This is a genomic window from Taibaiella soli (assembly GCF_003236175.1).
In the GTDB taxonomy this organism is placed as follows: domain Bacteria; phylum Bacteroidota; class Bacteroidia; order Chitinophagales; family Chitinophagaceae; genus QKTW01.
Genome location: NZ_QKTW01000015.1, coordinates 57,672 through 249,479, shown reverse-complemented (window position 1 = coordinate 249,479; position 191,808 = coordinate 57,672). Strand labels below are relative to the sequence as shown.

General features: G+C 44.1%; 140 protein-coding genes and 2 pseudogenes (1 of these 142 cut by a window edge). 83 read left to right on the top strand and 59 right to left on the bottom strand.

The genetic code is table 11. From position 1 onward, the window contains the following. From DN068_RS10160 to DN068_RS10145, 4 genes and pseudogenes are all read right to left on the bottom strand, one after another. Positions 1-205: pseudogene (locus tag DN068_RS10160) on the bottom strand (hypothetical protein); the annotation flags it as partial. A gap of 119 nt (positions 206-324) precedes the next feature. Next, positions 325-1,395, bottom strand: a complete 1,071-nt coding sequence (locus DN068_RS10155) for a PorP/SprF family type IX secretion system membrane protein (RefSeq protein ID WP_110998800.1) — start codon at positions 1,393-1,395, stop codon at positions 325-327. A 28-nt stretch (positions 1,396-1,423) separates the two neighbouring features. Continuing rightward, the gene (locus DN068_RS22360) at positions 1,424-9,373 is read right to left on the bottom strand and encodes a PKD domain-containing protein (RefSeq protein ID WP_243630203.1); all 7,950 of its coding nucleotides are present in this window, start codon (positions 9,371-9,373) and stop codon (positions 1,424-1,426) included. 256 nt (positions 9,374-9,629) lie between these two features. Next, on the bottom strand, positions 9,630-10,349 hold the full coding sequence (locus tag DN068_RS10145) for a pyridoxine 5'-phosphate synthase (RefSeq protein WP_110998798.1): 720 nt from the start codon (positions 10,347-10,349) through the stop codon (positions 9,630-9,632). 317 nt (positions 10,350-10,666) lie between these two features. On the opposite strand from DN068_RS10145, the gene DN068_RS10140 reads away from it, so the two are divergent. Further along, on the top strand, positions 10,667-12,310 hold the full coding sequence (locus DN068_RS10140) for an ABC transporter substrate-binding protein (RefSeq protein WP_243630202.1): 1,644 nt from the start codon (positions 10,667-10,669) through the stop codon (positions 12,308-12,310). A 47-nt stretch (positions 12,311-12,357) separates the two neighbouring features. Here DN068_RS10140 and DN068_RS10135 read toward each other — a convergent pair whose 3' ends face one another. The 10 genes from DN068_RS10135 to DN068_RS10085 all read right to left on the bottom strand — a co-directional run bounded on the left by DN068_RS10135 (position 12,358) and on the right by DN068_RS10085 (position 26,511). Continuing rightward, positions 12,358-13,773, bottom strand: a complete 1,416-nt coding sequence (locus DN068_RS10135; protein WP_110998796.1) for a tetratricopeptide repeat protein — start codon at positions 13,771-13,773, stop codon at positions 12,358-12,360. Between the two features lie 157 nt (positions 13,774-13,930). Further along, positions 13,931-14,344: a hypothetical protein gene (locus tag DN068_RS10130; protein ID WP_110998795.1), complete on the bottom strand. Its 414-nt coding sequence runs from the start codon at positions 14,342-14,344 to the stop codon at positions 13,931-13,933. A 25-nt stretch (positions 14,345-14,369) separates the two neighbouring features. After that, the gene (locus DN068_RS10125) at positions 14,370-14,789 is read right to left on the bottom strand and encodes a hypothetical protein (protein WP_110998794.1); all 420 of its coding nucleotides are present in this window, start codon (positions 14,787-14,789) and stop codon (positions 14,370-14,372) included. Between the two features lie 163 nt (positions 14,790-14,952). Then, on the bottom strand, positions 14,953-16,461 hold the full coding sequence (locus DN068_RS10120) for a glycoside hydrolase family 10 protein (protein ID WP_110998793.1): 1,509 nt from the start codon (positions 16,459-16,461) through the stop codon (positions 14,953-14,955). Positions 16,462-16,599: 138 nt separating this feature from the next. Next, positions 16,600-17,238: a DUF5606 family protein gene (locus tag DN068_RS10115; RefSeq protein ID WP_110998792.1), complete on the bottom strand. Its 639-nt coding sequence runs from the start codon at positions 17,236-17,238 to the stop codon at positions 16,600-16,602. 85 nt (positions 17,239-17,323) lie between these two features. Further along, positions 17,324-21,859, bottom strand: a complete 4,536-nt coding sequence (locus tag DN068_RS10110) for a T9SS type B sorting domain-containing protein (RefSeq protein ID WP_243630201.1) — start codon at positions 21,857-21,859, stop codon at positions 17,324-17,326. Between the two features lie 222 nt (positions 21,860-22,081). Beyond that, on the bottom strand, positions 22,082-23,584 hold the full coding sequence (locus tag DN068_RS10100) for a polysaccharide biosynthesis C-terminal domain-containing protein (protein ID WP_110998789.1): 1,503 nt from the start codon (positions 23,582-23,584) through the stop codon (positions 22,082-22,084). 29 nt (positions 23,585-23,613) lie between these two features. Next, positions 23,614-24,807: a glycosyltransferase family 4 protein gene (locus DN068_RS10095; protein WP_110998788.1), complete on the bottom strand. Its 1,194-nt coding sequence runs from the start codon at positions 24,805-24,807 to the stop codon at positions 23,614-23,616. After that, entirely contained in the window at positions 24,804-25,496 is a 693-nt protein-coding gene (locus tag DN068_RS10090; RefSeq protein ID WP_110998787.1) for an NAD-dependent epimerase/dehydratase family protein, read from the bottom strand. Before DN068_RS10090 ends, DN068_RS10095 begins: the two co-directional genes overlap by 4 nt. A gap of 49 nt (positions 25,497-25,545) precedes the next feature. Next, positions 25,546-26,511 carry a glycosyltransferase family 2 protein gene (locus DN068_RS10085; RefSeq protein ID WP_110998786.1) on the bottom strand — a complete coding sequence of 322 codons (966 nt, stop codon included), beginning with the start codon at positions 26,509-26,511 and terminating at the stop codon, positions 25,546-25,548. Between the two features lie 148 nt (positions 26,512-26,659). Between DN068_RS10085 and DN068_RS10080 the strand changes: the two genes are divergently transcribed. The 16 genes from DN068_RS10080 to DN068_RS10005 all read left to right on the top strand — a co-directional run bounded on the left by DN068_RS10080 (position 26,660) and on the right by DN068_RS10005 (position 41,911). After that, positions 26,660-27,481, top strand: coding sequence for an FkbM family methyltransferase (locus tag DN068_RS10080; protein ID WP_165836348.1), 822 nt, complete (start codon positions 26,660-26,662; stop codon positions 27,479-27,481). 212 nt (positions 27,482-27,693) lie between these two features. Then, on the top strand, positions 27,694-28,086 hold the full coding sequence (locus DN068_RS10075) for an NADH-quinone oxidoreductase subunit A (RefSeq protein WP_110998784.1): 393 nt from the start codon (positions 27,694-27,696) through the stop codon (positions 28,084-28,086). Between the two features lie 267 nt (positions 28,087-28,353). Continuing rightward, positions 28,354-28,923 (top strand): NADH-quinone oxidoreductase subunit B, encoded by a 570-nt coding sequence (locus tag DN068_RS10070; RefSeq protein WP_110998783.1) that lies wholly within the window; start codon positions 28,354-28,356, stop codon positions 28,921-28,923. Positions 28,924-28,998: 75 nt separating this feature from the next. Further along, positions 28,999-29,535: an NADH-quinone oxidoreductase subunit C gene (locus tag DN068_RS10065; RefSeq protein WP_110998782.1), complete on the top strand. Its 537-nt coding sequence runs from the start codon at positions 28,999-29,001 to the stop codon at positions 29,533-29,535. Between the two features lie 44 nt (positions 29,536-29,579). Beyond that, a complete protein-coding gene (locus tag DN068_RS10060) occupies positions 29,580-30,797 on the top strand; it encodes an NADH-quinone oxidoreductase subunit D (RefSeq protein ID WP_110998781.1) in 1,218 nt (405 codons plus the stop codon). Positions 30,798-30,855: 58 nt separating this feature from the next. Further along, complete coding sequence (locus tag DN068_RS10055; RefSeq protein WP_110998780.1) at positions 30,856-31,347, top strand: NADH-quinone oxidoreductase subunit NuoE family protein; 492 nt, start codon at positions 30,856-30,858, stop codon at positions 31,345-31,347. Positions 31,348-31,450: 103 nt separating this feature from the next. Beyond that, a complete protein-coding gene (gene nuoF / locus DN068_RS10050) occupies positions 31,451-32,800 on the top strand; it encodes an NADH-quinone oxidoreductase subunit NuoF (protein ID WP_110998779.1) in 1,350 nt (449 codons plus the stop codon). Positions 32,801-32,857: 57 nt separating this feature from the next. Further along, complete coding sequence (locus DN068_RS10045; protein WP_110998778.1) at positions 32,858-33,250, top strand: GxxExxY protein; 393 nt, start codon at positions 32,858-32,860, stop codon at positions 33,248-33,250. Between the two features lie 33 nt (positions 33,251-33,283). Continuing rightward, positions 33,284-34,426, top strand: a complete 1,143-nt coding sequence (locus tag DN068_RS10040; protein WP_110998777.1) for a 2Fe-2S iron-sulfur cluster-binding protein — start codon at positions 33,284-33,286, stop codon at positions 34,424-34,426. Between the two features lie 67 nt (positions 34,427-34,493). Continuing rightward, entirely contained in the window at positions 34,494-35,567 is a 1,074-nt protein-coding gene (gene nuoH / locus DN068_RS10035) for an NADH-quinone oxidoreductase subunit NuoH (RefSeq protein WP_207798896.1), read from the top strand. A gap of 63 nt (positions 35,568-35,630) precedes the next feature. Next, entirely contained in the window at positions 35,631-36,143 is a 513-nt protein-coding gene (nuoI, locus tag DN068_RS10030; protein ID WP_110998776.1) for an NADH-quinone oxidoreductase subunit NuoI, read from the top strand. Position 36,144: 1 nt separating this feature from the next. Then, positions 36,145-36,666, top strand: a complete 522-nt coding sequence (locus DN068_RS10025; RefSeq protein WP_110998775.1) for an NADH-quinone oxidoreductase subunit J family protein — start codon at positions 36,145-36,147, stop codon at positions 36,664-36,666. 44 nt (positions 36,667-36,710) lie between these two features. Beyond that, a complete protein-coding gene (gene nuoK, locus DN068_RS10020; protein ID WP_110998774.1) occupies positions 36,711-37,010 on the top strand; it encodes an NADH-quinone oxidoreductase subunit NuoK in 300 nt (99 codons plus the stop codon). A gap of 73 nt (positions 37,011-37,083) precedes the next feature. Then, positions 37,084-38,967: an NADH-quinone oxidoreductase subunit L gene (nuoL, locus tag DN068_RS10015; protein WP_110998773.1), complete on the top strand. Its 1,884-nt coding sequence runs from the start codon at positions 37,084-37,086 to the stop codon at positions 38,965-38,967. Positions 38,968-39,016: 49 nt separating this feature from the next. After that, positions 39,017-40,462: a complex I subunit 4 family protein gene (locus tag DN068_RS10010; RefSeq protein ID WP_243630198.1), complete on the top strand. Its 1,446-nt coding sequence runs from the start codon at positions 39,017-39,019 to the stop codon at positions 40,460-40,462. A 66-nt stretch (positions 40,463-40,528) separates the two neighbouring features. Then, the gene (locus tag DN068_RS10005) at positions 40,529-41,911 is read left to right on the top strand and encodes an NADH-quinone oxidoreductase subunit N (RefSeq protein WP_110998772.1); all 1,383 of its coding nucleotides are present in this window, start codon (positions 40,529-40,531) and stop codon (positions 41,909-41,911) included. Positions 41,912-42,010: 99 nt separating this feature from the next. On the opposite strand, the gene DN068_RS10000 is transcribed toward DN068_RS10005, so the two are convergent. Further along, on the bottom strand, positions 42,011-42,643 hold the full coding sequence (locus DN068_RS10000; RefSeq protein WP_110998771.1) for a DUF4389 domain-containing protein: 633 nt from the start codon (positions 42,641-42,643) through the stop codon (positions 42,011-42,013). 216 nt (positions 42,644-42,859) lie between these two features. Here DN068_RS10000 and scpB point away from each other — a divergent pair, with 216 nt between their 5' ends. Together scpB and DN068_RS09990 are read left to right on the top strand one after the other, a co-directional pair. After that, positions 42,860-43,606, top strand: coding sequence for an SMC-Scp complex subunit ScpB (gene scpB / locus DN068_RS09995; protein ID WP_110998770.1), 747 nt, complete (start codon positions 42,860-42,862; stop codon positions 43,604-43,606). 89 nt (positions 43,607-43,695) lie between these two features. Beyond that, the gene (locus DN068_RS09990) at positions 43,696-45,330 is read left to right on the top strand and encodes a M20/M25/M40 family metallo-hydrolase (protein ID WP_110998769.1); all 1,635 of its coding nucleotides are present in this window, start codon (positions 43,696-43,698) and stop codon (positions 45,328-45,330) included. 204 nt (positions 45,331-45,534) lie between these two features. Here DN068_RS09990 and DN068_RS09985 read toward each other — a convergent pair whose 3' ends face one another. Further along, a complete protein-coding gene (locus DN068_RS09985; protein WP_110998768.1) occupies positions 45,535-46,128 on the bottom strand; it encodes a hypothetical protein in 594 nt (197 codons plus the stop codon). Positions 46,129-46,355: 227 nt separating this feature from the next. Here DN068_RS09985 and DN068_RS09980 point away from each other — a divergent pair, with 227 nt between their 5' ends. Then, on the top strand, positions 46,356-46,937 hold the full coding sequence (locus tag DN068_RS09980; protein ID WP_110998767.1) for an adenylate kinase: 582 nt from the start codon (positions 46,356-46,358) through the stop codon (positions 46,935-46,937). 149 nt (positions 46,938-47,086) lie between these two features. Then, complete coding sequence (obgE, locus tag DN068_RS09975) at positions 47,087-48,082, top strand: GTPase ObgE (RefSeq protein ID WP_110998766.1); 996 nt, start codon at positions 47,087-47,089, stop codon at positions 48,080-48,082. A 204-nt stretch (positions 48,083-48,286) separates the two neighbouring features. Here obgE and DN068_RS09970 read toward each other — a convergent pair whose 3' ends face one another. After that, positions 48,287-48,940: a YceI family protein gene (locus DN068_RS09970; RefSeq protein WP_110998765.1), complete on the bottom strand. Its 654-nt coding sequence runs from the start codon at positions 48,938-48,940 to the stop codon at positions 48,287-48,289. An 84-nt stretch (positions 48,941-49,024) separates the two neighbouring features. Here DN068_RS09970 and DN068_RS09965 point away from each other — a divergent pair, with 84 nt between their 5' ends. From DN068_RS09965 to DN068_RS09955, 3 genes and pseudogenes are all read left to right on the top strand, one after another. Continuing rightward, on the top strand, positions 49,025-49,315 hold the full coding sequence (locus DN068_RS09965; RefSeq protein WP_110998764.1) for a rhodanese-like domain-containing protein: 291 nt from the start codon (positions 49,025-49,027) through the stop codon (positions 49,313-49,315). Between the two features lie 98 nt (positions 49,316-49,413). Further along, positions 49,414-49,791: pseudogene (arfB, locus tag DN068_RS09960) on the top strand (alternative ribosome rescue aminoacyl-tRNA hydrolase ArfB); the annotation flags it as partial. 114 nt (positions 49,792-49,905) lie between these two features. Next, on the top strand, positions 49,906-50,331 hold the full coding sequence (locus DN068_RS09955; protein ID WP_110998762.1) for an SRPBCC domain-containing protein: 426 nt from the start codon (positions 49,906-49,908) through the stop codon (positions 50,329-50,331). A gap of 180 nt (positions 50,332-50,511) precedes the next feature. Here DN068_RS09955 and paaE read toward each other — a convergent pair whose 3' ends face one another. Next, positions 50,512-51,600, bottom strand: coding sequence for a 1,2-phenylacetyl-CoA epoxidase subunit PaaE (gene paaE / locus DN068_RS09950; protein WP_110998761.1), 1,089 nt, complete (start codon positions 51,598-51,600; stop codon positions 50,512-50,514). 166 nt (positions 51,601-51,766) lie between these two features. Between paaE and dtd the strand changes: the two genes are divergently transcribed. The 5 genes from dtd to DN068_RS09925 are packed head-to-tail and all read left to right on the top strand — an operon-like array spanning position 51,767 to position 54,618. After that, on the top strand, positions 51,767-52,219 hold the full coding sequence (gene dtd / locus DN068_RS09945; RefSeq protein ID WP_110998760.1) for a D-aminoacyl-tRNA deacylase: 453 nt from the start codon (positions 51,767-51,769) through the stop codon (positions 52,217-52,219). A 17-nt stretch (positions 52,220-52,236) separates the two neighbouring features. Then, the gene (locus DN068_RS09940) at positions 52,237-52,680 is read left to right on the top strand and encodes a nucleoside deaminase (RefSeq protein WP_110998759.1); all 444 of its coding nucleotides are present in this window, start codon (positions 52,237-52,239) and stop codon (positions 52,678-52,680) included. A 36-nt stretch (positions 52,681-52,716) separates the two neighbouring features. Further along, positions 52,717-53,046: a Rieske (2Fe-2S) protein gene (locus DN068_RS09935; RefSeq protein ID WP_110998758.1), complete on the top strand. Its 330-nt coding sequence runs from the start codon at positions 52,717-52,719 to the stop codon at positions 53,044-53,046. A 10-nt stretch (positions 53,047-53,056) separates the two neighbouring features. Next, positions 53,057-53,971, top strand: coding sequence for a S66 peptidase family protein (locus DN068_RS09930; protein ID WP_110998757.1), 915 nt, complete (start codon positions 53,057-53,059; stop codon positions 53,969-53,971). 8 nt (positions 53,972-53,979) lie between these two features. Further along, on the top strand, positions 53,980-54,618 hold the full coding sequence (locus DN068_RS09925; protein WP_110998756.1) for a DUF4230 domain-containing protein: 639 nt from the start codon (positions 53,980-53,982) through the stop codon (positions 54,616-54,618). 69 nt (positions 54,619-54,687) lie between these two features. On the opposite strand, the gene DN068_RS09920 is transcribed toward DN068_RS09925, so the two are convergent. Further along, positions 54,688-55,068: a hypothetical protein gene (locus DN068_RS09920; RefSeq protein ID WP_110998755.1), complete on the bottom strand. Its 381-nt coding sequence runs from the start codon at positions 55,066-55,068 to the stop codon at positions 54,688-54,690. Between the two features lie 596 nt (positions 55,069-55,664). Here DN068_RS09920 and DN068_RS09915 point away from each other — a divergent pair. The 6 genes from DN068_RS09915 (at position 55,665) to DN068_RS09890 (ending at position 63,437) form a co-directional block, all read left to right on the top strand. Continuing rightward, positions 55,665-56,912 (top strand): hypothetical protein, encoded by a 1,248-nt coding sequence (locus tag DN068_RS09915; RefSeq protein ID WP_110998754.1) that lies wholly within the window; start codon positions 55,665-55,667, stop codon positions 56,910-56,912. Positions 56,913-56,973: 61 nt separating this feature from the next. Then, entirely contained in the window at positions 56,974-58,569 is a 1,596-nt protein-coding gene (locus DN068_RS09910; RefSeq protein ID WP_165836347.1) for a T9SS type A sorting domain-containing protein, read from the top strand. Between the two features lie 10 nt (positions 58,570-58,579). Then, positions 58,580-60,049, top strand: coding sequence for a hypothetical protein (locus tag DN068_RS09905; RefSeq protein ID WP_123985300.1), 1,470 nt, complete (start codon positions 58,580-58,582; stop codon positions 60,047-60,049). Further along, positions 60,034-60,177 (top strand): T9SS type A sorting domain-containing protein, encoded by a 144-nt coding sequence (locus tag DN068_RS22515; RefSeq protein WP_110998751.1) that lies wholly within the window; start codon positions 60,034-60,036, stop codon positions 60,175-60,177. Before DN068_RS09905 ends, DN068_RS22515 begins: the two co-directional genes overlap by 16 nt. Positions 60,178-60,187: 10 nt before the next feature. Next, entirely contained in the window at positions 60,188-61,822 is a 1,635-nt protein-coding gene (locus tag DN068_RS09895; RefSeq protein ID WP_110998750.1) for a T9SS type A sorting domain-containing protein, read from the top strand. Between the two features lie 10 nt (positions 61,823-61,832). Further along, complete coding sequence (locus DN068_RS09890; protein WP_110998749.1) at positions 61,833-63,437, top strand: T9SS type A sorting domain-containing protein; 1,605 nt, start codon at positions 61,833-61,835, stop codon at positions 63,435-63,437. Positions 63,438-63,594: 157 nt separating this feature from the next. Here the strand turns inward: DN068_RS09890 and DN068_RS09885 are convergent, their stop codons facing one another. The 9 genes from DN068_RS09885 to DN068_RS09850 form a co-directional block, all read right to left on the bottom strand. Then, positions 63,595-65,127 (bottom strand): P-loop NTPase family protein, encoded by a 1,533-nt coding sequence (locus DN068_RS09885; RefSeq protein WP_110998805.1) that lies wholly within the window; start codon positions 65,125-65,127, stop codon positions 63,595-63,597. Positions 65,128-65,389: 262 nt separating this feature from the next. Further along, positions 65,390-66,436: a hypothetical protein gene (locus DN068_RS09880; RefSeq protein WP_110998748.1), complete on the bottom strand. Its 1,047-nt coding sequence runs from the start codon at positions 66,434-66,436 to the stop codon at positions 65,390-65,392. Between the two features lie 120 nt (positions 66,437-66,556). Then, positions 66,557-70,072 (bottom strand): PKD domain-containing protein, encoded by a 3,516-nt coding sequence (locus DN068_RS09875; protein ID WP_165836346.1) that lies wholly within the window; start codon positions 70,070-70,072, stop codon positions 66,557-66,559. Between the two features lie 28 nt (positions 70,073-70,100). Continuing rightward, entirely contained in the window at positions 70,101-70,508 is a 408-nt protein-coding gene (locus DN068_RS22065) for a hypothetical protein (RefSeq protein WP_165836345.1), read from the bottom strand. 126 nt (positions 70,509-70,634) lie between these two features. After that, a complete protein-coding gene (gene arsC / locus DN068_RS09870; RefSeq protein WP_110998746.1) occupies positions 70,635-70,982 on the bottom strand; it encodes an arsenate reductase (glutaredoxin) in 348 nt (115 codons plus the stop codon). 12 nt (positions 70,983-70,994) lie between these two features. Continuing rightward, positions 70,995-71,651, bottom strand: a complete 657-nt coding sequence (locus DN068_RS09865) for a CoA transferase subunit B (RefSeq protein WP_110998745.1) — start codon at positions 71,649-71,651, stop codon at positions 70,995-70,997. Positions 71,652-71,712: 61 nt separating this feature from the next. Continuing rightward, positions 71,713-72,096, bottom strand: coding sequence for a four helix bundle protein (locus DN068_RS22510; protein WP_165836344.1), 384 nt, complete (start codon positions 72,094-72,096; stop codon positions 71,713-71,715). A gap of 42 nt (positions 72,097-72,138) precedes the next feature. Next, positions 72,139-72,840: a CoA transferase subunit A gene (locus DN068_RS09855; RefSeq protein WP_110998743.1), complete on the bottom strand. Its 702-nt coding sequence runs from the start codon at positions 72,838-72,840 to the stop codon at positions 72,139-72,141. A gap of 96 nt (positions 72,841-72,936) precedes the next feature. Next, on the bottom strand, positions 72,937-74,088 hold the full coding sequence (locus DN068_RS09850; protein WP_110998742.1) for a cystathionine gamma-synthase: 1,152 nt from the start codon (positions 74,086-74,088) through the stop codon (positions 72,937-72,939). Positions 74,089-74,267: 179 nt separating this feature from the next. Here DN068_RS09850 and ruvB point away from each other — a divergent pair, with 179 nt between their 5' ends. Further along, a complete protein-coding gene (gene ruvB, locus DN068_RS09845) occupies positions 74,268-75,296 on the top strand; it encodes a Holliday junction branch migration DNA helicase RuvB (protein WP_110998741.1) in 1,029 nt (342 codons plus the stop codon). Between the two features lie 475 nt (positions 75,297-75,771). On the opposite strand, the gene DN068_RS09840 is transcribed toward ruvB, so the two are convergent. The 5 genes from DN068_RS09840 to gcvH form a co-directional block, all read right to left on the bottom strand. Continuing rightward, a complete protein-coding gene (locus DN068_RS09840; RefSeq protein ID WP_110998740.1) occupies positions 75,772-76,896 on the bottom strand; it encodes a glycosyltransferase in 1,125 nt (374 codons plus the stop codon). Between the two features lie 3 nt (positions 76,897-76,899). Beyond that, positions 76,900-77,601, bottom strand: a complete 702-nt coding sequence (locus DN068_RS09835; protein ID WP_110998739.1) for a nucleotidyltransferase family protein — start codon at positions 77,599-77,601, stop codon at positions 76,900-76,902. A 142-nt stretch (positions 77,602-77,743) separates the two neighbouring features. Next, positions 77,744-78,769 (bottom strand): GHMP family kinase ATP-binding protein, encoded by a 1,026-nt coding sequence (locus DN068_RS09830; RefSeq protein WP_110998738.1) that lies wholly within the window; start codon positions 78,767-78,769, stop codon positions 77,744-77,746. Next, entirely contained in the window at positions 78,769-79,107 is a 339-nt protein-coding gene (locus DN068_RS09825) for a VanZ family protein (protein WP_165836343.1), read from the bottom strand. Before DN068_RS09825 ends, DN068_RS09830 begins: the two co-directional genes overlap by 1 nt. A gap of 97 nt (positions 79,108-79,204) precedes the next feature. Then, positions 79,205-79,585, bottom strand: a complete 381-nt coding sequence (gene gcvH, locus DN068_RS09820; protein ID WP_110998736.1) for a glycine cleavage system protein GcvH — start codon at positions 79,583-79,585, stop codon at positions 79,205-79,207. Between the two features lie 457 nt (positions 79,586-80,042). Here gcvH and DN068_RS09815 point away from each other — a divergent pair, with 457 nt between their 5' ends. The 8 genes from DN068_RS09815 (at position 80,043) to DN068_RS09775 (ending at position 108,201) form a co-directional block, all read left to right on the top strand. Next, positions 80,043-84,068 carry a GEVED domain-containing protein gene (locus DN068_RS09815; protein WP_165836342.1) on the top strand — a complete coding sequence of 1,342 codons (4,026 nt, stop codon included), beginning with the start codon at positions 80,043-80,045 and terminating at the stop codon, positions 84,066-84,068. Between the two features lie 723 nt (positions 84,069-84,791). Then, positions 84,792-88,865 (top strand): GEVED domain-containing protein, encoded by a 4,074-nt coding sequence (locus DN068_RS09810; RefSeq protein ID WP_110998734.1) that lies wholly within the window; start codon positions 84,792-84,794, stop codon positions 88,863-88,865. Between the two features lie 266 nt (positions 88,866-89,131). Then, positions 89,132-93,331, top strand: a complete 4,200-nt coding sequence (locus tag DN068_RS09805; RefSeq protein ID WP_110998733.1) for a T9SS type A sorting domain-containing protein — start codon at positions 89,132-89,134, stop codon at positions 93,329-93,331. Positions 93,332-93,586: 255 nt separating this feature from the next. Then, complete coding sequence (locus tag DN068_RS09800; RefSeq protein WP_110998732.1) at positions 93,587-97,789, top strand: GEVED domain-containing protein; 4,203 nt, start codon at positions 93,587-93,589, stop codon at positions 97,787-97,789. 615 nt (positions 97,790-98,404) lie between these two features. After that, complete coding sequence (locus tag DN068_RS09795; protein ID WP_110998731.1) at positions 98,405-102,643, top strand: GEVED domain-containing protein; 4,239 nt, start codon at positions 98,405-98,407, stop codon at positions 102,641-102,643. 119 nt (positions 102,644-102,762) lie between these two features. Continuing rightward, a complete protein-coding gene (locus tag DN068_RS09785; RefSeq protein ID WP_123985299.1) occupies positions 102,763-103,347 on the top strand; it encodes a hypothetical protein in 585 nt (194 codons plus the stop codon). A 273-nt stretch (positions 103,348-103,620) separates the two neighbouring features. After that, positions 103,621-106,962, top strand: coding sequence for a vitamin B12-dependent ribonucleotide reductase (locus DN068_RS09780; RefSeq protein WP_110998728.1), 3,342 nt, complete (start codon positions 103,621-103,623; stop codon positions 106,960-106,962). A gap of 72 nt (positions 106,963-107,034) precedes the next feature. Next, entirely contained in the window at positions 107,035-108,201 is a 1,167-nt protein-coding gene (locus tag DN068_RS09775; RefSeq protein ID WP_110998727.1) for a DUF3298 and DUF4163 domain-containing protein, read from the top strand. Positions 108,202-108,288: 87 nt separating this feature from the next. Here the strand turns inward: DN068_RS09775 and DN068_RS09770 are convergent, their stop codons facing one another. From DN068_RS09770 to DN068_RS09760, 3 genes are read right to left on the bottom strand one after another with little or no spacing between them, the layout of a single operon-like run. Continuing rightward, positions 108,289-109,806 carry a DUF4153 domain-containing protein gene (locus DN068_RS09770; protein WP_123985298.1) on the bottom strand — a complete coding sequence of 506 codons (1,518 nt, stop codon included), beginning with the start codon at positions 109,804-109,806 and terminating at the stop codon, positions 108,289-108,291. 54 nt (positions 109,807-109,860) lie between these two features. After that, positions 109,861-110,166 (bottom strand): winged helix-turn-helix domain-containing protein, encoded by a 306-nt coding sequence (locus DN068_RS09765; protein WP_110998725.1) that lies wholly within the window; start codon positions 110,164-110,166, stop codon positions 109,861-109,863. A 43-nt stretch (positions 110,167-110,209) separates the two neighbouring features. Continuing rightward, on the bottom strand, positions 110,210-110,857 hold the full coding sequence (locus tag DN068_RS09760; protein WP_110998804.1) for a hypothetical protein: 648 nt from the start codon (positions 110,855-110,857) through the stop codon (positions 110,210-110,212). A gap of 171 nt (positions 110,858-111,028) precedes the next feature. On the opposite strand from DN068_RS09760, the gene DN068_RS09755 reads away from it, so the two are divergent. The 7 genes from DN068_RS09755 (at position 111,029) to DN068_RS09725 (ending at position 118,347) form a co-directional block, all read left to right on the top strand. Continuing rightward, positions 111,029-111,568 carry a YfiT family bacillithiol transferase gene (locus DN068_RS09755; RefSeq protein ID WP_110998724.1) on the top strand — a complete coding sequence of 180 codons (540 nt, stop codon included), beginning with the start codon at positions 111,029-111,031 and terminating at the stop codon, positions 111,566-111,568. A 190-nt stretch (positions 111,569-111,758) separates the two neighbouring features. Then, on the top strand, positions 111,759-113,669 hold the full coding sequence (locus DN068_RS09750) for an LTA synthase family protein (protein ID WP_110998723.1): 1,911 nt from the start codon (positions 111,759-111,761) through the stop codon (positions 113,667-113,669). Positions 113,670-113,824: 155 nt separating this feature from the next. Further along, positions 113,825-114,298, top strand: coding sequence for a hypothetical protein (locus tag DN068_RS09745; protein ID WP_110998722.1), 474 nt, complete (start codon positions 113,825-113,827; stop codon positions 114,296-114,298). Then, a complete protein-coding gene (locus tag DN068_RS09740; protein ID WP_110998721.1) occupies positions 114,295-115,029 on the top strand; it encodes a lysophospholipid acyltransferase family protein in 735 nt (244 codons plus the stop codon). Before DN068_RS09745 ends, DN068_RS09740 begins: the two co-directional genes overlap by 4 nt. 174 nt (positions 115,030-115,203) lie before the next feature. Then, the gene (ychF, locus tag DN068_RS09735) at positions 115,204-116,301 is read left to right on the top strand and encodes a redox-regulated ATPase YchF (RefSeq protein ID WP_110998720.1); all 1,098 of its coding nucleotides are present in this window, start codon (positions 115,204-115,206) and stop codon (positions 116,299-116,301) included. A 110-nt stretch (positions 116,302-116,411) separates the two neighbouring features. After that, positions 116,412-117,704, top strand: coding sequence for an aminopeptidase P family protein (locus DN068_RS09730; protein WP_110998719.1), 1,293 nt, complete (start codon positions 116,412-116,414; stop codon positions 117,702-117,704). A 208-nt stretch (positions 117,705-117,912) separates the two neighbouring features. Then, complete coding sequence (locus tag DN068_RS09725) at positions 117,913-118,347, top strand: hypothetical protein (protein WP_207798894.1); 435 nt, start codon at positions 117,913-117,915, stop codon at positions 118,345-118,347. 79 nt (positions 118,348-118,426) lie between these two features. On the opposite strand, the gene DN068_RS09720 is transcribed toward DN068_RS09725, so the two are convergent. The 3 genes from DN068_RS09720 to DN068_RS09710 form a co-directional block, all read right to left on the bottom strand. Next, a complete protein-coding gene (locus DN068_RS09720; RefSeq protein WP_165836341.1) occupies positions 118,427-118,864 on the bottom strand; it encodes a DUF4293 domain-containing protein in 438 nt (145 codons plus the stop codon). A gap of 53 nt (positions 118,865-118,917) precedes the next feature. Continuing rightward, positions 118,918-120,189, bottom strand: a complete 1,272-nt coding sequence (serS, locus tag DN068_RS09715; protein ID WP_110998716.1) for a serine--tRNA ligase — start codon at positions 120,187-120,189, stop codon at positions 118,918-118,920. 389 nt (positions 120,190-120,578) lie between these two features. Beyond that, positions 120,579-121,586 carry an AAA family ATPase gene (locus tag DN068_RS09710; protein WP_110998715.1) on the bottom strand — a complete coding sequence of 336 codons (1,008 nt, stop codon included), beginning with the start codon at positions 121,584-121,586 and terminating at the stop codon, positions 120,579-120,581. Positions 121,587-121,787: 201 nt separating this feature from the next. Between DN068_RS09710 and DN068_RS09705 the strand changes: the two genes are divergently transcribed. Continuing rightward, a complete protein-coding gene (locus DN068_RS09705) occupies positions 121,788-122,120 on the top strand; it encodes a hypothetical protein (RefSeq protein ID WP_110998714.1) in 333 nt (110 codons plus the stop codon). A gap of 83 nt (positions 122,121-122,203) precedes the next feature. On the opposite strand, the gene DN068_RS09700 is transcribed toward DN068_RS09705, so the two are convergent. Beyond that, a complete protein-coding gene (locus DN068_RS09700; protein ID WP_110998713.1) occupies positions 122,204-124,207 on the bottom strand; it encodes a T9SS type A sorting domain-containing protein in 2,004 nt (667 codons plus the stop codon). 422 nt (positions 124,208-124,629) lie between these two features. Here DN068_RS09700 and DN068_RS09695 point away from each other — a divergent pair, with 422 nt between their 5' ends. From DN068_RS09695 to DN068_RS09680, 4 genes are all read left to right on the top strand, one after another. After that, positions 124,630-126,822 carry a TonB-dependent receptor gene (locus DN068_RS09695; RefSeq protein WP_110998712.1) on the top strand — a complete coding sequence of 731 codons (2,193 nt, stop codon included), beginning with the start codon at positions 124,630-124,632 and terminating at the stop codon, positions 126,820-126,822. A gap of 79 nt (positions 126,823-126,901) precedes the next feature. Then, positions 126,902-127,144 (top strand): helix-turn-helix domain-containing protein, encoded by a 243-nt coding sequence (locus tag DN068_RS22505; RefSeq protein ID WP_110998711.1) that lies wholly within the window; start codon positions 126,902-126,904, stop codon positions 127,142-127,144. Positions 127,145-127,300: 156 nt separating this feature from the next. Beyond that, entirely contained in the window at positions 127,301-127,990 is a 690-nt protein-coding gene (locus DN068_RS09685) for a zinc metallopeptidase (protein ID WP_207798892.1), read from the top strand. 90 nt (positions 127,991-128,080) lie between these two features. After that, the gene (locus tag DN068_RS09680) at positions 128,081-129,484 is read left to right on the top strand and encodes an MBL fold metallo-hydrolase (protein ID WP_110998710.1); all 1,404 of its coding nucleotides are present in this window, start codon (positions 128,081-128,083) and stop codon (positions 129,482-129,484) included. Positions 129,485-129,682: 198 nt separating this feature from the next. Here the strand turns inward: DN068_RS09680 and murA are convergent, their stop codons facing one another. Together murA and DN068_RS09670 are read right to left on the bottom strand one after the other, a co-directional pair. Next, positions 129,683-130,996 (bottom strand): UDP-N-acetylglucosamine 1-carboxyvinyltransferase, encoded by a 1,314-nt coding sequence (murA, locus tag DN068_RS09675; RefSeq protein WP_110998709.1) that lies wholly within the window; start codon positions 130,994-130,996, stop codon positions 129,683-129,685. 14 nt (positions 130,997-131,010) lie between these two features. After that, positions 131,011-131,793, bottom strand: a complete 783-nt coding sequence (locus DN068_RS09670) for a DUF4290 domain-containing protein (RefSeq protein WP_110998708.1) — start codon at positions 131,791-131,793, stop codon at positions 131,011-131,013. A 278-nt stretch (positions 131,794-132,071) separates the two neighbouring features. Between DN068_RS09670 and DN068_RS09665 the strand changes: the two genes are divergently transcribed. After that, the gene (locus DN068_RS09665) at positions 132,072-132,671 is read left to right on the top strand and encodes an acyltransferase (protein WP_110998707.1); all 600 of its coding nucleotides are present in this window, start codon (positions 132,072-132,074) and stop codon (positions 132,669-132,671) included. A gap of 139 nt (positions 132,672-132,810) precedes the next feature. Here DN068_RS09665 and DN068_RS09660 read toward each other — a convergent pair whose 3' ends face one another. Continuing rightward, a complete protein-coding gene (locus DN068_RS09660; protein WP_110998706.1) occupies positions 132,811-133,173 on the bottom strand; it encodes an ArsR/SmtB family transcription factor in 363 nt (120 codons plus the stop codon). A 190-nt stretch (positions 133,174-133,363) separates the two neighbouring features. Beyond that, positions 133,364-134,059, bottom strand: a complete 696-nt coding sequence (tsaB, locus tag DN068_RS09655; RefSeq protein WP_165836340.1) for a tRNA (adenosine(37)-N6)-threonylcarbamoyltransferase complex dimerization subunit type 1 TsaB — start codon at positions 134,057-134,059, stop codon at positions 133,364-133,366. Between tsaB and DN068_RS09650 the strand changes: the two genes are divergently transcribed. Together DN068_RS09650 and DN068_RS09645 are read left to right on the top strand one after the other, a co-directional pair. After that, the gene (locus tag DN068_RS09650; RefSeq protein WP_243630191.1) at positions 134,058-134,477 is read left to right on the top strand and encodes a RidA family protein; all 420 of its coding nucleotides are present in this window, start codon (positions 134,058-134,060) and stop codon (positions 134,475-134,477) included. The genes tsaB and DN068_RS09650 overlap by 2 nt on opposite strands. A 157-nt stretch (positions 134,478-134,634) precedes the next feature. Then, positions 134,635-136,251: a T9SS type A sorting domain-containing protein gene (locus DN068_RS09645; RefSeq protein WP_110998703.1), complete on the top strand. Its 1,617-nt coding sequence runs from the start codon at positions 134,635-134,637 to the stop codon at positions 136,249-136,251. 160 nt (positions 136,252-136,411) lie between these two features. Here DN068_RS09645 and DN068_RS09640 read toward each other — a convergent pair whose 3' ends face one another. Further along, positions 136,412-138,079 (bottom strand): glutamine--tRNA ligase/YqeY domain fusion protein, encoded by a 1,668-nt coding sequence (locus tag DN068_RS09640; RefSeq protein WP_110998702.1) that lies wholly within the window; start codon positions 138,077-138,079, stop codon positions 136,412-136,414. A gap of 120 nt (positions 138,080-138,199) precedes the next feature. On the opposite strand from DN068_RS09640, the gene DN068_RS09635 reads away from it, so the two are divergent. From DN068_RS09635 to paaD, 12 genes are all read left to right on the top strand, one after another. Then, positions 138,200-138,649 carry a hypothetical protein gene (locus DN068_RS09635; protein ID WP_110998701.1) on the top strand — a complete coding sequence of 150 codons (450 nt, stop codon included), beginning with the start codon at positions 138,200-138,202 and terminating at the stop codon, positions 138,647-138,649. A gap of 156 nt (positions 138,650-138,805) precedes the next feature. Beyond that, positions 138,806-139,231 (top strand): cobalamin B12-binding domain-containing protein, encoded by a 426-nt coding sequence (locus tag DN068_RS09630; RefSeq protein WP_110998700.1) that lies wholly within the window; start codon positions 138,806-138,808, stop codon positions 139,229-139,231. 29 nt (positions 139,232-139,260) lie between these two features. Then, entirely contained in the window at positions 139,261-140,040 is a 780-nt protein-coding gene (locus tag DN068_RS09625; protein WP_110998699.1) for an enoyl-CoA hydratase/isomerase family protein, read from the top strand. Positions 140,041-140,137: 97 nt separating this feature from the next. Beyond that, on the top strand, positions 140,138-141,103 hold the full coding sequence (locus DN068_RS09620; protein ID WP_110998698.1) for an outer membrane beta-barrel protein: 966 nt from the start codon (positions 140,138-140,140) through the stop codon (positions 141,101-141,103). 106 nt (positions 141,104-141,209) lie between these two features. Beyond that, a complete protein-coding gene (gene ruvA, locus DN068_RS09615) occupies positions 141,210-141,788 on the top strand; it encodes a Holliday junction branch migration protein RuvA (RefSeq protein WP_110998697.1) in 579 nt (192 codons plus the stop codon). Positions 141,789-141,809: 21 nt separating this feature from the next. Next, positions 141,810-149,285 (top strand): T9SS outer membrane translocon Sov/SprA, encoded by a 7,476-nt coding sequence (gene sov, locus DN068_RS09610; RefSeq protein WP_110998696.1) that lies wholly within the window; start codon positions 141,810-141,812, stop codon positions 149,283-149,285. A 144-nt stretch (positions 149,286-149,429) separates the two neighbouring features. Then, positions 149,430-150,386, top strand: a complete 957-nt coding sequence (paaA, locus tag DN068_RS09605) for a 1,2-phenylacetyl-CoA epoxidase subunit PaaA (protein ID WP_110998695.1) — start codon at positions 149,430-149,432, stop codon at positions 150,384-150,386. Between the two features lie 84 nt (positions 150,387-150,470). Continuing rightward, complete coding sequence (gene paaB, locus DN068_RS09600; RefSeq protein WP_110998694.1) at positions 150,471-150,776, top strand: 1,2-phenylacetyl-CoA epoxidase subunit PaaB; 306 nt, start codon at positions 150,471-150,473, stop codon at positions 150,774-150,776. Positions 150,777-150,813: 37 nt separating this feature from the next. Beyond that, positions 150,814-151,188: a four helix bundle protein gene (locus DN068_RS09595; RefSeq protein WP_110998693.1), complete on the top strand. Its 375-nt coding sequence runs from the start codon at positions 150,814-150,816 to the stop codon at positions 151,186-151,188. Between the two features lie 4 nt (positions 151,189-151,192). Continuing rightward, positions 151,193-152,038, top strand: a complete 846-nt coding sequence (paaC, locus tag DN068_RS09590) for a 1,2-phenylacetyl-CoA epoxidase subunit PaaC (RefSeq protein WP_110998692.1) — start codon at positions 151,193-151,195, stop codon at positions 152,036-152,038. A gap of 14 nt (positions 152,039-152,052) precedes the next feature. Then, positions 152,053-152,481 (top strand): energy transducer TonB, encoded by a 429-nt coding sequence (locus DN068_RS09585; protein WP_165836339.1) that lies wholly within the window; start codon positions 152,053-152,055, stop codon positions 152,479-152,481. 248 nt (positions 152,482-152,729) lie between these two features. Beyond that, complete coding sequence (paaD, locus tag DN068_RS09580; RefSeq protein WP_110998690.1) at positions 152,730-153,212, top strand: 1,2-phenylacetyl-CoA epoxidase subunit PaaD; 483 nt, start codon at positions 152,730-152,732, stop codon at positions 153,210-153,212. On the opposite strand, the gene DN068_RS09575 is transcribed toward paaD, so the two are convergent. Beyond that, complete coding sequence (locus DN068_RS09575) at positions 153,209-153,913, bottom strand: porin family protein (RefSeq protein ID WP_110998689.1); 705 nt, start codon at positions 153,911-153,913, stop codon at positions 153,209-153,211. The two genes, paaD and DN068_RS09575, sit on opposite strands and share 4 nt — an antisense overlap. Positions 153,914-154,117: 204 nt before the next feature. Further along, entirely contained in the window at positions 154,118-154,816 is a 699-nt protein-coding gene (locus DN068_RS09570; protein ID WP_110998688.1) for a porin family protein, read from the bottom strand. A 141-nt stretch (positions 154,817-154,957) separates the two neighbouring features. Here DN068_RS09570 and DN068_RS09565 point away from each other — a divergent pair, with 141 nt between their 5' ends. Continuing rightward, positions 154,958-155,332, top strand: a complete 375-nt coding sequence (locus tag DN068_RS09565; protein ID WP_110998687.1) for a diacylglycerol kinase family protein — start codon at positions 154,958-154,960, stop codon at positions 155,330-155,332. 26 nt (positions 155,333-155,358) lie between these two features. Beyond that, complete coding sequence (locus tag DN068_RS09560; RefSeq protein ID WP_110998686.1) at positions 155,359-155,706, top strand: hypothetical protein; 348 nt, start codon at positions 155,359-155,361, stop codon at positions 155,704-155,706. 10 nt (positions 155,707-155,716) lie between these two features. Here the strand turns inward: DN068_RS09560 and rnc are convergent, their stop codons facing one another. From rnc to DN068_RS09540, 4 genes are all read right to left on the bottom strand, one after another. Further along, positions 155,717-156,433 (bottom strand): ribonuclease III, encoded by a 717-nt coding sequence (gene rnc, locus DN068_RS09555; RefSeq protein WP_394342329.1) that lies wholly within the window; start codon positions 156,431-156,433, stop codon positions 155,717-155,719. A 3-nt stretch (positions 156,434-156,436) separates the two neighbouring features. Beyond that, entirely contained in the window at positions 156,437-157,696 is a 1,260-nt protein-coding gene (gene fabF / locus DN068_RS09550; RefSeq protein ID WP_110998685.1) for a beta-ketoacyl-ACP synthase II, read from the bottom strand. Between the two features lie 34 nt (positions 157,697-157,730). Beyond that, positions 157,731-157,967: an acyl carrier protein gene (locus DN068_RS09545; RefSeq protein WP_110998684.1), complete on the bottom strand. Its 237-nt coding sequence runs from the start codon at positions 157,965-157,967 to the stop codon at positions 157,731-157,733. Between the two features lie 87 nt (positions 157,968-158,054). Further along, entirely contained in the window at positions 158,055-158,741 is a 687-nt protein-coding gene (locus DN068_RS09540; RefSeq protein ID WP_110998683.1) for an ABC transporter ATP-binding protein, read from the bottom strand. A gap of 185 nt (positions 158,742-158,926) precedes the next feature. Here DN068_RS09540 and DN068_RS09535 point away from each other — a divergent pair, with 185 nt between their 5' ends. After that, entirely contained in the window at positions 158,927-159,148 is a 222-nt protein-coding gene (locus DN068_RS09535) for a DUF2795 domain-containing protein (protein ID WP_086100095.1), read from the top strand. Between the two features lie 213 nt (positions 159,149-159,361). Here the strand turns inward: DN068_RS09535 and truB are convergent, their stop codons facing one another. Further along, a complete protein-coding gene (gene truB / locus DN068_RS09530; protein WP_243630187.1) occupies positions 159,362-160,090 on the bottom strand; it encodes a tRNA pseudouridine(55) synthase TruB in 729 nt (242 codons plus the stop codon). Between the two features lie 129 nt (positions 160,091-160,219). Here truB and DN068_RS09525 point away from each other — a divergent pair, with 129 nt between their 5' ends. Both DN068_RS09525 and DN068_RS09520 read left to right on the top strand, forming a co-directional pair. Further along, entirely contained in the window at positions 160,220-161,275 is a 1,056-nt protein-coding gene (locus tag DN068_RS09525; protein ID WP_110998682.1) for a bifunctional 3-deoxy-7-phosphoheptulonate synthase/chorismate mutase type II, read from the top strand. A 55-nt stretch (positions 161,276-161,330) separates the two neighbouring features. After that, positions 161,331-162,125 (top strand): class I SAM-dependent methyltransferase, encoded by a 795-nt coding sequence (locus DN068_RS09520; protein WP_110998681.1) that lies wholly within the window; start codon positions 161,331-161,333, stop codon positions 162,123-162,125. Between the two features lie 100 nt (positions 162,126-162,225). Here DN068_RS09520 and DN068_RS09515 read toward each other — a convergent pair whose 3' ends face one another. From DN068_RS09515 to DN068_RS09505, 3 genes are all read right to left on the bottom strand, one after another. Continuing rightward, entirely contained in the window at positions 162,226-162,795 is a 570-nt protein-coding gene (locus DN068_RS09515) for a hypothetical protein (protein WP_110998680.1), read from the bottom strand. A gap of 264 nt (positions 162,796-163,059) precedes the next feature. Then, positions 163,060-163,800: a shikimate dehydrogenase family protein gene (locus DN068_RS09510; RefSeq protein WP_110998679.1), complete on the bottom strand. Its 741-nt coding sequence runs from the start codon at positions 163,798-163,800 to the stop codon at positions 163,060-163,062. 67 nt (positions 163,801-163,867) lie between these two features. Beyond that, a complete protein-coding gene (locus DN068_RS09505; RefSeq protein WP_110998678.1) occupies positions 163,868-164,665 on the bottom strand; it encodes a phosphosulfolactate synthase in 798 nt (265 codons plus the stop codon). Positions 164,666-164,930: 265 nt separating this feature from the next. Here DN068_RS09505 and DN068_RS09500 point away from each other — a divergent pair, with 265 nt between their 5' ends. The 5 genes from DN068_RS09500 to DN068_RS09480 all read left to right on the top strand — a co-directional run bounded on the left by DN068_RS09500 (position 164,931) and on the right by DN068_RS09480 (position 184,084). Further along, positions 164,931-165,224, top strand: coding sequence for a hypothetical protein (locus tag DN068_RS09500; RefSeq protein WP_110998677.1), 294 nt, complete (start codon positions 164,931-164,933; stop codon positions 165,222-165,224). A gap of 114 nt (positions 165,225-165,338) precedes the next feature. Next, complete coding sequence (gene lpxB / locus DN068_RS09495; RefSeq protein ID WP_110998676.1) at positions 165,339-166,442, top strand: lipid-A-disaccharide synthase; 1,104 nt, start codon at positions 165,339-165,341, stop codon at positions 166,440-166,442. A 725-nt stretch (positions 166,443-167,167) separates the two neighbouring features. After that, a complete protein-coding gene (locus DN068_RS09490) occupies positions 167,168-173,044 on the top strand; it encodes a T9SS type A sorting domain-containing protein (RefSeq protein ID WP_123985297.1) in 5,877 nt (1,958 codons plus the stop codon). 419 nt (positions 173,045-173,463) lie between these two features. Next, a complete protein-coding gene (locus DN068_RS09485; protein WP_110998674.1) occupies positions 173,464-183,420 on the top strand; it encodes a GEVED domain-containing protein in 9,957 nt (3,318 codons plus the stop codon). A 382-nt stretch (positions 183,421-183,802) separates the two neighbouring features. Then, entirely contained in the window at positions 183,803-184,084 is a 282-nt protein-coding gene (locus DN068_RS09480) for a hypothetical protein (protein ID WP_110998673.1), read from the top strand. 282 nt (positions 184,085-184,366) lie between these two features. Here DN068_RS09480 and DN068_RS09475 read toward each other — a convergent pair whose 3' ends face one another. The 4 genes from DN068_RS09475 to DN068_RS09460 are packed head-to-tail and all read right to left on the bottom strand — an operon-like array spanning position 184,367 to position 190,913. After that, a complete protein-coding gene (locus DN068_RS09475; RefSeq protein WP_110998672.1) occupies positions 184,367-187,765 on the bottom strand; it encodes an efflux RND transporter permease subunit in 3,399 nt (1,132 codons plus the stop codon). Between the two features lie 41 nt (positions 187,766-187,806). Beyond that, entirely contained in the window at positions 187,807-188,910 is a 1,104-nt protein-coding gene (locus DN068_RS09470; RefSeq protein WP_110998671.1) for an efflux RND transporter periplasmic adaptor subunit, read from the bottom strand. A gap of 33 nt (positions 188,911-188,943) precedes the next feature. Beyond that, positions 188,944-190,290, bottom strand: coding sequence for a TolC family protein (locus DN068_RS09465; protein WP_110998670.1), 1,347 nt, complete (start codon positions 190,288-190,290; stop codon positions 188,944-188,946). Then, a complete protein-coding gene (locus DN068_RS09460; protein ID WP_110998669.1) occupies positions 190,287-190,913 on the bottom strand; it encodes a TetR/AcrR family transcriptional regulator in 627 nt (208 codons plus the stop codon). Before DN068_RS09460 ends, DN068_RS09465 begins: the two co-directional genes overlap by 4 nt. A 242-nt stretch (positions 190,914-191,155) precedes the next feature. On the opposite strand from DN068_RS09460, the gene mscL reads away from it, so the two are divergent. Beyond that, the gene (gene mscL / locus DN068_RS09455) at positions 191,156-191,587 is read left to right on the top strand and encodes a large conductance mechanosensitive channel protein MscL (protein WP_110998668.1); all 432 of its coding nucleotides are present in this window, start codon (positions 191,156-191,158) and stop codon (positions 191,585-191,587) included. 64 nt (positions 191,588-191,651) lie between these two features. Next, positions 191,652-191,808, top strand: the start of a protein-coding gene (locus tag DN068_RS09450) for a geranylgeranylglyceryl/heptaprenylglyceryl phosphate synthase (protein ID WP_110998667.1). It continues 602 nt past the right edge of the window; 157 of the gene's 759 nt are visible here — the first part of the coding sequence; the start codon lies at positions 191,652-191,654; the stop codon falls past the right edge of the window.

The following is a 191,808-nucleotide window of genomic DNA, read 5'->3' as shown; positions in this document are numbered from 1 at the left end:
CCATCGTCTGCTTGCTGTTCCAGTCTAAGATACCATGCTTTCTCAACCATATCAAAATTGTGCTATTGCCCTGGATGCCATACTTCAGTTGGGCTTCGCTTTGACTAAGAGCCCCTTTTTCTATCTCATCAACTAACTGCAGTTTGAAGGCTAAACTGTAATCTTTCTGAGTCCGCTTAGGTACTCTGAATTGTCCTTTGTTCATTATGGCTACACTGTTTTTGTGTCAACCTTTTTTAGGACGAGGCAGTTCTGAAAAAAATAAAAGCCTGCTCATTGAGCAGGCTTCGTATAATAATACAGGCAAAATCAGGAATCAGCGATTTATTGCATAAACGCAGGCATCATATTTTCAAACCTTGGACAACGTGTTTGGTCGCCGGCATTCTGCGAATGTTTGTAATGGCCACGTACGAACAGAGAGAATTCAAAACCGCCTGCCCCGTTGCTTGCAGGTTTCAGGCTGGAATTGTTGACGTCGTAGGACATCGTAAGTGAGTAATCGGTGTAGTCGATCTTCATTGTTGGAATCAGCGCGTCGCCTACACGATAGAAACAGCCGGCATAAAGTGTAAATACTTTACCTGCCTGTCCGTCGTATGTGCTCCAGCTGACCATACCGCCGCCAATTGTTTCCTGGTAAGGATTTTGGTTCGTATAGTTAAAGTGGAATGTAAGCCCGAAGTTGTTCGGCAAATAAGCCTGGATACCAAGATTTCCTGTCCACTTGGTCGAAAGGCGAACGAGCGATTCATTGTCCGCAAATGCATCTTTTGGACGAGCTACGTGATAGGCTGCGGCGCCGATGTAATAATTGATTCGATTGTTTGGACCAACCGAGCTATTGAAGCTGACACCAGCAGAAAGATCGAAATAACTAACCTTATTGTACGTGTTTGTTTCACCGGATGGATTGGTGGAACTGTAAGATCCGCCGAGCCATTGATTGTCGAAAGTCATTTTGGACATATCTACCGAACGCTGTACATAACCACCCGCAAAGCCGACAGACAGGTAAGACTGGTGTTTGTCTTCGATTGCTTTGTTATAATTGATGGCCGGATATACCTGCATCGTAGTAAAATCAATGCTGCCGGCACGGTCATAAGTTGCTGTAAGGCCAAAACTCAGGTAGTCAGGAACATCTTTGCTGAGTGCTACCCGCGTTTCATAAGAGCCCAGAACCGTCACGAACGGTGTAGCGACATTGCTCCACTGATTGCGAAAATTGACGCCGGCTTTGTAATCGCCGCTGAAAATTCCGGTCAATGCCGGATTGCGCAGCATTGAATTTTCGTAGAACTGCGAAAAGTGAATGTCCTGCGCTGCACTCCTTTCCGGATTTATGAACCATCCTGCGGCGATGGCTGATAATGCGATTATATATCTTTTCATAAAACTGTTTTTTGAGATGAAAATGTGCTTATCGTATCAGGGAAACATCGCCTTTAATTTGTAATGGTTGCCCTGTCACACAAGTCGCATCCACTATATAGATATAAGTATCCGGAGTCAGGCGCTGTCCTTTGTAACTGCCGTCCCAACCATACGAAGGGTCGTTAACCGGCATGTTTTGCGCATCGAAGACAAGTTCACCCCAGCGATCGTAAATACGCATTCGTTTAATGGTACTTACGCCTTTGCCATGTGGGTAGAAGATATCATTCTGACCATCACCATTTGGTGTAAACGTATTTGGAATGAAGAGCTGGTTATTGTCGCATTCTACACTCAATGTAATAGCATCGGAATCGCTACAGCCAAATTCATTAGACACTACGAGTGTATAAGTCGTTGTTTTTATCGGTGACGCTACCGGATTTGGACAATCGCTACAGCTTAAATATGCAGTTGGCGTCCATTGGTAGATCGTAGCATCGGTAATCTTAGGATTCAGCGTCACGCCTGCACCTGCGCCTACAGCCTGGTCTGGTCCCAGATCAACGGTTGGTTGCGGATTGACAATTACCGTTACATAATCTGTATCCGTGAAACACTGATTTTCCTGGATCAAAACCATGTAGGTTGTAGTGACATCCGGCGTTGCCGTAGGTGTAGCGCTTGTAGTACTATTAAGTCCTGCAGATGGGCTCCACAGATAGCTGGTACCACCACTTGCAGAAAGATTTGCCGATTCTCCTTTACATAAAGTATCGCCAGGGCCAACGGAAGTCGGCACGTGTTGTATCACTGATATATTAAGTTTTGCGCTGTCCTTACATCCATTTGCATCAGTACCGACTACCTGATAGGTAGTGTTTGTTGTAGGAGTTGCCAATGGATTTGGACAATTATCACAAGAAAGTGTATTAGATGGAGTCCAGAGATAGCTTACGCCACCAGTTGCCTGCAGTTGAGCAGATGATCCCACACAAAGCGTTTGGTCTGCACCGGCGCTGATTGTTGGCGGCGTGAAGAAATTCACTGCAACAGTAGCAGTAGCCGAACAGCCATTGGCATCGGTACCGGTAACAGTGTAAACAGTAGGTGTTGTCGGCGTAGCAATTGGATCTGGGCAGGTAGTGCAAGACAAGCCAGTTGCAGGAGACCAGGAATAAGTCACAGCCCCGATAGCATTAAGCTGCGCTGAATTGCCTTTACAGATTGTTTGCGGAGCGCCGGCGGTTACACCCGGAGCAGGATTTACAGTTACGGTTACCGTGCTGGTTGCGTGACAACCTGCGGTGCTTGTTCCCGTTACTGTGTAGGTTGTTGTTGTAGTTGGGCTGGCAACTGGATTTGCACAGTTGGTACAAGATAATCCCGTAGCAGGAGACCAGCTGTATGTGCTGGCGCCCGAGGCTTGTAATTGTGTAGTTGTACCTGCGCAGATGGTTTGGTTAGCACCTGCATCAACCACTGGCAGCGGATTTACAGTCACAGTTACGTGTCCGGAATCAACGCAGCCATGTGTATCGGTACCCACCACAGTGTAGGTTGTCGTGTTTGTCGGAGTTGCAACCGGACTTGGACATGCGGTGCAGGACAAACCTGTTGCAGGAGACCAGACATAGGTAGAACCACCAGTTGCATTTAATGTTACCGATGAACCGGTACAAAGATTCTGGTTAGAACCGCCGCTGATAATTGGTTGCGTATAGATTGTTACTGTTACTTGTGATGTAGCAGTGCAGCCATTTGCCCCAGTACCTGTTACAGTGTAGGTCGTTGTTGTTGTTGGGCTGGCGATTGGCGAAGCACAGTTGGTGCAAGACAAACCGGTAGCAGGGGACCATGAATAAGAAACCCCGCCCGTTGCCGTCAGTGTTGTGCTGTTTCCTTTACAGATTGATTGACCGGTGCCAGCTGAGATCGTTGGTGCCGTATTTACCGTTACTGTTACAGTGCTCGTATTACTACAGCCGTTCGAGGTTCCTGTCACAGTGTAGGTAGTAGTTGCCGTTGGGCTTGCTACAGGTGAAGCACATGTAGTACAAGACAAACCGGTTGTCGGCGTCCATGAGTAAGTAGTGCCACCTGTTGCGGTTAGTGTTACAGATCCACCTGCGCAAATTGTTTGATTGCTGCCAGCGCTGATAGTTGGCAGTGGATTTACCGTTACTGTTACCTGCGCGGTATTACTACATCCACCAGTGGCGGTACCCGTTACGGTGTAAGTAGTTGTTGACGTAGGGTTCGCTACCGGCGATGCACAGCTGGTACAAGATAATCCTGTAGCAGGCGACCATGAATAAGTAGTGGCTCCTGTTGCATTAAGAGTTGTCGCCGCACCATTACAGATCGCAGCGTTTGGACCGCCACTTACTGTTGGCAGGTTAGTTACCGTTACCGTTACTGTAGAAGTAGCGGTACAGCCATTTGCGCCCGTTCCGGTTACCGTATAGGTAGTCGTAGTAGTTGGATTGGCCGTTGGCGAAGCGCAGTTGGTACAAGACAAGCCTGTTGCAGGAGACCAAGAGTAGGAAACACCACCCGTTGCAGTAAGCGTAGTGGAAGCCCCTGTACAGATCGTCTGGTTTGTACCCGCGCTGATAGTTGGCGGTGTATTTACATTCACAGTTACCTGAGCGGTGTTGCTACAAGTATTAGCATCGGTTCCGGTAACGGTGTATGTAGTTGTAGTAGTTGGATTGGCTGTCGGTGAAGCACAGTTTGTACAAGATAAGCCAGTCGCAGGTGTCCATGTATAAGAAGTACCGCCTGTCGCCGTCAATGTGGTAGAGTTGCCAGAACAGATCGTCTGGTTGCTGCCCGCGCTGATAGTTGGCAGTGGATTCACCGTTATGGTTACCGTGCTGGTATTGCTACATCCACCGGTTGCGACACCAGTTACAGTATAAGTCGTCGTCGTAGTTGGATTTGCTGTTGGTGAAGCACAGTTTGTACAAGACAAGCCAGTAGCAGGGGTCCATGAATAAGTAGTAGCACCTGTTGCATTTAATGTTGTGCTGCTGCCATTACAAATTGCTGCATTAGGGCCCGCACTTACCGGTGGTAAATTGGTAACGGTCACTGTTACTTGCGCAGTTCCGGTACATCCGCCTGCGGCGGTTCCTGTTACGGTATAAGTCGTAGTTGTAGCCGGATTTGCTGTTGGTGAGGCACAGTTGGTACAAGACAATCCGGTAGCTGGTGTCCAGGAATAAGTAACGCCGCCCGAAGCATTCAATGTAGTGGAAGAACCTGTACAAATAGTTTGATTCGGCCCACCGCTGATAGTTGGCGGTGCAGTTACATTTACTGTCACCTGAGCCGTGTTGCTACAAGTATTGGCATCTGTTCCGGTAACTGTATAAGTGGTTGTAGCGGTTGGATTGGCTGTCGGCGAAGCACAGTTTGTACAAGATAAGCCGGTAGCAGGTGTCCATGTATAAGAAGTACCGCCTGTCGCGGTCAATGTGGTAGAGTTGCCAGAACAGATCGTCTGGTTACTGCCGGCGCTGATGGTTGGCAGTGGATTCACTGTTATGGTTACCGTGCTGGTATTGCTACATCCACCGGTTGCGACACCAGTTACAGTATAAGTCGTCGTCGTAGTTGGATTTGCTGTTGGTGAAGCACAGTTTGTACAAGATAAGCCAGTAGCAGGGGTCCATGAATAAGTAGTAGCACCTGTTGCATTTAAAGTTGTGCTGCTGCCATTACAAATTGCCGTATTAGGGCCCGCACTTACCGGTGGTAAATTGGTAACAGTCACCGTTACTTGCGCAGTTCCGGTACATCCGCCTGCGGCAGTTCCTGTTACGGTATAAGTCGTAGTTGTAGCTGGATTTGCTGTTGGCGATGCACAGTTGGTACAAGATAAACCGGTAGCCGGCGTCCAGGAATAAGTAACGCCACCCGAAGCATTCAATGTAGTGGAAGATCCTGTACAAATAGTTTGATTCGGACCACCGCTGATAATCGGAGTTGCGGTTACGTTCACAGTTACTGTAGCGGTGTTGGAACAACCGGCGGTGTTAGTTCCCGTAACCGTATAGGTAGTTGTTGTTGCCGGGTTGGCCGATGGCGAAGCACAGTTTGTACAAGACAAGCCTGTGGCCGGGGTCCACGAATAAGTTGTACCGCCAGTTGCCGTTAAGGTTGCCGATGCGCCGTTACAAATGGAAACGTCACTGCCGGCGCTGATCGTCGGTAGCGGGTTGACCGTTACGATGACCTGATTGGTATCGGTACAGCCGTTTGTAGCAGTTCCTACAACGGTATATGTTGTGGTACCTGTCGGATTTGCAACAGGCGAAGCGCATGTTGTGCAAGACAAGCCCGTTGCCGGAGACCAGACATACGTTGAAGCGCCCGTTGCGGTTAATGTCGTAGACCCTCCCGCGCAGAATGAAACGTTGCCGCCTCCGCTAACGGTAGGTTTTGGAAGAATATGCACGGTATCCGTAACCGTATCCTTACAGCCCACAGCACTTGTCAGTACTAATTTTACGATATAAGTACCTGCTGTCGCATAAGTATGAGACGGGTTATGAGCAGTGCTTGTCCCGCCGTCGTCGAAGGTCCAGCTCCGCGTTGTTATCGTGGCTGTAGTGGAGAACACGGTATCAGTAAACGCTATGGTGCCGGATCCGCAAAGGGACGGTGGTTGATGACTGATCGCGGCAGTCATACCGCCTACCTTGACTGTATCCACACCGTAGATTGGTAGGTCACAGTTGGCACCATTGCTTGCTATCAATTTCGGAACATAATTGCCCGGTAATGTGTAAGTATAAGTAGAAACGCTGTTGCTGGTAGTAAGTGTAGTGCCATTGTCGAAATCCCAGATAATATATTGGGTATTCGATGTTGTGGCCGTAAGTGTAATGGTCAGCGGGGCGCAACCGGAAAGCGGAGCTATTGAGAAGCTACCTGTAGGACCATGAACAGTCACGGTCTTTATCATTGAATCCACACATCCCGAGGCATTGGTTACCTTCAGTTTTACCTGATAAACGCCAGGAGTCGTGAACACACTAGTAGGGTTGGGACTGGTAGAAACGTTGCCATTTCCGAAGTTCCAGAAATAGTTTGTTGCCCCTGTCGATACGTTAGTGAAGTTAACAGTTAATGGAGGACAATTTGCGGCAGTGTCACTCATGTTGAAACCTGCGACAACGCTGGATACGTTGATGTACGCGGTTTGCGTCATGGTGTCCGAACATGTGCCACCTTCCGTAGCAATTAATCTTATGGTATAAGTGCCATTTGCCGCGTACGTATGCGAAGGGCTGGTAGCGGTAGAGCCGGTACCGTCGCCGAAATCCCAGTTGTACGTAAGTGTGCCAGTGCCAACTGATGTGTTTGTAAATGTTATCGGAACATTTAAGCAAGCATTGGTAGGACTCGCTGTAAAGCTTGCTGTTGGCTTATTGACGATTACAGCGCCGATATGCGTCGCAGTGTCGGTACAGCCACTGGCATCCGAAGCTATGAGTGTTACCGTGTAAGTTCCGGCAGTCGGATAGGTGTGCGTTGGCGAAGTCAGGGTACTTGTGGTACCGTCGCCGAAATTCCAAGCGTAGCTGCTGGTAGATGTTCCCTGAGGAAAGGTTGTGGTGTTCGTAAATGTAATTAATGCAGGTGCGCATGCAACAGCCGGCGTATTAGTAAAACTAACAACCGGTCCTTTTATTTTGACGTAATTCGTCAGAGTAGTTGTAGTGGAGCAGTTATAAATATCTTTGACAGTAAGGATTACCGTGTAAGAGCCAATCGTTGAATATACATGGCTGGTAGTACTGGTAGTTGTGGTAGTAGCAGGACTGCCGTCTCCAAAATCCCACGTATAGCTGACGTAATTAGAGTCTGATGTTGCAGTAAAATTTGCAGTTCCACTTTTACAAATGGAGGTATCGTTGCTGCTGAATTGAGCAACCAAAGGGAAAAGTCTTACTTTTTTGACGATAGTATCCGTACATCCAAAGGTTGTATTGGTTACTGTTAGTTTAACAATGTAGGGTACTCCATTATTATTAGAAGCGTAAGTATGCACCGGATTGGTGACACCCGTTGCCGTATTACCATCGCCAAAATCCCAGGAATATACCTGCGCACCTATCGATGCATCTGTAAAGGTCACTTGTAGCCGGTTGGAACAATTTACGGTGTAATTAAAGTCTGCCTTCGGAGGATGGACCAAAATTAAATTGGATTGAACCATTGTATCGGTACAGCCACCATTATTTGCGATGAGTGTTACTGTATAAGTACCGGGATCGTCGTAGGAGATCACCGGATTAGTTTGTGATGACGTAGTTCCGTTTCCAAAGAGCCATGTATAGGTTGTAACAGTGCCAGTGGACGTATTTGTGAATGTAACTGGCGTGTTCGGGCAAACTGTTGTCGGTGCCGCAGTGAAATTTGCGGTAGGTTTAGTGTTTACGTTAATCGTAATTGGGCTACTCGTGGCAGTACAACCGGATGTTGTGGTGATAGTAGCAGTTACTGTATACGAACCGAGCGCACTATATGTGTGAGTCGGGTTTGCACCGGTGCCTGTGTTGCCGTCACCGAAGTTCCAGGTTATTGTACTTACCGGAATTAGTGATGTTATGTTTGCAGAAAATGTGGTGGTCAGTGGAAGGCAACCTGCATTTGGAGAAGCGCTGATAGATATCGTTGGTGCTACAATTTGCACCAGATTAGGTGAAATAAATGTGTCTGAGCATCCGCCATTGCCGGTTGCGATAAGTCGGACAGAATAAGTACCAAATGATGTGTAAGTATGTGAAGGAGATGTTTGTGTTGAAGTAGTACCGTCACCAAAATCCCATGTATAGCTCCCTCCGGATGAGGTGTTAGTAAAAGCGGTAGTTAAAGGGGTTGAACAGCTTATTGTGTTTGTGGCTGTAAAGCCGGCCGTCGGTGAGGCATTTACAGTTATCACTGTGCTGGTAGAATCAACGCAAGTCCCGTTGCCACCATAAAGCTTGACAGTGTAGTTACCTGGTGCACTGTAAACATGAGTTGGTGCTGCAAGATTTATTGCTGTAGTACCGTCACCAAAATCCCAGAAGACATAGGGAAAGGCATTCGTTATTGTAAACGTGACAGGATGACCTACGCATGCAGGTGAGCTGTAAGTAAATGCGGGATTAAGGCCGCTGCTTACATTTACAAAGCCTGTCTTCGTTATAGTATCCGTACAGCTGCCATTTGATGCAATCAAGGTCACCGTATAGGTGCCTGATGCAGTATACGTATGTGTCGGAGACGCAGCTGTTGACGTTCCGCCATCGCCAAAATTCCATTGATAGGAAGCGCTCCCTGTTGATGCGTTCGTAAAAGAAACGCTGGCGGGCGCATTACACGCGGTATTATTTGCAGAAGTAAAATCCGCATGTGGCTTAGCCAATACGGTTATGTAACTGCTTTTTGTAAATGATTGGGTACACCCTCCACTGTTTACAGCGACAAGGGTAACATTATAAGTTCCGGGTACGGTGTAGGTGTATGTCGGATTGGCGGCAGTAGATGTACCCCCGTCCCCGAAATCCCAGCTATATGTGCCGGCACCTGGGGTGCCTAATGTTGTTGTATTGTTGAACGTGACTGTCTTTGGTGCACAGGAGACACTACTGTCGCTAGCTGTGAAATTCACCGTGGGCTTGGGATTCACAATAACGATGTGCTGTACCGAGCTAGAGGTGGAGCCATCCCAAACGACGAGTGTCACGGTATAAGTGCCGACACCAAAATAAGTGTGGGACGCATTGGCGATCGTAGTGTCGGTATTGACGGTGCCATCCCCGAAATCCCATTTCCAGCTTATTGGTGTGCCTGTACTCTGGTCAATAAAATTTACCAGTACTGGCGAGCAACTAAAGGTAGGCACGGCCTGAAAGGCTGCCTGAAGTGCAAAAGAACGCACTGGCAGACCTATAGCCATACCTATACACAATAACGTGTAAAGTAAACGACGCATAAATCGCATTTTGCAATAAATAAAAAAATAGAAAGGTCAAATGCTTATTCCTGTAGTCAGAACTCTTTTCCCCCCGGAAACTTGATACAATATTCCTACAATAAGCGCCACGAATTTAACAACTCGTTTTCACATTCAGAGAAAAAATGTGAATAAGTTTTAAATAAATTTTTCAAATAACACTTTTGAAAGAATGCTATTTATAAAATTTTATTTGCGTAAACAGTGTATAACTGTCACATAGGCAAGTGCTTATTTAGAATAAAACCCTTTTGTACATCTGTATCGTGTTTTCAAGACCGTAGTAGAGCGCGTCAGAAATCAGTGCGTGTCCGATTGATACTTCCAGCAGATTTTTAACAGATTTTGTGAAATATCCCAGATTTTGTAAATCCAGGTCGTGTCCGGCATTTAAGCCAAGGTTTTTAGCAAAAGCGATATCGGCTGCAGCCGCATAATCTGCAATTGCGGCCATTGGGTCTTTATGGAAATGAGCAGCATACGCCTCTGTATACAACTCCACACGGTCTGTGCCGGTATCGGCAGCGGCCGCCACAATGCTTTCTTGCGGATCTGTAAAGATGGAAACGCGGATGCCTTCGTTTTTAAAAAGGGCGATGATATCAGTTAGAAATTTCTGCTCTTTAATAGTATCCCAGCCATGATTGGAAGTAAGCTGGTCTCGGGAATCAGGAACAAGTGTTACCTGAGTAGGCTTCACCTCTAGCACTAATTGTACAAAACTGTCTTCTTTAGGGTTTCCTTCAATATTGAATTCAGTAGTAATAATCGGTTTTATTTCGCGAACATCACTATAGCGGATATGACGTTCGTCGGGGCGCGGGTGAACGGTGATTCCATCGGCACCAAAATTCTGGCAATCTATGGCAGCTTTCAGCACATTCGGGTTATTACCACCTCTGCTGTTTCTGATAGTGGCAATTTTATTGATGTTCACTGAAAGTTTTGTTGTCATATGTTTGACAGTGATTTTGATGCAAAGATAACAAAACTTGGAGAAGTTCTCTATTATTCATACGTTAAACACCGTGCCAGTAAACCGTAAAATGCCGGCAAAAAAGTGTCAATTTTTACATAGGCATTTAAATCAATATTCATTTTGTTTGCATTGATATTTCCGCCCAATCCGAGACAAATTAAATTGTGTAAGATTTTCTGCGGATTTGTTAAATTTTCCTCAGTCTATAGCTAGGCGATATCTGTTTTAATATGAGCTCCGATTTCTTACTTTTAGGCGCATTAAATTTCAGATCTAATCGGATTTTTATAAGTGTGAACGCAACCTGGAAAATATATTCAATCCGTCTTTGTACGAGCTTATTGCTTTCGGTAGTTCTTTTCTCCTGCGGAAAAAAGGAAAAAACAAATACGAATAATGTTTTTTACCTAAACCTTTCCAGCGGTAACCTGGAATCGCTGGATCCCGCATTTTCAAAGGAACTTTACCCAATGTGGACCACCAAAATGCTCTACAATACGTTGGTGGAAACGGATGAGCATTTGCATTTGCAGGCGTCAATTGCCACTCGTTGGGAAATGGATGCGACTGGGTTTATCTACACTTTTCATTTACGCAACGATGTTTTTTTTCAGAATAATGAAGTTTTTACAGACGGGAAAGGAAGGCGTATGACTGCGATGGATGTAGTTTACAGCTTTGATCGTTTAATGGATCCGAAAGTGGCTTCACCCGGTGGTTGGATATTCAATGGCAGAGTACGGGAAAAAAATCCTTTTGTTGCGGTAAACGATTCGACCCTTGAAATTCATTTGTCCCAGCCGTTTCGCCCTTTGCCCGAAATGCTGAGCATGCCTTACTGTAGCATCGTGCCAAAAGAAGTTGCTGAAAAATGGGGAAAGGATTTCCGCTCGCACCCTTGTGGCACAGGTCCTTTTCAGATAAAATACTGGGATGAAGGGAATGTTTTGGTACTCCATAAAAATGCAAATTATTGGGAGCGTGATACCGCCGGGCGCCAGTTGCCTTATCTTGATGCCGTACAGGTTTCTTTCGTCGATAATAAGGCCACGGAGTTTTTAATGTTTCTACAAGGTAAGTTGGACTTTGTAAATGGTATCGATGGGTCATTCAAGGATCTGATTTTGTCAAAAAAAGGTGAACTGAAAGCAAATTACAGGGCAAAATTTCAGCTTCAAAAAGGAACATACCTCAATACGGAATATCTCGGTTTTTTGACGGACACATCTAATCCAGTGATGCATGGACAGGCGACTAATAACCGGCTCGTTCGCCAGGCGATTAATTATGCAATTGATCGTAAGAAAATTGTTACCTATTTCAGAAACGGATTAGGGATTCCCGCGGAATCCGGTTTTATTCCTGCCGGAATGCCAGGATTTGATAGTTCTGGTTCGTATGGTTACCATTATAATCCGAAAAAATCACTAGAATTATTGGCCAAGGCAGGTTTTCCTGGCGGAAAGGGTTTACCTCCGGTAAAAGTACTGACGCCGGATAATTATGTGGACATTGTCAACTTTGTTGCTTCGCAGGTGCAGGATGTCGGTATTCAATTGCAGGTAGAAACAATGCAGCCAAACATTCTTCGCCAACAGATGAGCCGCTCGCAGTCCGTTTTTTTCCGCGCTATGTGGATCGCTGATTATCCCGACGCGGAAACATATCTCGCTTTTTTCAACAGCCGCTTTCCGGCGCCCCCTAATTATACACGTTTTCACAATATAGCTTTCGACAAGATGTACGATGAAAGTATGCTTGCACCAGATTCGTCTCGCTGGAAAATTTACCGTTCTATGGATAGTTTGGCAATGAGTTATGCGCCTGTTGTACCGCTTTTTTATGATGAGATCTTACATTTTGTTCAAAACAGAGTAAAGGGTTTTGGCAGTAATGCTATGAATCTGATCGATATCAAAAGAGTGCAGGTAAAATAAAACAGGCTGATGGAAACTCCATCAGCCCGTAGATCGGTATTGCTTTTTTATTTTTTCTTGTACTTCGCAATAAGTTCTGTAACTGCCGACCGGCGGAGATACTCAGGATTCAGCTCCGTAAATATTTTCAGTTTTCTAGGCGCTTCTTTTAGCGCTTTTTCCAATTGCAGTGCAGCTTCCTTCGCTTTTCCCAGTTCAAATAAACAGGCCGCTTGGTAGTAGCGGAAATCTGGTTTGTCGCCGCAATGTTCGCGGGCAACTTCAATTTGCGTCAGCGCCTCATCATAGAAGCCGGATAAATACAGGCCGCGCATCAACGCCACCCAGGTCGTTTTATTACCGGGCTTTAGGCGAACGGCGTTAAGGAAACATACCAGTGCTTCATTGTTCACGTTCATTTCCATCAGACAATTGCCAATGGCCAGACAATAAGAAGCGTTTTCCTTATCAAGATGTAATGCTACGGAATAGGCTTTCACCGCTTTTTCCCACTGCTTTTCCCGAAAATATGTTTCTCCGATTTTGAAGAAAATAGTATCATCCTGCGGACTCAGCTGAGATGCCTGACGGTAATAGTAACGTGCACGAGGGAAGTTTTTCTGTTTTTCCCAGCAATAGCCCATAGCCTCAAAAATCACATCTTCTGGTTTTGCTATTTCCAGGTGCTTTTCCAGTACTTCAAGCGCTTTTTCAAACCATTTCAGGCGCATATAAGCATCCGCCATATTCCGGTAAGCAAATTCGAATTTTTCATCGATTGCTACACAGAATTCGTAGGCGTCAATCGCCTTTTCATACAGTTTCAATCCCTGATATGCAGCGCCCAGGTTAAACCAGGCCAGCGTATTATAAGGATCATCGTCGGTAAGTTGGGTATGCAGTGTTACGCTTTCTTCCAACCGGTTTGTAAATTCCGACCAGAAGCATATTTTCTGCAATGCCTCTTCATTTCTTTTGTCAATTTTTATGATACGCTTTAGGGTATCAAACACAGCATCAAACTCTTCGCTCTCATCATATACGTCTGAAAGTTCCAGTAAAACCTCAATTTTCTCCTTTCCTTCAAAATTGACAACCTGTTGTTCCAGCCACAGTGCTGCCTGATCATATTTGAATTGGCCGAGCAGGATATCGGAACGGAGCAGTACAGCATCAAGATTTGCCTGATCATACTGTTCCATTTCATCTAAAACCTTGAGTGCCTGGCCATATTTCTGAGCCTGAGTAAGAATTTCTGCTTTTAGTAATAATACAGTTCCGGAAAATGGATAATAAGTGCGGGCGATATCGCAGGCCAGTAATGCCTGCTCTTCATTATTGTTTTGAAAGTAATATTCAATCACACGCTCAAACTCTTCTTCCTCCATCATGCTCGCTGCTTCTCCACGTTTTACTTGTTCGTATCGTTGCAGCAGTTCATCCATAGAGTTCCATTCCTCGTCTAGATAATCATCATCAAACATAGCAATCGATTTATACCAAAGTTAACAAAAAGGAGGTATCCGCGCCAGTGCCTCATGTTAGCATATTGTCAAAATGCACAGGTTATCAACAGTCAATAAAAAACCTGCATATCTATTAGTTATGCAGGTTGATATAATGGTGCTTTTTTATTATATTTTACCTCTTTTCATCCACCGCAACTGCAAGTGTGTCTACCTGGGTTGAATTATCTGATATGGTATAAGGAGTGCCACCTACCACAGATGCGGCAAAAGAAGTATCGTATCCACGGGCAAAAAAGTAATAATCCCCTTTTTTCAATGACGGGAATGCAGCTATCGGTACCTCGTTGATAATTTGACAAGCTATGGAATCATCATATGTGTCATTTGCCGGAGCATCCAGTGAATTGTATTTTATATAAACGGTTCCATTTATTATGTTCTTACTTATGTTGTGATGCGCCATTTTTGCAATCACAGCAGTGTTTCCTCCTTTTCCTGCGGAGGTATTATTGTCATCTGATTTGCGGCACGCGGCAATTGTAAGCAAACAGAGGACTGCACTTACTTTTGTAGGATTTAGGTTCACTTTATAACAGTTTAAAGATTTAGATTTAATCACCCTCGGTTACCGGAACCTGTATTGTATAGGTTGTGGTTGAGTTATCAGGAATACTATAACTGATGCCGCCGTTTACTGCTCGCGCAATAGAAGTATCATAGCCGGTTCCGTACAAATAATAGTTGCCCGCTTTCAGCGAATCAAAACTGGCTGTGGGAACAGTATTGACAATGTTGCAGATTGCAGAATCATCGTAAATGCCGTTTCCCGGCGCATCCTGCGTATTGTATTTGATATAGACTTTACCGTTGATAATATTTTTGGTAATCTGATGATGCGCCAGTGTTGTTATCACGGTAGCGTTGCCGCCTTTTCCTGCTGGATTACTGTTGTCATCGTTTTTCCGGCAGGCAATGGCGCCAGTTGCCAGAACTATCAATAAAAAGCCTTGTTTTAAAAAAGATACTTTCATCGCTTATAGATTGAGTCTTTGAAGTTAATGAAAAATTACCTGAAACCCTGAGGATTACGCCGTCCTGGGGTGTTAAATAACATATTAGATAAATAAAAAACCTGCAGGTTTAATATTGATTTAAGCCCTGCAGGTAATCGATTATTGGATAGCTAATTGGAATTTATTGCGGCGACAAGCTCAGTGCATTGCTTGCTTTACTTTCATTCCAGGTACGGTCAAGTGCGGTAACAACATAGGTGCATTTGCCAAAGTCATTTGCTTTAGCGTCAAGGAAAGATTTGTCTGAAATCAGTGCAATGATTTTGTCTGAACGTTCCAGATTTATCGGCTCGTTGTTCGCAAAGCGGTAGACTGCATATCGTAATGGCTCTTCTTTTGGATTATTGATATGCCATTCGATCAAGGTGCCTTCTGCGGATGGTGTAGCTTTGATCACGGGCGCCGCCGGCGGAATACTGTCCAGCCATTTCATCGCTGGCGGAAACGCAATATTTCCGGTGTAGCGGGCGTGCAGACTATCTAAAATGGTATGAGGAATTTTATCGAAACTGGAAGCGCTATAAAATGAGAAGCCAGGTGCATCGCTGGTTTTGCGGATATCATTAATCTGCCAGAGTAGTTCTTTCGGTCCTGCCCATGCACCTGCAGACGCGCCGATCATGCGGTAAACGCCCAGTCCGTAATAAATATGACGGCCATAATGATGCTGTTGCCACCATGGTAACAGTACTTCAAAAGGAGCGGCTTTATGGGCGTGTTCCCAGTATAACTGCGGCAGCAGATAGTCAATCCAGCCTTTTTGCAGCCATTGTACCACATCGGCATAGAGATCGTCATAGGTGGTTTGCCCGGCGCGGGTTTTAGAACCTTCAGGATCTGAAGTGGCATTGCGCCATACTCCAAATGGACTAATACCAAGTTTTACATTGTATTTAATTCGTTTGATATTGGTATTAAGTACCGAGACGAAGAGGTTAATATTGTTGCGGCGCCAGTCATTTTTATTGCTGAACGTCTGGCCATATTTCATGAATGTAGCCTGATCTGCAAATTCCTGTCCGGCGATACGGTATGGATAGAAATAGTCATCGAGGTGGACGGCGTCGATATCGTAGCGCTTTACTACATCGGTGATAATATTGGTTACATATTCTCTTACTTCAGGAATGCCTGGGTTCAGATAAGATTTGCCCCCGTAGCTCACAACCCAGTCGGGGTGCATAAATGTAACGTGATTAGGCGGATTGGGATTTTTCTTGCTGTCTACTAAAGCACGAAACGGATTGAACCAGGCGTGAAATTCCATCTGGCGCTTATGCGTTTCTTCAATCATAAATTTCAGCGGATCATAAAATGGAAATGGTGGCTGGCCCTGACGTCCGGTCAAATAGCGACTCCAGGGCTCTACCGGAGAAGGGTATATTGCATCGCACGATGGACGCACCTGCACAATGACCACATTACAGCCAATTTCTTTCAGCGCGTCGAGACGGCGGATAAATTCCTGTTGTTGTTGCATGGCTGGAAGTCCGGGTTTCGAAGGCCAGTCAATATTGGCAACCGTAGCAATCCATGCTGCGCGAAATTCTCTTTTGGGAGATTGCGCATATAGTTTTGTGGCTGCAAAAAAAGCAAACGAGAGCAGGAGTATTCGTGTACCGAGTCGCATAATTCTTGATATCCTGAAAAAATATGAAACAAATGGGAGTAGCGCAACAAAGGTAATCGCTGATGGCTGATTTTTCTGTGGGGCAAAAAAACAAAAGCTGACCATTGGTCAGCTTTTGCAATATCAGAAAGTAGAAAACTATTCTTCAGTTTTTTTCTTTTTAGCAGCAGTTTTCTTTGGCTTTTCTTCGCCGCCGTCAGCCGTTACTTCTTCCGCTTTCTTTTTGCGGGCAGCTTTTTTAGCAGGTTTTTCTTCACCGTCTACTTCGCTTGCAGGTTCTTCTGCTTTTTTTGCTTTAGCTTTTTTAGCAGGTTTTTCTTCTTCAACTGCAACTTCCGCTTCGTTTTCTACGATCAGCTCAGCTGGCGGAGCATCCTGATGATTCAGATAGTCGAAGTTCAAAAGACTGTTTTCTTTCAGCAATTCGTACCATTTCAGCATTTTTTTCATATCGCTGATGTATACGCGTTCTTCGTCAAAATCCGGGAAAACGGTTTTGAAATAGTTTTTTACGCTATTGTTATCTGACTTTGGATTTAAAATTGCTACGCTGTTTTCATTGTCTTGCATCTTCTGAAACACCTCATGGAGTCGTACATTTTCACCGGTAGTATATACTTCGATGCTCTCCAACGGAGTTACATTATGCAGGCGTGCAGAGATAAATTTCGTGGATTTATCTGCAAGGTTGCGTACGATAGCCCCGTCACTTTTTGTGGCGAGCAATTGGAAAAGACCGCCTAATCCGGTCACGGCAACGATTTCTCTGTATTCCATACTAAACTTTGAAGGGTGGCAAAAATAACTTTTTTACTGTTATTTGCCTCTTTTCCGGGATATTATTATTTGTTATGAATGATGGTTAACGGATTAGGGTCACATCTCCTTTGAGTTCTATATGGTGATCGCCCTTGTTTCCGCAGATTGCTCTTACTAAATAATAATATACGTCCAGGTCTTGTTTTACCCCGTTGTAGGTGCCGTCCCAGCCTTCTTTCATATTGGTTGTATAAAACAAACGTTGGCCATATCGGTTATAAACTGAAAACTCTTCCAGGGTCATGTCTCCTTTGAATACAACCCGGAAAACATCATTATGATCGTCGCCGTTTGGCGTAAATGCATCCGGAATAAATGGTTTACAACAGTCATCATAAGCCACAACTGCCACTGCCGTATCCTGACAATTATTGACATCGTGGACTTTTATAACGTAGCTGCCATTTGGCATGCCGGAGATGCTTGCTGTAGTGGAAACAGGGTTGGTGCTCCACAAATAGCTGTATGGGGGCGTACCACCTGTTACGTTGGCAAATACACCACCGCCGTCATCGAGGCCCTGACAATCATTCGGCGTGATTTGAGGTGTCAATACCAGTAGGTCTGGTGTTGGAACAAGAATGGAGGTGTCTTTTTTACAACCTTTACTGTCGGTGATTTCAATATTGTAAGTGCCGGTTTTCAGGTTTTCGAAAACGTTGCCATTCGCAGGAATTGTAATGCCGATTACTTCGAATGTAAACGGAGGATTTCCGCCGCCCATATTGAAAGTGATCGAACCATCTTTATCTCCGAAACAGCTCACGCCTTTTACAATCACATCGTCGTATATGATATGTGGATAGCCTACCAGCGTTACAGATGTGTCGTGCGTACAGCTATGTGCATCTTTGATATGCATTACGTAAGTTCCTTCTACCAGACCCGGGAAATAACCTGAGTTGCCAAAGCTTCCGGTGCCGATTGCGTATTGGTAGGGTGCAGTTCCACCAACGCCGGCTACACTGATTGCGCCATCAGGATATCCTTCACAGGTTGGCATTTTCAGTATAGCTGAAATAAATACAGGATCAGGTTGGGTAATAGTTACAGTAGAATCTTTAGTGCAACCATTATTGTCCTTGATGTGGATGATATGTGTGCCCGCAAGCATATTGGTTAATACGCCTGAGGATTGGAAGGCATTGCCATCGGCAGCATAGGAATAAGGTGGCGTGGCACCGGTTGCGGTAACCGTTACCTGGCCGGTTGCATCGCCATTACAAAGATTGTTGGAAATGGCTAGGGCTGTAAATGCCAGTGGCGTTGGCTGACCAACGATCACTGATGTATCATGAATGCAGTTTGCCGCGTCTTTTACATGTAAAGTATAAGTACCTGCTGTAAGGCCGGTGAAGTTATTTGTTGCGCCGTAAGAACCAGTGCCCAGTGCATAGGTATAAGTTGGGGTGCCTCCGGTTGCAGCTATATTGATAGACCCGTTTGCGCCACCATTACAAAGTGGTTGTGTAACTACTACTGACGGAACAATTGGTGTAGGTTGATTGAGTTGAACTGTAGAGTCGTGAATACAGCCATTTGCATCTTTTACATGAACCGTATAGCTGCCTGCCAGTAAATTACTGAAAGTGCCGCTGGCGCCATAAGTGCCGGTATTTATTGCGTAAGTATAAGGACTAAGACCTCCACCAGGGACTACAGAGATGCTGCCGTTCGCTGTGTTGTTACAGGTTGCGTCGGTAACGGTAACTGTTCCTGTCACGAATATGGTGTCAATAATAGCAAAAGTTGTGTCTTTGATACAGCCTTTGGTGTCTTTGATATGGAATGTATAAGTACCGGCGGCCAATGGAGTGAAAATATTAGATGTGCCATACGCGCCAGTGCCGTTGGCATAGGTATAAGGAGATACGCCGCCGCTTGCTGTGAGTGTTACTTTACCGTTTGCAAGTGTAGAACAGGTTGAATTTTTCACACCGGCCGAAACGCCAATTGGTGTCGGCTGCACAAGTGTGATAGTGGTGTCGTGCGTACAACCGTTGGCATCTTTGATATGCAGATCAAAAGTGCCGGCTGCGAGACCAGGGAAATTATTAGACGGTGTGAATGGGCTAGTTCCTATTGCATAAGAATAAGGTGTAGTACCGCCAGAACCTGTGATTGTAAATGCACCGTTGGCTGAACCGTTACAGCTTGGAGTGTCTGTAGCAACAGTCATTCCTAAAATAGCAGGTTCTGTAATATTGAATGTCGTGTCTTTAGTACACCCGTTTGTATCTTTTACATGGAACGTATAAGCGCCAACTAAAAGTCCGGTGAAAGTGCCGCTGCTGCCAAAAGCACCGGTACCGTTTGCATATGTATAGCCTGGCGTACCGCCGCCGCCGGTTACTGTTACCGTTCCGGTTGCGGTTCCATTGCAAAGCACGTCAGTTTTAGCAATCATAACTGCTACAGGGGTTGGGTTGGCGAGCGTGATTGTTGTATCGAAATAACACAGCGCAGTATCAAGCACATGGAATGTATAGGTGCCGGAAGTGAGTGTGCCGAACGTATTGGTTGTACCAAATGTGCCCGTGCCCATTGCGTAAGTGTATGGTGGATATGCGCCAGTTGCATTGATTGTTACCGCGCCATTGTTGTCGTTGTTACACAAAATGGTTGTTACTACTGCCGTACCTTGAATTTTCACGGAATCTGGCAATATAATAACTGTGTCTTTGAGACAACCTTTGGTGTCCTGAATATGAACCGTGTAAGTGCCGGAATACAGTCCCGTAAATGTTCCGGACGGACCGAATGCACCTGATCCTAATGCATAAGAATAGGGTGCAGTACCATTAAATGCGCTTACCGAAATCACACCGTTCTGAAAATGGTTACAAGGGGGCTTCGATAATGTTACGGTTGAATAGATCGGATTCGGGTCAATCAAAGTTATAATCGTGTCCTTAACGCAGTTATTAGCATCCTGGATATGGAAGGTATAAGGACCTGCCGTTAAGCTGGTGAAAGTATTGTTACTGCTGTATGCGCCTGTGCCAAGTGCGTAGAGGAATGGCGGTACGCCACCGCCGCCGGTAAGTACTACACTGCCGTTATTAATACCGTTACATAATGGATTGGTTAAAACCGCGGAAGCCGTAATGAGAGGTGGCGGATCTATCGTGATCGTCGTATCCTTAAAACAGCTGTTCGCATTTTTAATAGTAAATACATAAGTGCCCGGTGCTAGACTGTCGGTGATTGTGCCGGTAACGTTTGTCCGGGTGATCAGCGTAGTTGTGCCTTGTTTTACAGTTACTACCCAGGGACTCGGAATGACACTCGGCGTTACGGTAAACACGGCTTTTTTGGTACAGGTAGCTGGTGTTACGATTGCAAAGGTCATTGTCGGATTTGGCAATACGGTAATGGTATAAGCCAATGTTTGTTTGCTCGAGAGCGGACAACCATCGTCGATATAAGTGATAAAAAAGTTGTAGACACCCGGTGCTACGCCGTTTACATTCCAGGAGAAAGTCCCTGTTGGGTTGGTCGTACCATTGTTGATCACCGTAAAAGTGGAACCGGCAGGCAGCCCCGCCCAGCTCATGGTAATGTTGTTATTGTCGGGATCGGTTGCGCTCAGGCTAAATGTAAATAGTCCCTGCGACTGACAAACCGTAACGGCGGTCGTGTCTACCACATTACCGCCAACAGATGAAGTAACTGAGCCACTCGGCGGGTTATTGTTACAGTTGTTGAGTACAATAAAGTTCATTTCACGCATACTGGTACCAACCACAACTCCATTTCTGGTTTCAGTAATTTTGTACACCACTGTTGAAGTCTGCACCATATTAGGCGTAAACGCAAGCTGACCGTTTGTACTGCTGAAAGAAAATGTTCCGGCTGCTGTTGCCAGTGGATTTGTGCCTGAGTAACCCGCTACATAAGTAACCGTGCCGCCACCTGCAAGCAGGCCTGGTACCAATGCAAAAGACAAGCTGTCTGCATTGGGATCTACGGCGCCCGGGTTATAGTTTGCCGGTTTGTTCAGACAGAAAAAGGGTGTTGGAACGGTTGTATAAGTCGGAGAAGAGTTAACACCTACTGTATTATTCAATGTTGCTTCTAGCGCTACCGTTGAGTTGCCTGGGTTTACGATATTGGTAATTGTATTGCTTCGTCCAGCCTGGTTTACCGGGCCAGTTGCTCCATCAAAATTAAAACGCCAGTTTGCCGAAGGACCACTTAATAGTGTAGTTGCCGTATAAATATATCTTTTTACGCCGGGTACCGCGAAAATCGGATTGGTACAGGTAGTGCTGCCTGCCTGGCTGGGACATACCGGAGTCACCTCAACGCCTGGTCCGCTTTGGTTAAGCGTCAAAGTCTGGTAAAGCGAAGCGCCATTGTACACAAAAACTGTTGGCGTGGCACCTTGCAGGCTTGGGAATGCAGAACCGGCACAGTCACCATAGAGAACAAGGGTCACCTGATATTGGTTGCCCGAAATATTGCCATAGTAAAGCTCTCCTCCAAAAATGTGTGTGGCATTCGTTTTTGTGGCGGAAAAAAGCACCAGTAAAAACAGGGTAACATAAAGGCGCGCCCTACGGTATAGATTATTCATAAAAAGGAATGGTCCTGAAATTTAACAAAAATATTAGATTATTTACTATAGTGTGATTTTAGTAGACAAACCGACAAAATATATAGACGATTAGAAGTGCGTGTGTGTTGGCCGGACATAAGAAGTATCATTCCTTCCTTTCAGAAATGACACCTAAAGAAAATAATAAGTTTGGGTAATAAATAACGGTCTCTATTAATTCTAAATTTTTTTACAAATGGATTAGAATAGGCGTTTGTTTTTTCGGATGGAACCAAGGTAATTAGAAAGATCCGGAGATGGTTTGAAATAGATAAGCAGCGCCGTATAGATAATGATCACGACGGTGGTCCGCACAAAAATATCAGCCCATATATTCCGGAAATGAGGTATTCCAAATGCAGCGATCGCCGTAACAGCGCCAGCCAGAAGTACCAGCCAGCTTCTGTTGGTAAACGGATGCAGTTTCATTTTTACCCAAAGGAAAATCACTTTTGCAATATTGAAAATCGCCAGTGCAATCGTGGATGCCCAGGCTGCTCCATAAAAGCTGTATTTCGGAATCCAAAGCCAGTTGAGCGAAAGCATAAGTACCACCAATAGCACCGAAATCCGGAAGTTAAACTTGTAAAGCTTCGAGATGCTGATCAGTTCATTATTCAACCCGGTGCCCATATCTATAAGCCTGCCGATCATTAGTATTAAAACCAACGGAGTTATTGCTTCGTAACCTTTTCCTGCAGGTAAAATGGCTACGGCATTTGGCAGATTTCCGCCAATGATTAAGAACATCGCAACGGCCACAATTAAAATATTGATACCAGAACGGTGAAAAAGATCATTCACTTTAGCGCTGTCATTTTCTATATATGCCTGGTTGAGCGTAGGAAATGCAGCGACCGACATAGCGCGGTACGGGATGGTCATAATCGTCGTAATAAAAACCGCGTTTGTATAAATAGGTACCGATGCCATCCCGCTTTTATCAAGCATAGCCAGCATCAGGGAATCGGAAAAACCCATCACAAAAAATGGCACGCCCATCAAAAGATGATACCAGGCAAAATGTGCCAGTTCTTTATAGTCGGCCTTCGTGAACGAGTTAAATTGAAACGAATAACCAAAACCTTTTGTCCGTACAGAAACAACTAATAGTATCAGTGACGGAATAAAATAAATACCGATGCTCAGCAACACAAATGTGTCGAAAGAGAACAGCTTGAGATAAAACAAAAAGAGTACGATCAGGTTTAACAGCCGCAATATGACTTCGCGCATCAGACTTGCCGCAGCTACTTTGTGCATTGCAACGAGATAAGACTCGTAAAGCGTCATAAATGCCCAGGCCAGTACCAGGGGCACCATCAGGTAGTAGTAGCGTGTAATATAAGGTTGGTCTTCTTGCTGGTAAAAATGCGTGATCTCTGTTTTCAGGAAATGATAAGGGATATAAAAAAGAAAAAGCGCAAGTAATGGAACCATTGAGCAAACAGTAATCAACGTTTTTCTGCGGAGATCACCTTTCTCCGGATACCGTTGTGTGTAGGTCTGAATCAATGGGCCAACGCCCCCAAGAATAACAAACTGGACAATCGCCGCGATATTGATGAATGTGCGGGTGAACCCCAGCTTCTGAAGATCATCCTTGAAGATATAGGTACTGAAGAAAATGGTCAGTGCACCAAGCAGCGCACCAACAAATGTGACGATTGTAGTTTTTATTGATTGACGGAAAACAATTCCCATAAACCTGATTATTTCATTTTATTCCGGTCCTATATTGGTTTTCCCGGGTTCGTTAAAAAGTCGCGGTAGGCATTGGAAAACGTTTCGCTGCTAAAATGGTCCTTCGCAAATTCATAAGCTCGCAATCCCATTGCTTTTCTTTTTTCTGGATTGGCGACTAAAAAATCCAGCAATTCTACCGCTTCAGCTACAATTTTTTCTTCTTCTTTTGCATAAATCAGTAACCCATTGCCCAAATGGTGCACGTAATCAGGAATGCCATCCACGGCCGTAGATAATACGACTTTTCCTCTGGCCATAGATTCCATTACTACAATCGGAAGCCCCTCAAACGCAGAAGTAAGAATTAATACATCAGATTGCGCATAGATCTCTTCCATTTTTTTGGGATCTCTTACATTGCCATATAAAACAGCGTATTCCTGCACTTCGGCAGGAATCAGATTTTCTACATCGCCCACAAATGAAAAATGAACTGGTTTTTGTTGTGCGTGTAGTTGTTGGGCAGTCGCAGCAATTAGGTGCACTCTTTTTTGCGGATGGCCGCGGCCAATAAAAACGACTTCCAGCACTGGATGATCATTGATTGTTGGCGCAGACGGGACATCAATCTTGTTGTCTACAAATTTCAGGCGGTCAAAGTAATGTTGTGCAATATGGTCTCGTTGATAAATAGCCTCCAGATCGCGTTTTACCTGTGGTGTGCTGGCGATTCGAACATCCATGTATTTAATAAAGGCCCGACTGTATTCATACCAGCGATTGACGTGGCAGAGCTCTACCGTTCTTACTTTTTTCCGCAGATGTGGTAATATTTTGTAGAAATAGATGCACTCTCCGCCAAAGACAACCGGGTTTTCTGCTGCGTTAATCCATGCAGCAAAAACACCACGGAAAAAGAAATTTAAAAAGTACAGATATTTGTTGTCCAGGTATTTATGCAGATCCAGCACCCGAACACCTTCAATAGTAAACCGGTCCCTGAATTTATCGTCCTTACCTTTTTTAGTGAAAATGACCAGTGGTTTGCGGTCTTTCATACATTCCGCAATATCTGCATTGACCTTCGTTGCGCCGCCGATTTCTGCGCAGCGATAAAAAAGAAAAAGATCGTGCTGCGTATTAAGTTTGAACAGCTTGCCCGCCAATTTTCCCAGCAAAACAAGCGGGAACATCAGCAGCAGTTCTATATTTCGTTTTACAACAGCAGTTTGGTGGGTCATGCGTTCCGGTAATATTTTTTTATAAGGCTACTCAAATAAGCTGCGCCAAAATTAATCTGAAGTGCTTCCGCGATTGGCATCATTGCCGAGAGATCAATTATAGGGCTGCTTCCTTTTTCTACCAATGTATAATTCGCTTTGTGGTCCAGAAAATCTTCCATTTCATGCACAATTGATTTTACCGAAATACTCAACGGATTGGCAACGTTCAGAATCTGATTCTGAAAAAGCCCTTCTTGCAGCACATAGTCAGTAATTGCGAATAGATCGTCGGCATCAATAAAATTACGACCGGCATTTGCCCAAAGATCGAAATGAATATCGTTATTTATATTGTGTATGAAATAGTTAAATATGGTATTCGGATTTCCACCATTACCTACCACATTGGAGGTTCTTAAAATCAGATAAGGAATTTGCGAAGCCATAATCAATGCTTCCATTTCCTTTTTATGTTTTACATACAGTGAATGTTCCTCCGCCGGATCGTAAACACTGCAGGTGCTGAAGTATAAAAGTCTTTTCTGTGGATTTTGCTGAATGGTAGCAGCCAATAGTTCCCGCTCGCGCAGATACTGGTTTTGATCTGTATTTTTAGAATTGGAAACGCCTGATGCAAAAATTATGAAATGATCCTGATGCTCGTAATTCCGGAACTTCCGGGCGATCATCCCATTGCCAACTACCATTAGAAGAGTTTTCACGGGCAAAATACGCAAAATCTGAGAATCAGAAGTTTCATCGATGCTCTTGCCGCGGTAGTTCGGTGATTGCAGATGAATGAGTAAGGTAATGCAGAAACATCAGCGATTTGGAAAAAGGGCCAAAGCGAAGTAATGACAGCGGAAATTTTTTCTGCCAGGCAATCATGCTTTCCAGTGCAGGCGGCACCGGACCGTTGTACCCATTTTCTGCAATTTGTGCCATATCCCGGATTTTCAGATTCCGGTACATTCGCCAGAAATAATCATACACATAGATGTTTTTCAGGCTTTTAAAGCCAAAATTGGTTAGCATCGTATGGTTTTCAGGCACTTCCACTTTGCTTACGCGAAAAGTAGATTTGGTCACCTGCGAGGCGTTCATGCCCACATTGACTAACGATTTATCAATATAAGTAAACTTATTTCCCGTGGCTGTCAGGTATCGGATGTAAAATTCAAAGTCTACAACCCAGGCAAATGTTTTATCGTAACGCAGTTCATTTTTCCGGTAAAGTGTACAGCTGGGGTTGCCAATATAATTCATTCGGAAAAGATATAATAGATTGTCCTTCAGGCTTTTTTCGTCTGCTGGTTTTAACCGTATCTGTTCGAGTCGGTTGTTTTGGTCTTCGAAAATATTGGTGTAGGCGGAAAAGAAAAAGGAGCTCCCGGGATGCTGCTGAATGGCGTCAGCGAATTCTTGCAAACTATCAGGACCGCTAAACCAGTCATCATCGTGCATGATTTTGATCCATTCGCTTTCTGCCCGGGAAATTGCTGCATTCCAGTTCTCAGGTGTTCCCAGCGCTGGTGTGTTCCGGAAATATTTTATCGGAAGATTATTGTATGGTTTTATGGTTTCGATTACAATATCTGTATCGCTGTCATCTGTAAGGATAATCTCAAAATTTTTAAACGTTTGGATCGTAATACTGTCCAGCAGGCGTTTCAGATAATGAGGTCTTTTGTAGGCAGGAACACAAATAGATATAAGTGGCATTGATCAATATTCTGCGAACAAATCTAAGTATTCTTGTTAATTAGTGCTTGCCTGCCATTTGGATATAATTATATCACAATACCTAAATAAGAAAGGCTTCATTAGATTTGCGCAAACTGTAAACGCACACATGGGTTTTCAAAAGTTAATGAAGCAGGTTTTACACGCCAGGGCATTAAGAACGGAGCGCAAAAAAGAACTGCAAGGCAGGATGAAAGCGGCTGGCCTTAACTGGTTTGTGATAAAAAAGCTGAAACATCTTCCGAAGGGGCAAAAGAATTACCATCAGATGGAAGGCGGAAAAGTGGCTTTCATCAATGGCCCGGAGCTGCTGCATGCGCTTACAGAAATTTATGTAGAAGAGGTATACCTTCAGAAGCTTCCCGCGAAACCTGTTATTGTGGATTGCGGTGCGAATATCGGCATCAGTGTTTTATACCTGAAACGCTTATTTCCGGATGCGCAGATTACCGCTTTTGAGCCTGATGCGACCAACTGTGCATTACTTCGTGAGAATGTGGCCAACTTTAATCTTAAAGATGTAACGATTCGCCAGGAAGCAATCTGGAATAAAAATGAAATGCTTTATTTCGAAAATAAAGGAAGTCAAGCTAGTAAAATCTCGGAATCCGCAGCGTCTAACACAAGTGAAATCAGAGCAGTGCGGCTTAAAGAAGTATTGCAGCAGCCAGTTGATTTTCTGAAGGTTGACATTGAGGGCGTTGAGTACAAAGTTATTATGGATGTGGCCGAAACCATCCGGAACGTAAGCAACCTGTTTATTGAATATCATGGTAATTTTAACCAGGCGCATGAATTGGCAGAGATGTTGGGTTTGCTTTCTGACAATGGATTTGGCTTTTATATAAAAGAAGCGGCTAATGTATACGAGCATCCTCTTCAGATCGAAAAGCGCAGTGATTTCTACGACGTGCAACTGAATATCTTCTGTATCAGAAATGAACAATAGAGGATATTTTTAAATAAAATTCTAATATTTATGTTTTTCGAAGAAATATTAGAATTTAAAAACAGTTTTTAAAAAATATATTAATTGTGAGGCGAAAAAGGGTTACGAAACAATTAATATACCTTAATGATAATTATCTAAGTAAGCCTTGCAAATTCGTGAAGTACCCGTAATTTTGTATGTCCTAAACTCTTCGGGGTACAATAATATTTATGAACTTTCTTTTACTCGCGGCAGAACAAAACACGCCATTTAACTATTTGCCAATTGCATTGCAATTGCTCATTGCGGTCGGCTTTGTGGGAATTATGATGGGAGCAACACACCTGCTCGGGCCAAAAAGGAGAACAAAAGATAAACTCATCAACTTCGAAAGTGGTATTCCTTCTGTAGGTAACGCCCGTCAGCCGATGAGTGTAAAATACTTCCTGGTAGCGATTCTGTTTGTGCTGTTTGATGTGGAAGTAATCTTCTTCTATCCATATGCGGTAAATTTCAGAGAGCTGGGACAGGAAGGTTTTCTCGCCGTATTGATGTTTGTGGGTTTCTTCCTTTGTGGATTTATCTACATCCTCAAGAAAGGTGCCTTGAAATGGGAAGACTAACTATTGGAGATTTTTTATTGGTGATTGGCGATTGTGCTCATCGATATTAAATACTCAATTCAAAAATAAAAGGAAGATCAGGGAGTTGGGGTTGAACGCGAAGGGCTTTAGTGATGTATGGGTCAATCATCAATCTTCAATCATAATAATAGATGGTCGCTGCAACGTGAACATGAAAAGTGAATAGAAAAACAGCAATCTAAATAACACAAGCTTGAGGAATGAGTGTCAATCACAAATCCTCAATCACAAATCAAAAATTAAATTATGCCTCGTCCGGTTCAATATAATACGAATAGTAAAGTAAAGCTGGTAGACTTGCCTGAATCCGTAATGGGTGAAGGTTTTATGGCTACCAAGTTTGAAAAGGCAATCACATTGGCTCGTGCGAATTCGCTCTGGCCTTTGCCGTTTGCTACCTCTTGCTGCGGTATCGAGTTTATGGCGACTATGGGTGCCAACTACGATCTGGCACGTTTCGGTTCTGAACGTATGGGTTTCACCCCGCGTCAGTGCGATATGTTGCTTGTTGCAGGAACCATTGCCAAGAAAATGGCGCCGATCTTACGTCAGGTATATCTTCAGATGGCAGAGCCCCGTTGGGTAATTGCGATCGGAGCATGTGCTTGTACCGGTGGTATTTTCGACTCTTATTCTGTACTGCAGGGCATTGATCAGGTAATTCCGGTTGATGTTTATGTGCCAGGCTGTCCTCCGCGTCCGGAAGGCATTCTGGAAGGTGTGCTCCGTTTGCAGGAACTCGTGGAAAACGAAAGCCTGCGTCGCAGAAATGGTGATGAATACAAGCAGTTAATGACTAGCTACGGAATTCAATAATTAATGCGGTAATGAGAGGAATGCGGTTAATTGATTAGTATAGGCATTCTCAAATTGCTCAATTTTCAAATTAAGATGGCATTGACCAACGAACATATCAAAGACCGGCTGATCGCTAAGTTTGGCGAACAGCTTACTGAGTGGGATGAGCAATTTGGCTTACTCACTGTAAAAGCGCCGGCAGAAATGAACCTGAAAGTAATGCAGTTCCTGTACGATGACGAGGAACTGCGTTTCCGTTTTCTGACAGACCTTACCGGAGTACATTATCCGGATCGTAAGGACGAAGAACTTTGTGTGGTTTATCATTTGCATAATCTGGTGGACAATGCGCGCTTCCGCCTGAAAGTATATGTTCCGGAAGTAAAGCCAGACGTATTTACAGCGACGCAATTGTTTAAAGGAGCCAACTGGATGGAACGCGAAACTTATGATTTCTTCGGGTTCAATTTCCTTGGCCATCCAAACCTCACCCGCATTCTGAATGTGGATGAGATGGATTACTTCCCGATGCGTAAACAATACACGCTGGAAGATCCGAAGCGTACGGATAAAGACGATGAAATGTTTGGCCGCGGCGGTACTATTGCTGCTCCGGTAAATCAAGACTAATTCAAATTGTTAACTGCTTAAAGCTCCGGAAAGGGGTTTAAGAAATGAGTGAACAACATCATATAAAGCTCGCAGAAGAATCGCTGCAGAAACAGACTACCACACTTAACGTAGGGCCTACACACCCTGCAACCCACGGTGTATTCCAGAATATCATGGAAATCGACGGTGAAAGAGTGCTGGAAACAACTCCGACTATCGGTTATATCCACCGTGCATTTGAAAAAATCGCGGAACGTCGCCCGTATTATCAGGTAACACCACTCACAGACCGTCTGAACTACTGTTCTGCGCCAATCAACAACCTTGGCTGGCACATGACTGTAGAGAAACTGCTGGGACTGACGATGCCGAAACGCGTAGACTATCTGCGTGTGATCATCATGGAGCTGGCGCGTATTGCAGATCACCTTGTGTGTAACTCTGTAATCGGTGTAGATACTGGTGCGTTGACTGCGTTTACTTATGTGTTCCAATATCGCGAACGCATTTATGAAATATATGAAGAGGTTTGTGGTTCCCGTCTGACGACTAACATTGGTCGTTTTGGTGGTTTTGAACGCAACTTCACAGATACTGCATGGGCGAAACTTGCAGAGTTTATGAAGCTTTTCCCGAAAGCTCTGGAAGAGTTTGAAAACCTGCTGAATCGCAACCGTATCTTCATGGACCGCACCATTGGCGCAGGTCCGCTCAGTCGTGAGATGGCGCTTAACTATAGCGTTACTGGTCCAAACCTGCGCGCGGCGGGTATAGACTATGATGTTCGCGTAGCAACACCATACAGTTCTTACGAAGATTTCAAATTCAATATTCCTGTAGGTACTACTGGTGATGTGTACGATCGTTTCCTCGTACGTAACGCAGAAATGTGGGAGAGTTATAACATCATTGCGCAGGCAATCGAAAAGATTCAAGAATTGGATCCTACGGTTTACCACGCAGACGTACCTGATTTTTACCTGCCGGAAAAGAAAGATGTTTACACCAAAATGGAAGCCCTGATCTATCACTTTAAGATCATTATGGGTGAAGTAAATATTCTTCCGGGTGAAATTTACAATGCAGTAGAAGGTGCCAACGGCGAATTGGGTTACTACCTGATCAGCGATGGTGGCCGTTCTCCATACCGTTTGCATTTCCGTCGTCCTTGCTTTATTTACTATCAGGTATATCCTGAAATCGTAAAAGACGGTCTGCTCAGTGACGCAATCATTGCGCTGAGTAGTCTGAATCTGATTGCAGGCGAGCTGGACGGTTAATTAATTCGATAATGTGGCATTCGCTATTGTCGAATTGCCAAATTGATAAATTGAGACAATGAAATTTTCGCAAGAAAAACTGAATAAAGTAAACGAGATCATTGCCCGCTATCCGGAAGGAAAGCAGAAAAGTGCATTGATTCCTCTTTTACACATCGCGCAGGAAGAATTTGGCGGATGGCTGGATGTTCCGGTGATGGACTATGTGGCAGAACTGTTGCACATTAACCCGATTGAGGTTTATGAAGTAGCAACATTCTACACAATGTTTAACATGAAACCAGTAGGTAAATACGTACTGGAAGTATGTCAGACCGGTCCGTGTATGTTGCGCGGCAGCGATCAGATCATTGATCATATCAAGAACAAACTGGGCATTCAGGCTGGTGAAACTACCCCTGATGGCCTGTTTACGCTGAAGCCGGCGGAATGTCTCGGCGCTTGCGGATATGCACCAATGATGCAGTTGGGTAAGTTCTTCAAAGAAAATCTGACCATCGAAAAAGTAGATGCGCTGATTGAAGATCTGAAAGCGGCAGCAAAAAATTAAAATTAGCGTGGTGTGCAAACGCCTGCTGATAAAGCATTTTGAAGAAAATATAATCAATCGAAAGTCTGTCTGATCATTCGCGGACTTTTAATTTTGAGATACAATGGCTGTAAAACTTTTATTAGATAAAGCACATATAGAGGGCATCCGCTATTATGACACCTGGAGAAAAAACGGTGGTTATACGGCGGTAGAGAAGGCGTTGAAGATGACTCCGGACGAGATCGTGGAAGAAGTGAAGAAGAGCGGCCTGCGTGGTCGTGGTGGTGCGGGTTTTCCGACTGGTATGAAATGGAGCTTCCTCGCAAAGCCGGAAGGCGTGCCTCGTCACCTTGTATGTAATGCCGATGAATCTGAGCCGGGTACATTTAAAGACCGTTACCTGATGGAATTTATTCCGCATCTGCTCATTGAAGGTTTGATTATTTCTTCCTTTGCACTCGGTTCTAGCGCTACTTATATTTATATCCGCGGTGAATACGCCTGGATTCCGGATATTCTGGAAGAGGCAATTGCTGAAGCAAAGGCAAACGGCTGGCTCGGTAAAAACATCCTTGGTACGGGTTTCGATTGCGAAATCTATGTACAACGCGGTGGCGGTGCTTATATCTGCGGTGAAGAAACAGCGTTGATTGAAAGTCTGGAAGGTAAACGTGGTAATCCGCGCCTGAAGCCGCCATTCCCGGCAGTGCAAGGTTTGTGGATGCGCCCGACGGTGGTAAATAACGTAGAAACGTTAGCTGCTGTAGTGCCTATTATCAATATGGGCGGCGAAGAGTATGGTAAAATCGGGGTTGGAAGATCTACGGGTACCAAACTGATCTCTGCTTGTGGTAATATCAATAAACCGGGCGTTTACGAAATCAATTTCGATCTTTCTGTAGAAGAATTTATTTATAGTGATGAATACTGTGGCGGCATTCCAAACGGAAAACGCCTGAAAGCATGTATTCCGGGTGGTTCATCTGTTCCGATCGTTCCAGCTAATCTGTTGTTCAAAACAGCAAAAGGTGAAACGCGTTACATGAACTATGAAAGTCTTTCTGACGGTGGTTTTGCAACAGGTACTATGCTTGGTTCCGGCGGATTTATTGTGCTGGATGAAGACCAGTGCGTGGTTCGTCATACCATGAGCCTGGCGCACTTTTACAATCACGAAAGTTGCGGACAATGTAGTCCATGCCGTGAAGGAACGGGCTGGATGTACAAAATCCTGAAGAACATTGAATACGGAAAAGGTAAGATGAGCGACATTGATCTGCTCTGGGATATCCAGCGCCGCATCGAGGGCAACACAATCTGTCCGCTCGGCGACGCCGCAGCATGGCCAGTAGCAGCAGCCATCCGCCACTTCCGCGACGAATTCGAATGGCATGTGCTCAATCCGGAGGAATCTCAAACGAGAAACTACGGGATTGCACATTACGCTGATCCTCGCGAAGTGGTCGCGTAGCGATCAAAAATTCTCTCACGGCGTTCGCAACGGCACGAAGATTGCGAGGCATGAGATATGGATTTTGAAAATGATATTGCTGCTATTGTTCTGGACATATGTTTTGAGATACATAGACGTTATGGTCCAGGGTTGTTTGAAAGTGCTTATGAGCAAGTGTTGTGTTACGAATTGAATAAAAGGAATATTTCGTTTGTAAGACAATGTCCGATACTGCTGATTCATGATGGTGTGAACCTGGATGCAGGGTTTAGAGCGGATGTTATTGTAGAGGGTAGCGTGTTGATCGAGCTTAAGAGTATTTCGAAGTTAGAAGATGTACATTTTAAGCAGGTGTTGACTTACTTAAGGCTCGCGGATTTAAAATTGGGATTACTGGTCAATTTTAATGAAGCACTTTTAAAGAACGGTATAAAGAGAGTTATTAATACGCAACAATTAAGGTTGTAAAATAATAGGCGTTGCGAGAAAAAATTAGTCACAATGAGTGATCAGAAGTTTAAAGTAACAATAGATAATATTACCGTAGAAGTAGCTCCGGGAACGACGATTGTGCAGGCAGCACGATTGATAGGGGGAGATGTGGTGCCGCCAACCATGTGCTATTACAGCAAGCTGGAAGGCAGTGGTGGTAAATGCCGCACTTGTCTGGTGGAAGTAAGCAAAGGCTCGGAAAAAGATCCGCGTCCAATGCCGAAACTCGTAGCCAGCTGTCGTACTACGGTGATGGACGGGATGGAAGTAAAAAGCATTACTTCAGACAAAGTACTGGATGCCCGTAAAGGCGTTACAGAATTTTTGCTGTTGAACCATCCGTTAGATTGTCCGGTATGTGACCAGGCAGGGGAGTGCGATCTGCAAAACCTCAGCTATGAGCATGGCGCAGCCAGCACACGTTACGATTTCAAACGTCGTACGTTCGAAAAAGAAGACATCGGTCCATACATTCAGCTGCATATGACACGCTGTATCCTGTGTTACCGTTGCGTTTATACAGCAAACCAACTCACAGACAAACGTGAACACGGCGTTCTGGACCGCGGTGATCATTCAGCGATCAGTACCTGCATTGGCAAAGCACTCGACAATGAATTTATCGGTAACGTCATTGATGTTTGTCCGGTAGGTGCATTGACAGATAAAACATTCCGTTTTAAAAACCGTGTTTGGTTTACCAAGCCAGTAGATGCACACCGCGATTGTCCGACCTGTTCCGGTCGCGTTCGTTTGTGGATGCGTGGTGACGAAGTATTCCGCGTTACCGCCCGTAAAGATGAATATGGAGAAGTAGAAAGTCTGGAAAACGGAAAAACAGCCTGGATCTGTAATACTTGTCGTTTCGAGAAGAAAGAAACAAAAGACTGGGTGATTGAAGGTCCGACCAAAGTAAACCGTCACAGCGTTATTTCACAAGGTCACTACGTAAATGCAGTGAATGGTCAGCCGAAGCTGATTAACGATGTAATCGGTAAAGATCCGAAGTTATTGCTTGATATTCATAAAATTAGCGATGTTAACCGTCCCGAAATTGATCTTTCTCAGATCGAAGGTCCGGCACATTCCGATGACTTTTTACCAAATCAGTCGACCGGAACGATGAAACAGATCGGTAAACTCGGCGAATAGATTGATTGTCGTATAGGAACAAAAAGAACTACTAAATTTTTAACGAACTAATTACTTTTGCGCCATTATGCTGTTATTGCAAATAGATTGGTCATTTTTATTGGAGAAAAGTGTGCTGATACTTGTCATAGTATTAGTATCATTTGGCGTGGCAGCTTATGCCACGTGGGGCGAACGTAAAGTAGCCGCGATCATGCAGGACCGTCTTGGTCCGAACCGCGCCGGCTTTATGGGTTTACTCCAGCCTTTGGCCGACGGCGGTAAACTCTTTTTCAAAGAAGAGATCATCCCGGAAGGTTCTACCAGAACCATTTTCATTCTCGGTCCATTTCTTTTCATGGTAACAGCGCTGATGACCAGTGCGGTAATTCCGTGGGGGCCAGATATCCATACAGCTGCAGGTAATGTAATCAGCCTGCAGGTTGCAGACATCAATATTGGTATCCTGTTTGTTTTTGGTGTTGTGAGTGTGGGTGTATACGGTATCATGCTGGGTGGCTGGGCTTCCAACAATAAATTCTCCCTTTTAAGTAGTATCCGTTCTGCATCACAGTCCATTTCTTACGAACTGGCGATGGGCCTTAGCCTGATTGCATTGCTGATGATGAGCGGCTCGCTGAGCATGCGTGAAATTGCACAGCAGCAACATGGCTTCTGGGACGGTCATTGGCTGACCTGGAATGTGTTTAAACAACCGCTGGGCTTTTTCATATTTATGGTTTGTGCTTTCGCAGAGCTGAACCGTGCTCCGTTTGACTTGCCAGAATGTGAGAGTGAGCTGAACATGGGTTACCACCAGGAATATTCTTCCATGAAACTCGGTCTTTATCTCTTTGCTGAATACATCAACATGTTTATCAGTTCTGCGGTAATGGTTACATTGTTCTGGGGCAGCTACAACTTCCCAGGTATGGATTGGGTAGCGGCGCATACCAATGCAATCGTATTTGCGCTGATCTGCGTAATCGTGCTGATGGCGAAAATCACTGCTTTCATCTTGTTCTTCATGTTTATTCGCTGGACGCTTCCACGCTTCCGTTACGATCAACTGATGAACCTTGGCTGGAAAGGATTGATTCCATTGGCGCTGTTTAATATGGTAATTACCGGTGCCGCGATCCTTTGGTTATTTAACAAGTAAAAATTTAGAAAGTATAATTCAAAACAGATTGTTTTTGATTTTTCACTTTTGACAAGATATAGAATGCAACAACTTACTAATAGATCAGTACAAGTAAATCGTGCTCCGATGACCTTCGGAGAAAAGATTTATATACCTGCTATCATGAAAGGGCTGAGCATTACGCTGGGTCACATTTTCAAGAAGAAGGCCACAGTAAGCTATCCGGAACAAAAACGTCCGTTTAGCCCTGTATTTCGTGGTTTGCATGTGCTGAACCGTGATGAGGAAGGTCGTGAGCGTTGTACCGCTTGTGGTTTATGCGCCCTCGCTTGCCCTGCGGAAGCTATCACAATGGAAGCTGCAGAACGCAAACCAGGCGAAGAAAATCTGTATCGTGAAGAAAAATACGCTGCAAAATATGAGATCAATATGCTGCGTTGCATTTTCTGCGGTTTCTGCGAAGAAGCTTGTCCGAAAGATGCGATCTACCTGAGCGAAACAGTAATGCCGGCCAACTATACACGCAAATATTTCATTTACAAAAAAGAAGATTTGCTGATTCCTCATCCTAAAAAGCAAGAAAGCGCACAATAACATGGATATTCAGCAAATATTATTTATTGTACTGTCTGCAATTGCTATCGGTTGTGCGTTAGGTGTAGTGTTTAGCAGAAACCCGATCAATAGTGTATTATTTCTCATCCTTACATTTTTTGCCATTTCCGGCCATTATATATTGCTCAACGCGCAGTTTCTTGCCGTTGTAAATATCATTGTATATGCCGGTGCCATCATGGTATTGTTCCTGTTCGTGATCATGCTCATGAATCTGAACTCAGATACCGAGCCGCAGAAAAACTGGTTAGTGCAGCTTGCCGGAGCCATATCCGGTGGCATTTTGTTCCTCGTGCTGCTTTCTGCCCTGGTTTCCGCTACCAAAACCTTACCGGTTATGGAGCAGGGGTCCAACGATCTCGGTTTGATTAAAAACTTAGGTAAAACATTATTCCGTGATTATGTACTGCCATTTGAGATCAGCTCTGTGCTGTTCCTTAGTGCAATGATCGGTGCGATTGTAATCGGTAAAAAAGAAGACAAATTCGAAGACGTTCACTAAGAGCGGCGCGAAAATGTTTTGTTGACAGTTTCAAGTTTTAAGATATGCCAATACAATATTATTTATTCTTAAGCATGGCTTTGTTCTGCATCGGTATCGCTGGTACCCTGATGCGCCGTAATGCCATTATCATTTTCATGTGCATTGAGCTTATGCTGAACGCCGTGAATTTATTGCTGGTAGCTTTTTCAAAAATGTGGCATGATGCTTCCGCGCAGATCGTGGTATTCTTTATCATGGTGGTAGCAGCGGCAGAGGTAGCAGTGGGGTTGGCCATTATTGTACTGATGTATCGTAAGGTGCATTCGGTAGATATCAATATTCTGAACCGGTTAAAACACTAAAACAATTCAAAATTAAAAAGTCGGAACACCGTGTTTTTGACTTTTGACTTTTGATTTTTGACTTTTGATAGTTATGATCAACTTAGTTTACTTAGTACCATTATTTCCTTTGATTGGATTTCTGATCAATGGCCTTGGTTGGAGAAAATTGCCTAAAGCGGCCGGTGGAATTATCGGCAGCATTGCCGTACTGGCTTCATTTGCCGTATCGCTGGGCATTTTCTTTGAAGTGAAAGACGGAGCATCACAGACGGTGACATTGTTCGAGTTTATCCATTCGGGTAAATTGATCATACCGTTTGCGTTTCAGGTAGATAACCTTTCTGCTTTATTTCTGTTGATCATTACAGGTATCGGTTTCCTGATACATGTTTATTCAACTTCTTACATGCACGACGATGAAGGCGTGGTCAAGTATTTCGCTTACCTCAATCTCTTCGTTTTCTCTATGCTGCTGCTGGTGCTTGGCGCCAACTATCTGATCATGTTTATTGGCTGGGAAGGTGTAGGTCTTTGTTCTTACCTCCTGATTGGTTTCTGGTTTAAAAAACGTGAGTACACCAACGCTGCAAAGAAAGCATTCGTGATGAACCGCATCGGTGACCTCGGTTTTCTGGTAGGGATGCTGATGGTGCTGTACAATTTCGGTACGCTTACTTATAATGATTTCTTCGGGATGCTGAAAGGCGGAAACGTTGCCATTTCTTCAAGTACTTATAACTGGATTGCAATCTGTTTCTTCATCGGTGCTACAGGTAAAAGTGCGCAGATTCCATTATACACCTGGTTGCCAGATGCGATGGCGGGTCCAACCCCGGTATCTGCACTCATCCACGCTGCAACGATGGTAACTGCTGGTATTTATATGATTGCCCGCAGCGGTGTATTGTACAATCTGGCTCCATTTACTTTGAATATCATTTCAATTATCGGTACAGCAACAGCCTTGATTGCTGCATCGATTGCGCTGAAACAATACGATATTAAAAAGGTACTGGCCTATTCAACAGTGAGCCAACTCGGCTTTATGTTTATTGCTATTGGCGCCGGTGCGTATACAACTGCGGTATTCCACGTAATGACGCACGCCTTCTTCAAAGCGTTATTGTTCCTTGGTTCCGGTAGCGTTATTCACGCAATGGGCGGCGAACAGGATATCCGTAAGATGGGCGGTTTGAAAAAACATATGCGTATTACGCAACTGACATTCTTAATCGGCTGTCTGGCGATTTCAGGTTTCCCATTCCTTTCTGGGTTCTTTTCTAAAGATGAAATTTTAGCTTCTGCTTACGCTAATAATCCGATTATATGGGCTTGCGGTGTACTCGGAGCAATGATGACTGCATTTTATATGTTCCGCGTTTACACGCTTACTTTTGAAGGTAGTTTCCGCGGTACACACGAACAAGAACATCATTTACATGAAAGTCCGGCTGCAATTACCATTCCATTGGTGATTCTTGCAATTCTTTCTATCATCGGTGGTTATGTTGGCTTACCTGAAATAATGAGCGAACATCACATGCTCGGTTCTTTCTTGAGTAAAGTGGTGACTAACGCAGAAAGTCATCATCTGGAACACGGTACTGAATGGATGCTCATGGGGATCTCTACAGTTCTGGCGCTGATTATGATGATTGTCGGTTATGTGACCAACAAGAAACCAAACTTTGCCGAAAATAAAGGTCTCGCTAAAGTGCTGGAAAATAAGTGGTACATGGATGAATTGTATGACGCAATTGTCGTTCGTCCGATTGAAGCCTTCTCCCGTTTTGCTGACCGTGTGATTGAAAGAATGGGTATCGACGGTATTGTGAATGGTGTCGGTAAACTGGTGAAACTGGGCAGTGACCGTATCCGTATGATACAAAGCGGCCAGGTTGGGTTCTACATCTTTGTGATGGTACTCGGCATGATCCTGTTGTTCGCGATCGGTATTTTCGGATTTATAAACTAAATTAATAAAACGCATAACAGCGACTGCAAACATTGCAATAAGCTCAATTATGATTCTCTTAATATTATTGATACTCGTACCGCTGATTGCAGGGATTCTTACATTCCTGGTGAAAGGCAATGGCGCGAAAGGGCTGGCGCTCGCCGGTTCTCTGATTACTCTGGGCCTTACCGTTTATCTCAGTTCTGTGGCAACTCCTGATCCAATTTCCTGGAGCAGGCCATGGATCCCATTGCTGGGTACGCAGATCAGTCTGCATGCAGATGGTATGAGCGCAATGCTCTGTCTGCTGACCGGCATCATTCTTCCGGTGGTTATTATCAGCAACTGGAACAAAGACGTAGAAAGTCCGCACGCATTTTATGGGTTGCTGCTTTTGTCGCAAACTGGTTTGCTTGGTGTATTCCTCGCTTATGATGCGCTTCTGTTTTATGTGTTCTGGGAACTTGCTCTGATTCCGGTTTATTTTCTTTGTTCTCGCTGGGGTGGCGAAAAACGCGTTCCTGTTACGTTTAAATTCTTCGTTTATACATTTGTCGGCAGCTTGATGATGCTGGCTGGTATTATCTATCTTTCTTTGAACTCAGGCGTTTCCAATCCTTATTCATGGGAAAATATCGTTGCTTCCGGTAGAGCATTGCCGCCATTGCAACAGCATATGATGTTCTGGCTCATCTTTATCGCTTTCGCGATCAAAATGCCGATCTTCCCGTTCCATACCTGGCAGCCTGATACTTACGAACAATCGCCAACTCCGGTTACGATCATTCTGAGTGCCCTGATGGTGAAAATGGGTTTGTATGCAGTACTTCGCTGGTTGATGCCGGTATTGCCGGAAGGCGTTGCTTATTGGTCAAACACAATAATTGTGCTTTCCATTATCGGTATCGTTTATGCTTCCTGCATTGCAATTGTTCAGACAGATATCAAACGTCTGGTGGCTTATTCATCCATCGCCCACATGGGGTTGATGTGTGCTGCGGCCTTTGCGCAAACGGAAACGGGTACACACGGGTTGATGGTGCAGATGTTTAACCACGGTATCAATATCACCGGTATGTGGCTGATCGTAAGCATGATTGAAAACCGCTGGGGTACACGCGATATGACTAAGCTTGGTGGTATGGCAACCGCGGCTCCGAAAATGGCAATCGCGCTGGTGATTATCTCTCTTGCTAATATTGCTTTACCACTGACTAATGGTTTTATCGGTGAGTTTATGCTCTTTAACGGATTGTTCCAGAGTGCAAGCGAATATCACGTCACATTTATGGTGATCGCAGGTTTGGGTATCATTTTCGGTGCAGTTTATACACTGTCAATGATACAGAAAGTTGCTTATGGCGAAGTGGTGGAACCTTCGGTGAAAGGTGATCTGAAGATGAATGAAACAATTGGTCTGGCGGTAATTATCGTAATCATCCTGGTGCTCGGTGTATATCCGAAACCATTGCTGGATTTGACTTCCGGCATGATGAGCCTGGTGGCTAGATAAGTTTTGCAAGGCGGAAACGCAAAGATCAAGATTAATAAAAACAGAATTTAATTTTTTCGATAAGATATGAAGGCAATTATTGCTGCAACAATACTCGGTGTCATTATGATGTTCTCCAGCATCCTGATGAAAGACAAAAAAGCGATCATTACGATTGCTGCGCTATTGTTGGCGGTTTTACTCGGTGTAAATATCTGGGATGTGATGGCTACCAAAAAAGGCAGCAACTTCACTTTCCTGTTCAACAATATGATCCTCATCAGCCGCGAAGGTTTGTGGTTTAATATGCTGATGACGGGTTGTACCTTCTTGTATGTGCTGCTTTCCGGTAAAGATATTGCCAGAGTCGGTACGCATACGGCAGAGTATTTTGCGCTCATATTCTTCATTCTCACCGGCGTTTACCTGCTTTCGTCCTACAACAACCTTCTGATCTTATTTATTGGTATTGAAATTCTTTCTATTCCGCAATATATCCTGGCGGGCAGTGATAAGAAAAATCTGAAAAGTAGTGAAGCTGCATTGAAGTACTTCCTGATGGGTGCATTTACTACGGGTATCCTGATGATGGGCGTTACCTTGTTGTATGGCTCTACGGGTACTTTCGAGCTGACGCGTATGGATTTCATTCACCAGAGCTCTGTAAACGGAATGAGCCTTGCCGGTATCATCTTCCTGATCATCGCTTTTGGTTTTAAAGTTTCCGCTGCACCAATGCACACCTGGACCCCGGACGTTTACGATGGTGCACCAACGCCTTTCACGGCATTCATGGCCACAATCGTGAAATCTGCTGCATTCTATGCATTCATCCGTTTGTTCCAGAATACATTTGGTGGAATCAGTAACCACTGGACAATTGTGTTGTCTATTATCACTGCGTTGACATTGTTTATTGGTAACCTCACTGCGGTATTCCAGCAAAGTGTAAAGCGTATGCTGGCCTATTCTTCCATTGCGCAGGCCGGTTTTATGTTGTTTGCGATCCTTTCTAATAATGCAGTGGCTTCTCAGGGTATCATCATCTATGCAGTTGCGTATAGCGTGGCTACTATCGGTATGTTTGCCGTGTTGATGAAACTGAAAGATTATACCTACGACGGTTTCAACGGTCTTGCGAAAAAAGAACCGGTGCTGGCTTTCGTAACCACGATTTTCTTACTTTCGCTCGCTGGTATCCCGCTTACAGGTGGTTTCATGGCGAAGTACTTTGTGCTTCAAGCCGCGATCATGCAAGGTCAGCTTTTCTGGCTTGTCATCTTTGCGCTCCTGATGGCAGCGATCAGTGCTTACTATTATTTCCGTGTGATCATTGCAATGTATTTCAAACAAGGCAATCCGGAATTGCACGAGCCGCTTTCGTCTGGTGACAAGTTTATGCTGGCATTGACTTGTGTACTGGTTGTACTGATCGGTATTGCACCTCAGTTGTTTTTGGCGAGCATTTAGTTTTAAACGAAATATAAAAATCGAAGGGTTCCAACATCATGTTGGAACCCTTCGATTTTTATTTAAAGGCACGAGAGTTAGTGTAACTCTCGCCAGTGGCTATGAAGCTGGTGCAAAGTCCATTTTATCCATGATGCTGCCTGCATCTGTATCAGGATCGCCATTGAACGGCGGATAGTACGGATACATGAAATAGAGATAAAGATTCACACGCATACTCCAGCGCAGAAAACGAACCATATATTGGTGCATGCCTTCGGGATAATTGCCTGTAAATAAAACGGCAATCCAGCCGAACAGAATCATAAACCAGGCGCCGATGGAAAGAAGCACCAGGCAAAGGATGTGGGGAATCAGTATAAAAACGCCCAGAAAGAAAATGAGCAAAGCCTTTGTCCATGGAACATGTTCTTGATAGGGAACTTCCAGCGACGTTTTATCATCGGTAGCATCCAGGCCAAATGCGGGATAGCCATCCGAAAGGTTGAGCATTCTTGCGTTGACTCTGAGTTGCCAGCGGAAGAACTTCAGGAAGTAATCGAAATTGGCTTTGGGATATCGTTGCGTAAACAAGATGGAGAAAAAAGTAATGATATGCAGAATCGCAGCCCATATGCCCAAAAAGTAAAGACAGAATGCGTGCGGAATGACAATGTAGAAGAATCCAAAGAATGTTCGCAGCAGCAATTCTCCCCGCGAATACTGAGATTGGTGAACGATGGTAAGTTTCATAGATTTTAAAATTTGATAATAAATATAATAATTATCGCTGATGCGATAACTAAAGCCAAAACTCAAAAATGGTGGGTTGTGAACGATGGCGCCAGTGAAGATGTTATCCAGAATTCTCCTAAACCTCTAAATCTTAAATGATGACAGCTTAGTACTTGATACTTCCTACTTGATAATTTTAGTTATTATCTTCGGTATCAGAAAACAGAGGATCATATGGATATCGAACAACTGATGCCACATGTGGAAGCGTTGATCTTTGCCAGTGAACGCCCCATCACATCTGCAGAGCTGACCGAAATGCTGGGACAGGCTTTTGAAACGCCGGTTGAAAGCGAGCTGGTCGCCAGCTGTATCGAGGTCGTCCGTGAAAAATATGAAGCAGATTATTTTCCATTTCAGTTGAAAGAAATCGGTGGCGGCTATCAGTTTTTAACCAAAAAAGCATTTCACAAAACTGTTCTGCAACTTAACGGAGACAAGCACATAAAAAAGCTGTCTTCTGCGGCAATGGAGACATTGGCAATTATCGCCTACAAACAACCAATTACCAAATCAGAGATTGAGTTTATCCGCGGTGTGAGTGCCGATTACTCCATTCAGAAATTATTAGAGAAAGAACTGATCGTGATTGCCGGCAGAAGTGAAGAGATGGTAGGCAAGCCGTTAATTTATACCACTTCGAAAAACTTTATGGACTACCTCGGGATCAATTCACCGGCGGAGTTACCGCAACTAAAAGATGTGACGAAAATAGAAATCGTTATTCCAACAGATGCTGTGGAGGCGCAACCCGAAGAAGTCATGCCAACGCTTACACCACACCACGAACCAGAGTCGGAACCCGAACAGGAAATAGAAGGCAGCGCGCCACTTTTTGTTTCGGAAGATGGAGAACTGCGTCCAATGTCAGACGAAGAAGATAACGACGAAGGACCTGAAGAAAATCAGGAAGAAGTTTAAAAACATCCATTATAAAATCGGGAAAAATTGCCATAGGAGGGAAGCTCGCGTGAATCTTTATATACCTTTGTGGCAGTCAATAACCATTCATGAATTTTTCTACCCGGAATTATCTGGCCTTTGCATTGCTGTTCCTTTCACAACCAATATTTGCGCAGAGCAAGGCAGATAAAAAAGCGATTACGCAACTCAAAACCGATATCGGCTATCTCGCATCAGATGCGCTGGAAGGCCGCCGTACCGGAACAGAAGGTGAGCGCAGAGCCGGAGATTATATCATTCAGTCTTATGAAAGGGCTGGCATTAAATCTTTTCGCGGAAAATACCGGTACGATTTTCATTTCATTTATGGTAAAAACATTGCGGCTGCTACACAAATTCGGCTGCAGGGAAAAGACATTACAACCAAAGACGGCTTTCCGTTGCCGTTTAGTGCTAATAAGCAAGCAAACGGTGATGTGCTCCCTGAAGTAATGGAGCAGGGCGGCGTCTGGCTTATTCCAATTTATCAGTCGCAGGACGAAGCAAACGATGCGCATTTCGATTGGGAGAAAATTGCTTACGAGAAATGTAAAGAAGCACAAAAGCAATCAGCCGCTGGTGTAGTTTTTTACGATAGCTACGGATCGAAATTCGCACCAGAATTCAATCCGCATTCCGAATACGAAGCGCTGGATATTCCGGTCGCATTTTTAGGACATGACATTTACAACGAACTGATCGCCGCTAATACCAGCGGGCTGGATATCAGTATGAATGTAGCGTTGGCAAAAACGGACCGTACAGGTAGCAATATAGCAGCGTATATCGATAATAAAGCCCGCTATACAGTAGTGCTTGGTGCGCATTACGATCATTTGGGCTATGGTGAAGATGGCAGTAGTTTATACGCAGGTAAAGAAAAAAAAATCCACAACGGAGCGGATGATAATGCTTCGGGAACCGCTGCTCTACTACAATTGGCGCAATGGGTAAAGAAAGGTAAACTGAAAGGATATAATTATTTGTTCGTGAGTTTCTCTGCAGAAGAGCTCGGTTTGCTCGGCTCAAAGGCATTTATCAAAGAGGAAGGAATTGATAGCACACACACTGCTTACATGATCAATATGGACATGGTAGGTCGTTTGAATGACAGTACACATGCGCTTACAATTGGTGGTGTGGGTACTTCTCCGGTTTGGGCAAATGAAATTGCGCCAGCGCAAAGGGCATTTAAAGTAAACATTGATAGTTCCGGTGTTGGTCCATCCGATCATACTTCATTTTACTATGCTAATATTCCAGTGTTGTTCTATTTCACCGGCACGCACAGCGATTATCACAAACCAACAGATAAAGCTGACAAGATAAATTACGAAGGTGAGCTGGAAGTCATGCACAGCATTTATGATCTGGTAAAAAATATGGATGCGGCGCCGAAGCCAGTATTCACGCCAACGAAGCAGAGCTCTGTAGGAAGAGTGCATTTTAAAGTGACACTCGGTATTATGCCAGATTACTCTTATCAGGAAGAAGGCGTACGTGTAGATGGTGTTTCCGAGGGAAAAGCGGCGGATAAAGCCGGTTTGAAAGCGGGTGATGTTATCATTAAGCTGGGCGATACTCAGGTAAAAAGCATGCAGAGCTACATGGAAGCGCTCAGCAAGTTTAAGGCGGGTGATAAAACACAGGTGGTTATTCGCCGCGATGGAAAAGAGAAAAAGTTTCCGGTGCAGTTTAAATAATCGCTGATGTCTGATTTGGTTTCCCGCGAGTTGCTTTGTTCATCGCAAAGCGCCGTGAGTTGAATTTATCTCACGGCGGCGCAAAGCCGCTGTGAGATAAATTGCAATACTTTGTGGTTATAGCTCCCGTTGGGCGGCACATTATGCGGGTCATCCAGATGACGAGGTAGGAGGAAGTGGGGATCTGATTTCGCGCTATGTTGTTTAATTCGCAGTAAACTTTGACGGATAATTTATTCGCTTATAGTCAAGGTAGTCATCTAAGAATTCGTCAATACAGGTCCAATAGAGGTCTTCCTTCCATACATTGTCTTTTACATGACAGTACTCCCAGTGAGTGCCGACAAATGCAATCGAATAAAAAATGCTGTGGCTATTATTAAATATTTGAATTGGAAACATCCTGGATATCGTATCATGCGAAAAGACTATTTCTGCATGACGATCAAAGACATCGTTTTCTCCAATTCTCCAGATTCCTTCCCTTAGATTTTGAACATAGTTCCCCCTTGCCCTTACTTCATTGACACAGTGGCGATAAATGGTATCGTATTTTTCAGTTCTTACGCATTGCGAACTTCCGTTATTCATTTTATAACAGTCGTAGCTGATGGTTGTTTGGACTTGTATTGTTGAATCCCGATAAAAATAAACCCATGGTCCCGTTTTCAACCCATTTTCATTTACCCGGTTAATCGTGTCTTTTTCATATACAAGAAAAGAAGCTTTTGACTGGCTGTAGGCAGATTTACCGGGCAAAAGGAAAAGCAACAAAAAGACATATAGGGTACGGACCATAGTTCTAAATTAATTCGGAATACACTGCAGAAGGTCGTTATAGTGTAATTTTCGTACATCACAGGTTGAAATGGTTAAATAATTTAATGGGTAAATAAGGTAGCAACTGATTTAACCTTTTAACCAAATTGCTCATTGACCAGGTTAACCTATTGCCCAATCGTCATATTTTTCCTTGCTAATCCACTACGTTACTTATTTTTGTGCCGTCAACTACTAAAAACTATATGTTTAATCTCATCTTGTTTGGCCCTCCGGGAAGCGGAAAAGGTACACAGTCATCTAACATTGTATCTACTTTCCAGTTGCAGCACATCTCTACAGGAGATTTGCTCCGTGATGAAGTGAGCCGCCAAACACCTCTTGGTGTAGAAGCAAGAAAATACATGGACCAGGGTTTGCTGGTGCCGGACGAAGTGGTAATAGGAATGATCAGCTCTAAAATCGACGAAACACCGAATGCACGTGGTTTTATCTTCGATGGTTTCCCTCGTACCAAAGCTCAGGCTGAAGCACTAGATAAACTGCTGGAATTCAAGAATACACAAATTCATCTGTTACTTTCATTGCAGGTTCCGGAAGAAGAACTGACACGCCGTATGCTCGGTCGTGCTGCTACTTCTGGCCGTTCTGACGATAACGAAGAGGTAATTACAAAACGCATTAAAGAATACCACGCTAAAACTGCTCCGGTAGAAAATTATTACGACCAGTTTGGCAAGGTAGAACGCATCAAAGGCGACGGTACCATCGACGATACCTTCAAACTGTTGGGTAAAGAAATCGAAAAATACCTGCTTCCGGCATAATCCGGCGGTAAGTTTTTTCAGGCTGTTTCTGAAGTACAGGTTGCCTTCATAATGAGTTTGTGTGTTCCGAAAGAACATTCATTAATCAAATATGAATGACATTGACTTCCAGAAACAGCCTTATTTATTGTTATTTCAAATAAGTATTTGTGGAGAAAGGAAACTTTGTAGATTATATACGCATCTTCGCCCGCTCGGGTAAAGGCGGAGCAGGCAGCTCGCATTTCGCACGTACCAAATTCAATCCACAGGCCGGTCCTGATGGTGGAGATGGCGGTCGCGGCGGTCACATCATTTTGCGTGGCAACGCGCAGATGTGGACTTTGCTGCACCTACGTTACTATAAAAACGTACTGGCAGAAAACGGCGGCAGAGGCGATAAAAACAATTGCACCGGTGCTGATGGGGAAGATATCGTCATTGAAGTGCCACTGGGAACCATTGCCCGTGACGAAGAAACCGGAGAAGTAGAAGCGGAAGTATTGGAGGACGGACAAGAAGTGCTCTGGCTGCGCGGCGGTCGCGGCGGTCTCGGCAACCAAAATTTCGCGACAGCTACCAATCAGGCGCCAGAATATGCACAGCCCGGTGAGGATGGCGTAGAAGGCTGGAAATACCTGGAATTGAAAATCCTGGCCGATGTAGGTCTGGTAGGTTTTCCAAATGCGGGTAAGTCAACTTTGCTTTCAGTGCTCAGTGCTGCGAAGCCAAAGATTGCCAATTACGCATTTACCACACTTACACCGCAACTTGGTATTGTAGCTTACCGCGATAATAAATCGTTCTGTATGGCTGATCTGCCGGGTATCATTGAAGGTGCTGCAGAAGGTAAAGGACTTGGTCACCGATTCCTGCGTCATATTGAACGAAACTCGGTATTGCTGTTTATGATCCCTGCTGATAGTGATGATCATGAGCGTGAATTAGAAGTGCTCATAAACGAACTGGAAGAATATAATCCGGAATTGCTCAATAAGAAAATGCTGATTGCGATCACTAAAAGTGATATGCTGGATGATGAGCTGAAAGAGGAAATAGCAGCGACATTGCCAGACGATATTCCGCATGTGTTCATCGCATCATACGCCAATCAAGGCCTCGTTGAGCTGAAAGACATGTTGTGGCGAGCAATCACTGAGGATTAGGACAAAAGGTTAATAAGTTAATACGTTGACAGGTTAATACGTCGCGCGTTAGGTCATAAAAACGTAGCCCTCGCAAACATTGCGAGGGCTACGTTTTTTTTCAGTCATTCTGGTTAATAATGCGGTGTATTCACGGTTCTACTCACGATTGATTGACCACTCACATTAAGTTATAGCAGCTTTATACTTTATACTGCCGCAGGCTTAACCTTTTGCCGCTACAATGTGAAACTGGATGTTTACTTCAGGAGCAATGAAATGATCGCCCAGGCTCTTGTCATTACCATAGCTCAGGTTCCATTGTGTACGGTCGATATTAAAGTTAGCTTCAGCAGTAGTCTGATTATTATTTACTGCAATTTTTGCAGGGAAGCTGATGCTTTTTGTAACACCTTTCAGCGTCAGGTTACCAGTTACAGTGTGTGTAGCATCTTTCATTACACTGGCGGTGTCAATGCCCGCTTTTACAGCAGTGATTTCAAAGTTGGCTGTTGGGAATTTCTGTACGTCGAAGAAATCAGGGCTCAGCAGGTGACCACCTAATTTTGCGTTGCCAGTACTATCCTGGTCATCAGCGCGCAGTGTATTTACATCGATAGTAAATTTACCGCCAGTCACGCTGCCATTATCAACTACGAGATCGCCGTCTTTCAGCAGGAAATTACCGTGGTGTTTGCCAACTGGTTTTGTACCAATAAATTCGATACGGCTCTGTGCGAGATCTGCTTTATAATCTGCACCTGCAGAAGTTTGCACTTGTTGTGCTTCAGAAGCTTCAACTTTGTCGGCTTTAGGAGCGTTTTGACATGATGCTAATAAAAATGTTCCAATCGCTGCTGCTAATAAAATACGTTTCATTCTAGTGTTTAATTTTACCCAAAATTACAGACCTCAGAATAAGGTCTCATTAAAGTAGATTAAGAGTATCAATAAGTTTTGTATATGCAGCAATTGACACCTCAGGAATTACAACAATGGATTAACGAAGGAAAGAAGTTTATACTGATCGACGTACGCGAAGGTTTTGAACATGAAGCGTACAATATCGGGGGCTTGCATATTCCGCTCGGCGAATTGATGAGTCGCAGAAAGGAACTGCCGAAAGACGAAACGCTGGTGTTTTACTGTGAGAAAGGAATCCGGAGTGCGATTGCACTGCAGCGGTTAGAGGATGAGGGGCTGAAAGAAGCATATAACCTGGCTGGTGGAATGACGGCCTGGCGGGCGATGTAGTTTTAGAGATTTTCGTGAGCAATCGCAATTCTATCAGCGATGAAGAAATCAGCCATCAGCGATATCATTACCTTTGCGCCATGCAACCCTCTATCCAATCAGAAATATTTTTTCGCACTGCACGCAGCGGCGGCAAGGGCGGACAAAACGTAAATAAAGTAGAAACAGCAGCTGAAGCCTGGTGGCAGGTTTCGGCTTCGGTTTGTTATACGCCGGAACAAAAAGAACTGATCCTGGCCAAACTTCAAAACCGCATTAATAAGGACGGATACCTGATTGTGAAGAGCACAGAAACACGTTCGCAATTGGAAAACAAGCAGATCGCACTGCAGAAACTAATTGACCTGGTGACTCTGGCCATCTTTATTCCGAAGAAAAGAAAACCGACCAAAGTTTCGAGAGCAGCTAAAGAAAAACGACTGGATTCCAAGCGTCGTGACGCAGAAAAAAAGCAGTTAAGACGCAAAGATTTTTAAACCAGCAACTTGAATCTGTCTGTGATTTATTCCTCCGAAAACGTCGATTTTTTTAATATTTTTTTCGATAATTAATTCCGAAATTAGGTGTTCATCTAAAATGGAATCTGCACTATGCAAGTCGCATTTTCAATTTCAGTTTATCTTTCTGCGGCACCTGAAGAAGTATACAATGCCTGGCTTCGCTCTAATCGCCATACAGAAATGACAGGGAGTAAAGCAAAGATCGGTGCTGAGACTGGCACAGATTTTTCAGCACAGGACGGCTACATTTCGGGAAGGAATTTACTACTGCTTCCGCCTAATCATATTGTACAATCATGGCGCACTAAAAGCTTTGCTGCGGGCGACTCTGATTCGCAGGTGGAAATTTCGCTGCTTCCAGAAAATGATGGCACCAAACTGATCCTGTTGCACAGCAACATTCCTAAAGGACAGCCTGATTACAAGCAGTGGTGGAGTGAACATTATTTCGTGCCGATGGAAGCGTATTTTGCTAAAATGATGATTCCTGTACCTGCAATGCCGGAACCCTTCTAAGTCTTCCGCAGTATCTAGCCGTAAGGATCAAGCATCAAGCTGCTCTAACTTATTAAGAAAACCAGATTTCAATGATCATTTTTCCAAAACCAAAAGAGGTTGTCCAGAAATCCGGACAACCTCTTTCCTATTTATCGAATTAGGTAACAACAGCTTGATACTTACTACCTGATATCAAGACTAACGTGCATCAAAATCAATAACCACGCGATCTGTCTTTGGATGCGATTGGCAAGTCAGCACAAAACCTTTTGCAATTTCATCCGGCTCCAGTGCATAGTTTACTTCCATTTCTACTTCACCTGCTACAACCTTTGCACGGCAGGTACAACATACACCACCTTTACATGCATACGGCAGATCAGCGCCGCGTTGCAGGGCTGCATCCAGAATGCTTTCACCATTATAAGCGAGGTCCATTTCAAAAGTAGCGCCATCAAGTGTGATGCTCACTTTACTCATCGGGCCTTCGTCTTGCTTATGTTCATCATTCCATTTTTCGTGTTTCGGTTTCGGCTGATCCGGAGAACTAAAGAGCTCCATATGCACCTGGCCAGAAGGCAATCCGAGGTCAATCAATTTCTGGCGTACATCCAAAATCATTTCTTCCGGTCCACAGATGAATGCTTCGTTGATCGAAGTTATATCTATCAGGTGTTCGCAGAATTCACCACATTTTTCTCCGGAAATCCTTCCGTTAAACAAAGGCACGTCCATAAACTCGCGGCTCAGGATATGGTACAGGCGCAGACGCTCCATGTACTTATTTTTCAGTCCTTCTATCGCTTCGCGAAAAATGATGGTATTACGGTTCTTATTGCCATATACCAGTGTAAAGCTGCTTTCCGGCTCTGTTTCCAGCACGTGCTTCATGATACCCATGATTGGCGTGATACCACTGCCGGCTGCAAATGCGAGATAGTTTTTTGCTTTTACTTCAGATGAACGTGGCGAGAATTTTCCCATCGGTGGCATTACCTCGATGGTATCACCAGCTTTCAGTAGTTCATTGGCAAACGTAGAAAAACGTCCGGCATCTACTTTCTTAATTGCTACACGCAGCTCGTCGTCGCTCGGCGCGGCGCAGATAGAATAAGAACGGCGCACTTCGGCGTTTTCCAGATTGGTACGGAAAGTAAGATACTGACCGGGAGCAAAACGGAACGTTTCAATAAGTTCTTCAGGCACCTCCAAAGAGATCGAAACACAATCAGCAGTTTCAGGACGAACATCCTTTACTGTAAGCGGATAAAATTTCAGAGCGGACATTGTAATAGATTGCTTTAAAGAATAAAGGCAGCGCGAAGTTAGTCAAAATGGCTTATTCCACTCACTGATAAAAATCAGGTATTTGCATTATGCTAATAGAAAGGTGGAAATACATGATCATTAAACTTAAAACAAAACAATGACTGCCTTTATTTAATTTTCCGTCATGAGAGTTGTGATACAACGCGTTTCGGAAGCGTCAGTTACTATTGATGGCGTCGTAAAATCGGCAATTGGAAAGGGATTTATGATTTTGCTGGGTATTGAAGCGATTGACACTAAAGAAGATGCCGATTGGCTTTGTCAGAAGATCTCGGCACTGCGGGTATTTTCAGACGAGGCCGGGTTAATGAACCTTGATATTAAACAGGTGGAAGGTGAAATGTTGGTGGTGAGCCAATTTACCTTACATGCTTCCTATAAAAAAGGAAACCGCCCTTCGTTTATTCGCGCAGCGCGGCCAGAACAAGCTATTCCGTTGTATGAATATTTTGTAGCACAATTGAATATTGCTATCGGAAAACCCGTTGCTACAGGTAGTTTTGGCGCAGATATGAAAGTAAGTTTAGTTAACGACGGACCCGTAACGATCACAATGGACACGCAAAACAAGGAGTAAATCATTTTCTTTGCACTATGGTATTTGATGATGCATATTTTATGAAAGAGGCACTGCGTCAGGCACAACTTGCGTTTGATGCGGGGGAAGTTCCGGTAGGCGCGGTTGTGGTTTGGGACAATAAAATCATTGGGCGCGGACACAATCAGGTAGAGCAATTAAATGATGCTACCGCCCATGCCGAAATCATTGCCATTACTGCTGCCTGCAATCATATTGGTGCGAAATACCTGATGGAGGGAACACTTTACGTAACGGTAGAGCCCTGCCTGATGTGCAGTGGTGCGATTTATTGGAGTAAAGTTGGCCGCATTGTTTTCGGTACTTCAGACCCTAAAAATGGTTATCAGAAAACAACAGGTGAAAATTGGCCGTTCCATCCCAAAGCACAACTTTCCAATGGTGTAATGGCTGAGGAATGTGCACAACTGATGAAAGAGTTTTTTGCAGCAAGACGATAGTTGATGTTTGTGAATGGTAAATAAATAACGGAAGAAATGTACGAATGGTATCTTATCAAAGACGCATATGCCAATCTTGAAAATGGCAAAATCACAGAGATAACTGTAGCTGATAAAAACATTGCGTTGCTAAAGAAAGGTGATCAGTTTTATGCATTTGCTGCAACTTGTCCGCACGCCAGTGCGCGGTTCTGCGATGGTTGGCTTGATGCACAAGGAAGAGTTGTTTGTCCAGAACATAAATATCGTTTTGATCCCGCCAATGGCCGTAACACAAGCGGCGAAGGTTACAAGCTGAAAACATATCCCATCGAGATTCGCGACAATGAAATTTTTGTCGGATTATTGCAACAGCCAACTTTGTAAAAAAACATCCATGCAACAGCCACCATATCTGCTTCCTGGCTCTACTATAGGCATTACTTGTCCAGCCGGTTTTGTATCTAACGAACGCGTCGCTTATGCGATAACTGTTTTGGAACGCTGGGGGTATAAGGTAATCAAGGGGGCGACTGTTGGCACAGAATATCATTATTTCTCTGGTGATGACAATGCACGTTTGCGCGATTTGCAGTCAATGCTGGATAATCCGGAGATCGATGCGATAATTATGGGACGTGGCGGTTACGGTATGAGCCGCATCATTGACCAGATCGATTTTACGAAATTCAAACAGCATCCTAAATGGATATGCGGCTTCAGCGATATCACCGTATTGCATAATCATATTCATGCCAATCTCGACATTGCTACACTGCACAGCCCAATGTGCGGGGCATTCAAGCCAGAAACGGAAAACTCGGATTATATACTCAGCTTCAAAAAAGCATTGATTGGCGACGCACTGGATTATGCAATTCCTCATTCAGCACTGAACCGGATTGGTAAGGCAGAAGGAATTCTTACCGGCGGCAACGTAGCTATCCTCGCGCATCTTACAGGTTCAGTTTCGGAGGTAAATACGGATGGTAAAATCCTTTTCATTGAAGACATCGGTGAATACCTCTACAATTTAGATCGCATGCTGCTGAATCTGAAACGCGCCGGAAAATTTGACAAACTGAAAGGCTTGGTAATCGGCAGCTTTACAGACATGCAGGATACTGAACGACCATTCGGTGAAACTGTAGAACAGATTCTTTGGGACAAAGTGAAAGAGTACGACTATCCGGTATTATTCAATTTCCCTTGTGGGCATCAGGATGTAAATTATACATTGTCGCTAGGCTTACCACACACGTTGGAGGTAACGAAAAATGGCGGCAGGTTGACTCTTCAAAGGAATGCTTAATTTTAAGTATGAAGAGCTTCGTTCGTTTTCTTTCCGCGATCATCGTTATTGCGGCTACTATCATTGTCGGCTATACGATCGGCAAGCGCGCCGGTACGAAAGAAGGTCAGACGATGATCATAGATAACTATGCATTCGTGCGGGAGATTGCGGAGCTCAGTACTTTGGAAGTAGACGGCGTAACAACATTTAAAAGCTCCAATATTTCACCTGAAGATCAAGATAGCTGGTCGGGGGCATTTAAGAAGGTTTTTATGGAAAAAACCGTGCAGATTCAGGCGCCTTTCATTGCGAAATACGGGGTAAATCTAAACGATAGCAGTCTGCAAATAAAGAAGACGAAAGATGGCATCGAAATTCATTTGCCGAAACCCAAATTACTCAGTTACGAACTGCGCCTCGACCGCATGGAGACGAGTAATCAAAAAGGCTGGCTGATGTTTCAGGATGATGAAATGTATTCTTCATTTCAGAAGAAAATGTATCAGCAAAACCGCGCAGAGCTGGAGGTGAATACACTTTATTTGAATCAGGCTGAAGATCGCGTTTGTGGTATTCTTCGTAAATATTTTAATCCACTGCAAATAAAAACAGATTGCATTTTTGACCGGGCAGAGGCATCAGACGTGAAGCGTCCGCTGAATTGATGGTGGACAATCTTCCTTGTATTGCTAACAAAGTCCAGAATAGATCATCATAGAGCCAGCGATCAGTAATTAAACATCAGATGTTTTGCGTTTATATTTTGGCGTGTCATCTACATTAAAACCCCATTCGCCAAGCTTTTTAGGATTCCTGGCGAAGCGGCCTTTCAGGTAGAGTTTGGACGCCTGAATAGCTTCGCTGATCTTCGGATATGCCAGATCTCTTTGCCGGTAGGCTTCTTCCATTTGTCTTTTTAGTTCTTCTGCTTTTTTATGCAGTTGCATACATTGATCTATGAGCGGACCGATTTCATTCCAGGTGATGTCTTCCAGATTATTTAGCAGAGAATCGCTGCTGTCTATGATGTGTTTATCATAGATTTTTTTCGCAAGTTCTAAATTGTCCGGAATGTTTTTTGTGATGATGATCCTGCCTTTGGTGATTTTCGACATAGCATGATTTCTCTAAAATAGCGCAAACATCATGCCAGTTTTTAGCATTTTGGCAAATATTTGCCCTTTGGATAACCTGCTTTCTGACGCATGCCCGTGTGCGTTGCAGTAATCGGTATTTCCTGCGTTAGAGTTGCCGATTCTTATTAAAGAATCAATGAAAATAGTGTGTATTCCATGTATCCGAAATAGGATATTGAGATTCTGTCTATGGCATCGCCGTTTCTCGCAAAGGAATTAGCAATTCTTATGCGAGAAATGCCGATTCCTGAATGAAATTCCGCACTCCTTAATTTATCATTAAGCAGCGTTTTCTATTATTCGTTAATCTGATTGCGGATTCCCAAAGGTGCTGTTTCCTTCCATTAACCTTGCAGCACTTTTTCGAGAAAGATCGTTTATCAACGTGGAGCGATTTATAAAAAATCAATTTCAACGATCAAGACAAAAGAAAAGCAAGCACTTTTTTCGATGATGTTTTTATGTCCTTTTGTCTTGAACCGCAGAAATAATTTCGCGCAAACACCTCCACCATGGTAAACAAGGTGTGATACTTTTTTCGCGAAAAAGTGATTCATAAAATAATTTTTAGAAAAATGATTCCACAAAGAAAAAAAGCGCTGCTCGCATTAGGATTGATTGCTGTAGCCTCATTCACTGCCTGTAAAAAAGATGATTCGGGCAGCAAAGTAAAACCGCCTGTAAGTACTGCGCGCAGTGTAGAGGACAGCAGACAATTGCTGGCCGATATCCAGACATTCTACTCGAACATGCAAGTCATCCGCGATGGTAAAGATCCCGGCAGTAATGTCATTTCTTTTGACGATGCCGAGTTTTTGACAGAGGCAACGTACAATTATTATCTGGCCCGCAATGATTATGATTACGCAACCACAGCTGTCAATTTCTCTATACCGGCGCCGGTAACTGATGGTGGCGTGCAGATGAAAGATGTGACCAATGCGTTCTGGCAGATCAAGGATAATCTGATGAAAACATACGATCAGATCAACTATGCCGACAAGGGCCTGGCATTATTTGATCTGAAGCTGAATGTCGTGGATGACAGAAATATCAGCTTTGATGTGTATGCTACGATTAAGACCGGCCCCGCGCCTACCATTCCTGCATCAGAAATTGGTGGCGTAAAAACAGCCGTTGGTACACCGAACCATGCGTGGAATGCAAAAAATTCAGCTCCGCTTAATGGACAGGGCAACAATGGGCAATGTGATCTTGATCTGGCAACAGGAACCATCGTTCCTGGTAGCCAGAGCTCATCAGTACCGAGTGCGGCTACTGTGCTGCGGCAATTGGGTATTGCTAATTATTGGGGTTGGAATCCTCCGGCTATCAAAAATGGGCAGTTGATTGCGTACCAGCAGACCGTTACTAAGGTCGATGATCTCGTGTATAATCTGAGCGGGTGTGTCATCTCAAGTCCCGTATCTGATTACAATCAGCGGCAAATCGCAGGTTATATGAATACTCGAATTTGGTCTTGTGAAGAATTTTACACCGGCGCAAACATCGATGATGCAAATAAAGATTACAAAAGCTGGTTGACTACCCCTAATCTTAATTTTTATCTTGGTTTTATACCAACGATTATTAACGAAGCTAAGGGCAGTCTGCTAATGCCACCCAACAGCGGGTTGTCTCCAAGCTCCTACGTTTTAGATGATTTCGGGATAGAATGGAAGGGGGGCGCAGGAGGAATACAAGCCGCCGCACCACCATTTAATCGTCCGTTTGTTAATCAACGACATGAGTACAAGATCACTTATGGTGTCATCACCGGTGTGCCATTACCTCCAGCTGGCGACCTTTCTGGACTTCATTAAAAAAACTAAAACAGGCACTGCCAATGGCAGCGCCTGTTTTCATAATCAAAATACAAATGCTATGAAAAAGCTACTGTTTTTGCTTTCCCTGTTGCCTTTTTTAAGTAAAGCTCAGGTCAATATTTTGCCACAGACTGGTGCGCAGAATATTTTGGTCAATACTTTTCGTGAATTCGGTAATGCTTATTACTTCCTCAGTTATGATACTTCTCTCGCCGCACAGGATGTTTTTAACAACCATCCACATCAATATATGCTTAATAAAGTAGACAAGAACAGTAATGTTGTTATAAGCGCAGTTGTGGCTATGGGTGATACATTACAAGTTGATAGTGTCGTGTCTTTTAACTATATCCAATTGGAAAAATCTCCCGACAACCGAATTTATATATTCTATCAAAAATTTATCAAGCAGGACTTTACCGCATCATTTTCCCGACAATGGAAAAGTGGAATTTATTGTACCGTATTTGATACTGCAATGCAGCAGCTTGTTCCAGATAAGAGGTTGGTAATAAAAGATGGCGCCGAACAGATGTATGCGCCCACTTTGCAGACGGTTTGTTTTGCCGGTAATAATCCGCTGATTGGCTATAATTTATTTGATACGTCAAGTTCCATTCTTACAATCGCCAAATTTTTTATCATGGATGCTCAGGCAAACATTATGCTCCATGATACGTTAGGGAATAAAGCTGCAGCCGCGCAGTCAGGAGAACATTATATTTTAAAGCTTTGCGCAAACAAAAATCGAATAGCTTTTTGGGGCAGTGGTTTATTGCCGGCAGGTAATTGGTTTCAAGATTATTCGATCACAGTGCTTGACACCACGCTTTCCTTAGTTGATACTTTCCGTTCCTCCGAATACAATATTTATCCTAATGTGTTTGCATATCCCGAGCTTTGCACAAATTCTCTGTTGCTCCCTTCAGGCACATTAATACAAGGGCATTGCGCCTACAATTATCCGATCAACTATTACACCGCTCAATCTGTTGTTACTCGACGCAATCTTAGCCATCCTTTTCAGATGGACAAATATCTGGTCATATCTGGTAAGGATAGCCTGGATCACTACCATGGTACACCCGGACCCGTTAAGGAAACAATAGGGTATAATGTTTTTGATGGTAATATCTATTATGCTAATAATACCCATGCAGATTATATGGAAGATGTCTGTCTCACACCGGATAATTATCTGCAGGTTATTTGTACCGATACCAATCTAAATCATAAATGGACTAAATACATTTATTCGGGCAGCAATTCCTGCTCGTTTGTGGATCATATAGTGCCGGCAGATCAGCGAAGCGGCATTGTGCTTTGCGGATCAAATACTGCTGGACAAGTACCGTTAGCATATTATATAGATAGCACAGGTTCGCTTGGAGTGTCAAATACAACACAGCCCGTTATCCGTGATCGTTTCAATGTATATCCTAATCCCGCAACCAGCAAGGTTTTTGTAGATGATGTTTTTGATAAACTAAAAAGAGCAACAGTGTATGCAATGGATGGAAGAGTAGTGATCAATCAATCGTTGACGTCTGGAAAAAATGAATTGAATGTTGCTTTACTTCCGCCAGGTTTGTATTTAATTCGTCTGATGTCTAAGGACGATGAGGTATATCAAACGAAGTTCATAAAAGAGTAACGTATTCCTTATGAAAAAGTTACTGTTCTTTCTTTTCCTGTTGCCTTTACTTAGCAGAGCGCAGATAAATATTTTGCCGCAAACAGGAGTGCCGCATATTCTGGTGAATACATTTCAAGAGATTGGCGGCGCTTATTATTTTTTAAGTTACGATTCTTCCGTTGCAGCTAAAGACATTTTCAATAATCATCCGCATCAATATTTACTCAACAAAATTGATAAAAACACCAATTCTGTTATGAGTGCAGTTGTTGCAATGGGAGATACATTGCAGGTGGATAGTCTTATTTCGTCTTATGGTATTCAGATGAAAAAATCACCGGATAATCAAATCTGTATTTTTTATCGCAAGCAGATTAAACAGGACTTTAGTTTGCCGTATTATCGGCAGTGGAAAGTTGGTATTTACTACGTGGCCTTTGATACTTTACTGCAGCCATTTGTACATGATAAAAGAATATTGGCGATGGATGGATATGCGCAGATGTACAACCCGATTCCGAGCGTGCTGAGTTTTGTTGGGGACAATTCTTTACTGTCTTATGATCTTTCGGATACCGGTGGCTCCTATTATCTCTCTAAATACCTGAAAATGGATGCACAGGCTAATATCCTCGCAAACGACACAATGGGGGTAAAAGCAGCAATGGAATTACCAGGAGCGCATCAGGTCGGGATAATTGAAACAGCAAAAAATAAAGTCTTTGTATTGGGTTTTCAATTATTGCCACCTGATAACTATAACCAGATGATGTCCATTCTTGTGCTGGATACTTCATTGTCAATAGTGGATACGTTCCGTCATGATTATTATAACGGATCTCAAGGGTTTTCTTATTTCGAAATGAATGACTGTGTTGTTTTGCTAAAGTCGGGAACAGTGATTGAAGGACATGCATCGATGAATTATGCCGCAAATGGAATACATTCTGTAATTACCCGACATCAGTTAAATCATCCTTTTCAGATCGACAGTTACTTGCCGATTTATGGAAAAGATACGGTCGACTACTCTCATAGTTCAGGTGGTAAATGTGATGTTATTGTTCACAATGAAATGGACAATCTTATTTATTATGCAAACAGTACACATAGTCTGGACTACGAGACAAGTTGTGTAGGGAAAAATACTAACTATATACAGATTATTTGTGCCGACACAAATCTGAACCACAAATGGACTAAATATATTTATTCAGGAAATAATCTTTGTGCTATACCATATCATGTAGTGCCTGGATATAATAGAACAGGCATTGTTGTATGCGGTTCCGAAAGAACAGTTCCTAATAACGCTGATGCGGGGGCATTCGCATACTACATCAACAGCACCGGTTCACTAAGCGTTCCCAATACTGAGCAAGCTTTTATCCGTGATCGTTTCAATGTATATCCTAATCCCGCAACCAGCAATGTTTTTGTAGATGATGTTTTTGATAAACTAAAAGAGCAACAGTCTACGCAATGGATGGGAGCGTAGTGATCACTCAACAATTGGCAGCAGGAAAAAATGAATTGAACGTTGCTTTACTTCCGCCAGGTTTGTATTTAATTCGTCTGATGTCTAAGGACGATGAGGTATATCAAACGAAGTTTGTAAAAGAGTAACATATTCCTTATGAAAAAGCTATTGTTCTTTCTTCTCCTGCTGCCTTTACTAAGCAAAGCACAGGTCAATATTTTGCCACAGACTGGTGTGCAGAATATTCTGGTGAATACATTTCAAGAGATTGGCGGAGCTTATTATTTTCTTAGTTGCGATACTTCCGTTGCAGCTAAAGACATTTTTAAGAATCATCCGCGCCAGTTTCTACTCAACAAAGTAGATAAATACAATAATACTGTCACCAGTGCGACAATCGCTATGGGAGATTCGTTGCAAGTGGATAGCCTTATTTCATTGTCGTCTTACAATATTTATTGTTTGATGAAGAAATCACCGGACAATCATATTTACCTGTTTTATCAAAAATATATTAAACAGGATTTTAGTTTGCCCGCTTACCGGCAATGGAAGATTGGTATTTATTGCACGGTGTTTGATACTTTGATGCATCGGATTGTTTCAGACAAAAGATTAGTGCTGGCTGATGGATACGAGCAAATGTACCAGCCCACTCCAACAGCGCTTTGTTTTGCTGGCAAGAATCCAGTACTTGGTTATAATCTTTTTGATACCCTCCAGTATACCAACGTGACATTGGCTAAATACATTAAACTGGACGAGCAGGCAAATATCCTGGCTCACGACACATTGGGAATTAAAACGGTAGCGGCGTTGCCGGGCCAACATTATGTCACAAACATTTGCGCAGTTGGTGATAGGATATCCGTGTGGGGGGAAAGCTTTTTGTCAGCAGATCCGTGGGAATATTCTATTATGGTATTTGACACTACACTTTTTATGATTGATACCTTCCGTTCTGGCGAATGGAACGGCTTAACTAATAAGTTTAGTTATTGGGAGGGTTTTACTAATTCAATCTTATTGCCAACTGGTACACTCATACAGGGGCATTGTGCGTATCCCAGTCCGCAGGTTAATTATGGAGGAACACTACAGTCCGCTATTACGCGAGGGCATTTAAATCATCCTTTTCAGATAGAAAAGTATTTGCTGGTTGCAGGCAAAGACAGCCTTGATTGGAATCATGGTGCTCCTGGTCCTCCTTATGAAACGGTCGTGTATAATACCGTAGATGGCAATCTCTACTACGCGAATAGTACGCATTCAGAACTCATGGGCAACTATTGCCCTTATGGTCCTAGTGTTAAAAATTATGTCCAGGTTATTTGCGCAGACACTAATTTAAATCTTAAATGGACAAGGTATATTCATGCCGATAGCAGCGCTTGTGCGTTGGTAGATCATGTAGTCGCGGGCGATGGAAGGCCGGGGGTGGTAGTATGTGGTTCAAACCACTACATGCCGTATAACGGCCAAACAGACCAATTCGCTTATTACATCGACAGCTCCGGATCTCTCAGCGTTCCCAACACCCCCAACACTTTCATCCGAGATCGTTTTCGCATATATCCCAATCCCGCTATTAGCAAGATTTTTGTGGACGATGTGTTTGATAATTTAAAATGCGCAACTGTATATGCAATGGATGGCCGGGTAGTCATTAATCAATCATTGGCAGCTGGGAAAAACGAAATGAATATCATGACGCTGCCGCCGGGTTTGTATTTAATTCGTCTGATGTCTAAGGACGATGAGGTATATCAAACGAAGTTTATAAAAGAGTAACATATTCCTTATGAAAAAGCTATTGTTCTTTCTTTTCCTGCTGCCTTTACTAAGCAAAGCACAGATCAATATTTTGCCGCAAACAGGGGTGCAGCATATTTTACCTAACGTTTTTCAGGAATATGGCGGCGCCTACTATTTTCTCAGTTATGATACCTCTCTTGCGGCTCAGGATATTTATTATGATCATCCGCATCAGTACCTACTTCATAAAGTGAATAAATATACCAATGCAGAGATTGGGGTAACTATTGCAGCGGGCGATACGCTGCAGGTGGATAGTTTGGTGAATCTACAATCACTAATGAAAATATCGTCGGATGGACATATCTATCTCTTCTATCATAAATTTATAGCACAGAATTTTAACTTACCACAATACCAACAGTTTAAATGTTGCATTTACTGTACGGTATTTGATACCTCGCTGCAGCAAATTGTTTCTGATAAAAGATTAGTGATGACCGACGGAACCGAGCAATTCTTTAACCCTGCTCTGCAGGAGCTGGCTTTTGTAGGGAATAAGCCGGTTGTTACTTATACACTTTATGACACTTTGCAGTATGATGGAATTACGATGTCTAAATTTATGGAGCTGGATGGGCAGGTAAATATACTCCGGCATGATACTTTAGGGGATAAAACGGCAGTGGTGGTAACATCTCCAGGTGAACATTATGTGGCGAACCTTTGCACCAGCAAAAACAGAATAGCGGTCTGGGGGGAAGGTTTCTTACCTGTCGGTCCCTTTGCTCAAGATTATTCTATTACGGTATTGGATACTACATTTTCCGTTATTGATACATTTCGTTCAGGGGATTTCAACGGACTGCCTAATGTATTTAGTTATTGGGAAGCTAATACAACTTCCATGCTGCTTCCTTCCGGTACTTTGATACAGGGGCATTGCGCGTATAATACTCCAGTTAATCATTACACGGTACAATCTGTAATCTCACGCCGCAGTTTAGATTATCCTTTCCAGATAGATAAATATCTGATAGTGTCTGGTAAGGATAGTCTTGATAAGTACCACGGTGGGCAATTCCCGGGCTGGCAAACAATAACCTACAATGCATTTGATGGCAATATTTATTATGCTAATAACACGCATTCAGATTATTTAGAGAACACCTGCCTTACACCAGATAATTACCTGCAGATTATTTGTGCCGATACCAACCTGAATCATAAATGGACTAAGTACATTTATTCGGGCAGCAATTCTTGTTCGTTTGTAAATTATGTAGTGTCTGCATACCAGCGAAGCGGCATTGTGCTTTGTGGTGTAAACTCGGTACGATGGGATCCATTGGCATACTACATTGACAGCACCGGTTCGCTTGGAGTGTCAAATACAACACAGCCCGTTATCCGTGATCGTTTCAATGTATATCCTAATCCCGCAACCAGCAAGGTTTTTGTAGATGATGTTTTTGATAAACTAAAAAGTGCAACAGTCTACGCAATGGATGGGAGCGTAGTGATCAATCAATCGTTGACGTCTGGAAAAAATGAATTGAACGTTGCTTTGCTTCCGCCGGGTTTGTATTTAATTCGTCTGATGTCTAAGGATGATGAGGTATATCAAACGAAGTTCGTTAAAGATCGCTGATGGCTGATCTCTGACGGCTGATTTAATATGTTGCGTGACAAGTGAAATGAAAAAGGTAAAATGTAAATGCGCTTGTTACACAAAAAAGAGGTCAACAGCGTTGACCTCTTTACATTTAAAGCTATTATTCATGACGAGCAAAATCAGACATCAGCGATCAGACGTCCTCTTCCTCGTCTTCACCACCAAGATTAAAATTGAGCATGCTGCCCAGAATATCGCCAAAGCTGTATCCACCGCTTTCTACGCCTTTTTTGCTGATGAGCGAAAATTCAGAAAGGCCATGCAGCATTAGTTCCATTAAAAGCACAGTTTGCTGTTCGCTTTCATTCGCATAAAACTGTTTTACGGCGCTATACAATCCGTCTACCTGATACAGTCTCTCCGTATGTGCTGCATCAGATTCGTCCTGCAACATAATGAGTTCATTACCTTTTCCAAACCAGTCGATTACGGGTTGATATGGATTTGGCTTGCCTTTCGCTTTTGCCTGCTCGCGGGAATTACCACCAGATTTTTTGAAAGAAGAAGGATCTGGGAAATAACGCAGGAACACAGCGCGTATTGCTTGTCCCATTAATCGATAGGCCACATTCGCAGGCCCTTCAATTTCACCTTCATACACCAATTCAATTTTTCCGGTAATAGAAGGAATCACACCAATAAAATCAGCGATGCGTGTGGTTGTTTTATGTCCGTGGCCTTCGCGTAAAGCACGTCGTTCTGCAGTGCTCACCAGGTTTTCATAAGCAGAGATTGTAAGACGCGCACTTACGCCACTTTTCTGATCTACATATTCGCTTTTGCGTGCCTCCATGGCAATCTCTTCAATCAAAATTTTGCAGAGGTCGGGAACTGTTACCAGATTCGTCTGGTCCTCGAGTACGTTAGCTTCCTGAGACGTGATCAATTGCGAGATCTCTACCGTTTTCGGATAGTGCGTAATGATCTGGCTTTCGATACGGTCTTTGAGCGGTGTTACAATGCTGCCGCGGTTCGTATAGTCTTCGGGATTTGCAGTGAAGACAAACAATATATCCAATGGCAAACGCAATTTGAAACCACGTATCTGAATATCGCCTTCCTGCAGAATATTAAACAGTGAAACCTGAATGCGTGCCTGAAGATCTGGTAATTCGTTGATCACAAAAATGCCGCGGTGCGAGCGTGGAATGATACCATAGTGAATGACATTTTCATCCGCGAAACTCAAGCGCATGTTCGCAGCTTTGATTGGATCCACATCACCGATAAGGTCGGCAACCGACACATCTGGTGTTGCCAGCTTTTCGCCGTAGCGTTCGCTTCTGTGCAGCCATTCAATTGGCGTAGCGTCGCCCATTTCTTCAACGGTTTTACGCGCGTGGTAGGAGATTGGCGCAAACGGATCGTCGTTGATATCACTGCCCGCGACATATGGGATCCATTCATCGAGCAGCTGCACCATTTCACGGGCCATACGCGTTTTTGCCTGTCCGCGGAGCCCGAGAAACAATATGTTGTGGCGTGATAATAATGCACGTTCTACATCCGGAATGACGCTGTCTTCATAGCCGATAATGCCATTGAATGGATGTTGTTTCTGCTGAATGCTTTTTATGAGATTCTGGCGAATTTCTTCTTTCACCGATTTCGGTTGGTAGTTCGATTGCTTCAGTTCGCCGAGTGTTCTTATTGTTGGTTGTTGCATAAAATGAATAACATGCCGGTTTTGCCGGCTGCCTGCGTTCATTAAAGTTACGGAACAATCTCAGTCTACGGCTCGTCGATTCTGCTGTCGGATCAATCGGTCAATTGGTTAATTCGATAGTTCGCTGAAATGTGTGAATTTGTTTGGATGTGACAGATGTGTCTGTGTGTTTAATCTCCGAGGCACTAGAATATATTTCCTATCTGCCGGTTCAAGAGAATTGACAAGCATATTCCCTCAGATTAAAAACACATGCTCCACATTACTTAGAAAAAAGTTCTTTCTCAAACACCTCATCCATTCTTTCAATCTTTTTAGGAGTGGCGGGGATTTCTGTGAGTTTTACATCGTAGCCTGTCTGGTTGTCGGAAGAAAGCCAGGTGCCTGTATATTTATCTTTGTCTAAGGTTAACTCCATACTGCCTTGAGCGGGATTTTCGGTAAAAACCCATTTGCCGTCGGGGTTCTTAGAAACATCCAGTTTTATATAATCATCCTGATCGCCGAATTTGTAGAAAGCCTCCCATATGCAGGTTACTTCGGGGCAATTCCCCTTGAGATAACGGATGTAAAGCTGAACGGGAATCTGATTATCAAACATGCCGGAATAAAGCTTGCGCTCTACGATGATTTTTTGTGGGCCGGTTGTAGGTGCATCTGCAGACTCTGTTGCTGCTGCCGTTTTTAGCGAGTCAGTATTTTTCTTTTTCTTCTTTTTCAGCGCAGCCAGATATTCATCCGTTGTGGATGCAAGAAATAATCCTTTGATCTGACCACCATACCAGTCGCCGCGTATTTGCATGATATCATTGACCGAAACGCCATATGTTTTTCGCGTCAGCATATCACGAAAGAAGATGAATCCCAGAAACCGTGTGGGCGCTACTTTTTCGTAAACTCTATCGCGGGTTTCTTTCATTTTTATCAGTTCGTAGCGAACCTGCACAATGGCACTCCAATGAATGCCCATGTTTTCACCTTTGGTAATCACAGAGTCGAAACTGCCCTTGGCAAGTGCGTCAATCATAGAGTCTGTATGCATCCCGATTTCCGGGTTCTGCAATTGATTCACCATTTCTGCGTAGAGTTTGCTTTGCTGATCGGCGCTCTGTACAATCCACGAAGCCATACTGTCGCTGGGCGGGAAAAGTTTGATGTAGGCATAACCGTCTTTTGCTCTAAGGCAGGAAACAATCTCGCTGACCATATCTTGTTCAGTAGGACTTTTCTTACCATGTTCACGCGCCATCACCGGCAGCGAGAAAAGCAGCAGCCAGAACAGCAAATTTATTTTTCTGCTAAAGAGCATTTGTTTGGGGTTACACAAACTCCTAAGATAAAAAATATATAGTAAAAAAGGCTCCATTTAAAGAGCCTTTGAGTAAAAATGATATGATTTTCGCTTTGTATCAGCGATTTAAAAGAAATGCTATTTCAGTACAATATTCTGACGGATTTGCTGTCCTTCATTTGATGAGATGCGCAGACTATAAATGCCGCGTGGCAATGTTTCCAGATTCAGCTGGCATTGCAATTTGCTATTTATGATTGCCGTGGTCATTTCTTTTACCATTACGCCCGCAGCATTGTAACATCTGATGATAGCGCTTGCTCCGTGAAGCTCGGCAACACTTATATTCAATATGCCAGAAGTAGGATTCGGATATATTTTTGTTGCGCCGCTTTTTACGTTGTTAACGCTGAGATAAGTATATGCCACGGAGGTGGCACTGCAGCCCGCTGCATCTGCAACGTTTACTGTATAGTTGCCGGCTTGTGTGGGCTGATAGCTGTTATTAGTTGCACCGCTGATGAGGTTGCCATTGAGATACCATTGGTAGGTTCCGCTGGTGCCGGTGGTTGTCAGGATGTTGTTTGTATTTACGATTGATACCGTTGGTAACGGATGAACGTTGATATAACTGGTTTTTACTTCGGTATCGACACCATAACCATTAATGGCTTTAAGCGTAACACTATAAAAGCCAGCGCTGGCGTATGTTACAGAAGGCTGTTGTTGCGTAGAACTAGATGGCGTGCCGCCAGGAAAAGACCACAGTAAAGAAGTAGCATTTGTTGATGAATCAATGAAGTGCACAACGTTGTTGATACAAGTGGCTGTGTCGTTCGTGTAAAAATCAGCAGACGGTGACCTCTCAATATTGATATTGTCCAGGTAAATTGCTTGTCCGTAGTATCCGATATTTTCAAAGGATAATTTTATGCTGCCACCGGTATATGAATTGAGCGAAATAGTGTCTTTGCGCCACTGGGCTGCTGTCGGAACAAAAGTTGAACTTGTGTAGGCTGGTGCGGTGGCAAGTGTATTTCCGCTCTTTATGTAAATCGGGATATAATGTTTTCCGCAGTCAGTAGATATCTGTACCATCAGGCTGTCGGGATAAGCAGAGCTATAAGGAGCATAGGCCACGTCAAAGGTTAACCTGGCCTTTGTTGTGCCCGTGAGATCTACCGTTGGTGTAAAAATAATATCGTGCATGCCACCGGCGTCATTATCATAATTGTCAAATGTGATGGCATGTGCGCTGGCGCCAAAGCCGCCAACAGTACTGGTTTGCTGCCATGCGTTACCGCTGTTTGATAGTAATTGCCAGTTTGCAGGCGGGTAAGTTGCACCTTCAAAGCCTTCCGCCAGCGGCGTAGTCTGTCCGTTGGTGATGCGGATATAAGCGGTTTTTGTATTGGCTGTAGTGCCTCCCGGGCTTGCAGCGGTAAGTGTTACATCAACCGTGTCTACAGTATTGTATACGACCACAGGAGAATCTAGCGTAGACGTGGCTGGCGTGCCACCGGGAAACGTCCAGCTGAAAGAGGTTGCATTTCCATAAACAGTCTTGTAAAAGCGAACGGTATCTCCCGGACATACTTGTTGTTTGTCTGCAATAAAATCAACAAACGGTGGCAGGTTATCATTGATATCGCATTCCCAAACGCCGCGCCCATAGGTAGAAAGACGCAAGATGGAAGATGCATTGCCTGGGTTGTAAATCATCATATCGGTGACGTTACAAACAGATGGCAATCCTTGATTGGTGCTGTGATTGGTCCAGCTTGCCGTTGTGTTGTCTTTGTAATGCACAAAGTTTGCAGCGTTTACAAACAGGCGTTCATTGGTTGAGTTATCGTCGTGGATAATCTTGCGGATGTTGGCGCCCGAAAGCCCGGTGCCAGTGATATTTGTCCAGGTAACACCTTTGTCGGCAGAGCGGTAAATACCCGCATTGCAGGATAGAAATACCACATTTGCATTGTTCTTGTTGGTTGTAATACTAGCAGTAGCGGAGGTGCTGCCCGGCGTGTTGAGCTGCGTAAATACCGGAGCTGTTGCCAGTGCATTGTCGCTGCGGAAAATATGTCCTGCGGATGTCACATAATAGAGGATATTGCTGTCTGCCCGGCACGAAGCAATATCTCTGATTGTTTCAGTAGCACTGCGGATGAGCGACCAAATCGGATTGCTTGTATTAATATTCGTGCTGCACCAGATGCTGTCTTTGGCAATGAACGCAACGTTCGTCATTGAAGGCAAGAACTCCAGCGTTGCATTATTGGTTGGATCAAACGGGCAATTATAAGTTTGCTCACCGCCTAATGGCAAAAGATTTCGGCGTTTGCCGTTACCCAGATAGTATACTGTGGCGGGTGTCGCATAATCGAATCTGCATTTTGCGCTCCAGTCGCCACCGCGATTACATTTCCAGTTGTTGCTAAAATAAAGTTCACCGTTGTCTTGCGTACCGATGCTTACCATCTGGCGCACCTGAGGGCTTTGAGCGGCATGGTATATTTCGGTAGCTGCGAGTCCGTCGCTTCTCGGTGACCATGCAGTCGCTAAAGTATCTGTAGAAAGCCATACGCCACCGTCATTCGCATTAAACAGCTGCGCGTTGTTGTAGGGATTAAATTCAATGTGATGCATATCCGTATGCACTTCGTTGTACCAGCTGGTGCGTTTGCTCCAGTTCACGCCACCATCAGTGGAACGCCATACATTGTGCGCAATCAGTATCACTTCATTGGCGTTTTGCGGATTACAGGTTAAATCGAGATTATAGTCTCCCTGTGAGCCCGAAGAGGGATTGGCATCATAGCAAACAAGGCATTGCGATGAGCTGCTGTAAGTGGTAGTAAAACTTGTACCTCCGTTTGCCGAACGCATAATAACGCCGTTGCTGCCCGTGGTCGCCAAATATACACGTGAAGGATCTGCCGCACTCACAGCAATGCGCATACCTCCGTTACCGGATGGAACAACAATGCCGCTGGTGATTTGTGTCCAGGTATCACCAAAATCATTACTGACGAAGAACTGTGTTGCTGTTGCTGCATAGAGTTTTGTGCTGCTCGCCGGAGCCGCTTTCATATCGCGGAATTGTCCGGATGCTTTTAATGTCCAGGAAGCGCCGGCATTTGTGGTTTTCCATATACCGCCTTTAGTTGCTGCAACGATGTTATTGTGATTGGCAGGGTCCATCAGAATCTCTACCGCCATGTTGGCGCCAATGCCGCTATTGGATGCGTTCCAGGTAATGCCGCCGTCAGTACTTTTATAAATGCCGTAGTTATTGCTGTAGTAATTGGCATCACCAAGACACAGGTAAATAATCTGATCGTTGGTATAGTCAACGCAAACTGCGGAACAAGACGTTGCCGGCAAAGTCTCGGTGCCAATCGTAGGCGCCCAGGTTTGTCCGTTGTTCGACGAAATATATAATCCGCCAGATGCGCTTACTGCATATATTTTCTGGTTGTTTGTCGGGTGGAATTTAATCTGGCTGACGCGACCAATGCCATCTACCTGACCGCTAACATTTATAGGAAAATTAATTGGTCCGGTATTGCTCCAGGGGCCCATTGCCTGTTGTGCAGTGCTTATGTAAACTGAACCGACGAGTAGGGAAAAAGCGAGTAAAAATGATTTCATAACTGCTGCTTGCAAATGAGAGATGTGGTTATTTACTGGTATTTTGCTGCGCTTTCCATATAGCAAGCCGTTCGTTCGGTGTAAGAATGCGGCCGTCGTCGCGGACCCATGGCAGCGTACTTTCGTGCCAGCGTTCATATTTTTTAACCGCCATGCGAAGGTCATTCTCTGACCAGATTTTTTTCTGCTTGCGTTTTGAAGGGATTTTTTCGCGCTCTTTGTGCTCGCCGATCACATCGTCTTCGCCTTCCGGCTTTTCGTGGTGTGCCCAATAAGTGTTGTAGGCTTTTTCCACCTCAAAGAAGTTTGCAGTTGTATCGTCCATCATCCCGATCCACAAAGGTTTATGCGCATATTCTTTTTCGGAATTTTTCTGTTGGGCTGAAAGCTGAAATGTAATAGCACATGAAATAGCAAGAAGGAAGAGTCTTTTCATTTAATAATAATTTTAAATAGAGCTCCGGAATTTTCTACCAAGTTATATAAATGATTTTACGTATTAAAAAAATCCCAACCGAGTGCTCGGTTGGGATCGTTAAACTATTTGAGGAACTTAAAAAGCTTAGAGGATTTCCAATACTTTTTCTGGTGGCCTCGCCACTACAGCTTTGTCTCCATTTTCGACAATTGGTCGCTCAATGAGAATCGGATGTTCGGCCAATACCGCAATCCATTCTTCATTGGTAAGTTTTTTGTCTTTATATTCTTCTTTATAAAGCGTCTCTGATTTTCGTACGATCTCTTCCGCTTTCATGCCCAGTTTCTTAAGCAGTCTTTTCAGTTCGGCTTTGGAAAGTGGTTCCATCAGGTAGTAGCGCACTTCATGCGGTACTCCTTTTTCCTGGAGAATTTCTAAAGCACCGCGGCTTTTGCTGCAGCGTCCGTTGTGGTAAATAATGATCTCTGACATGATGAATGTTTTTTAAACAGCCATTTCTTTTACATCATCGGCAATTACGAGACGTCCAGCTGTTTTTGCTTTGATCTCTTCAATAGTGACGCCCGGCGCATATTCCAGACAGCGGAAGCCTTCTTCTGTTACTTCGAAAACGCCGAGATCTGTAACGATTTTTTTCACGCAGTGCACGCCTGTGAGTGGCAAAGTACATTTAGGCAACAGTTTACTTTCTCCTTTCGGATTGGTATGCTGCATCGCCACAATGATATTTTTTGCAGCTGCAACGAGGTCCATCGCGCCGCCCATACCTTTTACCATTTTACCCGGAATTTTCCAGTTGGCGATATCGCCATTGTCTGCTACTTCCATAGCACCGAGAACGGTAAGGTCTACTTTGCCACCACGGATCATCCCGAAGCTCATAGCGCTGTCGAAGATTGACGAGCCTGGTAAAGTTGTGATAGTTTGTTTACCAGCGTTGATCAGATCCGGATCTTCATCTCCCTCAAAAGGAAAAGGACCCATACCCAGCAACCCATTCTCACTTTGCAGTACCACTTCCACGCCTTCCGGAATGTAGTTGGCCACCAATGTCGGTATTCCGATACCCAGATTTACGTAATAGCCGTCTTTTAGTTCTTTAGCTATTCGTTGAGCAATTTGTTCTTTATTAAGTGCCATTTTTAGTTAGTTAAATGGTTAAAAAAGGTAAATGGTTAAACAAGTCAGCGTCTGCCGCCCATTATTTGTTCGCCATTGTCTTTAGCCAGGAAATATAACCGTTGAGAATTCTACTTAGATTATTTGATTTTTCCAGAAAGATTTTTTTAGCGTCGTCCGAAATATATTGGCAATCGTGTGCATCAATGATATGGTTTTGACATTCAAAAAGAGAACCGCGAGCCAGTATGCAGAAATGCATTTGATCTTTGTATGAAAAGCGACCGTATCCCTCTGCTATATTACTCGCAATTGACCTCGATGCTCTTTTGATTTGATCTGTCAAACTGTATTTTTCCCCGGTCGGAAAACTTTGTATCAATTCATACAGATCAATTTTGAAATTTCTCGCCTGTTGCCAAACTTCCAATTCTGTAAAGCTTTTGTATGTTTTGAATGTTTCCACGCAACGACGTTTTAACCCTTTAACCAATTATCGTTTTGCCGACTATTTTTTACGTGTAGTACGTTGCTCAATCCGTTTCTCATAGTCTGTTCCCTGAAAAATGCGGTGAACATAGATACCTGGAACGTGGATGAAGTTTGGATCCAGTTCGCCGGGTTGTACCAGTTCTTCTACTTCAGCGATGGTGATTTTGCCAGCCATTGCCATCATTGGGTTGAAGTTGCGGGCAGTATCTCTGAAGATCAGGTTGCCTTGCGTATCACCTTTCCATGCTTTTACGATGGCGAAATCAGAATTGAACGCATATTCCATCAAGTATTCTTTACCGTCGAAAGTGCGTGTTTCCTTACCTTCCGCCACTTCCGTACCAACACCAGCCAGTACAAAAACTGCAGGCATGCCATAGCCAGCCGCCATACAACGTGTAGCCAGTGTGCCTTGCGGAATCAATTCTACTTCCAGTTCGCCGCTGAGCAGCTGACGCTCAAACTCTGCGTTTTCGCCAACATAAGACGCAATCATTTTCTTTACTTGTCTTTTCTGCAACAGCAGACCAATGCCGAAATCGTCTACACCGGCGTTGTTAGAAATACAAGTCAGTTCATTAACGCCCTTGCGAACGAGTGCGGAAATACAATTTTCCGGAATGCCGCAAAGACCAAAGCCACCAAGCATCAAAGTCGCACCCGACTGAATGTCTTTAATTGCCTCGTCCGCGTTTGTAACAACTTTATTTAAACCCATTTCTGATTAGTTAATTCGTTAAAAAGTTAAAAGGTTAAGTGGTCGCGAGTACGTTTCGACTTAATTGCCGAATTGCCTCATTAACTAATTGACCAATTATCCTATAGCCTGTTTCAGATCTTCGATCAGATCATCTATATCCTCAATACCTACGCTGAGCCGGATGAGAGAATCGGAGAGACCGCGGGCAATGCGATCTTCCTGTGGGATAGACGCATGTGTCATTGTGGCCGGGTGACCGATCAGTGATTCTACACCACCGAGTGATTCAGCAAGCGAGAAGAGTTTCGTTTTCTTCAGTACTTCCAGCGCCGCGTTGATGTTATCATCTTTCAGCGTAAAAGAGATCATACCACCAAAGTCGCGCATTTGTTTCTTCGCGATTGCGTGGTTTGGATGATCTTCAAAACCACACCAGATCGTTTTGCCTACTTTCGGATGGCTGCGCAGATATTCAGCAATTTTTTTACCGTTTTCGCAATGGCGTTGCATACGAACATGCAATGTTTTGATACCGCGCAGTACCAGCCAGCAGTCGTGTGGACCGGGAACTGCGCCACAGCTGTTTTGGATAAAGCGGAGTTTTTCTTCCAGTGCAGCGTCATTCATGATGAGCGCGCCATGCACCACATCGCTATGGCCACCGAGATATTTAGTTGCAGAATGCAATACGATATCAGCGCCAAAATCGAGCGGATTCTGGAGGTATGGAGAAGCGAACGTGTTATCAACCACCAGCAGCAGTTTGTGCTCTTTGCTGATTTTTGCTGCCGCTTCAATATCGATGATATTGAGCAGTGGATTAGTTGGCGTTTCTACCCAAACCATTTTGGTATTGCCATTGATATAATTGCGGATGTTTTGCGCATCGCTCATATCAATGAAATGAAACTTAATGCCGTAGTTGGCAAATACTTTGGTGAAAATGCGATAAGTACCGCCGTAAAGATCATTGGAAACAATCACTTCATCACCCGGTTGGAGCAACTTTGCTACTGCGTCTGTCGCTGCCATACCGCTGCCGAAGCAAAGGCCGTACTGACCGTTCTCAATGCTGGCCAGTGCGTCTTGCAACGCTGTGCGGGTTGGGTTTTGTGTACGGGCATACTCATAGCCTTTGTGATCGCCGGGAGCTGCTTGTACATAAGTAGAAGTTTGGTAAATCGGAGTCATAATGGCACCCGTGGTTGGATCGGGGTGAACGCCTGCGTGAATGAGGCGAGTGGCCAGTTTATGTTTATCTGCCATGATTCAGAATTTTTGAAACGGAACAAAGGTAGCATTCTTCAGTTCACAGTTAACAATTGACAGTTGACAATTGTAGAGACGCAGCATGCTACGTCTCTACATAATGACCGGCGAAGGACGTGTTGGGGGGTCTCCCCCTTCAGGAGGAGTTAGCGGAGGTAAATGATTATCTTTAGCGCATGGAAAAATCCAATGTGCGGCCGACGAATGATCTGAATATGCAGGAGAAGGAATACGAAAACAGTATCCGCCCGCAATCGATTGAGGATTTTTCCGGTCAGCCGCAACTCATAGAAAACCTCCGCATCTTTATCAAAGCCGCCAATTTACGCGGTGAAGCTTTAGATCATGTGTTGTTTCACGGTCCTCCCGGGCTGGGAAAGACGACGCTGTCGCGCATCGTGGCCAATGAGTTGGGCGTAAATATCAAAGAAACCAGCGGACCAGTCATCGAAAAACCAGCCGACCTTGCAGGTTTATTGACGAGCCTGGAACCGCGCGATGTACTTTTTATCGATGAAATTCACCGCCTTAGTACGGTGGTAGAAGAATACATGTACGCCGCTATGGAAGACTTCAAAATCGATATCATGATCGATAGTGGACCTTCTGCACGAAGTATACAGATTAATCTGAATCCGTTTACACTGGTTGGTGCTACAACCCGCTCTGGTTTGCTGACGGCCCCGTTACTTTCCCGTTTTGGTATCAAGTCAAGACTCGATTACTATAATAAGGAAGTATTGCAGCGTATTATCATGCGTTCGGGCAATTTGCTGAATGTAAAAATCACTTCAGACGCTGCACTTGAAATAGCAGGCAGAAGTCGCGGTACACCGCGTATCGCTAATGGCCTGTTGCGCCGTATGCGTGATTTTGCACAGGTGCTGGGCAATGGTGTGATCGATATGGCGATTGCAGAACATGGGTTACGCGCGCTGAACGTTGACAAACATGGTCTGGACGATATGGACAACCGTATTTTGTCTACGCTGATCGATAAATTTAAAGGCGGTCCGACGGGTATCAATAATATTGCGACGGCCGTAAGTGAAGAAGCGGGAACGATTGAAGAAGTTTACGAGCCATTCCTGATTCAGGAAGGGTTTATCATCCGTACACCGCGTGGTCGTGAAGCCACCGAAAAAGCCTATCGTCATCTAGATAGAAAAGGCTGGCGTGGCGGCGGAGACCATACGCTTTTCTAATTTGAGATTTGTGATTGAAGATTTGCAATTGGCACATAATAACCGATAACCTGTGTGTTGTCAACTTAAATTCTGGACGTATAATCCTACTGTCATGTGATATGTTGTGAAGCACTTTTTAGTTTACAACGGGCAAATGAGACATCAGAGAATAATTTTTCCGTCGCGAAATCAGATTGCGACGTCATCCCCACAGCTCTGCTGTTTGGGAATTCCTCGCAAAGACCCGCATGGTTGAGCGAAGTCTCAGACTTCGTTCGTGCGGATGAGGTCTCCTGACCGGACTAGTTTTCGATTAAGATTATTTTATTCCGGTCATGAAACCGGTTGCCGTTGCAACAAAGTCGGTAGATTTTGCGGAACAGGCGTATAACCATAATGTCACCCTGACGCAGGAAGGGTCCCGCGATAAAACGGGCTCACATCATGAGGAACACTGCCCACAACTTAACATCAGACATCTGAAAATCAGCGATCAGAGGTTTATTGTTTTAAACAGCCTTTCCAAAAATACGCCCCAGCTATATTTCTGTTTTTCCTGAATGATGTTTTCATGCAGGTTTGGAATTGCGCCCGGCGTAAAGAATTTCAAAATATTATCCGCAACTGATTTTGCATCTGGCGCTGCTATGTAGCCTACTTTCCCATCTGGAACACCTTCTGCAATACCGCCGACATTGGTCACGATCATCGGTTTTTCGAAATGATACGCTACTTGCGTAATGCCGCTTTGTGTTGCGTCACGGTAAGGTAATGTCACCAAATCCGCAGCGCTGAAATAATATTTTACCTCATCGTTTGGAATGAAGTCTGTAAACAGATGCAGGCTTTTGAGCCCGTAGTCAGCCATCTGCTGCTCGTACGGTGCTTTATCTTCGTAGTATTCGCCCGCAATAATTAATTCTATTCCCGCGGCTTTAATACGTTCATCATTCATTGCTTCCAGCAAAATATCGAGCCCTTTGTATTTGCGGATAAAACCGAAGAACAAAAGGTATCTACCATGCGGATCCAGATTCAGCTTTTTTCGTGCCTCCGCCATAGGAACAGCATCGCCGTAATTATCATACAACGGATGCGGTGTGTACAAAGATGGTTTATTGGTAAAAGTCTGCAGGTCTTTCAGCACATCACGGCTCATTGTGATGAACGCATCAACCGGCTTGATGAAGTATTTCGTAAACTGTACATCACCCGGACGTTTCTCATGCGGAATCACATTATCGGCGATACAGAGAATACGTGTATGTTTATTTTTTCGAACAATGCGCAGAATGGTACCAAGGCATGGCCCCATAAATGGCAACCAGTAACGTACGATGACCAAATCCGGTTTTTCCTTTTTAATACGACGGCCAACAGACAACCAATTCAGCGGATTGATGGAATTAATAATGCTGTGAATCTTCAATCCTTTCGGCGCAGGCTCATCAGTAAATTGCGATTTGCCCGGGAAAAGAAAATTGGGGTATTGCAGAGAAAACGAGTAAATAGCTACCTGGTGGCCTTCTTCCTGCAGCGCATAAGCCATACGTTCATTGAAAGTGGCGATGCCGCCGCCGCGAAGTGGGTGTGCAGATCCGATAATTGCTATTTTCATCTCTTAATCTTCAAAAATTGTTTTAAAATCCTGTTGCGCTCTGTGGTAATCTTCCGGAATGCCGATATCTATAAAATAACTTTCGCTGCGGTAGCCGTAAAACTGTTTTTCGGCAACGAATAGTTCGAGGTATTGCTTTTCGAAAGAGAAACGTTTTAGCAGTTCTTTGCCGAAGAATGCCATTTTGTTAATCGTATAAATGCCGCCGTTGATCAGGCCGCTCTCCATGTATTTTTTCTCTTCGAAAGAAATGATCTGACCGGCGTCGTCAGTATGCACAATGCCATAGCGATCGAATGCGTGCATTTCTTTTAAAGCCAATGTTGTTTCCGCTTTTTGTTCACGGTGAAAAGTCAGCATCGCCGCCAGGTCTACCATAAACATAGTATCGCCGTTGAGCACCAGCACATCGTTTTCGGCTGCTTGTTCGAGTGCCAGCTGGATGCCGCCACCTGTTCCCAATGGTTCTACTTCAATGACGTAATCAATCTCAAAAGGCCAGTCTTGCGTGTCAAGCCATTGTGTAATTACTTCATGTTTGAATCCTAATGATAAAATGACGCGGTTGCATTGCTGCTTTTCGAGGTATACAAACAGATAATGCAGAAATGGCAAGCCATTTACCGGCGCCATACATTTAGGATAAGCGCCAATTACGCCTTGTAAGCGGGTTCCAAGACCACCAGCTAAAACGATACATTCCATATTCAAGTCAAAAGTCAAAAGTCAAAAGCAAAAAGTCAAAAAAACGTTTCAATTGACAATTGATAATGGACAATTAAGCTATTATTTAATGGGCGAAGCACGGTTTGGAGTCCTCCTTCTTTTGGAGGAGCTGGAGGAGGCTTTATTTAATTGCCCACGTAAAAAGGCCTCTTTCTGTAAATTGATAGGGACGAAAATCACCACCAAAATTTTTCAGCGCCTGCTGTACGTTATAGCGGCTATTGCCCGGACAGTAGAACATCATGAAGCCACCGCCGCCGGCACCAGTTATTTTGCCTCCTGTTGCGCCGGCCTTTAAAGCCGTGTCATAGATTTCATCCATCCGGCTGTTGGAAATCCCTTGCGCCATTTGTTTTTTATACTGAAATCCGAAGTCGAGGATAGAACCGATCTCATGTATTTTTCCTTTCAGCAATGCTTCTTTCATCATACGCGCCTGTTCCTTCAAGTGGTGCATCGCTTCGATAGATTGCTGGTTGTTGTCTTTTACATTCTGCGTCTGCGCTTCAATAATAGTCGAAGACAAACGGCTTGTTGCGGTAAAGTACAGCAGCAGGTTGTTTTCCAGTTCGTATAAATACTGCGGTTTGATACGTAGCGGATTTACAATGACCGTGTTTTTATCATAAAACTCCATAAAGTTGACACCGCCAAAAGTAGCCGCATACTGATCTTGTTTGCCTCCGGCCATTACCAGCTCTTCACGTTCTATTTCGTAGGCAATGTGCGCCATGTCATATTCGCCAAGCGGTAAACGGAGCCATTCGGCAAAGGCACCCAGAATAGCCACTACCAGAGTAGAGGAAGTCCCAAGACCAGAACCTGCCGGGGCATCGACAAACGTAGTTAGCTTAAAGCCGGAAGGTACCGGACCAAATTCACGTACTACACGGTTATAGATACCTTTCGCCAGATCAAGATGGCCATCTATGGGAAATGAAGCAGCGAGATCAAGCGTGATTTTTTCACCACGGTCCACCGTTTCAATTACCGCAATTGGCTCGCTGATTGGCTCAATGGAAGCATAAGCATAAAGTGAAATAGTAGCATTGAGAATGGCGCCGCCGTAGAGATCGCAATACGGGCTTACATCAGTGCCACCACCGGCCAGGCCGATACGAAGGGGTGCTTTGCTACGGTAAATCATTAGTCGGTAATTGTATGAGTATTGGAAGAAGCGCGGGAAATCTTCCTTTCAGCAATAGTACTGCAAATATAGAAGAGCGCAATGCCAAGAATGCCGCCAATGCTGTCTGCAAGTATATCCATCACGTCTTTGTTGCGGCCGAGTGAAGGCAGCATGCCTTGTATTTCTTCTACGAGCCAGCCAACAATGACAGAAAAAATAAACATCGCAATCAGGCGATTTGTTTTTTTGCCGGGCCAGCTGCAAAGCCATAGGAAGGCGAATGTGCCAAAGAGTACAAAATGCACCCATTTATCTGCCAGCGGAAATTCCACGTCTGGCACATCTTTGGCGGGCATAAAGCACAAAATAAAAATGAGCAAGGTCCACAGGGTAGCCAGTAGCCTTGCTCTTTTTTTATAAGGAGATGATGTTGTGAATGCTTTCCACATCGGATTACGCGCCTACCAGGTCGGAGTAAGCAGCAGCGTCCATGAGGTTCTCTACTTCACCCATGTTATCGATAGTCATTTTGATCATCCAGCCCTGACCGTATGGGTCCTGGTTTACAAATTCCGGGTTAGCTTCGAGCGCAGCATTTACCTCAGTGATTGTACCACTTACAGGCAGGAACAGGTCAGATACTGTTTTTACGGCTTCTACAGTGCCAAATACTTCGTTTTCACCCAGTGATTTGCCTTTAGTTTCGATTTCTACATAAACGATATCACCCAATTCGCGTTGTGCAAATTCTGTAATACCTACTGTAGCTACGTTGCCTTCAATTTTGATCCACTCGTGATCTTTAGTGTATTTCAGTGTATCTGGAAACTGCATATAAAATGTTTGCGCGTAAAAGTAGTGGTTTTTGCCTTAAAAACTAAAAAGTCAAACTGAAAAGTCAAACCTCGCCGTTGCCTGATCAATGATGGATGGTCAAACGGGTATCCGGAGAGCAGCATTGCACGAATCTAAATCATCCTTTAACCGTTTAACCGGCCCCGATACCTAACGATTTTATTTGGGAAGGCGTCTTACTAATGTTGTGTTCCTTTATCCATGAAGAAAAATCACTCTTTTTTTGTTTTTCTAATGTATTGTTAGGAGATTCGCATCCATTTTTTTATACCTCAAATCCACTTATGTAACTTGACCACTACTTGAAATTCACTCAATACCATGTTGCTACCAAACTGATCTACCTCGTTCTTATTGTCACACTGATTTGAATCCTTTACTGCAAGGATAAATGCCCATTTTATTTATTAATGTTTTAGGTTAAATGTACATTCCTATGGAACTTCCTTGTACCCGCAAGAATCCCAAACGCTATGGTAATGCCAAAAAATCCCGAAGATGGGGGCAAGCCTTAGTTTTATTTTTCACAGCGGCGATGGGCGTCAACAAAGCCTCCGCCTACTGTAACACCAGCCTTGGTGGTGGCAGTTCAAACAGCATCGATTCTATTGCTATTTTGGGCACCACGCTCAATAACGGTTCGCCAGGCGCTGCTACCGGCTATTACACCGACTATTCTTCGTCCACACTGGCGTACCAGACTGCTTCAATTATGCAGGGCCAGACGTACACACTTCATGCCGTGTTTGGCACAGCTGCTATCAGTTCGTTGTGGATCGATTATGACAACAGCGGCACTTTTGATGCTTCTGAGTGGGTGCAGATTACTACCACTACAGCTGGAAATGATGTGCAGTTTACCGTACCATTGAATGCAGCTGTCGGTACCGTGGGTATGCGTGTGCGCAGCCGCGCAACAGGTAACCTGAATGGTCCAAACGATGCCTGTACGAATTTCGGTTCCGGCGAAACGGAGGATTATGTGCTCACCATAGTGGCAGCTCCGCCGTGTACCGGTGTACCGGTTGCCGGAACTACAGTGTTGCAAAACTCGCCTTGTTACAATACTGCGGCAATTCTGGGGCTTACGGGTTCCTCAATTGCAAGTGGCCTCACTTACAGTTGGCAGACATTCCAGGGCGGTAACTGGGTAGACGTAACCGGTGGCTCTGGCGCGAATACCAGTCAGTACATCACAGACCCGGTGACAACTACAGAGCAGTATCGCTGTAAGGTGAAATGTAACAGCGTTACGCCGGATTCTTCTTATTCTTCCGCTTTGACAGTTGCTCCGTCCTACGGCGCGATGCCTTACACCGAAGATTTTGAAAGCATCGTAAATGATGAAGATCTGCCCGGCTGTGTAACAACGACCAGCTATTATGTAAACACTTATATTTCTGCGACCGGTTACAATAACATGGATAACCACACGCCGAACGGCAGCAAGTACGCCTGGTTCCAAAGCGGCTGCAGCGATTATATGTTTACAGATGCGCTGAACCTCACGGCAAATACCAGCTATCAGATTTCCTTCTGGTACGTGACTGACGGGTATCAGGGATGGAACACGCTTCAGGCTGCAGTAGGCACGCAAAATCTGGCGAGCGCAATGACGCTGATCGGTAATCCGGTAACAAACCCGGCAAATCAGACGTATAAAAAATACACGGCAATATTTACACCTACTACAACTGGTGCTTATTATTTCGGCATTTATTGCGACGCCACCTGGTATCCTTCTGCATTGTCATTTGACGATATACATGTGGAGGAAATGTTGCCATGTTCTGGTCAGCCAACCGCAGGTAGTATCGATCCGGGCGGGCCAGTTGTCGGTTGTCCGGGATCTACTTTTGATCTGACCACTGACGGAACAAGCATTGCTGCGAATCTTACTTATCAGTGGCTGCAACATGACAATACCACAACGGCGTGGACGCCTGTAGCTACGGGCGGAACAACAGACGAATATATGACAGCAGCATTATCTGACACAATGCACTATTGTCTGAAGGTGACTTGTACGACAAGCGGCCTCAGCGATACTACCGGTGAACTGGAAATAGATGTGCCACGTATGCAATATGCAGCATTGCCATATCTGGAAAGTTTTGAAAACTGGACAGACCATTGCGCTACTGCAGATAATCCGGATTCAAACTGGACAAATATTCCTGCTGAAGGTGAAAATTCATGGCGCAGAGACGATCAGGGTGGTACCGCTGGCTGGTATCCTTACGGGCCTTATTCTCCGGTATCTGTAATTGGTCAGCACTCGGCGACGTTTGCTTCAACCAATGCAATGCCGGGTCAAAAAGGCACACTTGACGTATATGTAGATTGCAGTAGTTTGCCGGGCAACAAAGATCTGATCTTTGATTTCAACAATAATAGCGGTAGTGATTCCCTGAATGTTTATCTCTCTACAGATGCCGGGTTCACGTTTACACAACTTGGTGCCTACAACGTATCTACCAGCAGTTCCGGATGGGATGAAGTCGTATTGCCGATTAACTCAAATAATCCGAAATGTGTTATCCGTTTTGAAGCTGTTTCTGATTGGGGCGGTACTGATATGGGGTTAGATTATGTACGTATTGTACCACCATGTAGCGGTGCGCCTATGGCAGGAAGTATGAAACCGGTGACACCTTGTGTGAATACCGATTTTCAACTGGAACTCCTCAACTATCCGCTTGCTTCAGGTATCACTTACCAATGGCAATACAGCGCTGATGACATTACGTATCTCAATGTGCCGAATGGCAACCAGATGTACGGAACCGAAAACATCAGTGTGGCAACTTATTTCCGTTGCATAGTGACTTGTGCCAACAGTGGCCTGTCTGATACTACTGCTTCTTACCTGGCAACACTGGCTCCTTTTTACATGTGTTACTGCAACTCTGCCGCATTGGATGGTGATGCAGAAGACATCGGCAACGTAACAATCAAAACACAGCCTGCAAATGTGGTATTGCTCGATAATGGTGTGGCAAGTCCGCTGGAATACAATAACGACGCTGTAAATATGTACACTGATTTCAGAACTTCGATTTCACCTGTGCCGTTGTTTATGGATAGCACTTACAACGCATCCATTACTGAAATCACTTCTTATAGCTTTACAGATTGTTCTGTTGCCGGCTTTATTGACTACAACAGAGATGGTATTTTCCAATCGACAGAAATGATTTTCTCTGGCATGACGGCTTATCCTAATCAGGATGTAAATGCAAACTTCACTGTTCCGCTGGGCGATTCTACGGGTATTACAGGTATGCGTTTTATTCTGGAGGAAGGGTCTACAACCATCAATCCATGTGGTAGCTATTATTATGGTGAAACAGAAGATTACCTCGCAGAGCTCTTCTTCCCGAATTGTGGCGGTCCGTCAAATCCGGGTGTTGCGCACATAAGTGATACTTCCATGTGTCCTGATTATGATTTTATGCTCACTGATACAACACATCAGAAGAACATGAACGGAATGGTTTGGTCATGGCAGGAATCAACAGACTATGGCAACAACTGGACTGATATTCCGAATTCCGATTATCATGATACGCTGACACACACATTCATTGGCCTGGCCTGGTACCGTATGAAAATGGTATGTGGTAACAGTGGTGACAGCACATTCTCCAACGTTGTAGAAGTGCATACGAAACCTCCGTACAAATGTTACTGCCACAGTATTGCCGTTGGTGGCTTGTCTGCGGATAGTTCAGATATCGGTGCATTCAGTTTCGGAGATTATGTGTTTTCAACAACGGGCCCGCATCTGAAAAATGGCAAAGCTATTCGCGGACGTACAGATAATACGGACCTGAGCACGATCGAGCTGTATGTGGATACTACTTATGAAGTAGACGTATATCAGATTCTGCGTTCTGCAACGCATGCCGATGCTAAGATTACCATGTTCATGGATTACAATAACAACCTGGCATACGATATTCCGGATGAACGAGTTTTCACTGTCTATACTACTTCGAACGATTGGTATAAGACGATCAATGTGACGATCCCGTCAAACGTAATCCCGGATGTACCGACAGGTCTGCGCGTTATCATAAACAATAACGTAGGTCCGAATGTTCCTTCCGATGAGGCTTGTGGTACTTATACATCGGGCGAAACAGAAGATTATAATGTGATTTTCCGTAAGGCAAATCCGGTTTCTGTAGGCAGTATCAATAACCTGGAAGATCTTAATATCTATCCAAACCCGACTACAGGTAAGTTCAGCGTTCGTTTCAATACGACCCGCAACATTGAAAAAATGCAGATCCGCGTTACTAATGTAACTGGCCAGCAGGTAATTGTTCGCAACTACAAGAACGTTACCAGCAGTTTCAGTGAAATGATGGATCTCGGAGACAATGCACGCGGCGTTTACTTCGTGGAAATCGAAGCAGATGGTCAGAAAGTGATCAATAAGCTTGTATTGCGATAGGATACTAATTTTATATTGCAAGCGCCTGCCACATTTGTGGCAGGCGCTTTTTGTTTCCGCTGCCTGCAGGGGATAATCTTAGTACGCAACGATGACTAAATTAGTACCCGGTGACTACTTTTTTAATGCCCTCCGATGACTCTTTTGACAGGTAACGATGACTTTTAGAATACCCAACATGGACTAAGTTGGTACCCGGTGACGACCTTTTTAATACCCAGCGATGACTTTTTTGACAGGTATTGATGACTTCTTTAATACCCGACGACTATTTCTTTAATACTTGCCGGGTACTTCCGAAGTACCCGACACCCGGTTGTAGACGTACCACATCCTGACGGTTTTCTCCGGAAGCATTAGTATAGCGTATGTAGTGCACAACGACGGTTTTCTTGTTAAAAAATAATTATAAAAATCCCAACTATTCTACATTAACTTTATGTCTAATAGATTTTATGCCACGATTTCGCGGCCGTATACCTATGCAACCAATTGTTTTTTAGATACCCTACATGTTTGAAAATGATGAGATAAAATGTTTTTTATACATGATTAAACATTTTATTAGTGTAATAGTCTTTAAGATTGAAGCTATGTTACTATAAATCTGGTGATTCTTTTAAAATTGGACTTCGTTAAACTCTGGAATTGTCATAAGGCGGAATAAAACTTGAGATGCATAGCAATTTGAGATTGCTTTTTCTGAAAGTTAAATAGTTTCCTATGAGATTCAACTTTACCAATTCGTTATCCCAACGACAATTTCGGCGTACAGGAACACCCCAGTCCTGGGCCCGGTCTCTGATGATGATTTTCCTGCTGCTGGCAGGATTTGCAGTTCCGCGGAACGCATCAGCCTATTGTAACACCGGCCTCGGTGGCGGTAGTTATGCAGACATCGATAGCATTTCGATTGTCGGCACTACACTCGCCAATTATTCGCCGGGGTATGCTTCTAGTTATTACACAGCCTATCCGGCTGCCGGGAACACCACTGCCACGCTTTTACTCGGTTCCACGTACACCTTATATGCTTCCTTTAATGGCTCGCCTAATACAGCGATTGCTTCTCTCTGGATCGATTACAACCAGAATGGTGTTTTTGAAAGCTCAGAGTGGGTGCAGATCTGTACGAATGCAAGCAATGCGACTGTTTCCTTTACCGTGCCGGCCGGCGCAACAGTAGGTACAACCGGTATGCGCGTTCGTAGTCGCGGTAATGGTAATACGAACGGGTCTGGGGATGCGTGTTCAAATTTTGGTTCTGGTGAAACAGAAGATTATACCATTACAATCATGTCACCGACACCTTGTAGCGGTACGCCAACAGCGGGTGCTGCCACTGCCAGCCCTGCCACCCTTTGTTATAGCAATAACGGTTCTGTGTTGTCGTTGACTGGTGCGACTGTCGCTTCAGGGCTCAGTTATCAATGGCAATCCTTTAATACAACTACCAGCGCCTGGGGCAATGTAGGTACTGCTAGTATTTCTCCTGGTTACAGCACAGGTCCGCTGTCAGTAAGCACGCAATACCGTTGTATCGTAACTTGTACCAATGGTACACCATCGTCTGCAACCTCAACTCCAATAACCGTAAACGTAACAGCTGCGATCTTGCCTCCTTACGTGGAGACTTTTGAAAGTATCACTGCTAATAATACATTGCCGTCTTGTATGACTGCAACTAGTTTGGGTTCGCTAACTTTCACGTACACTGCAGCAACGGGTAGTTATAACCAAACCAACCACACTCCGGGCGGCAGCAAATTTGCTTCATTCAGATATTCGAGTAACGATTATTTCTTTACACCTGCCATCAGTTTAACAGCAGGGCAGGTATATCAGATGTCGTTCTGGTATGTGACAGATGGTAATCCGGGATGGACTACGCTGAAAGCAACTTATGGCACTTCGCCTACTGCTGCGGCGCAGACAGGTACCGTGGGTGTGACTGTAAGCAATGCTACAAACACAACTTACTCGCAGTACGTCGGTACGTTCACGGCTCCGACAACAGGCGTTTATTATTTCGGCATTTATTGTAACGCCACAGGTGGTCCATGGTATTTAAGTGTGGATGATATCAATATCGTTGCATTACCACCATGTTCCGGTCAGCCAACTGCTGGCACAGGTCTGCCGGCTGGTCCTATTTCCGGTTGTGCGGGTAATTCTTATTTCATTACTACTTCAGGTACTACGACGGCTACGGGTCTTACTTATCAGTGGTATCAGTACGCAAACGGCAGCACAACACCGGTGCCTGCTGCGGGTACGGGAGCCAACAGCCTTTATTTCACTACGCCGGTACTTACTGATTCCATCAGCTACCGCATGAAGGTAACCTGTATTGCCAGTGGGCTCAGCGACTCTACGCCGTTGATTAAAATCAATGTGCCGAGACTCACTTATGCCGCTATTCCATTTGCTGAAGATTTTGAAAGCTGGAGCAACAGATGTGCTACATCAGATGTGCCTAGTAACGCCTGGACAAACATTCCATCGACAGGATATAATTCATGGAGGCGAAATGATCAGGGTGTAGCGACAGCAGGTTGGTCGTCGAACTATGGTAACTACACACCGCCGTATGCGCATGGATCTTACTCTGCAAGATTTCATACTTACGATGCACAGAGTGGTTCCAGCGGCGCTTTCAGCGCATACCTCAATTGTTCAACTGTAACTGGTAATAAAGAACTCCAGTTCTACTATATCAATACTGATGGCAGCGATTCGCTCGTGGTTAGTATGTCTGTAGACAGCGGTGCCACATTTACTACGCTTGGTACCTATTACACGACATCAGGCTGGGAATTTGAAACCGTACCGATCGTTTCTAACTCTCCGAAGACAATCATTCGATTTAATGCAACATCAGATTATGGTGTTACCGATATCGGTATAGATTATGTGCGCGTACTGCCGCCATGTTCCGGCAAGCCGACAGCAGGTACGGTAACGCAGATCACTCCTTGTCCGAATACTGATTTCAACCTGTCATTGCAAAACACGACACAATCAGCAGGACTTACTTATCAATGGCAGCAGATGCTGAATAACGTTCCGACGACATCTGGTATCACCAATTCCACATCAATGGTCGCTACTGCGAATATTAGTACGCCGACTATTTATCGTTGCGTTGTTACCTGTAGTAATTCGGGTTTGTCGGATACCGCAGCGCCTTATGCAGTACAGCTTGCACCGTTTTACATGTGTTATTGTAATTCTGGCGCTACGTATATTGATGATGACGATATTGGTAATGTAACTGTGATTTCACAGCCGTCCAATGACACGCTGCTGAACAATGGCGTCGCCAGTCCGCTGGTACCGAATTCAACTTCTGTCAATACTTATACAGACTTCCGCACCACAGTGCCGCCGGTACCGATATTCCGCGACTCCGTATATAACCTGAGCGTAACTCAGATTGATCAGTATTACTTCTATACCTGTACCGCGTTTGCATTTATCGATTACAACCGCGATGGTATTTTCCAGACTTCCGAAAATATCTTCCAGCAGGTGACCGGTGCGGCCACACAGATGGTGAGTGCTAATTTTACGGTTCCTGACACGGCTCAGATCGGTATTACTGGTTTCCGTATTATACTTAATGAAGGAACGAGCACTTCTATTAATCCTTGCGGCTCTAACGGTTACTATTATGGTGAAACCGAGGATTATCTGGTAAATATCAATATGCCGCCTTGTGATGGCCCTACCAATCCTGGTTTTGCATCTTGTAGTGATACGTCGATGTGTGCAGGATATCCATTCTTCCTGTCTGATACAACACATGAACACTTCAGATCAGGCATTGTATGGGTATGGCAACAGTCTACTAATAATGGCAGCACCTGGTCTGATATCGCAGGTAGTACAGGCCGCGATACATTGACGCAAATATTCTCCGGTGCCTCTGCTTATCGTTTGAAAATGACTTGTACTAATACATCCGATGTCACTTATTCAAATGCAGTAAGCATAAACACAAAACCTCCGTACAAATGTTACTGCTACAGTACGGCAAACGGTGATGCAACAGATACCTGTGACTTTGGTGCATTCTCCATCGGTGATTTTGTAATGACAACCGGTGGTCCGCACCTGCGTAATCCACGTGCAACGCGTGGCCGTACTGATTACACTGATTTGGGCCCGATAGAGCTGTATGCAGATACAACTTATGCATTGAGTTTCTATCAGACATTAGACGGGTCACAAGATGCCGATGGTCGCGTTACCATGTTTATGGACTTTAACAACAACCTTGTGTATGATATTCCTGCAGAAAGAATCACGCTGGCGAATAATATTGCAACCGGTGGTAACTGGTATATGCTCGACAGTGTAACGATTCCGGATGCAGTGATTCCTGATGTGCCAACAGGTATGCGTATTATTATCAATAATAACGTTGCTCCGAATGTGCCTTCAGATGACGCTTGTGGACCGTATACTTCAGGTGAGACAGAAGACTATACCGTGATCTTCCGTAAGGCAAATCCGCTTTCTGTTGGCAACATCAGTAACCTGAAAGATCTGACCATTTATCCGAACCCGACTACAGGTAAGTTTACCATTAACTTCAATGCAAATGGTACGCTGCACAATCTTCAGATCAAAGTGACCAATGTTACCGGACAACAGGTTATCTTGCGCAACTATGGCGACAATATCAAACAGTTCCACGAAGAGCTGGATATGACCGAACAGGCAAGAGGTCTCTACTTTGTAGAGTTTACTGCCGATGGACAGAAAATGATCCGTAAGTTAGTAGTAAGGTAGTATCATAGTAATGTCATAAAATAGAATAGGGGCGCTCAAATGGGCGCCCCTATTCCGTATGATTATTTTATCCAATAAAATAATTACGTAAAGTGTTTCTCTTTTAGATTTTCAGAGGTAATAAATATCGATAAACATCTATTTTGAAATAAATATATGTATTATATACTTATTCTTTATTCTATTTAATTGTTAATCATTGTTTTGTGTTATTTTTGAAGAGGTGCGAATGCCTTATATTGCCGGTTTTATCAGCTCCACCGCGTATGATTTTAAGTGTATCAGCTCAGGGTAGATTTGCCTGGGCGAATGGCAAATGTGTTAGCAAAAGACTTTTCAGTCTATTTCTCCTGTCGCTGCTCCTTATAGGGAAAAACACGAAAGCACAAACTTTTCAGATTGGAACCGGCACTACCGTAACCTCGGGGTCTTCCGGTCCGGCTCCGGTAAACATTAGCGCACGCTCCGCACGCGTTCAGTATCTTTTCACGGCTGCAGAGCTAAATGCGATGGGCATTGTTGGGCCACAGAAGATAGACAGCCTTGGATTCAATGTGATTGGTGCGCCTATTTACAGTTTGCCCGGCTTTACTATCAAAATGGCTGCCACGAAGATTCCAGATCTTTCAGTGGCCTGTACGGATAGTTTTATGCAGGTATATCAAAATGCAAACTATGCTCCGGTCGCAGGTTCATGGAACATGTTCGGATTTTCCACGGTTTTTGCATGGAACGGTGTTGACAATATCGCTGTTGACATTTGTTTTAACCAGGTACTTGCGCACAATGCTTCGGGTACAGTAGAATATACTGCAACACCAAATTATCTGGGCAGATATAACGCTCTTGATAATTCATCAGCATGTGGATCGACTTTGGGAGCAGGAACGTTTAATCGTCCCAATACAAGATTTCATTTTACGCCGTATGCAATGTGTAACGGTGTTCCCTCAATTATAGCACAAACTGCCAGCCCCTTAAACCTTTGTACTGGCGGTACGCCTTCATTTTTTATCAAAACAGATACAGCCAGCGGCTACACTTTCCAATGGGAAAAATCAGCTACAGGCGCTACTCCGTGGACTTCAATAACTGGTGCAACCAATGTTTTTTACAGTGCACCTACGGCCGCTCCCGGTTATTATCACGCCGTGGTTACCTGTGCCGGTAGCGGGCAAACGATATCTGGCGCACCAATACAAGTAGTGAGCAATCCGCCGCTGTATGCTGCACTGCCGTATGTTCAGGATTTTGAAAACTGGCAGAACTATTGTGACACAGTGGATGTGCCGGGTGGCAATTGGGCTAGTCAGCCAGCACGCGGCAACAATTCCTGGCGTCGTAACGATCAGGGAGTAACTGCAGGATGGGCGTCCACCAATGGAATGTATAATCCGCTTTTCAAAAGTGGAGCACATAGTGCATGCTTTAGTACTGCAAGTACCCAGGCAGCAGGTTTTCCAGCAACAACAGCGCCTGGCAATCTGGATCTATATGTAAATTGTAGCGGATCGGCAGCACCTAAGCAGTTATACTTCTACATGTTTAACGGGATGATTGCCTCACAGCGGGGCGATAGCCTTAATATATTACTTTCTATAGACGGCGGCAATACGTTTACCCGACTGGCAGGATATGATACCGCAACTGCATGGACCCGGAAAATGGTTTCTATTCCATCGTCATCTGCGCAAACCATTATTCGTTTTAGCGCAAACAGAAATACGATTGATGCGACTAATATTGGTTTAGATAGTGTATATGTAGCTGATGTTTGTAACGGTCAGCCAACGGCAGGGAATATCTTGCCATCAGGTACCATAATCGGGTGTGCCGGATATAGTCAAATGTTGACGGTAACAGGAACGACGCTAGCCGGTAATCTTTCTTATCAATGGATACAAAAATCAAACGGAACAACCTCATGGGCAAATGCTGTGGGTGCAGGTGCGAATACAACCCAGTTTACATCACCGGCGTTATATGATACCATTCAATATCGTTTAGTGGTAACCTGCCTTGGCAGTAACCTTCGGGACACTACCGCTCCTGTTTCAATCAACGTGCAAAAGCCGGTTTATTCAACCGTTCCATTTACAGAAGATTTTGAAAGCTGGATGATGCGTTGCGCGCAAAATGATAACCCTTCCAACTTTTGGGTAAATAATCCGAACACAGGTAATACCTCATGGCGCCGCAATGATCAGGGGTCTTCGGCTAGTTGGAGTCCACTCAATGCAACAGCTTTTACAGCGGCTCCGCATGGAAGCTATAGTGCCCGTTTTCATTCGTATGGTACTACTGTTGGTTTGACAGGAAGTTTGAGTCTGTTTCTGGATTGCAGCTCATCTACCGGCAATCAGCAATTGCAGTTTTACTTTCTGAACGCCAGCGGCACCGATTCGCTGACCGTACAGCTTTCTACAAATGGTGGTGCTACATTTACCACGCTGGGAATTTATACGATTGCCAACTCCTGGACGCTCAATACAGTTCAGTTTGCTTCGAATTCGGCGCAAACAGTAATTCGTTTTCTGGGCCGTGCAGACAATGGAGGCTCTACATCTGACATCGGATTGGATTATGTACAGATCTTGCCGCTTTGTAATGGTACTCCGGTTGCCGGTGATGTCACTCCGGTAATGCCATGTGCAAATAAAGACTTCTCGCTTGCATTGCAGAATAACTCGCAGATTTCAGGAACTACTTACCAATGGCAGCAAAGCCAGAATGGTAGTATCTGGACAAACGTGCTTATCAACGCAACTCAGCCAATTGCAACCGGCAATATTGCTGCGCCAACGTATTTCCGTTGTATTGTGACTTGTAGCCTTTCGGGCATGTCAGATACAACCCCTGTTTATCTGGCCAATCTGGCACCTTCTTATTTGTGTTATTGTCTCTCTGGAGCCGGTAATGCTACGCGCGGCGACATTGGTAATGTGACTATTGCCAACAGTAATTTTTCAAATACAGTATTGAATAATGGCGTTGCAATACCGGTTACTGGTAATACAACCGCTAACCAACTGTACACAGATTTCAGAGCGACAGTGCCGCCAGTACAATTGTACCGGAGCAGTCTCTATAATATGACCGTATCGCAGGTCACCGCCGATACGGATATCTCAGCTTCAACCGTCGCTGCTTATATAGATTATAATGGCAATGGCGTGTTTGAACCATTGGAGCAACTTTTTAAACAAGGAACCACCGCTGCGAATCCGCTGGTTCAGCATGCATTTACAGTTCCTGCCAATGCAAATATTGGTGTGACTGGTATGCGTGTTATTTTGATAGACGGACCGGTGACAACTATGGATCCTTGTGGTACTTATAGTTTTGGGGAAACGGAAGACTATCTGGTAGACATACATTATCCAACCTGTGACGGTCCGACGAATCCGGGCGTTGCGACATCGTCGGTGCCGAATGCATGTAAAGGCTATACGTTTAAGCTTACAGATACTAGTCATCAAAAGAATCAATCCAATATAACCTGGAACTGGCAATATTCTTCAAGCAATGGAAGTATGTGGGGCGATGTGCCGGGTTCTGCAGAAACAGATACGTTGACGCAAACTATGAACGGTCCGATATGGTATCGTTTGCAAATGGTTTGCCTGATGACTCATGATACGACTTATTCAAATGTGGTAAAGATTGATGAAACGCCTTATTATAAATGCTATTGTTATAGCGTGGCTACGGGTGGTGCAGCAGACAGTTCGGATATCGGCGCATTCAGCTTTGCCAATTTCACGGTAAATACCGGAGGACCACACCAGCTTAATCCGCATGCGAATAATGGTAGTGTTGATTATACAAACCTCACTCCGATCGAATTGTATGTGGACAGCACGTATACGATGAATCTGTACCATACGATGAGCAGCAAGCAGCACGCAAACGCGCGTGTGACCATGTTCATGGATTTCAATAATAACGTGGTTTATGATGTGCCTGTTGAACGTATTGCTTTGCAGAACAATATCACTACAGTTGCGGGCTGGTACCTCATCGACAATATCACCATTCCGCAGAATGTGACATTGAATGTTCCAACCGGTATGCGTGTAATTCTGAATAATGATGTGGCTCCGAATACAGCATCTGATGATGCATGCGGCGCTTATACTTCAGGTGAGACCGCGGATTTTGTAGTGATCTTCCGCAGTGCAACACCGACGGCAGTAGCAAGTCTGAGTAATATCGGCGAGCTGATGCTGTATCCAAATCCAAACAATGGCAAGTTTACAGTGAGCTTTAAGGCTGTTAATACTATTCATGCTTTGCAGGTTTCAATTAAAAATATTGCCGGCCAACAACTGTTGCAGAAAACATTCAACGATGTTGGAAATAATTTTTCACAGTCATTTGATATGACGCAACAGGCGAGTGGAATCTATTTTGTAGAGCTGCTTGCAGACGGAGAACGGACAATCCAAAAAGTTGTAATTCGGTAATCTGGATGTAAAAAAAGTCAAAAAGGGCTCCATTGGAGCCCTTTTTTTATATGCGTCTGTTTTGTGTTATTATAAACAACGAAATGTCTAACCTGAAAAATGGCGCTACTTACGCATATTTTAGGTTCAAATAAAACTTGACGGGCATTTGTTAATATTAAGAGAGTATGATTTATTCATTATAAATCAATATGTTGTGCGGGTGCCTCCCCAAAATTGATTAACTTACAGGCGTCTTATTTCAAATTACAATCTATGATACCAAGTGTACAACCCGGTGGCAAACCTGCTGCTGAGTCTTACAGGCGCGTGAAGCTAGGGCTTTTGAGTTTCCTGATGCTTTTAATGTTACCGTTTGTTCAACCTGTAAAGGCGCAGACGATTCAAATTGGTACCGGCACCTCCGTTACCGGCACCAGTTCCGTTTCTCCGGTGAATATTTACTATCGCTACATGCACGTGCAGTATCTTTTTACTGCTGCGGAGATCAATGCGCTTGGCATTACCGGACCACAGATAATCGATAGTCTCGGTTTTAATGTGATCGGTGCGCCGATTTATCAACTGCCCGACTTCTCATTGAAGATGGCCGGTACCAGCATGACCAGTCTGCTTGCATCACAGTATACCGGCACGTTTACCACAGTGTATACAGATACCGGTTATGCGCCAGTTGCCAATACATGGAATATGATTGGCTTTCAGAACTCATTTGCATGGAATGGCGTAGATAACATTGTGATCGAAGTTTGTTACGGTCAGGTGATGCCTACCTACAACTCCTCCGGTACGGTAGAGTATACTACCAATGCAAATGTGATGGGTAAATCTTACACGAGCGATGGTACGATGGCTTGCGGACAGGTTCCGACTGCAAATCAATACAACCGTCCCAACACCAAACTGCACTTCTCTAACTATCCGGCATGTACAGGTGCGCCGTCTATTACGAGCCAGACAGCAAGCCCGATGAACTCTTGTGCAAGCGCTACTCAAACATTGTTTGTAAATGTTGCGAACGCCAATGGTTATACTTTCCAATGGGAAAAAGCAGCTGCAGCGGGTGGTCCGTGGACGCCGATCGCAGGCGCTACAGGTATGACGTATACATTTTCCGTAACCGGCAATGCTTATTACCATGTAGTGGTGACTTGTACGGCGAGTGGTAATGCAACGACCGGCAGCGATATTCAGGTTATTTCTACGCCGCCAACGTACGCAAACCTTCCTTATGTGCAGGATTTCGAAAACTGGCAAAACTATTGTGATACATTGGACGTTCCTTCTGGTAACTGGACCAACCAGCCTTCGAGAGGCAATACTTCATGGCGCCGGAATGACCAGGGGGCAACAGCAGCGGGCTGGTATTCTCCTGCATCGGGCATGTATAGCCCAACTGCTTATAGTGGTTCCTATAGTGCCTGCTTCAATACTTATGGTACACAAAACGGCACGCCGGCGCTCACTACGCCAGGTAATCTGGATTTGTACGTAAACTGTAGTGCAACGACGGGACCGAAAGAGCTTTATTTCTACTACATCAATAAATACAATTCCTATAAAGGAGATACATTGAGTGTTTTGGTCTCTACAGACGGTGGTGCCACATTTTCACTCGTAAGCACTTTCGATACGGCAACCTCCTGGATACAGAAAATGGTTCCGATTGCATCTAACGCGGCACAAACAGTGATTCGCTTTAGCGCAAAAAGAACAATTACCGATTTGTCTAACATTGGAATTGACAGTGTATATATTGCGGAGCCATGTAATGGTCTGCCGACAGCTGGCGTTATTACACCGGCAGGTCCGCTGGCATCTTGCCCTGGTTACTCAACTATATTGACAGCAACAGGTACTTCGCTTGCTGGTAATCTTTCTTACCAATGGATTCAGAAAGCAAACGGTGCCACTACCTGGACAAATGCGGTAGGTGGTTCTGGTGCTACAACTACTATCTATACAACTCCTGTATTAAACGATACGATTGAGTACCGCATGGTGGTTACCTGTCTGGGCGGCAACTTGCGCGATACCACACCAGTAATGGTGATCGATGTAGATCGTCCGAGATACGCTAGCATTCCATTTGTAGAGGATTTCGAAAGCTGGGGTACACGTTGTTATCCTACAGATATTCCTTCCCCGTACTGGAGCACGAATCCGTCAACTGGTACGCAATCATGGCGTCGCCACGATCAGGGAGCTTCCGCAAACTGGAATAGTCCAACTTCTTATCTGTACAGTCCGGCTGCGCAGCATGGTAGTTACTCGGCTCGTTTCCATAGTGGCTGGTCTTCTGCTGGTACTACTGGTACGATGGATCTGTTTGTAGACTGTAGCACGATGTTGGGCAATAAAGAACTTCAGTTTTATTACGTCAATGCTTCTGGTTCTGATTCTTTGAAAATACAGTTGTCTACCGACGGTGGTGCTACGTTTACTCCTCTTGCTGCTTATTCGGTAGCGACTTCCTGGACAATGTATGCTGTGCCGGTTGCCTCAAATTCTGCTCAGACTGTTATTCGTTTTATTGCACGTGCGGACTATGGCAGTACAGATATTGGGCTGGACTATGTACGCGTGTTGCCGCCATGTGCCGGTAACCCGGTAGCAGGCAATATAGAGCCGACCACTCCTTGCGCGAATACGGATTTCCAGATCGGACTGCAGAATAACTCTCAAAGTGCGGGTCTTTCGTACCAATGGCAAATGAGCACTAATGGTACCACCTGGACGAGTGCCGGTTTGACCAACGCAACACAGATGATTCCGACAGCGAATATTTCTGCTGCCACGTATTTCCGTTGTATTGTTACTTGTACCAACTCTAATCTGGCAGATACAACGCCTGCATATCTGGCGAAGATTGCACCGTTCTATATGTGTTACTGTGCATCTACCGCTACCGGCGATTCTTACAGCGATATCGGAAATGTGACCATTACCAACAATAACAACACAGACAGCTTGCTGAATAATGGTGTAGCAACACCGGTAAATAATAATCCTGCAGCGATTAATCTTTATACGGATTTCAGAACGAGTGTTGTGCCAACTGTTTTGTACAGAGACAGCACTTACAATATGACAGTAAGCCAGATCAATGTAACCACCTTCCTGGGTTCTACTGTTGCAACTTATATTGATTATGACGGCAATGGTGTTTTTGATCCTTCAGAGCAATTGTTTAAGTTGGTTACTTCCTCCGCTACTCCATATGTGGTAAGCCCGTACACTATTCCATCTAATGCTAAAATCGGTGTTACCGGTATGCGCGTGATTATGGTTTACGGTACATCCGCTACAATTAATCCTTGTGGTACCTATACTTACGGTGAAACAGAAGACTATCTGGTAGATCTGCGTTACCCGCCTTGCGATGGACCATCCAATCCGGGTATTGCTAAAACGAGTGATACAAGTATGTGTATCGGATATTATTTCCAGCTTACAGATACAACACACGAAAAATACCGTTCGTCCATCAGTTGGAAATGGCAGCAGTCAAACAGCTTCGGCAGCCAATGGATAGACGTGGCAGGTTCGGCAAACAGAGACACCCTGACTCAGATGTTTAATGGTACTACATGGTACCGTTTACAGATGATTTGTGACATTACGCATGACACAACTTATTCGAACATTATTAAGATCAACGAAAAGCCACCATACAAATGTTACTGTTACAGCATTGCTACAGGCGGTGCGGCTGATACGTCCGATATCGGCGCATTCAGCATCGGTAATTTTGTAGTAACCATCGGCGGTCCGCATATTATGAATCCGCTGGCGACTAAAGGCCGTGGTGACTTTACAGATCTTGGTCCGATTGAATTGTATGTAGACAGCACTTATGCTGTAGATCTGTATCATATTCTCAGAGGCAAGGTGCACGCTGATGCACGTGTGACCATGTTTATGGATTTCAATAATAACCTGACTTATGATATCCCTGACGAACGTGTGGTATTAACTTCAGACGTCAGCAGTGCAAACGGCTGGTATGTGATCAATAACATTACCATTCCGAAAACAGTGATTCCAAACGTACCTACGGGTATGCGCGTAATCCTGAACAATAACGTTGGTCCGAACATCCCTTCCGACGAAGCATGTGGTCCTTACACTTCCGGTGAAACCGCTGACTTTACGGTGATCTTCCGTCAGGCAAATCCAACTGGCGTAGGCAGTATCGGTAAACTCCAGCAGCTTGCATTGTATCCAAACCCGAATGAAGGCCAGTTCAGACTGAGCTTTAAATCGCAGAATGCAATCCGTGATCTGCAGATTGCAGTGACCAATGTTGCTGGTCAGCAATTGCTGAAAGAAAACTTCAGCAACGCCGGTACCACGTTCACAAGAGATTTCGATCTGTCGCAACAAGCGCGTGGTGTCTACTTTGTAGAGATCAAAGCTGACGGTGTAAGAACGATTGAAAAAGTGGTGATTCGATAGGTGAGGTGTTAACGGTGAATATTCCTGTTCCCGTTGATTTTTTAATTGGAGCTTTAAGTCGGGAAACCGAAATAGGAAAATAGCAAAGGGCGAACCAAATGGTTCGCCCTTTTTGCATCGTTTTTATATTCAAATCGATGCTCTTGAGGATAAACAGTCGTTATTTTTCTCTAACTCATTAATTTATAGTAAAATGTTTAATCCCGGATGGATAGAAGAGGTATTTATATATGATTATATCAGGTAAAAATTGAGATGCGAAATTTCTGAGAAAATAAATGATGTCTAAACGACTTGGAATGGATGTGGTTATGAATTTTTCAATTACGATGTATTAAAAAAATTATGTGAAATTCTCCCCAACTTCTGCTAACTTAAGTTTGTCATTTATAGTGTAAGAGATGTAATGTCTCTCCGAAAGAACGCTACCTAATTTCCCACTCTTTTTCTTTATTCCCCTTCCCGGTTACGTTGTTTATTTATAACAACTTGTAATTATAAATTCTGTAAATATTTATAAATGAACTCATTTTTAAACCAAAACATAGTTTTTTGTTAAAAAATAGATAACTTACGAAACACGTTTTGTTAATCCCAATTAAAAGTAGAAAGTGTATGATGCAAAAAATTACACATCCATCGTCAATCCATGACGGTCGTTTTAAAGGCGGCTTCAAATGGTACCTGGCGGCCCTTATGTTGATGTTTGGTTTCATTGAGCCAGCCGCTGCACAACAGTGGACGATCGGCACTGGGACCTCCAGTAACTCAAGTACTGGTTATCCGACTCCTTTCGGTAACTATTGGTCCGGTATGAAGACGCAGTTTTTGTACACTGCGGCAGAACTTACCGCAGCGGGAGCTACTCCTGGTAATATCCATCAGTTGTCTTTTAACGTGAGTGGTCTTAATACTGCCGGAGCGCATCTGGCATACAACATTAATATGAAAGGTACAACCACCACTGCGTTGAGCACGTGGGAAACCGGTACGGTCAATTATTTCAGCGCTCCTAGCGTTACGCCGGTATTGGGCTGGAATGACTTTCCTCTAGCTACGCCTTTTAACTGGAACGGTACCGACAATGTTCTTGTTGAGATCTGTTTCTGGAATGGTCCGTCTACTTATACTTCAAATGCGTCTGTATATTATAGCGCGGTTACTGGCGGTGCTATCGATTTCCATTCCGATTCCGGTGGGCCTTTCTGTACGCAGTCTCCTGCGGTTACAACTTATGCTAATCGTCCTAATATTCGTTTCACAAGATTTAACCCTTGTACCGGTACGCCATCAATTTCTGTAAGTCCGGCAGGTCCTATTGCGTCCTGTGCGGGTGCTACTCAGATTCTCACTGCAGTTGTGCCAGTGGCTACAAGTGGTTTCACTTACCAATGGGATTCTGCATCTACTTGTGCGGGTACCTGGGGTGCGATTTCTGGTGCAACAAGCAACACTTATTCATTCTCTGTTACAGGTAACAAATTTTACCGTGTACGTGTTACATGTAGTAATGCTGGCGGCGGTACTGCAACCAGTGCGTGTGTGCAAGTAACTGCGGCTCCTCCTACTTATTCAACCATTCCTTATTTCCAGGATTTCGAAGCATGGCAGAACTATTGCAGTACATCAGATGTTCCGTCTAATAACTGGACCAACCAACCTTCTACTGGTAATACATCCTGGCGTCGAAACGATCAGGGATCTACAGCTTCCTGGTACAGCACAAGCGGTATGTATGCGCCCACTGCTGCTAAAAGCGGTACCTACAGTGCACGCTTCCACAGCTATGGCGCAAGTTTTGGTACACCATCAGTTACTACTCCGGGCAACTTAGACCTGTATCTGGATTGTAGTGCGTCTACTGCTCCAAAAAATCTGTATTTCTGGTACAACAACTTTGCGCAGTACGGCTATGATAACGATTCACTCTCTATCTTGCTGTCAACAAACGGCGGTATATCATTTACAACGCTTGCAGCATTTGATACGTCTTCTGCATGGGTTCGTAAACAAATTCCGATTGCTTCTTCTTCCGCCCAAACAATTGTGCGTTTCCAGGGTAGAAAAATTACGAACTACGATTACTCTGATATCCTTGTTGATAGTGTTTACGTAGCAACTCCTTGTTCTGGTCAGCCATCTGCAGGTATATTGACTCCTGGTGGTCCGATCACAGGTTGCCCTGGTTCTTTGTACACATTTACGTCACAGGGTACTACACTTGCGGGTAACCTTTCTTATACATGGATTCAGAAAGCAAACGGTGCTACTACCTGGAGCACTGCTGTTGGTACTGTAGGAAATAACGGCGGTACATTCACAACGCCAAACCTGTACGATACGATCAGTTACCGTATGGTGGTAAAATGTCTGGGCAGCAGCCTGACTGATACAACGCCTGTAGTAACTATCAATATCCTGCGTCCTACTTATGCATCTGTTCCTTTTGTAGAAGATTTCGAAAGCTGGAGCAACCGTTGTTATACAACAGATATTCCAGGCACAATGTGGTCTAACTATCCTGCAACTGGCGACAACTCATGGCGTCGCGATGATCAGGGTGCAAGTGCAAGCTGGACTTCAGCCACTACTGGTCTGAGCACTCCTGTATCTGCGGTAGGTGCACACTCTGCACGTTTCCACGGTTATTATGCTCCAACTGGCGCTGCCGGCGCGGGTCTGCTGGATCTGTTCGTTAACTGTAGCACTGTTACGGGTAATAAAGAATTGCAGTTCTATCTGAAAACACAAACTGGTACTACTTATCCAAATGACTCTGTAATTGTAATGATGTCTACCAACGGCGGCAGTACATACACTACACTGGGCGCTTATGGTCCGGGTTCAGGCTCCTGGGATTTCAATACTTTGACTGTTCCTTCTAACAGCGCTACTACAGTAATCCGTTTCAAAGCAAGAAGTGATTATCAATACTACGGTGACATCGCAATCGACTATGTTCGTGTGCTGCCTCCATGTGCTGCAACACCTTCTGCTGGTAATGTAACGCCTATTACACCTTGTGCGAATGCTGACTTCCAGTTGACACTGCAGAATAACTCTCAGGCTGCGGGTATTACTTACCAATGGCAAGATAGTACAGCAGGTTCTCCGGGCTGGTCTGCGAGCGGTATTACCAATGCTGCTACAATGATCGCTACTGGTAACATCTCAATGGCTACATATTTCCGTTGTATTATAACATGTACCAACTCTAGTGCGTCAGATACAACGCCTGCTTATCTGGTAAATCTTGCGCCATTCTATAATTGTTACTGTAACAGCACTGCATTGTATAACTCTGCAACAGACAACATTGGCCGCGTAACACTCCGTCGTACTTCAACTGGTGACACATTGATGAATAATGGCCCTGGTCTGCCATTGTACAACTTTACGCCAATTGCAATGTACTCTAACTTCAGACAAACAGTTCCGGCTCCTAAGATCGTAAGAGATTCTACTTATACAATCAGCATTCAGCAAGTAGAAAGTAGTACTTCGGTTTACACAACAAGAGCATATGTATTCGTTGACTTCAACCGCGACGGTGTATTCCAGTCTACTGAACTTATGTATGTAGGTGCTCCGGTAAGTGGCTCTAATCCGGTATTGATGGTGGCAGGTCAATTTACAGTCCCTGACTCCGCAAAAATTGGTCTGACTGGTATGCGTATTATCCTTGACGAAACATCTGCTGCGACGATGAATCCATGTGGTAACTATTCTTATGGTGAAACAGAAGATTATCTCGCAGAAATCGCATATCCGCCTTGTGATGGTCCAACAAATCCGGGTGTAGCACATACATCTGATACGTCAATGTGTGCTGGTTATACTTTCCAGCTTGTTGATACTACACATGAATACCATCGTTCCGGCATCAGCTGGTTGTGGCAGGTATCTACCAACAACGGCAGCACCTGGTCTGCAATTCCAAACTCTGCTGGCAGAGATACGGTAAATGTACTGTTCACGCAGCCATCATCTTACCGTTTGCAAATGACATGTAACATTACTAATGATATCACTTACTCAAACGTTCTGTTTGTAAATGGTAAACCTCCGTACAAATGTTACTGTTACAGCATCGCTAACGGCGGCGCTGCAGATACATCAGATATCGGCGCATTCAGCATCGGAAACTTTGTAATCAACACTGGTGGTCCGCACCTGCGCAATCCAATTGCAAACAAAGGCCGTACAGATTATACAGACCTCGGTCCGATAGAACTTTACGCTGACAGCACGTACACAATGAACATCTACCATACGATGAAATCACAGACACATGCTGATGCTCGTATCACAATGTTCCTTGACTACAACAATAACCTGGCTTATGACATTCCTTCTGAACGCGTGAACCTGACCAACAACATCAGTACTGCTGGTGGCTGGTATGTGATCAACACAATCACTATTCCAAGTGCAGTGATTCCGAATGTGCCAACAGGTATGCGTATTATCCTGAACAATAACATAGGTCCAAACGTTCCTTCTGATGAAGCATGTGGTCCTTATACTTCAGGTGAAACAGAAGATTACACTGTTATCTTCCGTCAGGCAAACCCAACCGGTATTGGTACTCTGAACAATGTACAAGACCTTTCATTGTATCCAAACCCGACCGGCGGTCGCTTTACTGTAAGCTTCAATGCTGAAACTGCAGTGAAGGACATGGAGATCAATGTTACTACTGTAACTGGTCAGTCTGTACTTCGTCAGAACTTCAACAATGTAGGTCATACATTCGTTAAAGACTTTGATCTTACGGAACAGGCACGCGGCGTATACTTCGTAGAAATCCGTGCAGATGGTCAGAAAGCGATCCGTAAAGTGGTATTGCGTTAATTTTTCACCATCCAAATAGTAATGAATGAAAGGGAGCCGAATGGCTCCCTTTTTGTTGTTGTATGCTGAATTATGAGAACTGATTCTGGTTTAAGATATTTACTGCAAGCGTTGCCTTTATGAACATCAAAAAGCAAACCTTCCTTCTTTTCTTTTGTTTCACAACAGTCGGCACCTTCTTGCATGAATGCGGGCATGCACTCGCCGCAATTATGGCTGGGTGCGGGGCTATTATTCACTATGGCTGGACCAATTATTATCGTTGTCGGAACAACAGCGAAGCCTGGGATTTAATCAAAGGTCTCGCCGGACCGTTTGTCAATATCCTGATCGGAAGTGTTGGCTTTGTATTGTTGTCCCGCAATTGCAGAAGAGGAATTCGTAATCAGGAAGTTTTACTCGCGGCTATTTCGTTTTTCTGGAGCAGAGAAATTGTCGTGTGGGTTGCAGATTTGTTTATTAAACCGTACTGGTATAAAAATGCTTTTGTTTCGGACGAGGAAAGAGCATCTCTTCAGTTATTTGATAAACCGTTTGTGTTTTCAATACTATTCGGTGTCATCGGAATGCTTGCTTGCGGCATAACTGTTTTCCGTTTATTGGAAAAGGAAAAACGCCTTTCGTTTATCATCTTCGGAATGCTGGGTTCAATCGCAGGTTATCTGTTTTGGTTTCATTTTTTAGGCCCGGTTTTGTTGCCATAGAAGCGCATTTTTTTAAGTCGTTAAGTTGTGCCAAAGCATCATCACTCTTATTCGCTAGCGTGATGTTATTAATTGTTTATTAATTAATTACGCGTTTTCAATCTTAACTTTTCGGAAGAGGAAAACTAGAGTAATAGGCATAACTTTGTATTATAATAAGTTATCAAGGTTATCCACACTCGGTTAGTTTCTTCTCCTAGGAACTCATGTACGATTTGAATAAATTCGTAGAGAACACATCGCCCACATTTTCCACTTCTAAATTCGATTTTCATGAGCGCAAATACTTCCAAAAAAGGGTTGTCATTTCAGCGGCACTATACCAGCGACGGCATCAGTCCGTATGACATGTTTACTTACGATTACCGCACCTCTGTGATTCGAAATCCCAACGGAGAAAAGGTATTCGAGATGACCAACGTGGAGGTCCCGGGTCATTGGTCGCAAATTGCAACAGATATACTTGCGCAGAAATATTTCCGTAAAGCCAGCGTTCCACAACCAGACGGAACATTAGGCCGTGAAACTTCCATCAAACAAGTAGCCCATCGCCTTGCAGATTGCTGGAAAAGCTGGGGTAGCCGTTATGGCTATTTTGCAACCGAGCAGGATGCAATGATTTTTTATGATGAGCTCGTGTATAGTATTCTTCATCAAAGCTGCGCACCGAATTCGCCACAATGGTTTAATACCGGCCTTTTCAATAGCTACGGGATAGATGGTAAAGCGCAAGGTCATTACTATGTAGATCCGGTAAGTGGTAAACTGGAGCGTTCACAAAACGCTTATGAACGTCCGCAGCCGCATGCTTGTTTCATTTTGAGTGTAGAAGACGATCTGGTGAACGATGGCGGTATCATGGATCTCTGGGTGCGTGAAGCTCGGATTTTTAAATACGGTTCTGGTGTCGGTACCAATTATTCCAACCTTCGCGCAGAAGGCGAAAAACTGAGTGGCGGCGGTACCTCCAGCGGGTTGATGAGTTTTCTGAAAATAGGAGATCGTGCGGCTGGTGCCATTAAAAGCGGTGGTACCACACGTCGTGCTGCAAAAATGGTTTGCCTTGATCTTGATCATCCTGAAGTGATCAATTTCATTGACTGGAAAGTAGAAGAAGAAAAGAAAGTCGCTGCATTGATCGCCGCGGGCTATTCTTCCGATTATGAAGGAGAAGCGTACAAAACAGTTTCAGGTCAGAATTCTAATAACTCTGTACGTATTCCAAACGAGTTTTTCCGCAGGCTTGTAAATAATGAAGAATGGGAAATGACGGCGCGCACGGATGGCCGTGTGATGCGTAAAATTGCTTCTAAAGAGCTTTGGGAAAAGATCGCCTACGCCGCATGGCGTTGTGCGGATCCTGGTACACAATACAACACTACAATCAACGAATGGCATACTTGTCCGGAAGGTGGCGAAATACGCGCTTCTAATCCATGTTCAGAGTACATGTTCCTCGACAATACAGCCTGTAATCTGGCGTCACTCAATCTCCGTCGTTTCTTCAATGAAAGCGATAACAGCTTTGATGTGGAAGGCTTTGAATACATGACACGTCTTTGGACGGTAGTGCTGGAAGTGTCTGTGTTGATGGCGCAATTTCCATCACCGGAAGTGGCTCAGCTCAGCTATGATTACCGCACGCTGGGTTTAGGCTTTGCGAATCTTGGGTCAATGCTGATGGTAAGCGGTATTCCTTACGACAGTGAAGAAGCGCGTGCGATTGCGGGAGCAATTACAGCAATTATGAATGGTGTTGCCTACAAAACGTCTGCTGAAATGGCGGAATGTTTAGGGGCATTTCCGCGTTATCAGGAAAACAAAAAGCATATGCTGCGTGTAATGCGCAATCACAGAGCTGCGGCTTATGACGCAACAGAAGCGTATGAAGATCTTGAGATAAAACCAAACGGTATTAATGCACGTTACTGTCCGACTTACTTGCTGAAAGCGGCCACAAAAGCCTGGGATGAGGCGGTGCAACTTGGTGAGCAATTTGGCTATCGTAATGCGCAGGCAACTGTAATTGCGCCTACGGGAACGATAGGTTTGGTGATGGATTGTGATACAACCGGCATTGAGCCTGATTTTGCGTTGGTGAAATTCAAAAAGCTTTCGGGTGGCGGGTATTTCAAGATCATCAATCAATCGATTCCTTTAGCATTGAAAAATCTGGGCTACAAACCCGAAGAAGCAGATGCGATTGTGAAATATGCAAAAGGCAACGGCAACTTCGGCGGAGCGCCTTATATCAATCATCAGAGTCTGAGTGAAAAAGGATTTATCGCAGAAGAACTAAAAAAACTGGACACAGCTGTAGAAAGCGCATTCGAAGTGAGTTTCGTTTTTAACGTGTATACGCTCGGCGAAGAATGTTTGCAACGGCTGGGATTCAAAGCAGAACAGTATTATGATATGGAATTTTCGCTGCTGCATGAATTAGGATTTACCGACGAAGAAATAGAAGCGGCAAACGATTATGTGTGTGGTACCATGATGATAGAAGGCGCGCCCTATTTGAAAGAAGAACATTTGCCGGTATTTGATTGTGCCAATAAATGCGGTAAAAACGGAGAACGATACATTCATGCTCATGGCCATATTCGTATGATGGGTGCAGTTCAGCCATTCATCAGCGGTGCGATTTCCAAAACGATCAATCTGCCAAATGAAGCCTCGGTGGATGAGATTAAGGACTGCTATTATTTAAGCTGGCAGCTGGGTTTGAAAGCCTGTGCATTGTATCGTGATGGTTCAAAATTGAGTCAGCCGCTAAGTAATAAAAGCGATAAGAAAAAGAAAACATCAGATGTTTCTTCCGAAGAATTGAAAGAAGAAAGTGTAAGTATTAATGCGGGCAATATCGTTGATATGGGCAAGCTCACAATCGATGAATTACTGGAGGAAGTGAATAAACGCGTGCAGGAAAGTCCGGATACACAACTGAAACGCCAGCTGAGCCGTATTGTAGAACGCAAACAATTGCCAGCGAAACGCAGAGGATATACGTTCAAGGGAAAAGTAGGCGGACAACCTCTATTCCTGCGTACCGGTGAATATGGAGATGCTACACTCGGCGAAATATTTATTGATATGGCCAAAGAGGGTGCTACGATGAGAAGTCTGCTAAACAGCTTCGCTATAGCGGTTTCGGTAGGTTTGCAATATGGGGTGCCGTTAGAAGAATATGTTGATAAATTCATCTTCACTCGTTTTGAACCTTCAGGGGTTGTAGAACATCCGAACATCAAAAATGCGACTTCCGTACTTGACTATATTTTCCGTGTGCTCGCTTACGAATATCTCGATAGGGTAGACCTGGTGCATGTTCCGGATCCGCACAGAATGGATGAGACGGGAGAAAGCGATACTCAAAATGCCGCACAGCAGCAATTGTCGCAAGTAAGAGTGACGGCTCCGCAACCGGCAAATAGACCGCCGCAAACATCAATGGTTCCCAAACCAGTAACCGTTGCACAGAATACAGCCGATATCAAAAAAATGATGGGAACCAGTGCCGATGCTCCTGCTTGTCGTAACTGCGGAAACATCACGCTACGAAATGGTACTTGTTATATGTGTCCGAATTGTGGTACTACAACCGGGTGCAGTTAAACCAATAAAAAGCAGAACTTTGAAACCTGGCACAATTGTTGCCAGGTTTTATTTTGTAAACAAAATCAAGCTATGAATCGAATTACGACATTGCTGCTTGCGGGAATGCTGCTTGCAAGCTGCGGTAATAACAATCATAAAGGAAACACTGGTACGCAAAGCGCTGCAGTAGAAAATACAAATGCGGATGCGCCGATGCCAGTTAATTCATACAGACGTTTTTCTGGAACGATCGCAGGACAGCCTGTAGTGATGCATCTTGTGGAAATGGATAACGGCTCGTTTATGGGCAACTATTATTATGTGAAGCAAGGTCGCTCTATTGATGTCTATGTGGTCAAGGATTCAACCGGAACAAATAATTATACGGTTGAAGAACAAGTGGGTAAGGGCGATGTTGCAAACGCACACTGGAATGCAACGATTACAAACGGTGCTATAAAAGGGAAATGGTTAAGTGCGGACGGAAAGAAAACGTATGATATAGATCTGAAAACAGAACTCCCGGCCGGAAGCATGCCGTTAGAAGTGTATAGCGATCGGGATTCATTAGCATTGTTTCCCGGAAAAAAAGGAACGCCATCAGCGGATATAAGTTTTACGCTGCTGCTGCCAGCTGAAGATGCTAATAAAGAAGATGCCGCGTTTGTAAAAACGACATTATTGAACGTGCTTGGTTGTGATTCAATGCATGAGACAGATATAAAATCCTGCATCAAAAGATCAATTCAGGAATATGCAGGTTCTTACAGATCTGATGCCGGTGAATTGTATGATTCTACTTCAGAAAATGCAAGCCTGAATTATTACAGTGCTTCAGTATTCAACGTAATTTTTAATGAAGATGGCTGGCTGGTATTGCAGAACACGAGTAGCAGTTATGAAGGAGGCGCACACGGTAATTACGGAAGTTCTTATCTCAATCTCGATCTTGTCAACAAGAAAGAATGGAAACTGGAAGATATCATGACTGTTGATTCGGCAGCGCTTTCTGCTTTGCTCGAAACCGAAGCAAGATCATTGTTTAACATACCTGCCAAGCAAAAGCTGGGCGAGTCTTTGCTGGTAGACAAGATCGATGCTAACGGAAATGTATACGTCACCAACACCGGCATTACGTTCCATTATGTGCCGTACGAAATTGCAGCGTATGCTTTTGGTGAGAGTGACTTGTTTATTCCGTATTCGAAATTGAGTAATTTATTAAAGCCGGAGTTTAAGAAACGGATGAAATTATAAGTGTGAGTGGTCAGTTGTGAGTGCTCGGTATTGTCGACAGTCCCAAAGAAACTCACAACTGACCACTCACCACTCACATCAACGATATTAACGGTTTACAGGGGCTGGATTCATTTTGCTTAAATAATTGGAAACATAGGCGTCAGAGCAGTTCCAGGAAAGCCAGGAATAAGTTTGTTCACGGGTTTGGAAGTCTCTTATTCTCACACGCAATATTCCCTGCCAGTCGCCCTGATCGCTGGGATTGTTTCCAAACAGCGTTGTTCTATTCTCTTCAAGTGTTGGCAATACTTTATCCGAAAGACTAAACAGAAATGCGTAATCGAGTGTTACTTCATGTGCATGCCTGATGTTGTACCGTGCAATCATTTCATCCCAATGAATACAACTTGCGATCACCAACAGACAAACGCCGGCCCATGCATTCACGCGGAAAAGATAGTAGGTGCTTTTTCTGTTGTAGATCTTTAAGAACATCGTAATCAATCCTACCAGCACCATAAAAAGAAATACCAACACGCCGATCCGTTTGTAGGCCAATCCATAATATTTGATGTAGTAATAATCGCGCAGCAAAACAGAAATGACAAGAATGCTGTTTTGAATAATCCACGCATACGCTCCGTATTTCAGCCATTTATTTTTCTTGTAGAAATTGAGGTTGCCTTTGAAGAAAATCAGTAAAATCGCGATCGCGCAGAAGATAGAAAGAATCAGCATTTCCGTTCCTTCATGTACCAATTTGTAAAGTGGTTTATTCGGGTCGAAAGAATAATGCAGCCATACAAAATCGATGTCGATACAATTCACGACAAACAACAATCCATTCAATAACGTGAGACTTAAAACGCCAATGGTGTTTGCATTTTTCAATGCGAGATTTTTTAATGGTTCGCCAAAAATATCCTTGTGACGTTTTCTGATTCTTTGCAGCACATCTTCCTGGACCATGTCCTTTTTACTGAAATATTGATTTTGCACGCGTTCCAGAATAGAACCAGTGAGATACATGCCCCATAGAAAAAAGCAGATCCGCGCAAAGCTGATGATTTCAAAAAAGTAATTGAGTGCTCTTTGCAATTTGTAAGTAAGATTATTCCACAAATCTGAAAACACGGGATTGGCAGCGGTATAGAACATGATAAAAATGATAAGCAGCGCAATAGGGATAACTGACAATTTCATAATCCGGAGCAGACGAGACTTCATCGGCTTCTTTTTCCTTCCTTCCAGGATGGTTCGGAAATCGAGATATAAACTGAAGGGCAGGAATACGAAATTGAAAAGATAGGAGCCAGCTGCGTACCATGCTGAGCGGTGGTTGTATTGCACAAATGCCGTCAGTAAAAATAATGTAAAGAAATAGGTAATCTTACTGAGGTCCGTATTTTGATACAGTATGGCTACAAGCGAAATAAGATGTCCTAATAGCAGCACCTGTACATTTCTCTTTTTTATTGCTTCAGGATAAAGCATCAATAACGATGGCAGCAAAACGGCATCAAACAGAACTGCATTCAGCGCTAATTTTTCATCCCAGAAGACAATATTGAATGTCAGTGCGCCGGTAATAACCAGCAAAAGGCGTTTCAAATAAATGTTCATGATTTTATGTTTAAAAAGTACTTTGAAATTCAAAGTTTAAAGGCAAAAAAAATTTTACTTCGTTTTACGGATCATTTGTTCCAATGCGTCCAGGTGCTGACGGAATGCTTTTTCGCCAGCTTTGGTAATACTATAGGTTGTGTTGGTCTTACGCCCGATGAATCCCTTCTGCACTTTCACAAAACCGCTTTCTTCCAGTCCTTTCAGGTGACTGGCCAGATTGCCGTCCGTTACCTGCAGCAATTCTTTCAGCTCATTATAGCTGATCTCGTCATTGATCATCAGCACGCTCATAATACCGAGCCTGATCCGATTATCAAATATTTTATTAAGGTTCGAAATGTCAACATTCCCGGCCATCGTCTTACACTGGATTTTTGTTTCAGAAATTAGGGTTTGTCGGTTAGTTCCTATCGTATTTCCACCACATAATGGCGCCGTACACAATATGCATTACACCAAATCCGATGGTCCAGAAATAAATTCCGTAACCGATATTCCAGCAGCTCAGTAATCCAAGTATCAGTTGGGCGATGCCAAGCCAGCGGATTTCGCGGTAAGTATATTTGGAAGCGTTGAGCAAAGATAATCCGTAGAAAATAAGACAGGCAGGTGCCACCAGTCCGAAATAACTCATCTGCAGCAAACGGATGATGAAGAGCCCGCCGGTTACCAATGGAATTGCGCCATTGATGAGCAATCGTGCAGAAGTTTTACCCCAGATAGGAATGTTTTCTTTCTGACTTTTGATATAGGTAAAAATAAATGCGGTAATAAACGCTGCGATAAAAGTGCAGGCTGCAATCAAAAACAACGGGTGCGAAATAATGCCGGAAATCGAATGTCGGTTGACCATCTGCGCGGTTGCAGCATTAGAAGGCACAAGGTTCTGATAATCGCCTTTCACATAAGGATAAGCTACCGCTGCGCCGCCCAGCGCACAAACGCCCGCTGCTATACCGCTCCAGCCGCTGAGGCTGATAAAGCGACTGCTGCGCTCCATCATGGTACGTATATCTTTTAACGCATCGAGTGTTTGTTCTTCCGACATAAAAGCACTTTGAAATACAAAGTAATTATTTGTTTCTTCAAATTCCAAATATTTTGTTGGACCGAAAATGTTAAAGCTTTCGATAAGTTCCTGTACAGCTGTTTTCTATCGATAAAAAAGTAAAACGTCTTCAATGCCAGGAATCTTATTTTTGCATTAATTATTCCGTTTATGGAGGAAAATCTCTCACAGTTACAATATCCGATTGGTATCTATACCGCGCCGGATAATTACGACGAAAAACAGTTGAACTTTTGGATTTCAGCCATTGAAGCATTGCCTAAATGGTTGGATTATTGTATTGAAAATCTCGACGAAGCGCAGCTGAAACAACCATACCGCTTGGGAGGATGGAACAGTATTCAGATCATCCATCATCTGGCCGATAGTCATGCGAATGCTTATATCCGGCTGAAGCTGGCGCTGACTGAGGAAAATCCCGTGATTAAACCATATGATCAGGATCTTTGGGCTGAATTGCAGGATATTTATAGAGTACCGGTAAATGTTTCCATTACATTGCTGCATGCACTGCATCTCCGTTGGGTAGCGGTATTGAAGAATCTGAAGGAAGATGACTGGAAACGTTCGTTTTTTCATCTGGAGCAGAACAAACTGGTGCCAATATGGGAGATGACCAGCCAGTATGCATGGCATGGCCGTCATCATATGGAACAGATCCGCCAGATGCGGGAGCGGAATAATTGGTAATACGATAATGAGACAATTCGATAATTGCCCGCGCTGTTATACAGCCGTTGTGTAATACATAATGCGGGTCATTGCGAGGAGGAAGTACGACGACGTGGCAATCTGATTTCGCGCTTACCAAAACAAAAGCTCAAGAAGAGCGATGAATCGCGAATGACCGCGAAGATTTTTTAACTGAAGCAGAACATTCATGAGGCAGATATTTACGCCTGTCCGGCGGCTGGTGTTGCAGATAATTTTACTCTTGTGCTGCTATTTTCTGAGTCGTTGTTTTTTTACGCTCGTTAATATAAAACACTTCGGAGGCCTTTCCTTTTCGGGCTTTCTGGAACTGGCGTTTTATGGGATCCGTTATGATTTGTCTGCAATTTTTGCGGTCAATGGATTGTATATGCTGCTTTTTCTTTTGCCGGTGCCAATCTGGAAAATGCCGCGATGGGAAAAATTCACACAGTGGTTATTCGTCATTGTAAACGGATTGACGTTTGGTTTTGAATTAAGTGATTGGGCTTATTATCCTTTTAACTTCAAACGTTCTACTGCCGATGTGCTCAACATGGTGGGACGCAAAGGTGACTTCTGGTCGCTGCTGCCACGTTTTCTGGTTGACTATTGGTATGTGCCGCTGGCCTGGGTAGGGCTATGGTTTGTTCTGATTAAACTCAATAAAAAGATTGTAAAGAAAACGCCACTCGAAAAATCGTTTGATCTTTCCATGTACTGGATCATGGGGCTCTGGCAGTTTGTGCGTTTGATACTTTTTGCAGGAATTGCAGTAGTTGCAATCCGTGGTGGTTTTCAGTACGTGCCGATTGGCGTCCGCAATGCAGTGCAGGTAACTGAAAGTAAATATGCGCCGATAGTGTTGAACACTCCGTTTAGCATTATTACTACGTTTCAGAACGATAAATTGCCAGATGTTCATTTCTTTCCTGATCAGGAATTGTCTAAATATATTGACCCGATAAAGCAGTATGGTGGTCGTCCGGTGCAGCAAAAAAATGTGGTGCTGATCATTCTCGAGAGCTTTTCAAAAGAGTTTACAGGCATCGGTGGCCATACCAGTTACACGCCGTTCTTGGATAGCATTATGCAACATTCACTTGTTTGTGTGAATGCTTATGCCAATGGATTACATTCTGCCGAAGGCGTGCCAGCAGTGATTTCCGGCGTGCCTTCTTTGATGGATGAATCAATCACGACTTCCGTTTATGGTGCCAACCGATTGACGGCTTTGCCGAATACCCTGCATGAAATAGGCTACAATACTGCATTTTATCATGGCGGAACAAATGGTACCATGAGTTTCGATGTGTTTTGCGCAGCCGCGGGTTATGAAAAATATTATGGTCGCTCGGAGTACAATAACGAAAAGGATTATGATGGTAATTGGGGAATTTGGGACGAACCATTTCTGCAATATTTTGAACGCGGCATCAATAAAATGAAACCGCCGTTTATGGCAACGGTTTTTACATTGAGCTCGCATCCGCCATTTAATATTCCGGCGCAGTATAAAAATGTTTTCCTGAAAGGGTCCATTCCGATTCATCAGTGTATTGGTTATACTGATATGGCGTTGCGTAAGTTTTTTGAAGCTGCCGCAAAAGAACCATGGTACAATAACACGCTGTTCGTCTTCACGGCTGATCACTGTTCGCCGACAACTGCATTCTCAGATCACCAGAAAGGGATGGGGCAATATGAGATTCCGATTATTTTCTACGCACCTGGTGATAGCTCTTTGCGTGGTCACATAGATACACTCACGCAGCAAATCGATATTTTCCCTTCGGTGATGGATTATCTTGGTTACGATAAAAAATTCTTCGCTTATGGCAACAGCATTTTTCGTCCGGCACAGCATCGTTATACCATCAATTTCATAGACGGGGTTTATCAATGGCTGAGCGATGGTTATTTGCTGCAATCAGTAGAAACCAATCCCACGGCTTTGTATGAGCTTCCGCAAGACAGTCTCTATCAAAACAATCAACTGCATGCCAACCAAGCTATGACGCAACATCAGCTAGATTATCTCAAGGCCTTTATTCAAAGCTATCGCAACGGACTAAACAGAAACCAACTCTGGGTTCAATAAATTCAAAAATCAAAATTCAAAAGTCAAAACATGTATTGTGTCTTTCAACTCGTGCATGGTTTCATTGCAGTGTGTTTTTTGACTTTTGACTTTTTAATTTTGACTTAAAGGTTTTTTGACTTTTAGTGTACCTTTAGCCGTCCAAAACACACATTATGGCAACAGGATTATTACATCTACACAATCTGCTGCGCTGGGTCGTACTTATTTTCGCCCTGCTTACATTGATAAAAGGTTTCAGCGGCATGAGCGGCAAAAAAGCATTTACCGCAGGCGATAAGAAAACCGCAATGTTTTTAATGATCAGTTGTGATATCCAATTGTTGCTCGGCCTGGCACTTTATTTTATGAAAGGCTGGTTTAATGTGTTGACAAGCGGCAGTGAATTCATGAAATTACCGGCACAGCGTTTCTTTGCATTGGAGCATGCAGTCGGTATGATTATCGCCATTGTTTTAGTACACATTGGCTACGCTGCTACGAAAAAGAATGTTGCAGATGGAACCAAATTCAAAAAAATGTTTTGGTTTACCCTCATCGCATTCATCATTATCATGGCTACCATTCCTTGGCCTTCCCGTGAAGCCATAGGTCGTCCGATGTTTCCTGGCATGACAGTTGGTGCATGATCCGTAAAATAGTTCAACCTTTTTATACGATATGGGCGCTCTCTACTTTTGTGATGAGCGTCCTTCTTGCATTTCCCCTGTTTGCACTCATTGCTATCGGCAACAACAGCAAAGCAAGAAAAGCCATCTGGTGGATCATCCGCAATTGGGCGAAGCTTTGGTTAGTGATGATCGGTATGCCGATGCGCCGGTCAAAGAAACGGCCACCGGCAGGAAAGTATGTGGTCATTGCCAATCATATTTCTTATATCGATGCCATTGTAATTTTCCCGGCAGTTCCCGGTTATTTCCGCGCATTAGGTAAAAAGGAATTTTCGAAAATTCCGGTCGTTGGTTTTATCTACAAACAGATTGTATTGATGGTAGACAGAAGTAGTGCATATAGTCGTGCAAAAAGTATGCGTCTCATGTGGCGCGCGCTGAAGCGCGAATGTAGCGTGCTCATTTTTCCGGAAGGTACTTTCAACGAAACCGAAGAACCGCTCAAAGACTTTTACGACGGCGCATTTCGTCTCGCCATTAATGCACAAACATCATTATTACCCATTCTGCTTCCCGATACCGTAGATCGCTGGCATTACAGCGCCTGGTGGAAACTCTGGCCGGGCAAAAACCGTGTCGTTTATATGGATCCCATTTCGGTAGACGGCTATACACACGCTGATATCCCCGTTCTGAAAGAGCATTTAAAGCAATTGATGGCGGCGGAGCTGGTGAGGTTGAAAGGTTGATACGTTTATACGTTGATACCTAATGTGGGAACGATACACTGATTTCTTCTTAATAATAGTGTCGTATAGCCTTGTAAAACAATAGTTTATTAGAATGACGGGGCCTGTCAACATTTCAACGTATCAACCTATCAACGTAAATGCGTAAATTCGCGCAAATTTTAATAAATACTCATGGCCTTACAAGTAGGTATCGTAGGACTTCCAAACGTAGGAAAATCAACGCTTTTTAATGCGGTAAGTAATAGCGCCAAAGCACAGGCGTCAAACTATCGCTTTTGTACCATAGAACCCAATGTAGGGCAGGTGGATGTTCCGGACGAACGCCTCGCGAAACTGGCAGAACTCGTTCAGCCACAACGCATCGTGCCAACTACAATTGAATTTGTGGACATCGCCGGTCTGGTAAAAGGTGCCAGCAAAGGCGAAGGTCTCGGAAATAAATTTCTGGCGAATATCCGCGAAGTAGATGCAATCGTACACGTGATCCGTTGCTTCGAAGATGAGAATATCCTTCGTGAAGAAGGCGCCATCAATCCGGTAAGCGATAAAGAAATCATCGATACAGAACTGCAGCTGAAAGATCTGGACAGTGTAGAAAAGAAAATGGCGCGCGTAGAGAAAATGGCGAAAAACGATCCGAAAGCAAAACGTCATCTGGAAGTATTGCAACGTTGTCAGGCGCATTTGGGTGAGGGTAAAAACATCCGTGGTCTGCAACTCGAAGGTGAAGATCTCGAAGCAATCGCTGATATCTTTTTGCTGACGCAGAAACCAGTTCTTTATGTTGCTAACGTAGACGAATCTGCTATTCATACAGGCAACAAATACTCAGAAGCTTTGGTGAAAGCTGGTGAAGAAGAGGGTGCTAAGGTAATTGTAATGAACAATTCTATCGAAGCGCAGATCTCTGAAATGGAAAGCGAAGAAGATAAAGCGCTGTTCCTAGGAGAATACAACCTCGAAGAACCAGGTCTGAACCGTTTGATTCGCGCTGCTTACCAATTGCTGAATCTGATCACTTACTTTACTGCGGGTGTTCAGGAAGTACGTGCGTGGACCATCCACCGCGGCTGGAAAGCGCCACAGGCGGCAAGTGTGATTCACACTGATTTTGAAAAAGGGTTCATTAAAGCAGAAACCATCGGTTACAATGATTATGTACAGTATGGCAGTGAAGCAGCTGCCCGCGAAAACGGAAAGCTGCGGATTGAAGGAAAGGAATACATAGTGGCCGACGGCGATGTGCTCCACTTCCGCTTTAATGTTTAAAAGATACGATCCCCCTTTTACAGGGGGATTTTTATTTCCGGCTTATTTATTCTGCTGCCTTACTCCTTATCTTTACGAATCAACAAGTTCATGCTAACCTTTTTAATAAAATGAAATACTTACCAATACCATCGAAGTTATACACGCAAAATCGTCAGCGTTTCATCAAAAAAATGAAGCCGAATTCCATTGCCATTTTTCCAGCCAATCCTGTACTGCTGGAAAACGGTGATGCTGTTTACAACTACAAGGCAAACTCTGACGTAGTATGGCTTTCAGGTATTGTGCAGGAAAAAACAATGGTGATCCTGTATCCGGATAATGCCGACGCATCTTCACGTGAGGTATTGGTAGTACAGCGCCCGAACGAAATGCTGGAAAAATGGAATGGTCATTTGCTGCGTAAAGAAGAAGCGACTGCAATTTCTGGCATTCAGAACGTACAGTATGTTGACAGTATCGAAGCGCAACTGCATATGTGGATGCACCATGCGGATACGGTTTATCTGAACACCAATGAAAATGATCGTCTGAATACAGAGAATCCACGTTTGGATCTGTTGTTTGTACACGATTTCATGAAACGTTATCCATTGCACCAATACGATCGTGCTGCGCGCATCATGAAAGAAGTTCGTGCGATTAAAACGAAAGAAGAAGTAGAGGTATTAAAAACGGCCATTGACATTACGGGCAAAGCGTTTGATCGCGTGATGAAATTCATCAAGCCGGGCGTGATGGAATATGAGATTGAAGCAGAGATCACACATGAGTTCCTGCGCAATCGTGCTACACGTCATGCATACGGCTGCATCATCGCGTCAGGCGATCGCGCGCGCGTACTGCATTACGTAGACAACAACCAGGAATGTAAAGATGGCGAATTGATCTTGATGGATTTTGGCGCAGAATATGGCAACTACAATGCAGATCTTTCCCGCACCATTCCAGTAAATGGTAAATTCAGCAAACGTCAGAAAGAAGTCTACAACGCTTGTCTGGCGGTGCATATGTACTGTGCATCTATCCTGAAACCAAGCATCAACTACGCAGATTATATCAACAAAGTGAATGCTGAAATGGAGAAACAACTGATCAAAATCGGTCTGATCTCTAAAGCAGATATCAAAAATCAGGATCCCGCAAATCCGGCCTGGCGCAAGTATTTCTATCATGGAATCGGCCATCATCTTGGTTTGGATGTACATGATCTGGGTACACGCAATCAGCCAGTGAAAGAAGGGATGGTATTTACGATTGAGCCTGGTATCTACATTGAGGAAGAACAAATGGGCATTCGTATTGAAAATAACTACTGGCTTACGAAGACCGGAAACATTGATTTGTTCAAAGGTATTCCGATGACAGTAGAAGAGATTGAAGCTGCAATGAAACGCAAATAAGCGTAACGAAATAAACAAAAGGGACTGTCTTGTTTTAAGGCAGTCTCTTTTGTTTATAGAAGAAATTTTCCCTTTCGTTTGGCATGGAATTTGATCTATAACAAGCAACTTGTTTGTCTATAAATCAATGAAGAAATTTGTCTTTTCGTTAGCCGTAATTTTTGGAGTTTGTTCTCAAACGAATGCTCAAGGAATCTCTACGCTTAGAATGGGTCCGTTAAAGCTGGGAGCTACACCCAAAGAGGTTGCCGCTGCGCTCAAAACAAAACTTCGCTTAAAGAAAAGGCGCGCGGATTACACTTACGAAGACACACTTACGATCAAACGTAATGGCGAAAATTACCGGCTATTGTTTTCTTATTCTTTTAACCAGGATAAACCAATAGCCTACCTCTGCAATATTTATTCAAATAACACGAAGCAGAAAACACCGGCCGGTATTGGTATTGGTTGTACTAAAGCGCAGCTGCTGGCAGCCTATGACTATCAGAATCTCGATATTAGAAATGATAACGATTTTGCCAATTCAAGAACACAATATATTACGCTATATGATTGCGACAGCGGGACTCAGATCATCTTTACGCTCGTGGATCATTTTATCGCTGCAATGGAAATTACTTATACAGCAAATGACTGCTGATGGATCAATGGAATCTCTTCTATAAAAAAGGCTGAATTTTTAATTCAGCCTTTCTTCTTTTTAATATCGCAGTTGTTTTTTATCTCAGACGATCGAGCGATTTCACCAGCTTCTCATCTTTGCGGATGCCTTTCATCGCCAGGAAAAGGAAGATAAGGGAAATTACCGGTAATACCGCCAGTACGCTATAAGCGCCGCCTGTAGCAGGTGGGGTGGCATTGTTCAGATTACCGACACGCATAATAGTTAAGGCAATGAAACCGATCGTAGCGACAACGCTGAGTGTTATTAAGCCTTTCTGCTGTTTACGATTCTTAAACAGGAAAATGGCAAATAACGGAAGTATCGTGATCAGTGCCGCAACAATCAGCAAAGGGTAGTAGTTGGTGACATTGATGGCGGTAGTAGTGTCCGTTCCATTTTGAATGATGTGTGCAGTGTATAGATCAATTCTGAACAACACTGCGTTGATGAGCATGGCCAGAAGCAGCCAAACGGTTTGTATTCTTTGTATCATAGTAAGTATTTTAAAAAAGCCTGACGATGGCATCAGGCTTTTTGATTTGATGTTTAGTTAATAATTGCTTTTCCGAAATAAGGGCGAAGTACCTCTGGAATATGAATGCCTTCCGGAGCTTGGTTATTTTCCAGTAAGCAGGCCATAATTCTTGGCAATGCCAGAGAGCTGCCGTTGAGTGAGTGTGCCAGCTGCGCTTTGTTGCCACCGTCTTTAAAACGGATCTTCATGCGGTTTGTCTGGTACACTTCGAAATTGCTGACAGAGCTCACTTCCAGCCAGCGTTCCTGCGCGGCACTATATACCTCGAAATCGTAGGTAAGTGCGGATGTAAAGCTCATATCGCCACCGCAGAGGCGCAAAACACGGTATTGCAGGCCTAGCAGCTGCAGCAGGTGCTCTACGTGCGCTGCCATTTCTTCCAGCGTTTCGTAGCTTTTATCAGGATGCACGATTTGTACGATCTCCACTTTATCGAATTGGTGCAGGCGGTTCAAACCACGAACATCTTTACCGTAGGAACCAGCTTCACGACGGAAACACGGAGTATATGCCGTCATTTTAACCGGCAATTCCTGTTCACTGATGATTTCGTCGCGGAAAATATTCGTCAATGGAACTTCTGCCGTTGGAATCAAGTAGAAATTATCTGCTGTGGCATGATACATCTGACCCTCTTTATCTGGCAGCTGACCCGTGCCATAAGCCGAAGCCTCGTTTACCATATACGGCGGGTAATATTCCTTGTAGCCACCGTCGATATTATAGTTCAGGAAGAAACTAATCAAAGCACGCTGCAGACGTGCGCCCTGGTCAATATAAACCGGAAAACCAGAACCGGTGATTTTAGTACCGAGCTCAAAATCGATCAGTTTATATTTTGCAGTCAAATCCCAGTGCGGCAACTTTTGCGCGCTAAGATCCGGAGTAGATCCGCCTTGACGAACTACTTCATTTTCTTCCGGTGTTTTTCCGAAAGGCACACTGCTATGCGGCATATTTGGAATACGAACCAGCAGGTCATGCAATTCTGTTTCAATATCAGCGAGCTGCGCTGCGAGTAATTTAGTTTTATCGCGGTGATTGCTTACTTCTGCTTTCAGCGCTTCCGCTTCTTCTTTATTGCCTTTGGCCATTAACTGGCCTATATTTTTCGATGCACTATTGATCGATGCTGCAAGATTATCACTTTCCGACTGTAAATGGCGACGCTTTTCATCTACCGAGATGATTGTGTCAACGAGTTCCAGTTCTTTAAAATTCTTCTTCTTTAATCCGTCTACTATCAGTTCTTTGTTTTGCCTGAATAAATGTATTGGCAGCATAAAAATGGTTTAATCGCTACAAATATAACCAAATCGCTGATGTCTGGATGGGCAATGGTGAACGGTCAAAGGTGAATGGGGAAAACGTCAAAAGTCAAACGTCAATGCCGTAACCTGAGCCTGCGTAACACATCTGGCCTAACGTAACGCACGCGTTAAGAAATGCAGACAGCGTAAAGCTATTATGGCGGTTGGAAGGGTAAAGGTGTTCGGCATAGATTTGCCTGGCATTGCCATAGAAAAATAGTAGGTATTAGATTGCCACGTCGTAAAAGCGAAAAGAGGTCGCCTCACGACAACCTCTTCAAATCTGTTCGTAAACCTGCTTATAAATCAGTTATGGTTTAAGCGTCGGGCTTTTGACTTTTTAATTTTGACTTTTGAGTTGACTATGGCACTTCCACCACATTCAGGATCTCATTCAGGATTTGTTCGCTATTGATATTTTCTGCTTCTGCTTCGTAAGTAATACCAATTCTGTGACGCATTACATCGTGACAAACCGCACGAACATCTTCAGGAATCACATAGCCGCGGCGTTTGATAAACGCATAAGCTTTTGCAGCCAGCGCCAGACTGATACTTGCACGTGGCGATGCACCGTAGTTGATCAATGGTTTTAGCTTGTTCAGTTTATATTCTTCAGGGAAACGCGTTGCAAAAACGATGTCCAGAATGTACTGTTCAATTTTTTCATCCATATACACTTCGCGAACGAGCTGGCGCGCGCGGAGAATATCTTCCGGCGTTACTACCGGATTGATCTTCTGAGCCCCTTGCGGGTTCAGGTTTTGACGGATGATATGGCGCTCTTCCTCTTTCTTTGGATAAGAGATGACTACTTTCAGCATAAAGCGGTCTACCTGAGCTTCCGGCAGTTCATAAGTACCTTCCTGCTCAATTGGGTTTTGTGTGGCCAATACAAGAAATGGTTCATCCAGCTTGTAAGTAGTATCCCCAATGGTTACTTGCCTTTCCTGCATTGCCTCCAGCAAGGCGCTCTGTACTTTCGCCGGGGCGCGGTTGATTTCATCTGCAAGAATGAAGTTTGCGAAAATCGGACCTTTGCGCACAGCGAAAACGTGTTCCTGCGGATTGTACACCATAGTACCCAGTACATCGGCCGGCAGAAGATCCGGAGTGAACTGAATACGTGCAAAACGTGCGTGAATGGCAGAGGCCAGCGATTTAATAGCCAGTGTTTTTGCCAGACCGGGAACACCTTCCAGCAAAATATGACCATTTGCCAGCAGGCCGATCATCAGGCGTTCTACCATGTGTTTCTGTCCCACAATGGCCTTATTCAGCTCCATTTGCAGGAGATCGATAAAAGCACTTTGTTGGTGGATCCGTTCGTTTAATTCTCTGATATCGGTCGAAGAAGCATTGTGCTCCATGATTCTATGTTTTTAGGCTTCAAAAGTAAAAACTAAGCATTAATTGGAAACGATACAAACTTGGTTTTAACTTTTTTTAAAAACTTGAGGAGGTATGAAGGTGTAAAACCGTAATGTTGGCGTGTTATTAAACAAACTTCGCCATTTTACAACGAAACAACTTTACAGTAGAACAACTTAACAACCATTAACTTTGTTTGCATGGAAAATCTGGAACAACGCTGGAAAGAAGTTGAAAATAAACTACAGGAACGGTTTGAGAAAGTACCCGATATGGAAGGAATCCTGTTTTTAATAGGCATCAACGAATTGGGAAACCTGCCGCCCCGCAAATTCAGTAAAGAGCAGAAGCAAGACCTGATGCATATTGCAGTCTGTAAATTGCTTAGTCAGCTTGATTATTACGAACTGGAAGGGATCGATGCAGACGGCTGGCCACATTATACGGAATTGCAGCCGGTGCCCAAAATGGGAATGAAGGAGCAGGAAGAAGTATTGAAGGCCTGCATCATTCATTATTTTGAAGAAGCATAGTTTTCTGTTGCGCACTTTCGGTACAGCAATAAAAAAATCCCCGCTCAGATGAGCGGGGATTTTTATTTTATTCTGTAGTTGGATTATTTGATTACAGACAGACGTTCAGTAGTAGTACCGTTGTCAGTTACAAATTTCACGTTGTAAAGACCAGCAGCTACGTTAGCAGTGTTGATAGTTACAGTGTGTTCGCCAGTAGTCATATTTTGATCAGCGATGTTAGCGATAACACGGCCAGCAATATCTACCAGTTGGATGCTTACGTGAGATGCAGCAGCAAGAGTAATTTTTGCAGTTGCAACGTCAGTAGCAGGGTTAGGATAGATAGAGATACCAGAGATGCTATTGTTTACAGTAGGTACGTTAGTAGTAACGCCGCTGTGCAGGTTGATGTTGTCGATGTAACCGTTGTCACCGTAGCCAGTTTTAGCCAGGAAACGAACAAGTACACTGTTTTGACCCAGGAACGCAGATGGGATATTGAAACCATCATGAACATACTGAGAAGTAGAACTTGGAATGAATGCCTGATTGTTAGCGCCATTAGCCTGAGGTGCTGTTTTCAGATCATCACCACCTTTCCACCATGTAGTTGTCCAAGTAGTACCGCAGTCGCTAGACAATTGAACACCGATTGTGTCAGAGAAAGTTGTAGTACCCTGAGTGAAGGTAGTGTAAGCTCTGTCGAAATCGAAAGCTGCACCGCTTGTAGTCATGCTAGACAGGTCGAAGCTACCCATGTAAACTGGGTAAACAGAACCTACTGAAGAAGCTATTGAGAATGGGAATACCATTGCTCTTGTAGTTGTATCAGTTGTAGCATAGTAGCTCTGCCAGCCAATACCAGTCCATGCAGCAGGAAGTGTACCTAATGGAACTGTCTGGAAGTTTTGAACGAATGGAGTAGCAGCACCAGGAGCCAGCACGATATATCCGCCAGCGTTCAGTTCAGAGTTTGCGAGCTGAGTGGTTGGATATGTGTAGGCGTTTGACTGAGAAACAAACGCGTACAGCGCGTGCGTGCCAGTAGTAGTAGCAGTGTATGCAGGGATTGAAATTGTTGTTGTTGCATTTGGTGCCAGTGAACCAGTCCATGGAATAGACACTGCTGTAGCTGGATTATCCCAGTAGTATTTAATTGTTGCGCTAGTCAGTGTGTTGTTACCGCTGTTTTGCAGGGTGATTACAACGTTGTTGATGCTTGGAGTACATTGAACAGCTGCAGAGCTACCACCAGAGATATCGATGATGCTAGCGTAATCTGCAGGGTTACTGATCGCTGCTTGTTTTATAGAAACTGCAGTTTGGCTACCAGCGACTGCACCACTTGTGTGTGAGCCAGTAGTATCACCGTCGTTTTGGATGTAACCAACAACCGCCAGTTCGTGTTTGTTGTAGATATAAGAAGGGATAGCTTCTTTTACTACATAAGTTTGAGTTTGACCTACAGTCCATGTTTGTTGAATAGTAGGACCGTCGTTACCCCCCATCATTTTACGCATGGTGTTGTAGAAATCTTTTTCACCGTTGGTACCAGTTTGTTGCGCCAGGTGGATTTCTTTTTCAATCAGTGCCAGACGGAGGTGGAGTTGGTTGTTTACTGCACTTACAGGACCTGTACAGTTAATTACAGTAGTAACTGTGATGGAATCCTGAGTTGGATTCAGGGCGTGCGTCATTGTCATTGTGAACGGCGCATCACTTACTGCGTGCTGATCAATCATTGCCTGAGTCACATATGCAGGGTGGCCGTAGCTTCCTACACTTGGTGCTGCGATTTCAATACCGTCGCGACGAGCATAAGGTGCGAAAGGTACATTGTAAAAAGCCGCACGCGGCATGATGTATGCCTGAGCCTGGCCGTACAGAGACTGAGCATTTGGTGTAGTTGGAATAGGCACTTGGAATTTAACCGCGATAATTTTGCTTTTGTTAGCGTTCAGAAGCGCGTTCAAGCCAGGGTTTGTTGCTGCGCATGGGCCGCAAGTCTCGCCTGTAAACTCTTCAAGCAGCTGCATTCTTGGAGACTGTGCAAATACTGAACTTGCCAGTGCCAGCGAGGCGATTGAGAATAAAACTTTTTTCATTGTTTCTATTATTTTTTAGATTGACTAAAGGTTGCCGAAATTAACGAATATTTTAAATTAACAAAACGATTTCAAGACAAAATTGTCGTAAGGACTTATGTCCTTATCTTTGTGTCACAGTTCGGATAGGAAAATAGAATTGTTCGGGGTGCCTAATAAAGTACAGGCTGAGATCATACCCGCTGAACCTTGACCAGGTAATGCTGGTTAGGAAATAAAATTAATCAGCTCAAATCTCAAAAAGTACATCACTCGCATATATACGAACCCTTGCAATTTAGGGAAACATGATATTAAAAAATCATTACGGGGAAATTATTTTTTTTGAAAATCCCCGATGGTAATGGTTTTAGAGACGATGCACTTTCTGTAATGGCTTTTGATAGGCAGCCTGATATTTTTAGGTATTCATATAAAATATCATGTATAAAATTTTACTGCTAACAAGTGTCGGCATTTTGTGCGCTCCGGTCATATTTGCACAACAGGCAGACTCCAGTTTTTTATCTAAAACACAACAGCTCCAATCTGTGGATGTTCGTGGTTTGCGGGCCGGCAACGATGCGCCATTCGCCAAAACGGAAATCTCGGGCAAGGAATTGCAAAAAAACAATCTGGGACAGGATTTGCCATATTTGTTACAGTATACGCCGTCTGCGGTGACCACCTCTGATGCTGGTGCCGGTGTCGGTTATACTACTTTGAGAATTCGTGGTACGGATAATACCCGGATCAACGTAACGCTAAATGGTGTGCCAGTGAATGATGCAGAATCTCAGGGTGCATTCTTCGTAGATCTCCCTGATGTGGCTTCGTCTACAAGTTCTATACAAATCCAGCGCGGTGTAGGTTCTTCTACAAATGGTCCCGGTGCGTTTGGTGCCACCATGAGTTTAAGCACTATGGGACAGCGTGAAGAAGCAGGTGCGGAAGGCCATTTTAGTTATGGCTCTTTTAATACGCAGAAATATACAGTAAGTGCCGGAACGGGATTGTTATCTAACGGTCTGCAGTTTGATGTGCGATTGTCTAAAATAAGTTCCGACGGATATATCGACCGTTCTGCCAGTGATCTGAAGTCTTTGCAGATTCTCGCGGGCTGGAAAGCCAGTGAGAAAACATCGTTCCATTTTATGTTGCTTACTGGCAAGGAGAAGACAGGTCAGGCATGGAACGGTGTGCCGCAGGATTCGCTTGCTACAAACCGCACATACAACGAGCTCGGACAAAAGGCGGATGGTTCGTTCTATAACAATCAAACAGATAATTACCAGCAGGACTATTATCAATTTTTCGGAGATCATAAGTTTAATTCAGCGCTCACACTGCACGCGGGTTTATTCCTGACGCGCGGTCGTGGTTATTATGAAGAATATAAAACGGATCAGGCTTATGCTGATTATGGTTTGCCCGATTATATACCAGCACCAAATGATACCGTACATGCTACCGACATGATTCGTCAGCTATGGTTGGATAATTACTATTACGGTGGCTTGTTCTCGCTGATGTATGAAAAGAAAAACACGCAGATCACTTTTGGTGGCGTTTGGTCACAATATGAAGGAAAGAATTATGGCAATATTACCTGGGCACAATTCAACGTGCCGGACAACTACCAATGGTATACGCACGATGCACAAAAGAACGATCTTAACTTCTATCTCAAAGCCCAGCATACTTTCAGCGAAAAACTGATTGCATATGGTGAATTGCAATACCGCAACGTGGCTTATTTCATCAATGGTTTTCGGACCAATCCGGATTTGAAACCGGCGGTCAATTATAATTTCTTCAACCCGAAAGTTGGATTCACTTATTTGCTGCGCCAAACAACCACACAACGCCAGAAATTGTATCTCTCTTACGCGGTTGCCAATAAAGAACCAAATCAAAACGATTTTGAAGCTGCCGCCGCTAGCTTGCCTAAGCCAGAACATCTGTATGATCTGGAAGGCGGTTATGAAATCAATCAGGGTAAATGGACTGCTTCCGCCAACCTTTATTATATGAAGTACAAAGATCAACTCATCCTTACAGGAAAAATTAATGATGTAGGCGCTTATACCCGAACCAATGTTCCTGAAAGCTATCGTTCCGGTGTAGAATTGCAGGGTGCGTGGTTGCCTTTAAGTTGGCTGAAGCTTCATGGTAATGCAACCTTCTCCGAAAACAAGATCAAAGATTTTACAGAGTATATAGATAATTATGACGACGGCACGCAAACTGTCGTGAATCACGGTACCACAGATATCGCATTTTCACCGGCTACGATTGCCGCTGCAGGTGCAGGTTTTACGCCATTTCATAAAACAGATTTCGGTATCGATATTATGGGCAAATATGTGAGTCGTCAGTATCTCGACAATACAAGCAACGCAGCCCGCAGTATTGATCCGTATACTACTTGTGATGTTCGTTTGCATTATGGCATTAAACTTCGTCCGTTTAAAGAATTGAGTCTGACACTTGCTATCAATAATATTTTCAATAAAAAGTATGAAAGCAATGGCTATACTTATAGCTATATCTCTGGCGGCAGTCTCACAACGCAGAATTATTATTTTCCGCAGGCCGGTACTAACTGGCTTCTGGGGCTGAATATAAAATGGTAAATCCTTTATTAGGAGAAAGCGGCGAAGATTGAAATAAGACAATCTTCGCCGCTTTTATATTTTATTCACTTTTTGGCACATGATTTGCGCTTTGACAGGTATGGGTTATAAACATATCGGAAAACAAATCAGAGAAACGAGAAAAAGTAAACGCATCTCCCAAAAAGAAATGGCGGCCAAATTAAAAATCGATATCCGGAGTTATCGCCGCATTGAAGCCGGTGAGCGAAAAACCTGCGACCTGAACCAGATTATGCGTATTGCCCGGATATTGGAAATCTCTCATTTTCGCGTCTTCGGTGATATTAATATTCAGCTTTAGAGCGTGCGTGGACAAATTGGCAGTTTTTGCGGGTTCTTTTATTCTGGCTTAATGGATTGACAAACAGTATGTTTATGTTATGAATTAACTTTGCAGTATCTGTCAAAAAGGTATGGCAGGTAAATTGATGAATATACTGTAAGACAATTCATTAAAATGATCGGATATTATCTCATAGCGGGAATTATGTTTTTGGTAGGTATGGCCGTAAGCAGCCGCCTCAAAAGCAAATTCAGGGAATATGGCGAGATTCCGCTGGCAGCTGGATTAAGTGGCAAAGAAGTAGCAGAGAAAATGCTTCGTGACAATGGCATCTACGATGTGCAGGTGACATCTGCAGAAGGTTTTCTCAGTGACCACTATAATCCGATGGACAAAACCGTGAATCTGAGCCCGGACGTTTATGAAGGCAGAAGTATATCATCTGCCGCAGTTGCGGCGCATGAATGCGGTCACGCCGTACAGCACGCCACAGCCTACAGTATGTTGATGTTGCGCAGCCGTTTGGTGCCAATGGTGCAAGTCAGCAGTCAGTTGTCGCAATGGGTGATTCTTGCAGGACTTGGATTTCTGTTTGGTCGCGGCAATCAGTATATTTTGCTCGCAGGCATTGTTTTGTTTTCTATTTCTACATTGTTCTCACTGATTACATTGCCGGTAGAATATGATGCAAGTGCCCGCGCACTCAGATGGATGGAAACTTCGCATCTGACTACCAATTCGGAACATGACAAAGCTAAAGATGCATTGAAATGGGCGGCCAGAACCTATGTGGTAGCAGCAATTAGTTCATTAGCAACGCTTTTGTACTACATACTGATATTTATGAACAGAAGAGATGATTAATATCAAACTCTGTATTGTTATAAATCATAAACCGCATATCGCCAGACTTATTAATTTTAGAAAATTCATTGTAACAAAACTCAATTCAGGATGATTGTTGAACAGTTATATACTAATTGCCTCAGTGAGGCGGCTTACTTTATCGCCAGTGAAGGCGAAGCGGCAGTAATTGATCCGCTCCGTGATGTGGACGTTTATCTTAAAATGGCTGAGGAAAAAGGCGTAAAAATCAAATACATTTTCGAAACCCATTTTCACGCCGACTTTGTGAGCGGTCACCTGGAACTGGCAAGAAAAACCGGCGCGCCTATTATTTATGGTCCGCAGACGAATGCAAAATTTAATATCCGTCTGGCTACCGATGGCGAGGAATTTCCATTGGGCAAAGCCAAAATAAAAGCAATACATACACCGGGCCATACAGTGGAAAGCACCTGCTATTTATTGGAAGATGAAACCGGCGCACCTTATAGCATTTTTACCGGCGATACACTTTTCGTAGGCGATGTTGGCCGTCCGGATCTTTTTAGCGGAGATCTTTCTAAGGAAGATCTTGCCGGTATGATGTATGAATCGTTGCAAAATAAGATCAAAACATTACCTGATAACGTAATTGTATATCCGGCACATGGTCCTGGCTCTGCATGCGGTAAAAATCTTGGTTCGGAAACGTTTAGTACGATCGGTCAGCAGAAGCAATCGAATTACGCGTTACAGGAACAAACTAAAGAAGAATTCGTCAAAGCGGTTACCGAAGGACTTTCTGCACCACCTGCATATTTCCCGTTAAATGCGCGCATTAATAAAGAAGGATACGAAACTTTGGATGATGTAATGAGCGCGCTGGAAGCGCTGACGCCAGAAGAATTTAAAAAGGCTGCAGCGAACGGAGCATTGATTCTTGATACACGCCCTTCTACTGTATTCACAGAAGGTTTTGTTCCAGAATCGATCAGTATTGGTTTGGATGGTCGCTTCGCGGAATGGGCTGGTAGCCTGTTGCCTTTCGATCAGCCAATCATTCTGGTTACAGAAGCGGGTAAAGAAAAAGAAAGCGTAATCCGTTTGGCGCGTGTAGGCCTTGATAAAGTGATCGGTTACCTGGAAGGCGGTTATGCTGCATGGGTTGCTGCTGATGAAAGAATCGACATGATCATTGATATCGAACCGGAAGAGTTGGCTATGGATATTCCGCATGACAATAAACTGGAGGTAATCGATGTGCGTAAACCAGGTGAATTTAATGCCGGACACGTACAGGGCGCGGTAAATGTACCTTTAGACACGTTGGCTGATGTAACAAATATTGCAATGATAGACGGTGACGCGAATCTTTATATCCACTGTGCAGGCGGTTATCGTTCGGTAATTGCAGCTTCTTTGCTGAAAAGACAAGGATTCCATAACCTGCGCAACGTCTTGGGCGGTTTCGGTAAAATCAAAGCTGTGAAAGGAATGCCGATTGTGAATCCGGATCTGAAAAAAGTAAACTGATAAGGTTAACGATAGAAACTGTGAAAGCCTCGCCTAACAATGCTGTTGGTGCGAGGCTTTTTCTTTTTTGTTGGGTTGCTCCTCGCGGTGATGCGAGTGAAGTTTATGGTTAAAAATAAAAACGGTTGTTCGTAGGAACAACCGTTTTCTAATTGATTTTTGATTAAATCAGCGATCACAAAATCAGCCATCAGCCATTTATGAAACACTGATGCGACGAATATCCGCACCCAGTGCATTCAAGCGCTCGTCAATACGTTCATATCCGCGGTCAATCTGACTGATGTTTTGAATAATACTTTTGCCTTGAGCAGAGAGTGCCGCGATCAGCAAAGCCACACCAGCACGGATATCCGGAGATACCATGTTGATGCCGCGTAAAGGAACTTGTCTGTTTAAGCCGATAACCACTGCGCGGTGCGGATCACACAATACAATCTGTGCACCCATTTCAATTAGTTTATCGACGAAGAACAAACGGCTTTCAAACATCTTTTGATGCACGAGCACCGTACCTTTTGCCTGTGTTGCCATTACAAGAATAATGCTCAGCAGATCCGGCGTAAAGCCCGGCCACGGATGATCGTAGATAGTAAGAATAGATCCGTCAATGAATTTTTGTATTTGGTATTGTTCCTGCGCAGGAACAAAAATATCGTCGCCGCGAACTTCCAGCTGTACACCCAGACGCTGAAATGTTTCAGGAATAATGCCGAGATGCGCGATGTCGGTATTTTGTATCAGCAACTCACTTTGTGTCATCGCTGCCAGCCCGATAAACGAACCTACCTCAATCATATCAGCGAGCATAGTGTGTTCACAGCCTTTCAGCTGCGTTACACCTTCTACCACCAGCAGATTAGACCCGATACCGCTGATCTTTGCGCCCATTCGGTTGAGCATATGGCAAAGCTGCTGTACGTAAGGTTCACAGGCAGCATTGTAAATTGTAGTTACACCATCTGCCATAGAAGCCGCCATCAGAATATTGGCCGTACCCGTTACGGATGGCTCATCCATCAGCATATAATTGCCTTTCAGCGTTTCAGCATTCAGGTCAAAAAGGCTTTCTTCAGTATTGTAATGGAATTTAACGCCCAGTTTTTCAAACCCGCGAATATGTGTATCCAATCTGCGGCGTCCTATTTTGTCGCCACCAGGTTGCGGAATCTGTGCTTTGCGGAAACGTGCCAGCATCGGTCCGGCCAGCATTACAGCACCACGTAGTTTGCCTGATTTTTTCTTGAATACCGGACCCGAAAAGAAATCGGTGTCAATGGTCGTAGCCTGCAAGATTACTGTATTGGGTTTCGGGCGTTCTACACGAACACCTACATCCGCGAGCAGTTCAATCAGCAGATTGACATCAAGGATATCCGGAACATTGTGAAAGGTGACAGGCTGATCCGTGAGCAAAGCTGCACAAAGCACCTGCAACGCCTCGTTTTTAGCACCTTGTGGTTTTATGGATCCCGCAAGAGCGCGTCCACCGCGAATTTCAAAAGCATTCATGGAATTGGCTGCGGTTATTTGTTTTTGTTCTTATTGAATTTGCGGTTCTTGAAATTATTACCATAACCGCCGCCGCTATTGTTGTTATTATTGTTGTTGTTATTATTGTTATTGTTTCCGAAGTTGCGACCGCCCCCGCTGTTATTGTTGTTATTATTGTTGCGACCGCCAGAAGCGTTTTTAAAGTTGCGGTTATTATTGTTGTTGTTGTTATTACTGTTGTTATTGTTCCGCTTGAAATTGTTGGCCTGACGACCATCGAAGTGAACGCGGTAACCGCCGGTCTGGTATTGCAGATAGCCGTCTGTAACTTCAGCAAGTTCGTTTTTGATCATGTCGTCATGCACCGGTTCTTTATGCCAATTGGTATAGGCAAGCTTCATGTAGTAGCCGATTGCCTGTGTATAGCCCTGACGTTTTTCCGGATCTTGTTCAGCCATGGCTTTTTTCAGCAGGCTTTCCAGGTTGTGCCCCAAATGGCGGTGACGAATGTTGTCTCCCGGATAATCGAGCGGTTCTGGTTTTTTAAATAACTGTTCTGGAGTCGGAGCCGGATAAGGAGCGTCTACGTCCAGTCTGAAATCAGTCATCTGGTAAAGATGGTCCCAGAGCTTGTGTTTGTAATCTTCAATCGTTTTGAGATGAGGGTTGAGGGTTCCCATCAGTTCGATGATGGCTTCTGCGTTGCGCAGTCTGCGTCCGCGATCTTCAATCGTCAGCAGGTATTCTACCATTCGCTGAACGTTGCGCCCATATTCGGGCATCAGCATCTTAGTGCGCGATGTATTGTATTCCATGAAAAAGAAAAGTCAAAATAAAAAAACTTGTGGCGTACGCATCAAATTAAGTGAAATAATGCAGCAAATAGCAACGGAATATAAGGGTTGATTGCTGCCGAAACGCCTTCAAAGCAAATATAAGGGAAAAAATATCAAATCTGTTGTGAGTTGTCAATGGTCAGTTACGAGGGGTTAAAAACGTCCGCCAATTTCATTTTTATAGTATTCAAAACCAGGGAAACTCACAACTGACCATTGACGACCCACAAATCAACGATTTAACCTAGTTTTAGTATATGATTTACGAATTCAAAGGATTTATCCCAGTAGTTCATCCGTCTGCATTTGTGCATCCACAGGCGGCCGTGACCGGGAATGTCATTATAGGGAAAGACGTTTACATTGGGCCTGGTGCCGCATTGCGTGGCGATTGGGGGGGCATTGTGATCGAAGACGGCTGTAATGTTCAGGAAAATTGCACAATTCATATGTTTCCCGGTGTTACTGTTCTCCTGAAAGAAAGCGCGCATATTGGCCATGGAGCTATCATTCACGGTGGCGTTATTGGCCGGAATGTAATGGTTGGCATGAATGCCGTGGTGATGGACGAAGTAGAAATTGGCGATGAATGCATCATTGGCGCGTTGAGCTTTATCAACGCGGGCAGCAAAATTCCTCCGAGATCCTTGGTAGTAGGTAATCCAGGTAAAATCATCAAGGAAGTTTCTGACGAGATGATTGCGTGGAAAACCAAAGGGACGAAATTGTATCAGATGTTGCCGAAAGATTGCTATGAAACATTACGCGCCGTAGAACCATTGCGGGAAATGCCTGCCGACCGGCCTGCCCAGGAATCGCTTTATGATACCTGGAATAAAATCAAAAACGAAGGTTAACCGCTGACGGCTGATATTGTCTTGAGTGGAGTACAAGATTAATAGCTGATATGCGAAGAACTAATCAGTCATCAATCATCATTAAATAAAAAGACCATGCTGAAAAGCATGGTCTTTTTATTTTTAACAACGCTTAAAACTAAGCTTCGTCAGAATTTACTAAATCATTAACGAACTGAGCTACAGAAGCAATGCGGCTGTGGTTCAGGCTGTAGTGAATAAATTTACCATCGCGTTCTGTACGAACGATATTCGCACGACGGAGGATAGCAAGATGTTGAGAAGCTACTGATTGCTCCAGACGCAGTTTTACGTAGATATCAGTTACGTTCATGCGTTTGTTTTCTTCCAGCAATTTTACAATTTGCTGGCGCAATTTGTGATTAATAGCGCGCAGAGTCATAGCTGCACTTTTCACAGCCATGTAATCCAGTTTGATCTGCTCGTTGGAACCTTCGTCTTTACGAATTACCAATGTGTTTCCTGACATTGTAGTTTCCATCTACTTAATAAATTTTTCAGAGGTTAATTAATAAATATTTTATTGCTTTAGTGGGGCACATCAGAGATAGATATCATCGATATGACACTGCAAATATACGCAATGTGGAGATATGAAAAGGCTTTCTATAGATAAACGTTGTTAATCCAGCGTTAAAAAACAAATATATCCTGTTTGCGATATCTGACACCTAATTGTTTTTCAACGGTTTATTTATGAATACTTGCTTCAGATAAAAAGGTTCGGCGCTGGACAAAGTGACAAATTTTTGACATTTATATGCGTCAAAACTCTTTTTTGCCCAAAATTCTGCGTCAATCGATTCATTATCAATGTAATTTCCAGAATGCATGTATGTACTGTTAATCGATTTTGCTGATAACCTGCCAGTTATATAAGCATTATCGCTATTTGATTCCATTACGCTTAATAAATCTTCTTCTGTGATATGGGTCGGCGCTGTTTTGATATTAAAATTGCCATCATAAGATGCGAAAAAGTACTCATTCTCACGGGCTACCAACGCTGTTATAATTAAATCTATATGTTTCCCTTCTCTTTTCAATTGTTCAAAAAACTGATAGGCGAGCAGCGTAAGTCTGTTTTCCAGCATCAAAGGAATGTCGTAAGCATAACAGTAACCTTTGGCAGTAGCCAGACCAATGCGCAAGCCTGTATAAGAGCCGGGACCGGCGCAAACGCTGATTGCAGATAGTTGTTGAATGCCGATGTCTGCTGCCTGTAAAATACGTTCCACCATTAGATTGATGCTGGCTGCGTGATCGCGGGCGTTGGCATTTCGTTCCGTGAAAAGAATTTTTCCATCCTCAGAGAGCGCAATGGTGCCTTCATTGCCTGAGGTGTCGATGTGAAGAATGTAACTCATGGATTTTGCAAAAGTACGATATGCTATTTTTGTAAGCATGGAAAAGAAAATCATACGCACCGATAACGCTCCGGCTCCAATTGGGCCATATAACCAGGCTGTTCAATTTGGTAATATGCTGTTCGTTTCGGGACAGATAGCACTTGACGCTGTTTCTGGTGAACTCATTCAAGGCGATATTCAGACGGAAACGAAAAAAGTAATGGAAAATCTGAAGGCTATCCTCACGGAGGCCGGCATGGATTTCTCCAATGTGCTGAAATCAACCATTTTTCTAATGGACATGGGCCAGTTTGCGCAGGTAAATGAAGTGTATGGCAGCTACTTCGGTGAAGATGCTCCTGCTCGCGAAACAGTTCAGGTAGCAGGTTTGCCAAAAGGTGTAAAAGTGGAGATTTCTGTGGTAGCAGCTAAGTAATCTGGCAATTAACAAATTCGGCAATTTTATAAGCTGGAAAGTTCTCTTCGGGGAACTTTCCATTTTTATAGGTAAGATAATTTTAACCGTTACCTAATGATTTTTAGGTAATTTTGCCGCGAAATTAACCACCTTATTTTTCAAAAAATATAGACCTATGCGTTTCTTCAAAACCCTCTTTTTGCTGTTTGCAGCCTCGTTTCTTGTAAATTTCAATGGTAAGGCTCAGTCGTTTACTACTCAGGCAGATACTGTATTTGGGACATTGCCCTGCAACGGTACGACTATCAATTTTGATAACCCGATTACTGTGACGTCTCCTATTCCTGTTAGGATAGCCTGGCATGTTACAGCTACTGATTTTCCAAGCGACTGGGCGTCGAATGCAGGAATTGGTGATAATGTCGCGGTTTATGGCGGAAACACGCTTTCGAATGGGATTATCAGATACACAGACCCCTCGTCCACTTCTATCCTTTTTTGGTTGCAGATGTATGGCGGTGGTACTACGACTAACGGAACATTTTATGTAAGGTGTCAACTGACTGATACGGCAACATCTTATTCGAAATATGTCGTGTTCGTAATAACGAAATATGCTGGCCTCGCCAATGCGGGTACGATTTCTGGTCCTTCGTCGGTGTGCCAGCAATCAGCGATAACGCTTACTAATACCACCGCTTCTAATGGTGCAAATGGTACCTGGAGTGCAACAAACGGAAATGCGGCCCTGACTCCCAGCGGTAATACAGTAACGGTTACGGGCGTTTCAGCTGGGCTCGATACAATTAAGTACATGCTTTATGGTTGTGATACAGCTGTCACTACTAAAATTATTACGGTAAATCCATTGGCTAACGCAGGTACTATCAGCGGTCCGTCTTCGGTATGTCCGACGTCAACAATAACGCTGACAAATACCGCAACTGGTGGTACATGGAGTGCAGCGAACGGAAATGTAACGTTAGCTCCAAATGGCGATACGGTTGTAGTTACCGGCGTTACTGCGGGAGTTGATACGATTATGTATACCGTATCAGGTTGTGGCGATACTGTTGCCACGAAAGTTATTACCGTGAATCCCGCGGCTAATGCAGGAACTATTTCCGGCGGCTCAAAAGTATGTATCGGCTCCACATTAACGCTGAGTACTACTGTAGCCGGTGGAACCTGGAGCGCTACCAATTCAAGCGCTTCAGTGTCTGGTGGTATTGTTACAGGAAATCAAGTCGGAATTGATACTATATTATACACCGTTACTAATTCCTGCGGAACTGCAGTTGCAGTAAAAGCGATTACTGTTAATCCTTTGCCGAGTACGCCGGTCATTACAATGATCGGAAATGGGTTGACTACCACTGTTGGTTACGATACTTATCAATGGTTAATAGGAACACTTCCTATCTCGGGTGCTACCAATGCCGTATTTACACCAACATCAAACGGCACTTATGCGGTAACGGTTTCAGACACTAATGGCTGCTCAGCAACTTCTGCCGGGTTTAATTATGGCGGTGGAACCGACATTCAGAATGTAAATGCTTTGACCTCTGGTTTTGATATTTATCCTAATCCTGCGACCGATATCTTAAATATTAATGCAGGTACGTCTGTTGAAAGTATTGGTATATACAATGTGGTTGGAAAATGTGTTTACAAAACCGGTGCTTACAATGCCGGAAAAATCCAGCTTAATATCTCTGAATTACCTGCCGGCCTCTATCTGATCAAAGTAAATGAAGCTGCTGTGCAAAGATTCTCTGTTATTCGATAAATCAATTTGGCAATTGGTTAGCAGTTATTCGGTTAAATAATTAAACGGTTAATTCAGTCGCCATTATACGCTTAAATAGAAATGGGATGAAGCATTGCTTCATCCCATTTCTATTTATAAACATTTCATTGTCGAATCGTCGAATTGACTAATTGGCGAATTAACCCTTCTTCGCTTCTTTCGCCCAGGTATCTTTCAGTCCTACTGTTTTGTTGAAGACCAGTTTTTCGCTGGTGCTATCGAGGTCAGTTGCGAAATAACCTTTACGCAGGAATTGGAAACGATCACCCGGTTTGGTATTTGCCAGTGCCGGTTCAATATAAACCGTGGACAGAACTTCTACCGAATTCGGGTTGATGTATTCTTTAAAATCACCTTCTTCGCTGGATGGATCTTCTACTTTAAACAGACGATCGTACAAACGTACTTCTGCAACTTTTGCATGTGGAACGCTCACCCAGTGAATGGTGCCTTTTACATTGATGCCGCTCGTATCGTTACCGCTTTTGCTTTCCGGCAGATAGCTACAGTGAATTTCTGTGATGTTGCCGTTTTCGTCTTTTTTGAAGTCGTCACATTTAATGATGTAAGCACCTTTCAAACGAACCATCAGGCCGGGGCCGAGGCGGAAGAATTTCTTCGCCGGGTTTTCCATGAAGTCCTCACGTTCAATCCACATTTCTCGGCTGAACGGAACGATGCGTGTGCCGCCATTTGGATCCTCCGGATTATTGTCCAGTTCCAGCTCTTCAGTTTGGCCTTCCGGATAATTGGTTAAAACCAGTTTCACTGGATCGAGGACTGCCATTACACGATTCGCTGATTTATTCAGGCTTTCGCGTACACAGAATTCCAACAGGCCAACGTCGATCATATTTTCACGTTTTGCGACGCCGATTGTTTCGCAGAATTGACGGATGGCATCGGCTGTATAACCTCTGCGGCGCATACCGCTGATTGTTGGCATCCGGGGATCGTTCCATCCGGTAACCTGACCTTCGTTTACCAATTGCAGCAGCTTGCGTTTGCTCATAACCGTATAAGTCATGTTGAGGCGCGCAAATTCATACTGATGCGATGGATAAATTTCCAGTTGTTCGATAAACCAATCATATAAAGGACGGTGGTGAATAAACTCCAGCGTACAGATTGAATGCGTAATTTTTTCAATGCTATCCGACTGACCGTGTGCAAAATCATACATCGGATAGATGCACCATTTGTCACCAGTACGGTGGTGATGCGCATGTTTGATGCGGTAGATTACTGGATCGCGCAGCAGCAGATTAGGATGCGCCATATCCACTTTAGCACGAAGCACTTTTTCGCCGTCTTTGTATTTGCCGTCCTTCATTTCTTCAAACAGGCGCAGGTTTTCATCCACATTGCGGTCGCGGTACGGACTGTTTTTACCTGGCTCGAAAGTAGAACCCTTTGTTGCAGCGATTTCTTCACTGGTGCTGTCATCTACATAAGCCAGCCCTTTTTGGATAAGCTGAGTCGCAAAAGCGTATAACTGGTCAAAATAATTAGAAGCATACAGTTCGTTGGCCCACTGAAAGCCCAGCCATTTCACGTCTTCTTTGATACTTTCTACGTATTCGGTTTCTTCAGTAGAAGGGTTGGTATCGTCAAAACGGAGGTTACACTGGCCGTTGTACTTTTTTGCAAGTCCGAAATTGAGGCATATCGATTTTGCGTGTCCGATATGCAAATAGCCGTTTGGCTCAGGAGGAAAACGGGTTTGAACGCGTCCGCCGGTTGTTCCTTCTGCCAGATCTTTTTCAATGATCTCTTCAATAAAATTGAGTGATTTCTCTTCAGTCATAGTCCGTCTTTTGCAAGGTGAACAAAGGTAATGTTTTGTTGGATGAATGGCTGCGTTAACAACTCGTAAAGAAATATTGGCACGGGAATTGGATTACGAGGCGTGAATAAAATTCTTTTTATGAAAGCATTTATCTTTTCATGTGCATTGTTGGCCGGCTCTTTAAGCGCATTGGCTGGAAATGAAATCGTTGTAGAACAGGGGACCAAACAAATGGTAAATGGTATCGGCGATCATGTCGAAGTCTGTTACGCCTTTGCCAAAGGTGATAAGATCATCGTGGAGGCTTCGTCTTCTAAGAAGCTGGATAAAATGGTCGCAATTTTTTATCCGGATATAATAGAAGTGGGGAGGGTTAAAAGCGCTAAAAAAGTGAGTTGTCAGTTTGTGATGCCTAAAGAAGGCGTTGTGGTGATCCGGTTTGTGGCCGATCGTGGCGGAAAAACAAATGTGGATTATACCATTCATCGTGAACCCGCAAATGATGGCGTAAAAAATTATGATACGAAGGTTGTTTGGCTGAATACGCTGGACGGAGCTTTTCCGGTGGCGGCGAATAGCCTGAGATAAAAATACCTCTGGCCGGGAATAATAGGAAGGTGGCGAAATTCATGATTTTGCTGCCTTTTTTATTGTTTTAAAATTGCAATTCTCGAATAAGACGACGGGTTGTTTCCAAAGAAGAAACTTTAAATTGTTACTTTTACCCGCCTTTTTAAAGAATATATGTCTGATAATTTGAGTCGCCCGGTAAGGGTATTGGTTGCCAAAGTAGGGCTCGACGGTCATGATCGCGGAGCCAAAGTAATTGCTACAGCGTTGCGGGACGCGGGTATGGAAGTCATTTATACCGGCTTGCGCCAGACGCCGGAAATGGTGGTAAATACAGCATTGCAGGAAGACGTTGATGCGATTGGTATCAGCATCCTGAGTGGTGCGCATATGACGGTATTTCCGAAAGTGATGCAGCTGATGAAGGAGAAAGGGTTGGAAAATGTACTGCTGACTGGCGGCGGCATTATTCCGGAAGAAGATATGAAAGAGCTGACAGGTATGGGCGTAGGGCAGATGTTTGCTCCGGGCGCGTCTACCGCAGATATCGCAAATTATATCAGAGGCTGGGTGCTCGAGCATCGTGCTGATCTGTTCTAAACTATATTACTAACACATTATTTTTTACCATGTACCAAACATTGCTTACCGATCTTCAGGAAGGTATCCTGACAATTACCATCAACCGTCCTGATAAAATGAACGCGTTGAATAAAGACGTGGTTGCGGAACTGGGTCAAGTGCTGGAAGAAGTTTATAACAATAATGATATTAAATCTGTGCTCCTGACCGGTGCTGGTGAAAAGGCATTTGTAGCGGGAGCGGATATTTCCGAGTTTACGGCACTCGATGCTGCCGGTGGCGCAGCGCTGGCGCAGAAAGGTGCAGATCTGGTTTTCAACAAAATCGAAAACTGTCCAAAGCCGGTAATTGCTGCAGTTAATGGTTTTTCTCTTGGCGGCGGTTGCGAACTCGCAATGAGTTGTCATTTCCGCACGGCAAGCGAAAATGCAAAATTTGGTCAGCCGGAAGTGAACCTCGGCCTGATTCCAGGTTATGGCGGTACGCAACGTTTGACGCAGTTAATCGGTAAAGGCAAGGCGATGGAGCTGATGATTACCGCTGATATGGTAGGCGCGGACGAAGCCAAAGCACTCGGTTTGGTCAATCACGTATTTCCATTGGCAGACCTTATTGGAGAAACGCGCAAAATCCTTTTGAAGATTCAGACAAAGGCGCCCGTGGCCGTTGCCAAAGCGATTGCCTGTGTGAATGATGCTGCAAAAGGTAATCAGGATGGTTTCGCCAATGAGATCAAACGTTTTGGTGAGTGCTTCGCTACAGAAGATATGAAAGAAGGTGCAACAGCATTCCTTGAAAAAAGAAAAGCGGTATTTGCCGGGAAATAATAAGGTTTATTTCTGTTAAACTCCCTGTAAAATAAATTCTTTAACATCTTTACAAGGAATTAGATTTTTTATATCTTGTACGCTAAAATCTCTGTACATGCGAAATAGAATGCTCCGCGGCATTTTGGCTTTAGGTTTCAGTATTGCAGCATTTACCCAGGTAAAGGCCCAGTCGCCACAGGAAATGATCGAACCAAGAGGATTTTCTATTGGGACTAATTTCGGGTTGTCTGATATGTGGGGAGATGTAGGAACCAAGTCTATCGTAGATCACTATAATAACGACAAATACTGGAAGAAGCCGATGTTCATGGGCGGTCTTTACGTTCGTTACACTATCCACCCTGCTGTTGCATTACGCATGGGTGTAAACTATGGAACACTCTACGCTACTGACCAGTGGAATGAACATGCTTCTAACAAGGCAACTGATGTTTCTAACGATGCTTATCAACGTTACACCCGCAACCAGGATGCTAAAACCAATGTTTGGGAAGGCAATTTGCTCGTTGAGATCAATCCGTTTCGTTTCAACGTAGAGAGCGGTCTTGCAAAGAAAAGATTCCAACCTTATTTATTGGCCGGTATCGGTGCATTTCACTATCGTACATTTAGCTCAGATATCGATCGCGTAACCCGCGAATCTAAGTGGGTAGACATTACCGATCTTCATGTAGAAGGTCAGGGATGGAAATTCGATGGCGCACCGAAAGTTTCCAGTCCATGGCAAATGTCTGTGCCTTTGGGTGCGGGCGTTCGTTGGGATATCGGCAATCAGCTCGGCCTCGGTATCGAATATATGTGGCGTCTTACTTTCACCGATTATCTTGATGGTGTAAGTGACCGTTATATTGATCCAAGTCTTTATGCACAAAACCTGCCTGCTGATAAAGCAGTGCTGGCTTCGGAAATTGCAGATAAAAGCTGGGCAATTAAAGATCCAAACTATAAGCACCAACCAGGGGACCTTCGTGGTAACAAAGGAAACAACGATAGTTATTCAACCATCTCCATCACCTTTTTCTACAAAATTAAAAAGCGTACGATGGCTTGGTGGCATTAATTCGAATGATATTACTTATTTTAGGAGCGGTATGTCATGCATGCCGCTTTATTTTTTATAGTACACTATCATTTAATAATTAAGAAATTATAATTATATTATAATTATGTTTGCTTACCTGGAAGGAGATTTGACGCATAAATCGCCATCACTACTTTATCTTTTGGCGGGGGGAATTGGTTATGAGGTAAATATTACGCTGCAGACATTCAGCAAAATCCAGCATCTGGAAAAATGTCGTTTATATACGCATTTACAGATCCGGGAAGACGCGTGGGTACTGTACGGTTTTGCTGATGAGCAGGAACGTACCACTTTCCGTTTGCTCCTCGGCATTAGTGGTGTGGGCGCTGCTACTGCCAGAATTATCCTTTCATCGCTGACGCCGGAAGAATTGGAAAGAGCCGTAGCGCAGGAAGATTCCATCGCATTGGAACGTGTGAAAGGTATTGGCGCCAAAACTGCCCAGCGGATTATTTTAGAATTGAAAGGCAAGCTGTTCAATAAGAAAAATACAGGAACGATATCACTACCGGTACACAATACAACCACCGAAGATGCGTTAATTGCTTTGGTGAATTTGGGTATTGCGAGAACTGCTGCCGAAACAGCTATCCGGAAAATCAAAGACGCCGCTACACTTAGTGTTGAAGAATTGATTAAACAGGCATTGCGTGCCTTGTAAAACGCTAAATATCAGACGACTTTGAAGGGAAAAAGTTACTTCGGATATAAATTCTTGTTATTTATTGCGCTGGTAGTGGCAATAGCGCATGCTGGTGCCCGTAACTACAAGGGCCCCTACGATTATTACAGTCCCGATCCAACAGATTCCAATAAAAATAATCACAATCGTGTAGATAGCCTGCATTTCCCGCTGGATGACAGAATGGGAAGTCCGGCCGTTGATCCCAAAGGAAATGGAATGGATCTGCGCGATCCTTCCAATGTAAAGAAGAGTGTAGAATACGATCCGGCAACCAACGAGTATTTCCTTACCGAAAAAATAGGTGATCAGTTTTTCCGCACGCCGGCAACTATGACGCTTGATGAATTTCTCAAGTATCAGGCACAACAGGATGAGCAGGCTTACTGGAAACGCCGTATGGATGCGTTGACCTTGTTCAACAAAAAGCCGGAATTACCAACGATGTACAAAGAAGGCATCTTTGACCGCATTTTCGGTGGTACTACAATTTCGGTTCGCCCACAGGGTAACGTGGATGTGACTTTTGGTGGTAACTGGCAAAACATCAAAAACCCAACACTGGTGCAACGTGCCCAGAAGTACGGTGTTTTTGACTTTGATATGCAGATGAATATCAACTTGCTGGCAACGGTAGGTGATAAGCTGAAGCTGAATATCTCCAACAATACAAAAGCGACGTTCGATTATCAGAACGTTCAAAAACTCGAGTATACTGGTAAGGAAGACGAAATCATCAAAAAGATTGAAGCGGGTAACATCAGTTTTCCGCTAAAAAGTTCGCTGATTACCGGTGTGCAGTCGTTGTTCGGTATTAAAACGCAGTTGCAGTTCGGTAAATTATGGGTGACTGGTGTATTGTCGCAACAAAAATCGAAACGTTCGAGTGTTACCGTACAGGGTGGTGCGCAAACACAGCAGTTTAATATTAAAGCGGATGATTACGAGGAAAACCGTCACTTCTTGTTGGCGCAATATTTCCATGACAACTATAACGGCGCGCTGAAGAATTTTCCGGTAATCAATTCCGAGATCAACATCAATAAAGTAGAGGTTTGGGTAACAAACCGTACTGGTGCTACAGACGGCGTGCGCAGCATTCTTGCGTTTATGGATCTTGGTGAAAAGACTCCATACAAAACAACGCTGACGAATGCTACGGGTTCCGATAAACCAGATAACCGTTCTAATAGTCTCTACGATCAGTTGGTGCAAAATCCGCGCAGCCGCGATCCGCTTAATTATACTTCCGCATTGACCGCAATTGGTCTGGGCAACGACGACTATCAGGTTGTAACCGCACGTAAACTCCAGCCGTCAGAATTTACATTTAGTCCAAACCTCGGTTATATCTCGGTCAACTATTCCATGAACCCAGATGATATCCTCGCGGTGGCTTACCAGTATACCTTCCGTGGTAAGACTTATAAAGTGGGTGAATTTGCCGAAGATCTCCCGCCGGATACGACCAATCAGAAGATCATGTTCATGAAGTTGCTGAAAGGTACTTCTGCACGTCCAACATTGCCAATCTGGAAATTGATGATGAAAAACGTGTACGCGCTGGGTGGGGTTGGTTTGTCTAAAGAAGATTTTAAGCTCAACGTTTTATACCAGGATCCGAAAGGGGGTGAAAAAAGATATATTCCGGAAGGTCCGAATGCCGGTGTGCCTTTGATCACATTGCTGAATCTTGATCGGTTGAACTCGCAAAATGATCCCGTCCCCGATGGGGTGTTCGACTATGTAGAAGGGATAACGATTAATTCGCAGACGGGTAAGGTCATCTTCCCCGTGCTGGAACCGTTTGGTGATGATCTGGCCGGGGCACTCGGGAACAATCAGCAGCTGGAAAGAAAATATCTTTATACCATATTATACGATTCCACGAAGACCATTGCGCGGCAGTTCCCGCAAAACAACCGCTATATTATGCGAGGGTCTTACAAGTCTTCGTCTTCGTCCGAAATTTTCCTCGGCGGGTTTAATATCCCGCAGGGGTCTGTAACGGTAACGGCAGGTGGGCAGCGGCTGGTGGAAAATATCGACTACCAGATTGATTATGGCTTGGGGCGTATCAAAATCCTGAACTCGGGTATCATGAGCTCGGGTATCCCGATCAATATCCAGTATGAGGATAATGCGACATTCGGTTTCCAGCAGCAGAACTTCATGGGGGCACGTCTGGATTATTACCTGAACAAGAAGCTGACTTTAGGCGGTACCTATATGCGTCTGACCGAACGTCCGTTTACCCAAAAGACAAACTTCGGTGATGATCCGATCAAGAATACGGTATTAGGTCTCGATGCGAACTACCAGTCAGAATTTCCGGGATTAACACGGGCGTTGGACAAGTTGCCTGTTTATTCCACAACCGCGAGTTCGTTTATCACGGCCTCTGGTGAGGTTGCAGGTTTGTTGCCAAGTCACCCGAAACAAATTGATGCGCTTGATCCGGAAGGCTCTGTTTATATCGATGACTTTGAAGGAACAAAAAGCTCCTACGATCTGAAGTCCCCGGCGATTGCCTGGTCGTTGGCCTCTACACCTTATGATGCCCGCAATAAAAATAACCAGCTTTTATTTCCGGAGGCAGAAGATAATAATGATCTTAAGTATGGTTACAACCGCGCGTTGCTGGCCTGGTACACCATTGAACCGACACTCGTAGATCCGACAGGCGGCGTGCCAGATTTTGTGAAGAAAGATCCGATGCAGCACTATATCCGTCTGGTGCAAAAGCAGGAAGTTTTTCCAAACACTTCTTACACGACGCTGCAAAATGCGTTGAGCACATTCGATCTGGGGTATTATCCGAAAGAACGTGGTCCATACAACTTTGTTTCTACTGCATCTGATGTAAACACTGACGGTACATTAAAGAATCCCCAGATTCGCTGGGGTGGTATTCAGCGTCCGATCGACTATACCGATTTTGAAGCCGCCAACGTTGAGTTTATTGAATTCTGGATGATGGATCCGTTCATCAATAATCAGAATAATGCCGGGTCACTGTATATCAACCTCGGTAACGTATCAGAAGATGTGCTGAAAGACGGAAGTAAGGCATTTGAAAATGGTATCACCGCACCAAAAGATCCAACAAAGCTGACTTCAACAGTTTGGGGTTTCCAGCCGCAATTCCAGCAACAGATCACCCGTGCGTTTGACAATGATCCGGCTACACGTGCAATTCAGGATGTCGGTTATGATGGATTGAGCAGTCAGGAAGAGGGCGGCCGTTATCAGGGCTTCCTTAACCAGGTTGCGGGTGTTTTAGGGGCGACTTCCTCGGCATACCAGAAGTTATCGGCTGATCCGTCGAGCGATGATTACCATTACTATCGCGGCAGCGACTATGACAATGCAAACGTTGGTGTACTTGGTCGTTACAAACTGTATAATAATTCGGAAGGCAACTCGCCGATCACAGACGCAAATTCTGCATATTCTTCCGCGGCAACTACTATCCCGGAATCGGAAGATATTAATAAGGACAATACGCTGAACACAAGTGAAGAGTATTATCAATATCGTGTAGACCTGAAGCCAAATATGATCGTCGGTGAAAACTACGTGGTGAGTAAGCAGGTGAGCAGCGTAAAATTGCCGAACGGTAATTATGAAAATGAAACCTGGTATCAGTTCAAAGTTCCGATTCAGAGCTATGATCATAAAGTAGGCGGTATCGCAGATTTCCGTTCTATCCGTTTCATCCGTATGTTCCTGAATAATTTCCAGGACAGCGTGATTCTGCGTTTTGCGCAGCTTGATCTTGGCCGTAACCAATGGCGTCAATATTTATTTTCTTTACAAAGTCCGGGTGAAAATATTCCGGATGCAGATGCAAAATCAACTGCAGTTACTGTTGCTTCTGTGAGCGTAGAAGAAAATGCCAATCGTCAGCCGATTCCATATGTGATTCCTCCAGGTGTAAATCGTCAGCAGCAGGCGGTATCAAATGGCCAGAATGTGCAGTTGAATGAACAGGCGCTTTCTTTCCAGGTTTGTGCGCTGAAAGATGGCGATGCCCGTGCCGTATATAAAGAGGTAAATGTGGACATGCGTCAGTTTAACAACCTGCGTATGTTCATCCACGCCGAATCTCAGGTAGGACAACCACAGCTGGTTGATGGAGATCTGCGGGCCATTATCCGTATGGGTAGTGACTTTACCAACAACTATTATGAATACGAAATTCCGCTGAAAATCACAGTTCCGGCGGGTGCAGGCATTTCGCCTGATGATGTGTGGCCTGTGGAAAACCGTATGGACATTTTGCTGAATGACCTGGTGAACGTAAAAACGAACCGTAACAACAAAGGATTACAATCATATGTGCCTTACTCCGAACAAGACAGCAAGGGTAATACCATTGTCGTAGTAGGTAACCCGAATATCGGCGATTCCAAAACCATTCTGATGGGTGTAATGAACCCGAAGAAAACAACGCAGACACCAAATGATGATGGTCAGGCGAAATGTGTGGAAGTATGGTTTAATGAATTACGTATGGCGGGCATGAATGAAAGTGCCGGATATGCGGCCACTGGTAAAGTAAATCTGCAAATGGCAGATCTCGGAACATTGCGTTTGAGCGGTAGCATGCACACGGCAGGTTATGGTAGCATTGATCAGAAAATTCAGCAACGTTCCCGCGATAATTTTTATCAGTACGATGCCTCTACTAACCTGAACATGGGTAAACTGATGCCTAAAAAATGGGGCGTTCAGTTGCCATTGTTCGCTGGTTACTCAGAATCAATCAGCAACCCGGTTTACAATCCTTATGATCAGGACGTAAAAATGACCGACCAGCTGGCACATGCGGTGAGCAACAATCAAAAAGATTCTTTGCGTAAAGCGGCTCAGGATTTTACCTCAATTACAAGTATCAACCTGACCAACGTGCGGATTATGGGCAATCCGGAAAAACAGTCTGCTAAGAAAATGCCTTGGAGCATTCAAAACTTTGATCTGAGCTATGCCTACAACCGTCAGTTTAAACGCAATCCAACCATTGAAAGCGATAATCTGACTAATAATAAACTGGGTCTTGGATACACTTACAGCGTAAAATCAAAATCGCTGGAGCCATTCAAGAAAATGATCAAATCGCGCTCCCGCTGGTACTCAGTGATCAAAGATTTTAATATTAATCCATTGCCGTCCAACTTCACATTCCGTAGTGAACTCAACCGTGTAATGGAAGCGACACAGGTACGTAACGTTTATAATGACGGCTCTTACGGTATTCCGGCAACTTATTTCAAGAACTTTACCTGGGCACGTAGTTATGCATTGCGCTGGGAATTGACCAAGTCATTGTCGTTTGATTATTCCGCAACGAATAATTCCCGTATCGATGAGCCTTATGGGCCGCTTGATACAAAGGAAAAAAGAGATACGGTTTGGACGAAGCTCCTAAACTTTGGACGGAACACATTATTTACTCAGGCATTTAATACCAGCTATAACGTCCCGTTGCAAAAAATACCAATTACAGACTGGATGAATTTGCGCTTCACTTATGGTAGCACTTATTCATGGACAGCAGCGTCAGAGCTGGCTCGTACTTTGGGTAACACAATTGGCAATACGCAATCGAAGCAGATCAACAGTGATCTGAACTTTACCCAGCTGTGGAATAAGAATCGCTGGCTGAAAGCAATCAATCAACCGAAACCGAGAACTCCGGGTAAAGAATTATCAAAACCGGGGCAGGCGAATAGTCCGTTCGGAACAAAAAGTGGCGGAAACAGTCCCGATGTGGCGCGAGTGGGCGACGGAACCAAAGGCGACGGAGGAAAAGGTGGCGACAGCAAATCCGGTTCATCTTCTGGGGATTCATCCAAGACTAAAAAATTACCGCCAAATACGGTGGTGCTTAATGGTGTGACGATCAATACCGCCAGTATGAGCGATCATCAGTTAGATTCTTTGAACAAATTGTTGAAAGCACAGGAAGAGGCAAGGTTAAAAGCGGAGAAAGAAAAGAGAAAGCGCGATCGTATTGCCGCGCGCAAAGCCCGTCGTGCAGCTACGCCGGAGATAAGCGGTGTTGCTCGTTTTATTGGGCGTGTTTTGACAATGTTGAAGCGTACTACATTTAACTATACAGAAAACGGAGGAACGATATTGCCGGGTTATATGGATAGCACGCAGGCGTTGGGTATGAACTGGCGTAACGATATGCAGCCGGGAGCCAATTTTGTGTTCGGCTATCAACCGAATTCAGCATGGCTGGAATCTAAAGCTTATAAAGGATTGCTTTCCCGTGATTCTATTTTCAACTCGCAGTACCAGCAGCGATATTCGCAGACCATGAATGTCAATGCGACTGTTGAGCCGTTCCCAGATTTCAGGGTTGATATCAGTCTGACAAAAAGTTTTACCAAAGCGCACAACGAACTATTTAAAGATACCGGTACCGGAACTTTCGTACACCTGAGTCCATATGAAAATGGTAGCTACAACATTTCGTACATCGCTATTAAAACCATGTTCAAGCCGTCGGGGGCAAATTCGTCAGTGTACAACGAATTCCTGGAAAACCGGAAAGTCATTTCCGATCGCCTGGGTAAAGCGAATCCGTATACCAACAATGTGCCGGATCCGAATAATCCGAACTATACTAAAGGTTATACCGAGTTTTCGCAAGACGTATTGATTCCGGCATTTATTGCGGCGTACACCGGGAAAAGTGCCAGCTCTGTGCCGTTGCTGAATTATGATAATTCAAGTATTAAAACCAATCCGTTTAAATACTATTATCCGATGCCGAACTGGCGTGTCCAATACAATGGTCTAACCAAGTTGCCGATGTTCCAGCCGATCTTCACCAACTTCGTGTTGAATCATGCGTATTCGGGTACACTGGCGGTAAATACTTTCTCGACTGCATTGTTTTATCAGGACGTTTATAACATTGGTTTCCCGTCGTTTATCGACTCCGCTTCGGGCAACTATGTTCCATTCTTCCAGGTGCCGAACATCACGATTTCTGAACAGTTTAGTCCATTGCTCGGGTTTGATGCGTCGCTGCGTAATGGTATGACTGCACGTTTCGAATTCCGCAAATCAAGAACAGTGGCGCTTAGTCTGATCGATTACCAGGTGAGTGAAACGAAAAGTTCTGAATTCGTTATCGGTGGCGGTTACCGGGTAAAAGGTCTGATATTGCCATTCGCAATTTTTGGGGTGAAGAAGCTGAAAAATGATCTCAATATCAAACTTGACCTGGGCCTGCGTGACGATAAAACCAGCAATAGTTATTTGGCCCAAAACATTGATATCACTACCCGAGGGCAGAAAACGATCACTATATCGCCATCAGTAGATTATATAGTAAGTGACAAATTAACACTGCGGTTCTTCTATGACAGGCGACAGAGTATACCGTATATCTCGAGTGCGTACCCAACTACGACAACCAAAGCGGGTGTGACCTTAAGGTTTATATTTGCCAACTAATGATAATGTTTTAATATAGAAAGCGTCCCCGCGATATCGCGGGGACGCTTTTCATATCTGGCACAGATGGCGGTTTTTATGATAAAACTCATACCCTCTTTGTCGCCGAAACGTTATCTTTGTAGTCTTAAAAATTAAAAGCCAATGACTGCGCAATCTTTTGAGCAGCACTTCCAGGATAAACTTGACAACGAGGTAAGTATTGAACCTCGCGACTGGATGCCTGACGACTACCGCAAAACATTGATCCGCCAGATCTCGCAACATGCCCACAGTGAAATCGTAGGTATGCTGCCGGAAGGAAACTGGATTACCCGTGCCCCGAGTCTTCGCCGTAAAGCTGTATTGCTTGCGAAAGTGCAGGACGAAGGTGGCCATGGTTTGTATTTGTACAGCGCTGCTGAGACACTGGGTATTACCCGCGATGAAATGCTGGGACAATTGCACAGTGGTAAGGCTAAATACTCTTCGATCTTTAACTATCCAACGCTTACATGGGCGGATATGGGTGCAGTAGGCTGGCTTGTTGATGGTGCTGCCATCATGAATCAGGTTCCCTTGTGCCGTACTTCATATGGTCCATATGCGCGTGCTATGGTGCGTGTGTGTAAAGAAGAAAGTTTTCACCAACGCCAGGGTTTTGAAATCATGATGCGTTTGGCTGAAGGTTCTGAAACACAGAAAAAAATGGCACAGGATGCGTTGAATCGCTGGTGGTGGCCATCAATCATGATGTTTGGTCCTAAAGACGATGACAGTGCGCACTCTGCACAAAGCATGGCCTGGAGAATCAAACGTTTTTCTAATGATGAACTTCGTCAGAAATTTATCGATGTAACCGTAGAGCAGGCAAAACTCATCGGTCTCACGATTCCTGATCCGGATCTGAAATGGAACGAGGAAAAAGGTCATTATGATTTCGGAGCGATCAACTGGGATGAATTCTGGAACGTAGTGAAAGGAAACGGACCTTGTAACAAAGAACGTCTGGCTGCACGCCAAAATGCATGGAACAACGGTGCATGGGTCAGAGACGCCGCACTCGCTTATTCCGAAAAACGTAAAGAACGCGCAGAAAAGCAAGCCGTAGACGCTGCTTAAAATATCGGGTGGCTGCAAGAAATTGTGGCCATCTTTTTTATGTCCGGTAAATACGGGCAATCATAAAAGAAACAGAATAAAACTATGTCAGCACAAAATAATAAAGCACAAAACGAATGGCCTTTGTGGGAAGTATTTATCCGTAGCAAAGCTGGTCTGGATCATAAACACGCAGGTAGCCTGCACGCTGCTGATGCGCAAATGGCAATTGAAAATGCACGCGATGTTTATACCCGTCGTATGGAAGGCGTAAGCATCTGGGTTGTTGAAAGCAAATATATCCATGCTTCTAATCCTGATGAGGCTGCTTCTTTCTATGAGCCGGCAAATGACAAAATCTATCGCCATCCGACATTTTACAACCTTCCTGACGAGCTGACGCACATGTAATCGTTACGTTGAAAGGTTTATAAGTTGAAACGTTGATATGGAAGAGATCAAGCATAAAGATTTTAGAGACTTAACGGTTTGGCAGGAAAGCAGGAAATTTTCCAACGCGATTTTTCAACTTATAAAAACATTTCCTGCAGAAGAGAAATTTCGATTAGCAGATCAAATAATCAGGTCATCAAGATCGGTAAACGCCAATATTGCGGAAGGACACGGAAGATTTACTTATAAAGATCAACTGCATTTTTGCATTCAGGCAAGAGGTTCGCTTAGTGAAACGCTTAATCATTTGACCCAAGCTGTTGATTGTATTTATTTAAGTCAGGAAACTTTCAATGAATATTATTTACAATACAAAAAAGTGGAACAGTTATTAAATGGCTACATCACTTTTCTAAGAAGTAAAACATAAAATAATGTCAACACAACATAGCAACGTTTCAACATATCAACCTGTCAACTTACTATACTATACACTTCAACTCGCAGATACTGCACTGATCAATGGTCATAGATTGAGTGAATGGTGCGGACACGGGCCGATTCTGGAGCAGGATATCGCGATTTCCAATATCGCTTTGGATCATCTTGGTGCAGCAAGAAGCCTGTATCAATATGCTGCGGAGCAGTTCAACAATCTGAATGAAGCAGATAAGAAAAATGCATTTTCGTCACCATTGCTGCAACAGGTAGTGGGCGCTATTGATGAAGATGATCTGGCTTATCTCCGTGATGGCTGGGATTATAGAAATCTGCTGTTAGTAGAGCAACCAAATCAGGATTGGGCATATACAATAGCTCGTTCTTTTTATCTGGATACGTTCAATTTCTTTTTCTACAGAGAACTGACACAGAGCAAGGACAAATCATTGGCTGCCGTAGCGGAAAAATCACTGAAAGAAGTGACTTATCATATTCGCTGGAGCAGTGAATGGATTATTCGTCTGGGCGATGGTACTGCAGAAAGTAAAGAACGCATTCAGAATGCGCTGAACGAATACTGGCGCTTTACCGGTGAAATGACACATGCTACTGAAGTGGACAATGCAATGCATGCTGCAGAAATCGGCGTGGATCTGGCAAAAGTGAAAGCGAACTGGGAAGAGCGTATTGCAAAAGTAGCTGAAGAGGCTACATTGACGCTGCCAACCGGTGGCTGGATGCAGGAAGGTGGTAAAGAAGGACGTCATACCGAGCATTTGGGTTATGTGCTGGCAGAAATGCAGTTCATGCAGCGCGCTTATCCGAATATGGAATGGTAGTCAAATTAAGGTTTATGAAAAGAACTATAGCTCTATTGTCTGCGGCAGTATTGCTGGCGGTTAGTGCGAATGCACAAAGTGGAGCAAACCAGAAGAAGCAGGTAGAAACTTTTTCTTTTGTAGAGCAAATGCCGGAGTTTCCTGGTGGTTCGGAGAAACTGCAGACATATCTTGCAACCAATATTCACTATCCCGATAGTGCCCGTAATGCAAACAAGGAAGGCCGTGTGATTGTACGTTTTGAAGTAATGGAAGATGGTTCGATCGTGGATGCAAAGGTTATGAGCCCGTACATCGGATTGGGTTTAGAGGAAGAGGCGCTGCGTGTGGTAAGTTCAATGCCCAAATGGAAGCCTGGAAAAAGCGGGGGGAAATCTGTAAAAGTTTATTACACGCTTCCGATAAGGTTTCGATTGGAAGACGAGCCAAAGAAAAAAGGATAGTTGCGACGAATGTCGTTTCCAGAAGAAAAATGATTTTCTCGTGAAGTGATTACCATCGCCATTGTTGGGATCATCCTGACGAGGGAAGAGGGGCTCACGATAAAATGAACCTACATTATGTGAGACGTCTCCTTGGGTCAATGTGACATGAGAAAAAACATTCTGCAGGTTGCCTAGATCAGGTGGGACGATGATATGGGAATGTGATTTCGCGGGTCATTATCTCAATGGGCTTAAAAAATTAAAAAGTGATTACAAAAGAGCAGATATACGAGTGGTTGCAGAGCGTCACAGACCCTGAAGTTCCGGTATTAACGATACTGGATCTCGGCGTGGTACGCGATGTACTGATTGGTGAAGATGAAAAAGTAACTGTAGTAATTACACCAACATACAGCGGCTGTCCGGCTATGGATGTCATTGGCATGAATATCCGGATGGCACTTTTAAGCAGAGGCATCAAAAAACTGGATGTACAGATGCAACTTAGTCCGGCCTGGACGACCGACTGGATGAGCGAAGACGGTAAACGCAAGTTGAAAGAATACGGAATAGCACCGCCAGTCAGCAGAGGTTCTGATCTTGATTTATTTGACATAACGCCGGTTGAATGCCCCCATTGCGGTTCCAAAGACACTGAACTGGTGAGTCAATTCGGCGCCACTTCCTGCAAGTCTTTATACAAATGCAATAGCTGCAAAGAGCCGTTCGAGCATTTTAAATGCCACTAGTGTTTCTTGCTGCAGTTGAAAAGGTAGCCTGCCGAAACTCCAAATCCCCAGTTGCGCATATGGTTGTCTGAATTTCCTTCAGGCAATATATTTTGTATGCCAAATCCAAGTTGCGCGCGAAGAATGACGCCTGCTTCCCATTGGTAACCGCCGGTAAGATTGAAACCCCAGTCTATGCTTTTGATATCATCTGTAGCCGCGTCACCAATCAAAAGTGGGCTAGTAGTTTCCTGAGTGGAACCAGATACGGTGAATTGTGTATTTGTCAGTGATTTTTTTCCGCCAACGGCAAACGATACATATGGGCCGCCGCCAATTTCAAAATGACCTTCATGACCATAACCCAGTTTGAAGAGTACGTTCAGGGGAACCTCGATGTAGTTAATCCTCATTTTCTTTTTCATGCTTACAAGTGCACCGACGCTGTCATAATTCATCAACGTAGTGCTGGCGCCTTTTTGGGTGAAAAATATACCCGGCTGAAATGAAAATAATTGACTGAAACCAAAGTCTGCAACGCCACCGATCTTAAATCCCGAGGTTACCGTACTCTTATATTTGCTTCCGTCGGCTTTTAACCAAAAGTCAGTAAAGTTTAAGCCTGCCTCTGGTCCTGCTTTTACCTGAATATGCTTTGCGGATACCTGAGTGAGCGAAAGAAGCGCCAGGCTGAGTGCCGGAATTAATTTTTTTGAAAACATAGGATTTAAAATGTGGTTTTACTCATCGGATCGCCATCCGAATTGTTTGTCGTTCGACCCCGAGAACATGGTCGGGATAGCGTTGAGACAGAAAAATAGGACTTATTAAATTGGATTAGCGTATTATTTTACCATCGGATCGAAATCCGGTTTATCGGTTATTCGGTTCCGTTGTAATGAGCCTTTCGAGCATTTTAAATACCATTAATGTTTCTTACTGCAGTTGAAAAGGTAGCCTGCCGAAACTCCAAATCCCCAGTTGCGCATATGGTTGTCTGAATTTCCTTCAGGCAATATGTTTGGTACGCCAAATGCGAGTTGCGCACGGAGAATGACACCCGCTTTCCATTGATAACCGCCTACGAAATTGATGCCGGCGTCCATGCTTTTCACATCATCTGTAGCGGCGTCACCGATATTCAGCGAATTGGTAGTTTCCTGAGTGGTGCCGGTCGCGGGTTCAGAATATTTTAATTTTACTTTTCCGCCTACGGCAAATGCTACATAAGGACCGCCGCCAACTTCAAAGTGGCCTTCATGAGAATAACCAAGTTTAAAAAGTACATTCAGTGGAACTTCGATGTAGTTCATTCTGATTTTGCGTTTCACACTGACATATGCCCCGGAGCTATTATAACTAGCCAATGTAGTGGTGGCGCCTTTTTGTGTAAAAAACAGGCCTGGTTGAAACGAGATTAACTTATTAAAGCCGAAGTCTACCACACCACCGATCTTAAGTCCGGGTGACATGCTGCTTGAATATTTGTTGCCATTGGCTTTTAACCAGATGTCTGTAAAATTGATGCCTGCTTCTGGTCCTGCTTTGATGTGAACCTTAGCAGCTGCCTGTGTAAATGGGAGCAACGCAATACTTGCCGTAACGAGAGATTTTTTTGAAAGCATAGGACTTGTTATTTGCTCTGTTTATGAATAAAAAATCAAGCGTAAAGTAATTATGTATAAGTTACAAACGAATTCGTATTGTTTTATTTTTTATTCAATATTTATTTGAATTTTTAAACAGCAAATCATCAAAATTTTCCAATGCAGAAAAAGCTTTCCTTCAGCAGCAGGTTAAAAAGTTTCACCTTTGCATTGGCCGGAATTAAAGACTTCTGGAAGAGTGAGCCGAATGCCAGGCTTCATCTTATAGCCGCAATATTGGCTGTTATTGCAAGCTTCGCGTTGCATATTTCTCGTACCGAATGGTTGTTTGTATTGCTGGCAATCACATTGGTTTTCGCTGCGGAGATGTTTAACACCGCCCTCGAAACGCTTTGCGATAAGATTTCTCCTGAAATTCATCCATTGATAAAAAAGACAAAAGACCTGGCAGCCGGTGGCGTGCTTGTGACGGCAGCATTTGCCTTTATTACGGGCATGATTATTTTCCTTCCAAAGATTATAGCATTATTTTAGACCGGTCAATTCAACTTTAGATCACTATGTATGAAAGTCGCAAGCAGAAATTAGCGCCGATGCGCGTGTTCTATAAACGCATGGCTTATCATGTTTTTATTGCCTGTGTGTTGTTGTTCTTTTGCCTTGCAATTGGCGTGGTTGGTTATCACCTTACTGACGGTACTCCCTGGATAGATGCATTGCACAATGCTTCCATGATCTTGAGCGGCATGGGGCCAGTAGTAGAAATAAAATCGGTGGGTGGTAAATTATTTTCCTCTGCCTACGCACTGTTCAGCGGCGTGGCATTTATTACCAACATAGGCATCATCCTTGCGCCAGCGGCACATAGGTTGTTTCACCGACTGCATGTCGATGATAAGGATAAATAATTAAAAGGAATTAAGAGATATTGAGTTGCTCCAGCGCTTTTTGCGCAGCTACCTGACCTGCTTCTTTTTTATTGTAGCCCGTTCCGCTCGCAACCAGTTCGCCATCCAGCACAATACCGATGGTAAACAACTTGCGCGAACCTTCCATTTTTTCATCCAGCGTATCAAACGTAAGCATATGACTGCCGCGCTGTGCCCAGCTCAGCAATTTGTTCTTATAGTTCGTGTCTGTATTCTCAATATTCTCGATATCGATATACGGACGAATCATCTGGTTGAGGATGAACTGACGGGTCTTTACAAAACCTTTGTCGAGATAAACGGCACCAATTAAGGCTTCCAGTGCGTTACCGAAGATATGACTGCGGCTGAGGCCACGATCATTCTGGTTGTACTGAACCATTTTGTGCAAACCCATGCGCAGTGCCACATTATTCAATGTTTCACGGCGTACGATACGGGAGCGCATTTCGGTCAGATAACCTTCCGGCTGCGTCGGATACTTCTTGAAAAGATATTCCGCTACAATAGCGCCCAGCATGGCATCACCCAAAAACTCCAGCCGCTCGTTGTTTTGTGCCAGTTCTTCAATCTTAGAACGGTGCATCAAAGCTAACTGATAATAGGGCAGATGATCGGGTGTAAAACCGAGTATGTGCTCTAGTTGAGAGACAAGTTGCTTGTTAGGCGAAAAAAAGTGCAGGATACGTGACGTGAACCGTCGCAAAGCTTAATCTTCAAATTTTTTGAAAATCACAGTAGCATTATGGCCGCCGAATCCAAAGGTATTACTCAAAGCAGCGCGTACAGTACGACGTTGTGCCTTGTGGAAAGTGAGATTGAGTCTGGAATCAATAGCCGGGTCATCTGTAAAGTGGTTGATGGTAGGAGGAACCATATCATTAACCACAGAAAGAATGCTGGCTACTGCTTCAATAGCACCTGCACCACCAAGTAAGTGGCCGGTCATTGATTTGGTAGAACTGATATTGACATTATACGCGTGCTCGCCAAATACTTTCTGGATACCGATGAGCTCAGCAACATCGCCGAGCGGGGTAGAAGTACCATGCACATTGATATAATCAATGTCTTCCGGTTTCATACCTGCATCTTCCAGTGCATTGGTCATTACATTGATTACGCCCAGTCCTTCCGGATGTGGTGCGGTGAGGTGATAAGCATCTGCGCTCATGCCTCCGCCGGCAATCTCAGCAATAATGTGTGCACCACGCGCTTTAGCGTGTTCGTATTCTTCCAGTACGATAGCACCGGCGCCTTCGCCGAGTACAAATCCATCACGATCCAGGTCGAAAGGACGGCTGGCAGTTTTTGGATCATCGTTACGTTCAGACAACGCTTTCATCGCATTGAAACCACCAATACCGGCTTCTGTCACTACAGCTTCGGAACCACCGCAAATGATGGCATTCGCTTTACCCAGACGGATATAAGTGAGTGCATCGATGATGGCATTTGTAGAAGAAGCACAGGCACTGACCGTTGCAAAGTTTGGACCACGGAAACCATATTTCATAGAAATATGACCTGGCGCAATGTCAAGAATCAGCTTAGGAATAAAGAAAGGATTGAATCTTGGCGTGCCATCACCGGCGCTGAATTGCTTCATTTCTTCAATGAAGGTGATCATACCACCGATTCCGGAACCCCAGATAACACCGACGCGATCTTTGTTGATACCCTCGTCGGTAAGACCAGCCTGTTTTACTGCCTGATCTGCAGCAATAATAGCGAGTTGCGAGAAGCGATCGAGCTTGCGGGCTTCTTTGCGGTCAAAATAATCTTCAGGATTGAAGTTCTTAACCTCGCAGGCAAATTTGGTCTTAAACTTAGTAACATCAAACTGCTTAATGAAGTCGGCGCCCGAAACACCATTGATGAGTCCATCCCAATATTCAGGTACGGTATTACCCAATGGAGTCAGGGCACCGATACCGGTAACGACAACGCGTTTGTACGGTAAATTCATTAAATAATTCAGTTACTTGTGTAGTGTAGAATAATTACTTTACGTGTTCTTCGAGATAAGCAACAGCTTGACCTACTGTAGTGATGGTTTCAGCTTGTTCATCAGGAATAGAGATGTTGAATTCTTTTTCGAATTCCATGATCAGTTCTACTGTATCGAGAGAATCTGCGCCCAGGTCGTTTGTGAAGCTTGCTTCCTGAGTAACTTCAGATTCGTCTACACCCAATTTGTCCACGATGATTTTCTTAACGCGATTTGCAATTTCAGACATGGCTAATGCAATTTAATTTTATGAGTGCAAAAATATACTTTTTGACAAAAAGGCAAAGAGAAACCTGAATTCTTTGAAAATGAGTTTTCAGATCGTGGTTTTTTCTATTGCGTGAATTTGTTCGCTGACGATCCTTCCATCCTTCATAGTTAGCGTCCTGTCGGTCATTCCAGCCAATTCTTCGTTGTGCGTAATCATCACAAAAGTCTGTCCCATTTGTTCCCGGAGGTCTAAAAATAATTGGTGGATGGCTTGTGCATTTGCACTATCCAGGTTGCCCGTAGGCTCATCTGCCATGATCAGAGACGGCTTATTGATGAGTGCGCGGGCAATTGCGACCCGTTGTTGTTCACCGCCGGAAAGCTCTGAAGGTTTGTTGTTTAACCGCCCCGAAAGACCTACGACTTCCAGCATTTTTTCTGCTTTCATCATCGCCTCTTTTTTGCCTTCTTTATTGATCCAGAGCGGCATGGAGACATTTTCCACCGCGGTAAATTCTGGTAAAAGATGGTGGAACTGAAATACAAACCCGAGGTTTTTGTTGCGAAACTGTGCTTGTTTTTTGCTGCTCAGTTTAAAAATATCAGTGTTATTGATCAGTACACTGCCCCGATCCGGCTTGTCCAACGCACCTAAAAGGTGCAGCAAAGTACTTTTTCCGGCACCCGAAGCACCCACAATAGAAATAATCTCCCCTTCGTTTACATGAAGAGAAACATCTTTTACTACCGAGAGACTGCCGTAATTTTTAAAAAGGCTTTTTGCAGTGAGCATGCTGTAAAAATGAATCAAAATGCGGGTAATACCAACTCTCTGACTATGATTATCCGTCCTGAAATATAAATTTAGGATCGGGCAAATAAAAAAGTTCAGAAACCTTTAAAAGGATAAAATTTGTATTTCTTAAATGAACGCTTACATTTGCCGAAACTAGTATATAGATATTAAAATTTTATAATATGTTTTGGACACTTGAACTTGCTTCACATCTTGAAGATGCACCATGGCCAGCAACCAAAGACGAACTGATTGATTACGCGATCCGTTCCGGCGCCCCGCTCGAAGTAGTAGAAAACCTGCAGGAGCTGGACGACGAAGGCGAAATTTATGAAGGCATTGAAGATATCTGGCCTGATTATCCAACTCAGGAAGACTTTTTCTTTAACGAAGACGAATATTAAAACACGAAAAGAGCCGGCATGCCGGCTCTTTATATTTTATTTTTAGCTGAAAGCCTAAGACCTAAAGCCTAAAGCTCAAAGCTGGTTCGTGTTGGCGATCTCCTTTGACTACGTTCAGTATGACAATGTTTAGGACAGCGAAGAAGCTCAGAATGATGAAAAAGCTTGTCAGGCTGAGCGGAGTCGAAGCATTTACGCACCATTGCCCATTGACTATTGCCCATTCCCCGCCTCGTGCGCCGCTTTCAGATAATCTACCCATTCATTTACCGAATAAGCATTGTCCACATCAAAATCGCCGATTTTCGTTCTTCTTAGCTCCTGTAAATAACCACCGCACCCGAGTTCTTGCCCAAAATCATTTGCCAGCGAACGAATATAAGTACCTGTGCTGCAAGCCACGCGGAAATGCACTTCTGGTAATTCAAACTTGGTAATTTCAAAAGTTGAAATGGTAATTGGGCGGGCATCCAGCACAATTTCTTGTCCCTTTCTTGCCAGTTCATAAGCACGTTTTCCATCTTTCTTGATGGCGGAATGGATCGGTGGAACCTGCATAATTGTTCCGGTAAATTTTTCTGTTGCTTTTAAAATATCGGCTTCGGTGAGATGTGCAAAAGGCTTTGGATCTTCCGGTTCGCTTTCCAGATCATAAGTTGGGGTGCTGGCGCCGAGGTGTATGATGCCCGTATATTCTTTAGGCATTTTCTGATAATCAACGATTTTTTTCGTAAAACTTCCTGTACAACAGATCAAAAGACCAGTTGCTAATGGATCAAGTGTGCCGGCGTGGCCCAATTTGGCTTGCACCGGTTTGCGCAGTTTTTTTAATGCGTCAAAAGAAGTCCAGCGATAAGGTTTATCGATCAAAATCACGGTTCCTTGCTTCAACTCAGCTAATGATGGCATGTTATTCATGGCGGCAAAGGTACGTTGCTGCACGGTAAACTGGTTAAATCGTTAAAGGGTCAATAATGTAGATTAGTTGAGCTGCAGCTTTCGAAACTTTACAAATCAGCAACTTCACAATTCTTCAGCAACTGCTCGACAACGCTTAAATTTGCAAACAGTATGTCTTATTTCAAAAATGCGGGCAAGCCTTTCGTGATTGCTGGTCCGTGCAGTGCAGAAAGTCAGGAACAGATTCTGGAAACGGCCACTGCACTGAAAACAATGCAGATTCAACTTTTTAGAGCAGGCGTTTGGAAGCCCCGTACGCGTCCCGGGTCTTTTGAAGGAAACGGTGAACAGGCGCTGGAGTGGCTGCAAGAGGTGCAGGAACGGTACCAACTGCCAGTTGGCGTAGAAGTGGCGGAACCAGCTCATATTGAGCTGGCACTGAAATATGGTATATCTGTATTGTGGATCGGCGCACGTACAACGGTCAATCCATTTCAGGTGCAGAAACTGGCCGATGCATTGCGTGGTGTAAAAGTGCCCGTAATGGTAAAAAATCCGGTAAATCCGGACACTGATCTGTGGTTGGGTGGTATTGAAAGAATAGAACGTGCTGACGTGCAGGAAGTTGCTGCGATTCATCGTGGTTTTTCTTCTTATAAAGGTTCTTCTGCTTATAGAAATCAACCCAATTGGGCGATTCCCGTAGAATTAAAACGTCGTCGCCGTGACCTGGCAATTATCTGTGACCCAAGCCATATTACCGGTCGCCGGGATAAAGTGGCAGAAGTAGCACAAAAAGCTATGGACATGCATTTCGACGGATTGATGATTGAAACCCATCCAAATCCGGATGAAGCATGGAGCGATGCAGCGCAGCAAATCACCCCACAAGCTTTGCAAACATTATTGCTGGAACTAGTGATTCGTCAGCAGTACTCAGCAGATATGAATAAATCGGTAGAGCTGGAATATTTGCGTCAACTGATGGACAGTCTGGATGCAGAAGTAATCGATCTTTTGGCAAGGAGAATGGAACTCAGCGAGCGAATCGGGAGTGTAAAGAAGGATTGCAATATGACAGCGTATCAGCCAGATCGCTGGCGGGAGATTGTGGAAACACGTTCCGCACTCGCCCGTAAACATAATCTGCCAGAATCATTTATTGTAGCACTATATCAGAAAATTCACGATGAAAGCGTCAAGCGCCAGCTCGAAATATTGCAGTGAGCGGCACAACAATTAAAAAACTGATTATCTTTCCCCTTCTAAAAAAATCATTGCATTGGCACTAAAGCAGCACTCCGACGAGCAGGCTCGGTATGACCAACAGGTAGATAATTCACGATCTTATGTTTTGCCCTTTATCGAAAAGACGCATAAACTGGGAGCGGGAACGAACGTGATGGAAATTGGTACGGGTGAAGGCGGTGTTCTGTTGCCGTTTGCAGAGAAGGGCTGTTTTTGCGTAGGCGTTGATCTTGCCGCACATCGTATTGAAATCGCCAATCGTATACTGGCAAAAGAAGTGAGCGAAGGCAAGATGGCGTTCGTTTGCCAGAATGTTTACGATGAAGCCTTTCTGCAGCGTTTTGCCGGATTCTTCGATGTAATTATTCTAAAAGATGCAATCGAACACATTCCGGAGCAGGAACGTTTTATTCCTTATCTGAAAAAATTCCTGAAACCGGGCGGCCAGATTTTCTTTGGCTTTCCGCCGTGGTATATGCCTTTCGGTGGCCACCAGCAGATTGGTGCCAAAAAACTGACGAGCAAATTGCCCTATTACCATATTCTTCCAAAACCAATCTATAAGGGCATTCTTAAAATAGCTGGTGAACCGGAAGGTGTGATTAATGAACTGATGGATATCCATGATACACAGATCAGCATTGAGCGTTTTGAGCGGATTATAAAGGCGAGTGGTCTTAAGGTAATGAACAAGCAACATTATCTCATCAATCCGATTTACAAATACAAATTTGGTCTGCAACCGCGTGAACAATGGAAACCGATCACGTATTTGCCATACCTGAGAAATTTTTTGACGACTTGCGTTTATTATACAGTGCAAGCGTAGATTTAACAGCATTTCAAGCTTTCAGCGTAATAACGAAAAGCGTCCCAACCTAATCGTTGGGACGCTTTTTCATTCTATGATGCAGGATTGTCTTGTTTTTTTATTCGGTTTTACCCATGATAATGTTGCCAAATTTCATGGCGAAGTGTGAATTTAAAATACCAAATACAACGGAGAACCCACCAATCAAGATGAGCGAACCAGTAGTGCCCCAGAGATTAGAGATCAGGATCAGCGCTACCATTGTGCCTACCAGACAGTTTACGAAACGGCTGATCATGTTGGCCACGTTTACTCTGTTGGTGGTCAGCATAAAATATCCGTAGATAAACTGGAGAAACACAATAAATACGATACCGTAGCCCATCCATTGCACAAAATTATGAAGGTCGTGAATCAAAAAGATGAATAAAACGCCTGCGGCTAACTCTACAACACCTTCTATAAACAGCCACTGGTGGGAAATTTCCAGGTGTTTGTTGATTCCGGCATATGCAAATGTGAGTGCACTGGCAACAATGTTTACCAAACCAAATGAGACGATAATCGGAACGGGATCAGTAAGTGCCATGATTATTGCAGCCACACCCCACAAAATTTCAACCACACCTTTAATCAATAATAAATTGTTCTGTTTCGCCGGTACGTGAGACATCGCTTGTGTTGACATAACATAACAGATTTTATGGTTAGACAATAGAACTCTTCTACTTTGAAGGTTAATCGGTTAATTCGTTAATAGATTAATAAGCCGCGAATTATAATACGACTGATTTAACTGTTTGCCCAATTAACATGGTCAGTAAAAACGTTAATTCGTTGCGAATAAGACTACGACTGATTTAGCCATTTGCCTATTTAACTCTTTAACCAATTGCTAATAGTAATTTAATAATTATACCAACGCTGCGGTGTTAACGTATTTCTGAACGTTTTAGAAAGAATATTGCTGCCAGATCTGCCACGCGGCTTCTGCTTGTAAATGCAACATTTCCAATCCATTTTTGATGATTGCGCCCTGCTGTTTACCCAATGTTAAAAAAGCCGTTTCGGCGGGATTGTATACCAGATCGTAGAGCAGATGTTGCTGACTGAGCAGCTTATATGGGAAATCGGGGAATGAATGAACAGAAGGATAAGTGCCTAATGGAGTTGTGTTGATGATAATCATGTGTTCTGCCACGATTTGCGGGGAAATATTTCCATAACTGATGGCAGATGAGGATACCTGGCGAGAGACTTTCAGATAAGGGATATTTAGCTGGTCTAGCGCGTATGCAACAGCAAGCGAAGCGCCGCCTGTTCCCAGAATCAGTGCTTTTTGGTGCTGAGGCTGCAATAATGGTCGCAAGCTTTCGCGAAAACCGATGATATCTGTATTATGACCGGTTAATTTTCCTTCGGAGAAAGAAATACAATTGACGGCGCCGATTTGAGCCGCTTCTTTTGAAAGAGCATCTAAATAAGGAATGATGGCCTGTTTGTGCGGAATTGTAACATTCAGTCCTTTTAAATAAGGTTGCCGTTGTAACAAGCCAGGGAATTGCGTGATGTCTTCCAACGGAAAGTTTTGATATACCGCATTGATCGACCCGGCAGAAAATTTCTCTGAAAAATATCCTGCGGAAAACGAGTGTGTAAGCGGGTAGCCGATCAGTCCGTAAACATCCGTCATGAATAGAGCAAATGAACAAAGCCGGATAACATATATTATGCGATCCGGCTTTGAATTATTTTAAAAATTAATCATTGCTGCTGTTGATAACGATATCCTTTGGCTTTTTGTCGAGATACAGGTAGAATGTATCACCGCGCAGTCCTAGACGGGTAGCTTCCAGCGGCAACATGTCATTTGGTGCGATATTGCCGAGGTTTACGTTTGCTCCCAGCAGCTCCATAAAATAAACCTGTTGTGCTTTTTGCGGCGCTTCCCAGATGATTTTTTCTGCCGGAATCTGCGTCAGAATTTCCTGAACCAGACCTTCACGTACTTCTCCGGAGCCACGGTAGATACCTACGTTGCCTGCTTCGCGAGCTTCTGCAATTACGTAAGTAGAACCAGCTTCCAGTTCTGCGCGCATCAGTTCGATCCATTTGTACGGCGGCATGATATGCGTTGCATCTTTAGAGCCAACTTCAGAAAGTACAGTTACGTGTTTGGCTAAACGTTCTATATAGCCACATTTCTCTGCATGTGGAATGATAATAGAACCGTCTGAAACCTCTACATGTTCCAGGCCGTATTCTTTGATAACGTTCAGATAATCTTCAAACTGGTTGCGTACCAGAAAAGCTTCAAACAGAGTACCGCCGAAGTATACAGGAATATTATGCTCACGGTAGATTTCTATTTTCTCGCGAAGACGATTCGTTACAAATGCCGTTCCGAAACCCAGTTTCACGATATCAACGTATGGAGCCGCAACAGACAGAAAGTTACGTACTTCGTCAAGGCCCATGCCTTTATCCATCACCATGGTCAGGCCATGGGTTCTCGGTTTCTGTGTGCGCTCCGGCAAGTGATTGAGGGGAAAGTTCATGAATAATAATTTCAGTACCGGGGCAAAGGTAATGCAGAATGACCGTATGACGTATGTTAAGTGAATTGTAAACTATCCGGTGAAAATCAAACAGTTGTTGTTTTGTTATTATGTATTTCGGTTTTTTTTAGCCCTGAATCAGGGATTTTGCGACTTCTGAAAATTTTTGGACACAATGAATTGTCCCGTATCGGGTAGCGTTTCCCGGGAGGCATGTTTCCCGGCATTATTCTGAGTATATTCGCCGCATATTTTCTTTTAAAAAATGTTGAAGCGTAATGTTCCCGTACTGGGATTTATACTGGGTGCTTTATTTCCATTGATTGGTTCGCTGGTCGTTTTCCTGGTGTTAGGCCGGGGGCAGCAACTGGGCGATTTTTTCAATGGACTGTTTCATAATCATCAGACTTTTGCCAAAGTGATTGCATTGAGTCTGCTGGCGAATATTTTGCCCTTTATGTTGTACACCAACCGCAGGCTCGATCTCACAGCGCGTGGCATTTTTATTGCAACGATGCTGTATGTTCTCGTGTTCGTGCTGGTGAAATACATTTGGTAACGTCCCTAAAGGGGGGGCTTAGCGCGAGTCGTTAAAGAATGTGATGAATGTGGGTTAAGTGTATGGAATGTGTTTGAACGTGTTGTTTTGACTTTTGACTTTTCAATTTAAAAGATGCGTTATTATATTATAGCAGGAGAAGCAAGTGGTGATTTGCATGGCAGCAATCTGATAAAAGCATTGCATGAAAAAGATGCTGTTGCGGATATCAGGTGTTGGGGCGGCGACCGTATGGAAGCTGCGGGAGCCACGCTGGTAAAGCACTATCGCGATCTGGCGTTTATGGGATTCGTGGAAGTGCTGATGCACCTGCGTACCATTTTCAGCAATATTGATTTCTGTAAAAAAGATATGCTCGCTTATAAACCAGACGTTCTGATTTTAATCGATTATCCGGGATTCAATATGCGCATTGCAGAATGGGCGAAGCAGCAGGGCATTCCCGTAGTGTATTATATTTCTCCGCAGGTTTGGGCATGGAAAGAGAATCGTGTAAAGAAGATCAAACGTGACGTGGATCTGATGCTGGTGATTTTGCCATTTGAAGTAGACTTCTATACCAAATGGGATTTTAAGGTGAGTTATGTTGGGCATCCGTTGATTCAAGTGGTGCAAGATGAGCAAGACAACGTGCCAGTGCAAAAGATATCCGACAAGCCAATCATTGCATTATTGCCTGGCAGCCGAAAGCAAGAGATAAAAGTGAAGCTGCCGGTGATGCTTACGGTAGTAAAACATTTTCCGCAATATCAGTTTGTGGTAGCGCAGGCACCTGCACAGCCAGATGAATTTTATAAAGAGATCATCGGTAATGAAAATGTAATGCTGGCAAAAGCACAGACGTATAATATACTGAAGCAGGCAAAAGCTGCATTGGTGACGAGCGGTACTGCAACGTTAGAAACTGCGTTGTTTGGTGTACCGCAGGTGGTGTGTTATAAAGGCAATCCGATTTCTTATATGCTGGCGAAAAAACTGATCAAGGTGAAGTATATCTCACTGGTCAATCTGATCATGGATAAACCGGTAGTTACAGAATTAATACAAGCGGATCTCAACGAGGAAAATCTGAAAAAAGAATTGCATCGTTTGCTGGATGGTGGTTCGTTTTTACAACAGCAATTGCAAGATTATAAAATACTCTGGCATAAACTGGGTGATTCAAATGCGTCGCAGGAAGCGGCAGAAGGAATAGTTTCTTTTATGCGTAAAAAATAAACAATAATTATAGTGTCAAATTCATCCGAAAGCCTTCACAATTCGTGAGGGCTTTTTGCATGTCCAGCATGCATTGAGCTTAATGTACACAATCAGTTAGTTATGCATTTTGTCCTTGGGGTTTAAATACTAAGCTGTTGTTAATCGAATTTTATGCTTGTTTTAACAAAATAAATGTCATTAATTAGCATTAGTAAATAAAATGAACGTCTGGCTGCAACCGGACAAAAGAACCAGAGAGAATGTTACGAAGAATTTTTATCGAACAGAATTAGTTTGTTGTCCAACCAAATCACTTGTAGACGGGCATTTCACAGCATAATGTGTGTTACCGCATGAAACTGTACCGTGCAAAAAATTTCCACTGATTAAACCTTCTGCCTGCAAAAAATATTTTGCGCGCGGAGTAACTTCTAAGTAGTTCCCTTTCCCGACTTATAATACCTAAACAAAGTACATCCAAAGCAATCGTGCGTTGTGGCGAAGCTGTATCTGCTTCTCTAAACGGGATTCGTAAGGTGGCTCAGGAATGAGCAACAACTAACCGTCGTCGGTCTGAAAAAAACAGCGCGAAAACGGAGTGGGGGATTTTTGTGCCTACCGCAAAAAAATAATTGAAAAAAAAGCTACCGGCTTCTGCTGAAAAAACAGCGGAAAACCGGACTGGGAAAGGTTTGTCCATTACTCAAATATAAAAATTCACCAAAACTAGTATACGCATGGTTATGAAATCTACATTCAATTTTCTGGCGGTATTGCTCATCGCAATCTTTTGCGGCCAACAGGTGCGGGCACAATTATCAGGTACGATTACAGTGCCGAGTGCCACTTATCCAACGCTCGATTCTGTAATCAGAACGCTGAATCTGCAAGGCGTAGGCGTTGGCGGCGCCACGATCAATCTAACTGCGGGTAACCCACAAACCGCTCCTGTTGGCGGTTACGTGTTAGGGAGCACAGTACTCAATGCAAGCCTTTTGGCGAGCAAACCACTTATCATTAATGGTAATAGCAACACTGTAACGGCTTTCACGGGAACTGGCAGTACTGATGGTATGTTTTACATTGCAGGTGCAGATTTTGTTACGATCAACGCATTGAACCTCTCGGAAGCTACAGCAAACACGACCACTACGACACAGATGGAATGGGGCTATTCACTCGTGAAACTAAATGCTGCCGCACCTTTCGATGGTTGTCAGAATGTGACTATTTCTGGTTGTACGATTTCATTAAACTCAGGTAATACATCGATTGGTATTCGCGGTGCGCATACACAAGCAGCGAGCAGTGGTACGCTGGCTACTACTGGTGCTGTTGCAGCAGATGCCAATAGCAAAAACTTTTTCGCCGGTAATACTATTTCCAATTGTAATACCGCTATAAGCCTTACTGGTATTGCGTCTTCAGGTGTGTGCGATGTAAACAATATAATCGGTAATCCTGGTCAGAGTAATACAATTACAATCGGTGGCAGTTCGTCGACAGCATATGGTATCCGCACGGCAAACGATAGTGTAGTGACGATTCAGAACAATAATTTTTCTGTAGCATCTGCACAGAGTACGACTACTTACATGATCTATCCCGGCGTTGGTAAAGGAGATTTGAATATCCAGAATAACGGCTTTAATGTAAACGCATCAATGACCACAACACATTTGTATGTGCTGTATAATTACAACTCTTCAAACGGTGGTCACCAAGATGCGAATGCCGTTTTCCGCTTTAATAAAAATACAATCTCCGGGGCCAATGCTGCGGCTACTTCCGGCTATCTGTACGGCATGTATAATTACTATTCTACTTTCTATGCAGATTCCATTACAAACAACGTAGTGACGAACGTCAACTGGGGCACCAGTTCCAGTAGTTCATACCTCTATATGTTTTATAACTATTACGGAAGTACACCTTATGTATACGTGAAAGGCAATGTGGTAAGCAACATTACAAAAACGAGCACAGGCAGCAGCGGGTATATCTATGCGTATTATATCTACAATTATCCAGCTACAACGGGTACGCTTACGTTTACCAATAACTTGCTGCAGAACGTAACGACCAACTACTATGTTTATGGTATGTACACTTCTGCAGGCTACACTTCGTCGCCAGCTGTGGGTGTGGGACAAGCGTATGTCAATAAGAACAACAAAATTGACCAGGTAGTAATTACACAATCCGGCTATCTCTACGGACATTATGCTACCAATGGTTCTGCCGGTGCAGATATCGCTTTCGATACCATTACTAATTGTCGTACGAACACAGGCGGCATTTATGCGATTTACAAAAACACAGCTGCTGGCGATGTGCATGATAATTATGTAGCGAATGATACCACGGCCACCAGTACTATTTACGGCATTTATCACACCAACGGTGTCAATACAAATATTTACAACAACAGGGTTTCCGGACTTACTGTAGCAGGCGCCAGTGGCAATTTGTATGGTTTGTATTATTCTTCGGGAACCACCAATGGTAATGTGTACAACAATCAGATTGCCGATTTTAAAACACCTATTTACAGCGGCAGCAGCATTTATGGAATGTATTTGTCGACCGCGATTCAATACAATATTTATCACAACACTATTCGTTTCAATCATACTTCTACAGGGGCTAATCTGGGCACAGCAGGTATATACTACAGCTCATCCGCAACAGGTTTGGATTTGAGAAATAATATCATCAATGTGAATGTAGTGCCGGCAGGTACAGGTGTTGTAACTGCGCTGGTGCGCAGCGCCGGTACTGCAGGAGTCGTTCCGGCCAACTATGCGACAACCAGCAACGGCAATATTTTTTACGTGCCAAATATTACCAACGCATTCATCTATGCAGAGAACTATGCAACACCTGTGGTGAATTCATACAGTCTCACAAGTGATGCTTCATTTAATACAGCTTGTGGTTTATACAAAACATTTATGGCACCGCGTGAAAGCGCTTCTTTCCTGGAAAATAATCTGACACAAACAAATGGATTGTATGCGCCAACAGGTACCTCATTTGCAAAGTCAAACGGTGTTGCGACAAGTTCACCAGTGGTAACGGTCGATATTAATGGTGTTACACGTCCGGCAAATCCTGATTGTGGTGCGCTTCAGTTTACAGCTGCCGGGTTAGATGCAGCTCCGCCGGTGATAGTATACAATGCGCTTCCGGGTACAACCTACTGTACCAGTGCCCCATCGCTTACAGCAACAATTACCGATGCAAGTGGTGTAAACGCGACGACAAATGCACCGCGGTTGTACTATAAAAGAAAAGTAGAACTGGACAGCTTTGGTACTTATCCATCAGCGAATATTGCAGCATTCAACGGCTGGAAATATGTAACAGCAACCAATAGCGGCAGCTCGTTTACTTTCGCGATCGATTACACCAAACTAACATCGGCACCTGCTGTGGGTGATACTATCCTGTATTTTATAGTGGCACAAGACAATGCCGCAACCCCAAATGTGGGTAGCAGCAGCGTCTCTTATGCAACAGGTTATTGTCCGGGTACCGTTAATCTCGGTACTGCAGCTGGTCCGACATCGAACGCAGCGGTTAAAAATTATTTTACCGTGCTGGCGCAACCCGCTTTAGCAACGATCAGCCCTGCAACGTCAAGCATGTGTCAGGGATTGGGCGTAAAACTTACAGCCAATCCGGTTTCTGTTCCCGTGTCGGCTACTATCGGTACTGGCGTAACACAAAACACAAATATGACTTATCCTGCGCCATATGGCAACTGGTATACTGGCGCAAGACATCAGATGTTGATCCTCGCTTCTGAATTGCAGGCAATGGGCTTATCTGCCGGTAACCTTACATCATTATCATTTTCTGTAGCTACGCCTTATGGTAGTTATACCAATTTTGCCATCAGTCTCGGCAATACGACACAGACCGCAATGACCACAACGTTCCTTACAGGTCTCACACAAGTCTACAGTGCAGCTACTTATACGCCAGTTGCAGGTTGGAATGCACATACATTTACCACTCCGTTTTATTGGGATGGCGTGTCTAATCTTGTCGTCGAAACTGCGTTCAGTAACTGTCTTTCTTGCGGTAGCGGTAATATTTGTAATAGTACAAACTATACAAACAATGCTGTGATGAATCAGTCAGTGACACCATTTGTGTCTACTGCGTATTATTATTCAGATGGCTCGTCTTGTATGATTGCGACTATTACAACGGCTTCCAGCACCATTGCACAACGTCCGAATATGATGCTTTCCGGCAATAAGAAAATGGCGATAAACTGGACTCCGTATACTAATCTTTATAAGGATTCACTGATGACGCAGGCAATGGGCGCAGCAGATACGAATACTATTGTGTATGCGAAACCGGCAACTACAACGAACTATGCTACAGTAAACGTATTCAACGGTTGTAGCTCTTCTGCATCATCTACACCGGCTGTAGTAAATATTATTCCGGCACCGTCTACAGTAACAACACCAGCTGGCTCGGCTAGTTTCTGCGGTGGCAGCAACACCACAATTGCCGGTCCTACAGGTACGGGTCTTAGTTACCAATGGATGCAGGGCAGTACTGCGATCAGCGGAGCCACAGCCTCTTCTTATACTACAGGTTCTGTTGGTACTTATGCTTTGAAAGTTACCAATACTAGCACTGGTTGTAGTGCTACATCATCCGCTGTCAATGTGATCAATACACCGGCCCCTCTAGCCTCAGCTACTGCGTCCGGATCAACAACGGTATGCGGCGGCGGTATTGTGACATTAAATGCCAATGCCGGCACTGGTCTTTCTTATCAATGGATGAAAAGCGGCGCTGTGGTAACTGGTGCAACGGGTTCTTCTTATGGAGCAACAGCGACCGGCAACTACGCAGTAATTGTTTCTGCCGCGGCTAATTGCTCCACTACTTCTACTGCGGTGCCAGTTACGGTAAATGTGATCAACACAACAGTAACGGCATCCGGTGCAACTACATTCTGTACTGGTGGTAATGTATTGCTGAGTGTGCCAACTGCTGCCAGTCAGACTTATCAATGGATGCAAGGTGGTACCAATATCTCTGGCGCGACTGGTGCGACTTATGCCGCTTCTGCAACAGGTAACTACACCGTTCAGGTCAATAATGCTACTACAGGTTGTATGGCGACTTCTACACCGGCTGTCTCCGTAACAGTTGGTTCTGGTCCGGCTTCAGCATTTACCCCGACAGGCACCATTGGTATTTGTTCTGGTAACAGCACTACGCTTTCCACCACAGCTGCTTCAGGAGTTTCTTATCAATGGCAGTTAAACGGTAGTCCGATCGCGGGCGCAACAAACATCACTTACGTAGCGAATACTTCTGGTAATTACACATTGGTTGCGAGTATAAGTCCAACTTGCCAGACGACATCAACAGCAACCAGTCTTGTGGTAAATCCATTGCCGGCAGTAACTACAACTCCATCCGGTAATGCCGGGGTTTGTCAGGGTAGCAGCATTGCGCTGAATGTTCCAAGTGGTAATGGATTTACTTATCAATGGAAACAAGGCGGTACCAATATCGTTGGTGCGACCAACAGTACTTACAATGCGTCCGTTGCGGGTAACTACACCGTTGCTGTTGCAAATACACAAACCACCTGCGCTGCAACTTCATCAAACATTGTACTGTCAGTAAATTCCTTGCCTGCTGCTTCCGCAACAAATACAAGCGCGCTTACAGTTTGCCAGGGAGATTCGGTAGGAATGGCGGCCAATACAGGTACAGGGTTTAGTTATCAATGGCAGAAAAATGGCAATAATATTGCAGCGGCAAATAATTCAGCGTTTTTAGCCTACCAGAGTGGTAACTATACAGTGGTGGTTACAAACGCCAATAACTGTTCTGTGACTTCGCAGCCCATTGCCGTAACCGTGAATCCATTGCCGATGAGTGTTATTTCTTACACAAGCCCGGTTATCTTCTGTGAAGGTGGTGCCGTAGTATTTACTTCTGCTGACACAAGCACTAATCTGAGTTATCAATGGAATAGGAACGGTGTGCCTGTTTATGGAGCAAATGCGTACAGCGATATTGTTTATCAAACGGGTATTTATTCAATCAAAGTGACAAACGGTTATGGATGTTCTGCGACTTCGCAACCTGTTTCCGTAACAGTAAATGCATTGCCTTCGCCGGTGATTACGCATAATGGCGACGGCTCGTTTACGACCAATCCAGGTTTTGCTACTTATCAATGGTATTTCGATGGCCAGGCAATTACCGGTGCAACAACCGACAGTGTGATGCCGGTTCAAAATGGTCTGTATTGGGTGGCTGTGAGTGATGGTAATGGGTGTATCAATACTTCGCCGCAGATGTTTATGAATAATGTTGGTGTCGTTTCAGTTATGACAAGCGGAGATGATATCAGATTATTCCCTAACCCGACGCAGCAATTTGTAAACATCGATGCTCCGGTAAAAGTAGATGTGATGGTTCGCGATTTGCAGGGAAGAATGGTGATGATTCAGAAAGAGGCAAAACGGGTTGACGTATCTCCGTTGGCAAATGGAGTATATATGTTCATGATTTTAGATCAAAACGGCATGCTGCTAAAAGCCGAGAAGGTATTCAAGTCAGAATAATATAATTTATATATCTGTATTTGTTTAAAATGGGGAAGATTGCTTCCCCATTTTTTAGGCCTTATTATATGACAAAAGATTTTTTCAGATAGTTTGTTGGATAAAATGTCAATTTAAAATCGAAAAATTTCTATTTTGGGTTGGATTAATTTATTGTGAAAAGAATATAAAATCATCATTACCCAAACGATAGCAAAATTTTAACTGTCTTATTATCTGCAATAGCTATAAATAATAACTTTATACATACATAGCAAAACAAAAAAATAACAGCGATCTATGATAAAATAAGAGTGAAGCTTGCCCCCTGATAAAATCCTTGACCCGCGCTAATAGCGCTCTTTGTTCCCAATTTAACCGACCAACGGTATTCATTTTCCCTTTTTTCTCTTTATTAATCTAACTTGAATAAATGTAATATGTGCAAAAAAATTACATTCCTTCTATGCTTTCTGTTTGCGTTCTCGTGGGCGCGGGCGGGATATAACAACGTAGTAGTGACGGGCTTTAACGACGACGTTGTCGCTAACGGTATTGGTGCCGCGACTGCATCGACGACTGCGGATGTGGACGGTACCGGTACGGGCTACGTTTTCGTGACTCCGGACTTTCAGCAAACGTCGTCCGCGACATTACCGACACAATTTTTACCCGCCAATGGCCAGATTGCGAGTATCAGTACGCCTGGTATGACTTATCAGCTGGCGAGTTACAGCAGTAATAATGCATTGAGATTGCCGTCCACACACGCGACGGACTCTTTGGTGTTTGGTACTGCTCAAGCGGCCGGCGAAGTTTATTTGCTGGTATGCTCTGGTAACGGAGCATCCACTTGTGATGTTACCGTAAATTTTACAGATGGAACAACGCAGCTTTTCGCTGCGCAGAGTGTTACAGATTGGTATAACGGTACGCCTTACGCGATTAATTCCATAGGCCGTGCACTTAGAAGTAGCGGTGCTCTGGATGCTACAGCTACTAATGGCCCTCGTCTTTACGATCTTAAGTTGACCATTTCCTCATCGAATTATTCCAAGACAATCAGAAGCATCAAAGTGAGTAGAAACACTTCTTCTTCTGGGGTACCGCATGTAATGGCGGTTGGTATTAATACACTTTGTAGCGGTTCTGCTGTTGGTGGTACTGCGGCTTTGGTAGGCGGAGGTTCTTCTGTGTGTCCTGGTCTGGATCTCAGTCTTACTTTATCAGGTAACTCTACAGGTGTAGGAACTACATTTCAATGGCAATCTAATTCAGGTTCTGGCTGGACAAATATTTCCGGCGCAACAACCAATCCATATACACTGACTGGCGGTATCGCGGTTGCCACGCAATTCCGTGCTTACGTTTCTTGTCAGGGTGCAAATGCGGATACTTCTGCAATTAAATCGGTTACGCTTAATCCTGCAAATCAATGTTACTGTGTTCCTGGTACTACGAGTTGTAACTCGAGTGACGTAATTACAAACGTAACATTAGGCACACTCAATAATACTACTACTTGTAGCACCAACGGATACGGTGATTATACGACGTTGCCTGTGGTCGCTCTGACTCAGGGACAATCTTATCCAATGTCTGTAACAGTAGGTCCAGGTGGTACAGAATATGTTTCTGTGTGGATCGACTATAACCAAAATGGTGTCTTCGATGCGAGTGAATACTTTTTCCTGGGTTCCGCTAATGGTGCCGTGGTTAACGGAACATTGGCTATTCCTGCTTCTGCATATCCGGGCAACACCCGTATGCGCGTGAGAGTGAGATATAACCAGCAACTCGCTACAACAGAAGCCTGTGTCGCTTATACTTATGGCGAAGCTGAAGACTATATGGTAAACATTCTCCCGCTTCCGGCTTGTGCGACTCCAACGGCTCAGGCAACAGGGCTGGTGCTTACTCCTGGTCCTTCAACCGTGAGCGGATCATTTACCGCAGCATCTCCGGCAGTGGATAAATATCTTGTTATCAGAACAAATGGTACCGCGGCATTGACAGCTACGCCAACTAGTACTTATGCTTACGCTTTGGGTGCTATAATTGGTAACGGTACTGTTGTATCGTATGGTGCTACTACAACCTTTACAGACGCAGGACTTAATTTGAATACACAGTATTCCTATTATGTTTTTGCTGCAAATAATACTGCAACTTGTGGCCCTACTTACTTGACTACAGCTCCATTGACAGCTGTAACAACCACTACAGGTCCGAATTCTTATGTCTGGAATGCGACTACAGGTTCTGCAGATTGGACTGTTGCTGCAAGCTGGACACCTGCACGCACCCTTCCGGATGCAACGGATATCCTGCAGTTTACCAATGGTGGTTCTTCTACTGCAACAAACATCCCAACGCAAACGGTTCGTCAAATCGCGTTTGGAAATAATACCACTACGAATTTTCAGGCGGGTACTGCAGCGGCTACACTTACACTTGCTTCCGACAATGATCCTACAACAAATGAGTTGAATATCGGAGCAGGTTCTTCATTGGTAAGCAACGGCGCTACTTCAGCTCTCACGTTGGTATTTAGCGGTACTGGAGGCTTAGGTAAAATCGCTGGTAATCTGGAAATGGTTCACACCAGTTCAGTTGCTAATAAAGTTGATTTTACTGGTGCCATTGATACAGTAACATCTACTGGTACTTTGGCGGCAGGTGGTGCAGGTACTACAAGTGCGTATACCAGCTCGGCTACCAATCTCGTGGTGATGGGTACTTTTAATCACAAGTACACAACTGGTAACGGTGGTGCGGTGCCTACTGCTACATACGGAATTGGTTCTAACGTACTCATTTCTGGTTATACTACAGCGGGCGGTGGTCCGGGTGGTGGTCTGGGTCAGACGTTCTATAACTTTACGATGAACTGTCCGAACCTCGCCAACGCCAGTCAATGGTCAGGTACTATTCCGACAAACGTTACCAATAACTTCAATGTTATTTCTACCAACAATAATATCTGGCAATTTGCCACTACTACTGCTTATACGATGAATATTAACAATTTCATCCAAACTGGTGGTATTATTGATTTGGGAACTACTTCAGGAGCGAAGATTATGAACGTTTCGGGTACGTTTAATCAGACTGCTGGTCTTATTAAATATACAGGTTCAAGCACTGCTACCCTCAATTTCAATGGTACTACCGCAGCGCAGAACGTGAATTTCTTAGACTCTGCGATTGTGGGTACGGTGGTTTACCAGGTGACCAACCCTGCAGGTATTACTTTGACGGGTAGCGGTAACTTCACAACGAACAATGCGTTCAAGATTAATTCTGGTGGTGGTGTTCGTATAACTTCCGTTGCAGCGAATCCGATCAACACAACACTTGTGCTGACATACGCGGCAACCAATACAACACTTACTTATGATGCACCGGGTGCTACTACGACTACTGCAAACGTTTGGCCTACAACTAATGGTCCGCTGAATGTAACGCAGAATATGTCTGGCGCAGCCCCTGCAAATATTTTGAATCTCGGCGCAAACCGTACAATCGCAAATACCGGTATATTGACGCTGACCAATGGTGTATTGGTTTTAGGTAGCAATAATCTCTCAATGGCCAGCGGAAGTACTTTAACAGTATCTTCTCCGAGTGCAACAAAAATGATTGCTGCAGACGGAACTGGTCAGCTGATCAGAAATATGGGCACTACAGCTGCTACTTATCTCTATCCGATCGGTGATTTGACAAATGGTGCAGATTATTCTCCGGTGAGCATTTCAATTGTTACTAATGCTGCGCCGCGTAATGTTGGTGCACGTGTTGTAGATGCTCAGAATCCGAATGATCTTTCTACTACTAATTATCTGACTCGTTACTGGGTAATGACGGATGATAGTGTGAATACTACCAACGCTTATACTTACAATGGAAACTTCAGTTATCCGAATACAGACATCGTAGGTACGGAAGCTAATATTCGCCTGAACAGATGGAATGGCACAGCATGGGCGCAAGTTCCAAGCAACGTTCCTTCGGGTTCTCTGGTAATTGTCGGCAATCAGTCTAATGCAAACTTTGCTTTGGGCAACGGACAATTCACGGGTCGCCCTGCAGTAACAACAACTAATATCTATACCTGGATTGGTAATACAACTTCCAGCACAGATTATCAGGTTCCTGCTAACTGGACACCGGCGCGTAATATTCCGGACATCACAGACGTACTGCAATTCAACGACGGTCTGATAGATACGGTAAAAAATATACCTACTCAGACAGTTGGACGTCTTGTATTTGCTAATAATACTACGGCTGCATTCCTGGCTCCTTCAACTGCAACGCTGACATTACAGTCAGACAACAATGCTGCGACAAACGAGCTGGATATTGCTGCTGGTTCTTCTTTAGTCAATAACAGTACTGCTGCTGCATTGACACTTGCATTTAGCGGTACAGGTGGTACAGGTAAAATTGCCGGTATACTGCATGTAAATAATGGTACACCATCTAATGCTGTTAACTTCTCAAACGCAATTGACACCGTAACTGCTACAGGTACACTTTCTGCAGGTGGTACAGGTACTGCAGGAGCATTCACAAGTACAGCCGCAAACCTGGTGATTAATGGTACTTATGAACACAAGTACACAACAACAACCGGTGGCGCAATTCCTACGGCAACATGGGGTGTAGGATCTAACGCGTTGATTTCAGGATTTACTACAACAACCGGCGGACCTAACGGTGGCCTCGGTCAGACATTCTATAATTTCACGTATAACTGTCCGAATCAGACTGCTAACAGTCAGTGGTCAGGAACAGTTCCTGCAACTGTTCTCGGGACGTTGTCTGTAGTATCAACAGGTACGACTGGTACTTGGTCAATGGGTAACACCAGCAACACTGTTACCATTGTTACGAATAATTTCTCACAATCAGGTGGTACCGTAGACCTTACGGGTACTGGTGCGAAATCGATCAGCGTAGGCGGAACGTATAATCAGACCGGTGGTTTATTGAAATCTTCAGGTGCCGGTGTGGTAACGCTGAATTTTAATGGTACAACCGCTGCACAGAATGTAACTTTCCTTGATTCTGCAATCGTTGGCCCAGTTGTTTATCAAGTAACCAATTCAGCAGGTATTACCCTGATAGGTACTGGTAATTTCACTACAAACAATGCATTTAAGATCAACTCAAGTGGTGGCGTGCGTATCAGCACAGGCGCTACAGCTCCGATTACCACAACACTGGTATTGACTTATGCTGCTACAGGTACTACGCTGACTTATGACGCTACTCCTGCTGTAACATCTACGGCAACTGTTTGGCCTGCTACAAACGGTCCATTGAATGTAACTGTCAACGACGCAAATGGTATCACTGTTCCATTTAGCCGTACAATCGGTGGAACACTGACCATGACTGCCGGTGATATTGACATTTCTACAAACACACTCACATTGGGTACAGCTGCTGCTACTCCGGGTGCACTGACTTATACAGCGGGTGGTATCCGTGTAACATCGGGTTCACTCATCCGTTGGTACGGTACGACAAGCTTGCCGACATCTGCCGGTACTGCTGTAGGTTTCTATCCACTGAGCTATGGTGGTGTAAACCGCAACGTAGCGATTTCCTTCAGTGCTGCAACTGCACTTTCTACAGGTGGTACAATCGGCGTTGGTCATACCAATGTGAACGGTCTCTTTACGCTGACTCCTGCAGTTTCAGATGCAAGTGCATCACCAACGTACAACATCAATAAACGTACAAGCTCAAGCTGGGCATTTACCACAGGTAACGGTATCGCAGCTTCAGGTACATTGAACGTGAAGTTGACGGGTACAGGTTTATTCAACCTTTCTATTCCTAGCAGTTCTGCTAACCTCCGCGTAATGCAGGCAGCTGCAGTAGCAGGTACGCATGCTGCGGGTTCTGGTTTCAGTGCATTCCGTACAGGTCTTGCAATTGCTGATCTTGCCAACCCATACTACATCGGTGCTGCAGATACAAACATTGCTGACGGCTACATCGCAATTGCAACTGGTAACTGGAGCACACCAGCTACATGGCTGAATAATAACGTTCCGGGCATCACAAATGATGCAACCATCAACCCTGGCGTGCAAGTAACAGTAGATGCTGCTACCAACGCTGCAAAATCTTTGACGATTCTTGCAACGGGTACTTTGATGGTGAATAATGCAGCGAATACAGTTACAATTGATAGCGTACTGGTAAATAGTGGTGCAGTAGCTGCACTGAATGGTACTGTTAAAGTAAATGGTAATTCCGGAGCTTCAGGTATCACGAATAACCTTGGTGCTTCCTTCAACGTAGTTGGCGGAACTGTAACACTCGGTCCTACCGGCGGTGGTAATAAGCCATTTACCAATAATGGTCAATTGATTGTTGCCAACGGTACATTGAACATCAATGGTAACTATGTTGCAAACACAGGATCTTCTACCAACCAGTCTGGTGGTGCTATCAACGTAGATGGTAACGCTGGTGGTAATCCTACGAACAGCGTTGCAGCAAGCACGCCGATCGTAAACCTGCTTTCGCCAACACTGAGCTTTACAGGTGGTACTTTCACTGTAGTGGATCCGCATCCTGCGAGCACAGGTACGAATACTTTTGTGTACAACAATGCTACGACGGTAGCAGCGCTTAATACACACACTTTCCGTTTCGGTAATGGTACATCTTTAGATACTGCTACTAACACTTCTTACCTTTTCAGTGTCAATCCGAACATCGGTTCCGGTAAGCTGGTATTCAACAATGTTGAAATCAATTCTGGTACAGGTACAAACCGCGCCGTTGTAGGCGGCGGCACATTTGGGGTAATGGGTAATTTTGTTGTAAATAACGGTGGTGAGTTCCGTATTAATAGCGGTATCACGCTGTACCTGAACGGAAACCTGACGGTTAATACCGGTGGTATCTTTACGACCAATACTTTAGCTTCCGCAGGTAACACAGTTTACTTCGGTAACTATTCTACAGGTACGGTACAGCCTGCTACTGCTCCGCAAACAGTAAGTGGCGGTGGCTGGTTCAGAAACATGAATTCTGCCACGCCTACTGCAAACTTCCATAGCATTACAGTAAGTAACTCGAACATGGTCACTTTCAACATGACCAACGACAGTGCATCTTACACTGGTACGGTAACATTCGTAGCTGGCGCAACTGGTCCTTCAAGAATTAAAATGCCGGGTGTAAGCAGACTGATTGAAAATGGAGGTTCTCTTCCTAGTGCAGGTCAATCGAATGGCTGGATCTGGGGTCGTCATCAGAAACAAGCTCCGTCAAGCAGCGCAATGAACCATACATTCTCTGTAGGTGACTCTTTGTATTATACTCCGGTAGTTGTTACAACGAGCTCTGCTCCTACAGCTGGTGGTGCAATGTGGGCTAAATCTACTCCTGGTGATCATCCGAATATCGCATCTTCTGCTATCAATGCTTCGAAGAGCATCAACCGTTACTACACGATTCAACCGGTTAATGGTTTGACGATCGCTGCAGGTACTGCTACGGCACAATGTACCTGGGTGGCTGCAGACGTTGATCCGGGAATCAATACTGCGAATATTCGTGGTGCTGTTTATGCTTCTGCTACATGGAATTATCCTCCGGCAAATACGCCAACAGCTACTTCTCAGACTGTAACTGGTCTGGCTCCGGTACTGGCTGGTGATTATCAGTTCGGTGAATTCTGTGCTCCTTTGAATATCACTACGCAACCGGCTGCTACTTCAGCATGTCTCGGTGGTCCTGCTACTTTCACTGTAGGTCTGAGCGCTGGTACAACTGGTGTGAATTATCAATGGCAGAAAGGCGGTACTAATATCAGTGGCGCAACTAATGCGACTTACACCATCCCTGCTGTAATCGCAACTGATGCGGGTAACTATACGGTAATCCTGACCAGCTCTTGTAGCGCGGCAGCTCCGGTTACTTCTGCAATCGCTGCTTTGACAATTAATACGCCTGCTTCTATCACAACGCAACCAACTGCTCAAACAGCTTGTAACGGTAGCCCTGCTACATTCACGGTTGTAGCGGCTGGTACAGGTGTTACTTACCAATGGCTGAAAAACGGTACTGCAATTACAGGTGCAACCAATGCCACTTACACAATCGCCGCTGTTTCTTCAGCAGATGTAGCTAACTACAGTGTAACAGTAATCGGCGCTGCTCCTTGTGGTAACATTACTTCAAGTGCTGTGGGACTGACTGTAAGTCCATTGCCGCTCACAATCGTGGCTGCTGGTTCTACAACGTTCTGTGCTGGTGGTTCAGTAATACTGAAAGCATCTTCTACTGCAGGTTTGACTTACCAATGGAAATTGGGTGGTACAAACATCGGTGGTGCTACAGATTCTACTTACACTGCTACTCAATTCGGTAACTATACTGCTCAGATCACAAACACTGCTAACAGCTGTACAAACGTGTCTAACACTATTGCTGTTGTCAATGGTGCTCCTGCGTCTTCAATTACACCAAGTGGTGCAGTTGCAATATGTACAGGTGACAGCACAGTGTTGAGCGGTCCAACTCCTGGTGGCGTAACGTATCAATGGAAATTAGGTGGTAGCGCAATTATTGGTGCAACTAATGCTACTTACAAAGCGGGTGCAGCTGGTATTTATACCTTAGATGTTGCAACGGGTCCAGCTTGCGTTGGAACCTCTACACCTACTACAATTTCACTCACGCCATTACCTACAGTAACCGTAACGCCTGCAACGGCAACTACGTTCTGTGCTGGTGGTACCGTAGTGATCAACTCTACAGCAACTGGTGTTAACTACCAATGGCAAAACAACGGTACTGCAATTACGGGTGCTACCAATGCTACTTATTCTGCAACAGCAACAGGTTCTTACACATTGATGGTAACCAGCACGGCTACTACTTGTAAGAATACTTCTACACCTGCAGTTGCAGTAACAGTGAATCCTTTGCCTACAGCAACGATCGCTGCAGCTGGTGCAACTTCATTCTGTACCGGCGGTACTGTAAAACTGAGAACAACCAATGCTTCCGGTTTGACTTACCAATGGCTCAGAGGTGGTACCGCAGTCGCTGGTGCTACTGACAGTACTTACATTGCTTCAGTATCTGGTGCTTACACAGTGACCGTAACTAATACAGCTACTACATGTTCCGCTACTACAGCAACTGCTACAACGGTAACGGTAAATCCGCTGCCAAACGTAACGGTAACTGCTTCTGGTGGTACTACAATCTGTCAGGGTACAGCAACAAACCTTTGTGTTCCTTCAGCTACTGGCCTTACTTACCAATGGGCGCTGAATGGTCCGGCAATTACTGGTGCCACTACTGCTTGTTACAACGCAACAATCGCGGGTAGCTACATAGTGACTGTAACAAATACTGCTACTACATGTACTGCAACTTCTACTGCTTCGGTTATTACTGTAAATCCGGCACCAGTGGCTACGGCTACGGCGCTTGGTAACACAACCGTATGTCAGGGCGATACAGTTTGGTTAAACTCAAACGTTGTTTCTGGCCTTACTTATCAGTGGAACATCAATGGTAACCCAATTCCTGGCGCTACTACCACAGCTTACGGAGCAACATCAACTGGTTTGTTCACAGTGACTACTAACAATGGTAACTGTAGCACAACATCAACTGGTATCTCTGTAACTGTAAATGCGAAACCAACTTCTACTATCGCTTACACAACACCAATCACTTTCTGTGAAGGCGGTGCGGTAGTGCTGACTGGTATTTCCGGTGGCGGTATAGCAGGTGGCGTTACTTATCAATGGAATAACAATGCAGCACCTGTTCCTGGTGCAACTGACAACTATCTCATAGCTAACCAGACAGGTAACTATTCCGTACTGATCACCAACGCAGCAGGTTGCTCTGCTACTTCTGCTCAGGTGCTTGTAGTGGTAAATCCATTGCCACAACCGGTGATTACACAGTCTGGTAGCATACTTTCCACTGTTGGCTCTTATGCATCATACCAATGGTACTTTAATAGCCAGCCGATCAACGGCGCTACTTCTCAAAGCTATAATGTAACCCAGAACGGTGCATACTTTGTGAGAGTAACAGATGTGAATGGTTGTACGAATTACTCATCAGTAACATTCTTTAATAACGTAGGCGTGCCAAATGTTTCAGTGGCAGCTTCCGATATTAAGATCTATCCGAATCCGGCACATCAGATCGTAAACATCGATGCACCGGTAAAAGTGAACGTTATGATCCGTGACCTGCAAGGTCGTGTGATACTGACTCAGAAAGATGTAAAACGCGTTGATCTGGGTGATATCGCAAGCGGAGTATATATGATCATGGTACTTGATGAAGATGGACAACTCCTGAAAATGGAAAAACTGTTCAAATCAGAATAGGTTTTCCTGAAATAAAATCAAAAGCCGGATGCATTTGCATCCGGCTTTTTTATTGCACTATAATGACATCTCCATGTCTTATAAGATCAATCTGCTTTACAGGTGGAGTGAAAAAAAGCCTAAATGTGTCTTTTGTGGCATTTTTTGTGCAAGTCTAACGGCCGCAATTTTTTGTTTTGATTCCACCCAACGGGTTTTTGCGATGGTTTAATAGGTTGGTGAAAAAAGACGCAGCCGATTCAAAAAATGAAACGGGCGGAGCTTTAGCTGGCGAAAAATGGCCCGTTCTTTGTACTAAACAACAGCGTGCACCGGTTGTTTGTGTGTTAGGAAAATATAGCCGCGCAGATTCGTTTTACCGGCGGGATAGATTGAAAAAATAATGAAAGTATCAGACGCAAAACGATGTAATGAAATTTTAGGTTATCTGGTTCAGTCGGTGAATAAAATGCCGGTAGAATTATCTGTGCTTGCTGCGGAAATGAAATTGAAAGAGCCGACCATCCGGAAACACCTTGAGGCTATGTGCGAGCAGCATCCTGCCTGGTATCAATGGATGTATCGTGAATCCGCCATTTTGCTTTATAGACATTACCGTGATTCGGTAAACTTTTTTCTGCAAAGGGGCGGCTATTTAAAAACAATTAATAAAACAGTCAAATAGACAATTCTCTTTTCATTTATGGGTTCAAACACCGCCCGAAATTCTTTTCGGGCGGTATATAAATAACTAAGGAAAAATTCAGAATAGAATAATAAAAGTTGCTTCGTAAAATGAAAAATCAGCTGGGCGTGTCTACGCCCGGTTTTTTTATGTAAGTCGTAATAAACATCTGATGTTTAATTTCTGCCTGCCGCCCGAAGTGATTCTTGCCGTCTGAAATCTGACAATCAAAAAAGGGTTGCCTCATCGAGACAACCCTTTCGCATATATCAATCAAAAAAACTATTCCAGTGATTTAGCCGCGCTATCCTTAATTCTTTTTACCCAAGCCTTAAAGCGGAAGCTCAACAAACAAAGCACCGGCACAAGAATCAGTGTAAGGAAGGTTGCGAAGCTCAGACCGTAAATCATCGTCCACGCTAGCGGCGCCCAAAAATCAGCACTGTCACCACCAAAGAAGATATGCGGATTCAAATGACTGAAGAACGAAGCAAAATCGATGTTCATACCCACCGCCAACGGAATCAGACCCAGAATCGCAGCAGTTGCTGTGAGCAGTACCGGCGTCATACGTGTACGGCCAGCTTCTACCAGTGCGTCGTGTGGACTCATACCTTCCGCCAGCATCAAATCCATAAACTCTACGAGCAGGATACCATTTCGCACTACCACGCCGGCCAGCGCCACAATACCGATACCACTGATCGCAATTGAGAAATTGGTTTTGAAAATACTGATGCCCAAAATCACACCAATCAGACTGAAGAGCACCTCACTCAAAATGATCAGCGTTTTACTTAGTGAGTTAAACTGCAGAATCAGGATCATAAAGATCAAAGCCATTGCAATCATCATCGCGCGACCAAGGAAATTGGTCGTTTCTGCCTGATCTTCCTGTTGGCCACCCATGCGAATGCTGATACCGCTTGGTTTGTGGAAATTGCCGAGTTCAGTCTGGATATTCTGTACCACTTCGTTTGGATTAAAACCTGTGATAACATTCGAAGACAATGTGATAATACGAGTTTCATTTTTGCGCTTGATGCCGCCGTAAGTAGAAGAGTAGTGAACGTCTGCAAACGCACTCAGCGGAACCTGACGAATCACACCGCCCATACCCATATCGCGGAAGATAATTGGCATATTGCGTACTGCGTCAATATTCTCACGCTGATCTTTTTTCAGTCGTAGCGTAATCGGGTAGTCGTCATTCTGATCGCGGAAGCGTGAGACCTCCTTGCCGAAAATGGCTGTACGAAGGTTGTTCACAACCGTATACGTTGAAATACTCTCGTTGTTCATGCGTTCCCGGTTGAGGTCAAAAACAATCTCCGGATTCTTCGCCTGGAAGTCACTACGCAATTCTTCCACACCACCAATTTGCTTCACTTGCAAATAGCGTTTTAGTTTTTCAGAAGTAGATACCAACGAATCGAGGTTATCACCGGTAATCTCAATTACAATTGGTTTCGCCAATGGTGGGCCACTGCTTTCTTTGTCTACAGTCACTTCAGCGCCGGGAATATCGCGAACCGAATTGCGGATGTCTTCCATCAGTTTCCAGGTAGACACACCATGACGTTTCGCAAACTCAACATACGCCACTGTAATCTTACCCTTGTTCGGGAAGTCGCCGATTTCGCCACTATTCTGATCTACGGCATTTATGGTTACGTTAGAGATCACCGATTTTACCACATCATTTCCCTTGCCGGTTTTCGGATCTATTCCCAGTGCATGATTTACGCGGCCTTCCATTTTACGCAATACTTCATTGGTATAAGCCTGATCGGTACCAACCGGAAGATTGAGATACACATACGTGAAGTTTGGTTGCGCATCCGGGAAGAAAACAATATTTGGTTTGCGGACTACAAATGTTACAATCGATAGAATAAACAATATCACAGTTCCGCCTACCACTTTACCTGGATTGTCTAGTGCTACTTTCAACCATTTTGTATACCAGTTTTGGAATGCAGGCCAGACCTTGTTCTGGAAGGTGAAAATCCATTTGGCAAATACATATTTCTCCAGCAGGATAAACAGGTAGATGAAAATGATGAAGTTCCCAACGCCCCAGGATTTCGATAAGTAGAACAGCAATGCCAGCCCACCAAAAACAACGGCCAATGCACGGTCGCGTTTAGTGAAGCGAGCTTTTTTAAACTTATCTGTATGTTCATGCGGTTTCATAAAGCTTACCGCAAATACAGGATTGATGATGTAAGCGACAATCAAAGACGCCAGCAACGTAATGATCAATGTAATTGGCAGGTAGAAAAGGAAACTACCAATTACGCCCGGCCAGAATGCCAGCGGCACGAACGGCATGAGGGTCGTAGCGGTACCGGACAGTACTGGCAGGAACACTTCGTGCGTTGCAATTTTCGCGGCTTTATCAATCGGAACTTTACCGTTGTCAAAAATTCGGTGTGTATTCTCAATTACCACAATCGCGTCATCCACCACAATACCGAGCGCTAGCAGGAATGAGAACAGCACGATCATATTGAGTGTAAAACCAATTGTAGGAAGCACAAAGAACGCAATCGCACAGGAAAGTGGAACGGACAGCGCCACGAATAAGGCATTGGTTACGCCCATAAAGAACATCAGGATTACGGTTACCAATATGAACCCGATGATGATCGTGTTCACGAGGTCGGTAAGTGTATGTCTTGTTTGTTCGGACTGATCGCCGGTTACCACAATTTTCAGATCACGCGGCAAATCATTCTGCTCCATTTCTTCCAGCAGTTTTTCAATCTTGTCGGAAGCGTCGATCAGGTTTTCGCCTTTTGCTTTAATGATATTGAGCGTGATTACATTGTTACCGCCGAGACGCGCGTAGCTTTTTTGTTCTTCAAAACTATCTTCTACATCTGCGATGTCATGGAGATAAATGGCTTTACCTGATTGGTTTTTGACAATGATATTTCCAATCTGATCGGCAGTCTTGAATTCATTCTTAATGCTCAGCAAACGTTTCTGATTATCCATCGAAACCTGTCCCGCCGTGGCTGATACGTTTTCTTGTTGTACCGCATGGTCAATATCGTCAAACGTAAATCCGGATGCCTGCAGCTTAAACATGTCTACATTGATCTGGATTTCGCGTTCTGGCGCACCCACCATATCCACGCGTTTAATTTCTTTCAGGCCTTCAATATTGTCCTTCACCTTGTCTGCATATTTCTTCAGACGGTTCAGGTCATAGTTGCCCGAAATATTCACGTTGAGGATCGGTAACTCCGAAAGGTCGATATCCTTTACTTCAGGTTCGTTCGGCAGATTTTGCGGCATATCCGGCCGCGCTTTGTCCACCGCATCTTTTACGTCCTGCTTGGCTTTATCGATTTTTACATCGGTGTTAAATTCTACGATTACTACGGAATAATCCTGGAAGGAATTACTGGTTACTTTCTTAATGCCTGTCAGGTTCTTTACCTGCTTTTCAATCTGCTTCGTGACGAGGTTCTCCATGTTTTCAGGAGAAGTACCAGGATACAAAGTCTGCACAATAATCTGTGGAATTTTGATTTCCGGAAACTGTTCTTTCGGAAGATTGATATAGGCCAACAGCCCGGCCAGCGTAATGATGACCGTGACGATATAGATAGCCGTCCGGTGATCGATCGCCCAGCTGGACGGCTTAAACTCCTTAAATGTATCTTTCATTGGTTAAATTTTGATAGTGATGCATACTCAGGCCATCCGCACTATTCGATGATTTTGATCTTTTCGCCGTTATCTGTTTCTTCAAAACCTTCGGTGATAATTTTATCGCCAGCATTAAGGCCTGAAAGGATTTCCACTTGTCCGTTAGAAATGCGGCCGGTAGTAACGATCACAGATTTAGCTTTATCGCCGTTCGCTACGTAAAGCATATCACCATTCGCCGTTTTCTGAATCACAGAAACTGGTACTACGATAGCGTGCGAATTTTCATAATTCGCAATCTTCATTTTGCAAGACATATTCGGATGCAGCTTCGCGTTATACCCCAGACGTGCCTGTGCCACAAACGCGCGTGAGATTGGGTCTACAGCTTGTGCTACATAAGTCAGTTTCGTTTTCAGCGAATCATTCAGATCCGGGAATTCAAGGATGACATTATCGCCGGTTTTTACTTTGCCGAGATAGTTTTCTCCGAGTGTAGCTTCGGCACGTAGTTTGTTGAAATTAACGATGCGAATTGCTCCAAGCATGGGGCTAATTACGTCGCCTTCCTTGATGGCTACCGCGTCAACCACGCCGTCAATTGGCGAAATAATCCGGGCCATGTTTTTTTGCGCGATCAAAGCACTTTTTTGTTTAACTATCGCCTCGTAATTGGCTTTTGCCGTCAATAATTGCACTTCCGAACCAATATCCTCCGCCCAGAGTTTTTGCTGCTTTTCGTACAGCGATTTCAAAAGCTGGATGTTTGGTTCCATACCGGAGATTTGCTGATCAATTAATGCATTGTCCAGCGTCGCCAGAAGTTGCCCCTTTTTTACTTTGTCACCAGTACGTACTAATACCGATTTAATTGTTCCTTGCGTTTGCGACGTCGCCGCCACATTTTCATCGCTCAGAATCTGCGCCTGTACTTCTACATAAGCGGTAAAATCTACAGGGTTCACTACGGTAATAGAAACTGGAGTTGCTTTTCGGGTTGTATCCGGATTTTTTGACTCCAGCTCTTTGATCTGGATATCAATTTCAGAGCGTTGCTTTTTTAGCTTCGCGAGTTTAGCGTCTGCTTTTTCCTCGCCGGTTTGCCCGCCGCCGCATGATGCAAGCGCCAACGTTGTTATGAGTATATATAAACTGTGTTTCATTATCTTGATTTTATATTTTCAGAATGAGTGGTTTTATTTTAAAATGCCCAATGCTTTTTGTAGCTCAATCTTAGCGTAGATGGCTGCATTCAGCGATAAGAAGAAGTTGGACTGTGCCTGCAGATAAGCTGTTTCCGTTTGAATTACTTCCAGATTACTGCCCACTCCTTGGCGGTATTTTTTCTGAGCCAGCGTGTACACGTTTTTTGCCAGATCAAGGTTGGCGCGTTGGTTCTGTAAAGCAATAATTGCGTTTTTTAAAGTGCTGCGCGATTGCTGTTGCTGATAGGTAATGCCATTGCGCTGGTCTTCCAGTGTATTCTTCGTTTTTTCTACAGCGAAGTTGGCTTGCTTTACCCGGCTTCTACGTTGGTTGCCGTCGAATATCGGCACGTTAAGATTGAGTCCCACATACGAGAAATGCAGATATGGATTTTGAAACATCGCGCTAAACTGATCGCTCGCATAGTTGTAACCATACGCACCATTTGCTCTCAGCGAAGGAAGGTTTTGCCATTTATAACGTTTCAGATCCAGCAAGTTCAATTGTTGTTGTGTTTCTGTCAATTTATAATCCGGACGTTGACTAAATTCAAATGGATAATCTTCCAACAGATCAGCCATAGAAACCATCCCTTCTGCAAGTGTGTCTGATAAGCCAATCGTACTATCCAGCGGCATACCCATCTGGTATTTCAACGTTAGAATACTCACCGCAAATTGATTTTCCTGGCGGATCTTTTCCGTTTGAATATTGGCTGCCTGTACTTTCAACTGATCCACTGCAATTTTTTCTACAACACCTATTTTATAAGCCTTCTCGTTGTCTTCTGCAATCTTCTGTACATCCTTGTAGTTATTGTCCAGTATTTCCAGTTGCTTCTCATTGATTAAAACCGCATAGTAGAGTTTGGAAACAGTTTCGCGGATATCTACTTCTGTACGTTGTGTATTGATCGTTGCAAATTCTTCCAGCGTTTTACGCGCTTGTAATGCCACGGCAACAGATCCGTCAAACAAAAGCTGTGACGCTGTCAGGGTACCGGTTACATTGTTTTTCGGAGTAAATGCGATTGCCTGAAATGTACCGGCCGGCTGTCCGAAGAACTCTCCGGGTAAGAACGTTTTCTGTGTTTCAATATAGTATTGGTAAGATCCGGAACCATTTACCTGCGGCAATGCCAATCCGGTTACTTCTCTGTTTTTGGCCTTTGCAATCGCTTCATCGAGCCGGATGTTTTTCATCACGTTCTTGTGTTGGATTGCATACTCAATGCATTCATCGACACTCATTGGCGTAGCAGCTTCCTGAGCCTGAACTAAGCCCGGTAAGAAGCCCACCGCAAGGAGCAACGAAGTTTTTAATAGTGATTGTCTCATATTTTGACTACTTGCTTTAAATAGGTTTTCTTGTATTTCGTATAAAGTTTGATTCCTTTTGGCGTCATCAGTCCGTAGAGAAAATGTTCCATCAATTCCTTGTTCATTACATGCAGATCATAACGATCGTTGAGGAGTATTGGCGACATGCATAGCGACACAGAAGTTTCTATATAAATCTTTGCCATCAGATCTGCATTAATCTCTTCCCGATATAATTCTTCTTCTTTGCCGCGTTCAATATTCTTGCGAATTACGTCTACGTCCTGGCTCAGCAAAGTATCGCGGAAACGCTGATGTCCTTCGGGATAATAACGTTGCAATTCCATCATTGCAATCGGATTCATCTGCCGGAAAGTCTGCTCCATCAGCGACATCAGTCCAACCATAGCTTCAATGGCATTGCCTGAAGAATCAAAGATTTGCTGGCAGAGCTCAAACAAGTGGTTTTTGTACCAGGTTACCGATTCATTGATCACTTCCTGTTTGTTCGCAAAATGCTGATAGAGCGTTTTTTTAGAAACGCCGGTATGCCGGGCTATATCATCCATCGTGATGGTTTTGAACCCATACCGGCGGAATAGCTCTACGGCCGCATTCATAATTTTTGTGAGCGTATCCATAATTGATAAGCAAAACTATGGAAACGAAATCGAAGAAAAACGTTTCCATAAGAAATAATTATTTATAAGAATGATTTTTTCAGCCGTTTTTCGCCGGGAAAACGAATACAGAAAAGAAATGGCGGAAGGTTGTGCGCAAAAGATTGGTATAATTTTTGCCTATGCTAAATAGCCGGTTTATCGGCAAAATGATCTAAAATTGCTGAATTATAAATATTTTTAGCGTATAAAACGCGTTCAATATGGGATTTGTCAAAGAGTTTAAAGAGTTTGCCGTCAAGGGTAACGTTATTGATCTGGCAGTCGGTGTTATCATCGGTGGGGCGTTTGGTAAAATTGTGGATAGTGTGGTAAATGACCTCATTATGCCGCTTGTCGCCGCAATCATCGGGAAGCCGGATTTCAGCAATCTTTACGTTGTAATGAAAGGCACAGTTCCTGATGGGGCTGCATTGGCTGATGCCCGCAAAATCCCTGATACGGTGATTTTTGCTTACGGTAATTTTATAACAGTGGCCATCAATTTCATTTTATTGGCGCTGATCATCTTTATGCTTATCAAAGGCATCAACAAAATGAAGCGCAAACAGGAAGAGGCTCCTGCGGCTCCTGCAGAACCATCCAGCACTGATAAATTGCTGATGGAAATCAGAGATCAATTAAAAAAGAATTAGTCGCACCTACCAGAAGAACGATAATTTATACAATTTTGTGGCGGATCATACCAGGATTACAGGAATGGCAAAGGGAAAAGTATATCAAGAATTTTGTGCGCTAAAGGCGCAGGGAAAGAGCGCATTTGCGGTTTTGGTGGATCCCGATAAAGTGGCGCCGGCAGATATGCCGCATATGGCCGCTTTGTGTGAAGACGCAGGTGTCGATTATTTATTTGTAG

What these genes read in the sequence shown, in the direction of transcription:
- DN068_RS09710 (WP_110998715.1), bottom strand. Translation starts at nt 121,586, where the DNA reads ATGGAGCACAATGCTTCTTCGACCGATATCAGAGAATTAAACGAACGG.
- DN068_RS09665 (WP_110998707.1), top strand. Translation starts at nt 132,072, where the DNA reads ATGATTTACGAATTCAAAGGATTTATCCCAGTAGTTCATCCGTCTGCA.
- scpB (WP_110998770.1), top strand. Translation starts at nt 42,860, where the DNA reads ATGGATATCGAACAACTGATGCCACATGTGGAAGCGTTGATCTTTGCC.
- DN068_RS09570 (WP_110998688.1), bottom strand. Translation starts at nt 154,816, where the DNA reads ATGCTTTCAAAAAAATCTCTCGTTACGGCAAGTATTGCGTTGCTCCCA.
- fabF (WP_110998685.1), bottom strand. Translation starts at nt 157,696, where the DNA reads ATGAATTTACCGTACAAACGCGTTGTCGTTACCGGTATCGGTGCCCTG.
- DN068_RS09885 (WP_110998805.1), bottom strand. Translation starts at nt 65,127, where the DNA reads ATGCAACAACCAACAATAAGAACACTCGGCGAACTGAAGCAATCGAAC.
- DN068_RS10125 (WP_110998794.1), bottom strand. Translation starts at nt 14,789, where the DNA reads ATGAAAGTATCTTTTTTAAAACAAGGCTTTTTATTGATAGTTCTGGCA.
- DN068_RS09545 (WP_110998684.1), bottom strand. Translation starts at nt 157,967, where the DNA reads ATGTCTGAAATTGCAAATCGCGTTAAGAAAATCATCGTGGACAAATTG.
- DN068_RS09750 (WP_110998723.1), top strand. Translation starts at nt 111,759, where the DNA reads ATGAGGCAGATATTTACGCCTGTCCGGCGGCTGGTGTTGCAGATAATT.
- nuoK (WP_110998774.1), top strand. Translation starts at nt 36,711, where the DNA reads ATGCCAATACAATATTATTTATTCTTAAGCATGGCTTTGTTCTGCATC.
- DN068_RS10090 (WP_110998787.1), bottom strand. Translation starts at nt 25,496, where the DNA reads ATGGTAGTTGGCAATGGGATGATCGCCCGGAAGTTCCGGAATTACGAG.
- DN068_RS09540 (WP_110998683.1), bottom strand. Translation starts at nt 158,741, where the DNA reads ATGCTCACTGCAAAAAGCCTTTTTAAAAATTACGGCAGTCTCTCGGTA.
- DN068_RS09635 (WP_110998701.1), top strand. Translation starts at nt 138,200, where the DNA reads ATGAAAGCATTTATCTTTTCATGTGCATTGTTGGCCGGCTCTTTAAGC.
- DN068_RS10000 (WP_110998771.1), bottom strand. Translation starts at nt 42,643, where the DNA reads ATGAAACTTACCATCGTTCACCAATCTCAGTATTCGCGGGGAGAATTG.
- DN068_RS10060 (WP_110998781.1), top strand. Translation starts at nt 29,580, where the DNA reads ATGAGTGAACAACATCATATAAAGCTCGCAGAAGAATCGCTGCAGAAA.
- DN068_RS09685 (WP_207798892.1), top strand. Translation starts at nt 127,301, where the DNA reads ATGATCGGATATTATCTCATAGCGGGAATTATGTTTTTGGTAGGTATG.
- ruvB (WP_110998741.1), top strand. Translation starts at nt 74,268, where the DNA reads ATGGAAAAATCCAATGTGCGGCCGACGAATGATCTGAATATGCAGGAG.
- paaA (WP_110998695.1), top strand. Translation starts at nt 149,430, where the DNA reads ATGACTGCGCAATCTTTTGAGCAGCACTTCCAGGATAAACTTGACAAC.
- DN068_RS09465 (WP_110998670.1), bottom strand. Translation starts at nt 190,290, where the DNA reads ATGAGACAATCACTATTAAAAACTTCGTTGCTCCTTGCGGTGGGCTTC.
- DN068_RS09620 (WP_110998698.1), top strand. Translation starts at nt 140,138, where the DNA reads ATGCGAAATAGAATGCTCCGCGGCATTTTGGCTTTAGGTTTCAGTATT.
- DN068_RS09705 (WP_110998714.1), top strand. Translation starts at nt 121,788, where the DNA reads ATGGAAAATCTGGAACAACGCTGGAAAGAAGTTGAAAATAAACTACAG.
- DN068_RS09535 (WP_086100095.1), top strand. Translation starts at nt 158,927, where the DNA reads ATGTTTTGGACACTTGAACTTGCTTCACATCTTGAAGATGCACCATGG.
- DN068_RS09700 (WP_110998713.1), bottom strand. Translation starts at nt 124,207, where the DNA reads ATGAAAAAAGTTTTATTCTCAATCGCCTCGCTGGCACTGGCAAGTTCA.
- DN068_RS10025 (WP_110998775.1), top strand. Translation starts at nt 36,145, where the DNA reads ATGGATATTCAGCAAATATTATTTATTGTACTGTCTGCAATTGCTATC.
- DN068_RS09725 (WP_207798894.1), top strand. Translation starts at nt 117,913, where the DNA reads ATGGGTCCGTTAAAGCTGGGAGCTACACCCAAAGAGGTTGCCGCTGCG.
- DN068_RS09920 (WP_110998755.1), bottom strand. Translation starts at nt 55,068, where the DNA reads ATGTCGAAAATCACCAAAGGCAGGATCATCATCACAAAAAACATTCCG.
- DN068_RS09970 (WP_110998765.1), bottom strand. Translation starts at nt 48,940, where the DNA reads ATGAAACGTATTTTATTAGCAGCAGCGATTGGAACATTTTTATTAGCA.
- DN068_RS09880 (WP_110998748.1), bottom strand. Translation starts at nt 66,436, where the DNA reads ATGCTCTTTAGCAGAAAAATAAATTTGCTGTTCTGGCTGCTGCTTTTC.
- DN068_RS09745 (WP_110998722.1), top strand. Translation starts at nt 113,825, where the DNA reads ATGGCAACAGGATTATTACATCTACACAATCTGCTGCGCTGGGTCGTA.
- DN068_RS09935 (WP_110998758.1), top strand. Translation starts at nt 52,717, where the DNA reads ATGTACGAATGGTATCTTATCAAAGACGCATATGCCAATCTTGAAAAT.
- nuoH (WP_207798896.1), top strand. Translation starts at nt 34,494, where the DNA reads ATGCTGTTATTGCAAATAGATTGGTCATTTTTATTGGAGAAAAGTGTG.
- DN068_RS09510 (WP_110998679.1), bottom strand. Translation starts at nt 163,800, where the DNA reads ATGACGGATGTTTACGGACTGATCGGCTACCCGCTTACACACTCGTTT.
- DN068_RS09780 (WP_110998728.1), top strand. Translation starts at nt 103,621, where the DNA reads ATGAGCGCAAATACTTCCAAAAAAGGGTTGTCATTTCAGCGGCACTAT.
- DN068_RS10010 (WP_243630198.1), top strand. Translation starts at nt 39,017, where the DNA reads ATGATTCTCTTAATATTATTGATACTCGTACCGCTGATTGCAGGGATT.
- mscL (WP_110998668.1), top strand. Translation starts at nt 191,156, where the DNA reads ATGGGATTTGTCAAAGAGTTTAAAGAGTTTGCCGTCAAGGGTAACGTT.
- arsC (WP_110998746.1), bottom strand. Translation starts at nt 70,982, where the DNA reads ATGTCAGAGATCATTATTTACCACAACGGACGCTGCAGCAAAAGCCGC.
- DN068_RS10070 (WP_110998783.1), top strand. Translation starts at nt 28,354, where the DNA reads ATGCCTCGTCCGGTTCAATATAATACGAATAGTAAAGTAAAGCTGGTA.
- DN068_RS09650 (WP_243630191.1), top strand. Translation starts at nt 134,058, where the DNA reads ATGGATTTTGCAAAAGTACGATATGCTATTTTTGTAAGCATGGAAAAG.
- DN068_RS09980 (WP_110998767.1), top strand. Translation starts at nt 46,356, where the DNA reads ATGTTTAATCTCATCTTGTTTGGCCCTCCGGGAAGCGGAAAAGGTACA.
- DN068_RS09585 (WP_165836339.1), top strand. Translation starts at nt 152,053, where the DNA reads ATGAAAAGAACTATAGCTCTATTGTCTGCGGCAGTATTGCTGGCGGTT.
- DN068_RS09505 (WP_110998678.1), bottom strand. Translation starts at nt 164,665, where the DNA reads ATGAACTTTCCCCTCAATCACTTGCCGGAGCGCACACAGAAACCGAGA.
- DN068_RS09785 (WP_123985299.1), top strand. Translation starts at nt 102,763, where the DNA reads ATGAACATCAAAAAGCAAACCTTCCTTCTTTTCTTTTGTTTCACAACA.
- DN068_RS10100 (WP_110998789.1), bottom strand. Translation starts at nt 23,584, where the DNA reads ATGGGAATTGTTTTCCGTCAATCAATAAAAACTACAATCGTCACATTT.
- DN068_RS09895 (WP_110998750.1), top strand. Translation starts at nt 60,188, where the DNA reads ATGAAAAAGCTATTGTTCTTTCTTCTCCTGCTGCCTTTACTAAGCAAA.
- serS (WP_110998716.1), bottom strand. Translation starts at nt 120,189, where the DNA reads ATGCTGCCAATACATTTATTCAGGCAAAACAAAGAACTGATAGTAGAC.
- DN068_RS09560 (WP_110998686.1), top strand. Translation starts at nt 155,359, where the DNA reads ATGTATGAAAGTCGCAAGCAGAAATTAGCGCCGATGCGCGTGTTCTAT.
- DN068_RS09470 (WP_110998671.1), bottom strand. Translation starts at nt 188,910, where the DNA reads ATGAAACACAGTTTATATATACTCATAACAACGTTGGCGCTTGCATCA.
- DN068_RS09795 (WP_110998731.1), top strand. Translation starts at nt 98,405, where the DNA reads ATGATGCAAAAAATTACACATCCATCGTCAATCCATGACGGTCGTTTT.
- DN068_RS09575 (WP_110998689.1), bottom strand. Translation starts at nt 153,913, where the DNA reads ATGTTTTCAAAAAAATTAATTCCGGCACTCAGCCTGGCGCTTCTTTCG.
- ychF (WP_110998720.1), top strand. Translation starts at nt 115,204, where the DNA reads ATGGCCTTACAAGTAGGTATCGTAGGACTTCCAAACGTAGGAAAATCA.
- DN068_RS09625 (WP_110998699.1), top strand. Translation starts at nt 139,261, where the DNA reads ATGTACCAAACATTGCTTACCGATCTTCAGGAAGGTATCCTGACAATT.
- DN068_RS10085 (WP_110998786.1), bottom strand. Translation starts at nt 26,511, where the DNA reads ATGCCACTTATATCTATTTGTGTTCCTGCCTACAAAAGACCTCATTAT.
- DN068_RS09695 (WP_110998712.1), top strand. Translation starts at nt 124,630, where the DNA reads ATGTATAAAATTTTACTGCTAACAAGTGTCGGCATTTTGTGCGCTCCG.
- DN068_RS09965 (WP_110998764.1), top strand. Translation starts at nt 49,025, where the DNA reads ATGCAGCAATTGACACCTCAGGAATTACAACAATGGATTAACGAAGGA.
- DN068_RS09815 (WP_165836342.1), top strand. Translation starts at nt 80,043, where the DNA reads ATGGAACTTCCTTGTACCCGCAAGAATCCCAAACGCTATGGTAATGCC.
- DN068_RS09490 (WP_123985297.1), top strand. Translation starts at nt 167,168, where the DNA reads ATGAAATCTACATTCAATTTTCTGGCGGTATTGCTCATCGCAATCTTT.
- DN068_RS10115 (WP_110998792.1), bottom strand. Translation starts at nt 17,238, where the DNA reads ATGGAATACAGAGAAATCGTTGCCGTGACCGGATTAGGCGGTCTTTTC.
- DN068_RS09460 (WP_110998669.1), bottom strand. Translation starts at nt 190,913, where the DNA reads ATGGATACGCTCACAAAAATTATGAATGCGGCCGTAGAGCTATTCCGC.
- DN068_RS09565 (WP_110998687.1), top strand. Translation starts at nt 154,958, where the DNA reads ATGCAGAAAAAGCTTTCCTTCAGCAGCAGGTTAAAAAGTTTCACCTTT.
- DN068_RS09855 (WP_110998743.1), bottom strand. Translation starts at nt 72,840, where the DNA reads ATGGGTTTAAATAAAGTTGTTACAAACGCGGACGAGGCAATTAAAGAC.
- DN068_RS09990 (WP_110998769.1), top strand. Translation starts at nt 43,696, where the DNA reads ATGAATTTTTCTACCCGGAATTATCTGGCCTTTGCATTGCTGTTCCTT.
- DN068_RS09805 (WP_110998733.1), top strand. Translation starts at nt 89,132, where the DNA reads ATGATTTTAAGTGTATCAGCTCAGGGTAGATTTGCCTGGGCGAATGGC.
- DN068_RS09925 (WP_110998756.1), top strand. Translation starts at nt 53,980, where the DNA reads ATGAAGAGCTTCGTTCGTTTTCTTTCCGCGATCATCGTTATTGCGGCT.
- DN068_RS09485 (WP_110998674.1), top strand. Translation starts at nt 173,464, where the DNA reads ATGTGCAAAAAAATTACATTCCTTCTATGCTTTCTGTTTGCGTTCTCG.
- DN068_RS22360 (WP_243630203.1), bottom strand. Translation starts at nt 9,373, where the DNA reads ATGCGTCGTTTACTTTACACGTTATTGTGTATAGGTATGGCTATAGGT.
- DN068_RS09940 (WP_110998759.1), top strand. Translation starts at nt 52,237, where the DNA reads ATGGTATTTGATGATGCATATTTTATGAAAGAGGCACTGCGTCAGGCA.
- DN068_RS09915 (WP_110998754.1), top strand. Translation starts at nt 55,665, where the DNA reads ATGATTCCACAAAGAAAAAAAGCGCTGCTCGCATTAGGATTGATTGCT.
- DN068_RS10135 (WP_110998796.1), bottom strand. Translation starts at nt 13,773, where the DNA reads ATGTTTGATGATGATTATCTAGACGAGGAATGGAACTCTATGGATGAA.
- gcvH (WP_110998736.1), bottom strand. Translation starts at nt 79,585, where the DNA reads ATGCAGTTTCCAGATACACTGAAATACACTAAAGATCACGAGTGGATC.
- murA (WP_110998709.1), bottom strand. Translation starts at nt 130,996, where the DNA reads ATGAATGCTTTTGAAATTCGCGGTGGACGCGCTCTTGCGGGATCCATA.
- DN068_RS09830 (WP_110998738.1), bottom strand. Translation starts at nt 78,769, where the DNA reads ATGATTTACCGTAGCAAAGCACCCCTTCGTATCGGCCTGGCCGGTGGT.
- DN068_RS10045 (WP_110998778.1), top strand. Translation starts at nt 32,858, where the DNA reads ATGGATTTTGAAAATGATATTGCTGCTATTGTTCTGGACATATGTTTT.
- DN068_RS09930 (WP_110998757.1), top strand. Translation starts at nt 53,057, where the DNA reads ATGCAACAGCCACCATATCTGCTTCCTGGCTCTACTATAGGCATTACT.
- DN068_RS09515 (WP_110998680.1), bottom strand. Translation starts at nt 162,795, where the DNA reads ATGTCAACACAAGCGATGTCTCACGTACCGGCGAAACAGAACAATTTA.
- DN068_RS09630 (WP_110998700.1), top strand. Translation starts at nt 138,806, where the DNA reads ATGTCTGATAATTTGAGTCGCCCGGTAAGGGTATTGGTTGCCAAAGTA.
- DN068_RS10065 (WP_110998782.1), top strand. Translation starts at nt 28,999, where the DNA reads ATGGCATTGACCAACGAACATATCAAAGACCGGCTGATCGCTAAGTTT.
- DN068_RS10145 (WP_110998798.1), bottom strand. Translation starts at nt 10,349, where the DNA reads ATGACAACAAAACTTTCAGTGAACATCAATAAAATTGCCACTATCAGA.
- DN068_RS09890 (WP_110998749.1), top strand. Translation starts at nt 61,833, where the DNA reads ATGAAAAAGCTATTGTTCTTTCTTTTCCTGCTGCCTTTACTAAGCAAA.
- DN068_RS09740 (WP_110998721.1), top strand. Translation starts at nt 114,295, where the DNA reads ATGATCCGTAAAATAGTTCAACCTTTTTATACGATATGGGCGCTCTCT.
- DN068_RS09850 (WP_110998742.1), bottom strand. Translation starts at nt 74,088, where the DNA reads ATGGCAGATAAACATAAACTGGCCACTCGCCTCATTCACGCAGGCGTT.
- DN068_RS09910 (WP_165836347.1), top strand. Translation starts at nt 56,974, where the DNA reads ATGAAAAAGCTACTGTTTTTGCTTTCCCTGTTGCCTTTTTTAAGTAAA.
- DN068_RS09760 (WP_110998804.1), bottom strand. Translation starts at nt 110,857, where the DNA reads ATGTCGGAAGAACAAACACTCGATGCGTTAAAAGATATACGTACCATG.
- ruvA (WP_110998697.1), top strand. Translation starts at nt 141,210, where the DNA reads ATGTTTGCTTACCTGGAAGGAGATTTGACGCATAAATCGCCATCACTA.
- DN068_RS09720 (WP_165836341.1), bottom strand. Translation starts at nt 118,864, where the DNA reads ATGATACAAAGAATACAAACCGTTTGGCTGCTTCTGGCCATGCTCATC.
- DN068_RS09595 (WP_110998693.1), top strand. Translation starts at nt 150,814, where the DNA reads ATGGAAGAGATCAAGCATAAAGATTTTAGAGACTTAACGGTTTGGCAG.
- DN068_RS09730 (WP_110998719.1), top strand. Translation starts at nt 116,412, where the DNA reads ATGAAATACTTACCAATACCATCGAAGTTATACACGCAAAATCGTCAG.
- DN068_RS09500 (WP_110998677.1), top strand. Translation starts at nt 164,931, where the DNA reads ATGTTGAAGCGTAATGTTCCCGTACTGGGATTTATACTGGGTGCTTTA.
- DN068_RS09475 (WP_110998672.1), bottom strand. Translation starts at nt 187,765, where the DNA reads ATGAAAGATACATTTAAGGAGTTTAAGCCGTCCAGCTGGGCGATCGAT.
- DN068_RS10155 (WP_110998800.1), bottom strand. Translation starts at nt 1,395, where the DNA reads ATGAAAAGATATATAATCGCATTATCAGCCATCGCCGCAGGATGGTTC.
- DN068_RS09955 (WP_110998762.1), top strand. Translation starts at nt 49,906, where the DNA reads ATGCAAGTCGCATTTTCAATTTCAGTTTATCTTTCTGCGGCACCTGAA.
- DN068_RS09905 (WP_123985300.1), top strand. Translation starts at nt 58,580, where the DNA reads ATGAAAAAGTTACTGTTCTTTCTTTTCCTGTTGCCTTTACTTAGCAGA.
- tsaB (WP_165836340.1), bottom strand. Translation starts at nt 134,059, where the DNA reads ATGAGTTACATTCTTCACATCGACACCTCAGGCAATGAAGGCACCATT.
- DN068_RS09640 (WP_110998702.1), bottom strand. Translation starts at nt 138,079, where the DNA reads ATGACTGAAGAGAAATCACTCAATTTTATTGAAGAGATCATTGAAAAA.
- DN068_RS10040 (WP_110998777.1), top strand. Translation starts at nt 33,284, where the DNA reads ATGAGTGATCAGAAGTTTAAAGTAACAATAGATAATATTACCGTAGAA.
- paaE (WP_110998761.1), bottom strand. Translation starts at nt 51,600, where the DNA reads ATGTCCGCTCTGAAATTTTATCCGCTTACAGTAAAGGATGTTCGTCCT.
- DN068_RS09810 (WP_110998734.1), top strand. Translation starts at nt 84,792, where the DNA reads ATGAGATTCAACTTTACCAATTCGTTATCCCAACGACAATTTCGGCGT.
- DN068_RS09480 (WP_110998673.1), top strand. Translation starts at nt 183,803, where the DNA reads ATGAAAGTATCAGACGCAAAACGATGTAATGAAATTTTAGGTTATCTG.
- DN068_RS09800 (WP_110998732.1), top strand. Translation starts at nt 93,587, where the DNA reads ATGATACCAAGTGTACAACCCGGTGGCAAACCTGCTGCTGAGTCTTAC.
- DN068_RS22505 (WP_110998711.1), top strand. Translation starts at nt 126,902, where the DNA reads ATGATTTGCGCTTTGACAGGTATGGGTTATAAACATATCGGAAAACAA.
- DN068_RS09670 (WP_110998708.1), bottom strand. Translation starts at nt 131,793, where the DNA reads ATGGAATACAATACATCGCGCACTAAGATGCTGATGCCCGAATATGGG.
- DN068_RS09835 (WP_110998739.1), bottom strand. Translation starts at nt 77,601, where the DNA reads ATGGAATGTATCGTTTTAGCTGGTGGTCTTGGAACCCGCTTACAAGGC.
- dtd (WP_110998760.1), top strand. Translation starts at nt 51,767, where the DNA reads ATGAGAGTTGTGATACAACGCGTTTCGGAAGCGTCAGTTACTATTGAT.
- DN068_RS09985 (WP_110998768.1), bottom strand. Translation starts at nt 46,128, where the DNA reads ATGGTCCGTACCCTATATGTCTTTTTGTTGCTTTTCCTTTTGCCCGGT.
- nuoL (WP_110998773.1), top strand. Translation starts at nt 37,084, where the DNA reads ATGATCAACTTAGTTTACTTAGTACCATTATTTCCTTTGATTGGATTT.
- DN068_RS09660 (WP_110998706.1), bottom strand. Translation starts at nt 133,173, where the DNA reads ATGGAAACTACAATGTCAGGAAACACATTGGTAATTCGTAAAGACGAA.
- paaB (WP_110998694.1), top strand. Translation starts at nt 150,471, where the DNA reads ATGTCAGCACAAAATAATAAAGCACAAAACGAATGGCCTTTGTGGGAA.
- DN068_RS10055 (WP_110998780.1), top strand. Translation starts at nt 30,856, where the DNA reads ATGAAATTTTCGCAAGAAAAACTGAATAAAGTAAACGAGATCATTGCC.
- DN068_RS09775 (WP_110998727.1), top strand. Translation starts at nt 107,035, where the DNA reads ATGAATCGAATTACGACATTGCTGCTTGCGGGAATGCTGCTTGCAAGC.
- nuoI (WP_110998776.1), top strand. Translation starts at nt 35,631, where the DNA reads ATGCAACAACTTACTAATAGATCAGTACAAGTAAATCGTGCTCCGATG.
- paaC (WP_110998692.1), top strand. Translation starts at nt 151,193, where the DNA reads ATGTCAACACAACATAGCAACGTTTCAACATATCAACCTGTCAACTTA.
- DN068_RS10120 (WP_110998793.1), bottom strand. Translation starts at nt 16,461, where the DNA reads ATGCGACTCGGTACACGAATACTCCTGCTCTCGTTTGCTTTTTTTGCA.
- DN068_RS09825 (WP_165836343.1), bottom strand. Translation starts at nt 79,107, where the DNA reads ATGCCCGCCAAAGATGTGCCAGACGTGGAATTTCCGCTGGCAGATAAA.
- DN068_RS22515 (WP_110998751.1), top strand. Translation starts at nt 60,034, where the DNA reads ATGGATGGGAGCGTAGTGATCACTCAACAATTGGCAGCAGGAAAAAAT.
- DN068_RS22065 (WP_165836345.1), bottom strand. Translation starts at nt 70,508, where the DNA reads ATGAAAAGACTCTTCCTTCTTGCTATTTCATGTGCTATTACATTTCAG.
- DN068_RS10080 (WP_165836348.1), top strand. Translation starts at nt 26,660, where the DNA reads ATGAAGCAGGTTTTACACGCCAGGGCATTAAGAACGGAGCGCAAAAAA.
- DN068_RS09680 (WP_110998710.1), top strand. Translation starts at nt 128,081, where the DNA reads ATGATTGTTGAACAGTTATATACTAATTGCCTCAGTGAGGCGGCTTAC.
- DN068_RS10110 (WP_243630201.1), bottom strand. Translation starts at nt 21,859, where the DNA reads ATGAATAATCTATACCGTAGGGCGCGCCTTTATGTTACCCTGTTTTTA.
- DN068_RS09865 (WP_110998745.1), bottom strand. Translation starts at nt 71,651, where the DNA reads ATGGCACTTAATAAAGAACAAATTGCTCAACGAATAGCTAAAGAACTA.
- DN068_RS10095 (WP_110998788.1), bottom strand. Translation starts at nt 24,807, where the DNA reads ATGACCCACCAAACTGCTGTTGTAAAACGAAATATAGAACTGCTGCTG.
- DN068_RS09875 (WP_165836346.1), bottom strand. Translation starts at nt 70,072, where the DNA reads ATGAAATCATTTTTACTCGCTTTTTCCCTACTCGTCGGTTCAGTTTAC.
- DN068_RS09840 (WP_110998740.1), bottom strand. Translation starts at nt 76,896, where the DNA reads ATGAAAATAGCAATTATCGGATCTGCACACCCACTTCGCGGCGGCGGC.
- nuoF (WP_110998779.1), top strand. Translation starts at nt 31,451, where the DNA reads ATGGCTGTAAAACTTTTATTAGATAAAGCACATATAGAGGGCATCCGC.
- DN068_RS10005 (WP_110998772.1), top strand. Translation starts at nt 40,529, where the DNA reads ATGAAGGCAATTATTGCTGCAACAATACTCGGTGTCATTATGATGTTC.
- DN068_RS09765 (WP_110998725.1), bottom strand. Translation starts at nt 110,166, where the DNA reads ATGGCCGGGAATGTTGACATTTCGAACCTTAATAAAATATTTGATAAT.
- lpxB (WP_110998676.1), top strand. Translation starts at nt 165,339, where the DNA reads ATGCGTTATTATATTATAGCAGGAGAAGCAAGTGGTGATTTGCATGGC.
- DN068_RS09770 (WP_123985298.1), bottom strand. Translation starts at nt 109,806, where the DNA reads ATGAACATTTATTTGAAACGCCTTTTGCTGGTTATTACCGGCGCACTG.
- DN068_RS09645 (WP_110998703.1), top strand. Translation starts at nt 134,635, where the DNA reads ATGCGTTTCTTCAAAACCCTCTTTTTGCTGTTTGCAGCCTCGTTTCTT.
- DN068_RS09755 (WP_110998724.1), top strand. Translation starts at nt 111,029, where the DNA reads ATGGAGGAAAATCTCTCACAGTTACAATATCCGATTGGTATCTATACC.
- DN068_RS09525 (WP_110998682.1), top strand. Translation starts at nt 160,220, where the DNA reads ATGTCTTATTTCAAAAATGCGGGCAAGCCTTTCGTGATTGCTGGTCCG.
- DN068_RS10075 (WP_110998784.1), top strand. Translation starts at nt 27,694, where the DNA reads ATGAACTTTCTTTTACTCGCGGCAGAACAAAACACGCCATTTAACTAT.